The 230,686-nt window shown below is 42.7% G+C and carries 199 protein-coding genes, 2 tRNA genes, 1 other RNA gene, 2 pseudogenes and 2 riboswitches (1 of these 206 cut by a window edge); of the genes and pseudogenes, 93 read left to right on the top strand and 111 right to left on the bottom strand.

The features are described 5' to 3' along the window. Nucleotides 1-657: the start of a sensor histidine kinase gene (locus tag ACE38W_RS04810; RefSeq protein ID WP_375829130.1), read on the bottom strand. Its footprint begins 864 nt before the window's first position; 657 of the gene's 1,521 nt are visible here — the first part of the coding sequence; the start codon lies at nt 655-657; its stop codon lies beyond the left edge, outside the window. Between the two features lie 162 nt (nt 658-819). Between ACE38W_RS04810 and ACE38W_RS04805 the strand changes: the two genes are divergently transcribed. Next, nucleotides 820-1,230, top strand: coding sequence for a Dabb family protein (locus ACE38W_RS04805; protein ID WP_375829129.1), 411 nt, complete (start codon nt 820-822; stop codon nt 1,228-1,230). A gap of 39 nt (nt 1,231-1,269) precedes the next feature. Here the strand turns inward: ACE38W_RS04805 and ACE38W_RS04800 are convergent, their stop codons facing one another. Next, nucleotides 1,270-1,758: a DUF4240 domain-containing protein gene (locus tag ACE38W_RS04800; RefSeq protein WP_375829127.1), complete on the bottom strand. Its 489-nt coding sequence runs from the start codon at nt 1,756-1,758 to the stop codon at nt 1,270-1,272. A gap of 189 nt (nt 1,759-1,947) precedes the next feature. Here ACE38W_RS04800 and ACE38W_RS04795 point away from each other — a divergent pair, with 189 nt between their 5' ends. The 3 genes from ACE38W_RS04795 (at nt 1,948) to ACE38W_RS04785 (ending at nt 5,701) form a co-directional block, all read left to right on the top strand. After that, nucleotides 1,948-2,724: a DUF1080 domain-containing protein gene (locus ACE38W_RS04795; RefSeq protein WP_375829125.1), complete on the top strand. Its 777-nt coding sequence runs from the start codon at nt 1,948-1,950 to the stop codon at nt 2,722-2,724. A 121-nt stretch (nt 2,725-2,845) separates the two neighbouring features. Continuing rightward, nucleotides 2,846-3,907 (top strand): ATP-grasp domain-containing protein, encoded by a 1,062-nt coding sequence (locus ACE38W_RS04790; protein ID WP_375829122.1) that lies wholly within the window; start codon nt 2,846-2,848, stop codon nt 3,905-3,907. A 198-nt stretch (nt 3,908-4,105) separates the two neighbouring features. Then, complete coding sequence (locus tag ACE38W_RS04785) at nt 4,106-5,701, top strand: ABC-F family ATP-binding cassette domain-containing protein (protein WP_375829119.1); 1,596 nt, start codon at nt 4,106-4,108, stop codon at nt 5,699-5,701. Nucleotides 5,702-5,748: 47 nt separating this feature from the next. Here the strand turns inward: ACE38W_RS04785 and ACE38W_RS04780 are convergent, their stop codons facing one another. The 5 genes from ACE38W_RS04780 to ACE38W_RS04760 all read right to left on the bottom strand — a co-directional run bounded on the left by ACE38W_RS04780 (nt 5,749) and on the right by ACE38W_RS04760 (nt 12,902). Continuing rightward, nucleotides 5,749-6,807 (bottom strand): metallophosphoesterase, encoded by a 1,059-nt coding sequence (locus tag ACE38W_RS04780; RefSeq protein WP_375829117.1) that lies wholly within the window; start codon nt 6,805-6,807, stop codon nt 5,749-5,751. Between the two features lie 123 nt (nt 6,808-6,930). Then, nucleotides 6,931-8,148 carry a PepSY-associated TM helix domain-containing protein gene (locus ACE38W_RS04775; RefSeq protein WP_375829116.1) on the bottom strand — a complete coding sequence of 406 codons (1,218 nt, stop codon included), beginning with the start codon at nt 8,146-8,148 and terminating at the stop codon, nt 6,931-6,933. 9 nt (nt 8,149-8,157) lie between these two features. After that, entirely contained in the window at nt 8,158-9,399 is a 1,242-nt protein-coding gene (locus ACE38W_RS04770) for a DUF4374 domain-containing protein (RefSeq protein ID WP_375829115.1), read from the bottom strand. A 24-nt stretch (nt 9,400-9,423) separates the two neighbouring features. Then, nucleotides 9,424-11,799 carry a TonB-dependent receptor gene (locus tag ACE38W_RS04765; RefSeq protein WP_375829114.1) on the bottom strand — a complete coding sequence of 792 codons (2,376 nt, stop codon included), beginning with the start codon at nt 11,797-11,799 and terminating at the stop codon, nt 9,424-9,426. Nucleotides 11,800-12,080: 281 nt separating this feature from the next. Next, nucleotides 12,081-12,902 carry a siderophore-interacting protein gene (locus ACE38W_RS04760; protein WP_375829113.1) on the bottom strand — a complete coding sequence of 274 codons (822 nt, stop codon included), beginning with the start codon at nt 12,900-12,902 and terminating at the stop codon, nt 12,081-12,083. Nucleotides 12,903-13,114: 212 nt separating this feature from the next. On the opposite strand from ACE38W_RS04760, the gene ACE38W_RS04755 reads away from it, so the two are divergent. Further along, on the top strand, nt 13,115-13,546 hold the full coding sequence (locus tag ACE38W_RS04755) for a YybH family protein (RefSeq protein WP_375829111.1): 432 nt from the start codon (nt 13,115-13,117) through the stop codon (nt 13,544-13,546). Nucleotides 13,547-13,642: 96 nt separating this feature from the next. Here the strand turns inward: ACE38W_RS04755 and ACE38W_RS04750 are convergent, their stop codons facing one another. From ACE38W_RS04750 to ACE38W_RS04705, 10 genes are all read right to left on the bottom strand, one after another. Then, nucleotides 13,643-14,707 carry a heparin lyase I family protein gene (locus ACE38W_RS04750; RefSeq protein WP_375829109.1) on the bottom strand — a complete coding sequence of 355 codons (1,065 nt, stop codon included), beginning with the start codon at nt 14,705-14,707 and terminating at the stop codon, nt 13,643-13,645. A gap of 641 nt (nt 14,708-15,348) precedes the next feature. After that, the gene (locus ACE38W_RS04745) at nt 15,349-16,746 is read right to left on the bottom strand and encodes an MAC/perforin domain-containing protein (RefSeq protein ID WP_375829108.1); all 1,398 of its coding nucleotides are present in this window, start codon (nt 16,744-16,746) and stop codon (nt 15,349-15,351) included. Nucleotides 16,747-16,936: 190 nt separating this feature from the next. Beyond that, nucleotides 16,937-17,713, bottom strand: coding sequence for an SDR family oxidoreductase (locus ACE38W_RS04740; RefSeq protein WP_375829107.1), 777 nt, complete (start codon nt 17,711-17,713; stop codon nt 16,937-16,939). Between the two features lie 87 nt (nt 17,714-17,800). Then, nucleotides 17,801-18,292 (bottom strand): DUF2004 domain-containing protein, encoded by a 492-nt coding sequence (locus ACE38W_RS04735; protein WP_375829105.1) that lies wholly within the window; start codon nt 18,290-18,292, stop codon nt 17,801-17,803. Nucleotides 18,293-18,529: 237 nt separating this feature from the next. After that, a tRNA-Lys gene (locus ACE38W_RS04730) sits at nt 18,530-18,601 on the bottom strand. 16 nt (nt 18,602-18,617) lie between these two features. Continuing rightward, a complete protein-coding gene (locus ACE38W_RS04725; protein ID WP_375829104.1) occupies nt 18,618-19,952 on the bottom strand; it encodes a hypothetical protein in 1,335 nt (444 codons plus the stop codon). Nucleotides 19,953-20,177: 225 nt separating this feature from the next. After that, nucleotides 20,178-20,552: a transfer-messenger RNA gene (ssrA, locus tag ACE38W_RS04720) on the bottom strand. A gap of 91 nt (nt 20,553-20,643) precedes the next feature. Further along, the gene (rseP, locus tag ACE38W_RS04715) at nt 20,644-21,990 is read right to left on the bottom strand and encodes an RIP metalloprotease RseP (RefSeq protein WP_375829103.1); all 1,347 of its coding nucleotides are present in this window, start codon (nt 21,988-21,990) and stop codon (nt 20,644-20,646) included. Between the two features lie 87 nt (nt 21,991-22,077). Next, nucleotides 22,078-23,244, bottom strand: coding sequence for a 1-deoxy-D-xylulose-5-phosphate reductoisomerase (locus ACE38W_RS04710; protein ID WP_375829102.1), 1,167 nt, complete (start codon nt 23,242-23,244; stop codon nt 22,078-22,080). Between the two features lie 99 nt (nt 23,245-23,343). Further along, on the bottom strand, nt 23,344-24,840 hold the full coding sequence (locus tag ACE38W_RS04705; RefSeq protein ID WP_375829100.1) for a GH3 auxin-responsive promoter family protein: 1,497 nt from the start codon (nt 24,838-24,840) through the stop codon (nt 23,344-23,346). A 310-nt stretch (nt 24,841-25,150) separates the two neighbouring features. Between ACE38W_RS04705 and rplU the strand changes: the two genes are divergently transcribed. The 7 genes from rplU (at nt 25,151) to ACE38W_RS04670 (ending at nt 30,055) form a co-directional block, all read left to right on the top strand. Further along, nucleotides 25,151-25,453: a 50S ribosomal protein L21 gene (gene rplU, locus ACE38W_RS04700; RefSeq protein ID WP_375829098.1), complete on the top strand. Its 303-nt coding sequence runs from the start codon at nt 25,151-25,153 to the stop codon at nt 25,451-25,453. A gap of 58 nt (nt 25,454-25,511) precedes the next feature. Further along, the gene (rpmA, locus tag ACE38W_RS04695; RefSeq protein ID WP_073076832.1) at nt 25,512-25,790 is read left to right on the top strand and encodes a 50S ribosomal protein L27; all 279 of its coding nucleotides are present in this window, start codon (nt 25,512-25,514) and stop codon (nt 25,788-25,790) included. Between the two features lie 64 nt (nt 25,791-25,854). Further along, nucleotides 25,855-26,295 (top strand): histone H1-like repetitive region-containing protein, encoded by a 441-nt coding sequence (locus ACE38W_RS04690; protein WP_375829096.1) that lies wholly within the window; start codon nt 25,855-25,857, stop codon nt 26,293-26,295. Nucleotides 26,296-26,449: 154 nt separating this feature from the next. After that, nucleotides 26,450-28,138 carry a helix-hairpin-helix domain-containing protein gene (locus ACE38W_RS04685; protein ID WP_375829095.1) on the top strand — a complete coding sequence of 563 codons (1,689 nt, stop codon included), beginning with the start codon at nt 26,450-26,452 and terminating at the stop codon, nt 28,136-28,138. After that, the gene (locus ACE38W_RS04680) at nt 28,135-28,854 is read left to right on the top strand and encodes a PrsW family intramembrane metalloprotease (RefSeq protein WP_375829094.1); all 720 of its coding nucleotides are present in this window, start codon (nt 28,135-28,137) and stop codon (nt 28,852-28,854) included. The genes ACE38W_RS04685 and ACE38W_RS04680 overlap by 4 nt, the downstream gene beginning before the upstream one ends. A gap of 61 nt (nt 28,855-28,915) precedes the next feature. Next, nucleotides 28,916-29,557, top strand: coding sequence for a DsbA family protein (locus tag ACE38W_RS04675; protein WP_375829093.1), 642 nt, complete (start codon nt 28,916-28,918; stop codon nt 29,555-29,557). A gap of 3 nt (nt 29,558-29,560) precedes the next feature. Beyond that, nucleotides 29,561-30,055 carry a GNAT family N-acetyltransferase gene (locus tag ACE38W_RS04670; protein WP_375829092.1) on the top strand — a complete coding sequence of 165 codons (495 nt, stop codon included), beginning with the start codon at nt 29,561-29,563 and terminating at the stop codon, nt 30,053-30,055. A gap of 819 nt (nt 30,056-30,874) precedes the next feature. Here the strand turns inward: ACE38W_RS04670 and ACE38W_RS04665 are convergent. Genes ACE38W_RS04665 through ACE38W_RS04650 form a run of 4 tightly spaced genes read right to left on the bottom strand, consistent with a single transcriptional unit; the run spans nt 30,875 to nt 46,914 of the window. Next, a complete protein-coding gene (locus ACE38W_RS04665; protein WP_375829091.1) occupies nt 30,875-33,358 on the bottom strand; it encodes a Calx-beta domain-containing protein in 2,484 nt (827 codons plus the stop codon). A gap of 34 nt (nt 33,359-33,392) precedes the next feature. Beyond that, nucleotides 33,393-35,570 (bottom strand): OmpA family protein, encoded by a 2,178-nt coding sequence (locus ACE38W_RS04660; protein ID WP_375829090.1) that lies wholly within the window; start codon nt 35,568-35,570, stop codon nt 33,393-33,395. 16 nt (nt 35,571-35,586) lie between these two features. Beyond that, the gene (locus ACE38W_RS04655) at nt 35,587-36,501 is read right to left on the bottom strand and encodes a type IX secretion system membrane protein PorP/SprF (RefSeq protein ID WP_375829089.1); all 915 of its coding nucleotides are present in this window, start codon (nt 36,499-36,501) and stop codon (nt 35,587-35,589) included. An 18-nt stretch (nt 36,502-36,519) separates the two neighbouring features. Further along, the gene (locus ACE38W_RS04650) at nt 36,520-46,914 is read right to left on the bottom strand and encodes a Calx-beta domain-containing protein (protein ID WP_375829088.1); all 10,395 of its coding nucleotides are present in this window, start codon (nt 46,912-46,914) and stop codon (nt 36,520-36,522) included. 569 nt (nt 46,915-47,483) lie between these two features. Between ACE38W_RS04650 and ahcY the strand changes: the two genes are divergently transcribed. Both ahcY and ACE38W_RS04640 read left to right on the top strand, forming a co-directional pair. Then, on the top strand, nt 47,484-48,812 hold the full coding sequence (ahcY, locus tag ACE38W_RS04645; RefSeq protein ID WP_375829086.1) for an adenosylhomocysteinase: 1,329 nt from the start codon (nt 47,484-47,486) through the stop codon (nt 48,810-48,812). 177 nt (nt 48,813-48,989) lie between these two features. After that, a complete protein-coding gene (locus tag ACE38W_RS04640) occupies nt 48,990-49,721 on the top strand; it encodes a pyridoxine 5'-phosphate synthase (RefSeq protein WP_375829085.1) in 732 nt (243 codons plus the stop codon). 375 nt (nt 49,722-50,096) lie between these two features. Here the strand turns inward: ACE38W_RS04640 and lon are convergent, their stop codons facing one another. From lon to ACE38W_RS04620, 4 genes are all read right to left on the bottom strand, one after another. Further along, nucleotides 50,097-52,499, bottom strand: a complete 2,403-nt coding sequence (gene lon, locus ACE38W_RS04635) for an endopeptidase La (RefSeq protein WP_375829084.1) — start codon at nt 52,497-52,499, stop codon at nt 50,097-50,099. 319 nt (nt 52,500-52,818) lie between these two features. After that, a complete protein-coding gene (locus tag ACE38W_RS04630) occupies nt 52,819-53,424 on the bottom strand; it encodes a porin family protein (protein ID WP_375829083.1) in 606 nt (201 codons plus the stop codon). Nucleotides 53,425-53,534: 110 nt separating this feature from the next. Next, nucleotides 53,535-54,425 carry a hypothetical protein gene (locus ACE38W_RS04625; protein WP_375829081.1) on the bottom strand — a complete coding sequence of 297 codons (891 nt, stop codon included), beginning with the start codon at nt 54,423-54,425 and terminating at the stop codon, nt 53,535-53,537. A 182-nt stretch (nt 54,426-54,607) separates the two neighbouring features. After that, nucleotides 54,608-55,831 carry a metallophosphoesterase gene (locus tag ACE38W_RS04620; protein ID WP_375829080.1) on the bottom strand — a complete coding sequence of 408 codons (1,224 nt, stop codon included), beginning with the start codon at nt 55,829-55,831 and terminating at the stop codon, nt 54,608-54,610. 409 nt (nt 55,832-56,240) lie between these two features. On the opposite strand from ACE38W_RS04620, the gene ACE38W_RS04615 reads away from it, so the two are divergent. The 9 genes from ACE38W_RS04615 to ACE38W_RS04575 all read left to right on the top strand — a co-directional run bounded on the left by ACE38W_RS04615 (nt 56,241) and on the right by ACE38W_RS04575 (nt 64,015). Then, a complete protein-coding gene (locus ACE38W_RS04615) occupies nt 56,241-56,921 on the top strand; it encodes a metal-dependent hydrolase (protein ID WP_375829079.1) in 681 nt (226 codons plus the stop codon). Between the two features lie 67 nt (nt 56,922-56,988). Continuing rightward, entirely contained in the window at nt 56,989-57,810 is an 822-nt protein-coding gene (locus tag ACE38W_RS04610) for a ParA family protein (protein ID WP_375829078.1), read from the top strand. Continuing rightward, on the top strand, nt 57,794-58,711 hold the full coding sequence (locus ACE38W_RS04605) for a ParB/RepB/Spo0J family partition protein (protein WP_375829076.1): 918 nt from the start codon (nt 57,794-57,796) through the stop codon (nt 58,709-58,711). The genes ACE38W_RS04610 and ACE38W_RS04605 overlap by 17 nt, the downstream gene beginning before the upstream one ends. Next, nucleotides 58,662-59,426, top strand: a complete 765-nt coding sequence (locus tag ACE38W_RS04600) for a DUF5683 domain-containing protein (RefSeq protein WP_375829075.1) — start codon at nt 58,662-58,664, stop codon at nt 59,424-59,426. The genes ACE38W_RS04605 and ACE38W_RS04600 overlap by 50 nt, the downstream gene beginning before the upstream one ends. A gap of 36 nt (nt 59,427-59,462) precedes the next feature. Next, nucleotides 59,463-60,179: a 4-hydroxy-tetrahydrodipicolinate reductase gene (gene dapB, locus ACE38W_RS04595; RefSeq protein ID WP_375829074.1), complete on the top strand. Its 717-nt coding sequence runs from the start codon at nt 59,463-59,465 to the stop codon at nt 60,177-60,179. 151 nt (nt 60,180-60,330) lie between these two features. Then, nucleotides 60,331-60,750: an RrF2 family transcriptional regulator gene (locus ACE38W_RS04590; RefSeq protein WP_375829073.1), complete on the top strand. Its 420-nt coding sequence runs from the start codon at nt 60,331-60,333 to the stop codon at nt 60,748-60,750. 257 nt (nt 60,751-61,007) lie between these two features. Continuing rightward, nucleotides 61,008-61,691, top strand: coding sequence for a phosphoadenylyl-sulfate reductase (locus tag ACE38W_RS04585; RefSeq protein ID WP_375829072.1), 684 nt, complete (start codon nt 61,008-61,010; stop codon nt 61,689-61,691). Nucleotides 61,692-61,747: 56 nt separating this feature from the next. Beyond that, nucleotides 61,748-62,656: a sulfate adenylyltransferase subunit CysD gene (cysD, locus tag ACE38W_RS04580; protein WP_375829071.1), complete on the top strand. Its 909-nt coding sequence runs from the start codon at nt 61,748-61,750 to the stop codon at nt 62,654-62,656. A 111-nt stretch (nt 62,657-62,767) separates the two neighbouring features. Further along, nucleotides 62,768-64,015, top strand: coding sequence for a sulfate adenylyltransferase subunit 1 (locus ACE38W_RS04575; protein ID WP_375829069.1), 1,248 nt, complete (start codon nt 62,768-62,770; stop codon nt 64,013-64,015). Nucleotides 64,016-64,104: 89 nt separating this feature from the next. Here the strand turns inward: ACE38W_RS04575 and ACE38W_RS04570 are convergent, their stop codons facing one another. Both ACE38W_RS04570 and ACE38W_RS04565 read right to left on the bottom strand, forming a co-directional pair. Continuing rightward, nucleotides 64,105-66,261, bottom strand: a complete 2,157-nt coding sequence (locus tag ACE38W_RS04570) for a TonB-dependent receptor (protein ID WP_375829068.1) — start codon at nt 66,259-66,261, stop codon at nt 64,105-64,107. 240 nt (nt 66,262-66,501) lie between these two features. Then, the gene (locus ACE38W_RS04565) at nt 66,502-67,440 is read right to left on the bottom strand and encodes an NAD-dependent epimerase/dehydratase family protein (protein WP_375829067.1); all 939 of its coding nucleotides are present in this window, start codon (nt 67,438-67,440) and stop codon (nt 66,502-66,504) included. Nucleotides 67,441-67,679: 239 nt separating this feature from the next. Between ACE38W_RS04565 and kdsA the strand changes: the two genes are divergently transcribed. Then, nucleotides 67,680-68,498 carry a 3-deoxy-8-phosphooctulonate synthase gene (gene kdsA / locus ACE38W_RS04560; protein ID WP_375829065.1) on the top strand — a complete coding sequence of 273 codons (819 nt, stop codon included), beginning with the start codon at nt 67,680-67,682 and terminating at the stop codon, nt 68,496-68,498. A gap of 81 nt (nt 68,499-68,579) precedes the next feature. Then, nucleotides 68,580-68,984, top strand: coding sequence for a hypothetical protein (locus tag ACE38W_RS04555; protein WP_375829063.1), 405 nt, complete (start codon nt 68,580-68,582; stop codon nt 68,982-68,984). A 71-nt stretch (nt 68,985-69,055) separates the two neighbouring features. On the opposite strand, the gene ACE38W_RS04550 is transcribed toward ACE38W_RS04555, so the two are convergent. Further along, the gene (locus tag ACE38W_RS04550; RefSeq protein WP_375829062.1) at nt 69,056-69,883 is read right to left on the bottom strand and encodes a hypothetical protein; all 828 of its coding nucleotides are present in this window, start codon (nt 69,881-69,883) and stop codon (nt 69,056-69,058) included. A gap of 308 nt (nt 69,884-70,191) precedes the next feature. Further along, nucleotides 70,192-70,413 (bottom strand): PspC domain-containing protein, encoded by a 222-nt coding sequence (locus ACE38W_RS04545; RefSeq protein WP_167016372.1) that lies wholly within the window; start codon nt 70,411-70,413, stop codon nt 70,192-70,194. Between the two features lie 256 nt (nt 70,414-70,669). Here ACE38W_RS04545 and ACE38W_RS04540 point away from each other — a divergent pair, with 256 nt between their 5' ends. After that, the gene (locus ACE38W_RS04540; protein ID WP_375829061.1) at nt 70,670-72,940 is read left to right on the top strand and encodes an aconitate hydratase; all 2,271 of its coding nucleotides are present in this window, start codon (nt 70,670-70,672) and stop codon (nt 72,938-72,940) included. A 74-nt stretch (nt 72,941-73,014) separates the two neighbouring features. Here ACE38W_RS04540 and ACE38W_RS04535 read toward each other — a convergent pair whose 3' ends face one another. Continuing rightward, nucleotides 73,015-74,619, bottom strand: a complete 1,605-nt coding sequence (locus ACE38W_RS04535; RefSeq protein WP_375829059.1) for a hypothetical protein — start codon at nt 74,617-74,619, stop codon at nt 73,015-73,017. A gap of 124 nt (nt 74,620-74,743) precedes the next feature. On the opposite strand from ACE38W_RS04535, the gene ACE38W_RS04530 reads away from it, so the two are divergent. Next, nucleotides 74,744-75,373, top strand: coding sequence for a hypothetical protein (locus ACE38W_RS04530; protein WP_375829058.1), 630 nt, complete (start codon nt 74,744-74,746; stop codon nt 75,371-75,373). 3 nt (nt 75,374-75,376) lie between these two features. After that, nucleotides 75,377-75,961: a TIGR00730 family Rossman fold protein gene (locus ACE38W_RS04525; RefSeq protein WP_375829057.1), complete on the top strand. Its 585-nt coding sequence runs from the start codon at nt 75,377-75,379 to the stop codon at nt 75,959-75,961. 2 nt (nt 75,962-75,963) lie between these two features. Here ACE38W_RS04525 and ACE38W_RS04520 read toward each other — a convergent pair whose 3' ends face one another. After that, entirely contained in the window at nt 75,964-77,001 is a 1,038-nt protein-coding gene (locus tag ACE38W_RS04520) for a DUF4421 domain-containing protein (RefSeq protein ID WP_375829056.1), read from the bottom strand. Between the two features lie 86 nt (nt 77,002-77,087). Beyond that, entirely contained in the window at nt 77,088-77,561 is a 474-nt protein-coding gene (locus ACE38W_RS04515; RefSeq protein ID WP_375829055.1) for a metallophosphoesterase family protein, read from the bottom strand. A 60-nt stretch (nt 77,562-77,621) separates the two neighbouring features. Here ACE38W_RS04515 and purU point away from each other — a divergent pair, with 60 nt between their 5' ends. After that, nucleotides 77,622-78,488 carry a formyltetrahydrofolate deformylase gene (gene purU, locus ACE38W_RS04510; protein ID WP_375829657.1) on the top strand — a complete coding sequence of 289 codons (867 nt, stop codon included), beginning with the start codon at nt 77,622-77,624 and terminating at the stop codon, nt 78,486-78,488. Here the strand turns inward: purU and ACE38W_RS04505 are convergent. From ACE38W_RS04505 to ACE38W_RS04475, 7 genes are all read right to left on the bottom strand, one after another. Continuing rightward, a complete protein-coding gene (locus tag ACE38W_RS04505) occupies nt 78,485-79,309 on the bottom strand; it encodes a CHAD domain-containing protein (RefSeq protein WP_375829054.1) in 825 nt (274 codons plus the stop codon). The genes purU and ACE38W_RS04505 overlap by 4 nt on opposite strands. Nucleotides 79,310-79,564: 255 nt before the next feature. Then, nucleotides 79,565-80,575 carry a formimidoylglutamase gene (gene hutG / locus ACE38W_RS04500; protein WP_375829053.1) on the bottom strand — a complete coding sequence of 337 codons (1,011 nt, stop codon included), beginning with the start codon at nt 80,573-80,575 and terminating at the stop codon, nt 79,565-79,567. Further along, nucleotides 80,572-81,801 carry an imidazolonepropionase gene (gene hutI / locus ACE38W_RS04495; RefSeq protein ID WP_375829052.1) on the bottom strand — a complete coding sequence of 410 codons (1,230 nt, stop codon included), beginning with the start codon at nt 81,799-81,801 and terminating at the stop codon, nt 80,572-80,574. Before hutI ends, hutG begins: the two co-directional genes overlap by 4 nt. 10 nt (nt 81,802-81,811) lie before the next feature. Beyond that, nucleotides 81,812-83,482: a urocanate hydratase gene (gene hutU, locus ACE38W_RS04490; protein WP_375829051.1), complete on the bottom strand. Its 1,671-nt coding sequence runs from the start codon at nt 83,480-83,482 to the stop codon at nt 81,812-81,814. After that, nucleotides 83,460-85,028, bottom strand: coding sequence for a histidine ammonia-lyase (gene hutH, locus ACE38W_RS04485; protein ID WP_375829049.1), 1,569 nt, complete (start codon nt 85,026-85,028; stop codon nt 83,460-83,462). Before hutH ends, hutU begins: the two co-directional genes overlap by 23 nt. 61 nt (nt 85,029-85,089) lie before the next feature. Next, nucleotides 85,090-85,569, bottom strand: coding sequence for a MarR family winged helix-turn-helix transcriptional regulator (locus ACE38W_RS04480; protein ID WP_375829048.1), 480 nt, complete (start codon nt 85,567-85,569; stop codon nt 85,090-85,092). 127 nt (nt 85,570-85,696) lie between these two features. Further along, entirely contained in the window at nt 85,697-86,149 is a 453-nt protein-coding gene (locus tag ACE38W_RS04475; protein WP_375829047.1) for an SET domain-containing protein, read from the bottom strand. Nucleotides 86,150-86,301: 152 nt separating this feature from the next. Here ACE38W_RS04475 and ACE38W_RS04470 point away from each other — a divergent pair, with 152 nt between their 5' ends. Genes ACE38W_RS04470 through ACE38W_RS04455 form a run of 4 tightly spaced genes read left to right on the top strand, consistent with a single transcriptional unit; the run spans nt 86,302 to nt 90,693 of the window. Beyond that, complete coding sequence (locus tag ACE38W_RS04470; protein ID WP_375829045.1) at nt 86,302-87,180, top strand: bestrophin family protein; 879 nt, start codon at nt 86,302-86,304, stop codon at nt 87,178-87,180. Nucleotides 87,181-87,238: 58 nt separating this feature from the next. Then, nucleotides 87,239-88,615 (top strand): magnesium transporter, encoded by a 1,377-nt coding sequence (mgtE, locus tag ACE38W_RS04465; protein ID WP_375829044.1) that lies wholly within the window; start codon nt 87,239-87,241, stop codon nt 88,613-88,615. Nucleotides 88,616-88,651: 36 nt separating this feature from the next. Beyond that, the gene (locus tag ACE38W_RS04460; RefSeq protein WP_375829043.1) at nt 88,652-90,094 is read left to right on the top strand and encodes an AAA family ATPase; all 1,443 of its coding nucleotides are present in this window, start codon (nt 88,652-88,654) and stop codon (nt 90,092-90,094) included. Continuing rightward, entirely contained in the window at nt 90,094-90,693 is a 600-nt protein-coding gene (locus tag ACE38W_RS04455; RefSeq protein ID WP_375829042.1) for a hypothetical protein, read from the top strand. Before ACE38W_RS04460 ends, ACE38W_RS04455 begins: the two co-directional genes overlap by 1 nt. A gap of 37 nt (nt 90,694-90,730) precedes the next feature. Here ACE38W_RS04455 and ACE38W_RS04450 read toward each other — a convergent pair whose 3' ends face one another. Continuing rightward, the gene (locus ACE38W_RS04450; protein WP_375829041.1) at nt 90,731-91,264 is read right to left on the bottom strand and encodes a histidine phosphatase family protein; all 534 of its coding nucleotides are present in this window, start codon (nt 91,262-91,264) and stop codon (nt 90,731-90,733) included. Between the two features lie 130 nt (nt 91,265-91,394). On the opposite strand from ACE38W_RS04450, the gene ACE38W_RS04445 reads away from it, so the two are divergent. The 5 genes from ACE38W_RS04445 to ACE38W_RS04425 all read left to right on the top strand — a co-directional run bounded on the left by ACE38W_RS04445 (nt 91,395) and on the right by ACE38W_RS04425 (nt 99,224). After that, nucleotides 91,395-93,764 carry a prolyl oligopeptidase family serine peptidase gene (locus tag ACE38W_RS04445; protein WP_375829040.1) on the top strand — a complete coding sequence of 790 codons (2,370 nt, stop codon included), beginning with the start codon at nt 91,395-91,397 and terminating at the stop codon, nt 93,762-93,764. Nucleotides 93,765-93,995: 231 nt separating this feature from the next. After that, on the top strand, nt 93,996-95,831 hold the full coding sequence (gene glmS / locus ACE38W_RS04440; RefSeq protein WP_375829039.1) for a glutamine--fructose-6-phosphate transaminase (isomerizing): 1,836 nt from the start codon (nt 93,996-93,998) through the stop codon (nt 95,829-95,831). Between the two features lie 19 nt (nt 95,832-95,850). Next, entirely contained in the window at nt 95,851-98,052 is a 2,202-nt protein-coding gene (locus tag ACE38W_RS04435) for a DUF4954 family protein (RefSeq protein ID WP_375829038.1), read from the top strand. Then, a complete protein-coding gene (locus tag ACE38W_RS04430) occupies nt 98,040-98,612 on the top strand; it encodes a DNA-3-methyladenine glycosylase I (protein WP_375829037.1) in 573 nt (190 codons plus the stop codon). The genes ACE38W_RS04435 and ACE38W_RS04430 overlap by 13 nt, the downstream gene beginning before the upstream one ends. A 42-nt stretch (nt 98,613-98,654) precedes the next feature. Continuing rightward, nucleotides 98,655-99,224 carry a DNA-3-methyladenine glycosylase I gene (locus ACE38W_RS04425; RefSeq protein WP_375829036.1) on the top strand — a complete coding sequence of 190 codons (570 nt, stop codon included), beginning with the start codon at nt 98,655-98,657 and terminating at the stop codon, nt 99,222-99,224. 101 nt (nt 99,225-99,325) lie between these two features. On the opposite strand, the gene ACE38W_RS04420 is transcribed toward ACE38W_RS04425, so the two are convergent. The 9 genes from ACE38W_RS04420 to ACE38W_RS04380 form a co-directional block, all read right to left on the bottom strand. Then, nucleotides 99,326-100,390 (bottom strand): cytochrome-c peroxidase, encoded by a 1,065-nt coding sequence (locus tag ACE38W_RS04420; RefSeq protein WP_375829034.1) that lies wholly within the window; start codon nt 100,388-100,390, stop codon nt 99,326-99,328. Between the two features lie 10 nt (nt 100,391-100,400). After that, nucleotides 100,401-101,120, bottom strand: coding sequence for an MbnP family protein (locus ACE38W_RS04415; protein WP_375829033.1), 720 nt, complete (start codon nt 101,118-101,120; stop codon nt 100,401-100,403). 131 nt (nt 101,121-101,251) lie between these two features. After that, nucleotides 101,252-102,490, bottom strand: a complete 1,239-nt coding sequence (locus tag ACE38W_RS04410) for a sugar MFS transporter (protein ID WP_375829031.1) — start codon at nt 102,488-102,490, stop codon at nt 101,252-101,254. Nucleotides 102,491-102,548: 58 nt separating this feature from the next. Continuing rightward, nucleotides 102,549-103,331 (bottom strand): SDR family oxidoreductase, encoded by a 783-nt coding sequence (locus ACE38W_RS04405; protein WP_375829030.1) that lies wholly within the window; start codon nt 103,329-103,331, stop codon nt 102,549-102,551. 10 nt (nt 103,332-103,341) lie between these two features. After that, complete coding sequence (locus ACE38W_RS04400) at nt 103,342-104,169, bottom strand: amidohydrolase family protein (protein ID WP_375829029.1); 828 nt, start codon at nt 104,167-104,169, stop codon at nt 103,342-103,344. 176 nt (nt 104,170-104,345) lie between these two features. Then, nucleotides 104,346-104,675: an L-rhamnose mutarotase gene (locus tag ACE38W_RS04395; RefSeq protein WP_375829028.1), complete on the bottom strand. Its 330-nt coding sequence runs from the start codon at nt 104,673-104,675 to the stop codon at nt 104,346-104,348. A 7-nt stretch (nt 104,676-104,682) separates the two neighbouring features. Continuing rightward, nucleotides 104,683-105,534 carry a fumarylacetoacetate hydrolase family protein gene (locus ACE38W_RS04390; protein ID WP_375829027.1) on the bottom strand — a complete coding sequence of 284 codons (852 nt, stop codon included), beginning with the start codon at nt 105,532-105,534 and terminating at the stop codon, nt 104,683-104,685. A gap of 23 nt (nt 105,535-105,557) precedes the next feature. After that, entirely contained in the window at nt 105,558-106,316 is a 759-nt protein-coding gene (locus tag ACE38W_RS04385; protein ID WP_375829026.1) for a hypothetical protein, read from the bottom strand. 75 nt (nt 106,317-106,391) lie between these two features. Further along, nucleotides 106,392-107,174, bottom strand: a complete 783-nt coding sequence (locus tag ACE38W_RS04380) for an SDR family NAD(P)-dependent oxidoreductase (protein WP_375829025.1) — start codon at nt 107,172-107,174, stop codon at nt 106,392-106,394. Nucleotides 107,175-107,421: 247 nt separating this feature from the next. Between ACE38W_RS04380 and ACE38W_RS04375 the strand changes: the two genes are divergently transcribed. The 3 genes from ACE38W_RS04375 to ACE38W_RS04365 all read left to right on the top strand — a co-directional run bounded on the left by ACE38W_RS04375 (nt 107,422) and on the right by ACE38W_RS04365 (nt 109,793). Next, nucleotides 107,422-108,561: a hypothetical protein gene (locus ACE38W_RS04375; protein WP_375829024.1), complete on the top strand. Its 1,140-nt coding sequence runs from the start codon at nt 107,422-107,424 to the stop codon at nt 108,559-108,561. Between the two features lie 70 nt (nt 108,562-108,631). Further along, nucleotides 108,632-109,330, top strand: coding sequence for a M15 family metallopeptidase (locus ACE38W_RS04370; RefSeq protein ID WP_375829023.1), 699 nt, complete (start codon nt 108,632-108,634; stop codon nt 109,328-109,330). Continuing rightward, the gene (locus tag ACE38W_RS04365) at nt 109,320-109,793 is read left to right on the top strand and encodes an OmpA family protein (RefSeq protein ID WP_375829022.1); all 474 of its coding nucleotides are present in this window, start codon (nt 109,320-109,322) and stop codon (nt 109,791-109,793) included. Before ACE38W_RS04370 ends, ACE38W_RS04365 begins: the two co-directional genes overlap by 11 nt. Before the next feature lie 74 nt (nt 109,794-109,867). Here ACE38W_RS04365 and ACE38W_RS04360 read toward each other — a convergent pair whose 3' ends face one another. From ACE38W_RS04360 to leuC, 5 genes are read right to left on the bottom strand one after another with little or no spacing between them, the layout of a single operon-like run. After that, entirely contained in the window at nt 109,868-111,373 is a 1,506-nt protein-coding gene (locus ACE38W_RS04360) for a 2-isopropylmalate synthase (protein ID WP_375829021.1), read from the bottom strand. Between the two features lie 30 nt (nt 111,374-111,403). Further along, a complete protein-coding gene (gene leuB, locus ACE38W_RS04355) occupies nt 111,404-112,483 on the bottom strand; it encodes a 3-isopropylmalate dehydrogenase (RefSeq protein ID WP_375829020.1) in 1,080 nt (359 codons plus the stop codon). Between the two features lie 34 nt (nt 112,484-112,517). After that, nucleotides 112,518-113,117, bottom strand: coding sequence for a 3-isopropylmalate dehydratase small subunit (gene leuD, locus ACE38W_RS04350; RefSeq protein ID WP_375829019.1), 600 nt, complete (start codon nt 113,115-113,117; stop codon nt 112,518-112,520). Nucleotides 113,118-113,124: 7 nt separating this feature from the next. Next, on the bottom strand, nt 113,125-113,874 hold the full coding sequence (locus tag ACE38W_RS04345) for a class I SAM-dependent methyltransferase (RefSeq protein WP_375829018.1): 750 nt from the start codon (nt 113,872-113,874) through the stop codon (nt 113,125-113,127). Nucleotides 113,875-113,901: 27 nt separating this feature from the next. Then, complete coding sequence (gene leuC, locus ACE38W_RS04340; RefSeq protein ID WP_375829017.1) at nt 113,902-115,299, bottom strand: 3-isopropylmalate dehydratase large subunit; 1,398 nt, start codon at nt 115,297-115,299, stop codon at nt 113,902-113,904. Between the two features lie 154 nt (nt 115,300-115,453). Here leuC and ACE38W_RS04335 point away from each other — a divergent pair, with 154 nt between their 5' ends. Then, nucleotides 115,454-117,007 carry a hypothetical protein gene (locus ACE38W_RS04335; RefSeq protein ID WP_375829016.1) on the top strand — a complete coding sequence of 518 codons (1,554 nt, stop codon included), beginning with the start codon at nt 115,454-115,456 and terminating at the stop codon, nt 117,005-117,007. A 1,932-nt stretch (nt 117,008-118,939) separates the two neighbouring features. Here ACE38W_RS04335 and ACE38W_RS04330 read toward each other — a convergent pair. After that, entirely contained in the window at nt 118,940-119,926 is a 987-nt protein-coding gene (locus ACE38W_RS04330; protein WP_375829015.1) for a hypothetical protein, read from the bottom strand. A gap of 142 nt (nt 119,927-120,068) precedes the next feature. Further along, complete coding sequence (locus ACE38W_RS04325) at nt 120,069-120,710, bottom strand: ATP-binding cassette domain-containing protein (RefSeq protein ID WP_375829014.1); 642 nt, start codon at nt 120,708-120,710, stop codon at nt 120,069-120,071. 445 nt (nt 120,711-121,155) lie between these two features. On the opposite strand from ACE38W_RS04325, the gene ACE38W_RS04320 reads away from it, so the two are divergent. The 3 genes from ACE38W_RS04320 to ACE38W_RS04310 all read left to right on the top strand — a co-directional run bounded on the left by ACE38W_RS04320 (nt 121,156) and on the right by ACE38W_RS04310 (nt 125,310). Then, a complete protein-coding gene (locus ACE38W_RS04320) occupies nt 121,156-122,130 on the top strand; it encodes a ribonucleoside-diphosphate reductase small subunit (protein ID WP_375829013.1) in 975 nt (324 codons plus the stop codon). Between the two features lie 36 nt (nt 122,131-122,166). Then, the gene (locus ACE38W_RS04315; protein WP_375829012.1) at nt 122,167-124,542 is read left to right on the top strand and encodes a ribonucleoside-diphosphate reductase subunit alpha; all 2,376 of its coding nucleotides are present in this window, start codon (nt 122,167-122,169) and stop codon (nt 124,540-124,542) included. Between the two features lie 138 nt (nt 124,543-124,680). After that, the gene (locus ACE38W_RS04310; protein ID WP_375829011.1) at nt 124,681-125,310 is read left to right on the top strand and encodes a hypothetical protein; all 630 of its coding nucleotides are present in this window, start codon (nt 124,681-124,683) and stop codon (nt 125,308-125,310) included. Nucleotides 125,311-125,391: 81 nt separating this feature from the next. Here ACE38W_RS04310 and ACE38W_RS04305 read toward each other — a convergent pair whose 3' ends face one another. After that, complete coding sequence (locus ACE38W_RS04305; RefSeq protein ID WP_375829010.1) at nt 125,392-125,979, bottom strand: TrmH family RNA methyltransferase; 588 nt, start codon at nt 125,977-125,979, stop codon at nt 125,392-125,394. Between the two features lie 81 nt (nt 125,980-126,060). On the opposite strand from ACE38W_RS04305, the gene ACE38W_RS04300 reads away from it, so the two are divergent. The 3 genes from ACE38W_RS04300 (at nt 126,061) to ACE38W_RS04290 (ending at nt 130,592) form a co-directional block, all read left to right on the top strand. Further along, nucleotides 126,061-128,772, top strand: a complete 2,712-nt coding sequence (locus ACE38W_RS04300) for an AsmA-like C-terminal region-containing protein (RefSeq protein WP_375829009.1) — start codon at nt 126,061-126,063, stop codon at nt 128,770-128,772. A 142-nt stretch (nt 128,773-128,914) separates the two neighbouring features. Next, complete coding sequence (locus tag ACE38W_RS04295) at nt 128,915-129,304, top strand: SdpI family protein (protein WP_375829007.1); 390 nt, start codon at nt 128,915-128,917, stop codon at nt 129,302-129,304. A gap of 67 nt (nt 129,305-129,371) precedes the next feature. After that, nucleotides 129,372-130,592 (top strand): MFS transporter, encoded by a 1,221-nt coding sequence (locus tag ACE38W_RS04290; RefSeq protein ID WP_375829006.1) that lies wholly within the window; start codon nt 129,372-129,374, stop codon nt 130,590-130,592. A gap of 25 nt (nt 130,593-130,617) precedes the next feature. Here the strand turns inward: ACE38W_RS04290 and ACE38W_RS04285 are convergent, their stop codons facing one another. Beyond that, nucleotides 130,618-131,277, bottom strand: coding sequence for an NYN domain-containing protein (locus tag ACE38W_RS04285; protein WP_375829005.1), 660 nt, complete (start codon nt 131,275-131,277; stop codon nt 130,618-130,620). Between the two features lie 418 nt (nt 131,278-131,695). On the opposite strand from ACE38W_RS04285, the gene ACE38W_RS04280 reads away from it, so the two are divergent. Then, a complete protein-coding gene (locus tag ACE38W_RS04280) occupies nt 131,696-132,439 on the top strand; it encodes a hypothetical protein (protein WP_375829004.1) in 744 nt (247 codons plus the stop codon). Nucleotides 132,440-132,514: 75 nt separating this feature from the next. On the opposite strand, the gene ACE38W_RS04275 is transcribed toward ACE38W_RS04280, so the two are convergent. From ACE38W_RS04275 to ACE38W_RS04255, 5 genes are all read right to left on the bottom strand, one after another. Then, on the bottom strand, nt 132,515-135,697 hold the full coding sequence (locus ACE38W_RS04275; protein ID WP_375829003.1) for an efflux RND transporter permease subunit: 3,183 nt from the start codon (nt 135,695-135,697) through the stop codon (nt 132,515-132,517). Between the two features lie 24 nt (nt 135,698-135,721). After that, nucleotides 135,722-136,855: an efflux RND transporter periplasmic adaptor subunit gene (locus tag ACE38W_RS04270; protein WP_375829002.1), complete on the bottom strand. Its 1,134-nt coding sequence runs from the start codon at nt 136,853-136,855 to the stop codon at nt 135,722-135,724. Nucleotides 136,856-136,873: 18 nt separating this feature from the next. Further along, nucleotides 136,874-138,208 (bottom strand): TolC family protein, encoded by a 1,335-nt coding sequence (locus ACE38W_RS04265; protein ID WP_375829001.1) that lies wholly within the window; start codon nt 138,206-138,208, stop codon nt 136,874-136,876. A 351-nt stretch (nt 138,209-138,559) separates the two neighbouring features. Further along, nucleotides 138,560-139,459 (bottom strand): lipoyl synthase, encoded by a 900-nt coding sequence (lipA, locus tag ACE38W_RS04260; RefSeq protein WP_375829000.1) that lies wholly within the window; start codon nt 139,457-139,459, stop codon nt 138,560-138,562. Between the two features lie 36 nt (nt 139,460-139,495). Then, nucleotides 139,496-140,329: a hypothetical protein gene (locus ACE38W_RS04255; RefSeq protein ID WP_375828998.1), complete on the bottom strand. Its 834-nt coding sequence runs from the start codon at nt 140,327-140,329 to the stop codon at nt 139,496-139,498. Nucleotides 140,330-140,460: 131 nt separating this feature from the next. Between ACE38W_RS04255 and ACE38W_RS04250 the strand changes: the two genes are divergently transcribed. Further along, entirely contained in the window at nt 140,461-140,868 is a 408-nt protein-coding gene (locus ACE38W_RS04250; protein ID WP_375828996.1) for an OsmC family protein, read from the top strand. Nucleotides 140,869-140,972: 104 nt separating this feature from the next. On the opposite strand, the gene ACE38W_RS04245 is transcribed toward ACE38W_RS04250, so the two are convergent. After that, complete coding sequence (locus ACE38W_RS04245; RefSeq protein ID WP_375828995.1) at nt 140,973-141,338, bottom strand: winged helix-turn-helix transcriptional regulator; 366 nt, start codon at nt 141,336-141,338, stop codon at nt 140,973-140,975. Nucleotides 141,339-141,519: 181 nt separating this feature from the next. Between ACE38W_RS04245 and ACE38W_RS04240 the strand changes: the two genes are divergently transcribed. After that, complete coding sequence (locus tag ACE38W_RS04240) at nt 141,520-142,407, top strand: NAD(P)-dependent oxidoreductase (protein WP_375828994.1); 888 nt, start codon at nt 141,520-141,522, stop codon at nt 142,405-142,407. 137 nt (nt 142,408-142,544) lie between these two features. On the opposite strand, the gene ACE38W_RS04235 is transcribed toward ACE38W_RS04240, so the two are convergent. Then, nucleotides 142,545-143,573, bottom strand: coding sequence for a DUF3667 domain-containing protein (locus tag ACE38W_RS04235; protein WP_375828993.1), 1,029 nt, complete (start codon nt 143,571-143,573; stop codon nt 142,545-142,547). Nucleotides 143,574-143,683: 110 nt separating this feature from the next. Beyond that, entirely contained in the window at nt 143,684-144,961 is a 1,278-nt protein-coding gene (locus tag ACE38W_RS04230) for a DUF2851 family protein (protein WP_375828992.1), read from the bottom strand. A gap of 129 nt (nt 144,962-145,090) precedes the next feature. Then, nucleotides 145,091-145,209: riboswitch (SAM riboswitch) on the top strand. 181 nt (nt 145,210-145,390) lie between these two features. Here ACE38W_RS04230 and ACE38W_RS04225 point away from each other — a divergent pair. Next, a complete protein-coding gene (locus ACE38W_RS04225) occupies nt 145,391-146,569 on the top strand; it encodes a trans-sulfuration enzyme family protein (RefSeq protein ID WP_375828991.1) in 1,179 nt (392 codons plus the stop codon). A gap of 57 nt (nt 146,570-146,626) precedes the next feature. Then, entirely contained in the window at nt 146,627-147,808 is a 1,182-nt protein-coding gene (locus ACE38W_RS04220) for a homoserine dehydrogenase (protein WP_375828989.1), read from the top strand. 119 nt (nt 147,809-147,927) lie between these two features. On the opposite strand, the gene ACE38W_RS04215 is transcribed toward ACE38W_RS04220, so the two are convergent. Next, nucleotides 147,928-148,887 (bottom strand): DUF2268 domain-containing putative Zn-dependent protease, encoded by a 960-nt coding sequence (locus ACE38W_RS04215; RefSeq protein WP_375828988.1) that lies wholly within the window; start codon nt 148,885-148,887, stop codon nt 147,928-147,930. Between the two features lie 308 nt (nt 148,888-149,195). Beyond that, nucleotides 149,196-149,603 (bottom strand): helix-turn-helix domain-containing protein, encoded by a 408-nt coding sequence (locus ACE38W_RS04210; protein ID WP_375828986.1) that lies wholly within the window; start codon nt 149,601-149,603, stop codon nt 149,196-149,198. 144 nt (nt 149,604-149,747) lie between these two features. Here ACE38W_RS04210 and ACE38W_RS04205 point away from each other — a divergent pair, with 144 nt between their 5' ends. From ACE38W_RS04205 to ACE38W_RS04185, 5 genes are all read left to right on the top strand, one after another. Next, nucleotides 149,748-151,709 (top strand): Mu transposase C-terminal domain-containing protein, encoded by a 1,962-nt coding sequence (locus ACE38W_RS04205; RefSeq protein ID WP_375828985.1) that lies wholly within the window; start codon nt 149,748-149,750, stop codon nt 151,707-151,709. A 24-nt stretch (nt 151,710-151,733) separates the two neighbouring features. Beyond that, nucleotides 151,734-152,423, top strand: a complete 690-nt coding sequence (locus tag ACE38W_RS04200; RefSeq protein WP_375828984.1) for an AAA family ATPase — start codon at nt 151,734-151,736, stop codon at nt 152,421-152,423. Between the two features lie 5 nt (nt 152,424-152,428). Continuing rightward, a complete protein-coding gene (locus tag ACE38W_RS04195) occupies nt 152,429-152,809 on the top strand; it encodes a helix-turn-helix domain-containing protein (protein ID WP_375828983.1) in 381 nt (126 codons plus the stop codon). Between the two features lie 190 nt (nt 152,810-152,999). After that, nucleotides 153,000-153,230, top strand: coding sequence for a hypothetical protein (locus ACE38W_RS04190; protein ID WP_375828982.1), 231 nt, complete (start codon nt 153,000-153,002; stop codon nt 153,228-153,230). 60 nt (nt 153,231-153,290) lie between these two features. After that, entirely contained in the window at nt 153,291-153,614 is a 324-nt protein-coding gene (locus tag ACE38W_RS04185; protein WP_375828981.1) for a hypothetical protein, read from the top strand. Nucleotides 153,615-153,616: 2 nt separating this feature from the next. Here the strand turns inward: ACE38W_RS04185 and ACE38W_RS04180 are convergent, their stop codons facing one another. After that, the gene (locus tag ACE38W_RS04180; RefSeq protein ID WP_375828980.1) at nt 153,617-154,090 is read right to left on the bottom strand and encodes a hypothetical protein; all 474 of its coding nucleotides are present in this window, start codon (nt 154,088-154,090) and stop codon (nt 153,617-153,619) included. A 311-nt stretch (nt 154,091-154,401) separates the two neighbouring features. Between ACE38W_RS04180 and ACE38W_RS04175 the strand changes: the two genes are divergently transcribed. The 24 genes from ACE38W_RS04175 to ACE38W_RS04060 all read left to right on the top strand — a co-directional run bounded on the left by ACE38W_RS04175 (nt 154,402) and on the right by ACE38W_RS04060 (nt 172,896). Next, entirely contained in the window at nt 154,402-154,632 is a 231-nt protein-coding gene (locus tag ACE38W_RS04175; protein ID WP_291949015.1) for a hypothetical protein, read from the top strand. 13 nt (nt 154,633-154,645) lie between these two features. Further along, nucleotides 154,646-155,284: a DUF6549 family protein gene (locus tag ACE38W_RS04170; RefSeq protein ID WP_375828979.1), complete on the top strand. Its 639-nt coding sequence runs from the start codon at nt 154,646-154,648 to the stop codon at nt 155,282-155,284. Between the two features lie 14 nt (nt 155,285-155,298). After that, a complete protein-coding gene (locus tag ACE38W_RS04165; RefSeq protein WP_375828978.1) occupies nt 155,299-155,763 on the top strand; it encodes a CHAP domain-containing protein in 465 nt (154 codons plus the stop codon). A 49-nt stretch (nt 155,764-155,812) separates the two neighbouring features. Beyond that, nucleotides 155,813-157,042: a DUF2586 family protein gene (locus ACE38W_RS04160; protein WP_375828977.1), complete on the top strand. Its 1,230-nt coding sequence runs from the start codon at nt 155,813-155,815 to the stop codon at nt 157,040-157,042. A gap of 32 nt (nt 157,043-157,074) precedes the next feature. Further along, complete coding sequence (locus ACE38W_RS04155) at nt 157,075-157,500, top strand: hypothetical protein (RefSeq protein ID WP_375828976.1); 426 nt, start codon at nt 157,075-157,077, stop codon at nt 157,498-157,500. Nucleotides 157,501-157,531: 31 nt separating this feature from the next. Then, a complete protein-coding gene (locus tag ACE38W_RS04150; protein WP_111594689.1) occupies nt 157,532-157,840 on the top strand; it encodes a hypothetical protein in 309 nt (102 codons plus the stop codon). A gap of 205 nt (nt 157,841-158,045) precedes the next feature. Beyond that, nucleotides 158,046-159,878 carry a tape measure protein gene (locus ACE38W_RS04145; protein WP_375828975.1) on the top strand — a complete coding sequence of 611 codons (1,833 nt, stop codon included), beginning with the start codon at nt 158,046-158,048 and terminating at the stop codon, nt 159,876-159,878. Nucleotides 159,879-159,888: 10 nt separating this feature from the next. Then, nucleotides 159,889-160,431, top strand: a complete 543-nt coding sequence (locus ACE38W_RS04140; RefSeq protein WP_375828974.1) for a DUF6046 domain-containing protein — start codon at nt 159,889-159,891, stop codon at nt 160,429-160,431. Nucleotides 160,432-160,522: 91 nt separating this feature from the next. Beyond that, a complete protein-coding gene (locus tag ACE38W_RS04135; protein WP_375828973.1) occupies nt 160,523-161,434 on the top strand; it encodes a hypothetical protein in 912 nt (303 codons plus the stop codon). Then, complete coding sequence (locus ACE38W_RS04130) at nt 161,415-161,921, top strand: hypothetical protein (RefSeq protein ID WP_375828972.1); 507 nt, start codon at nt 161,415-161,417, stop codon at nt 161,919-161,921. Before ACE38W_RS04135 ends, ACE38W_RS04130 begins: the two co-directional genes overlap by 20 nt. Beyond that, nucleotides 161,911-162,123, top strand: a complete 213-nt coding sequence (locus ACE38W_RS04125) for a hypothetical protein (protein ID WP_375828971.1) — start codon at nt 161,911-161,913, stop codon at nt 162,121-162,123. The genes ACE38W_RS04130 and ACE38W_RS04125 overlap by 11 nt, the downstream gene beginning before the upstream one ends. Continuing rightward, nucleotides 162,120-162,416: a hypothetical protein gene (locus ACE38W_RS04120; RefSeq protein ID WP_375828970.1), complete on the top strand. Its 297-nt coding sequence runs from the start codon at nt 162,120-162,122 to the stop codon at nt 162,414-162,416. Before ACE38W_RS04125 ends, ACE38W_RS04120 begins: the two co-directional genes overlap by 4 nt. Next, nucleotides 162,400-162,693, top strand: a complete 294-nt coding sequence (locus ACE38W_RS04115) for a hypothetical protein (RefSeq protein WP_375828969.1) — start codon at nt 162,400-162,402, stop codon at nt 162,691-162,693. The genes ACE38W_RS04120 and ACE38W_RS04115 overlap by 17 nt, the downstream gene beginning before the upstream one ends. Before the next feature lie 2 nt (nt 162,694-162,695). Beyond that, entirely contained in the window at nt 162,696-163,550 is an 855-nt protein-coding gene (locus ACE38W_RS04110) for a hypothetical protein (RefSeq protein WP_375828968.1), read from the top strand. Then, complete coding sequence (locus ACE38W_RS04105; RefSeq protein WP_375828967.1) at nt 163,550-164,032, top strand: hypothetical protein; 483 nt, start codon at nt 163,550-163,552, stop codon at nt 164,030-164,032. Before ACE38W_RS04110 ends, ACE38W_RS04105 begins: the two co-directional genes overlap by 1 nt. Beyond that, on the top strand, nt 164,029-164,874 hold the full coding sequence (locus ACE38W_RS04100) for a hypothetical protein (RefSeq protein ID WP_375828966.1): 846 nt from the start codon (nt 164,029-164,031) through the stop codon (nt 164,872-164,874). Before ACE38W_RS04105 ends, ACE38W_RS04100 begins: the two co-directional genes overlap by 4 nt. Before the next feature lies 1 nt (nt 164,875). Continuing rightward, nucleotides 164,876-165,487 carry a hypothetical protein gene (locus tag ACE38W_RS04095; protein WP_375828965.1) on the top strand — a complete coding sequence of 204 codons (612 nt, stop codon included), beginning with the start codon at nt 164,876-164,878 and terminating at the stop codon, nt 165,485-165,487. Between the two features lie 69 nt (nt 165,488-165,556). Next, the gene (locus ACE38W_RS04090) at nt 165,557-166,528 is read left to right on the top strand and encodes a hypothetical protein (protein WP_375828964.1); all 972 of its coding nucleotides are present in this window, start codon (nt 165,557-165,559) and stop codon (nt 166,526-166,528) included. A gap of 49 nt (nt 166,529-166,577) precedes the next feature. Continuing rightward, entirely contained in the window at nt 166,578-167,594 is a 1,017-nt protein-coding gene (locus ACE38W_RS04085) for a hypothetical protein (protein WP_375828963.1), read from the top strand. Nucleotides 167,595-167,617: 23 nt separating this feature from the next. Continuing rightward, a complete protein-coding gene (locus ACE38W_RS04080; RefSeq protein WP_375828962.1) occupies nt 167,618-168,613 on the top strand; it encodes a hypothetical protein in 996 nt (331 codons plus the stop codon). A 51-nt stretch (nt 168,614-168,664) separates the two neighbouring features. Further along, nucleotides 168,665-169,633: a hypothetical protein gene (locus ACE38W_RS04075; protein WP_375828961.1), complete on the top strand. Its 969-nt coding sequence runs from the start codon at nt 168,665-168,667 to the stop codon at nt 169,631-169,633. A 17-nt stretch (nt 169,634-169,650) separates the two neighbouring features. Beyond that, a complete protein-coding gene (locus ACE38W_RS04070; protein WP_375828960.1) occupies nt 169,651-170,688 on the top strand; it encodes a hypothetical protein in 1,038 nt (345 codons plus the stop codon). Nucleotides 170,689-170,814: 126 nt separating this feature from the next. Next, a complete protein-coding gene (locus tag ACE38W_RS04065) occupies nt 170,815-171,810 on the top strand; it encodes a hypothetical protein (protein WP_375828959.1) in 996 nt (331 codons plus the stop codon). 30 nt (nt 171,811-171,840) lie between these two features. Further along, complete coding sequence (locus ACE38W_RS04060; RefSeq protein ID WP_375828958.1) at nt 171,841-172,896, top strand: hypothetical protein; 1,056 nt, start codon at nt 171,841-171,843, stop codon at nt 172,894-172,896. Between the two features lie 86 nt (nt 172,897-172,982). Here ACE38W_RS04060 and ACE38W_RS04055 read toward each other — a convergent pair whose 3' ends face one another. From ACE38W_RS04055 to ACE38W_RS04015, 9 genes are all read right to left on the bottom strand, one after another. After that, a complete protein-coding gene (locus ACE38W_RS04055; protein ID WP_375828957.1) occupies nt 172,983-173,303 on the bottom strand; it encodes a hypothetical protein in 321 nt (106 codons plus the stop codon). A gap of 109 nt (nt 173,304-173,412) precedes the next feature. Then, entirely contained in the window at nt 173,413-174,186 is a 774-nt protein-coding gene (locus tag ACE38W_RS04050; protein ID WP_375828956.1) for a sterol desaturase family protein, read from the bottom strand. 89 nt (nt 174,187-174,275) lie between these two features. Beyond that, nucleotides 174,276-175,799, bottom strand: a complete 1,524-nt coding sequence (locus tag ACE38W_RS04045) for a RagB/SusD family nutrient uptake outer membrane protein (protein ID WP_375828955.1) — start codon at nt 175,797-175,799, stop codon at nt 174,276-174,278. Nucleotides 175,800-175,810: 11 nt separating this feature from the next. Beyond that, the gene (locus ACE38W_RS04040; RefSeq protein WP_375828954.1) at nt 175,811-179,197 is read right to left on the bottom strand and encodes a SusC/RagA family TonB-linked outer membrane protein; all 3,387 of its coding nucleotides are present in this window, start codon (nt 179,195-179,197) and stop codon (nt 175,811-175,813) included. A gap of 200 nt (nt 179,198-179,397) precedes the next feature. After that, nucleotides 179,398-180,633, bottom strand: coding sequence for a FecR family protein (locus ACE38W_RS04035; protein ID WP_375828953.1), 1,236 nt, complete (start codon nt 180,631-180,633; stop codon nt 179,398-179,400). 11 nt (nt 180,634-180,644) lie between these two features. Continuing rightward, the gene (locus tag ACE38W_RS04030) at nt 180,645-183,110 is read right to left on the bottom strand and encodes a zinc-dependent metalloprotease (protein ID WP_375828952.1); all 2,466 of its coding nucleotides are present in this window, start codon (nt 183,108-183,110) and stop codon (nt 180,645-180,647) included. Nucleotides 183,111-183,197: 87 nt separating this feature from the next. Continuing rightward, a complete protein-coding gene (locus tag ACE38W_RS04025; RefSeq protein WP_375828951.1) occupies nt 183,198-183,722 on the bottom strand; it encodes a hypothetical protein in 525 nt (174 codons plus the stop codon). A gap of 75 nt (nt 183,723-183,797) precedes the next feature. Continuing rightward, a complete protein-coding gene (locus tag ACE38W_RS04020) occupies nt 183,798-186,242 on the bottom strand; it encodes a zinc-dependent metalloprotease (RefSeq protein WP_375828950.1) in 2,445 nt (814 codons plus the stop codon). A gap of 44 nt (nt 186,243-186,286) precedes the next feature. After that, nucleotides 186,287-186,874: a hypothetical protein gene (locus ACE38W_RS04015; RefSeq protein ID WP_375828949.1), complete on the bottom strand. Its 588-nt coding sequence runs from the start codon at nt 186,872-186,874 to the stop codon at nt 186,287-186,289. Between the two features lie 166 nt (nt 186,875-187,040). On the opposite strand from ACE38W_RS04015, the gene ACE38W_RS04010 reads away from it, so the two are divergent. After that, a complete protein-coding gene (locus ACE38W_RS04010) occupies nt 187,041-187,637 on the top strand; it encodes an RNA polymerase sigma-70 factor (RefSeq protein ID WP_375828948.1) in 597 nt (198 codons plus the stop codon). A 47-nt stretch (nt 187,638-187,684) separates the two neighbouring features. Here ACE38W_RS04010 and ACE38W_RS04005 read toward each other — a convergent pair whose 3' ends face one another. The 5 genes from ACE38W_RS04005 to ACE38W_RS03985 all read right to left on the bottom strand — a co-directional run bounded on the left by ACE38W_RS04005 (nt 187,685) and on the right by ACE38W_RS03985 (nt 193,246). After that, nucleotides 187,685-190,201: a LamG-like jellyroll fold domain-containing protein gene (locus ACE38W_RS04005; RefSeq protein ID WP_375828947.1), complete on the bottom strand. Its 2,517-nt coding sequence runs from the start codon at nt 190,199-190,201 to the stop codon at nt 187,685-187,687. A gap of 152 nt (nt 190,202-190,353) precedes the next feature. After that, a complete protein-coding gene (locus tag ACE38W_RS04000) occupies nt 190,354-190,923 on the bottom strand; it encodes a Maf family nucleotide pyrophosphatase (protein WP_375828946.1) in 570 nt (189 codons plus the stop codon). Next, nucleotides 190,924-191,865 (bottom strand): geranylgeranylglycerol-phosphate geranylgeranyltransferase, encoded by a 942-nt coding sequence (locus tag ACE38W_RS03995; protein WP_375828945.1) that lies wholly within the window; start codon nt 191,863-191,865, stop codon nt 190,924-190,926. Between the two features lie 41 nt (nt 191,866-191,906). Beyond that, on the bottom strand, nt 191,907-192,428 hold the full coding sequence (locus ACE38W_RS03990) for a KdsC family phosphatase (RefSeq protein WP_375828944.1): 522 nt from the start codon (nt 192,426-192,428) through the stop codon (nt 191,907-191,909). 50 nt (nt 192,429-192,478) lie between these two features. Continuing rightward, on the bottom strand, nt 192,479-193,246 hold the full coding sequence (locus ACE38W_RS03985; RefSeq protein ID WP_375828943.1) for a Rossmann-like and DUF2520 domain-containing protein: 768 nt from the start codon (nt 193,244-193,246) through the stop codon (nt 192,479-192,481). 219 nt (nt 193,247-193,465) lie between these two features. Here ACE38W_RS03985 and topA point away from each other — a divergent pair, with 219 nt between their 5' ends. Both topA and ACE38W_RS03975 read left to right on the top strand, forming a co-directional pair. Continuing rightward, on the top strand, nt 193,466-195,820 hold the full coding sequence (gene topA, locus ACE38W_RS03980; RefSeq protein ID WP_375828942.1) for a type I DNA topoisomerase: 2,355 nt from the start codon (nt 193,466-193,468) through the stop codon (nt 195,818-195,820). A gap of 53 nt (nt 195,821-195,873) precedes the next feature. Beyond that, on the top strand, nt 195,874-196,746 hold the full coding sequence (locus ACE38W_RS03975) for a transglutaminase-like domain-containing protein (protein WP_375828941.1): 873 nt from the start codon (nt 195,874-195,876) through the stop codon (nt 196,744-196,746). 242 nt (nt 196,747-196,988) lie between these two features. Here the strand turns inward: ACE38W_RS03975 and ACE38W_RS03970 are convergent, their stop codons facing one another. The 5 genes from ACE38W_RS03970 to ACE38W_RS03950 form a co-directional block, all read right to left on the bottom strand. Beyond that, nucleotides 196,989-197,210: a hypothetical protein gene (locus ACE38W_RS03970; protein WP_375828940.1), complete on the bottom strand. Its 222-nt coding sequence runs from the start codon at nt 197,208-197,210 to the stop codon at nt 196,989-196,991. A gap of 87 nt (nt 197,211-197,297) precedes the next feature. Further along, complete coding sequence (der, locus tag ACE38W_RS03965; protein WP_375828939.1) at nt 197,298-198,611, bottom strand: ribosome biogenesis GTPase Der; 1,314 nt, start codon at nt 198,609-198,611, stop codon at nt 197,298-197,300. A gap of 156 nt (nt 198,612-198,767) precedes the next feature. Continuing rightward, on the bottom strand, nt 198,768-199,640 hold the full coding sequence (gene era / locus ACE38W_RS03960) for a GTPase Era (protein WP_375828938.1): 873 nt from the start codon (nt 199,638-199,640) through the stop codon (nt 198,768-198,770). A 204-nt stretch (nt 199,641-199,844) separates the two neighbouring features. After that, nucleotides 199,845-199,916: transfer RNA gene (locus ACE38W_RS03955), tRNA-Met, on the bottom strand. Nucleotides 199,917-200,050: 134 nt separating this feature from the next. Beyond that, nucleotides 200,051-200,461, bottom strand: coding sequence for a single-stranded DNA-binding protein (locus tag ACE38W_RS03950; protein ID WP_375828937.1), 411 nt, complete (start codon nt 200,459-200,461; stop codon nt 200,051-200,053). A gap of 148 nt (nt 200,462-200,609) precedes the next feature. Then, a riboswitch (TPP riboswitch) is annotated at nt 200,610-200,703 on the top strand. A gap of 11 nt (nt 200,704-200,714) precedes the next feature. Here ACE38W_RS03950 and ACE38W_RS03945 point away from each other — a divergent pair. Then, nucleotides 200,715-203,081: a TonB-dependent receptor gene (locus tag ACE38W_RS03945; RefSeq protein WP_375828936.1), complete on the top strand. Its 2,367-nt coding sequence runs from the start codon at nt 200,715-200,717 to the stop codon at nt 203,079-203,081. Nucleotides 203,082-203,943: 862 nt separating this feature from the next. Here ACE38W_RS03945 and ACE38W_RS03940 read toward each other — a convergent pair. From ACE38W_RS03940 to ACE38W_RS03920, 5 genes are all read right to left on the bottom strand, one after another. Next, nucleotides 203,944-204,351 (bottom strand): hypothetical protein, encoded by a 408-nt coding sequence (locus tag ACE38W_RS03940; protein ID WP_375828935.1) that lies wholly within the window; start codon nt 204,349-204,351, stop codon nt 203,944-203,946. Between the two features lie 590 nt (nt 204,352-204,941). Then, a complete protein-coding gene (locus ACE38W_RS03935; protein WP_375828934.1) occupies nt 204,942-205,424 on the bottom strand; it encodes a hypothetical protein in 483 nt (160 codons plus the stop codon). 611 nt (nt 205,425-206,035) lie between these two features. Beyond that, a complete protein-coding gene (locus ACE38W_RS03930) occupies nt 206,036-206,284 on the bottom strand; it encodes a hypothetical protein (RefSeq protein ID WP_375828933.1) in 249 nt (82 codons plus the stop codon). Nucleotides 206,285-206,410: 126 nt separating this feature from the next. Then, nucleotides 206,411-206,812 carry a hypothetical protein gene (locus ACE38W_RS03925; RefSeq protein WP_375828932.1) on the bottom strand — a complete coding sequence of 134 codons (402 nt, stop codon included), beginning with the start codon at nt 206,810-206,812 and terminating at the stop codon, nt 206,411-206,413. Nucleotides 206,813-206,815: 3 nt separating this feature from the next. After that, nucleotides 206,816-207,727: an RHS repeat domain-containing protein gene (locus ACE38W_RS03920; RefSeq protein ID WP_375828931.1), complete on the bottom strand. Its 912-nt coding sequence runs from the start codon at nt 207,725-207,727 to the stop codon at nt 206,816-206,818. Between the two features lie 99 nt (nt 207,728-207,826). Between ACE38W_RS03920 and ACE38W_RS03915 the strand changes: the two genes are divergently transcribed. Further along, complete coding sequence (locus ACE38W_RS03915) at nt 207,827-208,132, top strand: helix-turn-helix domain-containing protein (RefSeq protein ID WP_375829656.1); 306 nt, start codon at nt 207,827-207,829, stop codon at nt 208,130-208,132. A gap of 114 nt (nt 208,133-208,246) precedes the next feature. Here ACE38W_RS03915 and ACE38W_RS03910 read toward each other — a convergent pair whose 3' ends face one another. The 5 genes from ACE38W_RS03910 to ACE38W_RS03890 all read right to left on the bottom strand — a co-directional run bounded on the left by ACE38W_RS03910 (nt 208,247) and on the right by ACE38W_RS03890 (nt 211,511). Then, nucleotides 208,247-208,693 (bottom strand): hypothetical protein, encoded by a 447-nt coding sequence (locus tag ACE38W_RS03910; protein WP_375828930.1) that lies wholly within the window; start codon nt 208,691-208,693, stop codon nt 208,247-208,249. A 27-nt stretch (nt 208,694-208,720) separates the two neighbouring features. Then, on the bottom strand, nt 208,721-208,876 hold the full coding sequence (locus ACE38W_RS03905) for a hypothetical protein (RefSeq protein ID WP_375828929.1): 156 nt from the start codon (nt 208,874-208,876) through the stop codon (nt 208,721-208,723). A 584-nt stretch (nt 208,877-209,460) separates the two neighbouring features. Continuing rightward, complete coding sequence (locus ACE38W_RS03900; RefSeq protein WP_375828928.1) at nt 209,461-209,727, bottom strand: hypothetical protein; 267 nt, start codon at nt 209,725-209,727, stop codon at nt 209,461-209,463. Between the two features lie 5 nt (nt 209,728-209,732). After that, nucleotides 209,733-210,452: an RHS repeat domain-containing protein gene (locus ACE38W_RS03895; protein WP_375828927.1), complete on the bottom strand. Its 720-nt coding sequence runs from the start codon at nt 210,450-210,452 to the stop codon at nt 209,733-209,735. A gap of 492 nt (nt 210,453-210,944) precedes the next feature. After that, entirely contained in the window at nt 210,945-211,511 is a 567-nt protein-coding gene (locus tag ACE38W_RS03890) for a hypothetical protein (RefSeq protein ID WP_375828926.1), read from the bottom strand. A 241-nt stretch (nt 211,512-211,752) separates the two neighbouring features. Here ACE38W_RS03890 and ACE38W_RS03885 point away from each other — a divergent pair, with 241 nt between their 5' ends. Further along, complete coding sequence (locus tag ACE38W_RS03885; RefSeq protein ID WP_375828925.1) at nt 211,753-212,088, top strand: helix-turn-helix domain-containing protein; 336 nt, start codon at nt 211,753-211,755, stop codon at nt 212,086-212,088. A gap of 169 nt (nt 212,089-212,257) precedes the next feature. On the opposite strand, the gene ACE38W_RS03880 is transcribed toward ACE38W_RS03885, so the two are convergent. Then, the gene (locus tag ACE38W_RS03880; protein ID WP_375828924.1) at nt 212,258-212,869 is read right to left on the bottom strand and encodes a hypothetical protein; all 612 of its coding nucleotides are present in this window, start codon (nt 212,867-212,869) and stop codon (nt 212,258-212,260) included. A 6-nt stretch (nt 212,870-212,875) separates the two neighbouring features. Then, nucleotides 212,876-214,009, bottom strand: a complete 1,134-nt coding sequence (locus tag ACE38W_RS03875; protein ID WP_375828923.1) for an RHS repeat domain-containing protein — start codon at nt 214,007-214,009, stop codon at nt 212,876-212,878. Nucleotides 214,010-214,126: 117 nt separating this feature from the next. Here ACE38W_RS03875 and ACE38W_RS03870 point away from each other — a divergent pair. Further along, a pseudogene (locus tag ACE38W_RS03870) lies at nt 214,127-214,237 on the top strand (hypothetical protein); the annotation flags it as partial. Nucleotides 214,238-214,296: 59 nt separating this feature from the next. Here ACE38W_RS03870 and ACE38W_RS03865 read toward each other — a convergent pair. Together ACE38W_RS03865 and ACE38W_RS03860 are read right to left on the bottom strand one after the other, a co-directional pair. Further along, nucleotides 214,297-214,716 (bottom strand): DUF4279 domain-containing protein, encoded by a 420-nt coding sequence (locus ACE38W_RS03865; RefSeq protein ID WP_375828922.1) that lies wholly within the window; start codon nt 214,714-214,716, stop codon nt 214,297-214,299. Between the two features lie 11 nt (nt 214,717-214,727). After that, entirely contained in the window at nt 214,728-215,723 is a 996-nt protein-coding gene (locus ACE38W_RS03860; RefSeq protein ID WP_375828921.1) for a polymorphic toxin type 33 domain-containing protein, read from the bottom strand. An 86-nt stretch (nt 215,724-215,809) separates the two neighbouring features. Here ACE38W_RS03860 and ACE38W_RS03855 point away from each other — a divergent pair, with 86 nt between their 5' ends. Both ACE38W_RS03855 and ACE38W_RS03850 read left to right on the top strand, forming a co-directional pair. After that, on the top strand, nt 215,810-215,953 hold the full coding sequence (locus ACE38W_RS03855; protein WP_375828920.1) for a helix-turn-helix domain-containing protein: 144 nt from the start codon (nt 215,810-215,812) through the stop codon (nt 215,951-215,953). Nucleotides 215,954-215,981: 28 nt separating this feature from the next. Further along, complete coding sequence (locus ACE38W_RS03850; protein ID WP_375828919.1) at nt 215,982-216,146, top strand: hypothetical protein; 165 nt, start codon at nt 215,982-215,984, stop codon at nt 216,144-216,146. 77 nt (nt 216,147-216,223) lie between these two features. On the opposite strand, the gene ACE38W_RS03845 is transcribed toward ACE38W_RS03850, so the two are convergent. Both ACE38W_RS03845 and ACE38W_RS03840 read right to left on the bottom strand, forming a co-directional pair. Beyond that, a complete protein-coding gene (locus ACE38W_RS03845; protein ID WP_375828918.1) occupies nt 216,224-216,667 on the bottom strand; it encodes a tetratricopeptide repeat protein in 444 nt (147 codons plus the stop codon). A gap of 37 nt (nt 216,668-216,704) precedes the next feature. Next, a complete protein-coding gene (locus ACE38W_RS03840) occupies nt 216,705-217,628 on the bottom strand; it encodes an RHS repeat domain-containing protein (RefSeq protein ID WP_375828917.1) in 924 nt (307 codons plus the stop codon). A 117-nt stretch (nt 217,629-217,745) separates the two neighbouring features. On the opposite strand from ACE38W_RS03840, the pseudogene ACE38W_RS03835 reads away from it, so the two are divergent. Beyond that, nucleotides 217,746-217,841, top strand: a pseudogene (locus ACE38W_RS03835) (helix-turn-helix domain-containing protein); the annotation flags it as partial. 166 nt (nt 217,842-218,007) lie between these two features. Here the strand turns inward: ACE38W_RS03835 and ACE38W_RS03830 are convergent. The 7 genes from ACE38W_RS03830 to ACE38W_RS03800 form a co-directional block, all read right to left on the bottom strand. Continuing rightward, nucleotides 218,008-218,676, bottom strand: a complete 669-nt coding sequence (locus tag ACE38W_RS03830; protein WP_375828916.1) for a hypothetical protein — start codon at nt 218,674-218,676, stop codon at nt 218,008-218,010. 7 nt (nt 218,677-218,683) lie between these two features. Then, entirely contained in the window at nt 218,684-218,920 is a 237-nt protein-coding gene (locus ACE38W_RS03825; RefSeq protein WP_375828915.1) for a hypothetical protein, read from the bottom strand. Nucleotides 218,921-219,258: 338 nt separating this feature from the next. Then, a complete protein-coding gene (locus ACE38W_RS03820) occupies nt 219,259-219,423 on the bottom strand; it encodes a hypothetical protein (protein ID WP_375828914.1) in 165 nt (54 codons plus the stop codon). A gap of 87 nt (nt 219,424-219,510) precedes the next feature. Next, the gene (locus ACE38W_RS03815) at nt 219,511-219,993 is read right to left on the bottom strand and encodes a hypothetical protein (protein WP_375828913.1); all 483 of its coding nucleotides are present in this window, start codon (nt 219,991-219,993) and stop codon (nt 219,511-219,513) included. 23 nt (nt 219,994-220,016) lie between these two features. Next, entirely contained in the window at nt 220,017-224,462 is a 4,446-nt protein-coding gene (locus ACE38W_RS03810) for a DUF6443 domain-containing protein (RefSeq protein ID WP_375828912.1), read from the bottom strand. Between the two features lie 43 nt (nt 224,463-224,505). Beyond that, nucleotides 224,506-224,847: a hypothetical protein gene (locus ACE38W_RS03805; RefSeq protein WP_375828911.1), complete on the bottom strand. Its 342-nt coding sequence runs from the start codon at nt 224,845-224,847 to the stop codon at nt 224,506-224,508. Nucleotides 224,848-224,861: 14 nt separating this feature from the next. Continuing rightward, the gene (locus ACE38W_RS03800) at nt 224,862-228,800 is read right to left on the bottom strand and encodes a DUF5977 domain-containing protein (RefSeq protein ID WP_375828910.1); all 3,939 of its coding nucleotides are present in this window, start codon (nt 228,798-228,800) and stop codon (nt 224,862-224,864) included. 318 nt (nt 228,801-229,118) lie between these two features. Between ACE38W_RS03800 and ACE38W_RS03795 the strand changes: the two genes are divergently transcribed. After that, nucleotides 229,119-230,546, top strand: coding sequence for a hypothetical protein (locus tag ACE38W_RS03795; protein WP_375828909.1), 1,428 nt, complete (start codon nt 229,119-229,121; stop codon nt 230,544-230,546). Nucleotides 230,547-230,686: the final 140 nt, after the last annotated feature.

The following is a 230,686-nucleotide window of genomic DNA, read 5'->3' as shown; positions in this document are numbered from 1 at the left end:
AAAGAAGAAAAGAGCGGCAGCAACCGGATAAAAGAACATGATAATACTTGCCAATCTCCAGTCACTGACATTGAGCAGTAGAATCACCCAGACGCCAAAAGCGATCAGTATTTCTCTTGCAATCTTATTAGGGAATATTTTATTGACCGCATAACTATGGACGTAATTAATATAAAGTTGTTTCAGCGCATAATAGACAGTATAGAACACTGTATAGGCGATAGTTATACGAAAGGCCATTTTGGCAAACTGTACATGTGCGCCGTGCCGTGTTTTATATTGCCCGAGCATATATCCATACCGGTAGGAATGACTTACCATGAGTAGGAAGAACATAGTGGTAGAGATAACTATGACCAGCAATCCGCCCAGCACCCATTTATTTCTTTCGAGGAATTTAGGTACTACTACAAAATTGACCAGCAAAAAGCTGAAGTATACTACCAAAATTTTGGTTAACACTGGTAAGAAGTAATGTAGGTAATAATCGTAAATCTGATGGTATCTGGCAAATTTGGCAGGGATGCCGTTATCATAGTATCTGTCGTAGTGAATTTCGCCATTCATCAGGGAGGGACCAATCAGGCTGAAGAGAGCCAACAGGAAAATGGCGGTAGCTACGCCGAATTCAATTTTTCGTATTTTTTGCTGATCCATAGTAGGTATGTGCTATTTGACAGCAATATTAAGTATTACCTGGGGGCGTAAAAGAAAAAAGGGATGAAATCTGGGATATTTGGTATGAATATCCGGAAACGGGGACTTGCTTTGATTTCTGGGTCGGGATGTGTAATTTAAAGGCCTTAACCACGTTTTACAATGGCCCACTCAAATCGTAGAAAATTTTTAGGTACAGCTGCAGCTTTATGCGCCGGGGCAGCTACCGCTTCAGCCTCGTCTATGGCTGTTTCAGATAACAAGCAACCTTTAGTACATCATGTTTTTTTCTGGTTGAAGAACCCAACATCCAGGGCTGACAGGGATAAATTAGTGGAAGGCGTTAAAAGCCTGAAAGGCATAGAGACGGTGCAAAGCATCCATGTTGGTGTGGTAGCGGAAACAGAAAAACGGGATGTGGTTGATGCGAGCTGGCAGGTATCAGAGCTTATATTCTTTAAAGATCTGAATGGCCAGGCAACCTATCAAACACACCCCATTCATCTGGCATTTGTCAAAAACTATGGCCATTTATGGGAAAAGGTAATAGTTTATGACGCAATGACGGTATAGGGATTCGAATGGCGGCATAGGTACTACTCTAATTGGCGGCTAATTCATTGACCAGCCTTCCTTAGGGTTTCCGGAGGCAATATCGTTTTCATCGCGGCTGAATTCATGGCCAAAATTTTCACTGTAGGCGGCATAGCCAATGAAGCTGATTTCTTCGGCTTCGGCATCACAGGTAGCTTTAGATGGATTAGTGTCGACCATGTTGAAGTATTCTTCTCCCATTCCGACAATAAATCCACGACAATAAAGGAATCCATCATCAGAACCATCTGTATAAAAATGAATTTCCTCTCTATCTATCTGATGCAGCTTTGCTTCCATAATACGAATAAACTGCACCAGTGCTGGTTTTTCAAGGGCTAACAATCTTTGTTTCAAGCATAAGGCTATATCTGAACAGAGGATTTCGCTCAGTTCAAAAATAAGGTCAGGTTCATTGGTTATCAGGCCCGTTTTGCGTAGAACATCTGCCGGAGGAATATCCTTCCAGGCGGCGTCTATCAAAGACCAGAATTGCTGTTCATTCATATTCATCTGTTGATTACAGGATCAAAATTACTAACGCCTTACGCATTGGAATTGCGTAGTGAAATAAACCTGCTGTGCAAACGAAAAAAAGTTTTCTATATTAGTCGCACGGAAATTCTTAATTCAATTTCATTCCACGCAGTACAGGTTGTATACAGCCTGTCATAAAAATGCACTCAATCTGACATTATGAAAAGAAGTTATCTGCTTTTTGCCCTGCTTTCATGCGGCGTATTTACTGCACAGGCACAGGACAAACCAAAACCGGAAGACACAGAAATATGGGAGCCTGCTCCTAAAGTTGTCACGCCGGGCAAAATCGATTTTCAAAACGCTCCCAGCGATGCCATCGTGCTATTCGACGGTAAAAACCTCAATGAATGGGTATCTGTAAACGACAGGAATAAGCCTGCCGCCTGGACAGTAAAAGATAATATTATCACCGTGAATAAATCGGCAGGTAATATTGAAACGAAAAAATCATTTAACAATTACCAGCTGCATATCGAATGGCGTATCCCTTCCAATATCACTGGTAGCGGCCAGGCCCGCGGCAACAGCGGTCTTTTCCTCGCCTCCATCGGCGATGGCGACGCTGGCTATGAACTCCAGATCCTCGACAGCTATAACAACAAAACATATGTCAACGGTATGGCTGGCAGTATCTACAAACAGTTTATTCCACTGGCTAATCCAGCCCGTAAACCAGGCGAATGGCAAGCCTATGATGTTATCTGGACTGCTCCTCTCTTCAATGAAGATGGCAGCCTGAAATCTCCGGCACGCGTAACTGTTTTCTTCAACGGCGTATTGGTACAGAATAATACTACGCTGCTGGGCCCTACCCAATACATCGGAAAGCCTAGCTATAGCAAGGCTCATGGCGCCTCTCCTATCAAACTGCAAGCCCATGGCGATAAAAGTGAACCTATCAGCTTTCGTAATATCTGGGTAAGAGAATTATAATATCTTATCTAACAGCAACGCATATACGCTTGTAGTTAAGCATTTTTACAAATAATTAAGGCCGGATAACAAACTGTTGTCCGGCTTTTTTGTTTATGATAATTATAGTAAGATAATTATTATGACAAATGCAGGTATCAAAGTAGCCATTGTATACCAGGCCCACCCGGCGCCGGCGGTAAAGGGCATTCTTAAACCCACTAAGCCCGGCGGATACGCTGATAGCGGTGCTGATATTGCCTATGCACTGAAAATTCAGCAGATCAACGTCATCACGCCAGCACCAAACCCCTACGTAGATAAAGATACCGACTGGGTGTTCCCCGATACTGAGCATGGCATTGCACATGCCATAGAAAAAGGCGCCAACTGCATCTGGCTCAATACAGTGCTCTATGCTGATCATCCTATCGCCACCTTCCTGAATAGAGGCATTCAGGTAGTAGGGCAGCACCCTGTTCTCAGTGGTATGTACGACGATAAATGGCTCACCGCGGAGCTACTGAAAGATAATGAGCTGCCAGTACCGCCGGCTGAACTACTGAGCTATGAAGCATTTACCGCCGGCACAAAAAAGGTCCATTTTCCCATAGTGGCCAAACCTATCCGCGGCCGCGGCAGCGAAGGCGTAGCCCTTATCAGAAATAAACAGGAATACCACGCAGTAATAACAGATATGTTCCAGACAGACCGCTACGGCACTACCATCTATCTGGAGAAATATCTTCCCGGAGAAGAGGTAACCATCACCGTTATGCCTCCCGGCGAGTACCAAATCCATGGAAAAAAAGAAAAAAAGGAATTACCCTGGTGCCTTCCTGCAGTGAAGCGATTTAACCATCATAATGGCATTGCGCCTTATAATGGTACAGTAGCCGTGATCCATAACAGTGCTGTACTTAATGATAACGAAGAGGCCAGCATGGCTATTCAGCAGCTGTATCAACAATGCGCGCAGGCCGGAAAGCTGGTAGGCATGAAAGCACCTATCCGTATCGATTGCCGCGCAGACGAAAACGGTAACTACTTCCTCTTCGATCTAAACATGAAACCCAATATGACTGGGCCTTCACGGCTACACCGCCATGATCAGGACAGCCTGACCGCACTCGCAGCACGCAAAATAGGTTGGGATTACCCTTCTTTATTGGAAAATATATTAGCCCAACACTGGGGACTTTGATTTTCAAGAGATTTTACTACCTTTGCATCATTATGTGATAATTACTCCCACACATATATAGCGCAATGCTTATTTACAGGCCAATCCCGGTCCTGTTCTCTCATAATATATATTTCTTAATCAAAAATTTACTGACATGAAACTCACATGCCTTACCCAGGACTTTCACGCTATTTCCCATCTCACAACTTTCCAACAATGTTTATCAATATCCAAAATATCTCTTATCAGACGCCAGCACATAAACTGTTATTTGAAAACGTCGGTTTTACCGTAAAAAAGTATGACAAAACCGCCATTGTTGGTAACAATGGAACGGGCAAAAGTACCCTGCTCAAAATAATTGCTGGCAGGGAAAAAGACTATACAGGACAAGTATTGGTAAATGGATCGCTGTATTATGTACCGCAGCACTATGGCCATTTTAACCATACTACTGTGGCGGAAGCCCTTTCCCTCGCGCCGGTATTGGAAGCCCTGCACGCTGTTGGCGAAGGCTCCACAGAACAGCAACATTATGATCTCCTGGAAAATAACTGGGATATTGAAGCCCGCTATCAGGAAGCTTTCAACAAATGGGGCATTCCTGAAGTAACGCCCGACCAGCCACTATCGCAGCTGAGCGGCGGCATGAAAACAAAACTCTTCCTCTCCGGAATAGACATCTTCCAACCTGAAATCGTATTGCTGGATGAACCCACCAATCACCTGGACCATCAGACCAGACAGGTATTGCATCAATGGCTGGAAGAAACCACCTGCACCGTGTTGCTGGTAAGTCACGACAGGCAGCTGCTTCGGCATTGTGATCCTATTCTGGAGCTAACGCCTTCAGGTATCAATACCTATGGTGGTAATTATGATTTCTATGAGTCGCAAAAGGAAAATGAATTGGCGGCACAGGAACATAAGCTGGATTACCACGAAAAGGCCTTAAAGGAGGCTAAAAAGAAGCAACAGGAGGCGCATGAACGTAAGCAACGCGCCGATGCGCAAGCGCGTAAAAATGCGTCTAAAAGCAGCGATCCTAAGATTTTGCTGAATGGCCGTAAAATGGCGGCAGAAGTAAGTGGCGGAAAAATGAAGCAGATTCACGACGAAAAAGTCAGTGAGCTGCGAAGCGCTCTCCAGGACGCCGCTGCCATGACGCATATCCAGCAAATGATGAAAGGTTATTTCGCCGATTCCTCCTTCCCTAATGGAAAAGTATTGTGGCAGGCAAATGACATCAACTTTTCCTTTGATGGTGTGAATAACGTGTGGCCATCACCGTTAACGTTCACTATTCGTAGTGGCAACAGGCTTGCCATCACCGGCCCTAATGGCAGTGGTAAGTCTACGCTGATGCGGATATTATCCGGAGAAATAACTCCTACCAGCGGCTTCATGGAAAGTGCTAAATGCACCACGCTGATGCTGGATCAGGATTATAGCCTCATCGACCGCAGCAAAACCATACTGGAACAGGCACTCGCCTTTAATGAAAGGCGACTCGAAGAAGCAGTGGTTCATACCACCCTTGCCAACTTCCTCTTTAAACCAGATAGCTGGGCAAAGCCTTGCTCCGTACTAAGCGGAGGTGAAATGCTCCGACTGGCTTTATGTAGTATGATTCTGCAAAATAAAGCACCGGATATCATCTTTCTGGACGAACCGGTAAACAACCTTGATCTGGCAAATATCCAGATGTTAGGAAAAATCTTTGCTGGCTATAAAGGCACGCTACTGGTCATCTCACATGATACCGAATTCATCAAAGATGCAGAAGTAACCACAGAACTTCGCGTGGCCTAACTTTACAGATGCTGACCGGCATTGCCTGGTCAGCATCTACCCTCCTTCTATTTCACAGAAAAAGGTATTTTCTTTCCATCAATATCTACAAGAAAAAATTGTTGTTTATCAATGAAAAGCCCCTGATGATGCCCTTCATGCTGATCTACGTCTACCCCAATGACTTTCCCGTTATAACGATTTACTATAGTCGTATCCGTTATAGTATGTCCTACAATAATGTGTTTACAATTGTATTGCTGTAGGGTACTATCAACCGTCGTTTCAGGGGTTGGTTTATCATTGAAATAACCTCTGAACCAAAACGGTGAGGTAGCTGTAAAAAATACCTGAGCAGCTTCAGGGATCTGCTTACGAGGAGTACCCAACCAAGGCCTTACGGCGTCATTTATTTGTGTGAGCGATAATTGCTTTGTCAGAATTTCCGGCGACATGCCTCCATGCATTACCAGTAAATCTCCAATCTTCTCTATTACATTTTTACTACGTAACCATCGTCCCAGCTCTGTTTCAGTACCAAACAACTGTTTGAGATCTTTCTGCATCAGCCAGGCATGCTTGAAATAACGGGCATCAGTATATCGGAAATCACCTGCCATCTGCATCACATCATGGTTGCCGAGGATAACATGTACCTGGCCGCCAGCCGCTGTGGCTTTATCTTCCAGCGTATATAATAACCAAATCCACGGCAGTACTTTGGTACCTCTATCGAATAAATCGCCGGCAATTACCAAGTGGCCCTTGCCAAATGTCCAGTTATATTTATCATCGATAATGCCGCCGGCTATGAGCAGTTTACGTCCTGCATCAAATTCTCCTTCAATATCAGAGAGGATGAACAGCTTTTCAGGCGCTGCGGTTGTATTATCAGGAATGGTGATTTTCGATTTGATGTGGATTTCAAACCCTTCACACTGGAGGGCCGGAATATCGTGCACCGGATAATTTTTAGTTTTAGCTGAAGTAAGATCTTCGTGCTGAAAGATCGTTTTAACGACAGCGCTATCACCTTCATAAAACACATAGGGGCCATCTGTCTGCTCCTGGGCTGCTGCAAATAGTGGTAACATAACAAAAGTCAATGCTAATTTGAGGATCTGCATGGTGTATAATTAATGAAAAACAGGTTTTGTCTAAATAAAGACGATTGTGGAGTATGGAAAGATAGGTTATTATAAAGAAAAAACCGCCTGCAATTTGCAGACGGCTTTTTGTCATGGGATCTATTATACAGCTACTTGTCGTTCCTGGACTTTAGGTGCGGGCTTTTTCTTCTTACCTTTCCCCCACCAGATGATGAATCCAGTTACTGGCAGTGTGGCCCCTATCAGCGATGCAAAAAAAGCGATTACTTTTCCTGGCAGGCCGAGGATACTCCCCACATGTATATCGAAATTCATTCGCCGGAGTTTCCCTCCAAAATCAGCTTCTTCATAGGTCTTATTATCTTCTGCATCTCCTTTAATTTCCTGTAAGGTTTGCTGGTCAAAATAATAACGTTGAAGATTATAATACTGGCCCTTACTTGGATAAACAATCACCAATATACTGGATCCTGCTTTTGCCGTATCGGGAAGGCCTATATAAAATCCTTTGGACTGCGGATGCTTTGCTGCTACCTGATTCCAGGCGATATCAATTTTTTGTTCTAACGTATAGGGTAATTTACCCGCCTGCAATGAATCAGATACTGCCTCTTTAAATGGCGGCAGCGTGCGTCCTCCAGTGGTTACCCAATAAGTGCCTTTGCTCCACCATTCCAGCCCGTAGACCATTCCTGTAGTGCCAATGGCAAACAAGACCAGTAAAGCATAGAAACCGAAGACATTGTGCAGGTCATAGTTTACACGCTTGGTACTAGCCCCCCATTTGATTTTAAAACTCTGCTGACGCGTATTCTTATTCCACTTTTTGGGCCACCAGAGTACTAATCCGCTGATAAGCGTTATCACAAAAATCAGGGTGCTGTAATTGATGATAGGGCGCCCGATTTTATAAGGCAACCATAGAAACCGGTGTCCATTGAGCACCCATCTGAAGAAGTTGACATCACCGGGTTTACGCGTTACTTTAGAAATGATCGATTTCGTATAGGGATTAACTTTAAGAGTAGAACCTCCACGGCGCCCACCGATATTCAGTTCCACGGCCTTTCCTTCTTTGTATACGATAGATCCCACTTGTTTACCGGGATAAGCATTATCTGCTGCAGTCATCATAGCAGAAGGAGGAGCCACCGCTATTTCTTGTACAGGCACATTGCTTTCGGGTTCCATCCAGGCCGTAATTTCTTCATTAAAAACCCAGATGCAGCCAGTGATGCAAATGATCATCACAATAATGCCAGAGAATAATCCCAGCCAGAGATGCAGCCAGGCAGATATTCGATAGAACAGCGACCGGGAATTTTTCTTCCCGGCCGGTTTGTTTTTATTTGATTGCATGCCTACTTTTTAATATTCCATTTTCGTGATAGCAGTAATTTTTCCACCTTCAATCACCAAACCTGGCGTAACAGTGGCCGCAGCGATATCGATGCTGTACACCCGGCTACCGGTGGCAGTATTCAGGCCGATATAGGCCGTCTTTCCATCAACAGATGTGGTGTTATTATTGTAAGAAGCAGAGGTACTTTGTATTTCTTCCGGCGCACCTTTTATCCACGCAAAAGACTTCTCTTTAACATCTACCAGCGCCATTTTACGATTGCCGGTAAGTGCATTTTTATCTCCATACATCAACAATAAAAATTTATTATTTCCCAGATATGTTTGATTGGAAATATGATGTCCGCCAGATGCCTCCTGCACATTGAAAAAATAACGCTGATCAAATTCTGTTGTACCTTTCAGAATACGTACAAAAGCAGAAGGTTTTGTAGAAACAGGCACGCTGTTAAGTGTAGCTGCCGCTGGTGAAAACCCATATATATCACCACTTTCCGTCACTGCCAATCCGTTATTAAAATAAGCGCCGATATAACTGGTACGGTTATCCTTAATTACTTTTTCTAGTTTCATATCCGGGTAAGAAAACACCGCTACCCAGGTGCTATCAGGGAAAGAGGTACCGAAAGCATCTCCACAGCAGCCCTTGATACTCATGTAGGGTGCAAATACTTTATTATCTACTTGCGTTGCCCAGGTGAAATGCGCGCGTTCTCCGTTGGCAGCCAGTTTCACAATATCGATAGTACCATTACCTACAATCTTCGATTGCAAAGCATCGATCCTATAAAAGCTCGCCACCTCCGTACCACTTCTGGGAATTTTAATCAACAACAATTCATCATTCACTTTGGTAAATGCTTGCACTGTTTCTGTCTGAAAGTCGGAAGTCTTTACCAGCTGGCCTTTCGTATCAAGTCTATACGTAGTTACAGCACCAGGATTTCCCTGTCCATATAATAAACTAAAGAATCTTCCTTTGTGGGTCATATAGTAACGATAGGAGCCGTCTTGCTCTATACCGTTGCCAGCAGTGCTGATCGTGCCATTGTCCAGCTGATCAGCAGTGAGCAAATAATCTGCAATACCAGTAGTTCCTATAGGCGTTGCCGTTATAACATACCTGGTTCTTCCCTGAGATTCACCTCCTGTATATCCTCCATCCGCCGATAAATCATCTTTATCACAGCCAGTTGCAAAAACAGCCACAGTGGCGGCCAACAGGAATAATTTATTAAATTTTATCATTATTTGCGTAGTTAATTATTGAGATTATTTACTGATGAAGTATCTGAACTTAGCATAGAATGCACGACCTGGCTTTTGTAAAGTGAAGTTGTCATACAAGCGGTTATCCACGAGGTTCTTGCATTCCAGGGCGATGTTATACTTACCGTTAGCCAGACTATATACCATATTAACATCCTGACAGAACTGGCGGGGAATGGTCAGTTTCTGGCTTCCCTGGCTAGGCCAGGAGAGGTAATAGGCATGCACATACAGGAAGTTATAACCCAGTGTCAGGCTATTTCCTTTCCTAATTACATTATGGAAGAACAGCGATGCATCGGCATTCCCAAAGAGATAAGGCATATTAGGAATTCTGTCGCGGTAGAGCGGACTTTCCACCTTTTGTCCATCCTCGAACCTGGTATTGTTTCGCAGGTTTTGGTAGGTCATGTTAATGCCAGCGGTGAAAAAGCGTTTATAACTGTAGCGGATTTCTCCATCTATACCCAGGTTGGTAACATCGGCCAGATTGCCGTTAGTTTGCTTTGTCTGGTTGGGATTAAGCAGCGGTCTGATAAAATCTTTTGCATCACGGTAAATCAGGTTAGCATCAATACTAAAGCGATGGTCTTCATTGAGCTTGGTCTGGAAACTTGTGCCAAGATTATAGTTATTGCTGCTTTCCGGCTTCAGGTCAGGGTTTCCTTCGAGGTTGAGTAGGTCACCAAAGAGTTCCTCTGTATCAGGAAGGCGGTAGCTTTTTTCGTAGGAAGCCTTTACTTGTAAGTTAGGTAATATGAAATAGGTAGAGGCAATACCATAGCCCATTTTGTTAAATGTATTCTCCAGATTTCTGTAGGCAACATCCCCCCAGCTCCCACTGGGATTAAAACTTTGAGAAAATTTATTCGTCTGTTTATAATTCTTTACAAAAACAGAAGTATTCCATTTTTCACTGTAATCATACTTATAACCCAAGCCCAGTATGTTTTTAAAGACTTTCTTAGGCTGATCGTACTTGGTATCATTAGGAAATAATTCATCGCTTCCCGTACGATTAAAGGTGGTATATACATCATTCAGTATAAATGAATGATGATCATTCAGCTTATAACTCAAATTGGCAGTACCAATTCCATTGTGGTTTTTAAACTTATACATGGAACGTTCTCTTTCTGCGGTTCCATTCGGCACCCATTGTTTCAGCCAGTTGTAACGACGGCCAACGGTATCAATATTTTGTTCCGTGCCAAGATTATAATTACCTGTCAGACTAAAATCAAGTCCTGGTACAAATAGATTTTTTACCTGGTATTTAAGACTGGGCATTACTGTAGTACCGCGTCTGTGCCAGTTTCCGAATACGCTTACCATTCTGGCGCCGGTTTGTATTTCAGCATAATTCTGGCCAAGGGTCATGCCTACCAATAATTTATCTGCATACTTCTTTCCAACAACACCGATGTTTGCAATAACTGTTTCGTTATGGTAAGTATCATGAAAACGTTTCACCCATTGCTTCGGATAATATTCACCAGTGTTGATGTCAGCAACGTTTACCCGTACCCGATAGTTATTGTCAGAATAATTCTGGAAAGCGTTTAACTGAAGTGTAAATCCGGAAGCGGCGGTATAGCCGGCATTAACATTAGCCCGATGAGTATTAAACGAGCCATAGGAATAAGACGCATCTACGTAGCTACGCTTCGCGTTACTGGTAACAATATTAATGGCGCCGCCCAGTGCGTCTGATCCCAGCCAGATGGGCACTACGCCTTTGTATACTTCTACTCTTTCCGCGAGATTAATAGGAATATTATTCAGTTGAAAAGAAGACCCGAAATTATCCATAGGAACCCCATCCAGGAAGAATTTCACCTGACGGCCAGTGAAACCATTCAGGGAAAAGTTCATGCGGGAACCCAGCCCACCATCTTCGCGCACACGCACACCTGAAACGCGGTCCAAAGCATGAGACAAATCTAATGTAGAGTTATAGAGCTTCTTCGCATCAATGGCTGTAACATTAAAAGCTTGCTTGTTTACTTCCTGTGTGGCTGTTCTGCCTAACACAGAAACGGTGGCGATATCATTCACTGCTCGTTCCAGGACAATATTAATGGTGATTGTCTGTCCAGGGATAGCAGTAATTTCAAGCGTTTTCTTTTTGTAGCCAATCAGGGAGATGATAAGCGTTCTTTTACCAGGTCTTACAGGAGAAATTCTAAAGTAACCTTTTTCATCGGTGATAGTTTTGATAGTATGATCATGTAAAGAAATGGAACCACCAGCGAGCGGGATGCCATCGGCATCTTTCAGCAACCCGGCTACAGTGGCTTCCATAGAAGCCTGCGCAAAAACGCAGGTGGTTAGGGATAGAAGGATAATAATCGTCAGCAATAGTTTTCTACAGTACATTATATATTTCCGTTTAAGTGGTATCAGTGCATGGAAGTAGCGTTCCGAACTATAGATAGTTAAGGCTTAAAAGTCGCTACAGTAAAAGAATATAGATTTCTTATCGACGATGCAAAATTAGGCTTGCGATGATGCAAATGTTTTCGAAATCGGGAAAAATAAAAACAAAAAATAATTCCTTATCCGAATAAATATAATTAGGTATGCATACAAATAATAAAAGTATGGAGATGAATAAAATCCATCTCCATATCATTAGAAAAAATATTTTTCGTATATACTTAATATCGTGTTTCTTTTTCCTGGTGTCTGTCTTTTGTGGATTTATCTTCAGACATCCCTGCTTTCCAATAGGAATAGGCATATAGCTCTTCGCGTCGCCAGTTTAGTTCCTTTCTTATGAAACTACGTATATGCTTTACCGTAGAAAACTCTGCGGCAACATATCCAAATCTGGATATATCAGGTAACTTTTCCTTTTTCAAATGATAAAACAACTCACTCCCTACTTGTGGTGTAGGATTATGTAACCAGGTAAATCGTATATCCGCTTGTGTTACTAAGGTTTGTTCATCTTCAACGCTATTTACCTCCAGCAAACAAATACCTTTTGCGGTTGGTGGCAGGTCTTCCAGGATAGCGGCAATTACTGGCAACCCACTCGCATCAGCGACCAGTACGTAATTTTCGGCTGGCGTATATAGAACTGATTTTTCGTTATGCATTAAAACTCCTAACACATCTCCCGTCTGCGCTCTGATCGCCCATCCCGACGCCGGGCTGGAACTACCATGTAGCGCAAAATCAATCCATATTTCATTGCGTTCTAGATCAATTCCTCTGTGTGTATAGGTACGTATTACTGGCCTGACATCTTCCGGAGGATGAATCCATTCCATTTTACCATAATCAAAACTCGGGAAGCATATTTTATTGAGTCCTTGTGGAGGGATAAGAATTTTGTTATTCACACCTACCGTTGGGCCAACGAATTGCGACATATTATCTCCGGTTAGAAAAACGCGCATGTAGTTGGGTGTAACCAATGTTTTACGGGTAACTGTCAATGTAGCCTGAATAGATTTATTTTTCACGTCACTCATAACAACCTCCTTTATTTTTATTTCTCTGGTAGTCTTGTGCGTACAAAGGAAGCAAATACCAACGCCAATCAATTACCATTATCGGAATAAAAAATACGCAATAGGGAATTAATTATAAAATGCAGACCTTTGAGGTAACCCAGCCAATCATGGCTGACATCATATGTCGATATATATTATTTGTGCATTTAACAACTGTTAATATTCGGTCTATGAATTTATATCACGAAAGAGCAGTTATTGAAACCCTTATTGCTACGCAATTACAAGCCCTCCATGAGAAAGATGTAAATGCAGCGGTAGAAAACTACCACACCGATGTTGTAGTCTTTGATGTAGTGGGGCCTTTATCTCAAACAGGTGTTTCCGCAATAAAAACCAGACTTACTGAATGGCTATCAGGATTTGAAGATGTAACAGTTGTGTCTGCCAAACTGGTGGTAGAAGCAGGTGAGCATCATGCTTTTAGCAATGGCTTTAATCATGTGATGGCCAAGATGATCAATGGCAATACGTTGGATATGTTTTGGCGAGAAACACTATGCTGGCAGAAGGTATTAGGCGAGTGGAAAATTATGACAGCTCATAGTTCGGTACCATTTGATGTTACAACGGGTATGGCTAGTACGGGTTTAAAGCCATGAAATCATAAAATAAAAAATGCCATCAATAGTGATTGATGGCATTTTTATTACTGTTTTATTGCGGCCTTGAAACTGCTGAAGTTTCCGGCTGCTATATTAGTTTGTCCGAATCCGCATGGAAGAAGTACGGTCGTTGAAGGTGCTGGTATTTTTAAGGCAACTGGCGTCGGCAGTTAATACCAGGGAGTCTCCACTGAAGTTATCGTTATCGTATAAGGTAACGGTAACGCCTGTAGGAATTTTAAGCGATGAAGCGTCGTTGTCTGCAGCGCCGGCAGCCACTAAATTCGCGGTGGTGTAATTACCTGGTGCAAAAGAAGCAGACCAGCCACCATAGCTACAATTCTGATACATCTGAACGATTGGGTTGTTGACAGGCCCGCCGCCAGGATCAGCTTCCGCATAGGTGGACGCGATTTTGATGCCTTGTACATAATTGGTGATGTCAGCAGGATCACCGCCATAAACGCCAAATTTAGGATCACAATAGTCAGCATCTAATGTGCGTCCATAATAGCGCTGCGTGCCATTTACCAGGGTTTGTTTAACACCATTGTACCAGAATTCGATGAATCCGATGGAGGAGTCTCTGGATACTTTCAGATGCATGACCATGGAGTTCCAAACACCGGAAGACAGTGGCGTATTCCATACTTCGGTGCCGATTTTCCCGGGAGCATAGTGCATCAGGTGGAAAACATTGCTGGAGTTGGTACTTAAAACGATCGGATAGTTTTGCAACATGGGTTGCGTAGATCCGAAAGCTTTCCATTGGAATACCGCGTTGGTATTCTGGTTGGCGGGGATTATCAGCTTGGAACGCCAGCCGATGTAGATGTCGTCGCCTTCTGCGGCCTGGAAATTTTTAGCGCCATGGCCTTCTGTACGATGGCTTCCAGCAGGTTTGTAGAATTTCCACACCTGGCCGTAAACAGCGTCTGTGTCAACGGTAATAGTACCATTGCCTTCAAAGTTTAGGACTTTCCATACGTTGGCTGCTCCTAAGGCAGCATCTCCATTAAAGAGGAGCGATTCGGTGTGTGCTTTGTTACCAGTTTGTTCGTTACGGTTTGCGGGGTTGTTGTCTTTGGTGCAGTGAGTGAACCCCGTGAGGCATGACACTCCCAGCAGGCATGACCAGATTGCCTGATTGATTTTCATAATGGAATTGTGGATTTTGGGTGAACAATTATTCTGTTATCCAAACTAATCAATCGATTGCAATAAAGTAGATAGCGCATTATCTTTTCATGATAGTTTTTTGCTGATACAACGGGAAAGGCTATATGATTTTTTATAATGAAGTAGAGATAATATATAGGGTTATTGATTATCAATCATCTTTAAAAAAATTAAAAAATAAATTCACCTGCGCAAAAAGACTGCGGACTTGTGCTTGCATCTTTGTAATGTCAACAGCAAATAGTTGAGTAAGCAATAAGCATCCATTGTTAATCTTTTTAAAATCGGTGTCGTAGAAGAGGAGTTCTTCGTTCCAAGGTGGAGTTGCAGGTAACCAGACCTGCCCTGTGAAGGTGGTCAAAATTAAGACGCCACAGTAAGTGCCTCTTCGATTCATTACCCGGTTTACTTTTTAAAATGCAGGTGTCGTAGAGATGAAATACTTCGCTACCATAAATCAGGGAGGAATAGTGTAACAGCTATCCGGTTCGACTCCGGCATAAGCAAGCCCGTTAATTTTGTTTCGCCCTTTACCCTGTGTTTTAAAAGTCTGTTTAAAAAGCCTGCGCTGATAGTGCAGGCTTTTGTTATTCAAAGAAAACGATAGAGACATCAAAGATTTAGTAAGCGTAGAACAGAATGGATTTTGACCATTCATTAGCAGGAGCAGAAGTAGGACTTGAGCCAAGAAAATGTTCTCTTCCTGTTGTAAAATGATAAAACTGGTATATCGGTACAGTTCCAGCTTGCTGTGTACTATAAGCATACCATTTTATGCCGTCCAGGTTCCAATAGTTGTAGTCATTGGATGTTGACAATGAATATTGATTATCTCCTGTAGTTGGGGCATAAAAATGATAAACGGGAACGGTACCAGGCGCCTGTTGTTTATAAGCATAAAAATATGGTCCTCTATATTGCCAATTAGGATCACTGTCAAGACGTCGATCGAGTTCAAAAATATGTTTATTGTTACCTGCGTTGTAATAGGCATAGACAGGCACTTTATCATAAGCAAGGTTTACCTGGTTGTTTTGCAGGTATTGAGTGATATAGTTCATTACTTCTGCTTTTTTGTTGGCATCTGTAATAAACTCATATAATGGTATCAAACCTTTGGGGGCAATATCAATCAGCACTGAGTTAGCAGGAGTACAGCTATTCTGCCACTGCGCGAAATTTACTTGCGGCGCATTTTGGTCTAGGTTGATCTGGCCAACCAAACCTTTAGATGGATCACCACCACGAGTTTTATAAATCAATTTCCGCGAATAGTTCTGACTTGCATTTGACACATCTGTAGAGGTAGCCACATTTATGTTAAATATAGAACCCACTGCCACTCTTACTCCACCACTCGCCGCAGAACTACCATTGCGGCTGTTTGTTTCCGCCTGGTACATGATATCCATTTTTGCACCTGTGTATAAATCAACCAGTACATGCGTTCCATAATTGCTTATCAGTTGTGCAGCGGTCATAGTTTGTACTGCAGATTTAAATCCTGCTGTCAGGTATGAAGCAAGAAATTCCTTTGTGGCATTAAGTCTAACGCGTTTTTGCTTTACCAGCAAATTGTAACTACCGTAAATGTATTTTGCATTAAAAGCATCTGCTCCATTGTAATTATATGAAATAGTCGCTTTGAAGATTGAGTAAGCTCCAGTGGCCTCCACTTTCGTGGAAATCCGTTTAGAATACTGATAGGCGTTTTCGCCGTAATCTTCTACATATTCCTGTGAGGGTGCAGATTCGAGTAAAATACTTGATAAGCTTTCGTTTTCTAGTTTTGTAATGTCCAATACGGGAAAAGTAGCCGAAGCTGCGTTAGCAAACTGCCCTGTAGCATCGTAGCCATAGCCGAGTAAATCGTATTTTCCATCTCCTGCTGTTTCTGTTTTTGCTACCGTCCGTGTGGGAGAAAGCGAATCCTGTGTGTTTTGTTGTTTAGCACAACCAAAGAAGATTGCCATAGACAGCAACATAGGGCTCCATTGGAGCGATCGTTTAGTTAACATGGTATTTTGGGTTTGGGTTTATTATATCTGCAACAATGGTTGCATGATTATTTTGAGTTGCTACAATTTGGGTTATAACAGAATTTTGGTTTTAGTACTATCGACTTTACTTCTCCCAAGTATACAATAACATTATTGATTATTCAAAAATACTAGTGCGTATCTTATCTTGTTTAACAACATAATCTAGTCAACTTTTCGATTTGATATATTTATCTACAGGAAACCTTCCTGCACTGGCCTCAAACACCTCTTTCTGTGATTTGCCCGATAGTGATACTTTAAGCCCATCGGTTGGCCCAAAGCCTATTTCAGTGGCAGCTGTATTGACTAACTTATCAAAAACAGTATCACAGAATTCATCCAGAGGTGCACCATGATTTTGTCCAGTCCCTGCTAAGGAGGTCTGTACTGCCGGTGGTATTAATTCTACCACACGGCCTCCTGCTTCTTGCAGCGAATGACGCAGTACCATGGTGTAACTATGTAACGCAGCTTTACATGCACTGTAGACAGGCGCGAATACCTGCGGAATATAAGCTCCACCAGAGGTCACATTCACGATCGTAGCTGCTTTTCCGTTAGTTAGTAATTGTGGGATCAACAGATGATTTAAGTGAATAGGCGCAGCGAGTAATATATCAATTTCCTGCTGCCGCTCTTGCCAGGGGGCTTTATCACTGGCTAGTGCTATCCTTCGCTGAATGCCGGCATTATTGATAAGCATGGTTATACCAGGCATTACCTCCTGCACATGTTTAGCTAACAGCTCTCTTTGTTCACTGCTTCCAATATCATTAACATAAATTTCCAGTCCAGGATATTTCTCCACAGCGGCTTTAAGTTTTGCTGCATTACGCCCTGTGATCATCACACGACTGCCAGCTTGCAAAAACCTGGAGGCAAGCCCTAATCCAATACCTTCACTACCGCCGGTGATTAAGATTTGAGATGAGGTTAAGTCCATGAGATATTGAGTGCTAATTTGATAGAGGATTTTCAAGAACCGTGCATCTTAAATGCAGCAGATCAAACTACCAGAAATATACGATAATTAACTCTCAACTGTGATTTCCTGGATATTACCGGCTGCATCCGTAATTAATACCAGCACATAATTGGTAAAATCCTTGCCAAATGTATAATCAAAGATGGCAAAAAAGTTAGCATTATTAGGATAAAGTCCTACCCTTGCCAGCTTTAATTTTGCTATTAATTGCAGATTCAAATCATCCGCCGTAGGGTCTACATTCAGGGCATCCTGCATCTCTTCCAGGGCTTCCTCTTTATGAAAATCTAAATAAAATTTCAACGCATTTTCCTCATCCGCTTCATCGTAGTATTCATCAATGAATTGACGATTCTTAACTGCATGCTCTTCCAGGTTTTTAAGGAATATATTGAGATAAGACGCCCCTCGCTCCGTTAATCCCTGTTGATTTAAATTAAGATCCATTCCTATATTATTTCCTCCTACAAGTACATCCTGTTTCCTGATATCATCACCGGTAAAGTGTCCAAAATATGGAAGTTCAATTGGGTCCATGTTGGCGATTTTAGTTTTTTGTTGAGATGGTTAGCAACTGCACAAAGCATTTCAAACGAAGATATATTCACTAAACGCAGTGTATATACGTAGTGCAAGCTTCATCTTTAATTAGAGCAGAATTATGATTGGGTAACAATTATGCAGCGCCAAATAGTATACGGGAATCAACAAAGTGACAATTAAAACGAAAGCACTGGTATGTCAAATGGGAACCAATGCTTTCGTTTCTTATAGTTCTGATAACAGGGCTCGAACCTGTGTCCACCCGGTTAAGAGCCGGGAGCTCTGCCACTGAGCTATATCAGAAACCTTCTTTAATTATTTAATTCAACTCCGGATTTAATGGATTAACATTTTTGCCGGAATAGTATTTATTCTTCTTTAATATCGTTGCTAAAAACGGGCAACCAACAGAAACGCCATAGACCAGCTCCGGCGTCGGTTTGAATGCAACGGTCTTACTTTCACGAGGTGCTATCCAACCAGATTTTTCTGGATCTAAACCAGCCTTTTTACACATATCGACAACCATTTCTCTGGTGCATATAGCCGTTTGATTAAAGACTTCCCATGGTAAAGGCAATTGATTCCATACATTGGTATTAGGGTCAAGATTTCCGCCACTCACTTTATGATAGAAAGCCAAATCAGCAGCAATTAATCGCAATACTTTACCAAAACAGACCTCATCTAATATAGCTTCCATATCCAATGCGTAAAGCAGGCCAATCCAATTATCGCGGGCCTTGTTCCATGTATTGGCGGTATTATTCCAGGTGGTGGAATCATTACCACGTTTAACCACCATTGACTGTCGCTCAAAATCATTCGACTCCCAAAGCTCCTGTAAAAATACTGCAACCTCTTGCAGGATCGCCGTCCACTTCCCTAGTAATTTCCCTTTCTGTTGTTCAGTCAGATGCTGGAGTACTCCCTGGGAAGCAAACACGCAAGAGATTTCATACCATTGAGTTTCAGCAGGTTTATTTTCACAACGCCGAAGCAACATCGCTGCAATATCATCGAATGGTTTTTGTTGTCCTTCAATGGTAAACTCACTACGCAAATTTCCACGGGCAACGATATACGCAATAAAACAAGCGGTATTTAAATCCTGTCCAAAAGCTTCATATGTAATTTCATTTGTCAATCCATGCTTCCCGATGCCCTGGAACTTCAATTTCGTTTGCTCACGGACGATGACTGCCAGCTTTGCTTCCAATCGCTTTAGCAGCCGCCATTTTTTATTATAATTCCTTTTGGAAAGATCTAAGCCTTGTTCAACTCTTTGCGTCTTATTGAGTCTATCATGTCTGAAATCATTGCTACCAGGCACCTTCTGAATTATCGGCGAAACCTGCTGAATGAATTTTTCTATATGGATTGGATTATCATAATCACCTGGAGATGATTTGAGCACAAAGATTTCTTCTGCTTTTCTTATCTGTTTCATTGCACCTACCGCAAATGAAAAATATTCACTCATCGAAGTATACTGATGTTGCAGCCTTTTCAAAGACCTCGACGCAGCCTTATCAAGTAAAGTCCTTTCTGATTTACTGAGATCTGCCGACATCAACTCAAATATCATCTGCGCCACGTCTTCAGGACGTTTGCGTTGTTCGAGTGTTTGATATAATTCCAACAGGCCAGACATAGCAATCAGATTGCAACAAATAAAAGAACAATCTATTAAAATAAAAAATATCTATCTATCAACCTTCGTCAGACACACATAATGTTACATGCCTCATCTCTCAAAAGGCCTATCAGGTCTGTATTTGATACGTTGGTCATCTTGAACATACCACAAACAAAAACAGCTACCACAAATGTGATAGCTGTCAATTTTCTTTCCCAGTGGATAAAAAGGGATATTCTTCTGTGGAGCCGACGGGAATCGAACCCGTGTCCAAACATACTCGTCGAAAGGCTTCTACATGCTTATTTATGCATTGGTTTGTCGGAACTCGGCAGGGGCATAACTAACCGACCTCGTCCTTATCCGTTTGCGCTTCAGTGCTCACTCACAGAAACCATGAGCACCTATCCCTATGGGTTTGATGATTCAGCGGCGGGAGTCGCATAAGGCGACAACTCCAGGCGGCTATAATGGATGTCTAATCTCTGATTAGGCAGCCATGGCGTAGTTAGATTCGCCATTTAAAGTTTGAATATTCAGATTTACGTGCTAATTATCCAACGCACGACATGCTTACACTTTCAAAGACCTATGCTGTCAAAACCAGGCGGCCCCGGATTGAACCACAAATATACAACAATTTACACATAAAAAAAAGCATATGGCTGATTTCCAACCATATGCTTCTTCTTTTTTATTTTAAAAGTTATTTACCGAAGAAATGACGCCAGATATCCAGCCCATTAGCCAGTAACAAGAGGCCAAGTAATATAACCATACCCACAATCTGTGCATATTCCAGGAATTTCTCCCCTGGCTTACGACCTGTCACAATCTCATAAATAAGGAACAATACGTGACCGCCATCCAATGCCGGGATAGGCAGAATATTCATTACTGCCAGTATGATCGACAAGAACGCTGTCAGATCCCAGAAGTCCAGCCAATTCCACTCTTCAGGGAACAACTGTGCAATACTTCCAAATCCACCCAATGATTCCGTCATCTTCACATCCTTGGAAACAAAGAGCAATCTTAACTGGAGAATATAAGAATTGATCTTGTCAATACCCATATGCACACCAGCAGGAATAGCCTGGAAGAATGTATAATGAATCGTAGTTTCTTCTAACGGAGACTTGGCCTGAACCATCAGCAAACCAGTAGAATCCAATGCAGGATGCAGTTGTACAGTATCTTTTCCACGCACAACATCCAGTGTGATCGTCTGCGATTTATACTTTTTGATCTCCGTCATGAAATGCTCAAAAGTGCTGGCATCTGCTCCATTTACACGCAGCATCTGATCACCAGCCTTAATACCAGCCTTCTCTCCTGCTCCTTTTTTGACTTTTTCCACCACGTAAGGCAAGCTGTCTGGCAAGCGCACATCCATAAAGATGCGTTTTGCTTTCAGTTCACTCATCACCTTTCCGATGAAACCTTCAGGAATAGCGACATTCACTACCTGTCCGTTTCTATCTACCTGAATGGTTTTGGAAGAATGAAGGATCATATAGCCCGGAATCTTCGCAAATTCCTTTACTTCCTTATTATCCAGCGACAGGATTTTATCTCCATCCTGCAGGCCAATACTCTTACCCAGTGAATCTACCTGGATGCCCCAGGTAAGATTTTTGGTAGGAAGATATTTATAACCATGTGTCCAGAGGATCATGAAGTAGATAAAGAAGGCCAGCAAGATGTTCACTGTAACACCGCCAATCATGATGATAAGACGCTGCCATGCTGGTTTAGCCCTGAATTCCCAGGGTTGAGGAGGTTTTGCCATCTGCTCTTTGTCCATGCTTTCATCGATCATACCGGATATTTTCACATATCCGCCCAACGGAAGCCAGCCGATACCATATTCTGTTTCTCCTTTCTTTATTTTAAAAAGAGAAAACCAGGGATCGAAGAACAGGTAAAACTTTTCTACCCTTGTTTTGAAGAGTTTGGCCGGGATAAAATGCCCTAACTCATGCAATACTACCAGTATAGAGAGCGACAGTATTAACTGTCCGCCTTTTATCAAAATAAGATCTAAGCTCATTTAATTGTTGCTGCTTTTATTCTGCCTGTTAATATATCAGATATTCCAGATATTCAAGCAAAATATGTTGTTAATTTTTGGCTGTGATTATATTACAATAGAATTGATTAGGGAACCCGCGTGTTCGCGCGCTGCAGCATCACATTCGTAATAATCGTTCAGTGTTGGCTTCTCAATGAACGGTACTTTAGCCATCGTTTCCTCAATCACTTCGGTCATTTGCAAAAATCCGATTCTATTTCTCAGGAACGCATTTACTACTTCTTCGTTAGCGGCATTCATTACGCAGGCAGCATTACCTCCTCTATACATGGCCTCCATAGCGATGGCCAGGTTTCTGAAGGTTTTGGTATCCGGTTGTTCGAATGTAAGCTGCGGATAGTTACGGAAGTTAAACCGCGGGAAGTCGTTTGGCAAACGATCAGGGAAACCTAATGCATACTGGATAGGCAGTTTCATATCCGGTAATCCCATCTGAGCTTTCAGGGAGCCATCTACAAATTGCACCATGGAGTGAATGATAGACTGCGGGTGTATCACCACTTCAATATCTTCTGCTTTCAGACCAAATAACCATTTTGCTTCGATCATTTCCAAACCTTTGTTCATGAGCGTGGCAGAATCGATGGTGATTTTAGCGCCCATGCTCCAGTTAGGATGCTGAAGGGCGTGGTCTTTCTTCACATTTATGAGGAAATTAGGTTTCTTACCGAGGAAAGGTCCGCCGGATGCTGTCAGGATAACCTTTTCCAGTTTGGAAAGTGGCTCTCCGAGCAGACATTGGAATATAGCAGAATGTTCAGAATCTACCGGAATGATAGGTACATTTTTACGGGCTGCAGTAGCCATTACAATATCACCAGCACATACCAATGTCTCCTTGTTAGCCAATGCCACAGGGATGCCTTGTTCGATAGCTGCCATGGTAGGTGCCAAACCAGCGAATCCCATGATTGCGGCCAGCATCATATCGATACTGCCCCAGGAAGCCACTTCCACCATGGATTTAGCGCCTGCAAAGACTTTTATGCCTTTGTCGAACAGCACGTCCTTAACCTGTTTGTATTTCTCTTCATTACCGATAACAACAGCATTAGGCTTGAATTTGAGCGCCTGCTCGATCAGTAATTCAGCATTATTTTGTGCGGTAAGCACTTCCACGCTAAACCTGTCGGGATGTGCCGCTATCACATCCAGTGCCTGAATGCCAATAGATCCTGTGGACCCGAAGATGGCAATTTTTCGTTTATTCATTACGGTGATTTACTTTTTTTTCTGGTCAACAAAAACGAACGAACAGCTGCGGGCATTTCATGTACCCGCAGCTGTGATATAACTAAATTTCTCTTACTATTATTGTAAATACTGCGTCAGCTCATCAGCCAGTTTCCTGTCGTTACTGAGTCGTGGTACCTTATTCTGTCCTCCCAGCTTGCCTATAGCTTTCATGTAGTCGATAAAGCCATTTTTGCGTACCGCTCTGATTTTCAGGGGTTGTAAAATATTTCCTGTTAGGAGGTCATCATAATATATATTCTTCTGCCTCATATTCTCATCGACTTTCCTAGCAAATGCTTCCAGGTTTGCCGGCATATTTTCAAACTCCACAAACCATTCGTGATAAGGCAGGCCTTCGTTTGACTGGACTCTAGGTGCTACAGTAAATTCGGTAATATGTACATTTTCTTCCTGGGCAGCCTTCATCAGGCTGTATTCCACTTCTTCTCCAATTACATGCTCGCCGAAGGCGGAAATAAAATGTTTGATACGACCAGTAACCAGCAATTTGAAAGGATTCAGGGAGATGAATTTCACCGTATCCCCTAGATTATATCCCCATAAGCCGGCGTTGTTATTAATAATCAAGGCGTAATTTACGCCAAGCTGAACATCTTTGAGCGACAGTCGCGTAGGATTTTCATTAAAGATTTCCTGCGCCGGAACAAATTCATAGAAGATGCCCGAGTTCGTATTCAGCAGTAATCCTTCCTGTTCCTGGGAATCCTGGAAGGCAAAGAAGCCTTCTGAGGCCGGGAATGTTTCCACAGTATGGATAGGCGCACCGATAGAAGCCATCAGTTTGGCCCTGTACGGTTCAAAGTTTACGCCACCATACACCATCACATCAAAATTTTTAAATATTTCTTTTATTCTTTTTCCGTTGGTACGTTCGATCAGTCGGTCGAAGTACATCTGTACCCAAGGTGGAATACCACTGATCAGGGTCATATCCTGGTTAATGGTTTCTTCAACGATCTTGTCCAGCTTCGTTTCCCAGTCATCTATACAATTGGTTTCGTAGGACGGGAGCTGGTTGGTACGGAGATAACGGGGAATATGGTGATTCACGATACCACTGAGGCGACCAGTAGGAATACCACCTACCCTTTCCAGTTCAGGGGAACCAGAGAGGAAGATCATTTTTCCATCGGCAAAGTTGGTATTGCCGGTTTCACCCATATAGTTGAGCAGCGCGTTACGGGCTGTATCTATATGATTGGAAATAGAATCTTTGGTAATGGGAATATATTTCACTCCGCTGGTAGTGCCGGAAGTTTTGGCCAGATAAATAGGCTGTCCTCTCCAGAGTACATTTTGTTTTCCCTGCTTGATTCTGTCTATATACGGTCTGTATTGTTCATAATCACGGATTGGAACTGCCTTTTTAAATTCATCGTAGCTATTAACTTCATTTAATTTGTGCTCTGTTCCGAACTCTGTTTTTCTGCCTATCTTGATCAGCTCCTCCAGGATAGCCTCCTGGTCTTCCACCGCCCTGAGCATTTCCTTCCTGATTTTGCTGTGGACAATGGAAGCAAATGGTTTGGCCAGCAGTGATTTAAACTTCATGCCAAAATATTTTATGATTGAGAGATGAGTGCCGGAGAGAATAGTATTTTGTATTTCCGACCCTGATATCTATTTATATTATTGTGTAAACGACAAATGTATATAAAATTGCGTTGCGTTGTACAGATAAAAAGAGATGCGCAGAAAATGTTAAATAAATTTAAAATTCAGGAAAGTACGTATCTTTGAAAAGATTAAGCTTTATCCGGTTGAATACATTAATTTACGCATGTGAATTAAAAAGTGCCGGAAAACTTTGTCAATTAGAAAAACAAATGGTACTTTTGCCGAAATTATATTTTGGATAATTATGTTTGCAGTTGTAAAAATCGCAGGTCAGCAATTTAAAGTACAAAAAGACCAGGAAATTTTTGTACAGCAGTTACAAGGAAATATCGGAGATAACGTGGAGTTTTCTGATGTACTGTTGACAGATAACGCTGGTAAGCTGACAGTTGGCACTGATGTAAAATCAGTAGTAAAAGCTCAGATCTTAGGGCATGTTCAGGGCGACAAAGTAATCGCTTTCAAAATGAAGAGAAGAAAAGGCTTCAGAAAGAAAGTTGGTCACCGCACCCATTTCACTAAGATTAAAATCAATGAGATCGCTTAATTTGTACGTTAAGTGATTCATATTTATTTAGACATAAGTTTTTTAAAGTAATTATACAATGGCACATAAAAAAGGTGAAGGTAGTGTAAAGAACGGCCGTGACTCCCAAAGCAAAAGGCTGGGCGTTAAAATTTTCGGTGGTCAACCTGCTATTTCTGGTAACATCATTGTACGCCAGAGAGGTACAGTTTACCATCCAGGTTCAAATGTAGGCATTGGTAAAGATTTTACCATTTTCGCAGTTGCAGACGGTGTAGTTGAATTCAGAAAAGGTCGCGAAAACAAAACCTACGTTTCTGTTAAAGCATTTGACACCACTGCTCAGGCTGAAGCCTAATCAGTGTTTGCCATAAAGTTTTTTTATACCCAATTATTTTTTACTAACCCAAATTCAAAAAACAATGGCAACAATTAAAAAAGCGGCTGCTAAAAAAGCTGCGCCTAAAAAGAAAGCTGCTGCTAAGAAAGCAACTGCTAAAAAAGCTGCACCTAAAAAAGCTGCTGCTAAAAAAGCAACCGCTAAGAAAGCTGCTCCTAAAAAAGCCGCTGCTAAAAAAGCAACCGCTAAGAAAGCTGCTCCTAAAAAAGCTGCTGCTAAAAAAGCAACTGCTAAGAAAGCTGCTCCTAAAAAAGCTGCTGCTAAGAAAGCTGCTCCTAAAAAGAAAGCTGCTGCTAAAAAAGCAACCGCTAAGAAAGCTGCTCCTAAAAAAGCTGCTGCTAAGAAAGCTGCTCCTAAAAAGAAAGCTGCTGCTAAAAAAGCCGCTCCTAAAAAGAAAGCTGCTCCTAAAAAGAAAGCTACAGCACCTGCTGCTCCATCAGCACCTGCTGCTCCAGCTAACTAAGATCGGAATTACAAAATGTAGTTATAAGGGTCCTGATGCTTACATCAGGACCTTTTTCTTTTCCTCCCCCTCTCCAAACAATACTCACCATATACTTTGCAACGCACGGCCTTCACTGTGTAGAGACGAGAAAAAAAACCATAACTTTATCCCTATGGACAACTATGCAATAGCAGATAATTTCGCCCTGCTCTCCAAACTGATGGATATCCATGGCGAAAACAGTTTTAAAGCAAAATCTTTCGCCTCCGCGGCTTTCACTATAGAAAAATTACCCGCTCAACTGAAAGAAACTCCCCGTGACCAGATATTTAAAATCAAAGGCATCGGCGACTCTACAGGAAAAGCAATCGTAGAAATGCTGGACACCCAGCAATTCGGCCTCCTCGACCACTACATCCAGATCACCCCTCCGGGTATCCTCGAAATCATGAAGATCAAAGGCCTGGGACCCAAAAAAATAGCCACCATCTGGAAAGAACTGGAAGTAGAATCCATGGGTGAACTGCTATATGCCTGCAATGAAAACAGACTTTTACTCCTGAAAGGCTTCGGCCAGAAAACACAGGATAGCGTAAAACAAAACATAGAATTCTATCTCTCCAATAAACACAGGTTCCTGTACGCGGAAGTAGCACAAATCGGCAACGATCTGGAAAAACAACTCAAAGGCATCTTTGATCCAGCTCCAGTATCCGCTACCAGCGCTTTCAGACGCAATGCTGTTATCATTGATGAAATTGAATTCCTCATCGCAGCCACCGCAGAAAACATTCAGCAACAGCTTTCCCTGCTGCCTGGATTCAAACTGACTTCCGTTACTGATAGTAATGCAATATGGAGTTATGAAGAGAAATACAAAATCATTACCCATGCCTGCACACCTGCTACCTTCCCTGCACAGCTGTTCCTGACCACCGGCGCCACTGCCTTTATAGATAAATTCATGGCAGCAGGCGGTAATGCCTGCATTGAGGGCGCTCAAAGCGAAGAAGAAATTTTTGATCGTGCAGACATGGCCTTCATAGCACCATGCTTACGGGAAGGCATAAACGAAATTGAACAGGCTCGCAGCCGCAACCTGCCGGCACTCATCCAGCCAGGTGATATCAAAGGCATTATCCACTCACACAGCCAGTGGAGCGATGGCCTCTATACGCTCGAAGAAATGGCCGTTGCCGCTCAGAAACAAGGATTTGAATACCTCGTTATCAGCGACCACTCCCGCTCTGCCTTCTATGCCAATGGCCTCGATGCCGATCGCGTACTGGCCCAGCAATCACAGGTAGATGAACTCAATACTAAAATGGCGCCTTTCCGCATTTTTAAAAGCATTGAAGCCGATATCCTCAACGATGGTAGCCTCGACTATCCAGATGAAATCCTGGCGACATTCGACCTCGTTATCGCTTCGGTGCACTCTAACCTGAAAATGACGGAAGAAAAAGCCATGGCACGATTACTGAAAGCCATCGAAAATCCTTATACAACAATACTGGGACATATGACCGGCCGACTACTCCTGAGTCGTAATGGCTACCCTGTTGATCACAAAAAAATTATCGATGCCTGCGCCGCCAACCAGGTGGTGATCGAACTCAATGCACATCCACGCCGACTAGATATCGACTGGACCTGGCTGCATTATGCCATCGAAAAAAATGTACTCATCTCCATCGATCCGGATGCTCACAGTGTAGAAGGATTCAGCGATATTTATTATGGTACGCTGGCCGCGCAAAAAGGTGGTATTACCAAGACAAACAATCTGAGTAGTTTTACTGTTGATCAACTGAATGCATATTTGCATGACAGGAAAAAACACAAAAATCTGATCTCATGATACTCTTAGCCCTGGCTGTGGCACCAGGATTGGCAATCTCTATGCTTATCTATGCCCTCGACAAATATGATCGTGAACCGATAGGGCTATTATTAAAATGCTTTTTGCTGGGGATGGTATGTATAATCCTTCCCCTTACATTTCAGGCACTGGCAATGCAGGCAGGCTTCAGCGAAAACGGCGGAAGTCTGTTAAGCACTGCTTTTTTCGCTTATGGCATTGTTGGTGTATCTGAAGAATTAGCGAAATTCCTGGTGCTATACTTTTATGCATATCCCAAAAAAAGTTTCAATGAGCCTTTTGATGGAATTGTATACTCAGTGATGATTGGGATGGGATTTGCAACCCTGGAAAACATCGCATATGTAGGGCAATTTGGGTATGGAACAGGCGTAGCACGCATGTTCCTCTCTGTGCCGGCACATGCTGCCTTTGCCGTTTTGATGGGTTATTATGTAGGACTCGCCAAATTTGTACCGCAGAAACGAAACCATCTGCTTCAGAAAGGCCTTGGCATTGCTATATTCTTCCATGGTACCTATGATTTCTTTCTATTTACTGGCAACAGTATACTATTGCTCGGCGCGGCCATTGTTACGTTATTCTTCGCGATAAGAAATGCCGTCAGAGCTATTAAAAAAGATCAGGCATTATCTAAAAAGCTCCATGAAAACGACTTCTTCAACGATAATCATCAACAGGAAGAACAACCCTGATAATGCCTTCCCATCGCTGTCTGCGCATAATTACGTAATTTGAGCCTTCAACGATGCTCAAATGAAACTCATTTACATTTACGACGCTCTCTGTGGCTGGTGCTATGGCTTTACACCAGTAGTGCAGCAATTACAACAGCTCAGACCTGAAATGGAATTTGAAGTACTCTCCGGCGGTATGATCCTTGGTGCTAATAAAAGACCATGGTCAGCGATGCATGCCTATATCATGCAGGCACATAAGTCGGTGGAGGATACTACCGGTGTTAAGTTTGGAGAGGCTTTCCTGAATGGGTTGCTGACTTCTTCCGAAAAAATGGATTCTGAAATACCAGGTATTGCACTGACAGTTTTTAAAACATATCAGCCTGAAAAAGCGCTGGACTTTGCGCATGATATGCAGGTAGCGTTGAATTACAATGGTGAAAACCTGAGTGAGGATGAAACTTACCGCAAGCTGGTAGAAAAATATAATATTCCAGCTGAAGAATTTCTGCAAAAGCTGCATGATGAAAGTTTCCGGTATGAGACGCAGCAAGAGTTCCAGATGATCCAGAACTGGGGCATTACCGGCTTTCCGGCGGCTATCCTGGACCTTGGCAATGGTGGCCAGCTGTATCTCTGTGCAAAAGGTTATACCTCACTGGACAGATTACAACAAACCATCGAAAACATTATCGCAGAAAGTAAAAGACAACAATAAACGATGCTTCAAACAAGAAAAGGAACTATAGCTGATAGCGAGACTATCAGGGCGTTGGCAGAAAAAATATGGCCGCCTACTTATGGTGCGATACTATCGCCAGAGCAGATGATTTACATGTTAGACTTTATGTATAGCAAGACTTCATTGGAAAACCAGATGCATGGACGTCACCATGAGTTTATCATTTTGGAGAATGATGGCAAGGCCATTGGTTATGCTGCTTACAGTACTACTGAATTGCCTGCGATATACAAATTGCATAAGCTCTATCTCGACCCTGAATGCCAAGGCCTGGGCGCTGGCAAATTTCTGCTGAATACTGTTGAAACTACCGTTAAAGCAAAAGGTGCTGATATCCTGGAACTGGATGTAAATCGCTTTAATAAAGCAAAGCAATTTTATGAAAAACAAGGCTATGCTGTCATTAAAGAAAAAAATACAGCGATCGGAAATGGTTATCTGATGGAAGATTTTGTGATGCAGAAACCATTATAAAGCGAGATGTTATGAGGTAACCTCATTAGATAAAATGAAACCAAATGCTCGGAAATAGGGACTTTTATAGTTATTTCCATAAAAAAGCCCGGTAAGGATATACCAGGCTTATTCCCAAGTTAACCATTAAAAGACACAACTCTTTATTAAGTTATTTAAGTATCGTTCTACAGTCAGTTGTTTTTAAAATTCTTCCCTGGAAATCTTTGCTGGTGGATTCATAGCAAAGGAGATGGTCCGGGGTTTGCAATAGAAACATCATCATTAATTGCGATTGAACCTTTTCAAGGAACTTCCATGCTTGTCAGGTTTAATCAGGAAATGATCTTATAACATGGAGCAATCGTTTGTCTGAATCAAGTATACGACCTTTACATGCTAATAGAATTTAAAGGGGCTGACCTGGTAGCAAGAGGTCTACTCAGTCACCCCCTCAAGGAGATGAGCACAACTATTAAGGACTTCACTCATCAATAATTTTGACAATCTTTTACAGCTTTGACAAGCACGAAAGAAAGAACTATGGTTTTTGTTTTTTCGGATAGGATATAGTAAAAGCGATTAATAAACATTGGAAGAAAACTGCAGCTCCTCTCAACCCCTTGCTGCCACGCATTCTTGTCTGCCTGTCTTCATAATCATATACGCTGATTAATATCTCCCTGGATTTCCTATCTGGCTAAAATTTCATATATTTTATTATATAATTTATTTCATCTATCTATATCAATTTTATATATAAAAAAATTCCCGCATAGAAAAACTATGCGGGAACGTAGGTGCTTGAATGCGTATATCGGTTAATAAATCAAGCCATATTTATTTTGCTGACAACATAGTACCATCTTCTGTATCATCATCATGGATGATGGCAACAGCCTTGTTCAGTTTAGCATCTGGTGCAATCTTCAGTACGCCTGCATTTCCAGCGGCTTTAGCATCACGGAGTTTTACGATTACGAGTGCATCATCTTCCTTAATACGGTCATTTACCAATGCCACCTGGATGTCTGTTTCGCTGAATGCGCAATCACCAGTGATTTTCACCATGTCGCCGTTCATGATCACGTAGTCTTTACCGTAAACTGCTGTAGAAGCTGAATCCACGCCAAAGAAGATATTGATATCGCTACCAGTACAGTTAGTTTGTACGGTTTGATCTGCTGCTTTTACGAGGATAGCTTTAAACATACTTACCGGTGCAGTAGCAGATTCGTTAGCATCTGTCAGTTTTACGAGGGTAATATATGCTGGCTGATCCTGGATGTACTGAGAAGCAGAGATAGAAGTAACATCGCCGTTATAACCAACGATAGCTTCGTTTTCAGCTTTGATTTCGCTCAATACCAGGACTACTGTTTCTGCCAGTTCATAACGGTTATCATCTTTAACTTTTACGTTCAGGTTAGCAGTAGAAGCGCCGCTGTCGATGGCAAATGGTGCTTTGATACTGTTCACGAAATCGGAGCCAGGTAAAGCGGTACCGTTACCAAACTTGTAAGTTAAACGCACTGGTTTAGAAGTAGCGTTGATCAACGGTGTTCCATCTCTCTTAAACAGGCCAACGGAGAAAACGACGTCAGTTGCAGGTTCTGCACCATTGCTACCGCCGGTAAATTTCACCATTGCAGGTTGATCGAGGATAGTTACTTCACCTTTTGATTTAGTAAGATAGAGATCTGATGCATCCATGATTTCTACGTGGAAAGTTTCTTTTCCTTCCAGCAGGTTATCACTTTTTACAGGGATCTGAATAGTTTTAGAGATGATGGCTCCAGCTGCAAACTCGCTAGGCACAAAGGAAATGGTACCTTCTGTCTGATCGAAATCACCAACAGTTGCTCCACCTTTGTGGCCTACTGTTTTGTAGTGAACGTTAACGGGTGTACGAACACCGTTGTTGCGAAGGAATCCGGAGAGGGTGATAGTCAACGATGCGTTTGACAAACCGTTTAAAGGCTCAGAAACTGCGATATCATTGATTGATACACCATGGCTAACTTTAATGATACGGTTACCATCTTCGTCGCCACCGCCAGCAGCAATGATTTCGCCGGAAGGACTCATCAGCAGCGTAGCGAGGGAAGTTTTGGCATCATATTTACCCAGTTGTTTATCGAACATCAGTTCACCATCTGGAGAGAATTTCTCCAGGCGATAACCGTCTTTTGCTACCACGCAGATTTCATCATCTTCGGTGAGTAACAGGTGGCTGAATACGCCGCCAACAGTTTTATTGATCACTTCTGCTCCATCTGGCTGGAGTTTCACGATTTTACCAGTGCTGGCAGAAGGGTTACCACCTGCTGCTACTACTTTACCGTTTTTACCTACTTCCAGGGAATACAGGGCTGCATCTACTTCTTTGTTGAACAGCTCTGTTCCATCGGGACGTAATTTTACGATACGACCTTTATCTTTTTCTTCAGCGCAGGCGAAGATTTGTCCGAGGTCATTCACACGTATCTCGTTGAATTTACCATCTACAATACTGTATTCTTTATCGAATACTACCTGGCCTTCTGTATTTACTTTAGCAATACGGCTGGCATTACCAGTACCATAAGCACCACCACCCATTGCGAGTACGGCGCCATCTTCCAGCAACAGCATTTTTTCAAATACAGCGCCTGGTTTACCAAAACTCAGCTCATATTGTTTTTCTCCTTTGCCATCTACTTTCACCATAAAGGCTTTACCCTGGCCATCTCCTACATCACCACCAATAGCGATAATGTTTTCATCTTCATCGATCAGCACATTATTGAATACGTTGTGCGAACCAAATGCTTTATCAAATTCAATTTTACCATCAGGAGCCATTTTGGTGATACGTGCCTGTGCAGGCTTGCTACCATCCACCCCCACGGTAATATAGTTACCATGACGATCGGTAATTACTTTTGTAAAGTAGCCACCCTGGCCATTTCCAATAGATTTATCAAAGATAACCTCACCTGTGGCCGACAGTTTGGTTATGCGTGCATTACCATATGCGATTGTACCACCACCTACTGCAATCAATTCATTTTTTGGCAGCAGCAGCATGTCCTGGTAAGCAACCAGTCCGCCTTTATTCAGTTTGGCATTATAAATAAGGTTTCCGGTAGCGGACAATTTTGTGATACAACCATTATCTGATCCACCACCGATAGCAACAATAGAGTTATTATCTCCAATAGCCAGCTTCTTGTACTGGTTCTTGGGACCACTGAAACTCTTGTTGAACACTACTGGCATTTCCTGGGCAATAGCCTGTGAGCCGACGGCCAGGAAAAGCACTAATGAAGCAATCTTGTTCATTTCTGTAATTTTGATATACGCTAAAAATTATTACTTACAATATTTTCACTTCACATCTCCGGTTCACCCCCTGCAACTGGATAAACATTTCCCTATCGTGGTCGAGCGAAAAACCTCCTGCTACCCATACTGGTTTTGTAGAGCCGAAGTAGCTGATCCTGATTTTTTCAGGATCTACGCCCCTGCTTTTCAGACATTCCTGGATATAAACGGCCCTGTTTTTAGATAGGGAGAGATTATACTTTTCGGTACCAATGATGTCTGTATGCCCGCTGATCAGGATCAGTCTTTCCGGATGAATTTTCCACAGGTGGAAGATAGAATCCAGTTTTTTCCATTCCTGGTCCATGGGTACATAGGAGTTCAGGTCGAAATAGATGATACCTGGCATACGCAGCAGCATATTGGCTGCGCGAATAATGCTATCCATTTTCGTATCTGCGATATGGTTAGCTTTCTGCCATGCGATCACATCGGGATTGGTGGCCACGATTTTTTTCGTATCTGCGTTAGCGTAAGCTCCGTTTTGCCAGTCCAGCTGTTCAGGATTACTGTTTACTGGTCTGTCGGGAGCCGCGGCGGCATTGGTTTTGGTGATTGCGGCGGCAGCAGCGGCTTGCGGTGTACCTGCCTGGTACTGCCATGAAATCATTTCCGGAGAGCTGTTGGCGGCGCTGTTGCCATAGTCAATAGTAGTACGGCTATCCACTACTGAGGGAGTATTAGCGACTGCTTTAGCTGATGGCGCAGGCTGAAATGGTTCATTTGAAATAGCGTTATCGTAGCGGGTGTCTCCAGTAATCGTTTCCTGACGGCGGGAATCCGTCTGTATCACGGCAAGGGATTTATCGCTATGGTTGGCGGTATCGGGATAGGATATGCCTACTTGTTTCAAAGGATCGTTGGCCAGGCTCAATACATAGATATGATCATTATCGTGCACACCTGATCTGTCAGATGTAAAATAGAGCAACCTCTTAGTATCATCCAGTACAGGGTTCAGGTCATCGAACTGTGTATTTACCGGGAAAGGCAAATGTTCGGCTCCCTTAGCCTGATTATTTATATCGATAACAAATATATCCAGTCCGCCGAATCCTTCCAATCCGTTAGAAGAGAAGAATAATTTGTTTGCGGATATAAAAGGATACAACTCGTTTCCGTTGGTATTTACGTTAGGACCCATATTTACCGGTGCTTTCCACCGTTTTTCTGTTGCATCCCAGTCGGTATAGTAGATATCAGTTCCACCAAAACCTCCTGGCATATCGGATGCAAAGTACAAACGTTTACCGTCAGGAGCAACTGAAGGATGTAATATGGATGCCGAAATATTATTTTTTCCGATTAAAACCGGGAATGGTTTGCTCCAGGAATTGTGCTCCGCCTGGAATGTAGCGAATAGCAGCTGTGTTCCGTTGCTGTTATTGATAAACCCATTTTTTTCGTTCCTGACATCAGAAAACTTGTTAGAGGTATAAATTACCTTTTGTCCATTGTCATAGAAAGATGCCGGCCCTATCTGTAAAACTCCTCTGAGGCTGTTGTTAAACGGTGTTACCCCTTCTTCTGAAAGGATATAGAGTTTTGAGTTCGTATATAGTGATTGTGCATCTTTTTTCTTCACATCATTGGAAAGAAAAACGATATTCTCTTTATATAAAGCCAGTCCATACTGATAACCCGGCAGATTTAAGCGCAGGCTATCTACATGGGTACCTTCTTCTACGGTACGGTTAAAGAAACCGTAGTAGTTATCCAGTGACTGGGAGATATTCTTGAAGCGGGTATCTTCCTTATAATCTTTCTGGTACTGGTCTGTAATTTCTTTGGCCTTGTTTACTCTACCGGTACGTTTGAGCAGGTCCAAATAGTTAGTAACGTCGCTGGCTGCGATGTCGGGGCCGGGTTTGTAGAGCACCTCATCGTAGAGACTGATGGTTTTTTCGAACTGGCGGGTTTCATAGTAAATTCTTGCCAGCTGGAGTTTTGCCTTACGGGTTACATTTTCATTACCGCCATTATTCAGTACAGCATTGCAGAGGGAAATGGCATGCTCGTAATCCTGACGTTTGTAAAGACGTTCTGCGCGGTTAACCTTCGACATATCGCCGAAAGCACTGCTGCCGGAGTCTTTCACAAAAGAACATGATGCAAAGAGAATAACGGCACCCTGGAATAGTATATAGGACGTAATTGGCTTCGTTGGCATACAATCATGTTTATAATTAGAAATAGCGGGGAGCTACGACTTTCCATTTAGACCATGCAAAGCGGTAGTTCACCATTAACTCATGTGATACAGACTGTGCGCCTTTAAGATTGGATTGCATAGGAGTATCATAGGAGTAGCCTATCTGTAAATTTTTAGTTGCCTGGACCTGGACAATCCCCGTCAGCGTTTTTTCAGAACGCCAGGAAGCACCCAGCCAGATAAGGTTTTTCAACAGTACATTCGTATTAATATCATAAGCAAAACCATTGCCTGTTACCTGACGTAACAAGATGTTAGGCTTCACTTTCACGTTGTCATTGATAGTCCATAGATAGCCTGTTTGCAGATAGTAATGCGCTTTGGCTTCTACCTTATTCACTTTGCCTCCCAGGTCAAAACTCTGGAAAGTAGGCGAAGAAATGCCAATGAAAAAGTGATCAGTAAACAACATCAAACCAAATCCAACGTCGGTTTTCCAATAACTCTGGTTCTGCGCAAACACAGGATCAGTAGTGGATAACTGACTGTTATCTTCTCTGAACTGTGCCATCCCCCCTTTCAAACCCAGCGCTATATACGTCTTTTCGTTGAGTTTTACACGTTGAGAAACGTTGAAGTTTACCTGTGTCTGAGAATTGACAGTGATCTTTTCATTCACCAGTGATACCCCAAAACTCGTATTGGTGGCTTTAATAGGTGTATAAAAAGATGCTGTCAATGTTTTAGGAGCACCTTCCACTCCTACCCATTGGTTACGACCAACTGCGGTAAGACTGGAAGATTCGTCCATACTTGGATAAGCCGGGTTGATCATCATCCCGTTAAACATATACTGAGAGTAGATGGGCTCCTGCTGTGCAAATACTTTTGTTATGCAGCAGCAGCAAAGCACAAGTATACTTCCTGTTTTAATTATAAAGTTGCGCATAGGGTTCAACTTTTCAGATTATCGTTTAATAACAATGAAGCCAGTAACATGCTGCTCTTTACTATCTACCCAAATTCTGATATTGTAGAAGTAAGAACCATCCGGAACATCACTACCTGATGCACCACCAGTATTGGATTTTCCGTCAAAGTTGTTGGACTTGTTATCGTAATTATTAGTTCTGTAAACAACGCCACCCCAACGGTTGAAGATCACGACTTCATTCTTAGGATATTTCTCGATGTTTTCGATGTACATACGATCGTTTCCTTTACCGTCATTATTTGGAGAGATAGCAGGATGTACGCGTACCCAGCCGCCATTGTTGTTTGTATAGCGACCATCTGTTGTCCATCTTTCAACGGAATCAGGTACACCGTCACCATCAGAATCCAGGTCGAGGAAGTTTGGAATACCATCGCCATCCGTATCATCGTCAAATGGATCCCCATTCTTATTGATATCTTCCTCTGCGTTGGTGAGGCCATCGCCGTCGGTATCACATTCGCCACACATAGGATCATCGTTCAGGATAATACCCAATGCTTTGGATGGTTCTCCCAGCGTAGGTACGTGAGTGTTAGTAGGTACAGAAGCGCTGGTCATCTTCACAACGAAAGACTCATTTTGTTCGAAGGTAGTATCACCAATAATGGATACGGTAAACTCACCACTACCCTCAAACGGAGGAATAACGATCTGTTTGTTCTTCATCACGAAGTCTTCGCCAGGAGTGGCTTTGAAATCGAAGAATGGATAAGAAACACCCTCTGTAGCTTCTTCATAATCGAAGTTGATCGTTACCGCACGAGAGCTCTTATTACTCAGGTTCACGATAAACTTCAGCGGAGTGGTATCTCCCAGGTTGCCCTCTTTCACACTGTACTTATCCTTGGAGAAAGTCAGTACCAGCGGGTCATTATCTTCAATTACCACCGTAGCCTTGGTTTGAGAACCTTCCACATATAAAGGCGTACTGCTGGTACCTGCGTATGGCAGCAAGGTGGTGGTCAGGAATCCGTCTTCATCATTGATCGCATCATCAGAAGCGGTAATGGTGAAGTTATAATCGGTTTGCATAGCCGGCATCATTACCGTCAGGATATTACCGCTCACCGTACCCGGAACAACAGTACCTGTGCTGGCTTTGAAGGTACGCACCGCATCCTGATCTACCTGTATTCTCACAGGCACATCAATAGAAGCCATGTTTACAGAATGCAGGGTATAGGTAACCGGACTTCCTTCCGGCACCTTAGTAGCCGTGGTAACCAGGTTGATCTTCATGGTATCGTTATCCTTGATGATCATATCCGGCGGCGTTTGTGCCGAAATAGGCCAGGTAACGTTTACGAGGTTGCTGGTAATATTTTTCAATTGAAGCGAGATCGTACCATCTCCCTCAATTATATTATTATCTATAGGATCTACATTAATGATCACCTCATTTTGTCCTGCCGGGATAGTAGTAGTTCCGCTCAGTTTTTTGTAACGTACATCAGGCGTAGCATTACCACCCACTGTGTAATTTACCTGTACTGGCTGTACGGCTGACAAGAGATTATCAGTAAACCTTATTTTGAACTGACCCTGGATATCCGGCTCGCCGGCATCTTTGATTTTCTCTACCATCATTTCCCTCGCAGTAGCTTTAGCGCCAGTGGCATCACTTTCATCATCATGGATGGTCAGGTTCACGGTATCTTTAGTATCTACTTTAAAGTTGATTACTGTTGCGCCGCGGTTCATGGTAGCGGATTTCAAGGCAGCAGGCAGGAACTCATCTCCTTCTATCACGTGATTATCTATAACCGGTACCTGCACATCAGCACTGTTACTACCCACAGGGATGGTAACGGTAGTGGCTACACTGCCAATGTTAGTGGCACCAGGAACGGAGCCTACATATAAGGTAACATTCACAGGAGCCATTGCGGTGTAGTTCTGAGGTAGCTTCACCGTATAGGCGCCAACGGTAGCTGGTTCTCCTGCATCTTTATTTTTCAGGAGCTGCACCGCAGGTGCTGCTACATCCTTGATCACCACGGTAGGTATAGGCTGCAGGTCATATGCGAAGTAATGATCTGCATAGGTGCCGGCCAGTACCAGGTTGAGATCACCGGTAATGATGTTATTAGCGGTAGCATTCAGTGTATACGTTGCCGTATGTTCCCCTGCTGGTAATTTAAAGGTTGATGGTGATATACTATAATCGGCTGCACCAGCTTCTGAGTTGGCCGCTGGCGCCAGATTGATCACCACATCTTCACCGGCAACGATACTATCGGTTACGAAGCCGATCGTCATTTTTGAGTTGTTACCTTTCTGTAGGGAAGTACTGTCTATCGTCACTCTCATCTTCAGGTTGGCAGGCACTGTGCTGGTATAATCCACAATGGTCACATCCAGAGAGTCGCTGCTCATTCCAGGCCAGCCTACTGGTGTCGCTACGATCCTGTATAGCTCTGGCTTCTCAATAATATTATCTTTCAGTGCAGAGAATGCAAAGGAGAAGTCCGTTGATCCTGCAGGAATGGTTATAGTTGTTGGTAAACCATTTACGTCTGTGCTATCGGCTGTTGAATTGGAAGAAGATGCCAGGTATACCACGATGTCCTTGCTGGATGTTACATTCGGTGCAAGCGAAACTGTTACGGTATAGCTACCACCTTCTGGCACCAGGTTTCCTGGCGTCACAGGTGTCAGCTTAATCTTACCGTTGTTAGGATCATCATGGGTTCTATCGAGGATGGTTACTTTGGTAGCATCTACCGGTAAGTTCACATCTCCTGTAGTTCCATTCACGATCAACAATTCATCATCTTCCAGGATAAAGTCTGACAGCGCTTTCACCTCTGCGCTGGCAGTACCTTTGTTAGACAATGCCGGGATCGTAATCTTGGCAGGTAATGCGTCGTAATCATTGGTATCGGCAGTGCTGGTGATATCTCTGCTTAAAGTCACGGTATAATCCTTACCGGCTTTCCAGTTGTTTTCAAACTTAGCAGATAACAATGCGCCGATAGGATTACCCTCATTTATTATATCAGGAGTAGACTCCAGTATGATACGCGCAGGATATTGCAAGTCGGTGATATCGAAATGAGTGGCTGCCATCGCAAAGCTGGAAATACCATCTGTTGCGGTGTAGCCAATATTCAACGTTTCGGTGCCTTCCACCAGATCATCTGCAACTATAGACAAGGCTATTGTAGTATCCTTGTTGTAGACGAAAGAAGTAGGCAAAGTATAGTCGTCTACGTTAGTAGCCGTACCTGTAGTTGTTAAATTCACCTGGATTGGCACTTCGGTGGTAATACCTGCCGGGAGTGTAACTTTCAGGGCCATCGCATCACCTTCTTTTACAGGAGAAGTTTTATCTGGCGCTACGGTCAGGGTCAGGTTAGCACTAATATTGCGAGTAGCGTCCTTAATCGTCAGCGGCACTTCATTAATACTATATTCTCCGGAGGTACCAGTAAGCACGTATGTTTCATCCGCTTCCAGGATATTATCCGTTTCTGCTTTGATCTGGTTGGTAAATGTTTTGGTATTTACGCCAGCAGGCAGTGTAACCGTAGGCGTGGCAAAAGAAAGATCTCCTATGCTGGCGGTAGACGCAGCGCCTCTTCCCAGCGTGATTACAATCGGTGACCTTGACTGCATGTTACCTTCAAGCGTTACAGTAATATCACCTGACTGGCCTTCTGTCAAGGTGCTGACATTGCTGGTAATCTTGATGATATTGGAACCTGGGCGTTTAATAGTACTATCCTGAACAGTGATGGTTGCAGCAGTGGCAGTGAGCGCCGCATCTATTGGCGTTCCCTGCACCACGATAGTACCGCCATCTCCCAGCATATCATTCCTGAATGCCTGTACGGTAAATGGTACAGCAGCATTTGCATCTTTCTTAATAATTAACTGTGCTGGCAAGGTAGTATGGCAAGTGTCATCCAATGTGGAAGTACCGGCCTTAATAATATTCACCGGAATATCATTGCCTGCTATCCAGTTATTTGGCAGCTTCACAGACAAAGCAGAAGAGAAGCCTTCCAGGATATTATCCGGATACGCCGTAATTTCTAGCGTTACAGGATATTGCTGGTCTATGATGTCCGCATCTACTACAGGGGTGGTGTAAGTAAGTCCAGTAGCATCCGTAGTAGCGCCTGTCAGTTTGATAGTTTCAGTTCCTTCAACCAGGTTATCTGTTAAGGTAGTAACGGTCAAGGTTACACTATTTCCGGAAGAGAAGGAAACAGTTACAGGAACGGTATAATCGCCGGTAGCACTGTTAGTCGCAGTTCCGGAGGTAGTAATATTTAATGTAATTGGAATTTCTGTGGTAACTCCTGCCGGTAACGCATACACGTAATCTTGTGTAGCGCCCTCATTCAATTGCTGTTTAGCAGCCGGCGTAACCGTCAGTTCTCTGTTTGTTGATTTTCTTCTGGTAAGATCATTAATCGTCAGGGTTGCATCTGCAATACTGTAGGCAGTGCCAGCGTCTCCGGCAATGGTCAGCGCTTCGTCGTTTTCGATGATGTCATCTGCGCCAGCGCTTACAATATCTTCCAGTGTAGTATAGGTGTTAGATTTTGCTGGAAGTGAAATAGTCGTTTTAAGGAGACTATAATCAGTTGTCGCCGCCGCGGAAGGTTTAGCAGCAAGAGCGATATCAATAGCTGTTGCAGATGTTACACCTGCTGGCAGTGAGATAGTAAATTTAGTTGCTGCACCTTCATCGATAGTAGCCGAAGCTGGCGCAATTGTGATTACATTACTACCCGGACTTGTTACGCGGGTATTGTCTGTAATAGTGAATGGTAGCGGACTTCCAACCGTGATATTAGGATCACTGCTGCTGATGCCAACCGTAGCACTGATGTCGTCATTTAATACCAGGTTTGTACCTGCAGTAATATAGACTGTGTTAGATACTTTTCCATTAGCAGGAATAGTAACAGTGGCAGCGGTAGTTGCTCTTCCTGACTGAGCAGGATCTGTAGTAGCAATGTTCACATTGAAGGTCATCGCAGCTGCTGTGATGAGTCCATCAGGAAGCTCCGCATAGAATGCCGCACCAGGTGTTTCTCCTTCTGTGATCGAGTTTTTATCGAGATGCAGGATTATTTTGTTAGCAGGAGGATAATCACCGTCGATAATAGTGAAGGTATTAGACGTTACGGTAAACACCTGCGACAGTGCATCTATGGCAGTAGCATCTAATACCACTGTTTCCGGCCCTTCGATAATACCATCTTTTATCAGCGACAGGTTGAATGTCCCTGAGTTACCGGTAAACTGCAAAGATGCAGGCAACAAAGTATAATCTATTGCAGAGGCAGTACCAGTATTAGCTTTTAAAGTAACCGTGATAGGTACTTCTGTAGTCACACCAGCAGGCAGGCTAACCGTCACCAATCCTGTATAATTCTCTACCAGTTTATCAGCAGCATCTGTTGTAAATGTCAGTTTAGTATAATTGCTGTTCAAGCGGGTAACATCTGTAACATTAATAGTTACCGCGTCAGCAGTCATATTCGTACCTGCATCTACGTTAGAAACCAATTTCTCAGTAGCCTCCAGGATCATATCAGTAGAAGCTACAAAAGTATTAGCCGCAGTAGTGATTTCCTGAGACATAGCCGGTATCACAAAAACGGAGTCATTCAACACATAATCATTTTCATGTGCCAATGTGGAGTTCACATCATCTCTGCTCAATTTCACCGTAATTGGTGTAGCAGATTTTACGTTTGCTGGCAAACTGATAGTAAACGCAGTTTGGCTTGCTTCCGCAACCGTGCTGCTCACTGGCGTAACAGTTACTTTATTACTTCCTGGAGTAGTCGTTCTGGTATCATCCAGGATTTGTAGCGCCGCGGTAGTTCCAGATTTAATATTAGCATCGGAAGTGCAAACCGCTTTAATGGTGAGCGTTACATCATCATTCAGTATGAGGTTGGCTGGCGCTTTGATAAATACCTTAGCTGATTGTTTACCCATAGCCGGGATAGAAATACTAGCCGGCAGTACATATCTGGTTGCATCATCTGGTGTACCAACAGATCCACTCAGTGCAAAAACAAGTTCATTCTGAGTAACAATATTATCAGGTAATTCTACCCAGAAACCAACGCCTGTAGCATCGCCTTCTTTAACACTGGTATTGTCGAGGTGCAGCACCAGGTCATGTGCTGGCGGATAATCTGCATCTATAATAGTAATTGTTTTCGGATCAACGGTGAAAGATTGCGCCAGGCCATCAACCGCCGTAGCATCTAGCACAATAGTTTCCGGCCCTTCCATCAGTCCGTCCGGTACTAAATACATATCAACAGTAGCTGCATGATCGGTGATGGTCACAGTAGCAGGCGTCAGTGTATAGTCGCTGGTTACCGTAGCCGTACCTGTATTTGGTTTCAATGTAACCGTAATCGGCACCTGTGTGGTCACTCCCGCTGGCAGTGATACCGTTACTTTTCCACTATAGCCTTCTATTAATTGGTCCGCTGGATCAGTAGTAAAATCTAATTTGGTATAATTCGTATTCTTACGCGTTTCATCTGTAATGCTAATCGTAAATGGATCAGCAGTAACGCCTGTACCTGTAACATTGGTCTGAAGGACCTCTGTATTTTCAAGTATCATATCCTGACTGGCAGTAAAAATATTACCAGTAGTCATACTGCTTGTTTGCGCAGGTAATACGAAAGTAGAATCCGTCAGTACATAATCATCACTGTGAGCAACGGTGGAATTCTGATCATCTCTATGCAGATTGATAGTGATTGGAGTAGCAGATTTCACATTTGCAGGCAGACTGATAGTGAAGTAAGTGCTTTGGTTTTCGGCCAAAGTACTACTACCTGGGGTTACAGTAATCTTATCACTCCCCGGAGCAGTAGTGCGGGTATCATCCTGAATCAGTAACTGCGCAGAGTTACCTGCTTTGATGTTAGCATCTGTAGTGCAGGTAGCCTTAATCGTCAGCGTTACATCATCATTCAGCATCAGGTTGCTGTTTGCTGATATATATATGATACCAGACTGCTTGGCATTTGCCGGAATAGTAATGGTAGTAGGTAATACATATCTTGTAGGATCATCAGGTGTTCCCACGGAGCCAGTCAAAGAGAAGTCCAATGCTTTTCCTGTAGCCAGGCCGTTAGGTAATTCTACCCAGAAGCCAGCACCAGTAGCATCTCCTTCTTTAACACTAGTCTTGTCCAAATGCAGAATCAGATCGCCGGATGGTGGATAATCTCCATCTTTCAATACCATAGTAGCAGTGGCAACGCTGAATGCAGAAGAAGTAGTATCGTGAACGGCAGCATTGAGGATGATGGTTTCATCACCTTCAATCAGACCATCAATAATAGTTTTAAGTGTCAGGTCTGTTGAATGACCTGTAAATGATACGGTAGTCGGCGTTAACGTATAGTCGTCACTGATAGTGGCAGTACCACCTGTTGATACCGTAACATTCAAAGGTATTTCCGTAGTGATACCATCAGGTAATGCCAGTGCAATGGTGGTATTATAACCTTCCACCAGCAAGGTAGGATCAGGTGTTACAAAATGTAATTTAAGGTTGTTTGTATTGTTACGGGTTGCATCCAGAATATTCAAGGCAATGTTACTTGCGGTGAATCCAGTCCCGGCATCTACGCTCATCGCCATCACTTCTGTCCCCTCCAGGATCTGATCTGTTTCAGCAGTAAATATCACTGGCGTAATAGTACCGTTAGTATGGGCAGGAATGACGAATACAGAATCCGTTAAAGTATAGTCAAGCGTACCAACCGTACATGCCGCATCATTTTTCTTCAGTCGTACCGTAATATCCGTTGCTGAGGTGATGTTTTGCGGCAGAGAAATAGTGAAACTTGTTTTATCACCTTCCGTTAATATAGATTGGCCAGGAGTAACTGTTATAGTATTACTGTTGGGAGATGTCCCCCTGGTATTATCCAGTATATTAATTTTTACATTGGTAGATGATGGTATATTATTATCTGTACAACTAGCCGTTACCGTTAGCGTCGCATTATCATTCAGTACAGTGTTTGCTGGCGCCAGGATGTATACTGGATCGGACTTTGTAGCACCTGCGGGAATTGTTACCTGTGCAGGCAAAGTGTATCTCGTTGCATCATTTGGCGTACCTACGGTACCATTCAGGTTGAAAGTAAAACTCTTACCTGCCACCAGACTACCTGGTAATTCAATCCAGAAAGCGGCGCCCACTGTTCCACCTTCGGTGATAGCAGTAGAATCGCAATGCAGGATTACATCTGTTGTCAGCGGATAGCTGGCATCTTTTATAGTAAGTGTATTCGGTGTAATTGTAAAGGTATTGGTAATACCATCTGTTGCTGAACCGCCCAGGATGATGGTTTCATCACCTTCAATCAGGTTGTCGGGCAGCAGATGCAGATGTGCAGTACCTGTGCCGTTGCTGCCAATGGTTACAGGAGTAGCCAACGTATAGTCGTCAGGGTTAGTAGCAGTACCAGTGGTTGTAAGCGTTACGGTAATATTATTATCGGTGGTAACGCCTGGAGGCAGCGACACCGTTAGGTCGCCTTCATAACCTTCATTGAGGACTGCCGCCGGATCTGGTGTTACGGAAATCTTCAGGTTATTAGGATCGTCTCTTGTTTTATCCTTGATTGTTACTACCTGGTTAACCGTTTTGGTTTTGCCCATTACTACAGCAGTAAACTGAATCGTTACTGGTTCATCATTTTCCAGGACCAGGTCCTTGCTGATAACCATAGAGAGATCTGTACCATTGGCAGTTATAGGAATAATAGCACTCTGGATAGGATCAAAATCGAGTCCCTGTATCGCTTTGTTTCCAGGGTCTGGCAATACAGCTGCGGAAACAGTGATAGGCTCTGAAGGTAATACGCCATCAGGCAGCTTAACGTGAATTATATGTGTGGTTTGTTCGTCTACCGTTGCTGTGGCAGCATCTACGGAGATGTCACTAGGCTCGTCGTCAACGATAGTATACTGGGTCGTTGTCTGGGTTCCCAACGCCACCAGGTTATCCGGAGAAGGAAGCAGTTCCAGGTTAATGGTTCTGTCGTATTCCAGTTTAGTATTTCCTTTGATAGTCAGACCTGGGAAATCAATCGTACGAGCAGTTTTAGAATAATCATTGGCAGGAATCCAGATACCAAAATGATCATAATCATAATCTGTTCCTTCCACAGCAGGATGCGCTTCGCCACCCGCAGCCGGGTTCACACGGAATGGCAGGTAAACAGGTTGTTTTAAGTTACCACCAGAGATGGTAAGTTTAAGTCCCTGTACAGGTGCGGTAGTATTTCCTTCTAGTCCGGATTGTGCGGCGGCTGCAAAGTTTACAGTTACCTCTGTATTACCATTATAATTATTAGTAGCCGATGTATCTACCGGCATAGGGTCAGTTGCAGTTGTTGATAAACTAGGATCATTTACATTATCATAACCAAAACGCAGCACAGTTCCTACAGAATATCCAGGAGTGGCTCCTGTGGCTGGCAACGCCACACTTACTCCCATACCTTTGTATTGTCCATCAGGATTGTAAGCGATAATACCATCAAGGTTTGTGGAAGACCCTAGTTTGAAACTCATTCTGTTGTAAGAATAAGAAGCAGTATAGGAACCAAATGTAGTATCTGCAATCCTAATCAGTTTACAGAAGTTGCCTGAATTTGATAATGGCCATGTAGCACCATCAGCCGCATTCCTGGCCATCCCCACCATCGTTGCACCGGTTGTCTTATCAGCATAACCGGTTTCATTCATGTTATTATATACATTCGATGTAACAGGATCGTCCTGTAAGGTGGTGTACTCAGATAGGAAAAGATAAGTGCTTGCTCCGTTATTGCCTTTAGCATAGGTAGTATACCTTACATCAAAATATTTCTTACCTAATACATATGAGAATACCTGACGTATTACCACTTTATAGGTAACGCCAGCACGTAAATAGTCAACATGACTGTAAACATATACCTGGAAAGGTTTGGCCGCAGAGCCATCACCTATCACCGGCAATATTTTATCCAGTTTAAAAGGTAAAGTATCAGAGTAATTGCTGGTTTTAGTATAAAAGCGCAGATATTGCTGGATACCCAATGTGAAAGGAGAATTTAAATCCCTTGCCGTTTCAACTTTATTATTTCTATAAACCTGAAAATCGTAATTAGTCCCATTTGGGGTGAGGACAATTTTGAGGTTTCCATCGGCGCCGCCGCCAGTAGGATTAATCACTACCTGCTGTGCAGATGCATTGAACACTGCTAATAATAAAACAGTCAACATCAATAGCCCCCTAAATACCCTAAGGAATGATTGAGGCATAGCAGTCTTGATATCTTTCGTAGGATAGGACAGGACTAACATATAAGTGTGTAAATTTCTATTTATACATATAGATTTTTAGTCAAAAATGATAAAACAGTCCTTTGTAAAACCCTATATGCGTATTCCGGTAATGGCTCCAAGTGGTAAACATTTGCTCATCAAATGCTGAAAAACCAACCACTTAATTGTATCATCTAATAATCTAAAATCTCAACGTGGAGATAACGTGCTCCGCGCATTTTGCAGCATTGGGAGAGATTTATATAATTAATCACATCTGAATCTATCTGTCTACTATAACTAAACAACTAATTATAAAATCATATATTTTAATTTACAAATTTATAAGATAATTTATATTTATTCAAATTAAATATTCATTAGAAAGACTTATAAGTCAGTAAAAGGTTATTGATACTAGGTTTAGGCCGGTTTAACTTTTTAATTATGGCATGAATTTATCTTGTGGAGATCCTTAAGTTAAGCAAACGCATCCATTGAAGTAAATAATGCTGGTATCCCAAACTTTAACGAAGAAATAGAAAAAGTCCTCAGTGAATATCTATGTAAAAAGAAAAAATAACCATAGATTTGCAAAAAAAGTAAGAATGTCTACTATTTCTAATTCTAACATCGACTTTAACCTGAAATATAAGGTAAAAGATATGTCCCTGGCTGACTGGGGTCGTAAAGAAATCGAACTGGCAGAAGCTGAAATGCCAGGTCTGATGTCTCTCCGTGAAGAGTATGGTGATTCTAAACCGCTGAAAGGTGCTCGTATCGCCGGTTGTCTGCATATGACTATCCAGACTGCCGTACTGATCGAAACACTCGTTCACCTGGGCGCTGAAGTTCGCTGGAGCTCTTGCAATATCTTCTCTACCCAAGATCACGCTGCTGCTGCTATCGCTGCTGCAGGCGTACCTGTTTTCGCCTGGAAAGGCCTTAACGAACAGGATTTTGACTGGTGCATTGAGCAAACACTGTTCTTCGGTGCTGCTGATCGCCCGTTAAACATGATCCTGGACGATGGTGGTGACCTGACCAACATGGTACTGGACCGCTACCCAGAACTGATCCAACACATCAAAGGTCTGAGTGAAGAAACTACTACCGGTGTTCACCGTCTCTATGAGCGCATGAAAAACGGTACTTTACCAATGCCTGCTATCAATATCAACGACTCCGTTACCAAATCCAAATTCGATAATAAATATGGTTGCCGCGAATCCTGCGTAGATGCTATCCGTCGTGCTACCGATGTTATGATCGCTGGTAAAGTAGCTGTTGTTGCTGGTTTCGGTGATGTTGGTAAAGGTTCCGCTGAATCTCTCCGTGGCGCTGGCGCTCGCGTTATCGTAACTGAAATCGACCCAATCTGCGCACTGCAGGCTGCTATGGAAGGTTATGAAGTGAAAAAAATGGTTGATGCTGTGAAAGAAGCAGACATCATCGTTACTACCACCGGTTGCCGCGATATCATCAACGGCGAACACTTCAAACTGATGAAAGATAAATGTATCGTGTCTAACATCGGTCACTTCGATATCGAAATCGATGTTGCATGGTTAAATAAAAACTACGGCAATACTAAAGTTGAAATCAAACCTCAGGTAGATAAATATACTATCGACGGTAAAGATATCATCCTCCTGGCTGAAGGTCGCCTCGTAAACCTGGGCTGCGCTACCGGTCACCCTTCTTTCGTAATGTCCAACTCATTCACCAACCAAACCCTGGCTCAGCTGGAACTCTGGTTGAATGCTGACAAATACGAAAACAAAGTATATGTACTGCCTAAACACCTGGATGAAAAAGTAGCCAGACTGCACCTGAAAAAAATCGGTGTTGAACTGGATACCCTGACCTCCGTTCAATCTGAATATCTCGGTATTCCAGTTGAAGGTCCATTCAAACCTGACTACTACAGATACTAATCTGTTTCAGATACTTTTTCTAAAAGAGATCAGCCTTTTCAGCTGGTCTCTTTTTTTATGCCAATATCTCACCTTATCCATCAACAAAGATTATAACCGAAAAAGAAAAAATACTGCACGCCAGCTTCAGCAGAAAAATTGCATACACCACCAATAAAAAATCAATAATTTTGCGGCATGACAAAGCTTAGTGTTAACATCAATAAGTTTGCAACACTGCGCAATGCTCGCGGTGGCAATCTCCCGGATATACTGAAAATAGCACAGGACTGCGAACGCTTCGGCGCAGACGGAATCACTGTGCATCCCCGCCCAGACGAACGACATATTCGCTACCAGGACGTGCTTGACCTGAAACCATTAGTGACCACTGAATTCAATATCGAAGGATATCCTTCCAAAGAATTCATGGACCTGGTTTTATCAGTTAAACCACACCAATGCACGCTGGTTCCGGATCCGCCAGATGCAATTACTTCTAATACCGGCTGGGATACTATCACCTATCAGTCACAACTTAAAGAGGTAATCGCTGACCTGAAAAAAGCAGGTATCCGCGTATCCATCTTCCTCAACCCGGAAGTAGCAATGGTTGCTGGAGCAAAATCCGCTGGCGCAGATCGCATAGAACTTTATACTGGCCCTTACGCTGAAGAATATACGAAAGCCAGAACGCAGCCACAAAATCTGCAGCTGTTCAACGACTATAAAAATACAGCGAAAGAAGCTACCGCTATCGGACTGGATATCAACGCCGGCCACGATCTCAACCTGGATAACCTCCGCTTCTTCAAACTGCATATCCCACAACTGAAAGAAGTTTCCATCGGGCATGCATTGGTTGCTGATGCTATCTATTTCGGCCTGGAAAATACTATCCAGCTGTATAAAAGACAGTTAGCAGATTAATATTCTATCTCATCTATACCAATAGGTACCGATGTCTTTTTTCTTCGTGGTAGCAATACCACTCGAAGCACAGAATAAATACCAATGACATCTTCGATGGCATTGCTTAAAATAAAAAATGAAGGGAGATGCAGTCCGCATCTCCCTTCATTTTTTATTGAATATAAATAACAAAATAACATCTTTTCAAACTTCAGTTTCTCTATGGTACAGAGACGAACCTAAATGCCTAAAAAGCGATAAAGCCATCAGCTTACGCAAATGGCTTTATCGAACCCTTAAAACAATCAACATGATTCATATCGGGGTCACAACAAAACCGATATGAATTTCTATAATAGTTACCGCCAGGAGTGGCGGTAATGTTACACGAGTTTATTTCTTTAATAACGCTATATCGAGCACTTGGTTCATTTGTCTAACATAATGGAACTTCAGTCCTTTGATATAGTCAGGATTAATTTCATTAATATCCTTTTCATTCTGCCAGCAAAGTATGATCTCACGGATACCGGCACGCTTAGCTGCAAGTATTTTTTCCTTGATACCTCCTACTGGTAACACCTGTCCACGTAACGTAATCTCGCCGGTCATTGCCAGGTAAGACTTCACTTTTCTGCCTGTAAACAGGGAAGTCAGCGCAGTTAGCATGGTGATACCTGCACTAGGACCGTCTTTCGGAACAGCGCCTTCAGGAATATGTATATGAACGCTCTTTTCTCTAAAGACCTTAGGATCAATATTGTAAGTCGCCGCGTTAGATTGAAGCCAGGTCAATGCGGTGATAGCTGATTCCTTCATCACATTACCCAGATTACCGGTCAGCTTCAGCTCTCCTTTACCTTCACTCAAACTACTTTCGATAAAAAGAATATCTCCGCCTACATAAGTCCAGGCAAGACCCACCGTTACTCCCGGAGGATTTCCACCTTTATAGATCTCGTTGCTGTATTTGGATTTACCTAAAACCTTCTCTACAAATTCATTTGAAAGCGAGTCTGGTAAAGCATGCTCTAAAGCCACTTCCTTGGCCAGGTTACGCATAATTGCTGCAAACTGCCTGTCCAGCTCACGCACACCACTTTCACGGGTATAATCTGAAACGATATGCTCTATAACGCTGTTGCTTATACGGAATTTAGTATCCTTCAAACCATGTGCCTCTTTCTGTTTAGGAATGAGGTGACGTTTCGCGATCTCTACTTTCTCTTCAACGGAATAACCACTCAGGTCAATGATTTCGAGCCTGTCGCGCAGTGGCGCAGGAATAGCGCCCAGGTTATTCGCCGTAGCAATAAATAACACTTTGCTCAGGTCATATTCCAGTTCCAGGTAGTTATCATAGAAAGTACTGTTCTGTTCAGGGTCCAGCACTTCCAACATAGCGGAACTAGGATCGCCACGATGATCGTTGGCCAGTTTATCTAATTCATCCAGGATGATAACCGGGTTGGAAGATTTTATCTTGCGGATAGACTGCACGATACGGCCAGGCATAGCACCGATATAGGTTTTACGGTGACCACGGATTTCACTTTCGTCATGAAGGCCTCCCAAACTGAGTCTTACGTATTTACGACCAATAGCATTGGCAATACTGCGACCCAGAGAGGTTTTACCTATACCTGGAGGGCCTACGAAGCATAAGATTGGAGACTTCATGTCGCCTTTCAGTTTCAGTACAGCCAAGTATTCCAGGATACGCTCCTTGATTTTGTCCATACCATAATGATCATTATCCAGCACTTTTTTCGCTTTCTTCAGATCATAGCTATCGGTAGTGTATTCGCCCCAAGGCAGGTCCAGCAGGAGGTCCAGGTGGTTATATACCACGCTGTAATCCGGCGTGCTTGGGTGCATACGTTCCAGTTTCTCAATTCCTTTTGTAAACGCTTCAGCAGCAGCCGCAGGCCATTTTTTATCTTCTGCTTTTCGTTTCATTTCCCTGATCTCACGATCATTGGAGTCACCACCCAATTCTTCCTTGATAGATTTCATCTGCTGTTGCAGGAAATAATCGCGTTGCTGCTTATCCAGGTCAGCTTTGGTTTTGTTGGTGATTTTATTTTTCAGTTCTGCCAGCTGTAATTCTGTCTGCAATAACTTCATCAGCAATTCAGCACGTTGACGCAGGTCATTCGTTTCCAGCAATAACTGTTTGTCTTTTAACTCAGAATTGAGGTTTGAAGACACGAAATGCACGAGAAAAGCGGCATTCTCGATATTTTTCAGAATAATGCTCGCCTCAGAAGGGAGGTTGGGAGATAATTGTATAATCTGCCCTGCCAGGTCCTTGATAGAGGAGATATAGGCATCAAACTCTGTATCATCATCTGCAGATTCATCTTGCAGAATGGAAATTTTTGCTTTGAAATATGGCTCTTCCGTAACAACCTCATCAATTTTAAAGCGCTTACGGCCCTGGATGATGATGGTAGTACCGCCATCCGGCATTTTGATGAGCTTTACTATCCGCGCTACAGTTCCAACTTCACTAAGGTCAGCTACAACCGGATCTTCGATTGTACTGTCTTTTTGCGCTACAACACCGATCATTTTGTCAGTCTTGTAGGCATCGTTTACTGCTTTTATCGATTTGTCCCTGCCTACAGTAATTGGTAAAACCACTCCAGGGAAGAGTACTGTATTTCTTAAAGGTAATAATGCCAATTCATCAGGAATCTTGTCATCCTCTTGCCCCTCGCCGTCTTCACTGAGTGGGATAATAGGCATGAATTCCATTTCATCTTCTGAATTTCCTAAATAAAATCTATTCATCTGAATTATTTAAAGCCACTGAGGACATTCTGTCAGACTCCCCGACTTCAGACGCTCAGTTTAATAGCAGTGGTACATTGTCAAGATTAGTGCCAACTGAAATCCCTGCCAAAAGAAGCGTCTTTATCCGATCTGCATGAACAATATAATGAGATCTTTAACATTTATTTTTTCAAAATGATTAACCAATAGCTGAAAATAAGCTGTCCGATCGTCATATATAAAAAAGCCGGTCACTACATAGTAGTGACCGGCGTCAATGATATTTGTGCAGTTTACCTTCAAATTGGTAATTGTGCTACTCTAATCGTTCGCACGATTAAAGGGTAACACCCACACCCAGCTGGATAGATTGGTTTTTCCAGTTGCTGGTGTTGGTAACACTGCTTACGTTTTTAACATCGTTAAATCCGATAATGTAACGGGCACTGATGTTGATAATTGGCAATTGCAGCCAAAGACCACCCACACCAGAGATTTCGCCGCCTTTGAACGCATTACCTGCTGCGCCAAATACGTCTTTGTTACTTACCAGGGCGCCAAACTGAGGGCCTAACTGGAGTTTCAGACGTGGGGTACCCAGGTCAATATTAGCTAACAATGGAATGCTCAGGTAATTCAACGTGATATTTTTTCCATTGTCCTTCAGATTACCGGTGTTGTAAATCTGACTAAAATCGTCGGTAGTTTTAGTTTTGGTAGAAGAGAAAATAGCTTCTCCCTGTACACCGAAACCTTTTGCAAGATTGAGCTGAACAAAACCACCCAGGTGATAACCGAGGTTAAATCCGTTCTGATACCCTGTACCATCTAATTTACCCAAATTGGCACCACCTTTAACACCCCAGCGGAATATGGATTGTGCGTTAACAGACGAAACGGCTGTTGCAGTCAGCAACACAACAGCAAGCAAGAGTTTTTTCATAAAAACAAGATTAAATGTAATGGTTAAAATATAGACGCTTATGAAATCTTTTACCCCTACGAATAGTTGCGGGGTGACAATTACAAAAGCCGTGCTAAATGTTAAAAAAATCAGAAACTGTAGCTGAGCTTCGCTGTAAAGTAGCTAAGGAGGCCGTTTTCGCCGGTATTAAAAGTTTTGAAAACGGTATAAGATGGAGAGAAACTTACTTTTCCGAAGAGGTAAGAAACATTTACGGTAAGATCGAGCGCCCGCGGTTCAAATGCAGTAATTTGTTTTGCAGAAATATCAAATGGCTTAGGAATAGCGGCTCCAGGTTTGCGTACAACCTTACTGGGCTTGGATGAGCGGGTGAAATACTGGAATCCTTTCAAATTACTGAAATAGTTAGCAGTACCCATCGTTAACGCAAATGATGGGGTCAACAGAATAGCATCTTTAGAGGAAAGTATGCCAGTGAAAATAAAAGGATGCCGGACTGCTGCTATCACATTAAAATCATGCCCTTGTAATGTCTGTCTTGATTTCAACCCGTTACGCATGCCATCCGTTACTGTTTTGCCCCAGCCGTAATCCAGGCTGACACCAGGTTCCAACCACCATTGGCGATAGTAGAAGTAAGCAAAAAGCTCATTATTGATAGGTGAAAGTGGAACATCTGAACTATCTGCAAAAATATATCTGGTGTAAGAGATACCAGTTAATAGCTTATCATTTTTCGTATAGTCGTATCCGGCAGTAAAGTCCCATTCATACCAGGGATCCTGGTAGGCATTAAACAGATAGTATCCGCTTACACTACCATAAAAGCCGCTTTTGTGATAATAGGTAAGTGAAGGAGAAATAAAGGTTTTCATGACGAGAGGCAGCTCATAATTCGGGGTTGGGCTGCCATAAGCCGGATTATTTCCATAACCAACACTTGCCACCAGTTCACTCTTCTCTTTTTTATGCAGCAATGAGTCAAGCTGATGTTCCAGCTCAGCTAAAGTTTGGCCCATTGTCAAATGGCTGCATAACAGTAATAAGAATATAAAGTAAACCCGCATGAAAATGCTTTTTCCAAATATAATGCTCGTGCAATATAACAGATCTGCAGTTATAAGGGCTGGATTATGGGTGAAGAGGCAGTAAGTATAGGTGTACCCCGCTTATTTGTCGATAAATAAGCGGGGCTGGTATTTTAAACAAGGTCAATTACGGTAATTTCTGGCAGTATGCCTACCCTACCCGGATATCCCAGGAAGCCGAAGCCGCGGTTTACATAGAGGAACTGGCTTCCTTTCTTGTATAGTCCGGCCCATTCATTATATATATACTGAGCTGGGCTCCATTTCAGGCCTGGAATTTCCACGCCGAACTGCATACCATGGGTATGACCGGCCAATGTCAGGTCAATATCTGCAAACTCAGGGCGTATCTGTGCGTCCCAGTGGGTAGGATCGTGCGACATTAGTATTTTGAAAGGTATGTCGCTAACACCATCGTAGGCACGTTTCAGATCTCCGTATTTAGGGAATCTTGACATAGCGCTCCAGTTTTCAATTCCCAGGAGTGCTATTTTATCTTCATTACGCTGGAAAACGGTGTTTTCATTCATCATTAATTTCCAGCCAAGGTCGGCATGTACTTTTTTGAGGTGTTCCAGGTTCTGGTGCTGCATGGCGCTGTAGCCATTGGGCTGCTTGTCGGGCCATGGGTAGTAATCGCCGTAATCGTGGTTACCCAGGGTCGAATAAACGCCCATTGGCGCTTTCACCTGGCTGAATACGTCCATCCATTGTTCCATTTCAATGGCACGGTCATTGACCAGATCGCCGGTAAAGAGTACCAGGTCAGCTTTTTGGTCATTGATCATTTTCACGCCTTTCAGTACGGCTTCCCTGTTGGCAAAACTACCTGAATGGATATCCGAAATCTGAACGATACGCATTCCTTTAAAAGAGGCAGGTAAGTTTTTAAAGGTGAGTTTTATTTTATGAACATGATAATTGTATTTATTGGAGAAACCGTATAACAGGGCGCCAAATAGGCTGCCTCCCGCGATCAGTCCCAGTCTGTTGAGGAATTGGGAGCGGGAAAGTCCATTTACTGCTTCTATGGCAACTTCCTTAGGAGCTGAAAATCTGCGTATTACCCAAACAATTGCCCTACGCAAATCGTCTATAAGGAGGAAAACTGCCGCGAGAAGTTTGGCCATTACCAGGCCGATGATGATGGCGAGGACATATGACTTAACGGCATTGGGCCAGTTATGCCATTTAATATAAGGTAAGAGTGCTACCATTGCCACACAGGCGATGGAGAGGACCCAGTAGGTGCTGTAGGTGATATTTCTAACCCTTGGGGTAGACATAAACACCATGGCGCGAACTGCCTGGAAGACATAGATGTCCAGGATTATCATGAATAGGACCAGAATGAAAGAATTAGAGCCAGGGCGCATTATTATAATTTATGTTAATATGACTAATCTAGCAAGATACCCAAATAGTGCTTGTACAAAAAGTTAAATATCATGCAGTTGATATGTAGACGAATAACAAGCAGGTTAATTGTATGTTTTATTTTTTTTCTGAAGAAAAGGAAACCGTTACATTTGGACATGCGAAGCTATTCAGAATTAATCCTTTAACAAGGGGTTATAGGGAGAGTGTGAATAAATTATATATTCCGCGTAGCCTGATTTTTACCTAATCGTTGTATTTTTGTCCGATTGGGGTTACTTTTAATTTTGACAGAATTAATATTGATAGCCAAATTACGTGTGGGGTGACATGATGTTACGCACTGTAATTCATTCAAATAATTAATTTATGAAGTTCACGTTCTACGGACATTCCTGCTTTGCGGTGGAGATCAAGGGTAAGAGCATCTTATTTGATCCTTTTATCAGACATAATGAGTTAGCGAAGAAAGTTGATATTGAGGCCATTAAGGCTGATTACATATTTGTATCGCATGGTCATGAGGACCATACGGCGGATTTGGTGGAACTGGCAAAACGTACAGGCGCAACCGTAGTATCTAACTTCGAGATTGTGACCTGGGCGGGAAAACAGGGACTGGAGAAGCTTCATCCTATGAATACCGGTGGCAAATGGAAGTTCGACTTTGGAACGGTAAAATGTACGGTGGCACAACATTCCAGTGGTTTACCAGACGGCAGTTACGGTGGTAATCCGATGGGATTTGTATTTATTACAGACGAAGGTAATTTTTATTATAGCGGAGATACGGCGCTTACCTATGATATGGAACTGGTTCCATCATTTGCCAAGCTGGATTTTGCCGTATTACCTATCGGGGATAATTTCACGATGGGAGTAGAAGATGCCATTGCTGCAGCAGAAATGATCGAATGTGCAAAAATAATTGGCGTACACTACGATACTTTTGGCTATATTAAGATAGACCATCAGGCTGCCCTGGAACAGTTTAAAGACGCAGGTCTGGAACTCCTGCTGCCTGGAATAGGTGATACTGTTGAGGTTTGAGGAAGAGATGTTGCAACTGATTTTATCCTCTATCCTATAAATAAACCTTGAATTATTAATTAAGACAATGGCAAGAATTATCGCAATCGCTAACCAGAAAGGTGGCGTAGGAAAAACTACAAGTGCAATTAACCTGGCAAGTAGCCTGGCAGTGCTGGAATACAAGACACTGCTGGTGGATGCTGATCCTCAGGCCAACAGCACCACAGGACTCGGCTTTGACCTGCGCAATGTGCAGCAAAGTTTGTATGACTGTATGGTAAACGATGTTCAGGCCAAAGATGTCATACTGGAATCTGATACTCCTAATCTGAGGGTACTCCCCTCTCATATAGACTTGGTTGGCGCCGAACTGGAACTGATCAACCACCCTAACAGGGAACGTGTAATGAAGCAGGTGATTGACAGTGTGCAGGGTGATTATGATTTTGTAATCGTAGATTGTTCTCCATCGCTGGGCCTTATTACGGTGAATGCGTTGGTAGCATCCAATTCCGTAATTATTCCCGTTCAATGCGAGTTTTTTGCATTGGAAGGCTTGGGAAAACTCCTCAATACCATTAAGATCGTACAAAGTCGCCTGAATATAGAACTGGAAATTGAAGGTATACTGATGACCATGTACGATGGCCGTTTACGCCTCAGCAACCAGGTAGTTGATGAAGTGAAACAACATTTTGAAGAGAGTGTCTTTAACACCATTATACACCGTAATACCAAACTGGGAGAAGCACCTAGCTTTGGAAAATCCGTAATTATGTACGACGCAGCCAGCACAGGGGCTATCAATTACCTGAATCTGGCAAAAGAAATTCTGCAGAAACATAATTTCACAAAAATCAAATCTAAAGACAAAATCTTAGCTATAAACGATGACCAATCCAAGTAAGAAAGAAGCGCTGGGTAAGGGCATCCGCTCTTTGCTCCAAAACATTGATACAGATCTGAAGCAAACAGCAGGTGCGTTGGGTGATAAGGTGGTGTCTACTGCCACTGGTATTGAACGTATCCCGTTAGACCAGATAGTGACCAATCCTAAACAGCCCCGCCGTGATTTTGATGAGTTGGCATTACAGGAGCTGAGTCAGTCTATTAAGCTGCATGATATTATCCAACCTATTACGGTTGCGAAAATCAGCAATAAAAAATATCAGCTCATTGCCGGCGAACGCAGATGGAGAGCCAGTAAAATGGCTGATCTGAAAGATATACCCGCGTATGTTCGTCAGGTAAATGATCAGGAACTGCTGGAACTGGCCTTGCTGGAAAACCTTCAGCGTGAAAACCTCAATGCTATTGAGGTGGGACTCAGCTACAAGCGCCTGATGGAAGAATGTTCCCTCACACAGGAACAAGTGGCCGATCGTATGGGCAAAGAAAGAAGTACGGTAACCAACTATATCCGCCTGTTAAAACTGCCGCCAGATATTCAGGTTGCCGTAAGAAATGGCCTGCTTAGCATGGGCCATGCACGCGTAATCACCGGTATCGAAAAAGTAGAAAACCAGTTATTCCTGTTTAATGAAGTCATAAAAGAGGGCCTTTCTGTTCGTCAGACAGAAGAATTGGCTCGTCGTATGGCCCAGGCTACAGAAAAAGGAAACCTGCAGAAAGCAAAAGTTAAACTGCCGCCAGCCTTCCAGAAAATTCAGGATAACCTGGCTTCGCACTTCTCAACGAAAGTTAAACTGGACAGAGACAAAAACGGAAAAGGAAGTATCATGATCGAATTCTATTCAGATGAAGAACTGGATAGCATTCTGGAAAAAATTGACATTTACGGTGGCTAATAAGGCTGGACAGATTCATCATTTTTTGCGTATAACTTTATTCATGTTGCTATGCATGGCAACAGTACCTGTAATGGCTGCTTCCCAGCAGCAGAAAGATACTGTGCCCCCTGCCATCAAATTCACCTCCGATACTACTATCAAGGTGAGTAGAACAGATAGCACGGCACATGCTAAGCATTTAGATAGCATTATCCTTGCAGATAAACTGGGAGAACCTAAAATTCACAGTCCACGCAAGGCTGCCCTCTACTCCGCTGTACTCCCGGGCTTAGGCCAGGCCTACAACAAAGAATACTGGAAAATTCCGCTCGTATATGCAGCCATCGGTACCTGTACCGGCTTTTTCATTTTCAACATGAAAGAGTATAAGCGTTACCGTGATGCATATCGTATCCGTATACTCAACAACCCGGATATACACGACGAATTTGAAACCATCTACCCACGTACTTATCCTGCAGATGCTATCAAGGTAATCAGGGATCAGTACCGATCGTATGTGGACTACTCTGTATTGTTTTTCGTATTGTCATATGGATTGAATATCGTGGATGCTACCGTGTTTGCACACCTCCGCTCCTTTGATATCTCAGATGATCTTTCGTTCAGAGTATCGCCAACCATTATTAATAATCGCACATTAGGCATAGGTGTTAATATCTCCATAGGAGGTAAAAAGAACAGACAAGGCTTGTTTTATGCAGGTCGCTAAACACCGCCATCAACATAAAAAACCGAATTAAGGGTTATGAAAATTGCACTGATCGGATATGGCAAAATGGGTAAAGCCATTGATGCCATTGCTACCGCTAAAGGTCACGAAGTTATTCTCCGCATTGATATCAGCCATAAACATCTGTTGGACAAGGAACACCTGAGCCAGGCAGATGTAGCTATCGAATTCACAACCCCGGAAACGGCCTTCGATAATATCCTCAAATGCTTTGAAGCAAATGTTCCTGTAGTTAGCGGTACCACCGGATGGCTGGAAAAATTGCCAGAAATCGAAGCAATCTGCAAAAAAGAAGGAAAAGCATTCCTGCACGCAACAAATTTCAGCATCGGTGTAAATATCTTCTTTGAAGTAAATAAACGTCTGGCGCAGCTGATGGCTGGCCAAACACAATATGATGTATGGATGGAAGAAATTCACCATACCCAGAAGAAAGATAGTCCCAGCGGAACCGCTATCACACTGGCAGAGCAGCTACTGCACTCAGTGACCCGTAAGAAAGAATGGATCAACGAAGAAAGCAGAAACCCTGATCAACTGCCGATCATCTCCAAACGTATTGATCCGGCACCAGGTACGCATACCATTACATATACTTCTCCTATCGATGATATCAGTATCACGCATACTGCACATTCCAGAGAAGGTTTTGCTGCTGGCGCCGTAACAGCAGCGGAATGGCTGAAAGGCAAATCCGGTGTGTTTACCATGAAGGATGTATTGAACCTCTAAAATGATCACGCTGCATAAAGCCTCCTTTTGCAGGTTTTGGCAGGTATCTATGGCAAAATGTCAAAAAAACGCAGGAACAACTTATATTTGTTAGGTAAAATAATGTTCGCTGCCACCAAAGCACATCCAGGGGGGATGCAAAACAGACGATATGTTATCTAAAAAAACACAATACGCTTTTCACGCATTAATTTACCTGGCCGAGAATGTAGACAAAGGACCTATCCTTATCTCTGAAATAGCACAGGAAAAGAATATATCTATCAAATTCCTTGAAAATATTCTGCTGGAGCTCAAAAACTCTGGTATACTGGGTAGTAAAAAAGGAAAAGGTGGTGGCTATTATCTGATGAAGCCACCTAAAGAAATCGCACTGGCAAGGATCATACGCTTGCTGGACGGTCCTATTGCTTTGCTGCCTTGCGTGAGTCTGAACTACTACGAACGTTGCGAAAACTGTCGCGATGAAGCCATTTGTGGTTTAAATGAAGTGATGGGAAAAGTGAGAGACTCCGCACTGAAAATTCTGGAAAACAAGACATTGAAAGATATTCTCACAAGGAATAGCTAAGTCAAAGATCCTTAAGATGTTAAAAAGCTCCTGTCTCGGCAGGGGCTTTTTCTTTATATGCCTCCCCATATTTCTGCTCAAATCCCTCATTACTGCAAGCCTGTTGCCACTCTGACTTCAACCTGTCAAAATATTTTTGCTTTTTACCTATTTAGTCTATCTTTTTTATAGGTTTTATGTATTTTTGTATACCCGCTGGAGTAATTTCAACTGCAGAAGGGCTGGCACAAGGGCATTTCACTATAAGGAAGTTATACATGACAGACATTACCACCGCGCTGGACAACAAGTCAGTAGGGGAAGGCATCAGGCTGTTGACGGAGCTTTATCCGGGAGCAGTAGCATTTTCCACCTCTTTTGGCCAGGAAGACCAGGTAATTGCAGATATTATCTGGAAAAATAATTTACCCGTGCGGGTATTCACCTTGGATACAGGGCGACTGTTCCAGGAAACTTATGACCTCATCGACCTGACGATGGCACGTTACAAGCAGCCGATAGACGTGTATTTCCCAGAAACAGCAGCTGTAGAGCAATTGCTGAAGGCAAAAGGTCCGAATAGCTTTTATGAATCAGTAGACAACAGAAAAGAGTGTTGTGCCATCCGTAAAGTGGTTCCGCTGAACCGCGCCCTTCAAGGAGTGAAGGTCTGGATAACAGGGCTTCGTGCCGAACAATCGGACAACCGTCATGATATGAGAGCAATCGAGTGGGATGAAAATAAGCAGTTGTATAAATACAATCCATTGATCCACTGGCCATACGAGAAAATGATAAATTATCTGAATGAAAATAAAATTCCTTACAATAAATTGCATGATAAAGGATTTGTCAGCATCGGCTGTGCCCCATGTACCCGTGCAATTGAACCAGGCGAGCATCCGCGTGCAGGCCGCTGGTGGTGGGAAGTTTCTCATAAGGAATGTGGCCTCCATGGCTAATCTTCAGCATAACGCACCTAATCAATTACCATAACTTCAACTAATTTATATAGTCCATGACGAATCAGATCAATTGGGAATTTCCTCAGGCACTGGAAGATGAAGCCATTTATATTCTTCGTGAAACCGCTGCCCAGTTTGAAAAACCCGTGTTGCTTTTCTCCGGTGGGAAGGACTCCATCACGCTGGTACGTTTAGCCCAAAAAGCTTTCTATCCGGGCAAAATACCTTTTCCTTTATTGCATGTAGATACTGGTCATAATTTCCCGGAGACAATTGAATTCCGCGACTGGCTGGTAAATACCCTGGGGCTGGATATCATTGTCCGCAACGTACAGGATAGCATTGATCAGGGAAAAGTACAGGAAGAAACAGGTAAATACGCCAGCCGTAATGCCCTGCAAACCGTTACCCTGCTGGATGCCATCGAAGAAGGTAAATTTGATGCTTGTATCGGAGGCGCCCGCCGTGATGAAGAAAAAGCACGTGCCAAAGAAAGAATTTTCTCCGTAAGAGATGAATTTGGTCAATGGAACGCTAAAATGCAACGTCCTGAACTGTTTGATATCCTCAACGGAAGAATTAATATAGGCGAAAACGTTAGGGTATTCCCAATCTCCAACTGGACAGAGCTGGACGTTTGGAATTATATCCGTAGAGAAAATCTTCGTATTCCATCCATCTACTATGCACATGAGCGCGAAATCATTGAAAGAGACGGGCTTTACTGGCCATACTCTCCTTTCCTGAATACAAGCGCTGATGAAGTACCTTATCGTCAGAAAGTACGTTTCCGTACCGTTGGTGATATGACTTGTACCGCAGCCGTACTTTCTGAAGCAGATAAACTGGAAGATATCATCGCTGAAATTATGGAAGCCAAAATCTCTGAAAGAGGCGCCCGTATTGATGATAAACGCTCCGAAGCTGCTATGGAAAAACGTAAGCAGGCTGGTTATTTTTAATCAACAAGCAACAAATCCTCTCTGGGTTTGCCACAGATGGAAATACATTCCCGCGCCTCGCGCGGAAAACAACTACAGTAGCCAGACTGCTGTCCCAAAACACAATAACAAATGGAAGTATTACGTATAGCCACCTCCGGTAGTGTAGATGATGGAAAAAGTACGCTCATAGGACGTCTTCTCTATGATACCAACTCTATCCCACAGGATAAAATGGAAGCATTACATGCAGCCAGCAAAAGAAAAGGCCTCGACTTCACCGATCTCTCTCTCCTGACAGATGGATTGGTAGCAGAACGCGAGCAAGGTATCACCATCGATGTGGCACATATCTACTTTTCTACTCCTACCCGAAAATATATCATTGCCGATACTCCCGGACATATAGAATATACCCGTAACATGGTTACAGGAGCTTCCAATGCACAGGTATCGCTGATCCTGATAGATGCCCGCAAAGGCATTGTGGAACAGACTTTCCGTCACTTTTTTATCGCTAACCTGCTGCGTATTCCTTACCTGGTAGTTTGCGTTAATAAAATGGACCTGGTAGATTATAACGAAGCGCGTTTTAATCAGATAACCGAAGAATTCCAGCAACTGCTGGCCAATGCGGCCTTCAAAGGCCAGGAAGTGAAATTCATTCCGGTGTCGTCTCTGTATGGCGAAAACGTTGCCACCAGTAATGGAGCAATCAGCTGGTACCAGGGTCCTACCCTACTGGATTACCTGGAGCAGGTACAGTTTGATCATGCAGACAGTGTGCATCCTGCCCGCTTCCCGATACAGAGCGTGATTCGTCCAAGAACAACTGAACATCATGATTTCCGTGGTTTTGCCGGCAAAGTTGTCAGTGGACATTTCCGTGTAGGCGACGAAGTTATATCTCTACCTTCTGGTCAGCGTAGCAAAATTAAAACCATTGAGCAGTTTGAAAAACAACTGGATACTGCACATGCCAGAGAAAGCGTAGTAATAACATTGGAAGGTGAAATCGACAGCAGTCGTGGTAATATGCTGGTAAAACCAGATCAGCAACCACAACAATTGAAGGAAATCACTGCACAGGTTTGCTGGATGGACGCACAGCCGCTGACACCAGGTAAAACCTATTTACTACAGCATGGTGTAAACCGTGTGAAGGCTAAGGTGCAGCAGATCAATTTTGTAGTAGATGTAACCAATTATGAGCAAATTGAAGGGAAAACCTCTATGGGCTTAAATGATATCGGTAAAATCACTATTAAAACGGCTTCGCCGGTGTTAGCTGATTCTTATAGTGTGAATCCAGCTAATGGTGCGTTCATTTTGATAGATGAGTTTAATAATACTACTGTTGCAGTGGGTTTTATTGAATAACAGCCTTCTGCAATAGTTTACCATAAAAAAAATCCAGATGTCTTTAACATCTGGATTTTTTTATGGCTTTATGTTTTATGATAGAAGTGTTAATAGGTAATAGCGATACCGAGATTAAAGGAAGCGCCACGTCCTTTAGCATAGAAACCCGGCTGCATGAACCATTGTGAACGTGCTGGAAAATAATCTTCGTTGAAGAGGTTGTCTATTCCCATTGTAAACATCGTTTTAGCATTGAGTTTATAGCTGGCGCCCAGGTTCACCAGGTTGTAAACTTTTACCGGGCCTTCATTGCCATTGTATACGCCTTTAGCGTTTTTCACAAATCGATCACGCCCCTGCACGCCCATATATTGTGCGCGTACTTCCAGTGCTTTAATTGGGCGATAAGCTATGGTAGCAGTCATTTTAGGGGGTGCAATTCTACGCCCGTTCAAATAGACATTATAACTACCTCCAGTTTTTGCAGTATCAGCTTTTCCTTCCAGGTAGCTGTAGGATGCACTCAGGTCCAGATTTTTCAGAACAGCATAAGATAAAGCTGCTTCAAAACCATAGATTCTTTCAGGTGTGCGGCTCACATTGAATAGGCCTGTATTTGGATCAAAGATCATATCAGCACCGAGTTTGCTGGTACTTAAGAAGCTACTGAATTCGAAACGTAAGCCACGATGTTCGGTCACGAATCCCAGTTCGTAATTATTTACCAGCACCGCTTCTGTATTGATTTTTTTAATATCATTTACTTTAGAATCGCGCAGTGCCAACCCAACATCGGAAACAGAGAAGCCTTGAGAGAAGCTGAAATAAGGCATGAACAGCGGCAATTTATTATAGCGGATACCAGCATTAAACAGTTTTGCTGTATAGTTTAAATTGCCACCAGCAACGTTAATCGCGGGGGTGATCGTAGATCCGTCAGCGTTAGTTAAACGCAGCGTGGTATAATCTTTCACTTTCACACCAACATTCTCAATTCGTACACCTGCTTTCAGGATCAGGTCCTGCCAGAAGGTAAACTGCGTTTCTGCAAATGGCGCAGCATTGAGCATGTTCATTTCGGGTACCCATACACGACCGTCTACCAGCGGTTGGGAAGTAATATCATTCAGGAGATCTGCACCATAAGAAATATTGCCGGAAAAGCCATTTCTATTGAGCAGGGAAGAGTTCAGCATCAGTCGCAATCCTTTCTTTTTATCGAGGGTATGTGATTGCCCATCTCCACCTTCAAATCTACCAAAAGAAACATAGAAGATATCGTCACGGGATTCGAGATAAGCATCGGCTGTGAGAGAGGTTCCACCAATCAGGCTATCTGCCTGGTATACCAGGTGCACGTTATGATTCCCTTTTGAACCAGTAGGTACACCAGCGGTTTTTCCTAATACGCCGGTAGCAGGGATTCCTTTGCTGATATCTCCATTTACCAAGGTATAGTTACTGTTTTGCTGACTGCGAAAGAAGTTATACATCAGTTGCAGTTTTTGACGGCTATTGATATGGTAACCTACTTTTGCGTAAGCGTTCCAGGTTTCTGTTTCTCCCAAACTATAGTTTGGTCCTACCAATTGGCCGTTGGCATCTTTGTATTCGCCGGTTTGTTCATATACGCCGCTGGTGATATAGTCCCACTTACCGGCCCTTCCCTGAAGCATCTGGCTGAATCGCCCACCCACACTGTTTTTCAGTCCTACCAGGCCACCAGTCATATTTACGGAGGTTCTACCTGAAATAGGTTTATTACCCATAGGGTTTGCGGTGATATAGTTGATCAAGCCGCCGGTGGCGCCATTTCCATAGATAGCGGTGGCGCCTTTCAATACTTCTACTCTTTCCAATACAGCAGGGTCGATGGAGCGGAGGTCTACTTCGCCATTACGCAGTGGAGATGATTGCGGGATACCATCGATCATAACCAGTACAGACCGGCCACGAAGGCCTTGTCCAACGTTGCTGTTGGTCTGTGATCCCGGCGCCATACCTGGCACTTCTCTGGCGAGGATGTCTGTGACGTCGGTGGTAAAAGACATATCATTTTCCAGCATTTTCTTCGATACTACGGTTACGGATGAAGGAACATGATCCAGCGTTACAGGTCTTCTGCTGGCAGAGATGACTACTTCTCCCAGCTTTTTTTGTTGAACAGAATCTTTAGTATTGGCGGGTTTATTTTGGGCAATAGCGCTATGAAAGGGCCATGCAGCGAGTAACAGCAGTGGAAATGTACCTAAAGGTTTGTACATATGCATGTAGGCGATTGATCAGGTGATGAATAGAAAGTGATTATTAAGCAAGGCGCAAATTTACATGCAACGGGATATCTGGGATTTACGCAATCCGGAAATTATATATTTAAAAAAATTTCCCACTTGGAGATAATAGTATAGGAAGTATGGTGAGGATGACCAACATTTGCTGTTTATCAAAAAGGGCCATCGACCCGTGAGGATCAATGGCCCTTTTTGCCCTTAAGTATTGCGACATTAGATATGATCTAACATATCTTTTGTCATTTTAGCGAGGTCGTATTCCGGTTTCCAGCCCCAGTCTTTACGCGCCATGGTGTCGTCCATGCTGTTTGGCCAGCCATCAGCGATTTGTTGGCGGTAGTCTGGTTCGTAGCCTATAGTAAATTCAGGAATATGTTTTTTGATTTCTGCTGCGATTTCTTTTGGAGAGAAGCTCATAGCAGAGAGGTTATATGCGCTGCGGATGGTTATTTTAGAGGCATCGGCTTCCATCAGTTCGATGGTGGCTCTGATGGCATCAGGCATATACATCATAGGCAGGTAGGTATCTTCGGAGAGGAAGCTGGTGTATTTTTTATGTTCTTTAGCTTCGTGGAAGATTTCTACGGCATAGTCTGTGGTACCGCCGCCTGGTGCTGATTTGTAGCTGATAAGACCTGGATAGCGCAGGCTTCTAACGTCTACGCCATAACGGTGGTTATAATATTCGCACCAGCGTTCGCCGGCGAATTTGGAGATACCATAGATGGTAGTAGGTTCGATGATGGTATGTTGTGGCGTTTCCTGCATGGGTGAATTAGGACCGAATACAGCGATGGAGCTAGGCCAGTATACTTTATCGAGGTGTTCTTCTTTAGCGATATCCAGTACATTGAGCAGGCTTTGCATATTGATATGCCATGCCAGCAATGGATTTTTTTCGCCGGTGGCAGAGAGGATAGCTGCCAGGAGGTAGATCTGGGTGATATTGTGACGAATCACCAGTACGTGCAACATTTCTTTGTTCATCACATCCAGCGACACATAAGGCCCGGTACCTTTCAGCAGATCGTGTTCCTCACGGAGGTCAGACGCCAGTACGTTTGCATCTCCATACATTTTCCTTAAGGCCAGGGTCAGCTCCACGCCAATTTGTCCACAGGCACCAATAACCAGGATCTTATCTTTCTTCATAACAAGTTTGTTGTTGCAGATATTTTTTAAACGGACGTAATATTAGTGGGTTCCTGTCTATTTCCGAGCAGGATGCTTATGCGCTTGACAATGCTATAACAATAGCAATTACCCTTTTGGAACAGAATTGTTTCTGGATTACAATATTATGACATTTGCTTTACAAGCGGCTTTTAGAAAGGCCTGAATACTACATAATAAAGGTTACCTTTGCAACCTGATTCAACAGAAATAAAATTATGATGAAGCATTTAAAATCATTGTTCCAGGAGCAGTACAATCCGGATAATTTTTTCCTGATCGCGGGCCCCTGTGTGATTGAAGAAGAAGAGATACTGATGACAGTAGCCGAGAAGGTTTCCGGCATCTGTAAAAGACTGGGAATCCCTTATATTTTCAAAGCCTCTTATCGCAAAGCCAATCGTACGAGTATTCATTCCTTCACTGGTATTGGTGATGTGGAAGGATTGGAGTTATTGCAGAAAATAGGTAAGACGTTTAACGTACCTGTAACTTCAGATATACATTCAGCAGCAGAAGCAGCTATGGCAGCGGCTTATGTGGACGTTTTACAGATCCCTGCATTTTTGTGCCGTCAAACAGATATTCTGTTGGCAGCAGCAGAAACCGGCAAGGTAGTAAACGTAAAGAAAGGACAGTTTCTCAGTGGAGAGGCCATGAAATTTGCCGTGGAAAAAATCAAAGGCGCCGGCAATGATAAAATTATGCTGACAGAACGTGGTACCACCTTTGGTTACCAGGACCTGGTAGTAGATTACCGCAATATTCCTATCATGCGTGAGCTGGGACAACCAGTGGTGATGGACTGCACGCACTCATTACAGCAGCCAAATCAAACCAGTGGCGTTACCGGTGGTAATCCAAAACTGATCAGTACTATTGCTAAAGCTGCAATTGCTACAGGTGCAGATGGTTTATTCATCGAAACGCATCCTGATCCTTCCTGTGCTAAATCTGACGGTGCTAACATGCTGCGTCTGGACTTGCTGGAGGAGCTGTTGGAGAAACTCGTAGAGATCAGAAAAGTGGTAAAATAAACAGGTAAAAAATCAGGTCGAACATCTTGATCATCTAAAGCGTTTTACGTATATTCATATAACACTTAAAACGTCTTCATTATGATAAACATCCACCAACTTAAAGCAGGTGATACGGTTATTACAAGTTATGGAGGAGTTGAAAGACCTGGCAAAATCCTGGAAGTAGATCATTTCAGTAAAAAAATACTGGTTGCCACAGATAATGATAATGAGTTGTGGTATGATCTGGATAACCTGTATGCAGTGAAGCTTACTCCTGAAACGCTTTTACAATTGCAGTTTCATGTAGATGAAGCTACATCAGGGAATGGCAAAGGTACTTTATACGTGCGCGGGCCTTTTTCCGTACGCTGGTATCCGGATGGGCATGAGCCTTTGATGGTACTGCATTACAGAGATGAATTCCGTGAGTTGAAACATAACATCACGTTGAATGAATTGCAGAACCATTATCATGGCATGACCAATTTTCATTTGGAATAGTAACCTGAAACATATTAAAAAGCGCAGCTGTCAATTTGTGGCAGCTGCGCTTTTTAGTTTATAGATGTCCGTTAGTTACAGTTATATGCTGGCTTGTAGAAGGTGTTGCCAGTTTCTCCGCTCAATAATTTATAAGCTGCATAGATAGTATCTACCTTATATCCTTTGTTGTAAACATAAGTATATTCAATATCGGTAAAGAGTGTTCCCTGCGTTACTCCCGATGGGTATGTCGCTTTTACTTGTTTGATATTATTGGTTCCATTATATACCATTGGAAAACCAGGCATATATTGCAATTGCTGGCTGAAACCAACAAAAAGGGAGGCAGGTGAGAAAGTATTTTCGAAGTAAGTATAGGTTATTTTTACGGCCGGAGATTCCGATTCACTGATATTCCCTTTTGCATCGTATTTGAAGGTGACACTGTCGCGCGCCTGATTAGTGCCATACCTGTATGAAACAGATTTAACGACTCTTCCACCATCATCCATAACAAATATAGTCGAGTCATCCAGTACTGAAGGCTGGCTTGAAGAATAGAAGCTGGTACTAAGGCGGTATGCTGGCCATGAAGATTTTTTATCTTTCACCAGTATTTGTCGCAGTGGAATACCTAATGGATTTGTTTTAGAAGTATAGCTATGAATAATGGAATCGGCCTTATGGGATAATTTATGGAGGTAAATATCATCTGTAAAGCTGGTCATTCTGCCGGTGATATTGTCATATTCAAATGAATACGAAAAAAAAGGAATAGGCTGAGTGATCTTACTATCATTATTCAGACTTATAAGCTGACATGCTGCAGGGTCTGTGGGGACAGGTTTAGGATCATTTTTGGAAGAGCATGAAAACAGGATTGTTCCTAATGCCAGCAGTACAGGTAGTTTTTTCATAAATAGAATTTGATGTGATAGACTTATGAAATAGGTTATCAAGTTAAAATAAGCGTGGCTATACGAATTCCGGGAGGTAGATATATTTATCATGACTGGAATTACGTAGCTATTCAGTACAGTTTTTACTAAGGATATAGCAGGAGATATGCAGCATTACTGCATGTCTGAAGGCATGGTTTACTTAGCAAAGGAAACAAGATAGTGAAAGTCACTTAGAGTGAGGACATGATTAGAATAGGATAAAAGGGGATTTGTAGCCGCAAATGGGTATGCGTCTAAAATCGGCGTTAGTAGGGGGCAATAAATTACAGGTAGCGCACAGGGTTGCGACGAGCATTCAGGATATAATTTTTCATATTTACCCAGAAAGCAAGGACCATGTACACGATCACTGGCGATCCCATTGTCAGGAAAGTGGCATAGATGAAAAAGAGGCGAATCCGTGAAGTTGCAACACCAAGTTTCTCACCAATTGTACTGCAAACACCGAATGCCTTCCATTCCACGAAATCTTTAATTCGGTTCATGAACCAAATTTATCATTTTCCAATGTTATTACCAAGCAGTGAGGTAGGAGTGATTTGGGCGAAAATCACCCTGATTATCAGTTTATTGGCCCAAAACGGTCAAAATCAGGAATTTCTGAACGTCGTTTACTAATTAAATATGATAATTAACATTAACATCGTGCAATCTCAGTCTCACGTGATTTAATTTAAAAACTTGTTGATTTTAGTGTAATTTTGCAAGCAATTTTTAACCGCTCTTAAATATTTTTCTATCATGGTGTTTGATATTGACATGATTAAAGGAGTGTATGCGGCATTACCGGGTAAGGTGGAAGCGACCCGGAAGATGTTAGGTCGTCCGCTCACCCTGGCCGAAAAGATTTTATACGCACACTTATCCGCACCTACTACTACACCTTATGAAAGAGGCAAATCTTATGTAGATTTTGCTCCTGACCGTGTAGCGATGCAAGATGCAACAGCTCAGATGGCGTTGCTGCAGTTCATGACTGCTGGTCGTGATAAAGTTGCGGTTCCTTCTACAGTACACTGTGATCACCTGATACAAGCTAAAGTAGGCGCTGTTCAAGATCTGGCGACTGCTAACGATACTAACAAAGAAGTATACGCATTCCTTTCTTCTATCTCTGACAAATACGGTATTGGTTTCTGGAAACCAGGTGCTGGTATCATTCACCAGGTAGTACTGGAAAACTACGCATTCCCTGGTGGTATGATGATTGGTACTGACTCACACACACCTAACGCAGGTGGTCTGGGTATGGTGGCTATCGGTGTTGGTGGTGCTGACGCGGTAGACGTGATGGCTGGCTTACCTTGGGAGCTCAAGATGCCTAAACTGATCGGTGTGAAACTGACCGGTAAAATGAGTGGCTGGACTTCAGCAAAAGATATTATCCTGAAAGTTGCTGGTATCCTGACTGTAAAAGGTGGTACTGGTGCTATCGTTGAATATTTCGGTGAAGGTGCTGATTCATTCAGTGCTACCGGTAAAGCAACCATTTGTAATATGGGTGCTGAAATTGGTGCTACCTGCTCTCTGTTTGCATACGACGAGAAAATGGCAGACTACCTTAAACTGACTAGCAGAGCGGAAGTTGCTGCAGCTGCTGATGCGGTGAAACAACACCTGCGTCCGGATGCTGAAGTTTATGCTGATCCTGCGAAATACTATGATCAGGTAATTGAAATCAACCTGGATGAACTGGAACCATATGTAAATGGTCCATTCACACCAGATCTGGCATGGCCTATTTCTAAATTTGCACAGGCAGTTAAAGAAAACAACTGGCCTGAGAAACTGGAAGTAGCCCTGATCGGTTCTTGCACCAACTCTTCTTACGAAGATATTTCCCGTTCTGCGTCTCTGGCTCAACAGGCTATTGACAAAGGTCTGGGTATGAAATCTGAATATACTATCACTCCAGGTTCTGAGCTGGTTCGTTACACTATCGAAAGAGATGGTTTACTGAACACTTTTGCACAGGTAGGTGGTGTTGTACTGGCTAATGCTTGCGGACCTTGTATTGGTCAGTGGGCTCGTCACGTAGATGATCCTAACCGTAAGAACTCTATCATCACTTCTTTCAACCGTAACTTCGCGAAAAGAAATGATGGTCTGGCTTCTACTCACGCATTCGTTGCTTCTCCTGAAATCGTAACTGCACTGGCTATCGCTGGTGACCTGACTTTCAACCCACTGACCGACACCCTGACTAACAAGGATGGCCAACAGGTTAAGCTGGATGAACCTAAAGGTTTCGAGCTGCCAGTTAAAGGTTTTGCAGTAGAAGATGCTGGTTACCAGGCTCCTGCTGAAGATGGTAGCGGCGTTCAGGTAATTGTTGCTCCTACTTCCGATCGTCTGCAGCTGCTGGCTCCATTCGCGGCTTGGGAAGGAACTGACCTGAAAGGTCTGAAACTGCTGATCAAAGCAAAAGGTAAATGTACTACTGACCACATCTCTATGGCTGGTCCATGGTTGAAATACCGCGGTCACCTGGATAACATCTCTAACAACATGCTGATTGGTGCGGTAAACGCATTCAACGACAAAACTGATACCGTTAAGAATGAGCTGACAGGCGAATACGGTGCAGTTCCAGCTACTATGCGTGCTTACAAAGCTGCTGGTCTGGGTGCTGTTGTAGTTGGTGACGAAAACTATGGTGAAGGTTCTAGCCGTGAACACGCTGCTATGGAGCCTCGTCATCTGGGTGTTCGTGCAATCCTGGTGAAATCTTTCGCTCGTATTCACGAAACTAACCTGAAAAAACAAGGTATGCTGGGTCTGACTTTCGCTAACAAAGAAGACTACGATAAAATCCAGGAAGATGACAACATCGACATCCTTGGTCTGACTACCTTTGCTCCAGGTAAACAACTGACCGTTGTTCTGCATCATAAAGATGGCAGCACAGACGAGTTTGCTGTAAACCACACTTACAATGAACAACAGATCGAGTGGTTCAAAGCTGGTGGCGCACTGAACGTAATCCGTGCACAAGCTGCTAAAAAAGCATAAGCTAATCGAACTTAAATAAATGAAAAAGGTCTCTACATCCGTAGAGACCTTTTTCGTTTATACTTCACCGTTAGTTAGAATTTTACCCAAACGATATGCGCTTCCTGTTTGGAGCCCTTGCGTTCTATCATTAGTGTGGCTAAGGATTTTCCATCAGGACTGAGCGCATTAAGATCCAGACGGCTGTATCGGTTCATGTTGCCTGCAGACTCACCAAAAAGATACTGATAACGAACTTTACTACCGTCAAACCAAGCTAGCATAGTGTTAGTTTTATCGGGTTTTGTCTGGCCGCTCTTATCCTTATAATTCTCGTTATCAGTCACATTATCTCTGATATCATTAAAAAGTAAATAGAGCTGGTTATTTAGGTAAAGATGATTGAATGACCAGTAGCCATTCTGCCTTTTTACCTGGGTATCATAATCCATATCATCTGCCGTTCTCTTGTATGCATCAAAGGCATTGTAGTGATTGTCGTGATACTGCTCCTTTGCAATTGCATAGCTATCAGACAACTCCTCTCCTTTTTCACTAATATGTATGATGCCTAAGTCTCCAATGTACATAGTTAATCCACCGTTGCCTGCAGGAACAGTTCTTAATTCCTCTGACATCAAACTAACGGTTCCATCTGTATGGAGTTGAAAATCTTGTATCGTACCATTGTAATCATCTTTATGCTTCAGGTGCGTCTGCGAGTAAGTATTTAATGCAGGATGAGTAATGGTTTTGTCAACACTAGTTTTGAGTGTAGACGGATCGATTACGTTCAGTCTGACTAGTTGTACATTTGTACCCATTTCCAATTTCTCTCCTCTGGGCTTGAATTTAATAACCTTTTTCTCCGGTTCGATTTCCTGTACAGAAACCATATAAAGCTGTTTACTTACAGGATTGTATTTAAAATCTGTTGTTTCCGGAGGCAATGTTGACTGATAAGCGGTCACTGTTGCTGTGGTGATATCATGGCTACCTTTAGCAAGGCGTGAAATTAGCAATTTCACAGATCCGAGTTCCCTGTTCCAGCCGCGTGAACTGGCAACCATATATTCAGCACCATGCACATACATGCCCAGTAATCTGTACCAATTTCCCTGTACTTCATATTGTCCTTCGTTAATCACTTCATTGGTGGGAGAATAATGGGTTAATTTCATTGACATACCTCCATCCTTATTAGCGCTTGTACATTGGGCTATGCCATAATATTCTGATGCAGGATCCTTGAACACTTCATACCAGCTATAATCATTACCAGCTACAATCAATTTTTCTTCTAATAGTTTGCCATTATTTCCATCAAAAGTGATTCTGTAAAGGCTCCCATCTTTTTTCCCATATTTTCTAAAAAAGGCTACAGCCTTACCATTCAATTCAAATAGCCCATGAAAGGCAGCTTTCAAAAAGCCAATTTTGGGCATAGACTCCAGTCGGGTCTTTGCTTCAGCTATTTGCTTATGACCAGCGTCAAAAACAATGGTTTCTATTCCTTCTTTCTCAGAAAAATGGAAGTAGAGTGTATTCCCATTTTTCATTTGCAATAACCTGGCGCCTCCGTAAGTTGGCTCATCAATCTCCTTGCTGATAATGATCTCAGGATTGAGTTCCTGTGCAAAGACATTTCCTGAAATCAACAAAAAGCAGGCGCTGATGCCGTAACAGATCTTTCTAAACATAGTATTATAAGGATATAATTATTAAATTAATCTGCAATATATATCTTTTTAAAAATCGGGATATATTAACACTTAGACAAAAGTTGATCTATTTATCTTGTCTGAAGAATTACATTTGTTTACTATGAATTCATTGATTTTGGAATACCTCTGGAGAGATCTCTGCGAAAAATACACTGCTGATCAGGAGTTGATTACAGTTACATTTGCAGATCTGCAAAAACACTATACAGCAAAAGGCAGATATTATCATACGCTGACGCATATACGCAATATGATCAGCAGCGCTATCACCCATGAAGCGCTGATACAGGATAAAGATGCATTCCTGTTTGCGATCTTCTTTCATGACATCATTTACAAGGCTACGGCAAAGGATAATGAAGAGAAAAGTGCCGAAAAAGCGGTAAAATTCCTCAAAAAGATAGAATTTTGGGAAGATGAAATTGCGCAGGTGCATGATTTAATACTCGCTACAAAATCGCATCCAATGCAGAATAGTCATTCAGATACCGATCTAATGCTGGATCTGGACCTGGAAGTACTTGGCGCCGTACCGGAAACATACCAGGAGTATAGCCAAAATATCCGGAAAGAATATGCAATTTTTCCAGATCTGCTATACAAACCTGGAAGGAAGAAGGTGCTGTTACATTTCCTGGATATGCCGTTTATTTACCGTACGGAATTGTTCCGCGATAAGCTGGAAGCAGCAGCCAGGGAGAATCTTAATAACGAATTAGCAACATTATAACTTATGAGACGTATAGCTGTATACTGTGGAAGCAGTATGGGAAACGAAATTATTTATAAAGAACAAGCTATGTTACTGGGCGCCACCATTGCCAAAAAAGGAATGGGCCTGGTGTATGGCGGTGCAAAAGTAGGCCTGATGGGCGCCGTAGCCGATGGCGCGCTGTCAGAAGGAGGCGAAGTAATTGGTGTGTTGCCGCATTTCTTGCAACAGAAAGAACTGGCGCATGCCGGCCTTTCGGCGCTGATACTGACAGATACTATGCATGAGCGCAAAGCAAAAATGAATGAACTATGTGACGGCGTCATTGCGTTGCCTGGCGGCTTTGGCACTATGGAAGAACTATTTGAAATGCTTACCTGGGGACAGCTGGGCCTTCATAATAAACCAATCGGCTTATTGAATACAAATGGCTTTTATGATGCGTTGATTACATTAGCAGAAACCATGACTGCTAAAGGTTTCTTATCTGCAGCCAACAAAGATATGCTACTGCACAGCGATGATATTGAAATGTTATTAGCAAAGATGGAGGCATATAAGCCGTTGGAAGGTCCTAAATGGATCCCTAGCACACAGGAAAGCTAAGCTTAGAACAGCTTATGCTGTAAGACAAATCGCCTTACTACACTGACACGGAAATTACCAGCGCCGAAAGTCTGGTAAGTATTGGGTAATGCCATCTCACTACGGTTGGTATTACCCACATAATGTATGCCTGCAAAGTATTTCACAGAATTATAACCTAAGGATGCACGTACCGTATTGTTAATCTGCCAGCCGAAATTACGGTTCACATCACCATTTTCCAGGTAAAGTTTCGTTCTGTTGATCCCCAAACCTCCTGTCACTGACAATGATAAAAACCAATGGCTTTTCAGGACTAACGTATAGGCATATCCGACATTTGCAGTACTGCTGACGATATCAGTTTTATAGTAATGGGCATCATGCAGAAACCCTGTATCAGCGATATTGCTGGGAATTAAGGAAGAATCACCTTTTACTTTTACATAGAAGAAATCACCACCTACTATTAGCGAGCCTGCGCTTTTTTTCTGGTATTCGTTCTGCAGATTTGGCGCGCGATAAGAGAATTTCTTATCATTAAAAATGTACTGTGTATTTAAACCCAAGGTAGTATTGCGCATGTCGGGCCGCTGTGGATAAGGATTTTCACTGACATAATCTTTCCCGAATACCTTTTCAGCATTGCCGATATAAAAGCCTTTATACCTGGATGCATATAAGTCAATGACCAGCTTTCGCAGGTATACATGTGATTGCAAATCGAGATAATGCGTTTGGCCGTATTTGTCGTTATGCCTGTTGACAAAAGGAAAATTGAAGCCGAGGTTAAGTCCTATAAATTTATAGTTGGCACCAAATCCTATATTGAGCGGCGAGTTCGGGCGATACAGTATATCTTTTTTCTTTTTAATATCTACTATATCATACTTACTGTATTTCCTGGAACCATAGAACCGGAAGGTGATATCTTCGGTATGATCCTGGACGTAAGTAGTGTCAGTGTCCGATTTCAGCCATTTAAACAGCTTACTTTGGGCGGTCAATGGAGTGGCAGCCAGGCAAAATAAACAGTAAATGAGGAGTAATCGTTTAACCATATACGTTAACAAATTGTAGGGCCGGGCAAATTACAAATTCCCGGTTCATTAATACTAAAAATCCGACGGATGATAATTTTATAACGTCAGTTGGGCAGTTCTATGACTTCAAGCTGCTTGATATCGCCGGCATCGAGCTGAAAACGCAGCAGTGTTTTTACTTTATGCCAGCCTTGTTGACCACAGGCGCCTGGGTTCATGTGTAGCAACTGTAATGCCGGGTCGGGCATTACTTTCAGAATATGTGAGTGTCCGCAGATAAATAGTTTCGGTTTTTCTGCTATCAGTTGTGCTTTAATGCCTGGTGCATATTTGCCAGGATAGCCGCCAATATGGGTTATCATGACTTTTACATCTTCCAATGAAAATAATTGTGTTTCCGGATATCTTACGCGAATATCTTTCCCATCAATATTACCCCAAACTGCACGAAATGGTTTAAATGCTTCCAGTTGCTCTGCCAGTTTAACGTCTCCAATATCGCCAGCATGCCATATTTCATCCACTTCTTTAAAGTAGTTGAATACCTGTGGATGCAGGTAGCTATGGGTGTCAGACATCAATCCTATTTTTTTCAATGAAATTTCAATATTTTGAGCAAACAGACAGAAGCTTCTACAATGGAACAAAATAATGACCTCTCTCCTATTACTGCCCGATTATTAATTAGTTGTCCGGATAAACCGGGAATTGTAGCGAAAGTTTCACAATTCCTCTTCAATTCCGGTGCAAATATACTCGATGCAAGTCAACACAGTACAGATCCTAAAGAAGGATTATTTTTTATGCGCATGGAGCTGCAAATGCCTGTGGTACCAGGATTTGAAGCAGCCTTTGAACAACAGGTGGCGGCGCCATTGAAAATGGAATGGAAAATCAGTTATACACAACAGCGCAAGCGGATGGCAATTTTTGTTTCTGCGTATGATCATTGCCTGCTGGATTTGCTTTGGCGCTGGCGTAGCGGGGAACTGGGTGTAGACATTCCCGTTATTATTTCCAATCACAGGGTATTGGAAAAAGAATGTACTGATATGGGTATTCCTTTCTACTTTTTGTCCGTAAATGCGGCCACCAAAGCGAGCCAGGAGGCTACTATACAGCAGCTCATGCAGGATTTTTCCATAGATTTTATTGTGCTGGCGAGATATATGCAAATATTATCACCTGCGTTTGTAAGCTTGTTTCCACAGCGGATCATCAATATTCACCATTCATTTTTACCGGCATTTGCTGGGGCAAGACCTTATCAAAACGCCTACAACCGCGGCGTGAAGCTTATTGGCGCCACTGCGCATTATGTTACGGACGAACTGGACGAAGGCCCTATCATTGAACAGGACGTTGCCAGGGTTACACATAAACATTCTGTAGAAGACCTGGTGATGCTGGGTAGAGATATTGAGCGGCAGGTATTGACACGTGCAGTCAAAGCACATATCGATGATCGGGTGATTGTATTAGGAAATAAAACAATTGTCTTTTAGACAATTCTTTCTGGAAAATGCATGGCACATAAAGCCAGTTTTTCCTGGCTTTCCTGTTTTAATATTTTTAAGAGCTGCATTGCTTTAACGGGCAAGGGCAGCTTTTCTTTTTTGACCTTACGCATAGTAGATTGTACGAAAAAATGTAATTCACTGCTATCATGCCAGGTACCTAATAGCTCCCCCGCTTTTTTGGCAAAAGCCAACATTTGATGGTAGTGCGAAGTGGGCGGCAATACATCTTTCAGCATGGTGAGCTGATAGTAGGCGCGCTTCATTTTTTTGCGCAGCTCATGCCATGCAACGTGTCCTGCTTTTAATGCTGGCGATCCTATATTACCATATTCGCTGTCTATATATTTGAGCAATAGTATATTCAGTTCTGCTTCTGGCAAGGGTTCCAGGTGTTTCTTAAAAGCCTGCGGTAATTCTTCCAGCTGAGATAACTTTAATCTTTTTACCGCTGTCAGGGTCAATTCAGCTGCTACTTCCTGCTTTTCCTGTAAGAGCAGATGTGCATAGCTAAATCTCCAGCGTAATTGTTTTTCATATTTATTCAGTGCACGTGTTTGCAGTTGTGCATCGCGGGCGATGCCTGCGATAGCCTGTAGCATACGTCCTTTATTAAGGTAGCGTCCGTACTTGAATTTCAGTCCGGGAATGTTATCAGTGAGGTCGAAGAAGGCGCGTATTTTTTTAACCCCAACACGCTGTTCATGCACAGCCGCCTGGTCCCGGGGCTTTAGGGCCAGCTTGTTATGTGCAGCAACCAGGGCTTTGGTTTCCGATAACAGGTAGTTATATAAAGCTTCCTTTATCATGGATACGCGTTTTTTTCTCGCAATAAGCAAAGATCCGCAAATCCCCAGAAGTGCACCTTCGGCGCATTTTGTTTCACGCAAAGCAGCATAAGTGGTAAAGCAGCAAAGGATTATGTTATGTTGTCAGGCAATAAACAGACTTTCTTAAACATTAACAGAAAACAGGTCTTTGCTGCTTTGCCCCTTATGCTGCTTTGCGTGCCTGCCGAAGGCCTTTCTTTGCTGAACTTTGCTTCTTTGTGAGAAAAGTGAAAATCAAATCGTATCATCACCACAATGCGCCATCACGGTTTCGAAAACCAGTGCAGCAGCGAGTTTGGCAGTACGATTGTCTAAATCATAAACAGGATTGAGCTCAGCAACATCTACTCCTTTCACTTTTCCACTTTCCATAATAGCGCGATAGCTCTGTAAGAACAGGCCATCAGGCTGAATACCGTTATAGGCTGTAGCGCTTACTCCTGGCGCAAATGCGGCGGAGAAAACATCCAGGCAGGTGGTAAGATATACGTAGTCTACCTGTCGAAGAAAATGTTCTATCGCGGCATTCAGCGTATCTTTATCATTCAGGTGAAAAGCATCGGCACTTACATAGGTAGCACCGGATTCTCCAGCCAGATTGAAGAGCTGGCGGGTGTTTCCCAGTTTCTGAATACCTAAGGCGAGGTAATTAAATGGTTCGTTACTTTCTTTGGCTTCCTGTGCCAGCTGATAGAAGCTGGTGCCAGAAGATGTGCCTTCAGGGCCAGGAATACGGATATCGAAGTGAGCATCCATATTGATGTATCCTACGCGCATCTTTTGTTGATGGGCATATTCGCGGATACCACGGGCATGGCCATACGCAATTTCGTGACCGCCTCCCAACACTACCGGCAGGTAGCCTGCGAGTAGTAAGGCTTTCACAGCTTCGCTCAGTACCAGCTGTGCGTTTTCCATCCTACCATCCAAACAAGCAACATCACCGGCATCTACCATTACAGCATTATCTGCGAGGTGTGCAGGGAAATTACCCAATACGGCACGGATAGCAGCAGGGCCATCTTTGGCGCCTACACGGCCTTTATTACGCCTTACGCCTTCATCGCAGGCAAAGCCCAGGAAAGCAATACCCTTCTGGTTTTCGGCCAGCGGTGGTAAAGGTTCCGCCTGGAGATTCACCAGTTTTACAACCTGGTGCCATCTGAGCAGATCCGGTGTGGTTCCGTCTGTACGACCTGTCCAGATACCATTTACAGTAGGATGATAGAATTCCTTTGTTATCATAAGTTTGAAACTATTTCACCATTTTTCCACACCCTGGAAGGTTTTAGCTTCCCCTGGAAATAAAGGATATCGCGGTAATCATTAGTAGGATATGCCTGCATGTCTGCCAGGAATCCAGGTGCTAATTGTCCGGCATTCTTCAGTTCCAGTGCTGGTGCGGCCCTAAAGGTAAGTGCTGCAAAAACTTCCGCAGTAGAAAGTTTTTCAGCGGCACTCATTACAGCGGCTTGCATCAGCAAATCGCCCATAGGGGCTGATCCTGGATTCCAGTCGCTGGCGATGGCTACACAGGCGCCTTCATTAAGTAATTTCCTGGCTGGAGCATATTGCATGCCCAGGCCAAGGGAAGCGCCAGGAAGTACGACTGCCACCGTATCAGAAGCCGCCAACATGGCGATTTCCTTATCTGTACTTGCTTCCAGATGATCGGCAGAAAGTGCGCCTGTTGCTACTGCTACTGCTGCACCGCCAGCAGTAAATTGATCGGCGTGTACAGTTGCTTTAAAGCCCAGTGCTGCAGCACTTTTCAAGTATGCTGTAGCCGCAGCGGCTGAAAATGCAGTTTCTTCAATGAAGATGTCCACGCGGTCAGACAAAGAACCGGCTTTTATAGCGGGAAGTAATTCCTGTAAAACCCAGTCCAGGTAGGCTGTTTCACTACCTTCAAAATCGCGGGGCTTCATATGGGCGGCCAGGCAGGTAGGAACCAGTGTTGCAGGGGTATGTTGCCCTGCCAGTTGAATAGCTTTCAGCATTTTCAGCTCACTGTCGAAATCCAGACCGTAGCCACTCTTTACCTCTATGGTAGTAACACCTTCCTGTAGGTGTCTGTTCGCACGGGCAATAGTATTTTCTGTAAGGGTAACCTGGTCGGCTATACGCGTTTTGGTTACGGAATCCCAGATACCGCCGCCTGCGCGGGCAATTTCAAGGTATGATTTTCCGGCAATACGCATCGCATAATCGCGGCTACGACTGCCATCAAAGCAGATATGTGTGTGACAATCGATGAACCCCGGCATTAATACCAGGGGTTCATTGATTTGAAACAGTTCATGTTGCGGATATTCCTGCTGTAGTTCGTTGAACGGACCAACAGCCACTATGGTATTACCTTCTACGATGATGCCACCGTTGTGTATAACTGGCAGCTGTTCATCCTGGAGGGCGCCTTTGAGCTGGAGTCCGCTCATAGGCAGTATTTGAGAGAAAGGTCCGATTAACATGGTTTGTATTTTAGATGTTGATACCGAATTTATCTGCCCATTCCTGTGCTTTTTCGTAGCCAGCATCTGCGTGGCGGAAGATACCCATTGCTGGATCGTTGAAAAGTACGCGGCTCAGACATGCAGCTGCACGGTCGGTACCATCTGCCAGTACCACCATACCGGCATGTTGAGAATAGCCCATACCAACGCCACCACCGTGGTGGAAAGATACCCAGGTAGCGCCGCCACCTGTGTTAGACATGAGGTTGAGCAATGTCCAGTCGCTCACTGCATCAGAGCCATCTTTCATGGCTTCTGTTTCACGGTTTGGAGAAGCTACAGAGCCACAATCCAGGTGATCACGGCCAATAACGATTGGTGCTTTTACTTTACCAGATTTTACGAGGTCGTTGAAGATCAGGCCGGCTTTTTCGCGTTCGCCGAGACCGAGCCAACAGATACGTGCAGGTAGGCCCTGGAAAGCCACCTTTTCCTGCGCTTGTTTCAGCCAGTTGATCAGGTGTGTATTTTCAGGAAAAGCCTCCATGAGTGCACGGTCGGTAGTATAAATATCTTCAGGATCACCAGAAAGCGCCACCCATCTGAAAGGGCCTTTACCTTCGCAGAATAGTGGACGAATATATGCCGGCGTAAATCCAGGGAAGTTGAATGCATTAGGTTCTCCGCCTTCTCTAGCGAATTCGCGGAGGTTATTACCATAATCAAAAGTTACGGAGCCTCGGCGCTGCATTTCCAGCATGAAGCCTACGTGACGGGCCATGCTCTTGAGCGACAGCTGCTTGTATTGTGCAGCATCTTTTTTACGCAGATCTATAGCAGCTTCCAGAGTCATACCATTAGGAATATAGCCATTGATTGGATCATGGGCGGAAGTCTGGTCTGTCAGAATATCCGGGATAATACCATCTGCCAATAATCTCTCTAACATATCACCTGCATCACTTACCAGGCCAATAGAGAGCGCTTCACCTTTATCCATGGCTTCTTTAGCCCATTGTACCGCTTCTTCATAAGAATGAGTCATGCGATCGATATATCTAGTATCGATACGTTTCTGGATGCGAGTAGCATCTACGTCAGCACCTAAGAACACTGCACCAGCCATTGTGGCTGCCAGTGGCTGAGCGCCACCCATACCACCGATACCAGCAGTTACCAGCAATTTGCCTTTGAGGTTACCACCGAAGTGTTGACGGCCGCATTCCATAAAGGTTTCATAGGTTCCTTGCAGGATACCTTGTGTACCGATATATATCCAGCTACCAGCAGTCATCTGTCCATACATCATCAATCCTTTGGCACGCAGTTCGTTGAAATGCTCCCAGGTAGCCCATTTAGGCACGAGGTTACTGTTAGCCAGCATTACGCGAGGTGCTTGTGGGTGCGTACGAACAATACCTACTGGTTTTCCTGACTGTACGAGGAGAGAATGATCTTCATCCAGTTCCAGTAGTATTTTAATAATTTTTTCCAGCGATTCGCGGTTACGCGCAGCCTGTCCGATACCACCATAAACTACCAGTTCATCCGGGTTTTCTGCTACTTCAGCATCGAGGTTGTTGAGCAGCATACGCAGCGGGGCTTCTGTTTGCCATGATTTAGCATGCAGGGTAGCACCATGTGGTGCTTTATAATGCGGGTGTGCCGCAAATGATTTAATAAAGTCCAAACTGTTCATGATAAGTACCGTTTAATGATAATTGACTATTGGCAGCAGCTTCGTTGGCTACGCTTACCAGGGATTGATTGGTGATGATTTTATGTAAAGCTTCGATGTCAGTAGCGAAGATGCGGTCTTTATCAGCAAAGGTCACATGCTGGCGAGTGAACGCATGCACTGCTTCCAGGATGGGGCCTGATTTCAGCGGGCGGCGGAAATCTACTGCCTGTGCGGCATACAGCAATTCGATAGCCAGGATATATTCGAGGTTACCGATTACCTGGTTGAGTTTACGACCGCTGATAGAGCCCATGGATACGTGATCTTCCTGTCCGAGGGAGGTAGGCACGCTATCGGCGCTGGCAGGGAAACAGAGCGTTTTATTTTCTGTTACCAGTGCGGCGGTGGTGTATTGTGGGATCATGAAACCGGAGTTGAGGCCGGCATCTTGTATCAGGAGTTTAGGCAAACCATAACGTCCTTCGATCATCATATAGCAACGGCGGTCGGAGATATTGCCTAGTTCCGCAGCGGCTACAGTGGCGTAATCCAGCGGTAAAGCCATTGGTTGGCCGTGGAAGTTACCACCACTGATTGTGTCTTCAGCACTAAAGATGATCGGGTTATCAGTAACAGCATTTAATTCAATGCTGGTGAGGTAGTTGAGGTGTTCCCATGCGGTGCGGGAAGCGCCGTGTACCTGTGGCATGCAACGGAGGGAGTATGGATCTTGCACGCGACCACAGTCTACGTGAGAGGCCATGATCTCACTGTTATCCAGCATGGTTTTGAGGCGATGAGCCACCAGCTTGTTGCCAGGGTAAGGACGGATATCGTGTAATCTTGGGTCAAAAGGTTTGGCAGTACCCATGAGGCCTTCCAGGGAGAGGGCCCCGATAATATCAGCAGCTTCCAGCGCATTGTGGAGGCGGGACACTGCTTTAACGGCGAAGGAGAGGATAAATTGGGTACCGTTGATGAGTGCAAGCCCTTCTTTAGGGCCGAGTGCTACAGGTTTCAGCTGTTCTTGCTGCAATACATGCTGCATGTCAGTAACCTGGCCTTTATACCAAACTTTTCCTAATCCGATGAGCGGCAGGAAGAGGTGAGATAATGGGGCGAGGTCGCCGGAAGCGCCTACAGAGCCTTTCTCCGGCACACAAGGTGTTACTTTATTTTCGATATGCCAGATGATGCGTTCGAGCGTGGCGAGGGCCGCACCGGAATATCCCTGTGCAAGGGCATGTACTTTGGTGATGAGCATAATACGGGAAATCTCTTCCGGGATACTATCGCCAACGCCTACACTATGACTTTGCAGAATGTTGTATTGCAAAGTGCGGGTATCTTCTTCTGAAATCTTTGTATCGCAGAGCGGGCCGAAACCGGTGTTGATACCATAAACGGTGGTATGCTGCGAAACGATGGACTGTACATATCCGGCACTTGCCTGTATACGATCGATGGCTTCAGGCACCAGCACTCCTTTTACTTTACCAGCGGCGATGTCCAGGACTTTCGCAACGGATAAGGTATCAATACCATATTTGAAACTATTACTCATGGTCAGGTTTTATTAATGGTTTGAATTGGTGTATGATTGTATTTGGTGTATGATTATTTAATTAGATCTTCTGTTTTATTCTTTCTGCCAGTGGCATTTCCTGGACAGACTGTTCTAACTCTGCTATGGCAGTGAGTATTAGCTTACTGTGTTTATGTTCATCCGCCATTTCTTCCATGGCTTCGGTGATGGCTTTCCAGATGGGCTGTACGCGTTTGAGTAGCGCCTCTCCTTCCGGAGTAAAGACTACCAGTTGGCGGCGGCGATCATCATTGCAGGAATCTGTTTTTACCAGGCCTCTTTTGCGCAGGTTGGTGATCATCTGACTGACAGCGCTGTGGCTTATTTCCAGCTGTTCGGCAATATCTATCATGGGCATGGGCTGCCCTTTGGAGAGGATATAAAATACCGGGAACCAACTGGCATCAAAAGGAATACCTTCTTGTTCATAGATTTTATTTACTTCCATGAGGAAGTATTCGCTGAGGCGACGTAGCCTGGTTCCAAATACCAGGTGACCAAGAGAAGCGTAGAAGGACATGTTGATGAAATTATATAAGCACTTATACAATATTACAAAATAATAATTAATCTGCATAATTACAGATTACCGGACATGCCAGCTGGAAGGCAGGTCGTATGTCCGGCAATCTGAATAAGGGCTGCGTTTATTTCTTTTTCTTCTTCTTTTTGTCTTTGTCTTTGGATTTTTTAGATGTTTCAGCGGCGGCATCAGCAGGAGCCATATCAAACCATAACGGTGCTTTGTTAGTAGGCACGCCATTATAATTGATGGTGAGCTCTTCACCTTTTTTAATGGCTTTACGGGTGATAATGCTCATGGTTTCTTCTTCAAAGTCCATCTCATACTTACAATTAGGAGTGTAATCATGGTTATAAATGGAGCAGAAACCCAGTGCTACGATAGATTCGGATTCATCATCGCCCCAGAGGAACAGGTAATTATGGAGGAAAGTCTTATCGGCCAGGATGGTATCTTCATGGGAAAGTACCAGTACTGGGGACGTTTCGATCCTTGTTCCTGCTGGAATATCGTCGTTGGTAAAAACTCCACGGCCTTTGCCTTTGGATTTTTGCACGTATAAGTATGGCTTAATCATAGCACAATTTCGGATAAAAGAAGGCGTAAAATAAAGTTAAAGCAAGAAGTTATCAAAATCATCCTGAAAAATTTTAGGTTTGCGCCCCGAATTGTTAATTCGTCGGGTGACCTATTTTTGCAACTGAGTTAAATCTGAATTAAAAGCAACAGATGATAAATTATAATCCAAAGGAATGGTTTACGTTTATATTCCGTTTGCACAAGGCTGATACGGTAAGGAAGTTATTTCCCATGTTTGTAGCCTTGTCTATTTATTCAGGGATCATAGCCTGGCTGGAGTTGGAGGTATGGAAATTATCTGCCAACAGCGAGATCAAGAACATATCCCTGATGCACGGATTACTGGGCTTTGTGATATCCCTGTTACTGGTATTCCGTACCAATACGGCCTATGACCGTTGGTGGGAGGGCCGTAGACAATGGGGCACATTAGTAAACAGCAGCCGGAATCTGTCCATTAAAATTCAGGCGATGTTACCGGCCAGCAATACGGCGGCCAGGGCCTGGTTTAAGGTGATGATCCCCAATTATGCCTACTCGCTTAAAAATCATCTCCGTAAAACCTATATCGCGGAAGAGATGGAAGCTATACCGGGCATGCCGGATTATAGTCCTGACCTGACAAAGCATGTACCCAACCAGTTGGCGCAGCTGATCATGAACAAGATCATGGAACTGCATCGGGAGGGTCAGCTGAGCGGGGACCAGTTAATTATTTTAAATAATGAATTACAGTCGCTGACAGAGGTATGCGGCGCCTGTGAGCGTATTAAGAATACACCGATACCATTTTCCTATTCTGTGTTTATTAAGAAGTTTATATTTTTTTATATCATGACGATGCCCTTCGGATATGTATTCAGTCTGGGATATCTGATCATACCTATGATAGTCTTCATATTCTTTGTGCTGGCCAGTCTGGAGCTGATTGCAGAAGAAATTGAAGATCCGTTTGGCAAGGATGCCAACGACCTGCCTACAGATACAATCTGTGGCAATATTCGCCAGCATGTAGGAGAATTATTGTAGTTCCTGCCCGGCTGCGTACTATTTTAACTTAATTTCGCAGACAGAGTCAAATTTGTACATGGAAAATGAAGCATTACTGGAAAAGTTCAGCGAACTGGTGGAAGAGAAAAACTTCCGGGAACTAACGGTTTATCTGGACGACCAGCTGATTACGGACATAGCAGAGCTCATACACGAGGAGCCCGACGACGCAGGTGTTATTATTAACAACCTGTCGATAAGTCGCGCTGCTGCTGCTTTCCGTATTCTTGACTTTCCACTTCAGGAAGATGTTATTAAATCGTTAGCCCCCGCCAAGATTGCCGAATTACTCAATGAATTACCAGCGGATGACCGTACCTCTTTTCTGGAAGAACTTCCCAGTGAGGCGGTAAAGGAACTGATTAAGCTGCTGGACCCGGAAGAAAGACGGATTACATTGTCTTTGCTGGGTTATAAGGAGAATAGCGTGGGTCGTATCATGACCCCTGATTATATCGCTGTCCGCGAAGAATGGACCGTGAAAGAGGTATTGAACTACATCCGCGAGCATGGCAAGGACAGTGAAACGATCGATGTTATTTATGTTATTGACAGTCATGGACATCTGTTAGATGACTTTCGTATCCGCGAGTTCCTGCTGGTATCTCCTGACACGGTGGTGCATACACTGATGGATGACCGTTTTGTATCCTTGCATGTTAATGACGATCAGGAGGAGGCCATCCAGGTATTCCGTATGGAAAACCGTGTAGCCCTTCCCGTAGTAGACGATCAGGGCATACTGCTGGGTATCGTCACCATTGATGATATGTTGTGGATTGCAAATGAAGAGCATACTGAAGATATCCAGAAAATCGGTGGTACCGAGGCTTTGGACGAGCCATATCTGGACATGCCTTTATTAAAACTGGTAAAGAAACGTGTAGGCTGGCTGGTAGTATTATTCATAGGCGAGATGCTGACAGCTACTGCCATGGGTTTTTTCGAAGACGAGATAGCCAAAGCGGTGGTATTGGCGTTGTTTGTACCATTGATCATCTCGAGTGGTGGTAATAGTGGATCACAGGCATCTACCCTGATCATCCAGGCCATGGCGCTTGGTGAGATCACCATCAGCGACTGGTGGCGCGTAATGCGCAGGGAGATCATCTCCGGCCTGCTGCTGGGCGGCGTGCTGGGAACGATAGGTTTTATTCGTATCCTTTTGTGGAATACTTTCTTCCATACTTATGGTGAGCATACTGTGCTGATAGGCGCTACTGTAGGCTTTTCGCTGATAGGCGTTGTGTTATGGGGAACATTATCAGGCTCTATGCTGCCGTTGCTACTGAAGAAACTCGGCGCTGACCCGGCCACTTCCTCCGCCCCATTTGTGGCTACGCTGGTGGATGTAACGGGCTTGCTCATTTATTTCTCCGTAGCCTACTCTATGATGAAAGGAATATTACTGTAATAAAGTTCTTTTATATAAAACGCCTGTCTCTACTGCGTGGAGACAGGCGTTTTCGTTATGGGTAAGGTTATACCACGGATGGATTCATTTAAAATTATTTTTATTGAAACGAAACAAATTATTGCGTATCTTCACATTACTCATTTCATTACAAGAAAGACAAACGGCAATAAGAAACCGTTTAGTACATTTATGAAAATCTTAAACATTAAGATTGACGGGTTCGCCAATATAGACAACCTCGATCTTGATCTTAATAAGATCAATGCATTGGTTGCATTCAACAATTATGGAAAGTCCAACGTGCTTTCCGCTATACAGTTTGCCACGACGTTTATACAAGTGCCAGGCAAAATCAGAAAGGAAATGATGGCTTTTGCCGGTATCATTCCAATCAATAAAAACGTAGATAACAAGCCATTTTTTTTTGAGCTGACAACTGAGATAAAAACGAAAAAAGAGCAGTACACCGTTATTTATTCTTTCTCTTTTGAATGGCTGAAAAATGGGAACAAAGGGTGCAAAATCCGAGAGGAACACCTCAAAATAAAAGTTAATGATGATGCAAAGTTTAAGCAATTAATTAAAAGAGCAAACCAGGAGGCGATGTACCTGCCTTCCGTTACAGGCAGGTGCGATAAATCTATTTTGATTGATGAAGAAGATCTGGTTTTGTCTAAATTATTAAGTTTTGATGAGCTCTTTTATCATGAAGTACTAAAAGCAATCAATAATATCCGTGTAGTATCAGCGGACACATTACGTGATCCGGCCTCTTTTTATCAAACTATAGGACCAAAGAGAATAATAAAAGCGGAGTATGATCTGAGTTTTCCCAAAGACACAGAAACAGGATTTTTTCTCTATAGTCTTATGATTAAAAGAAAAGATCTTTATCAGGTATTTAAAAATGCGGTCATAGCACTTTTACCGGAAGTAGCAACCTTTGAGCCTGTGGAAATTGATTTTAAAGAGAAAGAGAGAATTAAAAAAGGTATTCCGCTTGACTTACCTGATAAACTTTATGAAATAATCGTAATAGAAAAATATAATAACCAGGAAACCAGTATAAATTTTTTATCTGCAGGTTCACAAAAAATCTTCTATTTATTAGAAACGGTCATTGCAGCGGAGCTCAACAATATTCCGCTACTGTTTTTCGAAGAGATAGAGAATTCCATACATCCTGCATTGCTTCAAAAATTATTGATCATATTGGATAGCTTAACTGAACATACACGTTTAATAGTTACCAGCCATTCACCATATCTAATTAAATACTTGAACCTCGAAAGCATTAAAATTGGATTACCCAATACAAAGGGAACAGCCCAATTTAAAGGCATTAAAAAGAGTAAGATGTCGAAACTGAATAAAATAGCGTCTCTATATGGTCTACCTATGGGCGATGTAATATTTGATCTAATGATAGACGCCAGCAGGGGCGAGTCGGAAATATTAAATGAAATTTGCACTTGATGAAATCTCCAAAGCAAGCAAAAACAATTATTGTATTATTTGTGGAAGGAGATACGGAGGATGCTTTTTATACTGAATTAATAACATTTATTAAAAAGAAAGATAAAATTATACATGCCCCGATAGTCAAAATAATCAACCTCCAAGGTATCAATAAATATTCCCGGAAAATACCAGCCAAGTTGCAATTGGAAATATTCCCAAAGTATCCCGATGGTATCTTCCATGTGTTTTGCTGCTATGATACGGATGCATTTGAATTTGCTGAAAATCCGCCCGTAGACTGGAAAAAAGTGGAAAAATCAGTTAAGATGCTCAACATAGCTTCTTTTAATCAGATTCCTGCAAAAAGAATGTTAGAGGATTGGTTTCTGTTATGCACAGAGGAGCTTTGTAAGTTCCTAAAAATCAAGAAGCCTCCCAAAATCTCCGGGAATGATGGTAACAGAAAGATGCAGGACTTATTCCGGAAAGCCAATAAAATCTACATTAAAGGTTCATATTGCGAAAAGTTCATCTCCTACCTAGACATGGAGAAGATCATGCAGCAAAAGAGTGAACTTTTCAAGCAGCTAAGACAACTTTTAAATAGCAAATAGCTCTACTACTAATTATTTCCATATCAACAATTTAACCTCAATAACATTTCTCCTGCACTGACGTTTCTGCCTTTATCTTCTTAATGACGAACATATGTTCGAAATCCTTGTCGTGGATAGTACTCACTGGCGATTTACCGCCTAAGGCCTTGATAATAGGCACCATGGTATTGGCATGACCGATAACGAGGATATGTTTGCCCCAGTCTTCATGGCGGGTAATTTCATAGATCAGTGATTCTCCGGTGGTATCGGCCTGATAGAAGCAGGTATCTACTTTCCCCAGGATACGGAAGCTGTCTGCCGTTTCAATACTACGGCGATATCGCGTGATATAGATCTTATTGATGCCGGAGTCTTTCAGCTCGTGGTATAGCTTACCGGCGCGGATACGGCCTTCAGGGGTAAGCGTAGAATCATATCCTTCATACCGTTCGGCATGGCGGACGAGGTAAATGGTACCGGTAAGGAAAGTAGTATCATCCGACACGGGAATGATCTGTTTTTCCGGCGCTTTAGGCTGGCAGGCCACCATCAGGCCTATGAGGGAAAAAATGAAAATCAGGCGCATACTGTAAAGTTAAGGCATAATATGAAGGCACATAACCGGTCATCACAATTGATAAAAGTCCAGCCAGCGCTTATTCGGCTGTTCGCAATTTATCCATTACTTTTATCACCTAACAAATTTATCAACCGCTATGAGAAAATGGTTTTTACCGGCCATAATTTTTTTATCAGCCAGTCACGCCTATGCCCAGGAGTCGCCACTTACAGTAGAAAAGATTATGCGCGACCCCAAATGGATGGGAACATCTCCCGATAATATTTTCTGGGGTACCGATAACCAGACGATCTACTTTAGCTGGAACCCCGACAAAAGTTTAACTGATTCCCTGTATCGTATTCAGTTGAAAAATACCAGTCCTGTAAAGACTGTAGCAGCTGAGCGAGGTATTATCAGCGCCAGGAGTAACGGCGTTTATAATAATGCACATACCATGTTGGTATATAGCTACTATGGGGACATCTACCTATATGATATAAAAACAGGAAAGGAAACGCGTATTACCAATACAACCGCTCCAGAATATGCTCCTGCATTTATCCAGCATGATGAAGCCGTGTCTTTCCGTCAGGGTGAAAATATGTATAGCTGGAATCGTAGCAGTGGCAGCATTTCCCAGCTAACTAACTTCACTGCTGGCAATAAGCCACCAGCAGCAAAAGATGAACTGGAAAAAGGCAACGATCAGGAAAAATACCTGAAGGCCCAGCAGCTGGCTTTATTACAGATCATCCGTGATAAAAAAGCAAAGGCAGATGCCACCAAATCCTGGAATAGTCAATATCAGCCGAAGGCGCTACGCTCCTTGTACCTGGAAGATAAAGAATTACAAGCAGTACAGGTGAGTCCTGATGGGCGCTACATTACCTACCGACTTTTTGCAGCGCCTAAGGATGCGAAAAACACGATCGTTCCTAACTTCGTTACTAGCACAGGCTTCACTACTGATATCCCTTCCAGGGAAAAGGTGGGGGCACCTGAGGGTAGCTTCAAAAGTTATGTATACGACCGTGTAGCCGACACTGTTTTAGCGATAGGCACAGCTCAACTTCCGGGAATAAAGGACCAGCCTGATTACGTAAAAGACTATACGAAAAAGGACTCTGCGAAAGTAAGAGAAGTAATCGTGAATGGCCCATACTGGTCGGACAACGGCAGCAACGCCATCGTGGATATCCGTTCATTGGATAATAAAGACCGATGGATTGCCTTATTGGACCCGGCTACAGGAACACTGAAATCGATTAATCGTCAGCGTGATGAAGCCTGGATCGCTGGCCCTGGCATTGGCTGGAGCTTCGGTGGAAGCAATATTGGCTGGATAGATGAAAACACCTGTTGGTATCAATCTGAGGCCACCGGCTACTCACATTTATATACTAATAATGTGGTAAATGGTCAACAACAGCAACTTACCTCTGGTCAATATGAGGTACAAGATGCCCAACTTTCTGCCGATAAAAAAACATTTTATATAACTACCAACGAAGTACATCCTGGGGAGAAACAATATTATAAACTTAACATAGCCACGCATAAGCAGGAACGTATCACTACGATGCAGGGTGCAAATGAAGTTTTTGTTTCGCCAGATGAAAAGTGGATCGCCTTCCGATACAGCTATTCCAATAAGCCATGGGAGTTATATATCCAGCAAAATATCCCGGGCAGCAAACCGCAACAGGTAACCACCCAGGCGCAAAGTGAAGAATTCAAACAATATAACTGGAGAGACCCTCAGGTTGTTACCTTTACAGCCAGCGACAATCAGCCTATTTATGCCCGTTTGTATACCCCAGATCAGAAAAAAAATAACGGGGCAGCGGTTATTTTTGTACATGGGGCAGGATATTTGCAGAATGCCCACCGCTGGTGGAGCCAATACTTTAGAGAGTACATGTTCCATAACCTGCTGACAGATCTCGGATATACGGTAATGGATGTCGACTATAGAGGAAGTGCCGGATATGGCCGTAACTGGCGTACTGGCATCTATCGTTTCATGGGTGGCAAGGATCTTGATGATGAGGTGGACGCTGCAAAATACCTGGTATCAAAAGCCGGAGTAGATCCGAAGCGTATAGGTATTTACGGCGGTAGCTATGGTGGGTTTATGACCCTCATGGCCATGTTCACCAAACCCGGTACATTTGCTTCAGGCGCAGCTTTGAGAAGTGTGACCGACTGGGCACACTATAATCATGGCTATACCAGCAATATCCTGAATGAGCCATTTACAGATAGTATTGCTTATCTTCGCTCCTCGCCAATTTACCATGCAGCAGGGTTACAGGGCAAATTGCTGATGTGCCATGGCATGGTAGATACGAATGTTCATTTTGAAGATATCGTAAGATTATCACAAAGGCTGATAGAATTAGGAAAAGACAATTGGGAGCTGGCAGTATTTCCGGTAGAAGACCACGGATTTACCACGCCTAGCAGCTGGACGGACGAATACAAACGTATCTTGAAACTTTTCAATGAAACGTTACTGAAATAACTTCGTTCCAGCCCTGACAAATTATATTTAAGGGATACGGTGAATGATGAAAGACTGCTATTAACAGATCGTTAATAACAGGACATCATCTCACCGTATCCCTTTTTTTATTTTTAAACAGATTTAAATTATTGCACGCGTCATGTTAAACTAGCTGCTGAGCCATTAGCAGTCTTATTATTTTACATTTTAGCACCAGCATCAAACCTCAACAAAAAATATAAGAACCATATGTGTGGAATCGTAGCTTATCTCGGGCAGCGCGAAGCTTACCCGATCGTATTGAAAGGCCTTAAAAGACTGGAATACCGTGGGTATGACAGCGCCGGAGTTGCCATTATCAACGATGGACTCAAAGTTTATAAGAAGAAAGATAAAGTAGCCGCACTGGAAGAATATTGCACTGGCAAAGATATGCGCTCACATATCGCTATCGGCCATACCAGGTGGGCTACCCACGGCGAACCCTGCGACCGCAATGCACACCCGCATCTTTCACAGGATGGTAAACTGGCGATGGTACATAATGGTATCATCGAAAACTATGTACAGCTGAAACAGGAACTGGAAAACAAGGGACATGTATTCCAGAGCGACACGGACACAGAAGTACTACTTCACTTTATTGAAGAAATTAAAAAAAGTAATGACTCCACGCTCGAAGAAGCACTGCGCATTGCACTGAAAAGAGTAGTAGGCGCTTATGTCATTGTACTCATCGACCAGGAAAATCCAGATACCCTGATCGCTGCACGAAAAGGAAGCCCGCTGGTAATCGGCGTAGGCAAAGGCGAACATTTCCTCGCTTCCGATGCCTCTCCTATCGTTGAATACACCAAAGAAGTAGTATATGTAAATGACTACGAAATTGCCATCATCAAAAATGATGAATTGATCTTAAAAAATATCAGCAACGAACGTCAGACACCTTATATTCAAAAACTGGATATTGATCTCGCCGCAATTGAAAAAGGTGGTTATGATCACTTCATGCTGAAAGAAATATTCGAACAACCACAAACCATTTACGATAGCTTACGTGGAAGACTGGATGCTAAAAATGGCACCTTGACATTAGGTGGTATCCGTGATCATATGGAGCTATTGAAAAATGCGAACCGCATCATCATCGTGGCTTGTGGCACCAGCTGGCACGCGGGATTGGTAGCGGAATACATGATAGAAGAACTTTGTCGCATACCAGTAGAAGTAGAATATGCTTCTGAGTTCAGGTACAGAAATCCGGTTGTAGGTAAAGGAGATGTTATCATTGCCGTATCCCAATCTGGAGAAACAGCCGACACGCTGGTAGCCATTGAAAGCGCTAAACAGAAAGGAGCTATTATCCTCGGCGTTTGTAATGTAGTAGGTTCTTCTATTGCCCGTTTATCCGATGCAGGTGCTTATACACACGCAGGCCCAGAAATTGGCGTTGCCAGCACCAAGGCGTTTACCGCACAGCTGACCGTACTGGCGCTGATAGGGCTGAAAGTAGCGATGGAAAAAGGCACCATCACCCCACAGCGTTACCAGCATCTGTTAGATGAAATGGAGGCCATTTCTGAGAAAGTTGCCACTGCATTAAAATTGAACGATCAGGTAAAACAGATCGGAGAGAAATATAAAGATGCCCGCGACTTCCTCTACCTCGGCCGTGGATATAACTTCCCTGTGGCACTGGAAGGCGCGCTGAAGCTGAAGGAAATTTCGTATATACATGCAGAAGGTTATCCTGCGGCAGAAATGAAACATGGCCCTATCGCACTGGTCGATGAAAATCTGCCAGTAGTGATAGTTGCAACAAAAGATAGTTTCTACGAAAAAATTGTATCTAACATTCAGGAGATCAAAGCCCGCAAAGGCAAGGTGATAGCGATTGTAACAGAAGGTGATCAAATCATTCCTCCAATGGTAGATGATGTAATTGTTGTACCTGCGGCAGATGAATTGGTGGCACCAATTATTAGTGTCATACCTTTGCAGTTACTGGCATATCATATCGGCGTATCTAAAGGATATGATGTTGATAAGCCAAGAAATCTCGCTAAGAGCGTAACTGTAGAATAGACTTAAGAATAGTGTATCCATGAACAAAATCCGAAAAATGCCCCTTGGTGAGCTGGGGTATAATTTTATTGAAGGTGAACTTCCTAAAGGAAAAGATGAATACTATTTAAGGAACGAACAATGGAAAAACCATGACCAGTATCGGCAGCTGACAGCCTACGAAGTGGAAGCACTCGTACGCAACGACAATACTTCCGATAACTGGAATAATATTTTCGTTTCGAATGAATTCAATCCGCAGCTGGTGCAGCACTGTCACTTTTTTGGGATGGTGCGCATCGGTAAGCTGGAACCATACTACCTAGAGCACCGTAGTCTGAAACTACCAGTGGGCCTATATCACAGCACTATCTGCTCTTGTGATTTCGGTGATAATGTGGTGATACATAATGTCAATTATCTCTCTCATTATATCATCGGCAATGAAGTAATTGTTGCCAATGTAAATGAAATGGTCACCACTGATGTAGCTAAATTCGGTAATGGTATTATCAAAACTGGTGAGCAGGAAAGTTTGCGTATAGAAATGGAGCTTTGCAACGAAAATGGTGGCAGAGCAGTATTACCTTTCGATGGCATGTTACCTGGAGATGCTTACCTGTGGACCCGTTACAGAGATGATGAACAACTGCAGCAACAGTTCCGCAACTTCACCGAAAAACAATTCGATAAAAAACGCGGCTACTATGGCATGGTAGGTGATCGCACGGTAATTAAGAATTGCCGCATGATCAAAGATGTAACCATCGGTACTGACGCTTATCTCAAGGGCGCCAACAAGCTGAAAAATCTTACCATTAACAGTAAAGCAGAAGCCAGCTCACAAATAGGAGAAGGCTGCGAAATGGTTAATGGTATCATCGGTTTTGGATGCCGCATCTTCTACGGTGTGAAAGCAGTGCGCTTTGTGATGGCCTCTCACTCACAGCTGAAATATGGCGCGCGTCTTATCAACTCTTATCTTGGTAATAATTCTACCATCTCTTGCTGTGAAGTATTGAATTCATTGATATTTCCGGCCCATGAGCAGCACCATAACAATTCTTTTCTTTGCGCCTCTTTGGTGATGGGACAAAGTAATATGGCGGCTGGTGCTACCGTTGGCTCTAACCACAACTCCAGAGGAGCAGATGGCGAAATCATTGCTGGAAGAGGGTTCTGGCCTGGTCTATGTGTAAGCTTAAAACATAATTCCCGCTTTGCCAGCTTCACATTGCTGGCTAAAGGAAATTATATGTCTGAACTGAATATTAATATTCCTTTCAGTCTGGTGAGCAACGATGAGCATGATAACACCTTACGTATCATGCCAGGGTATTGGTTTTTGTACAATATGTACGCCATTGCACGTAACTCCTGGAAGTATGTAGACAGAGATAAACGTATTGTGCGGGTACAGCACCTGGAATATGATTATCTGGCGCCGGATTCTGTAGAAGAGATGTTTACAGGACTTGCAATCATGGAAGTGGCCACGGCTAAGGCCTGGTATGCACTTCCTGAAAACACGCCTAAAAAAGAGCTCGCTGAAAAAGAGTTACGCAAGAAAGGAAAAGAGCTACTGCTGGAACGTCCGGAGGATGTAAGTAGATTGACTATTCTGGTAGATAATATGGAAAACAGTGGCCGCAAAACGCAGCTGCTGAAAGTACATAAGGCATATCCTCTTTTCCGGGAATTGATTGTGTTATACGGCATCAAAAATATCCTGGAAGCAGATAAGCCTTCCTTCCTGGCCTTGCAGGCAGCGGTGAAAAGTGCAAAGCGTGGCGCATGGCTCAACATTGGCGGACAGTTAATGAAAACTGACACAGTGGAAGCGCTGAAGCAAAAGGTACGTAAAAACCGTATCTCCAACTGGGAACAGATGCATGAAGCCTATCAGGAAATCAGTAATGATTATGCCACTGATAAACTGCAACATGCCGTTGCATGTATGTTGGAAATAAAAGAAGTACCTTTAAAGAACTTCTCAACAGCTCAACTGGCAGAGTGGCTTACAGACAGCGTGCAAACAAAAGAATGGATTGCAGAAAGCATTTTCAAATCAAGAGAAAAAGATTACAAAAATCCATTCCGCAAGATGACTTACGGCAATGAACAGGAAATGAACAAAGTAGTAGGCAGCCTCGAAAACAATAGCTTTATCAACACCACCATGAATGAGCTGGAAGAGTACAAAACCAAAGTACGTCAAATCATCAAAGAATGGGAACTGTAGAAAAAACCCGCTGTGGCTGGGCTACAAAAGATAAGCTATACCAGGATTACCATGATCATGAATGGGGAACACCTAACCATGACGACCATACGTTATTTGAGATGCTTTGCCTGGAAGGCGCGCAGGCCGGCCTTAGCTGGTATACGGTGCTTACCAAAAGAGAAAATTACCGCAAAGCCTTCGATAATTTCGATGCGAACAAAATGGTGAAATATAATGAAAAGAAGATAGCAGCCTTACTGGAAAATCCAGGTATCATACGCAATAAGCTAAAGGTAAATGCCTTTGTCACCAATGCGAAGGCATTCCTGGAAGTACAGCAAGAGTTTGGCACTTTTGATAAGTATATCTGGTCGTTTGTAAACCACAAACCCATTCAGAACCACTTTAAGTCTATGGCGGAAGTACCGGCCAAAACAGCTATTTCCGATGCCATGAGCAAAGACCTGCTGAAACGCGGTTTTAAGTTTGTGGGAAGTACTATCTGTTACGCCTATATGCAGGCAGTAGGCATGGTCAATGATCATGTGGCTGATTGCTGGAAGGCGAAGAAAAAATAGCGGTATCTTGTATGACGGATGTATATCAAAAATCATTAAAGAATGCCGACAACTGAAAAAAAACGCTGCGAATGGTGTAACCGGGACCAGCTCTATAAAGACTATCATGATCATGAATGGGGTGTTCCCAATCACGATGATCGTGGGTTATTTGAAATGCTTTGTCTTGCAGGCGCTCAAGCGGGCCTAAGCTGGTATACTATCCTTTCCAGGAGAGAAAATTACCGTAAAGCCTTTGATCATTTCGATGCCCGGAAAATGGCTAAATACAACGATAAGAAGCTGGAACAATTACTGCTGGACCCAGGGATTATCCGCAATAAGTTAAAGGTCAACTCCTTTATCCACAACGCAAAAGTATTCCTGGAAGTGCAAAAAGAGTTTGGCACTTTTGACAAATATATCTGGTCGTTTGTAGATCAGCAGCCTATACAAAACCATTTTAAATCCATCGCGGAAGTACCGGCCAAAACAGACATCTCAGATGCCATGAGTAAGGCTTTGCTGAAGCGTGGGTTTAAATTTGCCGGCAGTACTATTTGTTATGCATTTATGCAGACGGTAGGAATGGTGAATGATCATCTGGAAGATTGCTGGAGAAGGAAGGCATAATGATGGCTTTAATTCTTTAAGTCGTTTTCATAAATAATTTTACACGAACAAGGGAGTGCCAACGGCACTCCCTTGTTCGTGTAAACGAGGTAATCCCGTTGCTAGGGGATAATTATTTCGCTTAAATCTTTCTGCTGAATGAGTTTATAATCCGTGAGGGTATTCAAAAACATATAGAGCTGTCGCTTCTGTGGTTCACTTAGCGGGATACCATTTTTCACCAGTGGATCGGTGGTAGCTGTAGCTTTAATGCCGTGATCATAGAAGTTGAATACCTGATAGATATCGAAGAAGCGGCCATCATGCATATATGGCGCTGACTTCAGGATATTACGTAAGGTTGGCACTTTAAATTTCAGGTAATCACGGGTGTTGCCAGTGATCTTCATACGGCCAACATCGTTGAGGGCTTCGAGGTATGGCAAGCCGTTGCTACGAAAGGTTTGGTCAGTAAATAAAGGCTCTTTGTGGCAGACCGCACATTTTTGCTGGAAGATGCCATACCCTGCCTGTTCTTCCGGCGTAAAGGCCGCATCGCCAAGTTTGTTTACCACACTATCATATTTGCTATTAGCAGATATCATGGTAGCCACAAACTGAGTAATCGCCCGAAACATCCGCTGGCTGGTGATTTCCTCTGTACCGAATGCCGCTTTGAACATCTTACGATATTTGGGATCAGCCTTCATCTTCACCAACAACTCCCTCAGGTCGACTCCCATTTCATTGGGATCGGTAAGTGGCGTCAATGGCTGTATTTCCAGGTTATTCACGCCGCCATCCCACATAAAATCTTTCTCAAAAATCATATTAAAAATAACCGGAACAGAGCGATTTCCTTGTCTGCCTAAAACACCATGACTCAGTGCATGATCAAAGTGTCCGAAGGCTGCGAATTGCTGGTGACAGAAGCCACAAGAAATAGTGCTATCTCTCGACAGGCGATAATCATAAAACAGGTATCTACCTAAAGCAATACCCTCGCGGGTAAGCGGGTTTTGTGAGAAATCGTATATAGGAGCAGGAAATCCTTTAGGCAGTTGCAGGGTAACCGGTTTGGGTGAATAGAACGATTCATTGCCTCTGGCTCCGTCCATTTTCCAGGTATGGGCCAGTAGTACTATCATCAGTAATGTTGCAATGATATAGGATATTCGTTTGTTCATTCACGTAGGATTAGTTTGTTGCAGGCAGTACGGAAAACATATATTGATAGTTGTCAGCGATGCGTATAGCAGCAGCTCCGGGCGCCATTATTATCGGGCCTTCGGCCAGACTGATCACATTTGTGCCGTGGAACCAGGCGGCCGCATTTGCTTTGATGTTGATAGTAGTGATATGCGATTTTGTAATGATCAGTGGTGTTGTGAGTGTGAGCTTTACTTTACGAAGGCTGTTATATGGCGATTTAAAGCCGCCTACATGCAGTTGAAATTCATTCAGGGCAGTAGGAGCTGATTTTGAATGCCCTTCCATTTTAGCCATTATATAGCCGCTATTCCATGTCCAGAACATACCATTTTCAGGGGCCAAAGCGCCGGCCTGTGCACCGCTCACATTTTTAATACTATCTACACCAATGGTCCAGGAGATAGCGGCATAAGTACCAGTGGGGATTTTAGGGAGATGAATTACGCGACTGGCCGAATCGGCAGCGTCTACCAAAAAGTATTGGCTGGGTATACGAATGACTTTACCATTTTGCTGTAGCAGCTCAATATTGCTGATATAGTACAGGAATTTTGAAATGGTCAGGGTCTCTCCTGCTGTATTCGTATAGGCCGTCTCGTTACAGTGCAATGGCTGATCATCAACATAATTAAAAAAGGAAATAATAATTGCAGTATCTGGAGGTAAAACCCCCTGTGGGACATCTTTCTCTGTACCTAAAGCCATTATTGGCCGGCAGCAATTTAACAGGACAGTAAACAGGGGGAAAAAGAAAATCCGCAAAACCATGGTATTCCTTTTATGTCAGGAAGATACAATGATTTTGCGGATATAACTGCTAACTGGCAGCTAAGATATTATTTTCTGCGATAACCTAGTGCGCCATAATAGAAAACTACTATAAAGCATACTAATGGGATACCGTAGGAGAATGCCAGTGATTGTGCTTCCGTAACAACGCCCATGAGGTAAGGCACAGCTGCACCACCCACGATAGACATTACGATAAAGGACGCACCTTTTTTTGTATTTTTTCCGAGGTCTTTCACGCCCAATGCAAAAATGGTAGGGAACATGATAGACATAAAGAAGAATACCGCAATGAGTGCATATACGGATAAGGCACCACTACCACTCATTACAACTGCGCACAACGCCACATTGATGATAGCGAAAAGCGCCAGCAATTTATTTGGCGCTACTTTACGCATGATGGCCGTACCTACAAAGCGACCTGCCAGAAACAGCACCATACCTGCGGATAACAGGTAAGCGCCCTTTTCATTGGAAGCACCTTTCCAGTAAGTGGTTACATAGTTGATAAATAATGCGCCAACACCTACCTGCGCGGCTACATAGAAAAACTGTGCAACTACACCCAAAACAAAGTGTCGGTGTGAGAACAGTGGGCGTTCATCTGCTACGACTTCGGGACCTTCGGCTACGTCTTCCTTAATTTCAGGAAGTGTTGTTTTGTAGAAGAACCCTGCGATCAGCAGCACTACTATTCCTATAACGATATAGGTCAGTTTTACGGTAGACAGATCATCTTTACCGCTACCAAAAAACAAAGCACCACCAATGATAGGACCCAGGAATGAACCGAGGCCATTAAAGCATTGTGATAGATTCAGTCGTTGTTCAGAGGTGGCAGGAGAACCCAACACTGTTACATATGGATTGGCAGCTGTTTCCAGGCATGCCAGTCCGCAGGCGAGGATAAACAATGCCAGCAGGAAGAAATCAAAATTCAACGCATTGGCAGCGGGAAAAAACAGGAATGCGCCTGCTGCATATAACAGGAGTCCCATGATAATTCCTTTTTTGTATCCGAACTTATTCATGAAAGCACCGGCTGGCAGTGCCATCAGGAAGTAAGCGCCGAAATAGGCACCTTGTAGCAGTGTAGATCTGCGTGGCGTAATATTCAATACTTCCTGGAAATGCTTATTCAGCACGTCCAGCAGGCCGTATGCAAGGCCCCATAAAAAGAAAAGACTTGTTACCAGAATAAACGGAAACAGGTAGCTGGGTTGCTTCCCTCCAACTGGAGTGGTGCTGGTATAGGTGGAATTACTTACTGCGCCTCCGGCCATAACGAGATTTTGTGTTCAGGTGTGAAAATTAATATTGTATCAGTGCTGTTGGCTGATCCTAGCTGATGGATCTGTCGAGGTGCGTGTAACCTCCGTCTACGTAAAGAATTTGTCCGGTTGTATGTGAAGATCTGTTTGAAAGTACGAATACGGTGGTATTAGCAATTTCTTCAGAGGTGGTCATTCTTGTTTCGAAAGGAATTTTAGAAGTGATGGCAGCCAGTTTCTCTTTAGGATTAGGCAGGGAATTGATCCATGTTTCGTAGAGCGGCGTCCATACTTCAGCAGGGATAACGGTGTTTACGCGAATGCTGTAAGGCAGCAGTTCTACGGCCCATTCGCGGGTAAGTGCGTTGATAGCGCCTTTGGAAGCTGCATAGCCGGAGGTGTTACCTTGTCCGGTGGCAGCTACTTTGGAGCCGATGTTTACGATATTTCCTTTAGTGACTTTCAGGTAAGGAATTGCGTAGTGGGCGAGGTTGTAGTAGTGAGAAAGGTTGTTTTGGAGCGACTGCATAAACCTTTCAGGGGAGCCGCTTTCGAGGCCTACGCCATCGTTTGCACCTGCATTGTTTACCAGTCCGTCGATCTTTCCGTATTTTTCAACAGTAGCATCGATTACTTTTTTACAGTCTTCCACTTTTCCCAGTTCCGCAGTTACTGCGAAGGCTTTACCGCCAGCGGCAACGATGTCGGCTACTGTCTTTTCATTATCGCTTGTCTTACGACCTGCGATAACAGCAACAGCACCTTCTGCTGCCACCAGTTTAGCAATAGCTTCACCAATGCCTTTGGCGCCACCAGTAACGATAATCACTTTATCCTGTAATCCTAAATCCATGATTGAAATATTATAAATGATAAAATGCGATGGCATTGCCACCCATTATTTTTTGTTGTTCTACAGATGATAACCTGCTGATATAATCTGTTATGATATCTTTTACTTCGCCGTATTCCGCTGCCAGCAAGCACACCGGCCAGTCGGAACCAAAGAGTAGTCTGTCGCAGCCGAAGGCTTCCAGTACCGTATCGAGGAAAGGTTCGAATTGATGTGCTTTCCAGTTTTTCCAGTCGGCTTCTGTTACCAATCCACTTATCTTACAGCACACATTAGGTGCAGCGGCGATTTTGCGAATATGAGCAGCCCAGGTATCTAATTCCCCTTTTTTGAAATCAGGTTTGGCGAGATGATCGATAATCATTCGTTGTGCTGGAAACTGGTCAACAAATTTTTCTACGGCAGGTAACTGTTTCGGATATACGAGGATATCATAGGAAAAGTCATATTGTGCAAGGGCCAGAATCCCACGGCAAAAATCTTCCCTCAGCAGGAACATGGGATCTGGTTCCCCCTGAACAATATGACGAAAACCTTTCAGTTTTGGAAATTGGGAATAGTAGTGCAATTGCTCACTGATGCTTGTAGAACGGAGGTCCGTCCATCCTACTACTCCTTTGATAAAGTCATGTTTGGCTGCCAGGTCCAGCAGGAAAGCGGTTTCATTTTCTGACTGGTCTGCCTGCACTGCTACGCAACCCTGGATACCATGTGCTTTAAACACAGGCTCCAGCTGTTCCGGGAAGAAATCCTGACGGATGACTTCCATTGTATCATCTATCCACGCGTCGCGGATGGGATCATACTTCCAGAAATGTTGGTGTGCGTCTATTATCATAACGTTAGATTGTTTTTTCTCGCAAAGGTGCGCCTTCGGCGCTTTCCACGCAAAGCAGCATAAGGGGCAAAGCAGCAAAGGATCATGTTTTGTTGGTTAAGACCAATATCTAATTAAATATATTATGCAGGTCTTATGCTGCTTTGCCCCTTATGCTGCTTTGCGAGAAATAAATACTATAATGAAAAAATTCTATCCATCATCACCCACTTCTCTCCTTGCTTAGCAACGGGGATCGCCTGCTGGTATTTCCACATCAGTTGTTCCCATTCCTGTACCTTCGGATTAGCGGCGTCCATGGCTCCTTTACGCTCAAAAGAAAATGAGGCATCGGTTTCCATGATCATAAACAAGCGGTTTCCTGCACGGTAGATTTCCATGCCGGTGATACCGCTGTCGGTGATACTCTTTTTTATTTCCGGCCATACCTCGCGATGATAGAATTCATATTCGCCTATCAACTGTGGGTCATCTACCAGATCTAATGCCAGACAATATCTTGCCATATCAGAATTATTTATATGCTACAGCAGTTTGTTTGGAAGAGCCCAGATGATCGATACCCAGTTCTACTACGTCTCCTGGTTTCAGATATACCTGAGGGTTCATACCCAGGCCAACGCCAGCAGGCGTACCGGTGGAGATCACATCACCTGGGAGCAGGGTCATGAACTGGCTGAGGTAAGATACCAGAAAAGGTATTTTGAAGATGAGATTAGCGGTAGTACCGTCTTGCATGGTTTTACCATTAACGGTGAGCCATAAACGCAGGTTGTTGATATCTGAGATTTCATCCTGTGTAGCGAGCCATGGGCCTAAAGGTGCGAAGGTGTCGCAGCTTTTTCCTTTCACCCACTGACCACCTCTTTCGATCTGGAAAGCGCGTTCGCTATAATCGTTGTGCAGGCAGTAGCCGGCAACATAATCCAGTGCATCTTTTTCTTCTACATAGCTGGCTTTTTTACCGATAACAACGGCCAGTTCTACTTCCCAGTCAGTTTTTTCACTGTTACGAGGGATGATGAGGTTGTCGTTAGGACCTACCAGAGAAGAGGTACTTTTAAAGAACACGATTGGTTCTGCAGGGATGGCTGCATTTGTTTCTTTAGCGTGATCAGCGTAGTTAAGGCCGATACAAACTATTTTGGAAGGGCGTGCGATAGCGGAACCGAGGCGGGTACCTGCAGGCACCTGCGGACAGTTAGCACTGTTAGCAGCCCACCATTCGGCGAGGCGTTGCAGACCATTCGTCTCAAAAAATTTCTCTCCATAATCTTCGCCAAATGCGCTTACATCAAACATGCCGGCATCCGTTGCCACACCTGGCTTTTCAGCACCTGCTAAACCAAACCTGATAAGTTTCATTAGACTTTTTTTATTGTTTGCTATTATTTTATTTCTTTCAGATGATCCACCTGTAAGTGGCCATCTTCTACTTTCAGATCCATTACAGCATCCAGTTTCCCCTCTTTTTCCATAGAGAAATAAACCTGATCTGGTTTGCCGGTGGTCTGGATAACTGGTTTGTAACCTTTAGGAACAGGCATGGTCATCGTTTTATTAACACCTGCAAATTCCACGTAGAGTACTACGTTATCTGGTTTATCGGAAGGTCTTATTTCAGCAATAAAATCTTCGATGATTTTACCGGATTTAATATTCTTTTTATAAGAATTTGTTGTTCCGGAAGCGGCGGCGGCTACTTTTCCCAGGCCTTGTACATTTTCCATGTATAACCATACTGGTTTTGGAGGTACGGTGGCCCAGAAGATTTTCAGTGCGCCATTGCTACTGTCTACGCTGGCGTGGTAATAACGAGGCGCGCGGTTAGGCTTTACTACGCCGATGTATGCGCTGTTAGGCTTATCCCAGGCTACACGGATCACATCATTATCAGTGCCTTCGGTGAGGATGGCCTGGTCGAAAGATTTTTCTTTTTCCTGACCATTGATAGCGAATTTGATTACTACCTGCGCAGTGTCTTTATTTCTGTTTTTGAGGGTAACATCCACTTTTCCGGCTGGAGTAGCGGGTGTCATCGGAACAGAGTCGGATTGCTGTGCAGTACCTGCTGCGTTGTCTTTACCATTATTACAAGCGGCAAACCCTAAAGTAGCCAGTGCCAGGTAAACGGGAAAATGTTTCATGAACGTTTAGGTGATTTGTTATAAAAAAATAAAAATAGGCATTCGACCTAAAGTTACACTCAACATATTAAAATATTAGTTATTAAGACGGATAAAACCTCCATCGATTGGGTAATCAGAACCAGTGATAAATCCGGCTTCATCGGAGCAGAGGTAAAGCGCCAGCGTACCTACTTCTGCAGGTTTAGCCATACGGCCGATAGGCTGGGTTTTGCTCAGTTTTTCGAACATCTCTGCTTCTTTACCAGGATAATTTTTAGCAATGAACCCATCTACGAAAGGCGTATGTACTCTGGCCGGAGACACACAGTTGCAGCGGATATTATCGCCCAGGTAGTCTTTCGCTACGGAGAGCGTCATGGTTAATACAGCACCTTTACTCATAGAGTACGCGAACCTATCCGGGATACCCACACTGGAAGCGATAGATGCGATATTTAAGATGACACCGCCGCCTTGTTTTTTCATCTGACCAATAACCGCATACATACAGTTGTAAGTCCCTTTCACATTTACATTGTAAACGCGGTCAAAGTCTTGCTCAGCGGTATTCTCCAACTTACCTACATGTGCGATACCTGCGCAGTTAACGAGGATATCCAGTTTGCCGGCAGATTGGATAATATTATTCATTACAGCAACAACTGCTGCCTGGTCGGCAACATTGCAGGCATGTACCTGTGCTTTACCACCATCCGCAATAATTTCATCGGCAGTACCTTTACCACCCTCTGCATTCAGTTCCAGGATATGGACCTGAGCACCCTGTGCACCAAAACATTTAGCTATCGCCTGTCCTATGCCGCTACCACCGCCGGTGATAACTGCCACTTTATTATCTAATCTGAACAGCTCCATCGTAATAAAAATTTAAGGGTTCTAAAATAGGATTAATAGCTTGTGGATAACAACTGTATTTTCGCTGTATATTATACTTTATTAACCAATTTTCTAAAAAACAGGTATTTTTTGAGATAAATACATGAAGCGACGCTTTTCTAGTTAAAAATTAAAGCGAGTCTGTTCGAGCGCAACAGGATGGATTTTAATATATTTATTTGCTGTTTTTTAAACCTATAGCACTTACTTTTTTTAAGCTCAATTTATGTTAAAGAAATCCCTGGCTGTGATAGCATTTACATTAATGCTAGGCTCAGCAACCTATGCCCAGAAACAGGTTTTCCCAGGAAGCGTGGGAATAGCCATTGACAGCTCCCTCATGATGGCCAAACTACACATCGGCGGAAACGTAGTAGATTCAAATACCTCCACCTTCAGAATGGGTAGATCTAATGATCAGGGTAACCGTGACGCACCAATGTATGGCGTGTCCGGTGCTTACAATATCGATTTTGCCGGATACCGCGATGTTATCCCGAACCAGATCGGCGCCCGCATCAGAGCCGAAAGAATCAATCTATGGGGACAGTATTCATTAGTACAAGGCATGGACCTGGCATTTTCTACTTCCACCGGTGCGACTTCCGAATCATTAAAAGAACGGTTAAGAATTACAAACGCAGGAAATGTTGGTATTGGCACCAACCAACCCAATGCATTACTATCGATCAATTCACCTCAAATAAATATCCAGGAAATCACTAAACCTGGTATTCCTTCCAGCATTGGTGGCCTTATTTTTGGCAATGCCACTACTACTGATACCAACTTCATACCAATGATCAGAGGCCGTGCCAAGGCAGAAGGCAGACCTTTTGGATTGTATGTGATTGGTCATGCTGCGGATGTTGTCCCTACCGGTGACGATGCATTTTCAGCCGCTATACTACTGGATGCACGCGGAAAAGGCGATGTATCATTGCTCAACAATAATCTGCTGACAGTCTCCAATTATGGGAATCCGATGTTAATGGTGAAAAGCAACGGTTCCGTATGTGTTGGTACCACCGACGCTAAAGGTTATAAGTTTGCCGTTAATGGCAATGCTATATTCACTAAAGTTGTAGTCAAAGAAAATTCCAAATGGCCGGACTATGTTTTCACTCCCGACTACCAACTGCCATCACTAGGCTATTTGGAAGATTTTATCCGGGAACATCAGCACCTGCCTGGTTTTCCGGCGGCTGCTGCCATAGAACAAAACGGACAGGATATAGCAGCAGTAAACAGGCAACTGGTACAAAAAGTGGAGGAGCTTACACTCTATATTATTGAACTCAATAAACGTTTATCACAACAGGAAGAAAAAATCAACGCATTAAACAAAACCGTTTCTGGTAAATAAAATGTCCAATCTGTTTATAACTATATTTGTATGGTGCAAAACTGATTTTTTAACCTGGTCTTGATAAACCATGAATATACTAGCTAAGATTAGATGCCTTTTACTACTGGCTGCCACTACTTGTTTTACTGCTGTCAGCGCCCAGCAGATACCGTTAAACAAATACGGCCTTGCAGTGCTGACAGATAAAAAACAGTATGAGCAGCTGATTAAAAAAGACAGCACCCAGGAACTTGTCAACCTGGAAAAGTATATTCCTGGCATTAAGAAAGATGTAAGGTATGCTACCACTAATAACTTTACACACCAGGTATTATATCCCAATAATAACACGGCTATTTACCTGCGGAAGCCTGCAGCGGCGAAACTGAAGAAAGTCCAGGATATCTTGCACAAGCAGGGTTACGGCCTGTTGATCTATGATGCTTATAGACCGTACAGGTGTACGGAGCTGATGTTTAAGATCGTTCCAAACGATTTGTATGCAGCCGATCCCCGCAAAGGCTCTGGGCATAACCGCGGCGTAGCCGTAGACCTGAGCATGGTAGATCTTAAAACTGGTAAGCCGGTAGCAATGCCTACCGACTTCGATGACTTCACCTTTAAGGCGCATCAAAACTATCAGCCAAAAGATCCAACGGTAACGGCTAATCGTAAACTCTTGCGCGATACCATGAAAGCCGCTGGCTTCAAAGGAAGCAGTACCGAATGGTGGCACTTTTATCTACCTGATTATAAAAAATATCCGCTGATGGATATTGTATTCTAATATTGACGGCCGGAATGTTCCGGCCGTTTTCGTAATGGTTAAACAGCCAGATGTTGTACATGTAATAAAAGAAGAACAGAAGCTGCTACCAGCTCCTGCAAAGAAAGAAATTACGTCAACAGAAGCAGCGGTGATCAAACGTCCGATGGTATTTGGAAAACTTGGGCAGATAGAAATTCCTGATGGCGCTAAAGAGCAGCTGGACAGCGTTGCAAACATTCTGGCTAATTACCCGGATGTGAATATCCTGATCATCGGACATACTTGTGATATCGGCAGCGCAACAGCCAACTTAAAAGTGGGTGAAGCCAGAGCTAAGGCAGCAGCCCAATATCTGATCAGTAAAGGTGTTGCGGCTGGCAGGATTGAAACTAAATCGGAAGGAGATACAAATCCACTGGTTCCCAATACATCAGAAGAGAACAGAAGGAAAAACCGAAGAGTGACGATTGTATTACAATAACAATATAAATAAAAAGGCCGCTGATGCACTACGTCAGCGGCCCGTCAATCAAAGTAAATCAATCGTTATGAATACTAATAGATTTTGTTTAAAGCATCTACATACGCATGTACAGATGCATTTACGATGTCGGTAGAGTAACCGAAACCGTAGTACGACTGACCATTGTATTTCACGCGCATATTCACTTTGCTCACATCTTCACTACCGCCGTGCATAGCCTGAATACTGAATTCGTCCAGGTCTATATCATCTTTGATAATTTCGTGAATAGCGTTGATGGTGGCATTAACCGGACCATTACCAGCGGCACTTGCTTCTTTCTCTTCACCGTTGATCATCAGCTTTACAGTAGCCATAGGACGCAGCGGATCGCCACATACTACTTGCAGTAAGGTTACTTTAATACCTTTTTCATCATATACTTTGGCATCGCCATCTCCCATCAGCTGTAACAGGTCAGCATCAGAGATTTCTTTCTTATTATCAGCAATCACCAGGAAGCGTTCATAAACTTCATCCAGGTTGATTTTATCAATTTTATAACCGAGGCGCTCCAGGTGGTGCTTCAACGCATGACGACCGCTACGGGCTGTCAGGATAATAGCGTTGGAGTTAATCCCTACATCTTCCGGATTGAGGATCTCATAGTTTTCGCGATGTTTCAACACGCCATCCTGGTGGATACCAGAGCTATGCGCAAAAGCATTACGGCCTACGATTGCCTTGTTAGGCTGAACCGGCATACGCATCATAGTAGACACCATGTTGGAGATCTCGTAGATGCCTTTTGAATTGATGTTGGTATGATAACCTAAAGCGTGATGCGTTTTCAATATCATGGCTACTTCTTCGAGAGAAGTATTACCTGCACGTTCTCCGATACCGTTGATGGTACATTCTACCTGGCGTGCGCCATTCTGAATACCAGCGATGGTATTGGCGGTAGCCAGTCCGAGGTCGTTGTGGCAGTGAACAGAGATGATCGCTTTATCGATGTTAGATACATGATCTACCAGGTATTTGATTTTAGCGCCATACTGATCAGGGAGGCAATAACCGTTGGTATCAGGGATGTTCACGGTGGTGGCGCCAGCAGCAATAACTGCTTCGATCATACGAGCCAGATATTCGTTGTCTGCACGGCCAGCATCTTCCGCATAAAATTCTACGTCGTCGGTGAATTTACGGGCATATTTTACTGCATCTACAGCACGCTGGAGGATTTCATCGCGGGTGCTGTTGAATTTATATTTGATATGCATATCGGAAGAACCGATACCGGTATGAATACGACCACGTTTTGCAAAACGCAGTGCTTCAGCAGCAGCATCGATATCCTTGGTATTAGCGCGTGTCAGTGCACATATAACGGGTTCAGAAATTGCTTTGGAAATCTCCACCACACTCTGGAAATCGCCAGGGCTGGAGATGGGGAAACCAGCCTCGATGATATCCACACCCAGCGCTTCCAGTTTCTTCGCGATTTCAATTTTTTCTACAGTGGTCAGCTGACAGCCAGGCACCTGTTCACCATCGCGCAGCGTGGTATCAAAGACGTATACACGATTTTTATCCATGATAGTGTAACTATTTTCGGTTTAGTAAGATTAGTTCAGGTTCTCCAGTACTTTCGCACCCATGGCGTCTGTACCCATAATAAATTCGTTCTCCGTATGCTTGTTGGCGATATCCATTGTTCTGTAACCCTGGCGCAGTGTAGCTTCCACCGCTTTAATCACACGCTGTGACTCAGTTTTCAGTCCAAAAGAAATATCCAGCATCAGTGCTGCGGAAAGGATAGACGCCAATGGGTTGGCAATACCTTTACCAGCAATATCATGTGCAGAACCGTGGATAGGCTCATAGAAACCTACTTTATCACCTACAGATGCTGAAGCCAGCATACCCATAGAACCAGCGATCTGGCTAGCCTCATCTGTCAGGATATCTCCAAAAAGATTACCGGTAAGTACTACGTCGAAACGCTTAGGATCTTTGATCAACTGCATTGCTGCGTTATCAATGAACATATGTTCTGTTTCTACATCAGGATATTCTTTTGAAATTTCCTGCACCACTTCTCTCCACAGACGGCTGGCTTCCAGCACGTTTGCTTTATCTACAGAGCAAAGTTTATTACGACGTGTACGTGCTGCTTCATAAGCTTTACGGGCAATACGCTCCACTTCATAACGATGATAAATCATCAGGTCAGAAGCAGTATTACGATCTTCTGTTCTTTTCTTCTCACCAAAATATACATCACCGGTCAACTCACGGAAGAAAAGAATATCAGCACCACGAAGGATTTCAGGCTTGATACTGGAAGCTTCCAGTAGCTCGTCGAACAATTTGATAGGACGCAGGTTAGCATATAAGCCCAGTTCCTTGCGGATTTTCAGGAGGCCCTGTTCTGGTCTTACTTTCAAGGTAGGATCGTTATCATATTTAGCATGACCAATAGCGCCAAACAGGATAGCATCGCTGTTTCTAGCACGGTCCAGCGTACTGTCTGGCAGCGGATCACCGGTAGCTTCAATAGCCACATGGCCCATCATACCTTCTTCAAAATGGAAAGTATGACCATAATTTTTCGCAATGGTTTCCAGTACTTTTTGTCCCCAGGCTGTTACTTCCTGTCCGATTCCATCACCTGGAATTACTAATATTTTCTTTTCAACGCCCATGTAGAGTGTGCTTTATGATGTATGTAAGGTGTGCTTAAAAATTGAATGGTCTGGATTGTTCGTAGGTTTCGATTTCCTTGCGTAAACTCAGCAGGTAGTCGATATCATCGTAACCATTGAGCAGACATGTTTTTTTGTAAGGATTGATATCAAAGTTTTCCTGTTCACCGGTAGCTTTAATTTTGATGAACTGGTTATTCAGATCTACTTCCAGTTCTGCTTTCGGATCTTTTTCGATTGCCAGGAAAACTTTTTCCAGGAAGGCTTCACTTACTTGTACAGGCAGGATGAAGTTATTGAGTGCATTGTTTTTGAAGATATCAGCGAAGAAGCTGCTGACAACTACTTTGAAGCCATAGTCGGCGATGGCCCAGGCAGCATGCTCGCGAGAAGAGCCACAGCCGAAGTTTTTACCACCTACTAATATCTTACCACTGTAAGTAGGATTGTTGAGAACGAAGTCAGCTTTAGGTGTATTATCAGCCTCAAAGCGCCAGTCGCGGAAGAGGTTTTCACCGAAACCATCTCTGGTGGTAGCTTTCAGGAAGCGTGCAGGAATGATTTGATCTGTATCTATATTTTCAATCGGTACAGGTACCGCAGAAGAAACTAAATGTTGAAATGTTTTACTCATTGTCAGATTATTTTTTGACGGCGACCACACGAAGGCGGACGTAGTCTGCATATAAATTACCTTCTCTTGTCAAGGCTGGTCCTACTTCTTCCTGTACCTGCTGTAGTATTTCCTTTTTATCTTTTTCAGATACCTGGGCAAAGAAATGATCACCGAACATCTCTAACCAAACGCTGATACCGGTTTCAGGATCTGCCAGTTTGGTAGGTCTTTCGAAGAAGAGGATTTTTTCTACGGTGAATCCTGCTTTTTCCAGCAGGGTTGCGTATTCGCCTGGAGAAGGGAAATACCAGAACGGCTGATAGGTATATCCTTTTTGCTGCATTACATATTCCAGTTCACGGAGGATGCTGTTTACATTGCCCTTACCGCCCATTTCCAGTACTAGTCGTCCGTTTTGGCGGAGATGTGCGTACATGCGTTCGATGGCTTTTTCTTTTTCTTGCACCCAGTGTAGGGTGGCATTGGAAAAGATGGCATCAAACTGTTGGTGCAGGTCAAAGGAAGCGGCATCAGCAACTGCAAAGTTCACATTTGGAAAATGTGCTTTAGCACTGCTGATCATCTTAGGTGAAGCATCAATACCGGTTACATTAGCGCCGGTTTCAGCCAGTTGGGCTGTGAGCTCACCAGTACCGCAACCGAGATCCAGAATGGATTCTCCGGGTTGTGGATTCAGCCATTCAATGAGGCTGTTGCCATATTCAAACACGAAGTTGTGTTTGGTTTTGTATAAGTCAGCATTCCATTGGTCCATATAATGAGCGTTTAGCCGTGTAGGTAATTAAACCAGTTCTCTTACATCAGTTACGCGACCGGTGATAGCGGCAGCAGCAGCTGTCAGCGGACTCGCGAGGAAGGTACGGGCATTAGGTCCCTGGCGTCCTTCGAAGTTGCGGTTGGAGGTAGAGATACAATACATGCCAGCAGGAACTTTATCTTCGTTCATACCGAGGCAGGCACTGCAACCTGGTTCACGCAGCTGGAATCCGGCAGCAGCCAGTACTTTATCAATACCTTCTGCTTTAGCCTGGGCTTCTACCTGTTTAGAACCTGGTACTATCCAAGCCACTACATCTGCTGCTTTCTGTTTGCCTTTTACGAAATCGGCCACCAGACGCAGATCTTCTATGCGGGAGTTGGTACAGCTACCAATAAATACGTAGTCGATTTTTTTGCCAAGGAGTTCAGCTCCTGCCTGCAGGTCCATATATTCCAGCGATTTTTTGAAAGAAGGTCTTTCTTTCTCATCGATCTGCTCCAGGGAAGGGATGTTACGGGTGATGCCCATACCCATGCCAGGATTGGTACCATAGGTGATCTGCGGTTCGATATCTGCCGCATCGAAAGTCAGCACGGTATCAAATGCTGCGTCTGCATCGGAAAATAAAGTTTTCCAGTAAGCGAGGGATTTATCCCAGGCTTCGCCTTTAGGCGCAAACTCACGGCCTTTAATATATTCGAAGGTGATGTCGTCCGGAGCGATCATACCACCACGAGCACCCATTTCGATACTCATGTTGCAGATGGTCATACGTGCTTCCATGCTCAGACTACGAATGGCGTCGCCGGCATATTCTACGAAATAACCGGTAGCACCGGATGCAGATATTTTAGAGATGATATACAGGATGATATCTTTGGAGAGAACGCCTTTTTTCAGCTGGCCGTTCACTTCAATTTTCATGCGTTTAGGCTTGTATTGCAGGATACATTGAGTCGCCATTACCTGTTCTACTTCGGAAGTACCAATACCGAAAGCTACTGCTCCGAAGGCGCCATGAGTAGAAGTATGGCTGTCGCCACAAACGATGGTCATTCCAGGAAGCGTGATACCTAGTTCAGGGCCAATAACATGAACGATACCCTGGTAAGGATGTCCCAGACCATACAGTTCCACCCCGAATTCGGCCGTGTTTTTAGTCAGCATTTCCACCTGGTGGCGGCTCAGTGCTTCCTTAATAGGCAGGTGCTGATCCATTGTTGGCACGTTGTGATCGGCAGTGGCCCTAGTTTTGGCAGGACGAAAAACCGGGATGCCTCTCTTGCGCAAACCATCGAATGCCTGAGGGCTGGTTACCTCATGGATAAAGTGCGTGTTGATATACACGGCATCCGGATGACCAGGTTTACTCATCACGATGTGGCTGTCCCAGATTTTGTCAAATAACGTTTTTCCCATCCTTATTGCTTCCTTTTTAAATTGTTTATACCTTCAAATCTAATGGACGATATTTAATGTACATATCGCTAAATTTGTCTTAATTACAACTTTTAAACGCCATTGATAAACATTAAAATATTGTTTATCAATATTTTACAAGATTTTATTAACGATGCCCAACAGTCAAAGTGATGCGTTATTCATATTAATAAAAACCTTAACGAAAGCTGAAAAACGTAGTTTTCAGCTAACTTTCAATAAGAATAATACGAAGGAGGACGTACTTTTTATACAATTGTTCAATACGTTGGACAAGCTAAAAGAGTATGATGAAGAGCAGATCTTGAAGAAGGTCCCTGATCTGAAGAAGCAACAGTTATCGAATGTAAAAGCGCATCTCTACAAACATTTACTGACCAGCTTACGACAACTGTACAAGCAGAAAGACCCGCTGATAGACCTCCGGGAGCAGCTGGACCATGCCCGTGTACTGTACAATAAGGGATTATATAACCAGGCACTGAAGATCCTTGGCAAAGCCAAAACCATGGCCTATGACCAGGAAGAAGTGATGCTGGGCTATGAGATCGTGGAATTTGAGAAGCTGATAGAATCAAGACATATCACCCGAAGCCTGGAAAACCGCGCGGAGGCATTGAGTGCGGAATCCAAACAGATTCAATACCAGCTGACCAACATCAGCATGCTTTCCACACTTTCACTGCGTATGTATGGCCTCTACCTTAAATTAGGGCATGCCCGTAATGAAAGAGACGCAGAAATGGTAAAATCCTTTTTTGAAAGTCAGCTGCCACCGCATAAGCTGGCAGATATGAGCTTCTACGAAAAAGTATACATGTACCAGGCCAGCTGCTGGTATTTCTATATCCTGCAGGACTTCGTAATGTACTACAGGTATACGCAGAAATGGGTAGATCTGTTTAAGCAGTATCCATCCTTGCAGCAAACAGATATGGATCTGTACATCAAGGCCCAGCATAACCTGCTGACGGCACATTTCTATACCAGTAACTTCGAGAAATTCAAAACAGCGTTATGTGAGCTGGAAGCATTCATAGTGGCGAATCAGGAGAGCTTCCATGAGAACACGCGCACTTCGGCATTTGTGTATCTGTACACCGCAAAGATTAATCGTTATTTCCTGGAAGGTACGTTTACACAGGGTTTGGCGATGGTGCCGGAGTTGGAATCCGAAATCAGCAATCATACCCTGAAAATAGATCAGCATCGTGTATTGGTGTTTTATTACAAGATTGCCTGTTTATATTTTGGTAGTGGCGACAATAGTAAGGCTATTGTTTATCTCAATAAAATCATCAACCTGAAGATAGGCAACCTGCGTGCCGACATACAGTGTTTTGCGCGCATACTGCATCTGATAGCGCATTATGAGCTGGAGAACTACAGTCTGGTGGAATATCTGATCAAATCCGTGTATCATTTCATCTCCAAAAACAAAGACCTTGGATCAGTGATGGATGAGATCATGAAGTTCTTACGTAAATACATATACGCTAATCCTAAAGAGTTGCGTAATGCATTCGTAGATTTAAAACACAGACTGGAAGTAATTTCAGAGGATCCGTATGAGCGTCGTTCCTTCTTATATCTCGATATAATTTCCTGGCTCGAAAGCAAGATTGACGGCCGTCCGGTGCAGGAAGTTATTCAACGTAAGTTTCAGAATAAGGAACGCAGGATTTAGTTGTTTAAAATATTATTTATGCAGATGATCGAGTAGATTTTTCTGTAGATAAAAAGAGATGGCATTTTTTCGATGCCATCTCTTTTTTTATGTGAATATTATTGATTGTTCTTTATCAAAAGAAATCGTTTTTAACCATAATAACACTCATAGTATCATTCCTACAAAACCCTTATCAGCAAATGGTTTCAAGAAAAATTATTTACTAATTTTCTTGGCAGAGATGAGATTTGTTTCTATCTTCGAAGTGACATAAATATAAGGTATCTATTACCGATTTCTTTGAGCCTGGGAGCTACCTACTCCCAGGCTCTTTCTTCCCCAACTTATTTTGCCATAGTGGTAAAATTGCCCAACATTGCCAGGGCGTTTAATGGCGATGATAAATTGTATTTATGTCGAATTTTTCTTTATGCAATTGTGTCAACGGATGGGTATTTACTCCTTATCGCAAGATAAGAGGCGTGTGTGGCATCCCACAGGTGGCGTCTATCGATTCCCTTGCCAGTGCAAAATTGAAAAAGACATTAATAATAAATAGGTAGTTTATTATTAATGAGAATTGGGTTAGCCCCTCGCGAAGTTTCTACTTCGGGCAGGGGTTATCCTGCAGCCCAGAAGTCTGAATAAGACGCATCGTAACATTCTTCCGTACATCCCTTGTAATCCTCCTAACTCCTTATTTCTATTCAATACTTATTGTAGTTAGATCTCCAGTATTTATAAGATCATTATACAAATAATACTCAAATTATCATTCCTACAAAACCCTTATCAGCAAAGGGTTTCAAGAAAAATTATTTACTAATTTTCTCGGCAGAGATGAGATTTGTTTCTATCTTCGATTCAGTTCATTACTTTATTGCACATAAGTGCAACGTTTGAAAGAAAATATACAAGCCTGGGAGAGGTCTAACTCCCAGGTTTATTTTCTCCTTAACTTATTTTACCATCCTGGTAAAATCACCGAAAGTCACTTGGGTACTTTTTCAGGTGACAATTTCAACCTGAGGTAATGAACACCAAACAAAGCCAGTGCTTTTTTAATTGTAAACATGGTTGGATTTTTACACCTTATCGTAAGATAAGAGGTGTAAAAGTATGGCACCCCACTGGTGGTGTCTATAGATTTCCATGTAATTGTCAGATTGAAAAAGGAAAACATTAAAGGTGCATTTAGACCATGTACTTAAATGTAATTTTGGGTTAGCCCCTCGCGAAGTTTCTACTTCGGGCAGGGGGTAACCTGCAGCCCAGCAGTCTGAATAAACCATATCATTTCATTTACATTCACTATATGGATCAATCTCAGGATCTCATTTTTCTATCCATACCTTATTGTAGTTGGATTTCCAGTTTTCATAAGAATATTATACTAATAATATTCAAATTATCATTCCTATAAAACCCTTATCAGCAAAGGGTTTCAAGAAAAAATATTTACTAATTTTCTTGGCAGAGATGAGATTTGTTTCTATCTTCGAAGAGTCATGTAAGAAAAGGTATCAGATACCAATTTTTTAGAACCTGGGAGCAGCCTAACTCCCTGGCTCTTTTTTCCCCAACCTTATTTTACCATAGTGGTAAAATCACCTAACATCGCCAGGGTGGTTTATGGCGGTGTAATTTTTTTACATGACAAAAAATTGCCAGTTTAATTGTATCAACTGATGGGTATTCACTCCTTATCGTAAGATAAGAGGTATACGTATATGGCATCCTTCCGGTGGCGTCTATCGTTTCCCTTGCCGGTGTACACTTAAAAAGGACATTAATGATATACTTTAGGCAGTCATCGTTAATGGGGGTTTGGGTTAACCCCTCGCGAAGTTTCTATTTCGGGCAGGGGTTAACCTGCACCGGTAAAATGCAAATGACATAGCATCTCATTCTTACAGCATCCTTATCTGTAAGGCATTTCAGCAACCAATGTCATTCCGGCATTTCCAGCCACGGTTCATATCTTCTGTATTTCTTAAAAAATGTCAGTGCCGCTATCAGCTGCAATAACACAATGGCATACCAGGTCAAATATCCCAGTATCATAAATAATAACACAAAAGAAATCACCAGTATCCAACGGAAATGAATCTCTGCATTCATCTTTGGAAAATATAATAATACCCTAAATATGAGTAACAATGATATACCAGTAATGCCGGCAGTGATAATATCTGTAATCGAAAAACGATGATTATTATAACACAGCAGCATAATGGTCTCTGGTATATACATGATGATATACATACCTACTACTCGCGAATAATGCCGCAAGGTGCTAATAGGTAAGTTCTGTAACCAGTTCAGGTAAATTTCATCGAAAGCACGATGATGCAACATGAGCTGTGTATGCATTAGCACCGACATGATCACGCCGAGTTGTAAGGCACGCAAGTCAAAGAACTCACTCTGCGACATCAGGAAAAACGTCAGCCATAGTACCAACGCAGACCAAAGCTTCGTGAGAAACATCTTTCGTGGGAAAACAGTAAATAGCTCGTAGAAAAAATATAATACCGGCGGCTTCACAAATAATTTATCCAGCCATCGGGAGAAACGCGTGCTGAAAAAGAAAACATCTGGCTGCCATAATTTTTTCTCGAATAACGGCAACGGCCATACGCACATTATAATATTAAATACAATAATTAACGATGCAGGTATATAATAATGTTTCCAAAATCCTACCGCCGCAGCGATCAATCCATATATAAATACCGGCAGATAATTAAGAAACTGCACGCGCAGCCATATCCTGCGCCGCTGTGGCGTTTCTATACAACCTAACGTGCTATACAGAAAAAAATATTGCGGCAACTGCATGACCTTCATCACATACCCTGTACATTTTATGGAATAGAGTCCCCATAATACAAATACCAGCAGTAGAAATCCCCAACTGCTCAGAAAGCCTTCCATCAGTCCGAGATGATAATACAAGAGGTTTGACCCGTTGACAATGCCAAAAAGAAAATAAAATATTATCAGAAAAAACCCTGTGTTCTCTATATAAAATCGGGTAGAGAAAATTTTTTGCAGGATAGTGTTCGTATGCCTCATACTAATTCAACGTAATATTTCTGTTGTGGATGGTCAGTGTTCCGTTAATGGTAACTTTTGCGGGGTCCAGTGGTTGGTGGGAGGTAATGCAGAAGCTTACGCCCCGACTGTGATATTGATTGATAAGGTCATAGAGTATGGTCACAGTACGGGTATCTATAGTGATCAGCGGTTCGTCCAGGAGGATGAGTGCCGGATTACCACAAAAGGCCAGCATAAGGCTCAATTTTTTCAACATCCCGCTACTGTAGCTACTTACAGGGTTATTCACAAAGTTACCCACACCGAGCAAGGATTGGATTTCCTGCATTAGCTGCCTATCCCCTCCTTTGGTATTGAGGTAGAGGTTTATCAGGTCTTTCCCTGTGAGGAAGGCGGGGTATAACGGTTCTGCCTCAGCGTAGTTGATCAGTCGGCGGTAAGCCACTGGCTGTCCGGCGTTATTCACGGTACCATTAATAATAATATCTCCTTTGAAGGGTAGCAAACCGGCCATCACCTTCATACAGGTGGTTTTACCGGCGCCGTTCTCGCCTTTCAGCCAATAGATCCCATGTCCCAGGGATAGATGGGGAATATCCAGTACCGGGATATCCTGATAACTTTTTCTGATGGCGGACAATGTGATTACCGAATCGGGCATATCTTAACAGCATTAATACTATAAATATCAAAAATTGTATGATATATATCCTGAAATTGTCATAAAATTTATGAATCAATTTTCCTATTGATGTTCAGTCACTTGGATAAATAAAAAGTCAATTCTTCTAAGTTAGTAGAAAAAAGAGCCATATTACGAGATTGTTTTGCACACATCAAAAACAAATAAATGTGCGAAACGTAAATCGTCTAAAACCCTTTACTATTCTATTGTTTAACAATACCCACACTCTTTTTCCACACCTGTTGAAAACTATTACTTCCATGCTAACTAACAGCTCTTACATTTGTAATCCTGAGCGTATGGATTTCAACACCTGAGCATTAGAAAATGTAGCGGATTGATTTAGGAGTTTTTTTGCGGATGCGAACCCCAAAAGGAAAATCAGAAACCTTCGACAGTACCCATAAAATATTTTTTATTTATGAACAACGAGAATGAAATTCTTTTAAAAGAGAACAAGGACCGTTTTGTGTTATTACCAATCAACTATCCTAAAATATGGGAACAGTACAAAAAACATGAAGCGAGTTTCTGGACAGCCGAAGAGATTGATCTGGGTAGCGATTTGAAAGACTGGGCGAACTTAAATGATGGCGAGCGTCATTTTATTTCACATGTACTTGCATTTTTTGCTGCCAGCGATGGTATCGTAAACGAAAACCTCGCTGTAAACTTCATGAGTGAAGTTCAGATCCCGGAAGCCCGCTGCTTCTATGGTTTCCAGATCATGATGGAAAACATTCACTCCGAAACATACGCCCTGCTGATCGATACTTATGTTAAAGATCCTGTAGAAAAAGATCGTTTATTCCATGCCATCGATACTGTTCCTGCTGTTAGAAAAAAAGCAGATTGGGCATTACGCTGGATCGAAAACGGTTCATTTGCTGAAAGACTGGTAGCATTCGCCGCTGTAGAAGGTATCTTCTTCTCTGGTAGCTTCTGCTCTATCTTCTGGCTGAAAAAACGTGGCCTCATGCCAGGACTGACTTTTTCTAACGAACTGATCAGTCGTGACGAAGGCCTGCACTGTGAATTTGCCTGCCTGTTGTACTCTATGCTGGAAAATAAATTAAGCGAGGAACAGGTACACGCAATCATCAGCAACGCAGTAGAAATCGAAAAGGAATTCATCACAGACGCTTTACCAGTAGATCTGATCGGTATGAACTCCCGCCTGATGCAACAATATATAGAATTCGTGGCCGACAGATGGCTCTCTGAACTGGGATATAGCAAAATATTCAACGCCAGCAATCCATTTGATTTCATGGAAATGATTTCTCTCCAGGGAAAAACCAATTTCTTTGAAAAACGTGTAGGCGATTATCAGAAAGCGGGCGTACTCGGTGGTACCAAAGAATCACAGACATTCAGCCTGGAAGAAGATTTCTAATTTTTTGTTTTCCTAACCTCTTAAATTCATTTACCCATGTTCGTAATTAAAAGAGATGGCAGAAAAGAAGCAGTGAAATTTGATAAAATCACTGCACGTATTGAAAAGCTTTGCTACGGCTTCAATACGGAATATGTTGACGCGATAGATGTAGCAAAAAAAGTGATTCAGGGATTATATGATGGCGTAACAACAACCGAACTGGATAACCTCGCTGCCGAAACAGCAGCTTCACTGACAACAAAGCACCCGGACTACGCACTGCTGGCTTCACGCATCGCAGTTAGTAACCTCCATAAAAATACAGAGAAATCGTTCTCCAAAACGATGAAGATCCTCTATAACTATGTGGATCCTAAAATTGGAAAACCAGCGCCATTGCTGTCTGATGAGGTATATGAAATCATTGAGAAAAATGCAGAGCTCCTGGATTCTACTATCATCTATGATCGCGATTTCGCATTCGATTACTTCGGTTTCAAAACACTGGAACGCTCCTACCTGCTGAAAACAGATGGTCGCATCCAGGAACGCCCACAACATATGTTCATGCGCGTGTCTGTAGGTATTCACAAAGAAGATATCGAATCTGCGATCAAAACTTATAACCTGATGAGCGAACGTTGGTTTACACATGCTACTCCAACCCTGTTCAACTCAGGTACACCTAAAGCACAGATGTCTTCCTGCTTCTTGCTTGCCATGCAAGACGATAGCATCGAAGGTATCTATGATACACTGAAACAAACAGCAAAAATCTCCCAGAGCGCCGGTGGTATCGGATTAAGCATCCACAATATCCGCGCTACGGGTTCTTATATCAGCGGCACCAACGGTACCAGCAATGGTATCATTCCAATGCTGCGCGTATTCAATGATACTGCACGTTATGTAGACCAAGGCGGTGGTAAACGTAAAGGCGCTTTCGCTATCTACCTGGAACCATGGCATGCAGATGTATTCGAATTCCTCGACCTGCGTAAAAACCACGGTAAAGAGGAACTCCGCGCCCGTGACCTGTTCTATGCCCTCTGGGTACCAGACCTGTTCATGAAACGCGTAGAACAAAATGGCGAATGGTCATTATTCTGCCCACATGAAGCACCAGGCATGCACGAATGCTGGGGTGAAGAATTTGAGGCACTCTATGAAAAATATGAGAAAGAAGGTCGCGCACGTAAAACCATCAAAGCACAAGATCTGTGGTTTGCCATCCTCGATGCACAAATCGAAACCGGTAACCCTTACATCCTGTACAAAGATGCTGCTAACCGCAAATCCAACCAGCAAAACCTGGGTACTATCAAAAGCTCCAACCTGTGTACAGAAATCATCGAGTATACAGATGCAAATGAAGTAGCGGTTTGTAACCTGGCTTCTCTGGCACTGCCACGCTTCGTAAATGAAGGCGCTTTTGATCATCAGCGTTTATTCGATGTTACCTATCAGGCTACTCTTAACCTGAACAGAATCATCGACGAAAACTACTACCCAGTAGAAGAAGCCCGCAACAGCAACACCCGCCACCGCCCTATCGGATTAGGCGTGCAAGGCCTGGCTGATGCGTTTATCCTCATGCGTTATCCTTTCGAAAGCGACGAGGCTAAAAAACTGAACAGCGAAATATTTGAAACCATCTACTTCGCTGCCATGACCGCTTCTAACGATCTGGCTAAAAAAGAAGGCGCTTACAGCACTTTCGAAGGCTCACCTGCAAGTAAGGGTATCTTCCAGTTTGATATGTGGAATGTAACTCCTTCTGCACGCTGGAACTGGGAAGCACTGAGAACCTCCGTTAAAGAACATGGTATCCGCAACTCCCTGCTGCTGGCGCCAATGCCTACAGCATCTACTTCTCAGATCCTCGGCAATAACGAGTGTTTTGAACCATATACTTCCAACATCTACACCCGTCGTGTATTGAGTGGTGAGTTTGTAGTGGTAAACAAACACCTGCTGAAAGATCTCGTAGAACTGGGTCTCTGGGATAATGATATGAAGAATAAAATCATTGCATCCAATGGTTCTATCCAGCATATCAACGAAATCCCTGCGAATATCAAAGAACTCTACAAAACCGTTTGGGAAATCAAACAACGTAATATCATCGATATGGCAGCAGACCGCGGCGCGTTCATCTGTCAGTCACAATCGCTGAACCTGTTCGTAGACACTCCTACTACCGGTAAACTCACCTCCATGCACTTCCACGCATGGAAAAAAGGTCTCAAAACCGGTATGTACTACCTGCGTACCCAAGCTGCCGCGCAAGCCGTACAGTTCACCGTTGAAAAACAAGGTGGCCAACAAGTACAGCCTGTTGTTGCCAAAGGCGCAGATATCTCCATCGACGACATCCCTGTAGGTGCTGTTTGTACCATGGAAGAAGGTTGTGTTACCTGCTCCGCTTAATTACAAGAGGGTTAAATAAAAGTAAGTACCAAAATGGCGTCTCTACGAAGGTAGAGACGCCATTTTCTTTTCTAGCTATTTATATTTTATATATAGATTATTATTAATACATATTTTTGTAGTCCTAACTTAATCCCTATGAAATACTTACTAACGGTACTGGCTATAGCAACATCCCTACCATCGTTTGCCCAAAAAACAAGTGCAGGCAAACCATCCGCCAGCAAAGCCAAGGTGGTTACCGCTCATCCTGGAAAAGTCATAACACTCAATGACGAATCCAATAGGCGTTGCTGGTTTACGACCAAATATGCGAAAATTGACGACGAATATGTCACCACGTACCAGCTGTACTATAATCAAAATCTTACTGTACCACTGTATACTGTAAGAGCTATTCATAATCCATCTACCATGACTGTAAAAATTGAGTCCTTTGATGGCAACGGAGTCGGGCCTTTTAATTTTATTCGTGATGAGGATTATACCTATGACAGATATACGATACGCCCATTCGGAAGAGGAGGTGGACACAAACTTTTCTACGCGGAACCCACTCCCTGGCAGTTTTTAGTATTTTTCAATTCCACCGAATATACGTATGTAGATGTCATGTCTACCAGCATATTCAACCCTCAAACCAATATCTGGAGATTCCTGGTGTTGAAAGATAAAGAAGGATACGCCTCTCTTGCAAAAGCAAAGAAAACCGAGGGTGCCCTACCGCCGCCTATTACAGCACCTACAACAACCGAAACCAACGAGTAGTCTACTTTAACAATATTAAAAAAGCCATCTAACGGTAACGTCCGTACGATGGCTTTTGTGTATTTAAGAAAATCTGTCTATCTATTCTTCCTCATACCCCCACTGCTCCAGTAGCTCATTATACCGTGCTTCCGGCAGGCCTCTCTTATCATAATGCCCTGCCAGCATTTTCTGACGCATAGCCTCATAAATACTCACCGCACAAGCCACTGAGATATTCAGCGACTTAATAATACCCATCTGTGGAATGAGAAAATTACCATCTACTTTGGCGAGCATCTCCTCACTCACTCCAAAATGCTCATTTCCAAATACCAACGCCACAGAACCCTTAAAATCGATATCATACAAGCTTACCGCATCATGAGCCAGATGAGTAGCCATGATCTTGTCGTATTTGCTACGTAAGGCGGTAACGCAGGCCTCTAAATCATCAAACTGATACGCAGTCACCCATTTATCAGCACTGCTGCTGCTTCTATGCCCCCATTTCTTATGACGTGGCGCCTTATTATTCAACACATAGATTTCCTGGATCCCAACGGCATCGCATGTACGCATTACAGCAGAAATATTATGCGGGTCCTCCACATTTTCCAATACCACTGTCAGATTCGCCTGCCGTTTATTTAAAACCGACAGTATTCTTTCCCTTCTTTCTGGTGTCATATCAAAAAAATATTTATCCTAGAGGGTGTAAAATTACTAAATAAGGTAATTTCACGGCACAATCTTAAAATACTTAAACCTATGCTCAAGAAGATATTGAAAATTGTGGGCATCACATTCATTGTCTTAATACTGGCTGCTATTGCTATTCCTTATTTTTTTAAGGACAAAATTATGGCTACGGTGAAAACCGAGCTGAATAAACAATTGAACGCCCGTGTCGACTTCAAAGATGTTGATATCAGTCTTATCCGCCATTTCCCTCGCCTGGCTGTGGCCCTGGAAGACCTCCAGGTTATTGGTAAAGGTCAGTTCGAACAGGATACCCTCCTCGCTGTCAACAAAATTGATGTGGCGCTAAACCTGATGAGCGTTATCAAAGGCGATAAGATGGATATCTATAACATTGCCCTCTCACAGCCACGCATACACGCCATTGTTGATAAAGATGGACATGCTAACTGGGACATCACCAAACCTGACACCGCTGCGGCCAAACCCGCAGATACTTCTAAAAGCAAGTTTGCGCTGAGTCTCAAGAAATACAGCATCGAAAATGCTTTTGTTAGCTACGACGACCGCCAGGGCGGCATGTACATGGAAGTGGATGGCCTGAACCACAATGGTACCGGTGATTTCACACAAGATCAGTTTACCCTCAGCACCCATACTGATGCGGAAGGTGTTACCTTCAAATATGGTCTTATCCCTTATTTGAGCCATGTAATCACCAAACTGGATGCTGACATCCAGATCGATAATAACACCAATACCTATACGCTGAAAAATGCCAAAGCAAGTCTAAACAACCTGGGAATCGATTTTGCCGGATTGTTTAAACTGGTGAATGACAGCACTTACGGTATGGACTTTACCTTCAAGAGCCCATCCACCGAGTTTAAAGATCTGCTGTCGCTGGTACCTGCCATATACGCTACCGACTTCAATAAGATCAAAACCAGCGGTAAAGCTGCCTTTGATGGTTTTGTAAAAGGTAATTACTCTCCTGTACAGATGCCTGCATTTGGTCTTAATCTAGGTGTAACGGATGGCTTCTTCCAATATCCTGACCTTCCTAAACCGGTGAAAAATATTCAGCTGGCCGTGAAGATCACCAATCCTGACGGGGTTCCGGATCATACAGTGGTAGATATGTCTAAGGGGCACCTGGAGATGGACAACACACCTTTAGACCTGCGCGTTTTGGTGAAAACACCAATATCTGACATGTATGTTGATGCTGCCGCTAAAGGAAGACTCGATCTGGCACAAGTGCCTCAATATGTGAAGCTGGAATCCGGTACAGCACTGCAAGGCCTCCTGGATGCGGATATCAGCGCTAAAGGAAATATGAGCGCCATCGAAAAACAACAATATGATAAGTTCTATGCTGCCGGCAGCCTGCAACTCAGCAACCTCCTGTACAAAAGCAAAGACTATCCTGATGGCGTGAAGGTGAATAACCTGGCATTACAGTTCAATCCTAAAAATGTTACTGTAAAAGATTTGAATGCTGAATACCTTGGTTCTCATTTCCAGGCAAATGGTGAGGTAAATAACCTGCTCGCCTATACGCTGAAAAATGAAGCCCTGGATGGTAGCTTCAACCTAAAAGCCGACCAGATCAACCTGGACAAATGGATGGCTACCAGCAGCACCACCGCAGCTCCTGCTGCTGAAGCAAAGAAAGATTCTGCTGCTGCCGGTGCGGCACCGTTCCCGGTTCCTGCTAACCTGAACATCGCGCTGCATGCCAATGTTGATAAAGTTCATTACGATAAAATCGATATGAACAATCTCTCCGGCGCCTTGCTTGTGAAAGATGAAACTGTTACCATGCAACAGCTTAAAGCAGAAGCATTGCAAGGAACCATGGCCATCAACGGTAGCTACAGCACCAAAGTGAGCAAAACAAATCCAGACATCAACCTCTCTTATGATGTAGAACGCGTAGATATTCAACAGACGTTCAACGCTTTCAATACCGTTAGAAGTCTGATGCCTATTGGTAAATTCCTGAGTGGTAAAATCACTTCCCAGTTGACAATGCACGGTAAGCTCGGAAAAGACATGATGCCTGAACTCAATACCCTCACCGGCGATGGTAACCTGCTGCTGATCGAAGGTGTACTGAAACAGTTCGCACCTGTTGACCAGCTGGCTAGCAACCTGAATATCTCGCAGCTGAAAGATATCTCCCTGCGTGATATTAAAAACTATTTTGCTTTTGAAAACGGCCGCGTAAAAATCAATCCTTTCAAAGTGACTGTAAACGGCGTTCGTATGGACATTGCCGGTAGTCATGGTTTCGATCAATCGCTGGATTATAACCTACAATTGGCCTTACCTCGCAGCCTGATGGGCAACGCAGGTAATCAGCTGGTAAACAACCTCGCAGCACAGGCGCAGAACAAAGGTATTCCAGTAAACCTGGGCGACAGCGTTCATCTTTCTATTGCGATGGGTGGCAACATCATGAAGCCATCTCTCAAAACAGACCTGCGCGAAAGCGCTAACAGCCTGAAAGCACAGGCTTCTGAGCTGGTGAAGAACAAAGTGGACACCATCAAAAATACAGTTCGCGATACCGTGAACCAACTGAAAAATCAGGCCGTAGCTGCTGCCAAAAACGAATTAAAAAATCAACTATTGGGTCATAAAGATTCCACCGGCAGCACTCCTAACAACGGTGTGCAGAACCTGGGCAAACAGGCGGGTGAATCTGCTAAGAATGTGCTCAATGGGTTGTTTGGCAAGAAGAAGCAAGCTGCTGCTGATAGCACGAAAAATTAATAACATCTAATTATATAGTTTTAAAAGGGGAAGGGTTGCCAATGGCAGCCCTTCTCCTTTTAAGGAATGCGAGATGGTTGCATTTTGCGATTGTTATTCCATAATTTCTTCGTAACTTATATTAACCCAAAACCCGACAGCGATGATAGTAAGATTTCTTCACAGTACTTATTGCAATGCTGCATTATTCGGAGGTTTGTTATTCCTCATCATGGGATATCTTATCCTGCATTTTCCACCTAAAAGCGTTAAAACCTGGTATGGTTACCGCACGTTCCTGTCTACGCGAAACCAGGAAATGTGGGAAGCCGCCAATAAAGACGCCGCGATGGTTTCCAGGCGGGTCGGTTTTATAATCTTGCTAATAGGAATTTGCTGCGCGCTCATCTTTCCTTCTCAGACGGATTGGTTCATGTATATCACTGTGGGAGCTGTGGTTATAGGCGTCTTATACATCACTGGTTACACTGAATGGATGCTAAGTAACGAATTCGATGAGGAGGGCCAAAGGCGTATTCCACCAAAATTATAGGATATTATGACATTTCTTATTTTTTATTGACTCAATTTTGCTGTCGAAGAACCGCTAAATGGATTTTATGACAGACAGCACAACACAATTGAGATCAATTAAAGAAAAAAACATAGGAATAGCCACCCTACTGGCTTTTGCTATGATCCCGATGTCGGGATTTGCTACCGACATATACATTCCTTCCCTGCCAGGCATGACGGCTGCCCTTGGCATCAGCAGCAGCCAGGCACAGCTTACACTCAGCCTTTTCCTTATCAGCTATGGTATTTCACAATTATTTGTTGGCGGTCTGCTAGACAGTTATGGTCGTTATAAGATATCGCTGATCTCCATGCTGATATTCTGCTGCTCCTGTATTATCATTGGCAGTACCCACAATATTTATGTAATTTATGCCATGCGCGTTATTCATGGTATTACCATCGCCTCCATGGTAGTGGCTAAGCGCGCCTTCTTCGTAGACCTGTTCAGCGGAGAAAAGCTCAAACATTACCTCAGCCTCTTTACTATTATCTGGTCTACAGGCCCTATAGTGGCGCCTTTTATTGGAGGATATCTGGAAGTGAATTTCGGTTGGGAATCCAATTTTTATTTCCTCGGAGGTATAGCCGCCGTATTATTTGTATTGGAGATCATTTTCAGTGGAGAAACGCTACTGCATGCCACACCTTTTCATTTAGGCAAAATAGTAAAGATCTATTCAGATATGCTCAAAACAGGGAGCTTCGTACTGGGCATTATTATGCTGGGACTGGGTTACAGCATGGTCATGACGTATAATATGTCAGGGCCTTTTATCATTGAGCATCATTATAGTCTTTCTCCTGTGGTAACTGGTTATTGCAGCCTGCTCCTGGGTTTTGCCTGGATGGTGGGTGGCTTTATTGGCAAAGGCACTATCAACAAGCCTTTCGCCAGGAAGATGAATATCAATGTGGCGTTTCAATTCGTATATGGCATCGCGTTATTAACGCTGCTGCATTTCTGGAGCCCACTCGTACTGATTCTCATTTTTGCATTCCTGATACATGTGGGCGCAGGTTTTACCTACAATAATTATTTCACTTATTGTCTTTCCAAATTTCCTAAAAATGCAGGGATAGCAGGTGGATTAACAGGTGGGTTATGCTATGTGATTGTATCCGTATTAAGCTATGTACTGACATACGCCTTACCCGCAAAAGATGGTGTCAATCTATCTTACAGCTATTTGATACTAATTGTATTTTCTATTGTAGTAATGCTTCGGGTAAATGTTTTGAATAGAAAGCAATTAGCTTTATAACTGATTTAACAGAGAGAAAAAGAAGTCACCTGGTTATAGATGATTTTTTCCAATCCGATGGTTTTATGTACTTCTTTTTCTCTTTGCTTACTTCGGCTGGCATTATGGCGTTCTTGAATTTATCTTCATGATTCTCCAGGTGAACCACTGAGTTAATCATAGATTGTAGCTTCCTTGATGTTCTATTTGGCGGGAAATACAACCTCACTTTTACATTTGGAAACTTTTCCTTCAACAATTTAATTGTTGAAAGGTGATCACTGTCAGCAGTAATAATCACAACAATATCCACTGATTTATCTATACAATCCTGCATTATATTTAAAGCCAGGTTTATGTCACTACACTTCTCTTCCAGCACCTTAAAATCCTCTCTGCATAAGGCTTTACATTCAACTAGTTTTTCAGAATAATGTCCATTGATAACTTTAAACTTTTTACCATGCAAAATTTTATTAGCCCCCAATAAGGCATTTTGTTTACCTCTTTTTGAATCATCAAAAGGTACCGCTGTGAAATATTTAACCTTATGCAATTCCTGTCCATCATGCGAAAAAACAAACTGGGAAAATAGTTTTACAAAATCAATCCAATAATAATTTTTCCAATCTGGATTGGCTTTTGTATGTGATTTGTGGCCATGATAAAAATTATATCCATCCACATAAAAGATAACCTTCTTCATATTTCGTGAAATTCAAAGAATGGAATTAAGTTAACAAACCATTTTAATAAAAAAGCTCCCAGTAGGAGCAGACCCTATAGTACGGGGAATACAGGGGTCGAGTTAAATGCTCCCAGTAGGAGCCAGCCTATAGTACTGAGACCATAGTGAATAATTATATTGCTAAACTAAATCTATTTTATTCTCTCAACAAATTTTTTCGCCATTTTTATCCAGAAAAAATTTTTATTAAAATTAGAATTAATCAAGACACCTAACTAAAACGTTTTTTTTCATTTTCATCTAACCGAAGTTATTTTTTTTAAAAAGCGTCACATCTCTCCCCACTCCCATTCAAAGCAGAACTTCATTTAAAATATTTTCATTTTTTCTTATTTTTATGCCGATCAGCCACAGACCCCTGATTATCTATAAACCTATGTTTCCTTTTTGGAGTGATTATTATTATCTTGTTATTCTGCTGAACATCGCATGTATCGTGCATGCGCTAAAAAGTGGCAATCGCGACGCCATCTATTTACTGATCTTTCTGCCGGGATTAGGTGCTGCTGTTTATTTTGTGATGGAGATATTGCCGGATATTACCAATGGTACTTTCGGGCAACAGCTGGTTCGCTTTATCTCTCCCAATGGGCGGATCAGAGAATGTGAAAAACGTGTTCAGATCACCGATACCGTTACCAACAGAATGCTGCTTGCCGAGGCTTATGCTGAGCAAAAGCAATACAGCAAAGCAGTGGAGCTGGCACTATCCTGCGCTAACTCCTATGCTTCCGATCAAGGCATTCTATTACAGCTCTCCAGGTTTCAGTTTATGAACCAACAATATGCGGAGAGCCTTGCCAACTTCGACAAACTGAATAAGATGCCCGGCGTGCGAATGAGCAATGTGGCAGACGAATTAATATATGCGCAGGCGTTAGAAGCTACTTCTCAGGCAGACAAAGCGGAACAGGCCTACCAGAGAATCATCCAGGTGCACCATTCTCTGGAAGCCATGTACTATTATGGGCTGCTGCTTCGCAAGCAAAACCGTAATCCTGAAGCCAAAATACAATTTGAAAGAACCAAAGCTGAAATCAGCCTCCATCCAAGATATATCCGGCGTACCATTCGCAAATGGGTATGGCTCTCCAGAAAAGAGCTGGCAACACTCAAATAAACCTAAGCTATTTAATAACAAAACGGCCGCCTCTACAATGCAGAGACGGCCGTTTTCTATTTACAATTATTATTATCAAGGATGGCCTTGCACATCATGATCAGGAATGGCCTGATAACTTTCTTTCATCTTCGCCAGTTTTGCTTTACCATAGGTTAGTTTCGTGATGACCACGAAAAGCACCGGTACAATAAAGATCGCCAGGAAGGTAGCAGTAAACATCCCTCCCAATACAGTCCAACCCATTGTTTTACGGGCTTCAGCACCAGCACCGGAAGCGGCGACTAGTGGCAGAATACCTAACAGGAAGGCCATAGAGGTCATCACAATCGGACGAAGACGCAGCTTCGCCGCTTCTACCGCAGCTGTTACCACATCCATGCCTCTATCTACACGCTCCTTCGCAAACTCTACGATCAGGATCGCATTCTTCGCAGACAAACCAATTAGCGTAATCAAACCGATTTGCGCATATACGTTGTTGCTTAGCTTAGGCAGGAAGGTTAACACGGTGATTGCACCGAATGCACCGATAGGTACTGCCAGCAGTACAGAGAATGGTACAGACCAACTCTCGTAAAGGGCCGCCAGGAATAAGAATACAAAGACAATAGATAATACGAAGATGTATACTGTTTTACTACCAGATAACAGCTCCTCCCTACTCAAACCAGAAAACTCATATCCATAACCCGCAGGTAATTCCTGTGCTGCTACCTCTTTCAATGCATTGATCGCATCACCAGAACTATAGCCAGGTGCAGGGTTACCGTTGATTTCCGCAGAACGGAACAGGTTATAGTGAGAAATCACCGGCGCGTTTTCAATCACCTTGTAAGAAGTGAGTGCGCTCAGTGGCACCATCGTACCAGCGGAGTTGCGCACAAACAACTGACTCAGGTTTTTAATATCCCCACGATAAGAAGAATCTGCCTGCGTTACCACACGGAAGTTACGGCCATAGATAGTGAAATCATTTACATAAGCAGAACCCATATATGTTTGCAAAGCAGAAGCGATATCAGAAATCTTCACGCCCATCTTCTTCGCTTTTTCACGGTCTATATTCAGTTGATAACCTGGTGTACGCGCGGTAAAGAAGGAGAAGGCCTTTGCAATTTCAGGACGTTGGTTCACCGCAGCCAGGAACTTCTGTAAAATGCCTTCAAATGCTTTGATATCACCGGCGCCTCGTTGTTGCAATATAAAGGAGAAACCAGCCGTCTGACCCAAACCAGGGATTGCTGGCGGTGGAATTACAACCACGGTGGCCTCTTTATATTTGCTTAGTTTTTTCTGCAGCGTTGCTACCAGGCTAAATACATGCAGGGAATCAGGCTTACGCTCATCCCATGGTTTCAGCTGACAGAAGATAGTACCACTGTTTGATTTGGTAGCAAAGCTCACCGCATTCAATCCTCCCAGTGCTGCGAAATGCGCAATACCAGGCGTTTCCTGGATGTCTTTCATCATCTTCTGCATCGTAGCAACAGTACGTTCTGTAGAGGAAGATTCTGGCAAATCGAAAGTGATGATTACACGTCCATCATCCTCAGTAGGAATAAATCCAGAAGGTTTAGACTTGAACAACATCACTGTACCTACGAAAAGACATACCAGTATCACCATCACATAACGGGCCCACCTGATACTCTTCTTCACACCTATAGAATACCTGCTGGTGGTATGACCAAACCAGCGGTTAAATTTAAAGAAGAACTTATTCAGACCTTTAGAATCTTTGCTGAGGTGCATTGGACGCAGGATCAGCATACATAATGCTGGTGTCAGTGACAACGCTACAAATGCAGAGATCAGTACGGAGATAGCGATAGTGATCGCGAACTGCTGATACAGACGACCTACGATACCAGGAATAAAGCCTACTGGTACGAATACTGCCGCCAGGATGAGCGCGATCGCAATTACCGGACCAGAGATCTCTTTCATCGCCTGGATGGTAGCATCTTTCGGCGACATCTTCTCATGGTCCATATTATGTTGTACCGCTTCCACCACCACAATCGCATCATCCACCACTATACCAATCGCCAGTACGAAACCGAAGAGGGTCAGGGTGTTGATGGTAAAACCGAGTGGTATAAAGAAAATAAATGTAGCGATAATAGATACCGGGATCGCCAGGATTGGGATGATAGTCGCTCTCCAGCTCTGCAGGAAGAGGAATACTACCAACACCACGAGTATCAAGGCTTCCACGAGGGTATGCAATACCTCTTCGATGGATACTTTCACCACAGAAACGGATTCGAAAGGAACTACGTATTCCACATCGCTTGGGAAAGACTTCTTCAGTTCTTCCATGGCGGCGGTTACGTTAGCAGCTGTTTCGATCGCATTACTACCAGGCGCCTGGTATACGAGCAGGTAAGCTGCGCGTTTACCATCTACGAAGTTATTACCGGAGTAGTTGAATTTACCCAGCTGTATACGTGCTACATCTTTCAGGTATACGATCGACCCATCGCCAGGGCGGGTTTTCACTACTATGTTTCCGAATTCTTCCGGTGTTTGCAGACGTCCTTGTGTGAAGATGTTGTATTCGAATGTTTGTCCGGTTGGCTGAGGAGGCGCACCTACGGAGCCTGCGGTGATCTGCGCGTTCTGTTCCTGTAAGGCCGCTTTGATATCATCAGCTGTAACGCCCATCTGTGCCAGCTTATCAGGCTTCAGCCAGATACGCATGGAGAAATCATCTGCACGGGTGAAGATATCACCCACACCTTTTGCACGAAGCAACGCATCTTTTACATATACGTTGGTGTAGTTGTCGAGGAAGGTAATATCGTGTGTACCTTTAGGTGAGTAGAGCGCAACCAGCATGAGGATGCTAGGATTACGCTTTCTAACGGTAAGGCCTAAACGTTGTACTTCCTGTGGCAATGTTGGTTGTGCGATACCTACACGGTTTTGCACGTCCAGCGCTGCGATATTGATATCTGTACCTACTTCAAAGTTAACGGTCATACTCATTTGGCCGCTACTGGTGTTGTTGGTAGAGATGTAGGTCATTCCTGGTGTACCGTTTACCTGCACTTCCACGGGAGTGGCTACTGTTTGTTCAACTGTTTGTGCGTCGGCGCCGGTATAAGTACCGGTTACCTGTACAGTGGGAGGCGAGATTTCAGGGTACTGCCCGATCGGCAGGTTCATCATCGCCAATAATCCCACCAGTACGAGCACGATAGAGATTACTATCGCTGTTACCGGTCTTTTAATAAAAGTATTTGCAATCATGTTCTAAAGTTGAGTCTCGTGAACTTATTTCTTCGCTGCTGCTTCCTGTGGAGCAGGGATACCTATCTGGATCTTGCCGCCATCGCGTAAGCGCTGGAAGCCTTCTGTAATAACCTTGTCGCCTTGCTGGATACCATCCATGATTACAATCTGGTCGCGCATTTTAGGCCCCAGATGCACTTTATGTTGTTCTGCGATACTGTCTTTAGCAACGAACACGAAGTATTCGCCCATCTGTTCAGTAATCGCTTTATAAGGAATGATGAGTCTATCGCCGGAAGCCTGGTTGAGTACATTCAATACGCAGCTCATACCGTCTTTCAGTCTGGTATCCGGGTTATTAAACTGGATACGTACTTTAATGGTAGCGGTTTGGTTATCCACACCACGGTCGATCGCGAGGAGATGACCTGTTTGATTGTAAGCGGTACCGTCGGAGAATGCGAGTGTGAAAGTGGTGTCGCCGGCTTTTGATTTGCCTTGTAATTCGGCATAGCGGCCGATTTCACCTTCAGGAATAACGAAATCTACTGCGATAGGATTTTCACTGGAGATGGTATTGAGCAGTGTAGAACCCGGGCTGATCTGGGCGCCGAGCTTCACCTGTGAGATACCGATACGGCCGGTGAAAGGAGCTTTGATCAGAGAATAATCGAGATCAGTGCGTGCGGCGAGCAGACTGGCTTGTGCAGATGCGAGGGCACTGCGGGAAGTTTCTAATGCCGCTTCAGCGTTATCAAGGATCTGACGTGCTACCGCATCTTGTTCAGCGAGGCGTTTGTAACGGTCGTCATCTTTTTTAGCTTTGTTATAATTTGCCTGGGCGCTGGAAACACTTGCTTCCGCTTGTCTGTAGGCAGCTTCATACTTACGGCGATCTATTTCATAGAGGGCTTTACCTTTCTGAACTACTTCTCCTTCCTGGAAGAAGATACCGGTGATAAAGCCGGCAACCTGAGAACGAAGTTCTACCTGGTTCAGAGCTACAACGGTAGCTGGGTACTTATCATAATAAACGGCCGGTGCCACGGTTGCCTCCGTAATATTCACCGCGGTTGGGGGCATTACTGGAGCGCCTTTTTGTCCAGGGCCTTTGCAGGCAGTAAAGGCTAAAACGCCGGCAGCGCTTAAAAAGACAAGGTGATTCATTTTTTTCATATCCGTTCCGGTTACCATTTAATAATTTACTGTTAAGGTTCCTAATGCTTTCTGCAGATCAATTTTACTGCTCAGTACCTGGTACATGGCGTTGTAGTAGCTCAGTTGAGCGGTACGCAGTTCCGTTTCTGAAATCAGTACATCGAGGTAAGTTTTGATACCTTCTTTATATTGAAGCTGCAGCAGATTGTATACATCCTGTGCCATCGCCACATTTTCTTTCAAAGTCATATAGTCGTTCAGGTTACTCCTATATGCTGCCATTGCCTGTGTGTATTGCGTGTTCACGGCACTGGTCAATGATTCAAAATCCCATTTATTACGTTCCAGCTGTAATTCTGCCATTTTGATATTATGAACACGTTTACCACCCTGGAAAATAGGCAGGCTCAATTTCAGGCCCAGCAAGGAGTTGGGATAATTGTTATTATATAGTTTACCAAAGTCTTGGTTCTGGTAGGCAAAGGCATAGTTAACAAATGCAGATACCGTTGGAAGATATCCCCATTTATTATAGCGGACATTTGCTTCGAGCAGACTTTCCTGCGTCTTCAGCAATTTGTATTCTATCCTATTATGATAGTCAGGTATTGCGCTGGTATCGCTGTTGTTGACTTCCGCGACCATGGTGGTGGTATCGCTGGAGATCAGGATATCCGGAGACGATGTTGGATATCCGAGCAGCTGTTTCAGGTAGGCCTGTTTTGAGTTGAGTAATTCCAGTGCCGCTTTCTTTTGAGCTTTGGCATTGTTGAGAGAGATGGTTGCTCTTTTGTAGTCGGTTTTGTCAACTACACCACTCTGATACTGATTATAAGCATCTTTGAGTGATCTTTCGAGACGAACGATATCTTCGCTGAGCACATTGATTTGTTGCTGCGTGAGCAACACATCATAATAAGCCTTACTAACATCCGACACCACATCTATCTGGCTGCGGGTAGTATTCTGCTGGCTTTGTGTACGCACTTCCTTGGCTGTTTTACTGGCGAGCAGGAGATCGCGGGTAAACAGGTTTTGGTTCAGTGTGAAGGTGGCAGCGGAGTTGTTGGCGACGCCTACTTTGGTAGGGTTCCCACCAAAAATGGAGGTGGGTAATTCCAGATAGTGCTGTAGGTTCGCATCTACAGATACCTGTGGGTACCAATCGGCCAATTTACTTTTTACTGTTCTGTCGGTGATGGCCTCATCAATGATGGATTGGTGTAGTATGGGCTGATGTTTCAGCGCATAGCGAATACAATCCTCCAGTGTGGCTGTCGAAGGCAGTAGGTCGTTAGATTGCTGTGCGCGAAGTTGGCCGGAAAATAGTAGTCCGCACGACACAGCTAACAGGAAAATTGCTCTTTTCATAAAAGGCTTTTGACATTCAGTTCTTCTTTGTTCCAATCGAGACAATAAAAGTTGGATAACGTAGATGCATATACGCAGATACATAGTGTTATAGCCAGTTCATCGTCCATATGATGCCACAGGCTATTTTTGGTAGCGCTGAGACAAAATTATTTTAGTGCATAGTAATGCTAATGCAGTGCAGCTGCAGATAACAGGTAGGTTCTCAGGTAAAAAACAATTTAGTTTTCAGGTAAACAACGGGCTTTTGTTTACAAGGTTATTTTCAAATGAGGCGCTAAGATAGTATTCTAAAAGAAAAAATCCACCTGGGTAGGTGGATTTTAACAATTACATGAAGTTCGGGGCCGATCATCCTTTATTTCGACCGCTGGCAATATGTTTTTCAGCATGATAGGAGGAACGTACTAACGGTCCGGCCTCTACGTAGTCCAAACCGATTTGGTAACCTATCTCGCGTAATTCTGCAAATTCATCTGGGTGAACGAAGCGAACAACAGGCAGGTGTTTAGGAGTTGGCTGCAGATACTGGCCTAATGTAACAACATCACAACCGTTATCGTACAGGTCCTGCATGGCTTGTACTACTTCTTCTTTGGTTTCACCGAGGCCGAGCATGATACCGCTTTTTGTGCGCATGCCACCTTCTTTCAGTCGGCGAATTACTTCGAGACTGCGGTGATATTTAGCCTGGATACGTACCTGTTTGGTGAGGCGTTCTACTGTTTCCAGGTTATGTGATACGATTTCTGGTGCTACATCGATGATACGCTGGAGGTTTTCCCACTGGCCGCGGAAGTCGGGGATCAGTGTTTCCATGGTGGTATCAGGATTGAGGGCACGTACTGCTTTGATGGTATTGGCCCAAACGATGGAGCCACCATCTTTCAGTTCGTCGCGGTCTACGGAAGTGATAACGGCATGTTTCACTTTCATGAGATAGATCGCTTCAGCGACACGTTGAGGTTCATCATGATCAACAGGGTCAGGACGACCAGTTGCTACGGCGCAGAAGCCACAGCTACGGGTACAGATATTACCAAGGATCATGAAAGTTGCCGTTCCGGCACCCCAGCATTCGCCCATATTCGGGCAGTTGCCACTTTCACAGATGGTATGTAATTTATGGGTATCTACCAGGTTCCTCACCTGTTTGTAGCTTTCTCCTATCGGTAGTTTGACACGCAGCCAGTCAGGCTTTTTCACTCTGGCAGTGGCTGGTTCGGCGGCTATTACGGGTAATTCTTGCATCGCTTACTCCTTTCTTTAGAAAAACAAAGGTAATACTTATCTCTTATTCCAGCGTTTTCCGAATTGAAGGCTTACATACGCATTAAATAAAAATTGCTTATTATAGTCATTTACCATGATGGGCACCTTCTTGGTATAAAATTCTCCGTTGACACCTACTTCCAGGGCGCTCACCACTTCATTGAAATGGGCCCAGTCGAAACGCATACCCAGCTTAGCATGCAAGCCAGGGATAACGCTTACTTCGCTCCAGCCCTTGCCAAATCCGCCGCCGCCATTAATGGCATTAGGATCCAGGAAGGCCTTAGCATCAGGATTATTTGGATCATAGCGGATATCTGCCACCTGGTCGTTGCCCAGCATAACATTGAGGTAATAAGGCTTTAATAGCCCTATAGAAACGCCGCCATAATAGATAGCGCTTACTTCTACGCCGTTCTTATTGGCTTTTCCTCCGAGCAGGTAACGTTGTCCAACGCCAAATTTTGCCGGGTAGAAATTATTCTGTTTTCCGTAGATGTAAGGCCTGGAAGTTACGCCCATATTGGTAAAGGCATATCCCTGACGCTTATCTTCCCGGTTGCTCTTCTTTTCAGAAAATTCAAACTGAAAGTAGTTCACGACCTTACGGCTTTTGCGGTATCCCAGTTCCACAAATCCTGACCAGCCATCGGTATTCAGACGGCCACCGAGAGAGAAATCACGCTGGAATACGTTTTCGCCTTCTTCTTGCTCTTTGAAAACCTTAATCCGTTTCAGCTTGCGCTGCTCTTTGGTTGATTCAGTAGCTGACTTTCCCGTAGACGTGGATTGGGCTTTCACAGACCCGCAAATGGCTGAAATAAGGATGATCAAGTATAATTTTTTCACAGTAATTGGGCTGTTGATATATTATTAAACGCTTGGTTAAAGGTATTGTTATGTTACGAATATTAAAAATACAGTTATTTTATGGTTTGTTCACATTGCTTAACTTGCACTAAAATAGTAAAACCAGCATCATGAAAACATCAGAAATCGTATATACAGGATCGTTACGTACTACTGCAACACACTTGCAGTCAGGCTCCGTAATTGAGACAGATGCCCCCGTAGATAACAATGGCCGCGGCGAAAGGTTCTCTCCAACTGATTTAGTAGCTACGGCACTCGGTTCCTGTATGCTCACAATTATGGGTATGCGTGCCCGTGAGAGCAAATGGAATATTGATGGAACAAAAGTGAGCATTCAAAAAATCATGGGTACAGACCCACGCAGAATCGTTGGAGTGGATGTTACTTTCGATTTCCCTGCTGGTCATGGCCTGGGAGAGAAGGAAAGAACAGTGCTGGAAAAAGCAGCGCATACCTGTCCTGTGGCGTATAGCATACATCCGGATATTAAGCAGACAGTCGTATTTAACTGGTAATTTGGTATACTAATATTTTTTCAGAGCAGGGTAGAAATATCCTGCTCTTTCTTTTTGTACCGCTTACCAACGAGCCACTAATTTTTGATGATGGTAAATAAACATCAATTTTCTTCCGCCTGCATCGTTTCCATCATTCGGGTCACATAGCTCCTGTTGAGATTACCCCACTTATCCATCGCCTCGATTACCGGCATCAGGCTTTCGCCGATATCGGTAAGGAAATATTCTACTTTCAGCGGCAGACCGGGATATACGGTTTTGCTGATGATATTATAATCTTCCAGTTCTTTCAGATGCATATTGATAACCCGGGGTGCCGCGGAACTAATTTCCCTGTGCAGCTCACTCGGGCGGCGTATACCCAAATGGATACACTCTATTATCCAGGCTTTCCATTTTCCTCCAAGTACCTTGATTGCAACACTGATACCGCAATCCAGCATTTCCGGAATTTTCCGCTCGTACATATTCAAAATAAGATTTAACAACTGAAGTTAGGATTTTAGGGGGATATTCCCTCACCGAAACTGCCATGGGCTTATAGGGAAAAAATATTCCCTACCTGAATCATTTTTCCCTTATTGTACAAGAGTTTGCAGCTGCTGACATTTGCCTCAGAAAAACAAATGAACGATTAAAACAGTAGCTATGAAGGCAACAGTTGAAAATACAGCAGGAGCAGTTTCCGTGATCGGATTAGGAGATATGGGTATCAGATTAGCAGAAATTTTGCTTTCAAAAGGGTATCAGGTAACAGTATGGAACCGGTCTGCGGGCAAGGCAGATTCTCTGGCCGCACAGGGAGCGGTTGTTGCGGAGAGTGCCGCAGGAGCTATCAGCGCCAGTCCCGTGATCATTACGTGTGTGGTGGATTACAGTGCTACCAAAAATATTCTTGGCACACCTGAAACCAGTGCCGCTCTGAAAGGCCGCACCCTGATAGAATTGAGTACCGGTACTCCGCAGGATGCCCGTATAGCAGCGGCATGGGCTCACAGTGTAGGTGCGAAATACCTTGACGGCGCTATCCTCGCTACCCCGCGCCAGGTAGGCCATGAATACACACCTATCTTTGTTTCCGGATCACGTGAAGTATACGAGGCTACCGAACCTATTATGAAAGCGCTGGCCGGCGGCCTGCAATATATGGGCGAAGCTGTAGGAGCCGCTGCCACCTGGGATATCGGGTTCCTTAATACCGTATTTGGCGCGATCACCGGATTTTTCCAGGGCGCCCGCCTGTTTGAAGCAGAAGGCATTGCTGTGAACCAGTTGGGAGATATGATAGGAAAACTTGGATCAGTAATAGGGGAAATGGTTCGTTTTGAGGGCAATGTCATACACCATAAAAAATATGATGAAGTGGAAAGTTCAGTGAAGACCTGTTATAACGGTATCGGCCTGTTTGCACGCAGTGCAAGGGAAGCGGGTATCACTTCTGAAATCCCTGACTTTATGTACAATATCTATCAGCGCGCCATGGATGCAGGCTATGGCGGCAAACAAGTTGGTGCAGTAATCGAGGTACTGCGCTAAAATACGCAGAACGCAGTTTTCATCAGGTAAATAAATTTTTATGGAGAAATTTTGTAAGCCAACGGCAGTACAAAATTTCTCCATAAAAATTTATTTACACTTCTTCCAAATAAGCTTCAATATGCGGGCAGCTCTTCTTAAAAATAAGTATGGTAAAGGCTTAGAAGGAGTGACATTGTCAGCAATACTCCTCTCAAAAGCATAAAATATGCGCCATATAACACCACTCCTTTAAGACAGCTTTTCCAAAGGACTTGCGCATAATTCTTATGAAGTGCAGCAATCAGATATACAATAAATATGCAGGCTAAAACTATGTGGAAGGTATTCAAGGCACTGACAGTACTTATAAAATAAGAGGATAGTGGAAACAAAACAGCCAGCACGATATAAAGAAAGCCATGAACATGCAGCGTAAATATTGCGTGATCTACGTATAGCCATTGCTTATTCCTGATATAAATGATTTTCAGAAACCAGGCAAATAGCGGCAAACAAAGCAACATTACTTTGGGGAAGTTATGATAATACCCTTCCTGGTAATCTCTTTCCTTTTCCTCATTAGAGCTATAGTGCTTCAGCGCACCTGCTTCGGCCCTGGTTAGTACTTTTGCCCAACCAGACAGTTGTAGCGAATCAGGCAGTTGTTGGTGGATCGCATCGAATTCCTCTACTGTTGTAACCGTCGCTATTTTTTCCAGCAAATTATAATTCCTTATGGCGGCAGCATCCTTCAGCTGAACACCAGGTAGGACCTTTCTCTCCAGCCTCGTCAGATCATTAAAATAGCCCAGTTGAACACCTTTTTTTCCATCTTCAGGATCATGTTTCTTTGGACGCTCTTTTGGGTGTGTGATCCAGGCAATATATATGAAGAAAAATATGAACGAAGTGAATACATACAAGTTAATAGGATTCACATACGTTACACGTCTACCTTCGCGGTATTCGCGCGTAAGAAAGCCAGGCTTGGTGAAGAGATATTTTATGGTCAGCAAAAACCGGGAATCATAATGAAAGAGATCCGAAACAAAGTGTTTTACAAGATGACCAAAGGTTTCATGGGGAGCAACATTTTCTTGTCCACAATGGCTACAATATCTGTCATGCACATGCTTTCCACAATTCAGACAATTTTTTTTCTGGCGTAAGGGTTGTGTTTTCACAAAGACTTAGGGTTATAGATTACTAAAATTAGTAGTTTTTTTTTGGAAAAGAAAAATCAGAAAGAGGACTGACAAAAGCATTTTTATTATTTGTCAGTCCCCGGATTTTTTTATCTCCCCAACAACTTCACGCCTATCATACAATGCAGGCATCTCATTTCATCACAATAGTATTTTTTTAAATGTAATAACCCTTGTGATGCCAGCGCATTGGCGGGCATAATCCCTGATTGTTTCCACTTTAAAATTATCCTGTTATCCTCTGCGGGCATAGATAACAACCATTCCAATGATTGTTGTTGCAGGTACAGGCTTCCTTTTCTGCTGCCGTAGAAAAAACGCAGTGGCAGTACCATATTGATGATAAGACTATTCAGCGCCTGTTCTCCCATACCGTGCGCAGTTTCTACTTCCTGGTCGAAACGATAATGTGTTTCCCAATACGGCGACGGCTGCACGAAAAGTAATTGTCTGAGATCATCAATACTGGTCGCTTCTGCAAGACTGGCGAATAGGCGTGGCCGTTGAGTCCACAAGGCAGCAAAAGCGGCCAGGCGCATCGTAGGAAAGGCAGAAGGTCTTATGCGTAGCCACTTCCAACTATGCGCTGGCATAGGAAGCAGGCTATGCTTGTGTTTCAACCATCGATAATGCTGTTGTAATTCCAAAGCGTACGGATCTTCAAATTTAGCGCTGAGTAAGCCTGCTTGTCCAAATAATAAAGCCTCTGGCAATTCGGGGTTATAGCGATAACGCAGCAACAGTGTCAGCGGCAGCTGTTTGATTACTTCCAGCATGGGACTAGCATTATGCGGCTGTCCGAAACCCTCTGCCAGTAAGTGATAGCAAAGACTTTCCCAATCGTGACAGTTCTTTTGTAGCAAAGCTGACCAGCGTTGCATTTTAAGTTCCCAGCGTTCTGCGAGGAGTCTTTCCTGCCAGGAGAGCCAATGTAAGGGCGAGATCCTGGCGGCCTGGCTATGGCAGGGTACAAAGCCGGCGTTCAGTTTGAGCGCAGCATACCTTTGCAGCAGTAGTTTGGAAATATGTTGCTGCAATTCCAGGCAGGGCGCGGGAAACAGGAGATCGGGGTTGTCGTGGTAAAAGACCACATGTAAAATAATATTCGCATATCGCGGATCATGCTGGTGAGCATGCCGGTACCAATCGGAGCTAGAGATATGCAGCTCTATATTTCCGCTCCATCGCGTGGGTCCGATACAAATACTGGCAGCAGTAAAATCGGGGCCATCGAGATGGTTAGGTATCCCGGGATGTAGCACGGTAACGGCTTCGCCGTCGGTAGTTTTGAGCGCCTGGTGTGAATACAGGCGATGTTGCCAGATAAACTGGAACAGCTCTTCAGAGAGCAACGGGTTAACAGACATACAGATATGGTTGGTTTCTATAAAAATATAGCAGAATAGCGGGTAAAAGATCAGGGGAGAAAAAAATTTTTGTCCTGATTTGGAAAATTGGTCAGGATGACCTTACCTTTGCACCCAGTTCTTACACATCACTTATCCAGAAAGGCGGAGGGTCTGGCCCGATGATGCCTTAGCAACCTTTCCTGAATTGCAAGTCAGGAAGATGGTGCTAATTCCTGCTCTTGGTTTTACCAAGAGAAAGATAAGTTGGCAGAGATTAATCTTCACCTTATAATATAATTGAAAGGCTCTTCCAACACAAGGAAGAGCTTTTTTTTTGCCCTTCCCCCTCACTCCCTTCATGGATTTGTGGTTGTTTAAGTTAGTTTTTAGTGATAAAGTTGCAGAATATTATTCCATATTCTGACAATCATTAAAACAGTTCTGACAATGAAAACAGCAACACAACTGATTCACAGCATACCGGTAGATGAATTGACGGGGGCTATCTCAGTACCTATCTATCAGACATCTACGTTTGTGCAGGAATCACCAGGCATTAACAAGGGTTTCGAATTTTCCAGGGCCAACAACCCTACCAGGAAAGTATTAGAAGACCTGATCTGTAATCTCGAGGAAGGCTATGCCGGCTTCGCGTTTGCCAGTGGTATGTCTGCTATTGACGCTGTTCTCAAGCTCCTGAAATCCGGCGATGAAATCATGGCGGTAGAAGATACTTACGGAGGCATCTTCCAGATCTTTAACCACATGTTTGAACGTTTTGGCATTAAGGTAAACTTTGTAGATACCAGTAATACCGATAAAGTACTTGCTGCTATCACACCAAAGACGCGTGTTATCTGGCTGGAATCGCCCACCAATCCTACATTGCGCATCACTGACATCAAATCTGTCAGTAAGATTGCCAAGCAACACGATATTCTCCTTGTGGTAGATAATACCTTCAGTACACCGTTACTGCAGCAACCTATCACCCTCGGTGCCGATATTGTGATCCACAGTGCCTCTAAATACTTGTCAGGCCATTGTGATGTTATTGCAGGACTGGTAGTGGTAAATTCCAAAGCACTGGCAGATCAGCTGAGATATAACCAGAATATTTCTGGTAGTATTCTCAGTCCATTCGAAGCATGGCTTACTATCCGCGGAATAGAAACGCTAGCCTTACGACTGGAAAAACAATGCGCCAATGCTACTGCTGTCGCCAACTGGCTTAGCACGCATCCTGCAATTGACAAGGTGTATTATCCAGGGCTCGCCACCCATAAGAATCACCATATTGCCAGGAAACAACAAAAAAATTATGGCGGACTAGTTAGCTTCTCCTTAAAGGCAGATAACATCAAAAATGCGATCCGTATCGTCAATGCTACGAAGTTGTTTAAACTGGCGGAAAGCTTTGGCGGCGTGAAAAGTATGCTGGCCCACCCGGCCACTATGACACATCGCAACATACCGGAAGATTTCCGGAAAAAAACAGGTCTGCAAGACTCCTGCATCCGACTGTCGTTAGGTATTGAAGACGCAGATGACTTGATCAACGATCTGAAACAGGCATTGGATAGGTTAAACTCTCCTGCCGGCAAACAAATAACTGTTTTACAATAAAGCGCGGATCAACAGCAGCAGCAGCTCATTGATGACCGCAAAATGATTGAACAAAGTATGGAAAATAAGATCATCAATTTAGGAATCTTCGGATTCGGTTGTGTAGGACAAGGACTGTACGAGGTATTGAACAGAACAAAAGGTATTAATGCAAGAATCAAAAAAATCTGTATTAAAGATCCTAACAAATCAAGACCTATTGACAGCAGTTATTTCACTACTGATAAAAATGAAATCCTTGAAGATCCTACCATTGACGTGGTAGTAGAGCTTATCAATGATACTGAAGCAGCATTTGAAATCGTAAGCACTGCCTTACGTAATGGTAAAGCTGTAGTTAGCGCCAGCAAACGCATGATTGCTGAAAACCTCGCTTCTCTCTACCAATTACAGGCAGAAAATAAAGTTCCTTTCCTCTACGAAGCATCCAGCTGTGCAAGTATTCCTATCATCCGTAACCTGGAAGAATACTATGACAATGACCTGCTCAACGCAGTAGAAGGTATCTGCAACGGATCTACGAATTATATTCTCACCAAAATATTCGAAGAAAACCTGAGCTTCGATACCGCACTGCAACAAGCGCAGGACCTCGGCTTCGCAGAAACTGATCCTACCCTCGACATCGAAGGTTTCGATCCTAAATTCAAAATCGTTATCCTGTTATTACACGCTTTCGGTACTTTCGTAAAACCTGAAGAGGTATTCAACTTCGGTATACATCACCTCAACGACTTCGATATCCAGTTCGCAAAGCAACGTAATTCCACTATCAAACTTATTGGCCACTGCCGCCGCAACAATGGTAATGTATTCGCCTTCGTACTCCCACATCTCGTAAAAGAACATAACCTGTTATACGATGTATACAACGAGTACAATGGTATCCTGCTGGAAAGTGCATTTACCGATAAACAATTCTTTGTAGGTAAAGGCGCTGGTGGTACCGCTACCGGTTCTGCAGTACTGTCGGACATCTCCGCCCTGCTGTATAACTATCGCTACGAATACAAAAAAATCAAACAAAACAATCAGCCTGCATTCACCAACGATGTTAAACTGAAAATTTACCTGCGTTACAGAACGCCTGATCAGGTAGATCTGACAGAGTTCTTTAACATCGAAGAAAAATATGAATCAGCAACTTACCGTTATGTTGTAGGTACTATCAACCTGCAAAAACTGAAAGATGCACAATGGCTTAAAAATAAAGACGTGAACCTGCTGGTTCTCGAATAATTTTGCGAAAGATTTTTGTCCCAATTTTCTCATAAGCAAAATCCGATCAAACACCAACCGCAATGCATTTCCGCAATGCGGAACCAACCATCTCGACGGCGCAGTTTTCTGCGCCGTATTTATTTATAAAATTTACCATTATACCGCGATAACCTCAGAAAATGATCCAATCCAGCTGTATCCTCATAAGGTAACGACAATAACTGCCTTATCGCCTCGGCCTTATCACTGTGATGATAGTAAAAAGATTTACAGATAATATATCCCATATAATATCCCAGATCAGACAGCTCTCCTTTTACAGCGCCGTTATACAGCCAATTGCTAATATCTTTTCCATGCAATTGCTTTGTAAACTTCAACCACAGCTCCTTTTCATGCTGCTTGCCATACAAAATATAAGGCGTCTGTAATTCCTCCTGCAATAATAATTCCGCCATAAAATCACAAACACCTTCTGCCAGACAAAATCCAAGCAGGTTGGAATTCCTTCTGTCTTCCATGTCGCCGCCAGGTTGCTGTGTATGCGTAATTTCATGGGCCACCAGGTGCATGATACCTTTATTGATTTTAAAGTAATGCTGTAGAAATGGATGCATACCAGCAGCATTTACGGTACTATCGCCAGCTGCAATCTCAGTACCGATCAGTATTTCATGCTCCGTAGTCGTTCCGCCGGTACCGCCATACCCCATAACAAAGTACAATACCGGCGTTTTGAAAGCTGGGTATAACTGCTGATAGCGTTGAAAAATAAGTTCTAGTTCATTTGCATGCCCAACCGCTTGTAGGGTAAGATGCCGGACGGTAGTCCAGTAAGCAGGATACCGCTGAAAACTGTGAATAAATTTCATAGGTTCCCAATGACGAATATTCATCATGGCGCGCACCCCTGCAGATCCGTTCTCCAGGTATAGCTGACGTAAGATGTCTGCTTTCTTTAGTGTATCAGGTTCTGCAGCCGCAGCATCAAATGCCCGCCAGAACAGCGGAACATCCTCGGAAACTATTCGGGTTTGCTGCCCATGCGCAGTAAATGATAATAATGAAAATAAGAGAAAACAATAAAGCTTAGGCATGACTATGTATATATCCGGAAATTAATACATCAACCTATCAATCACAAGAAAATCTCACCAAATCGATAACAATAAAAGCGTTTGCGCCTCGTCTATACAATCTATAGCTGGACACAAACGCTACTTGCAAATAATTCATTTATCTGATAACGATAAATCCAAACGTCCTCTCTGAATGGTAGCACCGTATATAGGAAAACCTATACCAGCATAACATTTCCTTTGATTTTGAGTATTACATGATTTAAATCCACTTGACGTGGCCATGGCAGAGGATTTGTGACATATTTGATCCATTACTTTCTACCCTATTTTTCATGTTTTTTGGCCTTGCGCTTGATTTTATTCACTTCTCCCTGTAAATCGGATAATGCCTTCATTACTTCTTCCATGGTAAAGTGAGGATCCTTACTGGTAGGGGATTTGTGAGCTGGGCTTGCACTTGCACCTTCAGTTGGGCTTGCAGGGTTATAGGAAATGTTATATTTGTCGGCATAGTGTATTTCTCTGAAAATTGGATCTTGCCCCCACATAAACCAATAGGGATGTACGCCTATTTCCTCGACCAATTTCCTAAAAACAGGGTAGGAAATTCCATTCTTTCCATTCTCGATGTCAGACAGAGCAGCCTGTGACACAGACAGCAGCTGTGCAAATTCCTGTTGATTTTTCTTTATCAGTTTGCGGATGTAGAGTATTCTTTGTCCTTCGGTCATGAATGAAAAAATATAGGTAAAGTTATAGAAAAGTTTTTGACTTTATAGGAAAAGTTATATTTTTGAAATCGTCAGATCGGGGGTATGTTGTAAAAATAGACATTATTACCATATACCCTTCATCATCCATTAGATTGTTGCACCATGAAGTTTGATACCCAGAACAGGCTCTGTATGGAAGGGCATGAATTTATACGTACCAGTCAATCACCGGAAGGGCTGGTCCCGAAAGGAACCTATGATTCTCTGAAGCGAAGAAACAGAATTGAAGTGCTGGAACGTGGCGGCAACGGACGTTCGGTATTGATTATCTATGAATCCCTGCCAGACAACTACAAACAGCTTGTCGTGGAGAAATATGGGAATCCCTATGTGTATGTTGCCAAACAGCCTCTCCTTCAACTTATAAGAAAAGATATAAAAGCGGAAAGCTTCTTTCTGGAGTATCGCTATGAGGAGCATAAATGTTTGCCAACGAACCACGTCTCCACCTATACACAAGTTGCTTCCTGGCTTAATATGTTACTGGAAATGCGCGATAATAAAAGAAAGGTGAAAAAGCAGCTTGGACTAACCATGGAAGAGTTTTGGAAAGTAGTACTGGAGATGATTGTTGTCCAAAATATTCCTTTACCACATAGTTATAGGCGATTGGCACAGAAGCTGAACACCTATCAACAGGGAGGATATGAGACATTGATTGACTGGCGTTTTGGAAACAGGAATAGTGTGAAAGTGAAGGATGAACTGGCGGAAGCGGTATTATTTGAATTGATCTCCCATCCGAATCAGCATGATGACGTGGTGATTACTGCAGCCTATAATAAATGGGCTGTGCAAAATGCGTATCCCTCCATTAGTAGCGGTACAGTAGGGAATTACCGGCGTAATAATCAGTATCAGCTGCAGTTGTTTAGAGAAGGAAATGCCGCCTGGTATCACCAGTTTGGACGTCAGACTAAAAGAAACCGTCCTTCTGCGCCCTTATTACTCGTAGGATCGGATGACAATGACATTGATCTTTATTTCAGGGATGAACAACTGAATCAGCAGGGAAAACTGCACGTGCAATATTATCATCGATTTAAAGCCGTTATTATTAGCGATGCATTCAATGATTATCCATTGGGTTATTGTTATGCCGATGGTATTAGTACAGAATTGGTGAAAATGGCTTATCTGGATGCCATGCATCATATTTATACGCTTACTGGCGCATGGTATCTGCCGCATCAGTTGCAGACAGACAGATGGAATCTGAAAGCCTTATTGCCGTTTTATCAAAGTATTGACGGCGACTATTTTCCGGCCAGCGCTAAATCGCCAAGAGGGAAGTACATCGAGCGTTCGTTCGGAAAACATTGGCATCAGCATTTACGTCGGTTTCAGAATTATGCAGGCAATAATATAACGTCTGATTTCAGGTTGAATCCTGATCATATTGCGACAACCAAAGCGCAATTTCCACATAAAGATGAAGGTTTCGAGATTCTGGAAACCTTCATAGATGGACTCAGACAAGAAACAGACTCTAAAACTGGAATGAGTAGGCAGGATGTATGGAAAGCAGCTTTCATGGCCAGTGAAAAGTCCAAAGAACGCTGTATTTCTGATGAACACTTATTACGTTTATTCGGTGTAAGGCATGAATTTACTAATACAATTACCAATGGAGGTATACGCCTGACAATTCAGGGGAAACCTTATGAATACCAGATTCCCGATGAATTATATCTGCAGCATGTTGGCAGGAAAATACAAGTGATTTATGATCCGATGGATCTTTCGCGTGTATTGGTAACAGATGATCATCAGCTTCGGTTTATGGCTCACACCTATAAAAAGCTCCCATCAGCGAGAGCTGATTATCAGCCTGGGGATAAAGAGCGGCTGTTCCGGCTGTTACAGCAGAAAAAAGCGATGGTACAGGGGATCATTGACAGGAAGAAAGACCGGGCTGCTATTCTGGCCGAAAACCAGACAGATGCTGCAGGCCTATTACAAGCACAGGTGATGGTAAAAGAAGCCAGGCAGGCAGCAGAAAATCTAGCATTACATCCACCTGTTTTACCTTCTGAAAATTTTGACCCACTCGATCTTATGTAATCTCACTAAATAATCCCTCTAAATATGAAAACAAAAAAGATTGTACCACAAGTGTGGGCGATGTCGGAAACTATTGCCTTTAATACCCTGGTGGCTTATTTCCTGGATGCGCAGGCGTATGGGAATGTATTTGCGGTCACAGGAAATGCTGGTTGCGGAAAAACTTTTGCTGCCCGATGGTTCGCTGGGGAGCATAAAGCGGTATATCATCTGGAATGTGCTGAATACTGGAACAGGAAAACATTCCTCGAGAAACTTTTGCAGGCAATGGGAGAACAGCAACCAGGTGGGAATGTTGCAGAAATGATGGAAGCTACTGTGGACGCACTTTTTCAACAGGAAACTCCTTTGTTGATAATAGATGAAGCTGATAAGCTAAGTGACCAGGTGTTGTATTTCTTTATATCCTTTTATAACCTGCTTAAAGGACATTGTGGCATTATCTTGATGGCGACGCCGCATCTGGCACAACGAATAGAACGCGGGCGTAGATTGAAAAAGAAAGGGTATGCTGAAATATTCTCCAGGATAGGACGTCGTTTTATTCCGCTGAGTGCTGTCAGTAAAAAAGAACTGACCGCTATTTGCGTTGCAAATAATATATCTGATGAGGCAATTATTGCTGCGGTATATCACGATTGCGAAGGAGATCTGCGCAGACTGGAAAGAGAGATTCACAAGAGAAGAAGAAAAAATTCACCTCAGCAAAATTAGTAATCATGAGCAAGGAAATAATTTTCTATTGCAGTCGATATCCGGAACTTTCAGAACAGCTGATGGGGCGTATCTGTCAGGCACTTCAGCTGCGCAGGGAAGTGTTGATTTCGGGCAGAAACTCTCAAGAGGTAGCCTGTGCCAGGCAAGTAATTTGTCACCTGCTATATTCCTTTACGGATCTTTCTTTTATGCAGATTGGAACTCTTATCGGGCGCAGCAGACCAGCGGTTTATTACAATAATTCCGAAGCATTAAAACACCTGCAAACGAAGGATCAGTTATTTACAAATTATTGGCTGAAATCTATTCGCAGCATCTTGAAAAGTATGGACGAATTACCGCAGGAAATGTTCGGAAATAAGCAGTATATTCGTCGCAAATAAAGTGAAACATGAAATACCTATAAATTGTAGCTGTTAATCCGTTATAACTATATTTCTGACTACGAACTGTTAAACCCTTTTCCTTAAAAAATAACCGGAAACCCTATTAACTCCTGAACGAAATTCAGTAGCTATACCTGGCGAGTTACAGCAGCGGGGAATGGTAGGTGCTGGTCAATAACATGTAAAAATGAAGAACGTGAATTATCAAAATGAAGGTCTGTTATTGTACATTCCTACACTTAGTCCGGAAAGCATGCATACCGGTCTGATGCAGGGCATCATTCAAACAGTAAAATACAGTCTTACTCATCCTGAAGAAGTTCCTGATCAGGTGAAGCAGGCAAATATTTATCTGTTGGATTTACTTTCCAGTATGCTCCCGGAAGAGCAGCAAATTGAGCAGCTTTACAAGTGCTGAGATTACCTCCGTCAACATCTTGATGCTCCCCTTACGGGGAGCATTTTTTATTTTTGCTATGTGAAAGGAGTACAAACATTATTCTCGCAATTATTAACCGCGGCATCTGAGGATACGACTCGCCGCACCCCTGGTAGGAATCGGGAACTGATTGCCCGCAGGGATGAAAGGCTGGTATACAGGCATTATTACTATCTGCGTATCAGTAAAAAAAGGTATGATGAAATAATTCAGTTGCTTTCAGAAGAATTTGATTTATCTGGTTATACTATCATAGAAAGATTACAGCTGGAAAATAATTTCCAGCTGCTCAAACAGGTTACTGCACAGCAACCAGGGCTGAACGATTTGCGCAAACGTTATCCCTGGATGGTTTGGAAGTAATTTTATAACTTGTTAACTACTGGTACCGGAATTGCTACATTTATCTTCTCTTTTTCAGTTAGAGTATCCCGAATTGTAAATTCGTATCTCATTACTTTTACACAATATTTGTTGTTTCGTCTTTCGGTATTATTATTTCTTCTATGTAATCCGGACGAAGCTTCCTCTCTGCTTCCCTGCAAACATTGATGTACCTGTTGCAGCAGGTCGTAATACTGTACCACTGTACTTACATCCGGATCAATACCAATACGTACCTGCAGGGATCCATGTCCAAGTTGAATATTGTCTGCCAGATCTTCCCAGGTGAGCTGCTTCAGGTCTATAAGCACGCAGGGAAGGGTTATTTTAGGCCCAGTGACAGGGTCAAATTGCTCCAGTTGGCCTAGGTCCTGGGCCACGGTGATCTGCGCCGGAATGGCCTGCTTAATCCTGTTAATAATATTGGTGGTAAAATCTCCAAAAATACTGCTCATATTTTTTCTGTTAAGTTTTAAAAAAGATATCTCTGCAAAATTGATGTATCGGGATATCTAATAAAATTCCTTCTGTTATGACACCTCACTAAATAAAGTATGATACTTTTTATATTGCAGTATGACGAAAACCCCATTTGGCAAGGCATGTAGAAGCATGCATCTTTGTAATGTATTAACGGTAAAACATTGTACACGAAAGAAATTCAAACAGATCAGTTGTACATACAAACCGTGGACCCGACCTGGTCATTCCCATCCTGTAAGATGGGGATCCGGAATCGGGGATCGTTAACCCAGAATCAATACGGATGAAAAAATTTATCGATGAAGCCAAAGAAAGGATTGCCTCCCCCACCCCGGGATTTTTCAGAAAGATAAAAATTGCCGGTAAGGTATTGATGGCAGGATCAGGAGCTATTCTCGCTCCAGCAGTGGCTGATGTACATATGCCGGGAGTATTGATGGAAATAGCCAAAGGTCTTTTCATTGCCGGATCAGTGATGGTGGCCGTAGCCGCAGTTGCTGTGGAAGGCGAATAATAAATCCGATTCCGTGAAAAACGTAGCATTGTTTGTTAGCTCCATTCTGATTGGACTCTTATTTTTCAGAACCTGTAAACAACAGGCACGTATTGCACTACTGGAACTGAGTCTTACGGATACTCCAATAGTGAAACATTATCAGGATAAAGCAGGGTTGGAACATGCGGTAACCCCTGTGATGCCTGCTGGAACAGGTGTATCTACTGTGAATAGTATAGTTGAAAAAACAAGAATACCCCTAAAACAGATACAATATGTCACTACTGCGGCTACTATTACCAGAGATACCATTTATATAAAAAATCCGATAAAAACAGTGGATACTATCCGATTTGATTATGATGATAAATGGGTAAGTATTCATGGTAGTTGGGAGGATTCGTTAACCCTTTCCTATGCTATGCGCGACAGCATTTGGTTTGTCCATTACCGCAAGAAGAAGGGGTTGTTTCGCAAGGAAGAAATGATGGATGGTTTCAGTGTTAATCCTCACACCAGTATCAGCGGTCTTTCTGCTATCAATACAGGAGCTCATCAGCGGGCGCCTCTGCGGATTTCCATCGGTCCTTCATTGGGTTATTACTATGCTGGCGGTAGATTTTCATGGAGTATAGGTGTGGGCGTGCAATACAATATTATCAGATTTTAAATAATTCATGACCTATGACTCTCTCAGAAAAAGTATTGGCCGTTGCTTATAGTCAGGTAGGCGTTTCAGAATATCCTAAAGGCAGTAACAGTGGTCCGGAAGTAAATCAATACCTGAAAAGCGTGGGCCTTGGCCCTGGCGCTCCCTGGTGTATGGCCTTTGTATACTGGTGTATGGAACAGGCTAGTACTGCCATAGGAGTAAAAAATGGACTGCTGAAAACCGGGGGAGTATTGCTGCAATGGCGCACCACCGGGTTAAAGAAAGTTGTCAGTTATGGAGCGGTGAAACCTGGTGCCATATTTATTATGGACTATGGTAATGGTTTCGGACATACTGGGATCGTGATAAAAATAGAAAAAGACACGATTCACACAGTAGAAGGAAATACTAACAGTGACGGTAGCAGAGAAGGCTATGAAGTTGCTGTCAGACGCAGGAAGTTTGCCACTATAAAAGGTTTTATTCTTCCTGATTAAAATAGTTTTCAGATCAATAATTATATATCCATTTTACAAATAATGAGAAATGGCAAGACCAAAAGTAAATATCTCAACAACTAATGGAAATCTGGGCGGATTAGCTCCCAGTATAGACGGCGTGGCCGGAATTATCATGGCTGTGGCCCAGGCGCCAACAGCTGGTTACAATACTCCTGTACTTATCAGAAGTAAAAAACAGGCAACAGATGTACTGTCGCAGTCAGCTAACGTCCAGGCATTACAAGCTATCCATGAAGGTTTCTTTGCAGAAGCTCCGGAAGGTTCCAAGCTCTATTGCCTGTTCGTACCGCAGACTTCCAACCTGGAAGACATCACAGCTCCGGCAATCGCTGAAAAACTACTCAATTTCGCAGGTGGCACAATCAGTTTGCTGGCAGTGGCAAAATTCCCGGCTACTGGTTATACTCCTGTAGTAACAGATGGTGTAGACCAGGATGTTACAAAGGCGGCAGCTGCGCTTCAAACACTTGCACAGCACTGGTTTGACCTTCGTAAACCTTTTCGCGCATTTGTACAGGGTTATGGCTTTACCAAAGCAACAGAACTGAAAGATTATTCTGCCGAGAAAAAAGACAACGTTGGTATAGTATTGGGCACCGTAAATGACAACAGTGCCACTGCAGTTCTGCTGGCGCTGGGGCGTGCAGCCAAAGTACCTGTGATGCGCAACATTGGCAGGGTAAAATCCGGTAGCCTAACCATCGCAGATGATGCAGCAGTTAAAGTAGGTAGCAGTAATGCTGACGCAATGGAGAATGCTGAACTGGAAACCATTTGGGAAAAGCGTTATATCACCTTCGAGAGAAATGAATCTGCACCTGGTTATCTTTTCAATGATGATAATATGCTGGGTACTCCAACAAGTGATTTCTCCAGCCTCCGTAATGGCAGAACAATCGACAAAGCTGTCCGTATCGCCTATGAAGTTTATTATAACGAATTAAAAGACGATGTTGATGTAGACAAGGACGGGCGCCTGAGCGTGGCCGCCGAAGCTGCACTGGAACTGCAAATCGAAGAGGCTATCAGCCGCAGAATGAACGGCGAAATCAGTCGTAATACAGATGGTTCTCCAGCCGTTGAAGCGATGGTAAACCCTGATCCTGAGCAGTTTGCAGGGCTTTACAGTGCTGCAGGTATTGATAGTCCTAACCTCAATATTCTCTCTTCTAATCATGTATACATTTTCGTACGCATCAGACCAAAAGGTTGTGTGAAATACATCGATGTGTATCTCGGTTATACCACTGTTTAATTCACATTCTATTACAAAAAAAATAAGAACATATGCCAATATTTAATTCAAGAGAGTTTGAATGGGCAGACGTAAAGGTGGTGTTATTCGGCCGTGAGATTACCGGATTACGTGGCCTTACCTACAAAAAATCCATTGAGAAAGAATTGATCTATGGTGCAGGAAGCAATCCGAGAGCGGTTCAACGTGGTAACAAAAAATGTGAAGGTACACTCACTATCCTGAAAAGTGAATTTGATGAACTCAATACAGCGGCTCTGGCTGCAGGTTATGATGATATCGTCGATATTCCCGGCCACCTGATCAGCATCGTTTGTACCTATTCCAATAACGATAAAATTCAGGTAAACAAACTTACCCATGTTGAGTTTACAGACTACGAAGACGGTATGAAACAAGGTGATAAGTTCAAAGAAATTGCATTGCCATTCATCTGCCTGAATATCAACAAAGCCTAATGAGGTATTGATCTCTTTAAAAAAATAAACTATGTCAAAACAACTGATCGGACAGGCTACAGCTGAACAAATTGAAGCCTGGAAAAATGAACACGGAAAAGTTTATTCCTACAAAGTAGAAGGTAAAGTCTGTTATATGCGCACTGTAACCCGTGATATTTATAGTCTTGCCGCTACCAAGGTATCTTCCAGCCCTGCAAAATTCAATGAAACCATTATCAATGGTATCTGGCTGGGTGGTGATGAAAGCATTCGTAAGGAAGATCGCTATTACTTTGGTCTGAGCGACTTTGTTGAAGAGCTGATGAATAAAAAGAAGGGTGAACTGGGGGAGTGCTAGCCAAGGCCGACGGAGACTTTAGCAGCAACTTTGTTCTCTACATAGACCTCCAGCTGCGGTATTTTCTGGGCATAGACCCTTCATCACTGGATGATGAGATGTGGGCGCAGCACTGGGCTATGCTCGAGGATATTCGCAAAAATGAAGCAAAACAAAGAGTCTTCTGATGATCGAAAGTCAGAAGGCTCTTTCAAAAAAAAAAGATATGAGTGCCATTTCCGTTGAATTTCAACAACTCACCAGACTTGCAGTTGTCATTTCGCCTACCATTTCTACGCTGTCGCAGCTGAGTAATCAGGGTGGTGGTGGCAGAGCCGTCGAAGGGCTCATGAGCGTAGCCAGGAGTGCAACAATGGCTTCAACGGCTTTAAAGTCGTTAAATGATGTCGCCAGGAGTGCAACGTCGGCTTTAAACTCATTAAAGTCGGCAAACGATAATGCTGATAAAGATCCCTGCCCTTGTCCTCCTCCATGCCCCTGCGAGTGTAAAGATGCGCCAGTGGGGAACGTGGCGCCTGCGGCACCGGGTGCGCCAGCAGCACCAGCGGAGAATGCCGTGGCAGGTAAAATTACCGATATGCTCGGGAAGCTGGCCAATAGTGTTTGGGAGCTGACTAAAACCAAACAGCAGCAGGAGATCACCATGAATATGGCCTTTGGCAAAGCGGAAGGTAGCGGCATGCTGAAGGAGCTTGAGAAAATGCAGAGTATCGCTCCTCTTCCGGTAGACGCGCTGATGCCACAAGCAATAGCACTGAAGAACTTTGGTATGGCGACTAAGGAAATCATTCCGATGTTATACATGCTGGGAGATGTCAGTGGTGGTAATGCGGAGAAATTCAAGACACTCTCGGAAACATTTGCCAAAATACAGGAAAGTGGAAAACTCAGTGCCGATACATTTGGTACGCTGAAGACGGCGGGATTGGATCCATTAGAGCTTATTTCTAAGCAGTCCGGAATATCAGTGGCGACGCTGCAGAAGCGGCTTAATGAAGGCCGCATTACGGTCGATATGGTAAGAGATGCATTCCAGGTGGCCACTTCAGAAGGAGGCAAATTTACTGGTATCCTGGATGATCAGGCCAACACGATTGATGGAAAATGGAACATCATCACTGCCAAGATGCAGAATATGCTGAGTTCAATGGGAGATATTGTTGGGCCAGTGGCGGGTGTAATCCTTGATTTCATCAATGGTCTGGCAGATGGTGAACCTGGCGTGTGGTTAATGACGACTGCTGTTGCCAGTCTCGCATTGGCAATGAATGCGGGTGGTATAGGTGCTGGTGTAATGGCTGTGGGCATGAGTATTGGAGCCACTGCCACCACTATTCTACGAGGCGCTATGGCTGTGCTCAACTTTGTGATGAATATGAATCCGATCGCCAAAATTGTATGGCTTATCACCTTATTAGGCGGGGCATTTATCACCCTTTATCAGAAAGTGGAAGGGTTCAGGGCCTTTATAGACGGAATGGGTGCCGGCATCAAAAGCTTTGGTAAGTTAATAAAAGATTATCTGATCGACTCTTTCATGATAGCAGTAGATGCCATAAAAGGTGCTTCCAAAGTACTTGAACTCATCTTCAAAGGAGACTGGAAAGGTGCGATGGATGCTGCCGGAGAAACCTTCGCCAAAGTGGAAGCCGGCATAAACAAGCAACTGGTTCATACCGTTCAAAATGCGAATGCAACCGTTGATGCCTACAATACAGCTAATAAGGCCAGCAGAGAAAACTTCCAAAGAGAAGAAGAACTCGCGAAAATTCAGAAGAACGCACAGCGTAACAGTGGTACCCAAGTAACGCCTGACTATGGCACCTTGAAAAATGATCTGCCGGAAGAACCAAAGAATAGAGCTGAGAATATCAATAACAACGGTCCGAGAAGTATCGTTATCAATATTGGTAAACAGATCGAAAAGCTAGAAGTACATGCACTCAGTGCCAAAGAAGGTGTGGAAGAGATGGGGAACCTGGTAAGGGAAGAAATGCGTAGAGTATTACTGAGCCTGAATGCAATGCCTGTTAATTAAAATGTAAACGATGGCCTATTTTGATTTAAAAAAAATTTACAAGGACGTATTCGGTACTGATCCTCCAAAGAAATACAGTATTGCAGTAGCCAGACCAGAAGAGCGTTTCAGTAGGTTGGGACAACCATACAATCAGCAGGATATATACGGAAGAGAATTCTTTCTGCCGATAACCTTAAACGGATATCTGCTGCCATTCGCCACTTTGGAGATTACTTGTAAAAAAACAATTGTTCATACGACGCTTCCAGAACAGCTGGGAACAGTAAAGGAGATCGTAGGCAGAGATGATTTTCAGATTACCATCAAAGGCATCGCTGTCAATGATAACAATATATTTCCCGAAACAGAAATAGCAGAACTCGAGAAATTGTTTGATCCTGGAACCAGGTTGATAATGCGTAGTGTGATTTCAGATATTTTTCTAAAAGGTGATCATGCAGTTGTTGTGACAGATTTTAAACTGCTCAAACCTAGCAGCGGCGCGCAAAATGCAAGACCGTATGAAATGACACTGGAAAGCGATGACGTTTACACTTTAGAGTTGTCTTAATATGTTCAGGTTAACAAGCGAGATAAATATAGGAAAATACAGGTCTATCAAACCAATATCTGTAAAGATAAGCAGGAGCATTTTTGATTTTGTGGACAAGGCCGTTTTCAAAATACCGGATGCCGCAAAGGTAATGAACGAGAATCTCCTGGTGCAGAATAAAGCAGATACTGCGTTGCTTTTCAAGCAAGGCGATGCTGTCAGTATTCGATTGGGATATAATGATGAACTACAGGATGAATTCAAAGGATTCATTACGAAGGTAAATCATACTTCACCTGTAGAAATTGAATGCGAAGGCTACGCATATCAACTGAGAGTGGGTCGGAACATCAGTAAAGTATATACTAAAACAACCCTCAAATCGATCTTGCAGGAAATAACAGCTCCTACCGATATCAAACTGGGAGAGATACCGAATGTATCAATTGATAGATTGGCGGTGAACGATAAATCCAGGACTGAAATATTATTACTGCTGAAAAATTACTATAAGCTGGAGTTCTTCTTTCATGGTGATGAATTGAGTGCCAACCTGCTATACCTGAATCGGGATGCAAACGTGAAATATCGTTTAGGCTTCAACGTGATCAAGGCAGATGAGCTCAAACTAAAGAATGGCGGCAGCGACAAAGTGGTTGTAAGGTTTTTAAGCGATAAGAACAACGGTGAGAAAGTCTCAGGTAAAGTGGGAAACGCGCAAAAAGACGCTAAAGAAGAATTGCTTAAAGTGCCTAGCGTTTCTGATCAGAAATCTTTGGAGAAGATTGCTGAGAAACATGCCTATACACTTAACTATGGTGGGTATGAAGGGAAGATAGAATGTTTTTTGTCTCCTTATTGCATACCTGGATTCAGAGCGTCTTTTGAAGACCTGAAACATACAGAGAAAAACGGCAACTACTATGTGCAGGCAACAGAGGTAAGCTATGGTAAAGAAGGTGCAAGAAGGTCAGTAACAATAGGTGCAAAACTAAGTACAGATGTCAAAACAAATAAATGATATCGCCGAGGCGATGGCCAGTTTTTCTTCCAGATTTGGTCCGGTAACCATTCTTCCCGCTAAAGCAGGCGAATTCAATGAAGAGGATAATACCATCAAGGTAACGCTGGACAGTGGTTTGGAGATTCCGGATGCTCGTCTTAAAAGTGTTGTCAAAGGTGGTGGAAAAGTGATTCTTGTGCCGGTAAAAGACAGTGTAGTACAAATAGCCCGAATTGAGAACAGTGAGGAATTTATCGTTGTTGCCGTAGATGAAGTGAGCCAGGTGCTGTACTGTATCGATAAAACCCTGATGAAAATGGACAGCAAGGGCTATCTGTTGAAAAAGGATGACGAAACCTTAAGGAAAATTATGGATGATCTCCTGGATGGCATTATGAATATGCGATTTACTACGCAAAGTGGTCCTACTGTTAACCTGGTCAATCGTACCACTTTTGAACAAATTAAAAATCGGGTAGAAAAACTATTGAAAGATGCTGAATGAGACCAGACTGAAAAATAAAATCCGCGCTGCCTTTAATGAAGAAACGGAAGAACAGGACGCTTCCGCGGCTATGGATAGAATAGCCACTAAACTGGCGCAGGCGGTCATTGAAGAAATCAAACAGGTCAGTATACAATATAGTACTGGTCTGACAGCGCCCAATGGTCCGGTAGCAGGAACCTTTAATTATACCATATCATGACGGATGTAATATTGGACAGCAATTATGATCTCACATTTTATGATGGAGATCTACAGGTGGGAGAAAGCTCGTTGCAACATCAGCAACTACTTTTAATCAGTAATAAAGGCGACTGGCGGGAGCATCCTGCTATAGGCGTAGGCATGATGGGATTCCTGAAGGATGATGAACCCGGGATTTTATTGGGCGAAGTGAAGATGGAATTTGAAAAAGATGGAATGATTATTAATGAGATCAGGCTGGAAGAATCCGGCCATCTACAAATAGATGCACATTATGGCAACAACCGTTAAACAACACCAATGTTTGTTTGATATCATATTGCGGGAGTCCGGTGCTACAGATACCATCTTTGTGTTGGCAAAGGAAAATGATATCAGCATTACGGATGAACTTATCGGTGGAACGATACTGCAAACGGCAAATGTGATAGCCATCAATATGCGCATCATTTCTTATTATCAGCAACAGCAAATTTTCCCAGGTACATCCCTCGCACTGCAAAGCACTGTTACAGCCCGTGGTGGTATTGGGTATATGGGCATTGGCATAGACTTCAAGATTAGTTAACAATGGCAAGAACAATAGAACAAATACAGTCACTGATTGTAGATAAAGTTAATAATACTCCGGAGCTGAAACTGTTAAATAGCGTCAGTAAAACGTCCATTTTTCGTTTATTCATTTACGTTACTGCTTTTTGTCAGTGGACACTGGATCAGTTATTTGATTTGCATAAACAGGAGGTATCAGATCTGATTTCGAATATGAAGCCACACAGCCTGAAATGGTATGCCGAGAAGGCTAAGCGGTTTCAGTATGGGTTCAACCTCCCTGCGGAAAGCGATACTTACGACAATGTGGGTGTCCAGAATGATCTGATAGAGGCCAGTAAAATTGTTCATTTCTGCGCAATTGTGGAACAGCCGGATAGTAGAGGCGTAGTGTCTTTGCGGGTAAAAGCTGCCACCAAAAAGGCTGATCTTGAACCCCTGACCTCTGACCAGCTGACTGCTTTTACAAAGTATATGAATACCGTGAAAGATGCAGGCGTAAGACTCATTGTAGGCTCTGATAAGGGGGATGATCTTAGGTTAAAGGTGGATGTGTATTATAACCCACTGGTACTGGGTAGTAATGGATCCCGATTGGATGGTACAGATTCGGAGCCCGTGCAGACGGCTATCAGAACGTACCTGACCTCTCTTCCATTCAATGGATCCTTAGTCCTGGCCTATCTTACTGACGCGCTGCAGAAGGTTGATGGGGTGGTGATCCCACAGATCGTTGGTGCGGAGGCCCGTTATGGTAATTTGCCTTATAAATCCGTTGACCTGATGTATCAGCCAGATGCTGGATATGTACGCATCTTCAATGAGAAAGATGACTTGAGTTTAAATTTCATCGCACAAACCAGCATTATATAATGAAGATTTTTGAAATCGATTATCGTCGACTGATAGCATTATTGCTGCCTCCAGGTTTGAGAAAGGGGCGCATGAAAGCCTGGCTGAATGCATTGGTATACCCCGTACAGTTGTTATATAATGATTTTAAAGCCAACAGAAGAAATAATCTGTATCGCATAAGTATAACGCCGCAGGTGTGTTTTCTGGAAAAGGCCATCAACGACCGGTACGACTATATCGAACGACGCATACGCATTGCTGATGTACTGTTAAAAGAAGTGCTTTTCATTTACCAGCGCAACGAGAATAAGCCTTTGATGTTATACAGAAGAGCCGATGGGCTGCCGTTAAACCTTTATCTGAAAACGGAAACCAATAGTGTGACAGTGGATTTTCTGGTATTATTGCCAGCAGGATTGAGGTTTGCAGAAGATGAGATGCGGGCATTTATTGACAGTTACAAATTAGCTAGTAAAGACTATAAAATTCAATTGACATGAGTAATAAAAGAGTGGATTTCGGCAACCTTGGCGGATTCCCGCTTACACAGGATTTACTGTTATATATGCAGTCTTCCTATAGAGATGCTATTTCCGGTATGGCGAAAGTGTGCGGTTATAATGTAATTGTTTCCGGTATGGAAGATAATGGCACCTCTTTTTCGGACGGTTGGATTGTGCTGGATGGAGAATTGCTGCCTTTTGTGGGTGGCCCTAAACAGAGCACATTCATCGTAGTAGATGATCACAACAATGAAATCTTTGAAGATGGTGTTTCCCGTACTGTTTATTTTACCAGGTATGCCCGGTTCGGCAGTGGCGGCCGACCTATTACAGATCTGTTTCGTCTTTCCACCATTGGCGCTTTGCAAACTAACCTGACTGAGTTGAATAATAATTTGACTACGTTGAACAGCAATTACACCTTGCATGCTGCCAATAAGAATAACCCACACGGCGTAACGAAGCAACAAATAGGTCTGGGAAATCTTCCTAATGCTGTTTCTGATGATCCAACCTTGAATGATAGTAATGTACTGGCAACAACCAAAGCTACAGCAAAAGCATCCAAAATCGTAAGAACCGGATCTGTAGAAATTACAGGCTCAATTAATAGCAGTGGTGATGATGCCATTACCAATATTAATATTGCCGGAGGCGTTGTTAACGGACCATATCTTGTAGCCGGATCGCTGCGAAGTTATTCTCTCGATTATAATAATGATAATGATGTGATATGGATGGTACGCGACCTGACCTCGGTAAACTTCAAACTCCTTATTAGGAAGGTCTCCAAGAACTATGTTTATCTCATGTTTGACTACGCAATAATCTTATATTAATATGCCAATCCAGGATAGAAATAAACTTAAAAGCTGGTTCGAAACTGGCGATTACCCTACCCAGCAACAGTTCTGGGATCTGATAGATAGTTTCTTCCACAAATTGGAAGATGTCATCGATATCAACAATGTCAGTGGATTACGGGCATTACTGAACGCTAAGGCGGATTATGAGCAGTTGCAGTCGCATTTGGGAGACAAGGGTAATCCACATGCTGTCACCAAAGCACAGATTGGTCTGAGCAATATTCCCAATAATATCTCGGATGCTATTGATTTGAATCAGAATGATACCCTGGCTACAAGTGCTGCGGTCTTCAAGCTGGCTTCAAAAGTTAGCTCCAATACCGTTGAAGAGAATACATACACGGCTAATGGAAAGTATGTACTGCGGATGAATGAATTGCTGGAGAAAATTGTTGTGATTCCTTCTGTGGACATCAGTTTGACCATAGGTACTGTAGCTGGTGGCAACGATCTGCTCGATGGGCTTACACTTACAAAGAATGCAGGAAGCGTTTTATCCCTTGACTTGTTTGCAGCCTTAACAGATAAAGATATTTACTTCAGCGGCATCGCCGGTAGTGTGCAGATAAGGTATTATAAAAGGTAGTCTTTGTTCATCCATTAACCTGGTGTCCGGAATGCCGGCATAGTTCAACTTTTACCCCAAATCCCCCAAATGAATAAAATTCTTTTGCTGATACTGTGTTTGTTTACTCAACAGTTATGGGCGCAGAGTAATATCAGCGCTAACAGGATTGTAATTAAAGATTCGTTGTCGCTTGATGGAAAATGGATCAGACGAATCAACAATGACAGTACGTTGAAAACCGTTGGAGACCATAGTATTTCCACGGATGCAGCCATGAAGAAATATATAGATAAGGTGGCAGGAGGAAACGCCTCCTATGAGGAGCAGGCGAAGGCGTTGCTAAATCCAAATTACTTGGAAGTCTGGTTTAGATACGCTTCCAGTCCTGTAAATGATTCATCAGTGAAGTTTACACTGAATATCGAAAGTAGCGACGGTGTTAAAACTTCCTATGGCATAACGGGGGTAAGTCCTTTTGAAATTTTTTATGCATATGGTAAACCTCCCTTTTCATTATCTACAGAAATAAGAAATAATACGACAGATACTTTATTATCATTGACACTAGATGGGACAAATAAGTTTCTTAAATATTATTATCATGAGAGTAATTCAATACCCGGAGAGAAAATGCAAATACTTTCGACTGGGTTAAAAGGTATCGTAACCCTCATACTGAACGCGACTAAAATCACAAGTGGAGAAACTTACCTTAAACTGAAAGAAACAGTTAAGAATTATTCGGCACATCACGTATTGAAATATATTAATTATCAAAATGGTACTGTTTTAGCCATGCCGGGAACGGTCGAGAAGCGCGACTGCTTTTGGAAGATGGGTGGGACGGCTGGTGGTTATGCTGAAGTGACGCATCTCTTTATTTCCAGCATGGGCGACTATGTCATTGGTCCATCAACTTCTTCCCCATTACGGCTTAGATTTTACAAGAATGGCGCATTATTTAAGGAAGAGATGCTTTCTGCTAATTCCAGTTTGCAGAAGGGCATATTGATAGATGATTCCTGGACGGATTGTGAGATCGTTCTGGAAGATATATAATGCCTTTACATGAATTCGTCCTTTTACACCTTTCTTTAATTTTAACATTATGTTTTGGCATAAAAAAAATATACTTATTTGGGTGGTTGTGCTATTGCCCATGCTGGGCGTAGCACAAACCACTGTAACCGCGAATCGCGTTATTATAAAGGACTCTTTGTCTTTACATGGGAAGTGGATCAATCGGATTAATAGCGATGGTATACCACAAATTTCCGGCGAGCAGACTATTTCCTCGGATGCAGCCATGAAGGCCTATATAGACCAGGTGTCGGGAGGGGGCATTTCCCCCACGGAGCTTGCAAAAATGATGAAAAATCCGGATGTACTTGAAGTGAAAGTAGGCATATGGGATAAAGGGAGCGTGTCTCCAATGCTCAATTTTACTTTAAACTTTCTAAGCAGTGATGGGATAAAATCTACATGTAATGTTTATGGGAAATATGCAGGTGATTATTTTACTGTATATGGAAAACCTCCTTTCTCTCTATATGCTACCATACCTAATGTTACAGCTGATTCCACACTATCGGTTCTTGTATATTCCCAGGAACGTGCTACTTCTACGGGAACACTTCAGAACTATAACAACTTTGTATTATTTAAACCTGGTGATACAGCTATTATAAATGCAGATCGATTAAGAGGCTACGTTACAATAGGTGTTAGAGTTGGAGTAAGGCCGAGTCTTGACAATAGTTTAATCTATATAAACGAGAAAATAACCAATCATTCATCTTCACAATCCATTTATGTAACAAAACCTAATAATAGTAATCCTTATAATAATTTGGCTTTAATGCCCGGACAGGAAATTTCGCAGCGTCACCTACTGCAGAACCGCTCCGGCTATGGCTCATATAGGATAACAGCTGCCACTTTTTTTGAAGCGCCAGGTGGTGAATATTTACCATCATATCCCAATTCCAAAGCAGTCAGGTGTAAAGTGTACCGCAATGGGTCACTTCAATCTACAAAGGACCTGACTGCATACATGGATGATAGCTTTTCCATTCCAATTGATGCCACCTGGAAGGATTGTGAAATTGTTGTAGAAGATATTTAACCCTAAACTTTAATCTATTTTTCATGTTGACACGATTGTTTGTTTTCCTGATATTACTGTCATCAATAGCATCAGCTCAAAGTGTTATTACTGGAAACCGTTTGTTGGTAAAAGATTCAATGTCCTTAAATGGTAATTGGGTCAGGCAGATCAATAATGATAGTACTTTAAAAGGTGTTAGTGAATCAAGTATTTCGACAGATGCTGCACTTATGAAGTATATAGCGCATGCAACGGCGGGTGGAGGTAATGTTTCCGCTCTTGATATTGCAAAAATGAGGATGAACCCGAATATGCTGGATGTTAACGTATCATTTCTGGCAACGGATTGGCTGATTCCTTTTGAACTAAATTTCTTAAGTAGCGATGGAATAAAATCCACATTTAGTATTTCAGGCAGCCGCCCCCAGGACTATTTCTCCGTCTATGGGAAGCCTCCTTTTACTTTAAATGCAGCATTTAAAAATAAAACTGCAGCATCTGTGATGTCCGTTAGATTAGCTAGTTCAGAACGTTATTTTGTCGGATATGGTGGCTATGCGAATTATCTGCTTATTAAACCAGGGGATTCTGCGCTTATTGCGGCAGACATGTTAAGAGGCAAATTGATTATTGAAATCGGGGCGCCCTTGCAAACGACTCCTGAAACTCATCTAACCTATGTAAATGAAAAGTTTAAGAATCATACTGCTTCCCAAATACTGTATGTCGCTAATGATGGGTATAATCCCAAAGTATTGATGCCAGGAAAGGAACTCTCGCAACGTAGCTTATGGTTGAATCCAACAGCCACATATTCCTACGGTGTTCGGGCTCTTTCTATTCATACGGGAATTAATGGAGAATATATTGTAGTCTTCCCGCTTACGGAAACGGTGCGGTGTTCTATATACCGTAATGGAGCGTTGTTTGCGACTAAAGATATACCCGCCTTTATAGATTACGGCGTTCAGCTTCCTTTTACGGTGGATGCTACCTGGGAAGACTATGAAATTATTTTGGAGGATATCCAGCCCTAAATACTTAATCTATTATACATGTTAACACGATTGTTTGTAACCCTGATTTTGATGTCTTCAATAGCATCCGGCCAAAGTAATATTACCGCGAATCGTTTGCTGGTAAAAGATTCCTTGTCTGTTAATGGAAAGTGGATCAGGCAGATCAATAATGACAGTACCCTGCATAATGCCAGTAATACCAGTGTTTCTACTGATGCGGCCCTCAAGAAATATATTGACAAGTCCATGCTGGAGGGTGGCAGCATTTCACCTGACGATATTGCCAAAACGTTGGCAAATTCAAACGTACTTGAAGTGGCCGTACGTTTCTGGACAGGCCAAAGGATGACCCCTTTGATAAATTTTAACCTGAATTTTTTAAGTAGCGATGGTATAAAATCTACTTATTATGTTTCCGGAGAACACTCCTATGAAGTATTCTGTGTATATGGTAAGCCGCCTTTTTCATTATATGCTGCTGTTAATAATAAAACAACTGACTCTGTACTGTCAATCAATATATCTGCAGCTGAAAGTATTATTCTTAACGGTAACCATTCCTACGAGAATAACTTGATTTTTAAACCAGGAGACACCGCAATATTAACAGCTGATCGGCTTAGAGGATACTTAACTATCAGTATTGAATCATGGTTGAGAACCTATCCGGAAAATCATATCTATTATATTAATGAAAAGATAAAGAATCATTCTGCTCATCAAGTGCTTACATTGTCTAAATATAATTATGGTGCTGTAATATTGATGCCCGGGCAGGAGGTTTCACAGCGGACTATTTGGTTGGACCAGACAGGATATCGGGATAATACATTGAAGGCAGGTGCCATTTATGCGGCCTCTAATGGACAATACGTGATATCGAATAGAATATCTGCTCCTGTCAGGTTAAAAGTCTACCGAAATGGAGTATTATATGCGACGAGGGATTTTCCTATAAATGATATGTCTTCCTTGTATTTTGTATTAGATCCCACCTGGGAAGATTATGAAATAATTTTGGAAGACATCCTGCCCTGAAATTTAATCTAATTTACATGTTCACACGATTGTTTGTTTTCTTGATGCTGCTTTCTTCTGCAGTGTCAGCCCAGAGTAATGCCACAGTAAACCGACTGCTGGTAAAGGATTCCATGAGTATCGGCGGGCATTGGATTAAGGAGATAAAATCTGATAGTACCATGTGGGGTACCCATGAAGGAACAATTTCAACAGATGGCGCCTGGAAAAATCATATCCTGAATACGGCACGTAATAGCCCTTTAAACCCTGTTCCCGGGCCACCAAGAGATAGTGCACTTACAATTGACCCCGTGACTGGAAAGCTTGCAATTTCAGCATTAAAACGGTTTACGATTCAACAGTCCGCTGCCCTGCATAGGAATCCCTGGCTGAAAGTAGCCATGAACCCTATGTTGAGTGTAATGAGAGATGTAATACCGGAAGATTCCCTTCAGTTCGAATGTACCAGCAGTGATGGCGTTAAAACCACCATCAGTTTTCATGGCGGATACCCCGACTGGAATTATGCAAAAGGCAATCCTCCCTACACCATAAAAGCTGATTGGGTAAATCGCTATCCTGACAAATTCATTTTGCTTAATGCTAACGCAGTTTTCTGGGGCGACAATGGAAGAAGCCCAATAAATTCATTATTCGCAGCATACAAAGATACTATCCATTTCAGACAGCAATTTATCAGTAACAGCATCTCCTTTGATATTCACCTCATGGACTCCGTTCCTAACGGTGTTATCATGCCCGTAACTGTTAGAAATAACACAAGGGATATGATCATCCTGTCAGTGCCAACAGGAACGAATACTATTTTCCCTAATGAAGATATTAGTATCAAAGTTTGGTATACGCAACCGATGCAAATCCGTTGCCAGGGAGTAGTCAGGTCTGCAAACGCAGAGATTTTTTTTAGCAACGTAGTTAAACGCGCTTATAGGGGTCGGGTTTATGAAAATGGCATACTCACAAATACTACTGAAATGAGAAATTATCCTGGTATGGTAATACCTATTACCAATCCTTTGGCACAAATTGAATTAGTAGTAGAGTACCTGTGATTTATTTTCTTTATTTGAATATTGTTAAAGATGCATCCATTTAGATTCCATTTTTTTCTTTGGGGACTTTTGTTCTTTAAAACTTTTCAAGCCAATTGCCAAAGTAACCTGAGCTCAAATCGGGTAATGGTAAAAGAATCTTTGACGTTAAAAGGTCAGGAGATTACCTCGCTTAACCGAAGTAACAGATTGGAGCATGCAAGTAATAAAACACTTTCAACAGCTTCCGCTATCAAGGCATTTATAGATGGACTTCTGCAAGTATTTCCAACCGGAACGGTAGGCAGAACGGATAGCGTCCTTTCAAGGAATCCACAAACAGGTACATTGGAACTGACTCCTGCATTTAGTTTGAGTCAACTTATTGAAACCATACTTATTCAACGGCAATTGTTGGAGGTTAATGTCGTTTGCGCTACAGAGTTGCAATCTGGAGTTACTGACTCGCTTTCGGTTACTGTCACAAGCGCCGATAATATTACTATCAGCCAACGTTGTGCTGGAAATCAGTACCTGCGCATGTATGGTTATGGAAGGCCGCCATTTACTGTTTCATTTTTTTGCGTTAATTCCAGTCCTGGCCGTAATTACATGGTAGTCACAGATGACCAGTACATAGATGATCCGACTTTAGGTGTTAGAGTGGTTGGCGGATATAATTTTTTCGAAAAATGGGCTAACTACGGAGATACGATTCAGTATGTAGCTAAAAATATACGACATCAGTTTGATATCAAATTCAACAATTTATCGCAAGGTCCTCCTACATATCGTGATCCTAATGGCCGGAGAGAATTGAGCATTGTAAATAATACCAGGAATTTCTTCCCTGTTATCTATGGCCTTGGTTCGGGAGCAATAACTGTATCACCGGGAGAAACCGCTACCTATAACGAATATCTATTACAACGTATTTCCATAACCCCTGTTAGGCTTGGGTTATGGGAATATGGAGGTTATTCTAATGCTGGCTATATCCCTTCAAAGTTGCACTGTTGGTTGTACAAGAATGATGTATTATGGACGGAAGATGAAATTGAGCAACCAGGTAGTGAGGCCCTGAGATATACTTTTGATTCAAGTTGGATTAAAGTAAAAATAGTTTTGGAAAATGTTGATTAGAAAAATACCCATAATTATTCCTGTTAGATAATGATAAATAGAATAATAATACTCAGTCTTCTGGTCGTTGGTTTTCTTGTTTCAAATGCATATTGTCAGAATACCACGGTAGTAAACAGATTGATGGTGAAAGACTCCTTAGCCATCGGAAATTATTGGATTGCCAATATTGCACGTGAAAGTGAATTAACTACTGCCGGTACTAATACCCTTGCCAATGATGCTGCATTGAAAGAGTATTTAGCCAATTCATTGAAAGTGCCGGCAATGATTGGTATACCTCATGCCGATAGCCTTTTGACATTGGATCCAGTTACAAGGGAATATAAAATGACCGCAATAAATAATAGCGTGGAATTGGATGACATCATAGATATGCTATTTATTCATCCACATGCCTTTGCATTAAGGTATGATAAATTTGACTATAACGCTACGGACACGATTTTAGTAGAGATAACGAGTGCTGATGGTAGAATAACTCCATTATCACTAACAGACAATTCAGGGATTAAATTTGTTTTTGGCAAACCCCCGTTTTCGCTAAAAATGAACTATAGGAATCCATTCCCCAACGACCTGGTAAATGTAGTGCTGGTGAAAGATCCTAATAACGGATATGATCCTTTTGAGATTAACAGATATACCATGCCGTCAGACACGGAGCATATTGCAGCAGAGGGATTAACCGGAATATATCAGCTCAATTTTGGCTCGCCGGCCTGGTATGATAATCTTTCCAGGAAAGAATTAATTTTTAAGAATGAAACCCGGAATTATATTCTAAGTGCTTTCTGGGAGAGTGCATTGCCGCAAACGGAAAAACATTTCACCATTCAAATTGACAACGCAACGCCTAATGTATACATTGGGGCTACTCCACTTTTGACAACTCAAACGGGTGACAAGGTAATATTAATGGGGCCTAAATCAAAATATAGTCTCCGAACATTAATTGCGGAAATTTATGTCGACAATCAGCTGTTTAAAACTCAATCTTTTATGGAGTCCTTCAATATACCTTATGATGCAACATGGAAAACTGTTGAAATAATTCTCAGGGATACCCTCGATGCCACCTTCTAAAATCCGCTCCCATCAACAATTTTGCATAAACCAGACGTCTCGTTTTAATCTTTCGGACGTTTGGTTTTGCCTGTGTTATATCTGTCTTAAAACAAACGTAAACCCAAACTAGCCAGGAAGCAGTAAAGGATTAGTGCGCCAAGCAGATACAACCAGATAAATGTATACCAGTAATATTTAAACTGATTCAGCTGCTTATCTACGTCCTCACTGTAGAGGTCTTCGCGACACTGCACGCATTTTAGTTCAACATCTGTTCCACTGGAGAATACTGGTATCCAGTACAGGTGAAAATAACGACGAAAGGCAGCTCCAACAAGATGTTTACCACCGCATTTAGGACATTCAATGTGTGTAAATTCCTGACTTTTAATTTTGATGGTTCTGGCGCCAAAAACAATTCGCATAGGATATAGGGTTTTATATTTTTAAAAAGATAATATATATATTTAAAAGCAAAAAATCCCCTGTTAAAATAACAGAGGATTTTCCACAATTGATCAGCGTTATCCATCGCTACTCTTTACCGAATCGTCGCTCCTGGATAATATCGTATTGCTTTACATAGTCAGGATGCTCCGTTCCCATCACCCTGTCCCATACACGAAAATAAAGGCTGTAATTGCCCTTAAACTTTGCATGATGCAGATTATGATAGGTAGAGGAGTTTAGGATTTCAAAAAGAAATGACTTCCTGAAGCCCTTGGGCATGATCTCATATCCGAGATGCCCGTATACATTAATCATCAGCGCCACAATAGTGAACAAGGCCAGTGACAAAGGATGCATTGGCATAATAAATACCAGCACCAGCACTACGCCACCTTCCGCGAAGGCTTCCAACACATGAAAAGAGTAGGCCGTCCACGGACTTGGGTTGGTAGATTTATGATGCAAAAGATGGGTGATGTTAAATAATTTAGGATGATGCAGAATGCGATGCATCCAGTAGAAATAGGTGTCATGCACTATTAAAGCCAGTCCTACACTCAGTGGTATCCACCAGATAGGATATTCATCCAGATTCCTATAGATGAACGTATGTGGCTTTATCCAAGGCGTAAAGGCAAAAATGGCTACCATAGCCAGTATCACACTAGACATAGCCGAATGCAAGATCTCTCTTAAAAAATCTTTTTTATCAGCAAATCGCTTTGGCTGAATTTTATTTTTTGTAAATCTTCCTGCAAAAACTTTATAAAACAGGTAAAACATCATGCCTGCAATAACAAAGTAACGGAGCAGGTTAAACGCAGTTTCCGCAGCCAGATATTTAAAAAATGTTTCCATCTAACTATTTCATTTTAAAATAGGTCCGGGGGATTGCTCCCCCGAAACACTAACAACAACAGGGCTTTGCGTGGAATTTATAAAGGATATTAATAACCTTGGTTTTGTTTAAGGTTAGGACTATTGGCAAGTTCTGCCTGTGGTAAAGGGAGGAGCAATGAATGTCCGTCCCATGGTTGTTTATAAGAGAGTTTTCCCAATATGTCGGTGGCTTTACCAGTGCGTTTCAGGTCCATCCAGCGGTGGCCCCATTCGCCCAGGAATTCGAGCCTGTTTTCTTTGGCGATGGCATCTAACAGCTGATCACCAGCAATTGCGGTAAGGTTAGGCAGCCCGGCTCTGTTACGTATGATGTTAACGTCGGCGATAGCATCACCTGCTGACTCAGCGCCATGGGCAAGTGCTTCAGCGCGTATTAGGTACATTTCAGAAAAGCGCAGTACCATATTAACCAGGTCTCCAGCGACACCTGTACTCAGAAAATCTACACCTGCATATTTGGATACATACCTTACCGTGTCTCCAAAATATGGTGCAGTGGTAGGTGTCAGCACCCTGTCTGTCCAATACTTTGCACGGAGGTCGCTGGGTTCAAAAACATTATAGGTAGCAGTAGTAAGGGCATATGCAGGAAATGTAAACCCTAAGGAAGTGTTGATTTCAAACATAGCCGAATCGGTGAACATAGGCTCCAGGTCAGGATATAGAGACAAGCGCGCCGGTGGTACCATCATTTTACCTTCATTCAAAGAAGTAATAGAACCGGTATTGGTTATTAAACTTAACTCCCAGATTGATTCATTGTTATTGGGTTTGAAGGTAGCATCAGGCGTTGTCAGCGTATATACGTTACTGTTAATAACAATACTAGCCTGTTGCGCTGCATCTGACCAGCGTTGACGATAGAGGTAAACCCTTGCCAGCAAGGCAGTAGCGGCAAGCTGATTCGGCATTACCTTTTTACCAGCCGAATAACCATAGCCATAGGATAATTGTTGCTGTGCATCTTTCAGATCTGCAATAATCAAATCATACACTTTATCAGTCGCCGTCCTTGATATGGTTAGGTTTTCATTGATATTGGTACTGGTCAGTAATGGAACATCCCCATAAGTATTTACCAGGTAGAAATAACAGAAGGCTCTTGCGAATTTGGCTTCGCCAGCAGCTATCCGTCTGATGGAGTCGGTAACGCCTTTAACATTGGAATACGCTGCAAGTCCTTCGAGCACTGAATTTGCCGTATATATAATATGATATGGCTGGTTCCACATGCTGTTGGTATTAGGATCATCCCGAAGAATGTTTCCTGAATAATAGTTCATATCATATTGAGATGAGAATGCACCTTTAACTGGCAGCAATTCATCTGCCAGTATGCCACCATAGCACGACATAGCGCCTGAGGTGAGTGTCATTTCGTTTTCATTGATCATTTCCGCATAGATGGCTGAGACGGCGGCATTTATTTTTGCATCGCTGTTAAAGGCATTATTTGCATTGATGCTGCCACGAGGAGGCGCTACTTCCACTAATTTTGAGCAGGCACTCAGTATAATCGACAGGACAAGTACTATACTAACTGCGTATTTATTTACATTGTTGTTATACATCTTTCTGCTTTTTAGAATTCACATCTGATACCAAAAGTTACCGTGCGTGTAGCTGGATTTCCGGCCAATACTTCCGGGTCCATGCCTTTAAAGTTGGTTAGCATAAAAAGGTTATCCGCATTCACATCGAAATACAAGCCATGCAGATGCAGCATCGCACATGTCTTTTCATCTACACTGTAGGATAGCGACATATTTTGTGCTCTCAGCAAATTGATCATCACTGTACCTGCATCCGATTCAACATAATTGGATATTATCAAAATTGATTGCGTGGAAGGCCTTGCACCTATAGAATGATCCCCAGGTCCTTTCCAACGTGCATTGTAAAGATCATAGGTAGTATTACCAACACCACTAGTCAACTGTCCTATCGGAGATACACCTGTGTTTGAACGGGCATAGAAACGTTTGAAACTGAAGTTGGCAGAAAAAGAGAAGCGTTTATAGGAAACAGATGTCTGCATACCCCCATAAAACTTAGGCAGAACAGAACGCCTGATTCTCCTGTCATCTGAACCAGGAACCAATTCTGGATTATAAGATATCTTACCATCCTTATCATAATCTTCGAATGTTGGTAATCCAGTTGCGGGGTCTACACCAAGGAAATGATATAAATAAATATCATCCAGGGAATTGCCTACAATATATCTGGTGTAGTAAGAAGAGTTTTCGATACCAGGATAAGAAAGGAGTACATTTTTTACGATACTGGTATTGAAATTCAATGTCCAGTTAACTTTCTTTGTTTGTACAGGGATCAATGTTACAGCAAACTCCCACCCTTTATTCATCACATTTGCAGGGAGATTGGTAACAACGTTGGTAAAGCCTGTATATGCACCGGTGTTATAAGTGAGTAACTGATTATCACAAGTATTGCGGTACCAGTTAACGTCCAGACTTAACCTGTTGTTAAAGAAACTGGCTGTCATGGCAATGTCCAGTGATTTTTTTGTAGGCCAGTGGAATTTATCGTTGGCCTGCCATTGTACAAGCAGCGGTGAGTAACCGTTATAATTATTCAGTTTAGAATTATTGGAAAGATTCCCCCATTGAGAAAGATATTGATACTCTCCTACCTGGTCGGTACCTGTGAGGCCATAGCTGCTGCGTAATTTCAGGAGGTCTACTGATTTCGGCAGTATATTCACCATCCATGGTTCTTCTGATAAAATCCAGGCAGCGCCCAAAGCGCCGAAGTTGCCAAACCTGTTACCAGGGCCAAATCTGCTACTACCGTCTCTTCTGGCTGTGAGGTTAAGTATATATTTACTTGCATAGTTGTAGTTGACACCACCGAATACACCTGCATATTTATATTCTGCAAAGGCGTCAGTACCTGCGATGGAACCAGCGTTGGTGATAGAATTTAATAAGCCTTCATCCGTATAATTAGTACCCGAAAGCAGGTTAGAACCAGTTTTGGTTTGGTTGTAGGTGGCACCGGCCAAAACGTTCAATGTTCCCGCCCCCAACACGGTACTGTAGTTCAACTGTGGTTCAATATTTAAACCTTCGTTGTTGGTAGTACCCCAGCTGGCGCTTCCGAATTGGCTTTGGATATTGTTAAATACCACCTGGACGTATGGTGGCTTTTTACTGGTGCTGTTGGCCGTATTTCTCAGATAGCCAATATTCGCAGAGAAGTTTAATCCTTTCATGATGGAATATCCAATGTGAAAGTTTGCTCTTACGTTGAAGCCATCTGTAGTGTAATGTCTGTTGAGGTCTTCAAAGGGATAGGAGGAGGTACCTCCTCCACTGGTAGGCGCGGTAGAAAAATATCCTTCCCTGTTCAAAGTTCCGTCAGACTTGAAAATAGGAGGAGCATTGGGCGCCAGTAAAGATGCTGGCGGTAAATTGATCTGATCTACCTTAGTAAAACCTAAACTGGCATTCACTCCCAGCTGTAGTTTCTGTTGCAGCGCGGTGGTGTTCAGGTTAATCGTGACACCTCCATTCTTATCGCCACCTGCGTAGTTTGTTATGTCCTGCTGAGAAGTATAGTTAGCAGCTATGTTATAATTTGTGTTACCAGCTCCACCTCGCAGACTAACGCCTGCATTCGTACGTTTTCCAACATGCCCATATAATTCTTTCTGCCAGTTGGTGTAGCGGGTGGTATCCCATATCATCAGATCAGGTGCAAACGCTTCACTAATCGGATTGGCAGACGGTATAAGACCATCATTGGCAAAGGCTTCCCGGCGCAACTGCAGATAATCTTTTGTATTTAAAAGCTTCTGGTATTTTCGAACTACCGTCAAACCTTCAGAAAGGTTAACACTTAACACGGGATTTTCATTGTTTCCTTTTTTAGTGGTAATCAGGATAACGCCGTTTGCACCGCGGCTACCATAGATAGCGGTAGCATCTGCATCTTTAAGCACTTCAATGGAGGCTATATCCCTGGGATTGATGCCATAGAATGGGCTCATAGAAGCGCCATTCTGTGCCTGGTTTAGTCCTGCTGCCAGTTTAGCTTGCGTATAACCATCACTCGGCGTACCCGTGATATCCAAAACTGTCAGTGGAATACCATCAATAATTACCATGGGAGCTGAGGTAAAATTGGAGTTGATATTATTTCTTCCTCTGATCTCCATTCTTATGGGAGCAGTAGCACTGCCATTTTGCTGTGTTATCACCATTCCTGGTACTCTTCCTGCCAATGCCATCAAAGGATTGGAGATAGGCTGATTTTCGATTTCCTTTCCAGAGATAGTAGTGATACTTCCTGTATTGAAACGCTGGGTGGTAGTACCATAGGCTTTCACCACCACATGATCCAGTTCGTTGTCTGCTGCTCTAAGGAAGAAGGAGTAAGCACGGCGTTTCATATCCAGTAATTGCATCGTTTGAGATGCAAAACCGACATAGCTCACCTGAATGCTTTCACCAATCTTCACACCATTTAGTACAAACTCACCTTTCTCGTTGGTAAGTGCCACTTTCTTTGTAGCGAGAGACCTTACGGTAGCATTGGGCATGTAGTTCACGCCAGCTCCCATCACCGTACCATGGATATTGATAGTATCTGAACTTTCTTTGGAGCCGGTTGTCAATGCTATCTTCTTTGCAGTATTAATAGACACCACTCTGTTAGTCACCGTAACTTCATAGGGTGTTCCTTCAAACACCTTTCCGATGGCGGTTTTCACATCTTCATTCTTCAATTCAACACTTACCGGGTAGGCACTATTTTTCATATCTTTCGGATATACAAAATAATACCCTGTCTGTTTCTCTATCTCTTTACATGCTTTTTCAATAGGTACGTTTTTCAGGCTGAGATTTACTGTTTGTGCATTAACATTGGTGGCTATTGCACATAACAACAAGGTAATTCCATATAGTTTTTTCCATACAGACTTTCTCATATTTGAAGCCATACGAGGCTTAGCTTTACAAAAACTCATTACTATGGTTGTATTAGTTGGTTGTTATAGTTGGTAATAACATCATCTGTGTAAATGGGCTGCCATTTACGTCCTGTGGTTGTGTAGTTCATGGGCATTTTTCCAGCGGGCTGGCCCAAAAAGTGGTTGATACATGAGCAATCGATTTAGATTATTGGTGGTAATAATGACCTTCATGGCCTAACAATTAATTTATCTCCTTCCAGCTTAAAGTGTACCCAGCCGGTAGATTCGAGAATAGTTAATACATCGGACAAATTGGTATTGCGTGGGATTTTACCGATAAACTGTTGTGTGGTAATATCGCCTTCATAAATTACTTCTACATCGTACCAGCGGCTAACCTGACGCATAATTTCCTGGATGGTGGCGTCCTGTAAGCTAAACAGGCCGTTCTTCCAGGCGAGTACGTCTTCTTCATTCGCAGTGGATGTGGTAATACTTGCTTTCCTGGTTGATAATTGCGCTTGTTGTCCTGGATTGAGTAGTACGCTTTCATCATCGTGGCCTACACGAATTTTCCCACTTAGCAGTGTGGCTTCGTGTACAGGTTCATCTGCGTAGGCTTGTATGTTAAAGCTGGTACCTAATACTTCAATTTTCGTTGGTGCATGATCTGCTACTGCTATAGTAACATTGAATTGTTTATTAGCATCAGGGGCCACTTCAAAGTAGGCTTCTCCTGAAAGTTCCACTGTACGGTCGTTGCCGGCAAATACCGCCGGATAACGTAGCGAGGAAGCTGCGTTTAACCATACTTTAGTACCGTCTGGCAGTACCAGTTTAAACTGTCCGCCGCGGGGAGTGCTGATTTTATTATAGGAAATGGTTGTTGTAGTATTTGACGCTGCCTGGTAAGAAATTGTTCCTGCATTATTTTTGATGATATGCGTATTTCCTTGTAATGCCAGCGTACCATTGCGTGCGCTATCCAGTACAATTACAGAACCATCCGCCAGTTGCAGCGTTGCTTTATCTCCTCCGGGTAGTGCGTCACCGCCGTAACGCGCCACCATTGGAGTTTCGGGGTTCTTGTTTTGCTTATGAGAAAAAATTAATACAGAGGTAGTCACTATAGCGGAAAGAACAGCAGCAGCGGCCAGCCATTTTTTCCACATATAACGTACAGGCGTTTCTGTTTGTACAACAGCAACGCCTATACGATTCCATACATCATCCAAAGCTACAGCTTCATCTATCTGAAACATTTTGTTCAGGGCGCCAGACATCTCTGCCTGCGTAGTAATACCGGTATAGAATCCCTGCGCATCCGCAGACTGCTGGTCCAGCCAGGCCTGTAGTTTTGCAGCTTCTTCTTCACTCAGACTACCTTCCATTTGACGCAGTAATAATGCAGCTATCTGCTCCATGATTTCAATATGTTCCAGATCGGATAATGGTGTTGACAATGACTTAAATATTATTTATTAGAAAGCATTTTTTCGATTCTGCCGGATATATCCGCCAGGTGCGCTTTTGTAATAGCATCTGATGTTTTACCCATCGCCAGTTTCACCTCCGCATTAATCGCTTTGGCATCCAGTTTCAACAGAGAAGCCGCATCACTTTCTGTATCGATGGAAGATGGTGAGGCCACAATGTTATTGAGTGCTGTCAGATATGATTTTTGCAGGTTGCGACGGTAAGTATCCATTTTTACAGATGGTTGCTTCAGATCACTCCAAACGCTGGCGTGCACCATAGAAATGAATGCTGACAATCCTAATGCCTTGTCGCCGAAACGGCGCTCATTGCTCTGAATAAAGTTCAGACGATCGCCGCTAAACAAGGATGTCATTACCTTTTTCTGAATGGTAGACACAAAGTTCTTTGTTGCCGGCATCTCTACCTTGTTGGTAACACTAGGGTCCAGCAACCAGGTTGGCGTGTTGAATACCTGTTCATCAATGAACTTCACGGCGGCAATCTGTTTGGCTTTAGGCACTGGTACAAAAGCCGGATTTGGATCTCCCTGTGGACGTACGGTGTAGTTGGTAGTGCCTATGTTGGTGATCACATGATTCACATAACGCTGATAAGTTTCCTGTACTTCACCGAAAACTGTTGCCATGTCGTTATTCAGCGCCTGGTCGTCTTTTGTCCAGGCTGGCAGGTTAGCTACCACACGCTTCAGGTTTTCGATACCATAGGTATTTGCTTTGGCGGCATCATCACCGAGATCTTCTGTCATGCAACGTGGATCATCCTTGCGCGACTCACCATCACCAAACCAAAGGCGTGGGTTAGCAGCCAGGCGTTTCGTCACTTCTTTGTCCATGATCTTTTTATCTGCTGCGGCGGAAGGAGCATAGATTAATTTATATCCCCACTCAATAGCCCACTGGTCGTATTCACCAATGCGAGGGAACAGCAGTTCCTGCGGGATATGGTCCTGTGGCTGCGCTACGTAGTTGAAACGCGCATAGTCCATGATACTTGGTGTATGACCATGCTGACGCAGATAGGCAATGCTACGCAGACTATCAACCGGCGTTGTGCTGCTGCTACCGAAGTTATGACGCAAGCCAAGCGTATGGCCTACTTCATGACTGGATACAAAACGGATCAGTTGCCCCATTAGCTCATCGCTGAACGTAGCATGTTGCGCCTGCGGATCGTTAGGACCACCCTGGATCATGTACCAGTTGCGTAATAAAGTCATTACGTTGTGGTACCAGCCAATATGCGTCTGAATAATTTCGCCACTGCGCAGGTCATGGATATTAGGACCATAGGCATTCGCAACTTCAGAAGGGAAATAGTTCAGGAAAGAATAACGCACGTCATCCATATCCATAGTGCTGTCGTTTTCCGGCCATTCTTTCGCTATGATGGCATTTTTAAAGCCCGCCTTTTCGAAAGCTACCTGCCAATCGTTGATACCAAGGATCAGGTATTTTCTCCATTTTTTCGGCGTATTAGGATCGATATAATAAACAATCGGCTTTGCCGGTTCTACTAACTCTCCTCTTTTATATTTTTCTACGTCTTCAGGTTTAGGCTCCAGTCTCCATCTCACCGCGAATTCACGTTTTACAGCACGTTGCTGGTTATCGCCAAACTCTGTGAGCATGTCTGCAAAGTAGCCTACTCTGTTATCAACAAAACGCTGCTGCATCGGTACTTTTGGCAGCAATACCAGCGATGCCGAAGTACTGAAAGAGATAGGTGTTCCTAGCGGAGAGGTGACACTAGGCTTAGTGTTACCATTTTTAGTCAGTACCACTTCAACATTCAGCGGATAAGCCTTGGCTTTTTCCACAAAAACTTCTTTCAATGCTTTTGGGTCCATGCTTTTGGTCAGCTGACTGTTCTTAATGGTGTTGGCCGGGCCTCCGGGCTCTTTCAGGAATTTCAATGCATCTATCACATAGCTGGCAGAATCTTTACCGTATGCCAGTATTTTGAAGGTAGCAATCACGGGGTTCTGGTTAGATTCCATTACCGCCTTATGAATCATATCACTGGTATCTGCTGCGGCAACTACCAGGTTTGATTTCATCACGATGGTTTCATTAGGACCTTTTTCCAGGTAGATATTACCAGCATCCAGTTCTTCTCCACCGTAAACGCCATAGCCTGCCGGTGCTTTCTTCAACCTGTTTACCAACATAAAATCCCTGCCCAGTAAGGTATCAGGCACTTCAAAGTAGATACTATCCAGGTCTTTAGATGTCAGTATGGTAAACAAACCATCTTGTTTAGAGAGGGATTTTGTTACCACGGTAGCATATGGTTTCACTCCGTTCTTGCTGGCAGGTGCTGCTGGCGTGGCAGGAGTAGCTGCAACTGCTGCTGCAGGTTTGGTTGATTTTTTATGTCCACCCTTAAACACTGCGCAGGAAGCCATCAGTATTGCTAAGGGAATATAAGTATAGCGTTTCATTACAAATCTACTTAGTTAGTGATGTTGATTTAATACAAATGGGGAAAATGCAAGTGGATGTAAATCAGACCGGCATTGAATTGCCGGCTATTGAGCTATTGCCTTTATACCGGGTACGGTGGTGAGTAAACGAAGATACCTTGATGAACGTGCGGTAGCCTGTTCGTCCCAGTAGACTTCCAACGGTACCTGTATACTATCTACCTGGATCAGATAGGCAGCACTTTTCAGCTCATTGGCATTAGTGCGCAAGTCAAGGATGATTCCTTTGCGCTTAGATTGCAGCCATTGTTCAAGCATAGGTTTCGCCAGGTGTCGGTATTTTTCCACCATACCAAATGCGAGTGCATCATATGTAGTATCCGGTAAGGCTACACTATAGTAGGTTGTAGTAACATCGCCAGCGGACAAATCTAATACACGCGTTTCAAAAGGGAAAGCGCTATTTTGTTGCATCATCCCTAATGCACAACTGTCGGACGTCACCGGAGCATACACACCGGGCATCTTTTTCCGCGGTGGTGCTGGTTTTTCTGCTTCCTGACAGGCTGTAAATCCAAGGGCTATCATCGCCACATACAACAGCTGATATTTAAATATTTTCAATATCATATAAACCTCTGTTATCACTAATCTATCTCCTTAAACACGCTGGTAAGGATAATGAACTAGTCATTTTGAAAAAACTTATCCTTTGCTTTTATTCTCGAACCGCTCGATACGATCTGCCAGGTCTATCAGATGCGCCTTGCATAATGCATCGGTAGTACGCGGAATAGCTTTTCTGATTTGCGTTTTCAGGGAATTGATATCCAGTAGCAGTAAAGAGGTTACATCTGTTTCTCCATTCTTGGTTTTAGGATTATTTAATGCATCCAGTACGGCGCCTACATATACTTTTTGCAGATCACGACGGTAGCCATCCATATTGATATTACCGGTATTCAACTCTCTCCAGATATCTGCATGCAGTATAGATATCAATTTGTCGATACCCAATGTATTGCCATCAAAGCGATCATAGTTTGCTTGCTGATAAGTCAGGCGCTCATAATCCAACAGTGTGTTCAGTACTTTTGCTTGCAGGTCGCCAATGAACTCTTCACCAACACCTTTCGGCTGATTGGCTACATTCGTTACTTTAGGGTCCAGCAGCCAGGTTGGCGTAGTGAATAATTCCTTATCGTAGAATTGCAGCACTGCCAGCTGTTTATTTACAGGTATAGGTTTCAGCGTCATGGTGGTATCCCCGCTGGTTTGCGGTGTATACATTACCGTGCCCACATATTGCAAAGCATGGCCCATATAACGGAAATACTGTCCCTGTATTTGTGTATACATCTCTGTAAGAACGGTATTAATACCGTCTTCTTCGTATGCCCATTGAGGTAAGTGGGTCATTACGCGTTTCAGGTTCAGAATGCCGTAGGTGCCTGCCTTTGCGGCATCATCGCCCAGGTCTTCCGTCTGGCAGCGTGGATCGATCTTACGACTTTCGCCATCACCAAACCAGAGACGTGGATTAGCGCTGAGTTTAGCCGTAGTAAGGTTATATAAAGATGATTTATCTGCTACAGCTGTTTTTCCTGTATACTTATATCCCCACTCAATTGCCCACTGGTCATATTCTCCAATCCTCGGAAACAGCAGCTCCTGCGGGATATGATCTTCTGGCTGTGCTACATAATTGAAACGTGCATAGTCCATAATACTGGCTGTATGACCATGCTCACGGAGGTAAGTAATGCTGCGCAAACTGTCAACAGGTGTCATGCTGCTATTGCCGAAGTTATGGCGTAATCCAAGCGTATGGCCTACTTCATGACTCGATACAAATCTTATCAGTTGCCCCATCAGCTCATCATCAAATACGGCATGCTGTGCCTGCGGATCATTAGGACCTGCCTGCACCATATACCAGTTGCGAAGTAGCGCCATTACGTTGTGGTACCAACCTATATGTGTCTGAATGATCTCTCCACTGCGTGGGTCAATCACATTAGGGCCATATGCATTGGCTACTTCCGAAGGGAAATAGTTAATAAAGGAATAACGGATATCATCAGGATGCATGGTGGTATCGCCTTCCGGCCACTCTTTCGCTATGATGGCATTTTTGAAACCAGCCTTCTCAAAAGCTTTCTGCCAGTCATTAACGCCCATGATCAGGTACTTTCTCCATTTTTTTGGCGTAGCAGGATCGATATAATAAACAATAGGTTTCACTGGTTCTACCAGCTCTCCGTTATTGTATTTTGTCATGTCCTCCGGCTTAGGCTCTAGTTTCCAGCGACGTGCCACTACCCTTGTTTCCGCCTTTTGCTGCTGGTCATTGAACTCTACCCAATGCGTAGGAAAATAGCCCACACGCGGATCTACTATCCTTGCTGTCATTGGCTTTTCCGGCAATAACAAAAGAGAAGTATTTGTTTGGAAATCATAATCGCCAGCCGGTTCTTTTTTTCCTACGTAAACTTTACTGGAAGCCAGTTCCACATTCAGCGGATATACATGTTCACTGATAAGCTGAATGTTTTTGGTAAGACTAAGTGATACATCGAGTTTACTTTTATCAACCGTATGGAAAATAGAAGTAGGTTCTGCAATATATTTTCCCATATCTAATACATAGGATGCAGAATCTTTACCATAGGCCTTGATAGGAAAACTATAAATGATAGGCTCATCAAAATTGTTGACTGCGCGTGCTATTACGCTGGAAGAATCAGCCTGATGTGAAAACGATGTATTACGAATAATGATCGTTTCATCAGGCCCTTTCTCAAAGCGGATGGTTTTTGAATCCAGTTCTTCGCCAGGGTACATGCCTAATAAGCCAGGACAGGCAGTAATCCGGTTTTCTACCAATATATCCCGACCTAAAATATTTCCAGGAATTTCGAAATAGGTCGTGTCCATCTCCCGGGTAGAATAGACCGTGAATAGTCCTTTTTTCGATGTCAGGTTTTTCGTAATCACCTCATCAAATGACTTTACGCCATTTTTGCTGACCGGTTTTACCGGAGTTGTAGCGGCGGCGGGCGCCGGCGCAGCTTTTTTCTTGTGTCCGCCCTTAAACACGGCACATGATGCCATCAGTGCGGCCAGGGATATATAAGTATAGCGTTTCATTGCAGATTTTAATTCGTTGTGGATGTTAACAGCATATAGCTGTGTTATTTAAAACAGGAGTAGGCATGCATCCTGGCTGGTTGCAAACCGTTTATCTCTACAATACCCGGGAACCCGCCAATCAGCTCTTTATAAGCACTGGCCCTTGTTACCGCTTGCTGGTCCCAGAGGATGATCACTGGCACATTCCTGCCAGCTGCCTGCACACTGTATTGTGCACCTAGCGTAGATACGTTGCCGTTACTAAGGTCGATGATGATGCCCTTGTCTGATGTAGCTGCCCAATGCTCCAGCAGCCCAGTAGCCACCTGTCTATAGCTCTGCGCCATATCAAAAGCAATGGAATCATACTGTTCATTAGGGATTGATACCCTTGTATAACCACTAACAGTGCCGTTAAGAGAATAATCGACCTGCGTAACCCTGAATGGGAAAATCTGCTGATCACCAGCGGTGGCGAAGTCACAGTTCATACCAGGCAACCCTGGTATAGATACCGTTGGCATATATACCGTAGGCATCTTTTTTCTGGCGTTTTTGTCTTGCGGCATTTCGCTGCAAGACTGCATGGCACAGGGAATCGCCAGTATCACTGCATATTTCAGGTATTTTAATTTGCTCCTTATCAGCATAGCCTCTGTATTCGTTTATAAGGGTAGAACACGTTGAGCACTGATTTGAACTAGTCTTAACAGAAAAAAAATATTTTTTTAATATTGGCTAGAATAATTGCGGTTTATTCAATAGTTTAGCCTGCTTTTCCCACTTCAACTAAACTGTCTAAATCAGCATCGATAGATGAATTCTGATCTATTATTAGATCTCATGCCTGCATTTCAGCAAGGGGCCGCGGAGTCTTTTAATACTTTTTTCAAAGAGTATTACAAACCACTGTGCTTTTTCGCGGACCAACTATTAGGAAGCATGCCGGATGCAGAAGACATCGTAAAAGATAGCTTTGTGAAGCTCTGGAACAAGCGCAGCGACTTCGATCATCCCAGAAGCATTAAGAGTTTCCTTTATACTACTACTCGCAACGCCTGTCTAAATCATCTGCGTCATCAGAAAGTCCATGATCATTTCCAGCAGGAGATGATTTATTTAGATGATAAAAAAGGAGAAGACCTGATCCTGCAACGCATGATACAATCGGAGCTGATACAGTCCATCTACAGAGAAATTGAAAAACTGCCTGAGAAGCGGCAGCAGGTATTTCGTATGATCTTCCTCGAGGGACTTAAAAACGATGAAATAGCTGAGAAGCTTGGCATTTCGGTATTTACCGTAAAAGAGCATAAGGCCAAAGCCTTGGCGCAATTACGTTTACGCTTCAACGATACACAGCTGGGACTGTTTCTTATTCTTGTCAGCAGCTTGCTGTCCATAAAAAAATAATGGCGTCGCTATGGACGCCATTTAAAAAATTCATTTTCCGATATTATTTATTTCACCAGCATTACCTTTGTAGCCACGCTACCAGCTGGCGTTTTCAGCTCCAGTACATACATACCTGCAGGCAAATCGCCAACGCCTATACGCACCAGTTGCGTTCCTTTGTTCACTTGCTGCCGATGATGTTTCACTTGTTGTTTCGATGTATTATATAATATAAAATCGCCAGGTTGCTGATTGGCAGACTGTACTTGCAGCGTCAACTCAGTGCTGACAGGATTTGGCGTTACCAATACTTGCACACTGTTATTGATTATTTTGGAAGATGCCAATGCGGTTCCCGTAGTGGGTATCCAGCTTTTGCCGTCGAGTCCCCAGCTGCTGTTGATGGGTATACCCAAATAATCCAGGCAGCTAACGGCCATGTCTACTTGCCTTGGCGTGTTGTTATACACGTTATAGGTAAATGATGTTTGCGCTACACCGGCCTGCCAGCTGGCGTTTACAACTGTTGCATAATTGGCGCTGCTACTAGCATCTGCCAGCGTGCTACCACTTCCTTCATGCGCTTTCCAGTAGCCTATCAATGCGCTGTAGTTTGGATGTGCCGTGGTGATATCCTTGTCTTTCCAGGCATTGATAGCTGCTGCCGGGATAACGGTATTCCATATACGAACATCGGAGATATTTCCTGTAAACGGATAGCTGTAGGCCAAGGTGCCATCCTGCGCAATGGCGAATGGCAGCGCACTTGCGATGCCGCCTGTAACAGCGGTTACAGACACGCTGTCTACTTTTACGCCGTCTTGGTAGGTGATCATATATCCACTACGGTTAACGGAAACGGCAATATGATGCCATTGTCCATCTGCGATAGTGCCACCATTAACATCAGCACGGTTGGTACCATTGCCGATATTTACTTTCCATTTGCCGCCACTGTTGGCAGCGATGATATAACCTTTTTTAGTGCCGCTACTCCAGTTCTTATTTGCCAGGATCGCCGGATCGCCGCTCCAGGTACTAGTTTTCACGCGGCATTCGAGTGTGAAGTTGCTGGTATCAAACTGATAGGCAGTACTGGCCGCAGGCTTTGCATACGCACCGCTACCAAATAATAATGCGGGCGGTGGGGTGGCAGCAGTCTGCCATACGGGAGTGCCGTAGACGCTGGCAGTATTCGATGCAGTCGTATTGTCGGCCCAGGAAGTGCCGGTGCCTTCTGCTCCTTTCCAATAGCTGTGCAGGCTCGCATAGGATGGATGCGCAGCAGTTACCGCCTTCGACATCCATGTTATTAATTCGTTCTCTGGTATCACCTTATCCCATATACGAACCTCTGCAATGCTACCGTCTAACTTATAACCATAGCTCAAGGTGCCATCCTGGCCTATCGCCAGGGGATATGCACTGGTAATATTCCCAATACCAGCCATAGAAGCACTGTTTACCAAAGTCCCATCTTCATACATCTTCACTAAACCATCTCTGTCAAATGTTACAGCCAGATGATGCCATTTACCATCTGCAATAATATTTCCATTAAGATCTACTCTGTTTAAACTATCGCCCACATTCACTTTCCAGGAATTGCCACTTACAGCAGAAAATATAAACCCTTTGTTCTTGCCATTAGCCCAGTTCTTATTGCTGATAATACTGGGATCGCCGGCAAAGCCACTGTTCAGCTTCACGCGACATTCGATCGTAAAATCAGTAGCAGCACCGAAGTTGTAGGTATTGCTGACGGGTTTCAGGTAACTACCATTACTCAACGAAAGATAACTACCTGGCATATTTATGCTCACGGTATCTTTCTTAATCTGTTGTGGTACAAAATTGCTGTTAGACCAGATAGCAAAAATATTACGCTCTTCCAGACTACTACCACCATGACCAGCCATATTACCGCCATGATCCGTAGAAACAGCCACCAGCCAGTCTTCACTGGCATAGCTACTTCTACTTTTTAATGCAGTCAGTATTTCATGAATGTAGCCGTCTACCTCTTCGATGGCGCTGACATACTGTGGTACAGTAGGCGAAAAGCCGTAACTGTGGCCGGCTTCATCCACATCATCAAAATGCATAAATAATACATCTGGATTGTTAGTGCTTAATTCTGCTACTACCGCGTTCTTCACCGCAAGGTCTGTTGTAGGATTTTGTTCCGCATCAATACCATTTACAATGTAGGTATTGATGGGCGCCCAGTGGCAGATGGATACTGTTCTCCGGCCAGGACTGGCGGTTTCCACCCTTTGCAGAAAAGAAGGATAAGTCGTGAAATTGCCTCCGGTAAAGGTATTATCGTATACGCCATGCTTGGCGCGCCATACGCCTGTGAGCATGGCACTCCAGCCAACGGCGCTCCAGGTAGGTGTTTCCGTTAGGCCGTCTAAGGTGTATACAGATTTAGTCCTTAAGGAATCCAAGGTGGGCGCATTGGCCGCCAGTACAGCATCCCAGCGCGTGCCATCTATTCCTATCAGTAAAATTTTTTTTGTTTGGGCATTGGCTACGTACAGGCATACCAGTGCCATTAAGGTTAGGTAGAATTTTTTCATCGTTCAGGGTTTTGAGGAAGGGTTATTATCTTAATAAATATAATAAACGGTTAACAAATACTAAAATTTTGAACAGTATTTTTACACAAACGGGCAAAAAAAATGGGTGTATCAAAAATGATTTTGATACACCCGCGTTATAATTAATTGGATTAGAATCGTTCTAGTTCTTCTACCACATTACTAACTGGCAATCCCATTACATTATAGAAGCAGCCGTTTATCTTATCAATTGCTACTGCGCCGATCCATTCCTGGATAGCATAGGCGCCTGCCTTATCATAAGGTTTGTAGTTATCAATATAATATTCGATCTGCGCTTGGGTGAGTGGCTTAAAAAATACGCTGGTTTCTTTGGAAAAAGCTACTTCTTTCTGGCCACGAACAATTACCACGCCGGTGATTACACGATGTTCTCTTCCGCTGAGGGCGGTCAGGATGTGGATTGCATCTGATCTGTCTTTAGGCTTGCCGATGATTGTATCATCGAGTACTACCACAGTATCAGCGGCTACGATAGTATCCGTAGGAGCCGACAATGCCTGTATCACCGCTGCTTTCTGCCGCGCGATATACACCGGAATTTCCGGGATAGGCATTGTTTCCGGGAAAGATTCATCAGTATCCGCTACTTTGATAGTAAACGGAACGCCTGCCTGTTCCAGTAATTGTTTACGTCTGGGAGATTGTGATGCCAGTATCACTGGTGCACCTTGATACATTTATAGAAATATTTTAAAGAAGATCATAGATAATATACCCGTCAGCATCAGGAGTTTCACGAGTGAGCTGACTTTATGGTACTGTGCTGCGTTATTGGCAGCTTTCAGCTTTGCATATATATAGATACAAGGCAGCTGTACAAACAATACCAGGTAAGCGATAGCAAGGTACCAGCCAAACATCCACACCCGTATTTCTACCAGTATAATGGTGACTTGTAACGCCAGCAGCAGAATATTACAGAATCGTTTTGCAGACAGCACGCCCCAGATGATAGGAATGGTTCGGCAACCATCTTTGCTGTCGCCGATCATGTCTTCCAGGTCTTTCACTATTTCGCGGACCATAGAAATGATGAAGGCAAACAACGCATATACGCCGATGATCTGTATCAGCTTGCGGCCAACCGGCGACATGATCGCTTCAATACTATGGTAGATCTGCTTTTCATAAAATCCTACCACTACTACAGCCAGTGCAGTGAGCAGTGAAGTCACCACGTTCCCAATAAGCGCCTGGCGTTTAAAGGAGGTGGAATAAAACCAGAGGAGCAGTGAACAGATCACTTGAATGAAGCCAAGGTAAATCTGGCCGGTTCCCCAGGCTACGATAAAGCCCAACGATACGCCGGCCATATTTAATATGGTATGCCAGGCCATTGCCCAGCGGCGGCTGATCACCTTATCTAATATCATCCGGTCAGGTTTGTTGATGATATCGATATTTATATCAAAATAATCATTGATGATATAACCAGCAGCTGCTACAAATACTGTAGACAGGCAAAGCAAAATGAACTGACCCACCGACAGGGAAGGCTCTTCCCCATAACTATGCATTACAGGCGCTACTACGCAGTATTGTAAAAGAAACTGCGTCAGCGCGATATAAAGCAGGTTGGGATATCTTATTAATTTAAAAAATGCAGCCCAGAGCTTCATGGGATAAATTGTTTTTCAATATAATTGGAGAGAGGTCCGGGTTATTTGGAAGCGATACCTTCATCCAGCAGCCAATGGCCGTTGAGCTTCAGTACCTTTTCCATGATGTCTCTTACACAGCCCTGACCACCGCCTAATGGAGATATATACCTGGAAATGCTTTTGATCTCCGGCGCCGCATCTGCAGGGCAGGTAGGCAAAGCTACCAGCTGCATGGGGGCATAATCAGGGATATCATCTCCCATATATAATATCTCATCCCAGCGAAGGTCATGCTCGAACACATAGTCTTGCAGTTTTTCTTTCTTATCCTGCACGCCTACATATATATCTTTAATACCAAGGCCTTGTAACCGGCTTACCACACTTTCAGATTTGCCACCTGAAATAATCACTACACGATAACCTTTCTTTACCGCCAGCTGCATGGCATAGCCATCTTTAATATTCATTCTGCGGGACATCTCCCCTCCCGGTAATAATTGCAGGGTGCCATCTGTCAGCACACCATCCACGTCCAGTACAAAGGTGGTTACCGGTTTAAAAAGTGATAATATGTTCATAGTCGGAGGCGAAAATACGAATAATGCATTAAGGCGCATATCGTACTTAGCTATCGCTTTTCATGAAAGTTATAGATACTATCCGAAAGAACGGTATATACCAGTTGGAGATATTCATCATTGACCAGGAGGTTACGATGTAGTTCCATGGTAGCTTCATCCTGGCGCAGTGCGGGGCCTGTCTGCACCGACTCTGGCGGATATTTCTCCAACCGGTCAAAGGTTTCCCTTATAATGGGTTGCAGCAGGGTGAAGTCGAGGTGTTCGTGATCGCAGTAGGCTTTTGCCCTTGCGATGAGATGGTTGGTAAAATTATTACAGAGTACCGCTGTCAGGTGATATTGCAATCGCTGATGGGAATCGGTGATTGCTATTGTGGAGGCGATACTTTGTGCTAATGCCTGTAATCTTTTTAATACGTCATCGTTACTCGCTTCCAACATAATCGGTATGGGCGGGTAATTTTTCACTTCCTTACGTATAGACTGTAGCGGGTAAATGACGCCTATATTAGAAGATATGCGGGAGATGGCGCTTAATGGTACGGCGCCGGCGGTATGGGCAACCATACGACGGCCGAGGCGTAGTTCATCATTTAGCATGGGATACGCCGAATCTGATACAGCGAGGAGGTACATATCTGCCTCCATATTTATATCCAGCAAATCAGTCGTAAAGGGAGCATGGAGCATTTCCGCCAATTCGGCAGCACGATCGGGGTTTCTGCCAATGATCTGAGTAATCTGGTGTCCGTGAATTTTCAGCAGGTGTCCGAAACAGTGTGCGATATTACCCGTTCCGATAATAACAATATCCATTATTATTTTTTTAATTATAATGTAGATAATGAGGGATTCAAACCGCCAATATACTGCGTTTGCCGTGGTAGCCGTTTTTTTCCTTACATTACAAGTGAATTTAAAGTATTAATGATACCTTATTTTTTATTTTCAAGGTACTTTTTTATACTTGCAGAATTCGTAAGGCTATTATTTTACGAAAAATTGCGTATTTAGCAGCATATTAAAGAAGCATACATGGCAAAAAATTTAGTTATAGTTGAGTCCCCAGCAAAGGCCAAAACCATTGAAAAGATCCTGGGAAAGGACTTTGAAGTCAAATCCTGCTTTGGTCACATCCGTGATTTGGAGAAGGACGACATGGGGATAGATATCGATAATAACTTCAAGCCAAAATATGTTATACCGGAAGATAAGGAAAAGGTTGTAAAAGACCTGAAGAAGCTAGCCAAAGATACCGACGAGGTATGGTTGGCAACGGATGAGGACCGTGAGGGGGAGGCCATTTCATGGCATTTGTGCGAGGTATTAGGCCTTGATCCAAAAAACACCAAACGTATTGTTTTCCACGAAATCACTAAGCCTGCCATTGAAAATGCGGTTGCCCATCCACGTAAGCTGGATATGGACCGTGTAAATGCACAACAGGCCCGCCGTATACTGGATAGAATCGTAGGCTTTGAGCTTTCTCCTGTTCTCTGGCGTAAGATGAGCATGCGAAACTCACTCTCCGCCGGTCGTGTACAGTCTGTGGCTGTACGCCTTATCGTTGAAAGAGAAAGAGAAATCAATGCCTTCAACGCCACCAGCACCTTCAAAGTAGAAGCCTGGTTTACCGGTAAAGATATTAACGGTAAGAGCATTTCCTTCAAAGCTGAAGGCCCCAACAAATTCAAAACTGCAGAAGATGCGGAGAAATTTCTCCAGCAATGTGTAGGCGCTGCCTATACAGTAAAAGATATTCAGGTTAAGCCAGGAAAGAAATCTCCAGCTGCTCCTTTTACCACTTCTACCCTTCAGCAGGAAGCCAGCCGCAAACTGGGATACAGCGTATCCAAAACAATGTTGCTGGCACAGAAACTGTACGAAAGCGGTAATATTACCTATATGCGTACGGACTCTGTCAACCTCTCCGATACGGCCATCTCTGATATTCAGAAGGCGATCGTAGGTAATTATGGAGAGAAATATCACCAGTACAGAAAGTTCAAAAATAAAAATGAGTCAGCGCAGGAAGCGCACGAGGCTATCCGCCCTACGTACATGGAAAATACCACTGTAGACGACAGCGATGCCCGTAAACTCTATGAACTCATCTGGAAACGCACCATCGCCAGCCAGATGTCTGACGCTGAACTGGAAAAAACCATCGCTAAAATCGATGTTTCCACTAACCACGAAGAGCTGACTGCCAGCGGTGAAGTGCTGAAATTCGACGGCTTCCTCAAAGTTTATATGGAAAGCCATGACGATGAAGATGTGAATGAAGACGAAACGCAGGAAGGATCCTTGCCTCCATTGGCTGTAAAACAGTCGCTGGACCTGAAGGAAATGAAAGCAACCGAGCGTTTCTCCCGTCCTGCACCAAGATATACAGAGGCCAGCCTGGTGAAAAAGCTCGAGGAGCTTGGCATCGGCCGCCCATCTACTTATGCACCTACTATCACCACCATCCAGAAACGTGGATATGTGGAGAAAAGAGACAAGGAAGGCGTGAAAAGAGAATTCCGCATCCTGACGCTGAAAGCAGATAAACTCACAAAAAATACAGACAGCGAAAATACTGGAGCGGAAAAGTCTAAATTGTTCCCAACAGATCTGGGTATGATCGTGACAGACTTCCTGAACCAGTACTTCAACTCTGTGATGGATTATGGATTTACCGCAAAAATTGAAGGTGAATTCGATGAAATCGCCCATGGTAAAAAGGTTTGGAACGATATGCTGGCAGAGTTCTACCAGCCTTTCCATAAAGATGTAGCCAACACCCTCGAAAATGCAGAACGCGTAAAAGGTGAACGCCAGCTGGGTGTGGAAGAATCTACCGGTAAACCAATCGTAGCACGTATGGGCCGTTATGGCCCAATGATCCAGATAGGTCAGGCAGAAGATGAGGAAAAACCTCGCTTCGCTAAGCTGAAGCCTACACAGAGCATCGAAACTATCAGCCTGGAAGATGCAATGGAATTATTCCGCTTGCCTCGTAACCTCGGCCAGTTCGAAGACTCAGACGTGATCATCAACATAGGTCGCTTCGGTCCGTATGCGCAACATGATAAGAAGTTCTACTCCCTGAAAAAGGAAATGGACCCTTACACTGTTGAACTGGACGAAATCGCACCCTTGATCGTAGAAAAACGTACTGCAAAAGACGAGCGTACCATCAAAGTATTTGAAAAAGAAAAAATCCAGATTTTAAAAGGCCCGTATGGTCCTTATATCAAACAAGGCCTGAAAAACTTCAAGATTCCTAAGGAAAGGATAGACCATGCTGCCGACATAACGGTAGAAGAAGCAAAAGCTATTATTGAAGAAGCGAAAGCCAATCCTCCTAAAAAGAAAGCTCCGCCAAGGAAGAAGAAAGCCGAATAACATCGGCTCCGGAACTAACTGGCGGAGAGATTGACCATTGTTACACAGTTGACATGCGCGAAAACAGAGAAATAAACGCTTTGTTCCACCTGTTGGATGATCCGGATCAGGAAGTATTTGATACCGTTGCCAATAAGATTCTACTTTTTGGCAAGGAAATCATTCCTAACCTGGAGAATTTGTGGGAGAATACTGTCGATGAATCTATACAGGAAAGAATAGAACTGCTGATCCACCGGGTACATTACCAGGACTTACAAGGCGCGTTGCGTGCCTGGAGTAATATGGAAATGCCGGAGTTACTGGAAGGCGCGATTCTCATTGCTAAATATCAGTTTCCAGACCTCTCACCAACACAGGTGATGACAGAGATTGATCGTATCAAACGTAATATCTGGCTGGAACTAAATAATTATCTGACGCCACTGGAACAGATCAATGTCCTGAACAGTATGATATATAACTATTTCGGCCTGAAGGGAGAAGAGATCTCCTATCAGCGCAAGAACCAGTTCTTTATCAACCAGGTTATTGAATCAAAAAAGGGAAATCCCTTTACCAATGGTATCATCTACCAGGCTTTGTGCAGCATGCTGGACCTGCCAGTATATGCCGTCAATATCCCGCGTCAGTTTATACTGGCTTATTTCGATTCTTTTGTGGATTTTTCGGAGCCAATAGAACCGGACGACTATCGGATACTCTTTTTTATAGATCCTATCCAAGGGCAGATTTATACCCAGCAGGATGTGGATACTTACCTGAAGCGTGTATCAGTACCTTCTGTGCCTAGTTACTTTAAGCCACAGTCCAATAAAAAGGTGATACAGCTGCTGATTGAAGAATTAGCAAAATGCTTTAAGGAAGATAAAGATGGGTATAGGCAGGATGAGTTGATGAACCTGAGTAGTATACTGGAAGATTAAATTGCAAATCATTTTATACACGAAAGGCGCCTGTAACGGGCGCCTTTCTGCATTTATATACACTCGCATAAATCTACCTTCTGTGGAGCTTAACGAGCGTATATTCTTCTGGCGTGCCTTAGGTATGCCAGATAAAGGGAGGTCAGTTATTTGCTTTAGGAATGGCCTAAATTAAAAAGTCCATCGACAAGCGATGGACCTTTCAATTTCTTGCAAGAAAGATATTATTATAAAATAATCTCTTACTTAGCAGCTGGAGCCTGAGCAGCAGCAGAATCAGCAACTGGAGCTTTAGCAGTAGTGTCAACAGCAGCAGCAGAATCAGCTGGAGCTGGAGCAACTGGAGCAGCAGCCATAGTGTCTACTGGCGCAGTAGCAGTTGAGTCAGTAGAAGCAGATTTACCACCATTACAAGCTACGAAGAACATACCAGCAGCGATTGCGAATACAAATACTTTTTTCATTTTGTGTTGTTTATAGTTTTTTAAAACCGGCGCAAAGGTATTCAATAATTTCAAATTACAAAATATTAATACCTACAACTGCATAAATTATTTCTTTCTAAAGAAAATCTTAAGTGGCACTCCTTTGAAATCAAAGTGAGTACGGAGCTGGTTTTCCAGGTAATTTCTGTATGGCGCCTTGACATCGTCAGGGAGGTTACAGAAAAATGCAAATGCCGGTGTATGTGTTGGCAACTGCGTAACGTACTTAATACGGATTGGAGTACCACGAACTACTGGCGGATGGTATGCCTCAATTGCTTTCAGCATCACATCATTCAGTTTGGAAGTCTGTACCTTACGGGTACGGTTTTCATAAACTTCCAATGCTATTTCGATAGCTTTGAAAATACGCTGTTTCTCTGTTACAGAAGTAAAGACAATTGGCACATCGGAGAATGGAGCCAGGCGGTTTTTCAATTCTTTTTCGTAATCTCTGGCAGTGTTGGTCGCTTTTTCCATCAGGTCCCACTTGTTCACCAACACTACAATACCTTTTCCTTTTCTTGCGGCCAGGCTGAAAATATTCAAATCCTGTGCCGTGATACCTTTTTCGGCATCGAGTAACAACATTACCACATCTGCTTCATCCAGCGCTTTGATGGCACGGATAACAGAGTAGAACTCTAAATCCTCTTGCACCTTGGTTTTGCGGCGGATACCAGCAGTATCTATCAACATGAATTCTTTCTGGAACATGTTGTAATGTGTGTGAATGGTATCACGGGTGGTGCCCGCAATGTCAGACACAATGTTGCGTTCTTCCCCAATCAGTGCATTCAACAGGGAAGATTTTCCCACATTTGGTTGACCGATGATCGCGATTTTAGGCAATTCATTTTCCATTGTTGCCTCACCCATGTCGTCGGTGATGTGAGAAACCACATCATCCAGCAGTTCACCGGTGCCGCTTCCTGTCATAGAAGAAAGGAAGAAAATATGTTCAAAACCGAGGCTGTAAAACTCTGTTGCTTCCAGCTGGCGTTGTTGGTTATCTACTTTATTTACTACCAGATAAACCGGTTTGGAGCTACGACGCAGCAGATCAGCTACTTCACTATCCAGGTCGGTGATACCAGTAGTTACATCTGTCATGAAGATGAGCAGGTTTGCTTCCTGCATTGCGATCTTCACTTGTTTACGGATCTCGCGTTCGAATACATCATCGCTACCAGCAACAAATCCACCAGTATCGATTACGTTAAAAGTTTTACCGTTCCAGTCGGCCACGCCATACTGACGATCACGTGTAACACCACTCTGGTCATCTACGATAGCCTTGCGTTGTTCCAGCAAACGGTTAAACAAAGTAGACTTACCCACGTTCGGACGTCCTACAATAGCAATTGTAAATCCTGCCATAATTTCTTTATTAATTTGATTTTCGTAATCACCTGCAGCGCCTGCGGCACTTTCTTTCTCACCAAGCAGCATAAGCAGCAGAGCAGCAAAGGCTCCTGTTATGTTGTTTTTGCGGAGAAGAACCAGTACCTGAGATACGCAGGAATTTATTAACTATTAATACCCGTATTCTTTCAAAAAGAGATCATTATCGCGCCATTTGCCTCTTACTTTTACAAAGAGTTCGAGGAATACTTTACGTTCGATAAATTTCTCTATATCCTGACGGGCTCTGGTACCGATCTCACGGATAGACTTACCTTTTTCTCCAAGGATAATGGCTTTCTGTGATTCTCTGGTAACAATTATTTCAGCAGTAATTTTTGTCAGCGTTTCCTTTTCCTGGAACTGCGTAACAATTACTGTAGTATGATAAGGAATCTCTTCTTCGAAGAGCTGGAAGATTTTTTCGCGGATCATTTCTGCTACGAAAAAGCGTGTAGACTTATCCGTTAGTGTATCTTCCGGATAGAAAGCGTTTGCTTCAGGGAGGAGGTTAACAATGGCTGCCAGCAAGTCTTTCACGTTCTTCTGCTGTTTGGCAGCAATAGGTACAACTGCTTTTGCCTTGCCCCATTCGTTACATCTCTCTACCAGCTTTTCCATCTCTTCTTTAGAGAGGTTATCCATTTTGTTGAGGATAAGAATGCTGGGAACTTTTAATTTGAGCGAGTCGAACAGTTCAAGATTTTCTTCCAGGTTATCGCGGCAATCCATGATGAGGAGGGCTACGTCAGCGTCTTCCAGAGCTGATTTCACGGCGCTCATCATTTTCTCGTGGAGTTTATATTTAGGATCGATGATACCAGGTGTATCAGAAAATACGATCTGGTAGCCAGGTTCGGTGAGTACACCGGTGATACGATGTCTGGTTGTTTGTACTTTAGGTGAGATAATAGCGAGTTTTTCGCCCATGATAGCGTTTAACAACGTACTTTTTCCCGCATTGGGCTTACCAAAAATATTTACAAAACCTGCTTTGTGCATCATATCCCTATTATATAAATTGTTTCCCCCGAGTGAATTCACACATTGCCCTACAAGGAGCTGAAAGGCAAAGATAGCGCCTTCGGCGCTTATTGCATACCTCTTCTCTATAAGTAGAGACGAGTACATCCACTGCATGATGCGGTGGAGCTTGTACCAATAAAAAAAGCCTTCTCTACTGAGTAGAGAAGGCTCTCTTATTTTTTGTAGCGAGGAGCGGATTCGAACCACTGACCTTCGGGTTATGAGCCCGACGAGCTACCTCTGCTCTACCTCGCAATGAGGGTGCAAAGATAGGAATATTTCAATTCCCACCAAATATTTTTAAATAAAATCAAAAAATAATCTTGTAACAGGTTGATTTATAGTTGAAACGCCATAATTGAAATAGGTCAGGAATTGGCCACTATGGCTCAGAACGGTAGATCATCCGCCGGAATTTCCTGCTCCGGAACGGTAGCTAACTCAGGCGGCGTACTGGTAGCAATTGGCTTCTTACGTTCCTCATCGCGCTTGCTGAGCAGCTGTAAATGCTGTACTCTTAGTCGCAACGCTCCGCCGATAGCACCCGTATTATTACTGATATAACCCTCCACGCGCGGAGAGCCTTCTACGTATACCAGTGTACCCTGCTGCAGGTAAGGCGCCATATTATTACGCTCCCACAGGCTACAATCCACCCAGGTAGTACGTTCCTGTAATACGCCGGCAGCGTTCTTAAAACGCTCATTGACTGCAATTGTAAAATTCAAAACGGAAATGCCATTTACTTCACGCATCATGGCATCGCGGCCCAAATGGCCAATCAACTGTAGTTTAATCATCTCAATAACTGATTAAAGGTTAACAAAAAAAGTATTGATGATGATGCAGGGGTGACAATGAAAATACCCAAAAATCTGCAGCAGGAAAAATAATTTATTTTTTTCGTGTATACCTGCATACCTTTGTAACGGAAATCGGCATTACAGCCGCTTTCACATGGGGTGCCTTACTTTCAGGCTGAGATCACACCCAAAGAACCTGGACCAGGTAATGCTGGTTAGGAAAGTGAAAAACAGAAATATATACTTATACATGAAACAGTTACTGTTGTGGGTACTGCTGGGTACAGCAAGTATCGTACAGGCGCAATCCGTAGTAACGGGTACCGTCACCAACAAATCAAACGGCCAGCCATTAGAAGGCGTATCCGTATCTGTCAACCAACACGGATCACTCACCGATAGCAAGGGACATTTCAGCATTCAGCTGAAAAAGAAAGGTAATTATAAACTGCAAGCCAGCTACATCGGCTTCAAGCCTTTCACACTCAGCATTAACGCTGACGACAATACGAAAGTCGATTTTTCTATGGAAGAAACCGGCCTCTTTGTAAAGCAGGTAGAGATCAGTAGCCTCCGCGCAGGAAAGAACTCTCCTTTCGTTAACAGCACACTTTCAGCAGAAGAGATCAAGAAAGAGAATCTTGGTCAGGATCTACCCATACTCCTGAACCAGCTTCCAGCGGTAGTTACCAACTCCGATGCTGGTACCGGTATTGGTTATACGAATATGCGTGTACGTGGTTCTGATATCACCCGTATCAACGTGACCGTAAATGGTATTCCTATCAATGACGCGGAATCACAGGGTACTTTCTTTGTGAACATGCCCGACTTCGCCAGCTCTGTCAACAGCATAGAATTACAACGTGGCGTAGGTACTTCTACCAATGGTGCCGGTGCTTTTGGCGCCACGCTGAACCTCAGCACCAACGAATATCACGATAAAGCCTATGGTGAACTGAGCAACAGCTTCGGTTCCTTCAACTCCTGGAAACATACTGTCAAAGCAGGTTCCGGACTTATCAACGATCACTTCACCATCGATGCACGTCTGTCTAAAATATCTTCTGATGGCTATATCGATCGTGCTACCTCCGATCTGAAATCTTTCTATACCTCTGCTGCCTATATCTCCAAAAAAACTGCTATACGCTTAAATATCTTCTCTGGTAAAGAAAAAACTTACCAGGCCTGGTATGGCGTACCGGAAGCCCTGCTCAAAACGGACCGCACCTATAATCCTGCTGGTACCGAGAAACCTGGGTCTCCTTACGATAATCAAACAGATAACTATCAGCAGGATCACTACCAGTTATTCCTGAACCAGGAAATCAACAGTCATTTTAACTTCAACGTAGCCGGGCATCTGACACGTGGCCGCGGATACTATGAGGAATACAAAGGCCAGCAAGCGCTTGCCAACTATGGCTTACAGCCCGTTCACATCAACGGCGCCACTATAGATACCACTGATTTAGTGCGTCAGCTATGGTTAGATAATTACTTCTATGGTGGTATCTTCTCTTTAAACTATACCGGCGCCAAACTTAACTGGAGCCTGGGTGGTGGCTGGAACCGCTACGAAGGCCAACACTATGATAAAGTTATCTGGGCATTTGCAGGCATCGACAAAGATTATGAATACAGTCGTTTTCCGGCAGATAAAAACGATTTCAACATCTACTGGAAAGGACAATACAAATTCACCACTGCGCTGCAAGGCTTTGTGGACGTGCAATACAGGAATGTAAGGTATAACATGAACGGCTTCGATGCCGCTCCTGATTATAAGCCACATGTGAATTATAATTTCTTCAATCCTAAAGTGGGACTGAACTATTACATCAATCCTGCAAACCGTTTATTCGCCAGCTTTGCAGTGGGACATAAGGAGCCTAACCGCACCGACTTTGAATCAAACATAGGCGCCAACGAGCCTAAGCCAGAAATGCTTCGTGACCTGGAAGCCGGCTATAGCTGGAGCGGCCGCAAAGCCAGCTTACAAGCGAATGTATACTACATGAATTATAAAAATCAGCTGGTACAAACAGGAAAGCTGAATGATGTAGGCGCTTATGTACGTACGAATATTCCTAAGAGCTACCGTCTCGGAGTGGAGATACAAGGTAATGTGAAATTCAACGAGGTATTCAGTTTCAGCGCTAACGCGGCATTGAGTCAGAATAAGGTGCTTGATTTCAACGGTGTTTATTACGACGCTAACAATGACGCACACACGCTGCAATTTGGCAATACGAACATCTCCTTCTCTCCTGCTTTCGTAGGTGGATATATGTTCACCGCCAAACCGATCAAAAACCTGAATATTGATTTGTTAGGGAAATATGTGAGCCGCCAGTATTTGGATAACACCGGCAATAAGAGCAGCAGTCTGAATCCTTATTTCGTCAGCGATCTGCGATTCAACTATGTGATCCCGCAGCCATTGTTCCGCGAGCTGGGCGTACAGCTGATGTTGAACAACATCTTCAACAATCTCTATGAGCCAAACGGAAGTACCTACGGTATGTATGTGGACGGTAAAGTGAAGCCAGATAATTACTATTACCCGATGGCAGGATTTAATTTCTTCGTTGGGGTGAATATAGGTTTTTAATCAGCGTAAATTGTAACTGAAATAAGAAAGCTCCTGCCGAGTATGGTGGGAGCTTTTTATTTATAGAGCAATAAGTCTTGTGTCAACAGATCAAACGAAATTCAACTCTTTCTTTTCCATTGTTTCCGAATAATATTTTCTTGCAACGGCTGGCTTTTCATAGGAATATGCAATATTGATCGTTTCCATCAAGGCCATCATTGCTAATGTTGTTCAAGCATCCAAAATAAAAAACGAAGGTTTCATTACTTTATTAAAAACGGATATGAATTCCATGAACTACTACCATTTTCAGCTCATTAATTAATGTAGCTGCTCAATTAATACCACTAGCATTACTTTTCCGAATTATCTGATTGCATCATGCGAAAAAACTTCAACACCAATATAATTGTAAATCCCATAAAAATCGAAACTAAGGCCCGACCAAGAGTAAGTGCTCCATCGGAGAGCAGATCAATAATAAAATTTAATAACGATAATACTGAAAAAGACAAAAGCCCAACAAGAATAAATCTCCCAATGCGGTATTGTGAACCATCAAATTTGAAGAACATAATCATTGACGAAAGTAACATGCATATAGGGCCAATTATGTTAAATATCGCCAACAATGAGTCTAATACTATTATATGACCCGTACCTATACGAAGCAGTAAGAATATCGATCCTTGGACAAATAGGGTTATTGCTAATAAAGTTCGAAATTTCACGAAACCCATTTATTAAATTAAGGAAATCAAGAGCAGCTTTCATGACAGTTTTGGCTTGATCACATAAGGCTTCCTGAATAATTAAGTAGTGCGTAGATACAAAATATTGGCCACTAATTTCAATATTTTTTAGACAACCAGTATAAACCTTATGGAATGAATATTCCTATATCTCTCAAAGTATCTCCACTATATCTTAAACTTAATGTGAATACTTCCACCGTGTCCCTACTACGATCATAATTTCCCCGACATTGAATACCAGATGTCAGATAATAAAAAGCATACTTTTTACTAAATGACCAACGATTGGGAACTCCAAGGAGAAGCTCAATTAAATCTCTTTTTTTGCCAAGAATGCATTCTTTATTGGCTAATAATATTTCAGAGAAATCAGCTCTCCTATCTAAGCACCCAAGTGAATCTAACTGCCAGATCTCCTTATCAAAACCTGGAATATCGATGGAATCCGATAGCTTAGGGTGCGTTAGACTTATTGCAGGTTTTGTTGGCATTAATATCAAACAAAGTCCTAAACTAGTTATTACATTTCTCATTATAAGTATTTGTTAAAGTGTCATCATTTGCTTTGTTTACCTCTTGTCACAAAACTGGTGTTGAAAGTAATACTTATCATAATATGACGTTATATCCGAAAAGTCTGCAGATATAAGACCACTTTCCGCAACTTCTTTCTTTCGTGAAAAAGAGCCTATACTTATATATCTAATAATTGGAGACACATTACATCCTCCTTCCAGAGAATCAATGTAATTATATGCTTTCGTCTATTTTATGTCCAGGGATTGTGAATAAAGCAAGTTGGAAAATCCGAGTAGGAGTAAATAAATAAACTTCATCAGTCAAAGTGAGATTCGCTTATTAATGGATAAATTTATCTTGTGATAATTTTTAATCGTTGCAGACTATCTTTTTCCTCAACTTCTTTAATTCTTCGATTCCAAGTTTCTTTTTGTATGCGAAGCTTTTCTTCCTTAGAATAACAGGAGGTAAATAATAAGGCCCAAAAGTATAAATATATTTTAATAATTTTTTTCACAGATACTGATATTTATTAGGCTATTTTTTCTTTAAATACTCGCTGGAAAACATCCCATACACAAATGTTTCACTTACACAACTTTCATCAGTCAAATTTATTTTTTTTATAAAATGTCCAGGCATCACCTCCTTTTTTGTCACATAATATGAATATGGAAGCTGGTATCCCATTATAAAAATTGATTACGGTAGTTTCAGTACATCCTTTTGATGGTTTAAAAATTAACTCATTATTCTTTATATAACTGGGAAGTGATAACTCACTACCAACATAATAGTAACCTAATAAGTTATTCCTATTGAAGACCAGTATACCACCCCAGGAACGCTGAGAATCTTTATACAATCCCGACAAACTGTTAACTTTCATTACCTTATAAATCTCACCCGTTTTTGACTTCAGTATTCCTAAATAAGTAAATTCTGCCGTGTAACCATATTTTTCTTTGTAGGTAATTTTTTTTCCTACTATATTCTCCTCTAATACTGATACTACATGCTGTTGGCTTATCTGTGCTTCTAAATATGCAGGCAGCATTAATAATATAATTACAATAAGCACTTTCATAATATTGATAAATAGTTTGTTGTTTATTTTTTAGAATAATAATCAAGCGGAAGGCCGCTTTTGTTCTTCACCAGATCTCCACTGCATAATTGCATCCAGCGAGAATAAACCACACAACTTCAGTGGTGCACAACACAATGCTAACAATAACGCATACACGCTGTAATTCGAATACACAAATGCTTACTTTTCCAAGGCTCATGATTACCCGAGGCGGGATTCAATTTCGTTGGGGTGAATATAGATTTTAAATTAGACCATAGCATACCTTCTTTTGATTCAGGTACCTGATGGAGTCAGTTAGTCGTTTAAGCAATTCTCAGGATGTTCGTTTTACTTTTGATACATCCTCTTCTTGTATTAACAAGATTCTTTCTTACATAACCTGATGTGATAAAAACCAATCATATACCTGAAAGAAATTTTCAAAATCGTACTAAAACAACTAATAATCAAAATCCTTTATCTTTTTATGCACCGTATTACAACAAGTGATATCAATATGAAATTCACCAAAATTGGATTAATTAGCAATTGTATAATAACTACTCCCGAAATATTATCAGAATAGCCTTTGATAAAAATTTTATTTTCATATATCTATCGTGTTATTATGTAGTACTACAATGAAGTTCATATGAAAATTTTTGAAAATCAAATTCGATTTCTATTCCCCATTCCTCATTCAACATTCTTGCTTCTGTAACACCTATTCCATATACATAATACATGAAAGGATCATCCTCTTCAGGGTGAAAAATATCCTTAAGGTTTGCCAACGCTATTTGGTCAATATTCTGACAAAAAATCAACTCCTCTGTTTCTAATGAAAAGCAAATTATTTGTCTTTTAAGCTCCATATACAAATATTAATTATTTTTCAACAGATCCACTTAGATCGCGTCTTTTGCTTTTTCACCATAAGTTTCTTCCCCATTTCGTCATACATTTCAACTTTACTATGATGTAAGTCAAAACCAATATTATCAACTATAAGCAATAACGGTTACAATAACATTATTATGATCAACCCAAATCTGAAGTCCTAAGCTTTCAACCTCATAAACTTCCTGCATAGAATCATCATAGAAATAAACTTGCTCTTTCTTGATCAGCGACAATGATATATTAAAGGTAGTTTCGAATACAAAAATACTCATCCCTATTAACATTATACCCTCCAGATAGCAATCACCCCTACAAGATATTGATTCAATAATGCCTTCAGCTGTATAGATATCCAGGATGCCGCTACCAAAACTATAAGTATCCCAACTTTCTCCTTCTTCTTTGGGACAAAAATCATATTGTACACCAATTAGATATGGGTCAATATTTTTATTAAATTCAAACTGACCAAAACGTTTAAATGGTATTATTTCAAACATTATTTATCTTTTATTAGCTCTACTATGTTCTTCACCTTTTGCTTTTTGTGCGGCATCTTTTTGAACATTCTTAACTTTTTGTTCGATCTGCTTTTTTAATTTTCCTGTTGCCGTTTTTAGTTGTTCCCTATATTGTGCGATTTGCTTATCCGCTTTTGTTTGGGCGCGTCCAGCATCACCATGTTTTTCATTTTTTGAACTACTTCCTTTAGATTGGCTTCCTATTGGTAGTGGTTGCAGCTTTTCTAATTCTTTTGCTGTTTCCTCAGAGACTTGTGGTTGAGATTTTCCATCAATAGCTTTATCAGGAGCTGGTAATTTAATTGCGGTTTCATCCTTTTCAGCTGGTGTATCTTCCATCCCCCTTGGCTTTGCACCATTTTTTGCGGTGGATTTAGATAAAAGCACACTTCCTGAATAGATTGTATGTCCCAGCTTCAAAACTTCATATGCCTCAGAAGCCCCAAAGGCAATTTCACCTAATTCCAAAATTACAGGAATCACTAATAATATTGGAAACTTACCGTCGGGATCCGAAAACAAAACTGGATTATTCCTACTAAAATGATAAGGGCTTAAAGATTCTTGTTCTGACTCAATCAAAGGATCTATCTGTAAAAACTTTCCAATTTGCGGATCATATGTTCGTGCATTAAAATCATATAAGTCTAATCCAGATCCATCACTAAACTCTCCAGACTGCAATTCATTGCCATTGAATTTCTTTCTATTCTCTGGATAGTTACTCCCCTTCAACGCATTGGAACTAATCCCCGCCATCGTCAACCCAAACGGATAATAATGCGTCTCCTCCAATACCGGCCCTGAAGCCTGTGCTACTAACAGATTATCAAAGTAAACATCGGAGGCACTTTCGTTGCTGGTATAAATATACAAAAATCCGCTTTTGTTCATCAGGGGCCGATTGCGCATACTTTAGGTCACTATTTTCTTCTACTCGTATTAGTTCTAATCACACCACATATGAGCAGTTTCGGTAAAAACTAAGAGAGTATAGAGAAGAAAAAAAATCTCTCTCAGAAAGAGTTTGCACGACAACTCGGCGTGCATCACTCTATTATCAGTAAGTATGAACGAGATGAAGTTATACCCACTATCGACGTGGTTAAAAATACTGCTAATATCCTGGAGACTACCGTGGGCTTCCTGTTAGGGGAGACTAAAAAGCAGGACGTGCTTAAAGACCAGGCTATGCTTAAAAGGCTGAACGATATTGCATCTTTAGCGGAGGAGGATAAACAGTACATCCTTTATACACTGGATGCACTCATTAAAAATGTTAAACTTAAACAGATGTAAAAAGCCAGAGGTTATGGTCTCCGGCTCTTTACATTATAAATTAATTCAGATATCGCTCTTATTTAAAAGTTTAATCTCAATCAATACCTTCCTTCTATAATCCACCCTAAGCAGTCATCGGCTTAGCAAACTGATTCCTAACTTCCTATATGATTCATTGTCATATAATTTATATAGCTCAGGACTATCCATTATATTTTGAATGACATGGATATCCGAATGAAAATTGGGCGGAACATTGGCTCTCTCCAATGTATAAATGAATAATGTATCGCGATTGAACTTATACAAAAAAGGTACAAGTCCGGGATAAAAATAATCCGCATTTTTATTTGGTTCGAAGTCCTTTTTCGCAGAATTTGAAATAACAATTACCTGATTATCAGAAGTCATTCCCCAAACTTTTTTCTTCAAGTATATATGCGATTTTCCATTTGAAGATTGCAAAGCAATTACTTCGTTATGTACATCTGCATTTCGACTAGGAAAGGTTACATAAATTAAGATGAACAAAGCGAAGCCGACACCAATAACTATTCCTCCAATGACTAATATTCTCATTATGTATGGGTTTTAATATGAATGCTCTTATCTTGATGAAAACCAACCTAATTTGACCATTCTTCCTGTATATTCCTGTTCTCCATACCATGGGGCAGGTCCATAACTTGTTCCGAATAAAACAATCTTTCCTGCATTTACTTTATTGTATTGCCCTTGTTGTAAAGCTCCAGCTAATTTCATATAAGTTTCGAAAGTTATTCCACTCCCAAGGAACCTTCCAGTTCTTCCATTGAGACCAGCTAGATAATTGCCAGCGGAACGAGCTGTATGATACTTCCATCTGTTGCGCTGATGATTGCTACCTCAGATATAATGATAGGAGTATTATTGAACTTATCGTTCCTGCAGATTGTATTTAATATTTTTAATGTAATGTCTTGAAAAACGTCTTCTGTGAACTTATAACCAGGAGACGTTAATACCAGCAACGAAAGTACCTCCGATCCTTTGGTGCTTCTGAGGAATGTAAATAGACAGTTTCGGCAAAAAACTCAGAAGATGTAAAAAGCCGCAGGTTATGACCTACGGCTTTTGTGTCAATTCAATTCCGAGCAAGGTTTACTATATCAATGCATTTGATAATGCTTTAATTCTTTAACCCTATTTTTTCAGAATTAAAGCTTATTTATTTCATAAGGAACCGCTCCGAAACCCTGAAAGCCGGGCATATTTTATTTCTTGAATATAGATTTCTAATCAGCGAAAATTGCAATTGAAATAGCCCGCCTGCAAACTACGGTAGAAGTTTCTATTTCAAGAAGAGATCATATCGTCTGAATAACATTAACCATTAATAAACCAGCTCGTGTTCTCACCATAAAGAACCATACATTATCTACCCCATTGATTGGTGTAGGATGCTCCTCCTCTATTGCCAGTTCGATTTCTTTTTGAGATTCGTGACCGATAAATTTGATTTTCTTGTCCGGTATTTTTGCCCAATTAACCATAGCTTCTGTAATATCAGTACCTTCTGCTTGATGGATATGGACTCCTTCCCGAAAAATAGTAACAAAAGTATATTTATTCATAAAATTCAATTGCTTCCTTTGGCCTTTTGGGAATGATTTTCACCCGTTTTATCCACATTCCTCTTTTCGTGATCAACAGATTTCTTTAGCCTTTCTACCTCCCTTTTATCATCCTTAGTTTTATTAGGCTTAGACCTAGCCTTTTCATACTCGGCCTTGGCCTTCTCATATCGTTCTTTTGCTGCGTCTCTCGCTCTCTGGTTTGCGTGCTGTCCATTTTTTCCACCACCATGTCGTTCCGGTATTGCAATTTTTCCCAAATTCTCCAACTCTTTAGCAGTTTCCTCAGAGACTTGTGGTTGAGATTTTCCATCAATAGCTTTATCAGGAGCAGGTAATTTAATTGCGGTTTCATCCTTTTCAGCTGGTGTAACTTCCATCCCCCTTGGCTTTGCACCATTTTTCGCGGTGGATTTAGATAAAAGCACACTTCCTGAATAGATTGTATGTCCCAGCTTCAAAACTTCATATGCCTCAGAAGCCCCAAAGGCAATTTCACCTAATTCCAAAATTACAGGAATCACTAATAATATTGGAAACTTACCGTCGGGATCCGAAAACAAAACTGGATTATTCCTACTAAAATGATAAGGGCTTAAAGATTCTTGTTCTGACTCAATCAAAGGATCTATCTGTAAAAACTTTCCAATTTGCGGATCATATGTTCGTGCATTAAAATCATATAAGTCTAATCCAGATCCGTCACTAAACTCTCCAGACTGCAATTCATTGCCATTGAATTTCTTTCTATTCTCTGGATAGTTACTCCCCTACCAACGCATTAGAACTAATCCCCGCCATCGTCAACCCAAACGGATAATAATGCGTCTCCTCCAATACCGGCCCTTAAGCCTGTGTTACTAACAGGTTATCAAAGTAAACATCGGAGGCACTTTCGTTGCTGGTATAAATATACAAAAATCCGCTTTTGTTCATCACCAGATCTCCACTGCATTGAGCGCAAATAAAAAACACAACTTCAGTGGTATAAAACACAATGCTAACAATAACGTATATACGCTGTAATTCGGATACACAAATATTTGCTTCTCCACTGCTTATTATTATTACCCAATGGCAGGATTTAATTTCTTCGTTGGGGTGAATATAGGTTTTTAATCAGCGTAAATTGTAACTGAAATAAGAAAGCTCCCATCATACTTGGCAGGAGCTTGTTATTGCAATAGGATACATCCAGCTGTTTCATATACTACTGGCTAGTAGATCTTACCCGACACTTTGATATTGCACTCCAGCAATTTATATATCAGACCAAATTGTTGCGCCAAATACGCCAGATCAACCGTCGTACTCAAGATATCTGTTTTCGCCCATAGAAAATAATCTGACATTTCATCGTAGAAGGTGAGCATAGCAGCACTATTAAAAATAGTCAGTAACGATTTGTTATTTACTTGCCTGGCATAATCTTCTACTATTCCGATCGTTGTGTAAAGTGTATCAAACATATCCTCATTATCAATATCAAGCGATAATTTAAATATATCCAGATCTAACACATAATAGGCTTCAATGGTTTCCTGGATACTACAAGCCCATTCCTTTGTATGCTTAATATCAAATAAATTGTCACTTTTCTCTATGAAAAATGACAACTCGGATCTCGTAGTAAATAATAATAGATTGCCTGCTTCATCAACAAGCAGCTTGTCTACGTCTCCGGCTGTTTTATCAGTTCCAAATACAGTGAAATAGTCGTGATTAGAGAATCTGACTGCTATTAAAAATTTGGAATACCTTTCAGAAACATCGTTGAAATTCATCCTTTATTAATTTCTTTGATTTTGTGGTCTTTTCTATTGAACCATTTATCGGATAATAATGCGTCTCCTCTAATACCGGCCCTGAGGCCTATGCTACTAACAGATTGTCAAAGTAAACATCGGAGGCACTTTCGTTGCTGGTATAAATATACAAAAATCCAATTTTGTTCATCAGGGGCCCATTACACCTGCTTTAAGCCACTGTTTTCCTCTACTCGTATTAGCTCTGATTACACCACATATGAGCAGTTTCGGTAAAAAAACAAGAGAGTGCAGGGAAGAGAAAAACCTCTCACAGGCAGAGTTCGCGCGGCAACTCGGCGTACATCATTCTATTATCGGTAAGTATGAATGGGATGAAGTAAAACCCACTATCGATGTGGTAAAAAATATTGCTAATGTCCTGGAGACTACCGTGGGCTTTCTGTTAGGAGAGACTAAAAAGCAGAACGTGCTTAAAGACCAGGCCATGCTTAAAAGGCTGAACGATATTGCCTCTTTCCCGGATGAAGATAAACAGCACATCCTTTATACATTGGATGCACTGATTAGGAGTGTTAAACTTAAGCAGATGTAGTAAGCCGCAAGCACCGCCTGCGGCTTACTACATCTGCTATTTACATTTACTTAACGCTTCTTTATATCCATTCACTATTACTTCATATGGAGGAGTCCCATTAGAATTAGTCCAAGGCCATCGTCAGCTCAAGTGGATATATATCTACTTCTTCTATTAATAATATATTTTACTGATTTAAATTCCCGAAATACTCTTCCCATATTGAGCTATTCCAAAACCTCTTATCATCAAAATTATATCTATATTTAGGTTTCCCATTATCGTCTTGGATAGTCCCAAACTCGGTAAAGTACTCTTCTCTGATGACCTCAGAAATTTCTCTCTTATTATACCAATTAATTGGATAAAATCTTTTTACCCATTTCAATTCTATAGTTCTTTTTGAAGTTGTTCGCCTTCTTCCTATATAGCAATAAGCATCAAACCAGTGGCTATACTGTTTAAGTTGAAAAATGCTATCACGCCTGTTCATTGGCGTTTCAGTTATTATAAAAACTGCCAATCTCTCAAAATCAGGGCTATATAGAATAGTATCTATATATATAGCTGTCGAATCACAATATTCCTTATTCTTAAAGGAAAACTTATGTTCAAGCAAATCCTCTTTCAGTTGACCTGATATAATAATGCTGTCTTTTGTATAAGATGCCATACTAGCCGTAGTATGATTCAAAAATTCTTTGGGGGTATGAATTTTTTCTCCTATTCCGGAACCGTAGCGGCAGGAAAAATTTGCAACGACCATTACAAATGTCAGTCTCAATAAAAATTTAAACATTACTATTTAGTTTTGCTTTACCCATTTTTTTCCATTCCAATTATATGTTCCTTCACTCAACTGATTTATATCAATAAAAAAGGAAAATATAGAGTGATCCGAACTAGTACTTTTGCTATTAGGTGTTTCAACACCTCCTTTTTCCTTGCCATTTGCCAGCCAACCCATTCCCAAAATATTCCAATTATTTTTATGAATGAATTGTAGTGTTTTGATGTCTGGATCGGATGTCAATTCACCTCCCTGATATGGATCAAAATCAGCAACTAAAGTAATTCTAACTTGCTGATCCAGATGATTTTCTTTTATGTATTCTTTTAATGCCTTTACTAAACCTTTGGCATAAGCCCCCCCCATGCTATGGGTAATAATCTTTATTGTTTCTATAATATTACCATTCTTATCTCTAGCTAAGTTTGCTATTATCTCTTTTGCATCTTTAGCTCCAGCTAAATAACCATATAACATTCTACTTGCAGCAGATCCTGAGACATTCCCTGGATCAATATCTATCAATGGGTGCCATCCCCCGATTGCACCATCATAATATCGAGCTTTGTTATCTCCCAAATGCTTCATTACCTCTTCATCAAAATTCCGGCTGGTTGTAACAGCATGAGTACCATCTCCATTATCATACCATTGGCGCGGTTGCCTATTTAGCACATAGTGTGTTTCAGTATTTCTCCAGTAGCCTGCACCTGGTGAGGAAAAATTAAAATGATTCCCGTTTACAAATATTACAAGGTTACCATCTGGATCTATGGCCTGCGTCGGTTGATTAAGGGCATATACATAGGGGGATGTAGCAAAATATAATTCAGCTTTATTATCTATTTTATTCCACCTCCCTATTTGCTGATCATACATCCTCGCCCCATAGTCATACCACTCCAATCCGCTCCCATCTCCAAACTCCTTATTCTGCAACTCCTTCCCGTTATACTTCATCCTATTCTCCGGATAACGGCTCCCCACCAATGCATTAGATGAAATCCCCGCCATCGTCAACCCAAACGGATAATAATGCGTCTCCTCCAATACCGGCCCTGAAGCCTGTGCTACTAACAGGTTATCAAAGTAAACATCGGAGGCACTTTCGTTGCTGGTATAAATATACAAAAATCCGCTTTTGTTCATCAGGGGCCGATTGCACATACTTTAGGCCACTATTTCCCTCTACTAGTATTAGCTCTAATCACACCACATATGAACAGTTTCGGTAAAAACTAAGAGAATGTAGGGAAGAAAAAAAATCTCTCTCAGGCAAAGTTTGCGCGGCAACTCGACCTGCATCATTCTATTATCAGTAAGTATGAACGAGAGAATGTAAATAGACAGTTTCGGCAAAAAACTCAGAAGATGTAAAAAGCCGCAGGTCATGACCTACGGCTTTTGTGTCAATTCATGTTACTGTCTATTCTATGTTATTCCCTGTCGGGCCAGTTATACATATCAATATCAAATTCAATTTTAAGCTTACTGCATAAGTCCATAAAACGCTGGTCCAGGTGAATCCATGGAGTACTCTCTTCATTACCAAAATATAAGAAAACAGCACAAGAGATCTCACATGAATATCTATGGCACAGGGATTCAAAAACCTCGTATTTAGCTTCAATTAAGTCCAACAGAGCATTAAGTTGATCCTCAAATGAAGTTTCCTTATTATTTGACACTTCCATATGCCAGGCGCTACTCTTTGCCAGCACTTTAACAAATGAATTTTTGGGTAACCCTTTTGTATATGTTCGAAATGGCTTGATCCCAATCATAGACTCTATCTCTTCATGATTCATATCACCATCTGTGTAAAATATGAGTCGTAAATCAATTTTATTCTTCATAATTAATTATTTTATGGTGTTACACCCGCAAGGACAAGTGAACTTCCCCCAGTTGGAGCGGCAGTAATAGCTGCAAGTCCCCATTTAAAAATCTCCCAGGACACGACTGCTACAACTGTTCCAATTGTTACTTGCTTTACAGTAGGAGGGGTCAACTTAAAAGATCTCGTTCCATTTTCTGCCTCTCGGTTACGCAAATCTTTAAGATTATATCCAGTAGGCTCACCCGGTCCCATATTTCCTTTGCCTTTTTCATATACATTCCCTGCAGGATCTTTATAAAGGTCAACTTTTCCACCACCCTTACTATTAAATCCTTTTTGGCCATGATCCCAACCATATTTTTCTAACAATTCTATTTCCTGATCCGAAAGTTTTTTGTCTTGCGCAGGATTTCTATCATCTGTAGGCTCAACTGGACTTCCTGGTCCACCATCAGAGGTTGATACAATTTGTTGGGAACAGGATTTAGTAAACATCCATTTTTCTCCAAAATTGTTATTATCAGAAGAATGAGGGTCAGGAGAATTAAGGCCTTTCTCCGTAGGATTAATATCTCTCTTAAAAAGAGATAAATCAAACTCACTATTTTCCTTCTTTGGATTCAGCAACTCATTTGCATCAATACTGAGTTGACCATCTGGATCGATATAACGTACAGGATTTCCAAATGCATAGTTATATGGAGAGCACCTCCTCATATCTTCAGATAGTGGATCAATCACCATCCACCTCCCCAACTGTGCATCATACATCCTCGCCCCATAATCATACCACTCCAACCCACTCCCATCTCCAAACTCCTTACTCTGCAACTCCTTCCCATTATACTTGAGTCTATTCTCTGCATAATTAGTTCCCTTCAACGCATTGGAACTAATCCCCGCCATCGTCAACCCAAACGGATAATAATGCGTCTCCTCTAATACCGGCCCTGAAGCCTGCGCTACTAAGAGATTATCAAAGTAAACATCGGAGGCACTTTCGTTGCTGGTATAAATATACAAAAATCCGCTTTTGTTCTCAGGGGCTGATTGCACCTGCTTTAGGCCACTGTTTTCCTCTACTCGTATTAGTTCTAATCACATCACATATGTGCAGTTTCGGGAAAAAACCAAGAGAGTGCAGGGAAGAGAAAAATCTCTCCCGGGCAAAGTTTGCGCGGCTACTCGGCGTGCATCATTCTATTATCGGTAAGTATGAACGGGATGAAGTAAAGCTCATTTTCGACGGGTAAAAAAATTGCGGATGAACTGGGCGTGACCGTGGATTACCTGATTGGTGGCTCCACCAGCATGGTACTGGATAAAAAGCTCCTTAAAAAAATAGAAGAGATTGAAGCCTTACAAGAGGAGGAAAAAGAAAAAATTTATTACTTCATTGATAGGGCTATCACATATAACAAAACTAAAAAAGCATATTCACGATAAGCCAGAAAAGCCGCAGGCGTTATGCCTGCGGCTTTTCTGGTTAAATGCAAAAGTAGAATATAGGGTAATATTCTGCATTAATCTGTTATCCCTTTTTCTTTCGCCTGCTTAAGCCAAATATTAGCAACACCTTCATTTTTAGATATACCAATTCCATAGTAGTAACACCTACCAACTTCATATAGAGCTTGATTATCCCCTAGTAATGCAGCATTTAAGTAGCACTCAAATGCCTTCCTATAGTTTTTCTTTACTCCTTCTCCATTTTCATAACAAATAGCTAAATCAAAATAAGCACTGCTATAATTACCCTCTATAGAACTCAGAAAATATTCAACCGCTAAAAATGGATTCTTTTCAACAAATGTCCCATGTAAGTACCAAGTGCCAATAGCGTATAGCGCTTCAGCATTCCCTTTATTCGCTGATTGCTTCAGAAAATTAAATGCAATCTCCAAATCAGGGTGTTCCTTTTGCATCTCAACGAAGGCTTTTTGAAGTAAAGCTTTTCCTTTTGCCATATATTCCATTTATTCTTGTTTTACTATCAATACATTTTTACGCAGTAGGTGGCTTCGTTGGTGTTGGTGTGGGTGTGGGAGCTGGCGCAGGCGGCTTTGGAGGCCAAGGCCCCTTGTGGCCATCAGGACGCCTTCTAGGTAGATTTCCCATCCCCTTTGCACCGTTTCTATCTTGTTCTCTACGAGCATTTGCATGTTTCCCTTTTGTACTTCCTCTGGCTCCAGAAGTATGTTCAGCTCCTCCCGCTTTACCCCAATCCTTCTTCCTCTTCGCATTTACCACAGGAAGAGGTGCTACAACAGGAATAGGTGTTGGCGCCGGAACAGGAACTGGCAGTGGCTCAAAGTTCAATGGCAGAAGTGTTGGTTTTGCCGGAGATGGTTTCGGTTGAAAAACCACGGGAATTATTTCTCCAATTTTGATCATCGTCTCATATCTCGCTGTTTCCTCCTCATCAAAACCAAAAGCAGAAGCGGGTGTATCATACAAACCAAATGTTATGGTATGATTAATCCCATTGATCAATCCAGCAGTGCTAATCCAAAAACCTCTAGCACCTGTTGGGGGATCACCATCTGGTTCGTCTCCTAAAAAGTCATTATAACTAATCGGATTGTTATAATTGGAAGCATAAGGAGACCATGCCTCCATTTCGTCAATTTTCGGATCTACCTGATTCCACCTGCCTATCTGAGGATCAAGGTTTCTGTAAAATACATCATATTGATTTAGATCCAGATCAGTCGTATGTTCTATACCGTTATACTCCTTCCGATTCTTAGGATAATTCGTCCCTACCAACGCATTAAAACTAATTCCCGCCATCGTCAACCCAAACGGATAATAATGCGTCTCCTCCAATACCGGCCCTGAAGCCTGTGCTACTAATAGGTTATCAAAGTAAACATCGGAGGCACTTTCGTTGCTGGTATAAATATACAAAAATCCGCTTTTGTTCATCAGGGGCCGATTGCACATACTTTAGGCCACTATTTCCCTCTACTAGTATTAGCTCTAATCACACCACATATGAGCAGTTTCGGTAAAAACTAAGAGAATGTAGGGAAGAAAAAAAATCTCTCTCAGAAAGAGTTTGCACGACAACTCGGCGTGCATCATTCTATTATCAGTAAGTATGAACGGAATGAAGTAAAGCTCATTATCGACGGGTAAAAAAAATTGCGGATGAACTGGATTTAATCAGACCAGCTATTCACTGTAGCTAGAGAAAGTTCCTGTTTTACTTGGCGAGAGTTTTCTCTAGCTAAACTCTTTCAACCCTCATTCAAAGAAGGCAAGCGGATTTCATAAAAATTAAAACTGTATACAGAGGACCACATTATAGATCGACGCCACCAATTGAAATCGCTTTATAGTTATCATAACATTTAGAATCAATCAAGAAGGTTATATTATCTCTCATGACATTGCTCCAAATGCTGAAATACAAACCTTTTTCATCACTTTTCAAGTAATGTATATTATCAGGCTTGACATTATAACAACGCAACATTAAATAATTATAAAAAGACTCTGGTTTGTTTGGATCTAGATTAAAGTATTGGGCTATTGGTGATTTAAAAAAATTACCGCTTATGTATAATATTCTTCCCGTTTCATCATTGTGTGCAATCAAATAGTCTTCATCAGAATAAAAACCAAGCATACGAACAGAGTAAGAAATTTCGCTATCCAAATCAACAACCTGTGGCATATAAAGGCTTGTGAGATGAAATCCTTCCAAAGGAAAAATCCCTTTACCTTTAAACGGCTTGAACTCCATTCTTAGATGCCCATTGATGGGTAGCATTTTTTCAAACAAGAAATAAGTCGAGTCTCTCCATATCTGCCCACCAAATTCCGGTATATCTGCCGGCACAGCATTCCGTATATGATAAAATATTATATTATTCCTAATATTTATACTGTCCTTTTGCGATATTGTTTGTGCCTCCAGATTAAGAAAAAACAATAAGAAGCAAAGTAAAAGTAATACGTCTTTTTTCATAGTGACCTTACTGTGCATTAATTAAATCTCTTCCTTTGCCAAGAATGCATTCTTTATTGGCTAATAATATTTCAGAGAAATCAGCTCTCCTATTTAAGCACCCAAGTGAATCTAACTGCCAGATCTCCTTATCAAAACCTGAAATATCGATGGAATCCGATAGCTTAGGGCGCGTTAGACTTATTGCAGGTTTTGTTGGTATTAATATCAAACAAAGTCCTAAACTAGTTATTACATTTCTCATTATCAGTATTTGTTAAAGTGTCATCATTTGCTTTGTTTACCTCTTGTCACAAAACTGAGGTTGAAAGTAATACTTATCACAACATGACGTTATATCCGAAAAGTCTGCAGATATAAGACCACTTTCCGCAACTTCTTTCTTTCGTGAAAAAGAGCCTATACTTATATATCTAATAATTGGAGACACATTACATCCTCCTTCCAGAGAATCAATGTAATTATATGCTTTCGTCTATTTTATGTCCAGGGATTGTGAATAAAGCAAGTTGGAAAATCCGAGTAGGAGTAAATAAATAAACTTCATCAGTCAAAGTGAGATTCGCTTATTAATGGATAAATTTATCTTGTGATAATTTTTAATCGTTGCAGACCATCTTTTTCCTCAACTTCTTTAATTCTTCGATTCCAAGTTTCTTTTTGTATGCGAAGCTTTTCTTCCTTAGAATAACAGGAGGTAAATAATAAGGCCAAAAGGTATAAATATATTTTAATAATTTTTTTCACAGGTACTGATATTTATTAGGCTATTTTTTCTTTAAATACTCGCTGGAAAACATCCCATACACAAATGTTTCACCTACACAACTTTCATCAGTCAAATTTATTTTTTTCATAAAATGTCCAGGCATCACCTCCTTTTTTGTCACATAATATGAATATGGAAGCCGGTATCCCATTATAAAAATTGATTACGGTAGTTTCAGTACATCCTTCTGATGGTTTAAAAATTAACTCATTTTTCTTTATATAACTGGGAAGTGATAACTCACTACCAACATAATAGTAACCTAATAAGTTATTCCTATTGAAGACCAGTATACCACCCCAGGAACGCTGAGAATCTTTATACAATCCAGACAAACTGTTAACTTTCATTACCTTATAAATCTCACCCGTTTTTGACCTCAGTATTCCTAAATAAGTAAATTCTGCGGTGTTACCATATTTTTCTTTGTAGGTAATTTTTTTTCCTACTATATTCTCCTCTAATACTGATACTACATGCTGTTGGCTTATCTGTGCTTCTAAATATGCAGGCAGTATTAATAATATAATTACAATAAGTACTTTCATAATATTGATAAATAGTTTGTTGTTTATTTTTTAGAATAATAATCAAGCGGAAGTCCTTGGGCTATTTTTGCGCCAATAGATTCCATCACCATCCTCAAAACATTATTCTGATAAGCTTCTTTTTGGCGGCTACCATTATAGTTTTTTACTGCGGCGTTCCATCCGAGAAATCTATATACCAATTTTCCATTTTCATCATGTTCAGCTCTTATACCCTTTGTGGCCAGCCACCTTATTCCAGCATATAACGAATTTGTGGTCATTGGTTCAACCTTGTATTTGAGAGAATAGGCTTCTTTTACTTCTGCATAATCTCCGCTATTATTTACTTGCATAATATCCTGAATACCTGTAATTCCCAGAGAAGATTCCTGCATAGCAATCGCTTTTACTAAAGTAGGATCCAAATCAGGAATGGCGGAAATAACATCACTTGGAATTTCATTCCCTCCTCCTGTAACTAACCTCAATGCTCCACCATTCTTCGCCTGATTAAAATAACCTGTACGTGCTGCGATTAAATAATCATTGGCTTGATATTCAGGACCAATCGTAGAATATGAATTTTCAAAACGATTTCTAATGATACCTGGCATTGGCACTTCAGTCCATCCTACATTACTTTTTGCAGGGTCTGAAGGATGGTAGCTTGATTGAATAAACGTTCTGAATTCCGTATTACTTTTTACTCTACGAACTTCCTGACCATAAAGATTATAATGTACTACGTCAGATGGTCTAAGTCCATCCGGATCTATGAATCTGATTGGATTGTCAAACGTATAATTATAAGGAGAATACCCTTTCATTTTCTCAGAATATGGATCTACTTTTTGCCATCTACCCACCTGCACATCATACATCCTCGCTCCATAGTCGTACCATTCCAATCCGCTACCATCTCCAAACTCCTTATTCTGCAGCTCCTTCCCATTATACTTCATCCTATTCTCCGGATAACTGCTTCCCTTCAACGCATTCGAACTAATCCCCGCCATCGTCAGTCCAAACGGATAATAATGCGTCTCCTCTAATACCGGCCCTGAAGCCTGTGCTACTAACAGATTATCAAAGTAAACATCGGAGGCACTTTCGTTGCTGGTATAAATATACAAAAATCCGCTTTTGTTCATCACCAGATCTCCACTGCTTAATTGCTGCAGTTCATCGGGTGCTGATTGCACCTGCTTTACGCCACTGTTCTCGTCTACCAGCTTGAACTGATCATCGAAGAGTACATAATTCAGATAAGCTTTAGGCTTGTCTGGCAGGTTTTGGCCAGGATCTTTTTCGGTAATTCTGGTAAGATCACTGGTAGTGAGGTTGGAAGAATTCAACATAGCAGTACCACCAGCACCATGCGCGCCAGCTTCGGCTGCTGCACCGTTAAAGGCATTAAGTATGGAGTTGAGTAATTCTCCTTTTGAAACAGAACGTGTATTCGCTCCCGTAGATTTGTAAAAAGCCTTACAGCCAGCTTTCACCGTATCGCCAGCCATTACACGTAATACGATAGACGTACCTACCTTTTGCTGCTGTGCAGCATTTAATTTCGATACATATTGATTGGTGTCTGTTGTAGCATCCGCAGGATAACCTACCGGCAGCACCGCGCGCGTACTTTCTATATTGCTGAATAAGGCCGTCTCCTGCTTAGCGGCAGCTGTTTCCATGGTAGCCGCATACAGTGTAGCATCGCTATTTTCTGTAAGTACAGTGCGGGTATTACCCAGGTGATCTTTCAGGAAATAATCATAGACAAAGACCGGGGCTTGCCCTGATTTAAAGATTGCACGCAAACGGCCCTCTTCATGACCAGTGAACTGTAATACATCATCCTGATAAACATTAGCGCCAACATAATCTGTGACCGTAGTCTTGGCAGGAGTAACAGTTTTATCCAAAACTGTCTTGCGGATTTTCTGACCACCGGCGTCATAGGTATATTGAATTTCACCTTTGTTATTATCAAACGTAACTTTCGTAGGCAGATTCAGGTGATTATAATCAATGAGGCTGATATGTTTATTCTTATCTAGCGTTAAATTACCTGCCAGATCATACACATAATCAATATCATCTGAATCACTGTTTTTGAAGTCGCCTAGCGGAGCCGAAGTACCACCCTGGTCGTAAACTGACAATAATTTATTACTACCCGCCGGATCATATCTATACTGAAGTTTATCAACCAGTTGTTTAGCTCCGGCTACCATACCCATTTGCTGCATAGCAGTGATATTACCATTCGCATCATAGTTTAGTCCGGATACAGAAAAATCTACTACACTATTTAACCATTGACTACCGGAATTTTGGGAAAATTCAGCATTCTTCAATCGGTTGGCATTATCATAATTATAACCATATGCTCTGGCTACCGGATCTGTAAACCCACGCCATTTCTGGCCAGAAATATTACCATTGAATTCCTTGCTATTGAAGCCGGCATCATAGCTTAATACGTAACCAAAATAGGCATTGCTTCCAGTACCTGCTTCCGCATACTGACGGTTTACAGCCTGTAACCAGCCACGGATATTGAATTCATACGCCTGTTCCGCAATAGCATTACCGCTGGAAGGCGTCCCTATCTTTTTGCTCTTCAGCTGACCTAACTCTGTGTAGTCATTAATCGCGATGGTACGGGTGAGATCATCCCTGTCGTTGAATTTCTTCTTAACTGTCAAAGGCCTTCCCGCTGCATCATAGGTCATGACCGTTAATGAAGTCATTTCAGGTTGCTGACTGCTACGTGGATTGCTTTCACGCTCATAGGTGCTGAGTATTTTGTTATCAAAACTGTACATCGTACTCAGCGCGTTTTTCCCGTTTAAATCATTATCCTTAATCAATTGAATGGCACGGCCTTTCTCATCGTAGTAACTGGTAGTCGTCAACCAGTGATCAGTTCCCAACACACGCACCTTTCCACCTGTAACTAATCCATTTGTATTTGCTGATTTAATAGGGTTTTCTGCGTTATTGGCAGTACCTGCTGTTAATTTCACCAGGTCTGCTGATTGAAAATCATGCGGGGTAGTGAAATTATAATTATCGTAGAAAGTATAGGTTAATGCGGTTAATTCTGAGGCAGCTATGTTAGGGAGTGTATTCGTTGTCGTTACTTGTACGGTCCCTCCTGTCAGGGCCGGATTGATCCTGAAGTCGATGTCGGCATTTACAGTGGATGCATATCCATCAATGATATCAATTGATTGCGTTGCCTCATAAAGCGTTTTTTCATCTCTGCTAACCACCAGGTTATCAATCCCTGGTATAACTTCACTTTGTGTAGTGGTATTACTGACAACATTATTCATGGCCAATTGCAACGCTGCTCTGTCTACACCGGAAGCGGGATGATAGATAGCAGTTTTAACGGGCCTGTTCAGCACATCATAAAAAGTTGCTAACCAGTTGCCAGCTTTTCTGAGATTGGCATCGCGCAGGAATACAAGTCTGTCCTGGTTGTCATATACCATTTCCACTGCCTGCGCACCTGGCACTTTCTTTTCAATTATGCGGGTACGGTTATCATATTTATATTGAAAACAAAGTTCATCCTTCACTGTGGCTACGTTCCAGGAAGTGCTTATTTTCTCGACAGCTAGTGGTGGTATCACAAATACCAGTGAGCCCAGATCATCGAATATATAATAGGTACAAAGCCAACCAGTATGTGAAGTGGATGGATTATCCCCATTTTGTACTTTTTTTAGGATGACCCGGCCATCTTTGTCTTTATAAGAAACAACACGATGATTATTTTCATCTATTACTATTTCCCGATATAACGTACCTGCAGCGTAGTAACCTTCCGCTACGGGCTCTACACCTGAAGCACCACGCCACATCACAACCTGGTCATTGGCATCATTCAGTTCATAGCTTTGTGTGACAGGATGGCTTCCCCCTGTCTGGGCCCAGCTGTTACCCGGAGCGTACATTTTCAGCAACCGGCCATTAGGCATGGCCTCATATTCTGATTGGGAATAGAATATTTTTTCCTCTTCCATACCCGGATTAAGGGAATAGTTGAGATAAAAAGCCTGCTGGTCTGCAAACGGCGCAGTTTTAAAGTTCCCATCAGATGTAGTTTGCGTGGCTACGTATGGCAGGTATTTGAATATTTCTCTACCATACTGATCATACGTAACAGCGGTCACAATATCATGTCCTGTAGGACTTACACCCTTAGTCACTTGCTGCAAAGGACGTCCTAATCCATCGACATAACTGGTTTGTTCCACCACATCCGAGACAGGTTTTGTTCTGTTGATAGCATTGGGGTCAGTAGTCGGAATCTTTGCATCCCAGGTACGAACATAATTAAGGACCGGGTTTACATAAGCCGCTGGCAATGCCACCGGTGATGCTGTTACTTTATTGCTTTGCGGAACATTGGTTTGTGCTTGCGCATGTAATGATGCAAACACCAAAGCCCCGCCGAGTATTTTATATTTCATGGGTATTTGTACAAATAGGTTAGCAGATAGGTACACGTAAAGTCTATTTACTCCGTCCATTCAAAAAATAATTCTTACCACCTTTATAGAGCTGAAATGCTGATGGCGTAAGGATGTCCTTGTACAGAGCGTCCCTGCCATTTTCAATCTGCTGCAATTTCAAACGCAGCGAATCCGCGTTGGTAATGGTTTGTCGTACCTGCATTTTTTGTTGTGATATATTTACAGAAGTCTGCAACAATGTTGATTGCTGCGTTGCTGTTAAATGTAAACTGTCGGTCAAGCGCTGTACAATACCTGCATCATGGGTAGTAGGTCCAGATTGCGCTTTACAAACAGCAGCCGTAGAAAAGAAGGTTATTATTAAGAAAATTAAGTACTTCATAAGTTAGTTTTGATTTAGAACATACATTCACCAAAAGAATCTTCTACATAATCCACAGACCAGCTACCATCGCTGAATTCATAATGGTATGTACAGTCATAACGCATGGTAGAAGGATTATACACGGAGTTGGTATAAATCTTCATACCAGTTTCGCAATTACCATTTACACAACGTTTATTTACGCCTACACAATTAGAGACATTACATCCGTTGGACACACATTTCCCTGTGCTGTTTGCATAGGCCTGACCATTGTTATTCACGTCATTTTGTGCTTTTTGGTCGGCATCAAGTTGAGAAATGGTCGATGTATATTTTTCCGCTGGTACAATATAGGTAACCGTGCTGCCTGCAAAACCACTGGCACAGTTATTCTTTGAAAAGGTACCAGACTTTGCCTGACTCTTATAAACAACTATTGGTGGCGGTGGCGTACCATAGTAATACTCAAATTTCTTGATAACATTACGTTGGTAATCTCTGATGAGCAGCAATCGCAGGAAGCTATCATATTCATAATAAGTGACGATATCCCTGTTGTCAACCTTAGAAGTAACACCCAGCATAGGATCATAGGTATAGCTTGTCATCTGGGCATCTACAGGATAGATACGTACCTCGTCTATTCTCGTACCTGTAATAGTTATAGGACCAGTATAGGATTGCGTCTGCAATGTCCACTGGGTACCATTGCTGGTCCAATAGGAAAGTTTGAAGGTTTTGGTTGTACCTGGAGGTAGTGTAAACGGTATAGTAAAACTACCACTGGCAGATTTAGCACCAGAGAAAGCATTTGCATCGGCTACTCCTCCTGCGTCTTCAAAACTATTATAGTATACTTCATTGATAGCGGCATTAGCAACCGTGGCAACAGGATATTTCTTTTCTGCAGACCAGATCATGGCCGTCAAAGGTGCTCCAGTAGCAAGTACTTCATTTACATGTCCGAAATTATCATAACTTCTGAAGTTAACATCCTGAGATAAGCCAGGGATGCGTTTTACCTGATTGGGATCGAAACTACCTGCTGTAGCGGCTGGCATTGGACTTGCCAGTTGCGCGATGCCTATCTGCGCCGGCAGCACTACATTACCAAAGGTACCAAAGCTATTTACAGTAGCGCCTTTCAGGTACCATGCACCAGTTTGCTGTAACCAGTTTTCCTGAGACACGAGTGCATGACCATTATACAATGCAATGTTGGCTGGAAGTGCACTGGCATTATAGTTAGGTACATAATAATACCTGGTTTCCTCCAGTTGGCCTTTTGAGTTGGGATGTTGCACAGTAGCAGGCAAGTATGTTTCCGGATAATACGTGTAGTCAGTTACCTGCTCCATCGTCTGTCCGTTGGCGTAGTCACGTCTGATTTTTTTAGTCAGATTCGCATGCCCAAAACTCCAATAGTAGGGCCTACCACCATAGATTAGATTTTGTAATGTATTTAAATTATCTGTTTGACGGGTAATTGTTTTGAGATTCCTGCCATTATCGGTGCTATTCGTATAGCCATCATAAGTATATATATTTTCCTCATAATTTTGCAATACATCATCCTTATCATACACATATGATTTAGTAGGCAATCCCTCTTTCCATTCCAGCTGTTGCTCCTTTTCATACGGATAATCAAAATTCCCGGCATGAATTTCCGCGAAGCTGGTAAACTCATGTACACTATAACCCAGCATCTTGCCGGATTGCCCTTTGGTTACTTTTACCTTTGTGTAAATCACCGGGCTTCCCTGGAAATAGCTTAAAGATTGTGTTGGCGTAGAAGTAAAGTTTAAATAAAATTCGGGATGACAGGTTGGTAAACTCCCATTATCCCCTGCGCCATCCCATACGTTTACGGTTGTAGAATAATAAGTATAGTTAGGAATATTTTGTATTTCACCCGAAGTAGGTTTTGTATCACTGCTATAGTCATATCTTGTAACTACAGGATCATTGCCATTATTAGGATAATCTTCCAGCTTTGCAATGCGTAATCCTCCTACTGATCGTGGTTTCGGGTTGATATTATAAGTATATGCCACTCGGAGGTCGTAATCTGGTAGTAAGTCTACAAAGTAATCTGCCGTAAACTTCACCTCGTAATTTTTCCCTGCCGGTAAAGTCAGACTTTCCTGAGTATTATCCAACGTTTCTACTGGCAACATGAAAGTCTGGTTAAAAGATAAATCCGTACTTCTGATGGTCATATAAATATTACCCCCGGTAGGAACCTGATTACCTGTATTATCTGTGCTTAACAAGAAATTAGTACTACTTTTAAAAGTAACAGGGATAGCTGTAGTGATACTTACATTTCTATCAGGAAAAAGCATTGGTTTAAATGAGTTCTCATCTTTTTTGGACATTTCAACTGTCTCAGTACTCTTATCCCAGAACAAGTCTTCATTAAATACAGAATTCCCTTCAAAATATAATTTCGTGTAACCGCCGGTAGGATATTTGATCATCTCCATAATACCCGCCTTTCCATAATAAGGATCGGCATCACGTTGCGCACCACCGATGTGTCCACCAGGCTGCGAATTTCTGTAGATATAAATTTGGGGGATAAGTGACCCGGATTCCTTTCCATTATAATATCCCCAATAATCCTGGGCCGTCGAACTTCTGCTTGGCAGCGGCTGGGTATTGTACGTAAACTCATAAGGAGGAAGGGAATTACCGATACCATCTGTTTGTTGTACACGAAGTAGTTTAAGACGTTTACTAAAATCATTTGGACGATCTACCGGAATTTTTGTAATGCAGTTACCATCGCTACAGAGGCAATCAAAATAATCATATGACAGATTAAATGATTTTTTTCTATCGCCATTTGAGATATTGATCTGGCTTAATGCAAAATCGCGGGTTAAGTCCTGCCTTGCAAACTGGTAAGAAAAGTCGACTAATGTTTTATCGGGAAGTTCGATTGACTTTAACCGCAACGGATTATTATTCACCAGGATAAAGGCATTCTTTTCTCCCCTTTGCGAGGTTCCCAAAAAATTATACGTATTAATTGTATAAGATTCGGAATAACCTGCTTCATATTCCTGGTTGGTTTGAATATTTTCATAATTCCAGTTGATGGTATCTTTTTTATCAGCGGAAATCATATTCTTCAGGTGCCAGTTAGTAACATATTCTGCCAGTGAAGCGCCGCCTGGACCTGGCATAGGCCCCATTACTCCAGGTGTCTGGGTTTCGGGTACTGAAAAAATATAGGTAATTCCTGTGTTGTTATCGACAATCGTGAAGCCATATATTCTGCTGGCATTTCCGGTAAGAATACCATTGAAGGTGATAGTGAGGTTTTGTTGTGTAATCAGATGGGCCACTCTATCTTTTGTAAATACAAATTTTGCACTGATGCCCGGCGCCGAAATATTAAACACATCGGCCTCACCATCTATATTACGGCGTTCAATCCCATCCAGCAACCAGAATTTTATCGGATCATTGGTAACAGCAACACCTTCTGTGATATAAGGAGATGGAAATAGGTTACTATAAACGTAATAATAGTATTCAGGTGGATGTGTATCTACAATTGGTAATGGATTAGTGGTAAGATACCCACCGGATTGATCATCAGGGAGTCCGTTAAGTGTTCTTGAAATCATGCCACCGGCATCCAACGCCCATCCCAGTCCACAGTTAGATGCCATGTCCTCTACCTTGTAGCCGCCTGCATGGTAACGCAGGTTAATACTGAAATCCAATTTCTTGGCAACATCCTTATAATCATAGATAGGAACTGTTATACTTGGAATACCCGTGGCCAACCCTACTGGAATATCCCCGAATTTCCCCAATGCGGCAGCATTGGGCGTAGGTGGTACCGGTAGTTTATAAAGCTCTCTTTTCGCTGCCGGAACCTGCTGGTCCTGGGCAAACACCATTTGCTGACCGCCTAACAGGAGGCAGCCCAACAAGATTTTCTTCATCATGCTTTCAATATCTAAATAGAATAAACACATGAATCTGCATACAGTACCAGGGACTTACTCATAGGTATAATGATGTTCAGCAGAATTCGGTTATGGGATAATATAGATTACAGGTTGAGTGCAATCGTCAATTTGTTTACAAAGTACATAAAAAATGAGAAGGCCAATAATTTTCTCAGAACCTGATAAATTAATGATAGCCAGCGGTATTCATCAACATTTCTAGTTATTTATTCGCTCCCACTGACATGACTTTTCCTGTTATTTTATTTACATTTGCCAATATTCTGTTGTGCTGTTACACATTATAATTTTCACATGCGACCCGTATACCTGATCATATTTTGCCTATCTCTCTTAACTGTCGGTGCACGTGCACAGCAACAGGTTATTGCACAAAAAGACAGCCTTGTCAACAAGACATTAGACATTCCTAATAAGTACTACAGCACCGTTTCTAAAAAGGCAGATGTATTGAATAAGCAGCTGACAAAGCGCACCGAGAAAGCACTGAGCCAGATGGCACGTTATGAGGCACAGATGAAAAAGCGTATGGCCAAACTGGATTCTGTGAATGCGCAAAAGCTGTTCAACGACAGCGAACAAAAATTCGCCTCTCTGAAAGATAAGCTGAAAGCCAAAACAGATAAGATTCCGGGAAAGAAATTACTCGGCAATAGTTTAGGTGTAGACTCTCTTTTTAATACCCTCAGCTTTCTGAAACAATCCAATATATCTGCTGATAAAATCCCTGCACTTAATGGCAGCCTGAAATCTGTTACTGCATTGCAGGATAAGCTGGCCATCCTGGAAGAAGCCAAAGCGTTTATCCAACAACGTAAGCAACTACTAAACGGCCAACTCGGAAAGATGCCGGATATGGCTAAAAGTCTGCAAGGCATAAACAAAGAAGCCTATTATTACGGCCAGCAGGTGAAAGATTTGAAGGAGACTTTCAGCGATAAAAAGAAAATAGAAAAAAAGGCGCTGGAACTGGCACAAAAAGTTCCGGCATACAAAGACTTCATGTCTAAACATAGTTACCTCGCCAGCCTGATGGGCATCGATGGTGGTGGTGGCGAAACGCCTAACTTAGACGGTCTCCAGACCCGCAGCCAGGTGGAGCGCCTTATACAACAGCGTCTTGGTGGCGGCCCCAATGCCGCATCTGCTGTTAGCGGCTCCATGGCAGAAGCCCGCGCTAAAATGGATGATCTGAAAAAGAACTTCCCCGGCCTGGATAATGCCGGCGAAATGCCCAACTTCAAGCCTAATGAAATGAAGTCTAAAACATTTCTGCAAAGATTGGAATATGGCGGCAATATACAGTTCCAACGCAATACCAGCTTCTATCCTACTACCAGCGACATCGCAGGACAAGTAGGTTATAAATTTCATAAAAATGGTGTGATCGGATTGGGCGCCGCCTACAAACTAGGCATGGGACAAGGCTTCAATCACATCGCCTTTACCAGTGAAGGACTCGGACTGCGCTCCTTTGTAGACTGGAAACTGAAAAACACCTTCTTCCTCAATGGAGGCTATGAGCAAAACTATCAGCCGGTAACTATCAACTCCACACCAGGGCTCGCCCAGTGGACACCAAGCGGCTTAATAGGCATCAAGAAGAAATATAAAGTAAGTGCTAAGATGAAAGGAGATGTAACGTTGCTGTTTGACTTCTTGTATAGTACACACGTTCCTAATACTGATCCAATTAAACTTAGAATGGGATATAATTTTTAAAGAGAAAGGCCGGTAATTGTAGTGCCCCCAAAAAGTTAGACACTTTTTGGGGGCATTTTTTATGAATAAGAAAGTACGATACAGTTTTTCGGAGAAGCTCAGAACAGTTCGATCAATTGAGTCATTAAAAGAGTCAATAG

The sequence above is a fragment of the Chitinophaga sp. Hz27 genome (assembly GCF_042263525.1).
Classification (GTDB): Bacteria; Bacteroidota; Bacteroidia; order Chitinophagales; family Chitinophagaceae; genus Chitinophaga.
The sequence above is the reverse complement of the archived record's forward strand: the minus strand, read 5'-3'. Positions and strand labels throughout refer to the sequence as shown.

Coding starts and splice junctions, on each gene's coding strand:
- ACE38W_RS04165 (WP_375828978.1), top strand. CDS start 155,299: ATGACTCTCTCAGAAAAAGTATTGGCCGTTGCTTATAGTCAGGTAGGC.
- ACE38W_RS04190 (WP_375828982.1), top strand. CDS start 153,000: ATGAAGAACGTGAATTATCAAAATGAAGGTCTGTTATTGTACATTCCT.
- ACE38W_RS04445 (WP_375829040.1), top strand. CDS start 91,395: ATGAGAAAATGGTTTTTACCGGCCATAATTTTTTTATCAGCCAGTCAC.
- ACE38W_RS04665 (WP_375829091.1), bottom strand. CDS start 33,358: ATGAACAAGATTGCTTCATTAGTGCTTTTCCTGGCCGTCGGCTCACAG.
- leuD (WP_375829019.1), bottom strand. CDS start 113,117: ATGAGTAAAACATTTCAACATTTAGTTTCTTCTGCGGTACCTGTACCG.
- ACE38W_RS03865 (WP_375828922.1), bottom strand. CDS start 214,716: ATGAAGAATAAAATTGATTTACGACTCATATTTTACACAGATGGTGAT.
- ACE38W_RS03795 (WP_375828909.1), top strand. CDS start 229,119: ATGCGACCCGTATACCTGATCATATTTTGCCTATCTCTCTTAACTGTC.
- ACE38W_RS04290 (WP_375829006.1), top strand. CDS start 129,372: ATGACAGACAGCACAACACAATTGAGATCAATTAAAGAAAAAAACATA.
- ACE38W_RS04455 (WP_375829042.1), top strand. CDS start 90,094: ATGAAATCTCCAAAGCAAGCAAAAACAATTATTGTATTATTTGTGGAA.
- ACE38W_RS04225 (WP_375828991.1), top strand. CDS start 145,391: ATGAAAACAGCAACACAACTGATTCACAGCATACCGGTAGATGAATTG.
- ACE38W_RS03905 (WP_375828929.1), bottom strand. CDS start 208,876: ATGAAATTAGCTGGAGCTTTACAACAAGGGCAATACAATAAAGTAAAT.
- ACE38W_RS04150 (WP_111594689.1), top strand. CDS start 157,532: ATGTCAAAACAACTGATCGGACAGGCTACAGCTGAACAAATTGAAGCC.
- ACE38W_RS03800 (WP_375828910.1), bottom strand. CDS start 228,800: ATGATGAAGAAAATCTTGTTGGGCTGCCTCCTGTTAGGCGGTCAGCAA.
- ACE38W_RS04520 (WP_375829056.1), bottom strand. CDS start 77,001: ATGGTTAAACGATTACTCCTCATTTACTGTTTATTTTGCCTGGCTGCC.
- ACE38W_RS04800 (WP_375829127.1), bottom strand. CDS start 1,758: ATGAATGAACAGCAATTCTGGTCTTTGATAGACGCCGCCTGGAAGGAT.
- ACE38W_RS03985 (WP_375828943.1), bottom strand. CDS start 193,246: ATGGATATTGTTATTATCGGAACGGGTAATATCGCACACTGTTTCGGA.
- ACE38W_RS03880 (WP_375828924.1), bottom strand. CDS start 212,869: ATGTTTAAATTTTTATTGAGACTGACATTTGTAATGGTCGTTGCAAAT.
- ACE38W_RS04795 (WP_375829125.1), top strand. CDS start 1,948: ATGAAAAGAAGTTATCTGCTTTTTGCCCTGCTTTCATGCGGCGTATTT.
- ACE38W_RS04310 (WP_375829011.1), top strand. CDS start 124,681: ATGAAATACTTACTAACGGTACTGGCTATAGCAACATCCCTACCATCG.
- ACE38W_RS04020 (WP_375828950.1), bottom strand. CDS start 186,242: ATGAAACGCTATACTTATATATCCCTGGCCGCACTGATGGCATCATGT.
- ACE38W_RS04155 (WP_375828976.1), top strand. CDS start 157,075: ATGCCAATATTTAATTCAAGAGAGTTTGAATGGGCAGACGTAAAGGTG.
- glmS (WP_375829039.1), top strand. CDS start 93,996: ATGTGTGGAATCGTAGCTTATCTCGGGCAGCGCGAAGCTTACCCGATC.
- ACE38W_RS03990 (WP_375828944.1), bottom strand. CDS start 192,428: ATGAACATATTATCACTTTTTAAACCGGTAACCACCTTTGTACTGGAC.
- ACE38W_RS04265 (WP_375829001.1), bottom strand. CDS start 138,208: ATGAAAAGAGCAATTTTCCTGTTAGCTGTGTCGTGCGGACTACTATTT.
- ACE38W_RS03885 (WP_375828925.1), top strand. CDS start 211,753: ATGAGCAGTTTCGGTAAAAAAACAAGAGAGTGCAGGGAAGAGAAAAAC.
- ACE38W_RS04330 (WP_375829015.1), bottom strand. CDS start 119,926: ATGGAAGGCTTTCTGAGCAGTTGGGGATTTCTACTGCTGGTATTTGTA.
- ACE38W_RS04535 (WP_375829059.1), bottom strand. CDS start 74,619: ATGTTTAGAAAGATCTGTTACGGCATCAGCGCCTGCTTTTTGTTGATT.
- ACE38W_RS03930 (WP_375828933.1), bottom strand. CDS start 206,284: ATGGAGCTTAAAAGACAAATAATTTGCTTTTCATTAGAAACAGAGGAG.
- ACE38W_RS04065 (WP_375828959.1), top strand. CDS start 170,815: ATGGTAAAAGAATCTTTGACGTTAAAAGGTCAGGAGATTACCTCGCTT.
- ACE38W_RS04070 (WP_375828960.1), top strand. CDS start 169,651: ATGTTCACACGATTGTTTGTTTTCTTGATGCTGCTTTCTTCTGCAGTG.
- ACE38W_RS04775 (WP_375829116.1), bottom strand. CDS start 8,148: ATGCAATCAAATAAAAACAAACCGGCCGGGAAGAAAAATTCCCGGTCG.
- ACE38W_RS03995 (WP_375828945.1), bottom strand. CDS start 191,865: ATGAAGCTCTGGGCTGCATTTTTTAAATTAATAAGATATCCCAACCTG.
- ACE38W_RS04130 (WP_375828972.1), top strand. CDS start 161,415: ATGTCAAAACAAATAAATGATATCGCCGAGGCGATGGCCAGTTTTTCT.
- ACE38W_RS04590 (WP_375829073.1), top strand. CDS start 60,331: ATGTTATCTAAAAAAACACAATACGCTTTTCACGCATTAATTTACCTG.
- ACE38W_RS04405 (WP_375829030.1), bottom strand. CDS start 103,331: ATGGATTTAGGATTACAGGATAAAGTGATTATCGTTACTGGTGGCGCC.
- ACE38W_RS03810 (WP_375828912.1), bottom strand. CDS start 224,462: ATGAAATATAAAATACTCGGCGGGGCTTTGGTGTTTGCATCATTACAT.
- ACE38W_RS04180 (WP_375828980.1), bottom strand. CDS start 154,090: ATGAGCAGTATTTTTGGAGATTTTACCACCAATATTATTAACAGGATT.
- purU (WP_375829657.1), top strand. CDS start 77,622: ATGGAACAAAATAATGACCTCTCTCCTATTACTGCCCGATTATTAATT.
- ACE38W_RS04760 (WP_375829113.1), bottom strand. CDS start 12,902: ATGAGTGACGTGAAAAATAAATCTATTCAGGCTACATTGACAGTTACC.
- hutU (WP_375829051.1), bottom strand. CDS start 83,482: ATGAACAGTTTGGACTTTATTAAATCATTTGCGGCACACCCGCATTAT.
- ACE38W_RS04790 (WP_375829122.1), top strand. CDS start 2,846: ATGACAAATGCAGGTATCAAAGTAGCCATTGTATACCAGGCCCACCCG.
- ACE38W_RS04015 (WP_375828949.1), bottom strand. CDS start 186,874: ATGCTGATAAGGAGCAAATTAAAATACCTGAAATATGCAGTGATACTG.
- ACE38W_RS04055 (WP_375828957.1), bottom strand. CDS start 173,303: ATGCGAATTGTTTTTGGCGCCAGAACCATCAAAATTAAAAGTCAGGAA.
- ACE38W_RS03830 (WP_375828916.1), bottom strand. CDS start 218,676: ATGAAAAAAGACGTATTACTTTTACTTTGCTTCTTATTGTTTTTTCTT.
- hutI (WP_375829052.1), bottom strand. CDS start 81,801: ATGTTAATCGGACCTTTCTCTCAAATACTGCCTATGAGCGGACTCCAG.
- ACE38W_RS04550 (WP_375829062.1), bottom strand. CDS start 69,883: ATGAAAAAACTACCTGTACTGCTGGCATTAGGAACAATCCTGTTTTCA.
- ACE38W_RS04805 (WP_375829129.1), top strand. CDS start 820: ATGGCCCACTCAAATCGTAGAAAATTTTTAGGTACAGCTGCAGCTTTA.
- ACE38W_RS04335 (WP_375829016.1), top strand. CDS start 115,454: ATGCCCAACAGTCAAAGTGATGCGTTATTCATATTAATAAAAACCTTA.
- ACE38W_RS04410 (WP_375829031.1), bottom strand. CDS start 102,490: ATGGCCGGAGGCGCAGTAAGTAATTCCACCTATACCAGCACCACTCCA.
- ACE38W_RS04230 (WP_375828992.1), bottom strand. CDS start 144,961: ATGTCTGTTAACCCGTTGCTCTCTGAAGAGCTGTTCCAGTTTATCTGG.
- ACE38W_RS04690 (WP_375829096.1), top strand. CDS start 25,855: ATGGCAACAATTAAAAAAGCGGCTGCTAAAAAAGCTGCGCCTAAAAAG.
- lipA (WP_375829000.1), bottom strand. CDS start 139,459: ATGCAAGAATTACCCGTAATAGCCGCCGAACCAGCCACTGCCAGAGTG.
- ACE38W_RS03935 (WP_375828934.1), bottom strand. CDS start 205,424: ATGAAAGTGCTTATTGTAATTATATTATTAATGCTGCCTGCATATTTA.
- ACE38W_RS04605 (WP_375829076.1), top strand. CDS start 57,794: ATGACCAATCCAAGTAAGAAAGAAGCGCTGGGTAAGGGCATCCGCTCT.
- mgtE (WP_375829044.1), top strand. CDS start 87,239: ATGGAAAATGAAGCATTACTGGAAAAGTTCAGCGAACTGGTGGAAGAG.
- ACE38W_RS04745 (WP_375829108.1), bottom strand. CDS start 16,746: ATGTTAACTAAACGATCGCTCCAATGGAGCCCTATGTTGCTGTCTATG.
- ACE38W_RS03945 (WP_375828936.1), top strand. CDS start 200,715: ATGAAACAGTTACTGTTGTGGGTACTGCTGGGTACAGCAAGTATCGTA.
- ACE38W_RS04570 (WP_375829068.1), bottom strand. CDS start 66,261: ATGTACAAACCTTTAGGTACATTTCCACTGCTGTTACTCGCTGCATGG.
- ACE38W_RS04210 (WP_375828986.1), bottom strand. CDS start 149,603: ATGACCGAAGGACAAAGAATACTCTACATCCGCAAACTGATAAAGAAA.
- ACE38W_RS04525 (WP_375829057.1), top strand. CDS start 75,377: ATGAGACGTATAGCTGTATACTGTGGAAGCAGTATGGGAAACGAAATT.
- ACE38W_RS04085 (WP_375828963.1), top strand. CDS start 166,578: ATGTTTTGGCATAAAAAAAATATACTTATTTGGGTGGTTGTGCTATTG.
- ACE38W_RS04040 (WP_375828954.1), bottom strand. CDS start 179,197: ATGGCTTCAAATATGAGAAAGTCTGTATGGAAAAAACTATATGGAATT.
- ACE38W_RS04685 (WP_375829095.1), top strand. CDS start 26,450: ATGGACAACTATGCAATAGCAGATAATTTCGCCCTGCTCTCCAAACTG.
- ACE38W_RS04625 (WP_375829081.1), bottom strand. CDS start 54,425: ATGGGCCAAACTTTAGCTGAGCTGGAACATCAGCTTGACTCATTGCTG.
- cysD (WP_375829071.1), top strand. CDS start 61,748: ATGACGAATCAGATCAATTGGGAATTTCCTCAGGCACTGGAAGATGAA.
- ACE38W_RS04670 (WP_375829092.1), top strand. CDS start 29,561: ATGCTTCAAACAAGAAAAGGAACTATAGCTGATAGCGAGACTATCAGG.
- ACE38W_RS03875 (WP_375828923.1), bottom strand. CDS start 214,009: ATGAACAAAAGCGGATTTTTGTATATTTATACCAGCAACGAAAGTGCC.
- ACE38W_RS04105 (WP_375828967.1), top strand. CDS start 163,550: ATGAAGATTTTTGAAATCGATTATCGTCGACTGATAGCATTATTGCTG.
- ACE38W_RS04025 (WP_375828951.1), bottom strand. CDS start 183,722: ATGATATTGAAAATATTTAAATATCAGCTGTTGTATGTGGCGATGATA.
- ACE38W_RS04000 (WP_375828946.1), bottom strand. CDS start 190,923: ATGTATCAAGGTGCACCAGTGATACTGGCATCACAATCTCCCAGACGT.
- ACE38W_RS04120 (WP_375828970.1), top strand. CDS start 162,120: ATGACGGATGTAATATTGGACAGCAATTATGATCTCACATTTTATGAT.
- ACE38W_RS04320 (WP_375829013.1), top strand. CDS start 121,156: ATGAACAACGAGAATGAAATTCTTTTAAAAGAGAACAAGGACCGTTTT.
- ACE38W_RS03970 (WP_375828940.1), bottom strand. CDS start 197,210: ATGAAAAAAGTATTTGTATTCGCAATCGCTGCTGGTATGTTCTTCGTA.
- ACE38W_RS04545 (WP_167016372.1), bottom strand. CDS start 70,413: ATGAACCGAATTAAAGATTTCGTGGAATGGAAGGCATTCGGTGTTTGC.
- ACE38W_RS04675 (WP_375829093.1), top strand. CDS start 28,916: ATGAAACTCATTTACATTTACGACGCTCTCTGTGGCTGGTGCTATGGC.
- ACE38W_RS04630 (WP_375829083.1), bottom strand. CDS start 53,424: ATGAAAAAACTCTTGCTTGCTGTTGTGTTGCTGACTGCAACAGCCGTT.
- ACE38W_RS04430 (WP_375829037.1), top strand. CDS start 98,040: ATGGGAACTGTAGAAAAAACCCGCTGTGGCTGGGCTACAAAAGATAAG.
- era (WP_375828938.1), bottom strand. CDS start 199,640: ATGATGCACAAAGCAGGTTTTGTAAATATTTTTGGTAAGCCCAATGCG.
- ACE38W_RS04640 (WP_375829085.1), top strand. CDS start 48,990: ATGACAAAGCTTAGTGTTAACATCAATAAGTTTGCAACACTGCGCAAT.
- ACE38W_RS04285 (WP_375829005.1), bottom strand. CDS start 131,277: ATGAAGAAGGTTATCTTTTATGTGGATGGATATAATTTTTATCATGGC.
- ACE38W_RS04095 (WP_375828965.1), top strand. CDS start 164,876: ATGCCAATCCAGGATAGAAATAAACTTAAAAGCTGGTTCGAAACTGGC.
- ACE38W_RS03840 (WP_375828917.1), bottom strand. CDS start 217,628: ATGAACAAAAGCGGATTTTTGTATATTTATACCAGCAACGAAAGTGCC.
- ACE38W_RS04325 (WP_375829014.1), bottom strand. CDS start 120,710: ATGCCCGATTCGGTAATCACATTGTCCGCCATCAGAAAAAGTTATCAG.
- ACE38W_RS03845 (WP_375828918.1), bottom strand. CDS start 216,667: ATGGCAAAAGGAAAAGCTTTACTTCAAAAAGCCTTCGTTGAGATGCAA.
- ACE38W_RS04450 (WP_375829041.1), bottom strand. CDS start 91,264: ATGCGCCTGATTTTCATTTTTTCCCTCATAGGCCTGATGGTGGCCTGC.
- ACE38W_RS04270 (WP_375829002.1), bottom strand. CDS start 136,855: ATGAAAAAAATGAATCACCTTGTCTTTTTAAGCGCTGCCGGCGTTTTA.
- ACE38W_RS03950 (WP_375828937.1), bottom strand. CDS start 200,461: ATGATTAAACTACAGTTGATTGGCCATTTGGGCCGCGATGCCATGATG.
- ACE38W_RS03825 (WP_375828915.1), bottom strand. CDS start 218,920: ATGAGAAATGTAATAACTAGTTTAGGACTTTGTTTGATATTAATACCA.
- ACE38W_RS04425 (WP_375829036.1), top strand. CDS start 98,655: ATGCCGACAACTGAAAAAAAACGCTGCGAATGGTGTAACCGGGACCAG.
- ACE38W_RS04395 (WP_375829028.1), bottom strand. CDS start 104,675: ATGGCAAGATATTGTCTGGCATTAGATCTGGTAGATGACCCACAGTTG.
- ACE38W_RS04315 (WP_375829012.1), top strand. CDS start 122,167: ATGTTCGTAATTAAAAGAGATGGCAGAAAAGAAGCAGTGAAATTTGAT.
- ACE38W_RS03975 (WP_375828941.1), top strand. CDS start 195,874: ATGCGCGAAAACAGAGAAATAAACGCTTTGTTCCACCTGTTGGATGAT.
- ACE38W_RS04470 (WP_375829045.1), top strand. CDS start 86,302: ATGATAAATTATAATCCAAAGGAATGGTTTACGTTTATATTCCGTTTG.
- ACE38W_RS04600 (WP_375829075.1), top strand. CDS start 58,662: ATGAAGAACTGGATAGCATTCTGGAAAAAATTGACATTTACGGTGGCT.
- ACE38W_RS04345 (WP_375829018.1), bottom strand. CDS start 113,874: ATGGACCAATGGAATGCTGACTTATACAAAACCAAACACAACTTCGTG.
- der (WP_375828939.1), bottom strand. CDS start 198,611: ATGGCAGGATTTACAATTGCTATTGTAGGACGTCCGAACGTGGGTAAG.
- ACE38W_RS04680 (WP_375829094.1), top strand. CDS start 28,135: ATGATACTCTTAGCCCTGGCTGTGGCACCAGGATTGGCAATCTCTATG.
- ACE38W_RS04515 (WP_375829055.1), bottom strand. CDS start 77,561: ATGTCTGACACCCATAGCTACCTGCATCCACAGGTATTCAACTACTTT.
- ACE38W_RS04380 (WP_375829025.1), bottom strand. CDS start 107,174: ATGGAGCTGTTCAGATTAGATAATAAAGTGGCAGTTATCACCGGCGGT.
- ACE38W_RS04240 (WP_375828994.1), top strand. CDS start 141,520: ATGAAGGCAACAGTTGAAAATACAGCAGGAGCAGTTTCCGTGATCGGA.
- ACE38W_RS04420 (WP_375829034.1), bottom strand. CDS start 100,390: ATGAACAAACGAATATCCTATATCATTGCAACATTACTGATGATAGTA.
- ahcY (WP_375829086.1), top strand. CDS start 47,484: ATGTCTACTATTTCTAATTCTAACATCGACTTTAACCTGAAATATAAG.
- ACE38W_RS04100 (WP_375828966.1), top strand. CDS start 164,029: ATGAGTAATAAAAGAGTGGATTTCGGCAACCTTGGCGGATTCCCGCTT.
- rplU (WP_375829098.1), top strand. CDS start 25,151: ATGTTTGCAGTTGTAAAAATCGCAGGTCAGCAATTTAAAGTACAAAAA.
- kdsA (WP_375829065.1), top strand. CDS start 67,680: ATGATGAAGCATTTAAAATCATTGTTCCAGGAGCAGTACAATCCGGAT.
- ACE38W_RS04585 (WP_375829072.1), top strand. CDS start 61,008: ATGACAGACATTACCACCGCGCTGGACAACAAGTCAGTAGGGGAAGGC.
- ACE38W_RS04145 (WP_375828975.1), top strand. CDS start 158,046: ATGAGTGCCATTTCCGTTGAATTTCAACAACTCACCAGACTTGCAGTT.
- ACE38W_RS04300 (WP_375829009.1), top strand. CDS start 126,061: ATGCTCAAGAAGATATTGAAAATTGTGGGCATCACATTCATTGTCTTA.
- ACE38W_RS04200 (WP_375828984.1), top strand. CDS start 151,734: ATGAAAACAAAAAAGATTGTACCACAAGTGTGGGCGATGTCGGAAACT.
- rseP (WP_375829103.1), bottom strand. CDS start 21,990: ATGAGCTTAGATCTTATTTTGATAAAAGGCGGACAGTTAATACTGTCG.
- ACE38W_RS04530 (WP_375829058.1), top strand. CDS start 74,744: ATGAATTCATTGATTTTGGAATACCTCTGGAGAGATCTCTGCGAAAAA.
- ACE38W_RS03890 (WP_375828926.1), bottom strand. CDS start 211,511: ATGAATTTCAACGATGTTTCTGAAAGGTATTCCAAATTTTTAATAGCA.
- leuC (WP_375829017.1), bottom strand. CDS start 115,299: ATGGGAAAAACGTTATTTGACAAAATCTGGGACAGCCACATCGTGATG.
- ACE38W_RS04565 (WP_375829067.1), bottom strand. CDS start 67,440: ATGAAGAAAGATAAGATCCTGGTTATTGGTGCCTGTGGACAAATTGGC.
- ACE38W_RS04740 (WP_375829107.1), bottom strand. CDS start 17,713: ATGGACTTAACCTCATCTCAAATCTTAATCACCGGCGGTAGTGAAGGT.
- ACE38W_RS04620 (WP_375829080.1), bottom strand. CDS start 55,831: ATGATAATCCTGGACATCTATGTCTTCCAGGCAGTTCGCGCCATGGTG.
- ACE38W_RS03940 (WP_375828935.1), bottom strand. CDS start 204,351: ATGAGAAATGTAATAACTAGTTTAGGACTTTGTTTGATATTAATGCCA.
- ACE38W_RS04780 (WP_375829117.1), bottom strand. CDS start 6,807: ATGCAGATCCTCAAATTAGCATTGACTTTTGTTATGTTACCACTATTT.
- rpmA (WP_073076832.1), top strand. CDS start 25,512: ATGGCACATAAAAAAGGTGAAGGTAGTGTAAAGAACGGCCGTGACTCC.
- ACE38W_RS03925 (WP_375828932.1), bottom strand. CDS start 206,812: ATGTTTGAAATAATACCATTTAAACGTTTTGGTCAGTTTGAATTTAAT.
- ACE38W_RS04435 (WP_375829038.1), top strand. CDS start 95,851: ATGAACAAAATCCGAAAAATGCCCCTTGGTGAGCTGGGGTATAATTTT.
- ACE38W_RS04305 (WP_375829010.1), bottom strand. CDS start 125,979: ATGACACCAGAAAGAAGGGAAAGAATACTGTCGGTTTTAAATAAACGG.
- ACE38W_RS04370 (WP_375829023.1), top strand. CDS start 108,632: ATGAATATACTAGCTAAGATTAGATGCCTTTTACTACTGGCTGCCACT.
- dapB (WP_375829074.1), top strand. CDS start 59,463: ATGAAAATTGCACTGATCGGATATGGCAAAATGGGTAAAGCCATTGAT.
- ACE38W_RS04140 (WP_375828974.1), top strand. CDS start 159,889: ATGGCCTATTTTGATTTAAAAAAAATTTACAAGGACGTATTCGGTACT.
- ACE38W_RS04660 (WP_375829090.1), bottom strand. CDS start 35,570: ATGCCAACGAAGCCAATTACGTCCTATATACTATTCCAGGGTGCCGTT.
- ACE38W_RS04360 (WP_375829021.1), bottom strand. CDS start 111,373: ATGGATAAAAATCGTGTATACGTCTTTGATACCACGCTGCGCGATGGT.
- ACE38W_RS04770 (WP_375829115.1), bottom strand. CDS start 9,399: ATGATAAAATTTAATAAATTATTCCTGTTGGCCGCCACTGTGGCTGTT.
- ACE38W_RS04205 (WP_375828985.1), top strand. CDS start 149,748: ATGAAGTTTGATACCCAGAACAGGCTCTGTATGGAAGGGCATGAATTT.
- ACE38W_RS03900 (WP_375828928.1), bottom strand. CDS start 209,727: ATGAATAAATATACTTTTGTTACTATTTTTCGGGAAGGAGTCCATATC.
- ACE38W_RS04220 (WP_375828989.1), top strand. CDS start 146,627: ATGGAAAATAAGATCATCAATTTAGGAATCTTCGGATTCGGTTGTGTA.
- topA (WP_375828942.1), top strand. CDS start 193,466: ATGGCAAAAAATTTAGTTATAGTTGAGTCCCCAGCAAAGGCCAAAACC.
- ACE38W_RS04080 (WP_375828962.1), top strand. CDS start 167,618: ATGTTGACACGATTGTTTGTTTTCCTGATATTACTGTCATCAATAGCA.
- ACE38W_RS04610 (WP_375829078.1), top strand. CDS start 56,989: ATGGCAAGAATTATCGCAATCGCTAACCAGAAAGGTGGCGTAGGAAAA.
- ACE38W_RS03910 (WP_375828930.1), bottom strand. CDS start 208,693: ATGAGAATATTAGTCATTGGAGGAATAGTTATTGGTGTCGGCTTCGCT.
- ACE38W_RS04785 (WP_375829119.1), top strand. CDS start 4,106: ATGTTTATCAATATCCAAAATATCTCTTATCAGACGCCAGCACATAAA.
- ACE38W_RS04710 (WP_375829102.1), bottom strand. CDS start 23,244: ATGAATAAACGAAAAATTGCCATCTTCGGGTCCACAGGATCTATTGGC.
- hutG (WP_375829053.1), bottom strand. CDS start 80,575: ATGATAACAAAGGAATTCTATCATCCTACTGTAAATGGTATCTGGACA.
- ACE38W_RS04005 (WP_375828947.1), bottom strand. CDS start 190,201: ATGAAAAAATTCTACCTAACCTTAATGGCACTGGTATGCCTGTACGTA.
- ACE38W_RS04390 (WP_375829027.1), bottom strand. CDS start 105,534: ATGAAACTTATCAGGTTTGGTTTAGCAGGTGCTGAAAAGCCAGGTGTG.
- ACE38W_RS03815 (WP_375828913.1), bottom strand. CDS start 219,993: ATGAAAGTACTTATTGTAATTATATTATTAATACTGCCTGCATATTTA.
- lon (WP_375829084.1), bottom strand. CDS start 52,499: ATGAATAGATTTTATTTAGGAAATTCAGAAGATGAAATGGAATTCATG.
- ACE38W_RS04505 (WP_375829054.1), bottom strand. CDS start 79,309: ATGATAAAGGAAGCTTTATATAACTACCTGTTATCGGAAACCAAAGCC.
- ACE38W_RS04475 (WP_375829047.1), bottom strand. CDS start 86,149: ATGATTAAGCCATACTTATACGTGCAAAAATCCAAAGGCAAAGGCCGT.
- ACE38W_RS04765 (WP_375829114.1), bottom strand. CDS start 11,799: ATGTACTGTAGAAAACTATTGCTGACGATTATTATCCTTCTATCCCTA.
- ACE38W_RS04750 (WP_375829109.1), bottom strand. CDS start 14,707: ATGAAAATCAATCAGGCAATCTGGTCATGCCTGCTGGGAGTGTCATGC.
- ACE38W_RS04735 (WP_375829105.1), bottom strand. CDS start 18,292: ATGGACCCAATTGAACTTCCATATTTTGGACACTTTACCGGTGATGAT.
- ACE38W_RS04060 (WP_375828958.1), top strand. CDS start 171,841: ATGATAAATAGAATAATAATACTCAGTCTTCTGGTCGTTGGTTTTCTT.
- ACE38W_RS04050 (WP_375828956.1), bottom strand. CDS start 174,186: ATGGAAACATTTTTTAAATATCTGGCTGCGGAAACTGCGTTTAACCTG.
- ACE38W_RS04125 (WP_375828971.1), top strand. CDS start 161,911: ATGCTGAATGAGACCAGACTGAAAAATAAAATCCGCGCTGCCTTTAAT.
- ACE38W_RS04175 (WP_291949015.1), top strand. CDS start 154,402: ATGAAAAAATTTATCGATGAAGCCAAAGAAAGGATTGCCTCCCCCACC.
- ACE38W_RS03805 (WP_375828911.1), bottom strand. CDS start 224,847: ATGAAGTACTTAATTTTCTTAATAATAACCTTCTTTTCTACGGCTGCT.
- ACE38W_RS04615 (WP_375829079.1), top strand. CDS start 56,241: ATGAAGTTCACGTTCTACGGACATTCCTGCTTTGCGGTGGAGATCAAG.
- ACE38W_RS03855 (WP_375828920.1), top strand. CDS start 215,810: ATGTGCAGTTTCGGGAAAAAACCAAGAGAGTGCAGGGAAGAGAAAAAT.
- ACE38W_RS04075 (WP_375828961.1), top strand. CDS start 168,665: ATGTCTTCAATAGCATCCGGCCAAAGTAATATTACCGCGAATCGTTTG.
- ACE38W_RS04575 (WP_375829069.1), top strand. CDS start 62,768: ATGGAAGTATTACGTATAGCCACCTCCGGTAGTGTAGATGATGGAAAA.
- ACE38W_RS04010 (WP_375828948.1), top strand. CDS start 187,041: ATGAATTCTGATCTATTATTAGATCTCATGCCTGCATTTCAGCAAGGG.
- ACE38W_RS04650 (WP_375829088.1), bottom strand. CDS start 46,914: ATGTTAGTCCTGTCCTATCCTACGAAAGATATCAAGACTGCTATGCCT.
- hutH (WP_375829049.1), bottom strand. CDS start 85,028: ATGAGTAATAGTTTCAAATATGGTATTGATACCTTATCCGTTGCGAAA.
- ACE38W_RS04245 (WP_375828995.1), bottom strand. CDS start 141,338: ATGTACGAGCGGAAAATTCCGGAAATGCTGGATTGCGGTATCAGTGTT.
- ACE38W_RS04160 (WP_375828977.1), top strand. CDS start 155,813: ATGGCAAGACCAAAAGTAAATATCTCAACAACTAATGGAAATCTGGGC.
- ACE38W_RS04385 (WP_375829026.1), bottom strand. CDS start 106,316: ATGAAACATTTTCCCGTTTACCTGGCACTGGCTACTTTAGGGTTTGCC.
- ACE38W_RS04755 (WP_375829111.1), top strand. CDS start 13,115: ATGAATTTATATCACGAAAGAGCAGTTATTGAAACCCTTATTGCTACG.
- ACE38W_RS04655 (WP_375829089.1), bottom strand. CDS start 36,501: ATGCGCAACTTTATAATTAAAACAGGAAGTATACTTGTGCTTTGCTGC.
- ACE38W_RS04295 (WP_375829007.1), top strand. CDS start 128,915: ATGATAGTAAGATTTCTTCACAGTACTTATTGCAATGCTGCATTATTC.
- ACE38W_RS04280 (WP_375829004.1), top strand. CDS start 131,696: ATGTTTCCTTTTTGGAGTGATTATTATTATCTTGTTATTCTGCTGAAC.
- ACE38W_RS04400 (WP_375829029.1), bottom strand. CDS start 104,169: ATGATAATAGACGCACACCAACATTTCTGGAAGTATGATCCCATCCGC.
- ACE38W_RS04275 (WP_375829003.1), bottom strand. CDS start 135,697: ATGATTGCAAATACTTTTATTAAAAGACCGGTAACAGCGATAGTAATC.
- ACE38W_RS04215 (WP_375828988.1), bottom strand. CDS start 148,887: ATGCCTAAGCTTTATTGTTTTCTCTTATTTTCATTATTATCATTTACT.
- ACE38W_RS04705 (WP_375829100.1), bottom strand. CDS start 24,840: ATGAAGTTTAAATCACTGCTGGCCAAACCATTTGCTTCCATTGTCCAC.
- leuB (WP_375829020.1), bottom strand. CDS start 112,483: ATGGGCGTTGAAAAGAAAATATTAGTAATTCCAGGTGATGGAATCGGA.
- ACE38W_RS04115 (WP_375828969.1), top strand. CDS start 162,400: ATGGCAACAACCGTTAAACAACACCAATGTTTGTTTGATATCATATTG.
- ACE38W_RS04030 (WP_375828952.1), bottom strand. CDS start 183,110: ATGAAACGCTATACTTATATTCCCTTAGCAATACTGATGGCTTCCTGC.
- ACE38W_RS03920 (WP_375828931.1), bottom strand. CDS start 207,727: ATGAACAAAAGCGGATTTTTGTATATTTATACCAGCAACGAAAGTGCC.
- ACE38W_RS04725 (WP_375829104.1), bottom strand. CDS start 19,952: ATGTCTGGCCTGTTGGAATTATATCAAACACTCGAACAACGCAAACGT.
- ACE38W_RS04250 (WP_375828996.1), top strand. CDS start 140,461: ATGAAAACATCAGAAATCGTATATACAGGATCGTTACGTACTACTGCA.
- ACE38W_RS04045 (WP_375828955.1), bottom strand. CDS start 175,799: ATGTATAACAACAATGTAAATAAATACGCAGTTAGTATAGTACTTGTC.
- ACE38W_RS04540 (WP_375829061.1), top strand. CDS start 70,670: ATGGTGTTTGATATTGACATGATTAAAGGAGTGTATGCGGCATTACCG.
- ACE38W_RS04480 (WP_375829048.1), bottom strand. CDS start 85,569: ATGTCCTTCTACGCTTCTCTTGGTCACCTGGTATTTGGAACCAGGCTA.
- ACE38W_RS04195 (WP_375828983.1), top strand. CDS start 152,429: ATGAGCAAGGAAATAATTTTCTATTGCAGTCGATATCCGGAACTTTCA.
- ACE38W_RS04555 (WP_375829063.1), top strand. CDS start 68,580: ATGATAAACATCCACCAACTTAAAGCAGGTGATACGGTTATTACAAGT.
- ACE38W_RS04110 (WP_375828968.1), top strand. CDS start 162,696: ATGGCAAGAACAATAGAACAAATACAGTCACTGATTGTAGATAAAGTT.
- ACE38W_RS04415 (WP_375829033.1), bottom strand. CDS start 101,120: ATGGCTTTAGGTACAGAGAAAGATGTCCCACAGGGGGTTTTACCTCCA.
- ACE38W_RS04375 (WP_375829024.1), top strand. CDS start 107,422: ATGTTAAAGAAATCCCTGGCTGTGATAGCATTTACATTAATGCTAGGC.
- ACE38W_RS04090 (WP_375828964.1), top strand. CDS start 165,557: ATGAATAAAATTCTTTTGCTGATACTGTGTTTGTTTACTCAACAGTTA.